A 230,686-nucleotide genomic window follows, 5' to 3' on the forward strand; every position below is an offset into this window, starting at 1 on the left:
ATTGTTACCTGGTCTTCCGAGAAAAAGTTTGATGACAGTAAAGAGGACTTCATGAAGGTGATTGAATCCTTCAAAGTGCTCAAAGATACAACTGCAACCGCACCGGCTGCATCGAATAGCACAACCAAAACTCAAACTTTGAAGAACAGCGACGACAGCATTGAAGTCAAAGTACCGTCCAATTGGAGTACTGGATTAAACTTATCTCCGGATGCGGATATTCAGGCAGCAGCTCCTGCTAGCGAAGACTATATCGTTGTTCTTAGGGAGAGCAAGACAGATTTCCCTGACAATGTAACACTGAATGACTACTACAAGGTCATCCTAGATAACATGAAGGGGTCCATGACCAATCCAGAACAAACAGAACCTAAACAGGTTACTATTAACGGTCTGAAGGGTATGCAATACGAACTTACTGGTGAAGTGGATAAGATTAAGATCAGCTACCTGATTACCATTCTTGAATCCGACAAGAACTTCACCCAAGTGCTGTTGTGGACCCGTGCGAATATGATGGATCAGAAGCGTCCAGGCTACACAGATATCGTCAACACATTTACAGAGAAATAATCATTTCACTTACAGGCTTGAGCAAGAGCAGGGGAATTTCATTTCCCCTGCTCTGCTTTATTTATATGAAGGAGGAACAGTATGTCCGAAATTTACTCTTTTCAAGTAACAACCATTGATGGCCAAAAGACGACACTAGAAGCATACAAAGGCAAGGTGCTAGTGATCGTCAATACCGCCAGCCGTTGCGGCTTAACCCCTCATTATCAGGGACTACAGCGCCTTTATGATGCTTACAAGGATCAGGGCCTTGTCGTTCTTGGATTCCCATGTAATCAGTTTGCCGGCCAAGAGCCGGGTACCGAGGAAGAGATTAAGGAATTCTGTAATTTGAACTACCAAGTTTCCTTCCCCCTCTTTTCCAAGATCGATGTCAAGGGCGAGAACGCCCATCCTCTATACACTTATTTAGTGAACCATACCCCTGGACCGTATAGAACAGGTGAAATTGAATGGAATTTCGTGAAATTCCTGGTGGACCGTAAAGGCCATATTATCAGGCAGTACAGTGCTCGGACAGAGCCAGATGCTATTGAAGCCGATGTGCAAAAGCTGCTGTAGAGTGAATGATAAACTGGTTAAGATATGAAAAAGGGGAATCTTACGATCCCCCTTTTTCATATTAATTCAATTCCCCACCAGCACCATGAGTTAAAAGTGTAATGAGCGGGCTGCTATAAACACTAACTGCAAACAGAAATCCCATCGATAGCAACAGTTTGACTTTTTTCATGTTCCCAAGCCTCCTTACAAATATAATTATATTTATATTGAAGGTCTGTGCTGACATATTCACGATATCTCTCAAATAGAAGCATAGAGTCGGCCATTAAAGCCTTGTCTTGAGTAGTTAGCAAAATATTCAGTCTATATAAATTATATTTAGCCCCTTCGTCATAATTCATCGTTTTAAAACAATATTCAGAATAAACTCTACAAAAGTTCTCGTATCGTCGTAAACTGAAATGTTCTTTATACTGTTTTTTTAGAGTTGTAGGATTAAAACAATTATATGTCTCTAGTTCTTCCGCGAACAATTCTAGAAGACTATCAATCTCAAAGGAGTATTTTAGCGCGGACTCCAACAAAGTGACCAAACCTTCCATAATTTCAGAAGGATGATCTTTTAGATAATTTATGTACCGTGGAATAGCTTGAACATTACCCATTTTAATTTCAATGGACATTAGATTTGCTTCCGCATAGCTGCTAAATAGATGAACTGCCGATTTCCCTAGATCATTCAAACCTTGAAACCAGCTTAGATCCTTATAATGTTCGATCCATTTCTTCGCTTGTTTAAACATTCCTCTATTCTCAAAAGATCCTGCCTTAAGCAAATAGGCTTGTCCATAATAATAGATTAAAGGATATTTGGGCTGATATAACTCTTGACTTTCGCTTCCGGAAAATTTGTAAACCGCCTGCGATAGTTCAATCAGCTCATCTGTCATTAACTCCATATCTCCCCATTGCTGCTTCAGATAATACATTTCAGCCAGCATCAGCAAACCGTCAAGCGCCAAAGGCTCTGGCAGCCGCTTGCGATAATTCAAAAATCGCATGGCGGTTTCTGTAGACTTCTGCCCATCCTTCTCGAAAATTTGAAACAGCCGCAGGTGGCTGATCGCCAAACGTTCTGAGTGGCTTGATTGCTCGCTTTCTATGATGTACTCATATAACAAAATGGCTGATGGATAATGCCCTCGGAGAAACATCTCTTCTGCGGCATCAAATACTGCCGGATTGTGAGACAAACGCTCAGCCAGACAGGTTAAAATATCTCGGATGACATCCAGTTTCTCCAATTCGGCACACCGGATCAAGAATGGCCTAAGACGTCTCCAGTTCGGAGCCACTAGCACAAAGCATTCATCCACAAACAGGGAGTAAAGTGCGCCTTCAGAAAGCCCCATAGCCTGCGTAATCTTATCCAGCTGAGAAACCGATAGCGGCTTGGGCGGATTCCTATTTAAGATGGCGCTAAATGTTCCGCGGTTAACCCCGGATAGATCAGCGAGCCGCTTAACCGTAATATCAGTGTCTCGAATATAATCTTCCATGACTGTACGTATCGTGGCTGTAGCATTCACACAAACACCACCCTCATAACAATCATTTAGCAACCATCCAAATATTTGAATAATTTCATTATATGTACAAGCTTACAGGCCGTCAACAAAAAAAGACCCTTATTCAGGGTCTTTTTCCAGAAAGGTCATTATCAATATCATTTATAGCTTTCTAGCTTTGCGCAGTCTATACTCATCCTCCAAAATACTCATGATCACAGAATCGTAATATTGATGGTTATAATATAAAGCTTCCCGCTGGATGCCTTCCTCTACAAAGCCCAGCTTTTTGTATACATGCCGGGCCCGCTCATTATAATCAAAGACATTGAGCTCAATTCGGTGCAAATTCAATACGCCAAACGCATAGTCAAGCAGAATATCCATGGCTTCACTGCCATACCCCTGCCCTTGATGCTCAGTTGTGATTGCAATCCGTATGCCAGCAGAACGGTTACTGTGGTCCACATCCATCAGCTGGATATCTCCCACAGGTTCATCCGTCCTTTTATCGACAATCCACAATAGCACTTCCGAAGCATCCTGTCTTTTGGCTTCCAAATAGCTGCGAGTCGCTTCTTGCCCAAAAACCGGCTTCGTCCCCGTTAATCTCCGAACCTCATTGTCGTTAAGCAGGCTGAGGTATAACTCTGCCTCCTGTGCCTCAATAGGACGCATGTAAACCTTATATCCTTCCAAAAACTTAGCAGCACCTTCTTGTTGCATATCGACCATCTAAATATCACCACCCCGATTTTTCACTAATTCTATATGAAATCCAGGTTCGCTAACAACGTAAAATTCGATTTATATTCAAAGTTTCTCCAATCCGAAGGGAAGCGCTAGCGCTTTAATTTCCGGTTGTTGAACCAAAGTGGGATGCGGAACAGTAAGTTAATCAACAGGACGACAAATACCAGAACGGCAGCTGACTTATCGGCAATCTGCCTTGCATCTTCTACGATAGCCTGGGACTGTACATACCATAGATGAACTGCGAGCGTCTCACCGGAAGTGCTCAGCCCCGCCGTCAGGATGATGACTGCGGATTCCCCAAAGGCCCGGCCTGCCACAAGCCACACTCCTGTAACGATGGCGTGCAGCGGCACGGGAAGAACTACTGTACGGATCACTTGGAACTTGGTCATTCCGAGCGCATAAGAAGCATGCCTAAGATCTTGCGGAACAGCGCGAACCGCTTCCTCTGATACGCGGGCCAGCATAGGGAGATTTAAGACAGCCAAGCTGACAGCCCCGCCAAGAATTGTAAGGCCGATGTCAAAATACTCTGCGAAGTCGCCAGGCCAAGCAGCCCAAATACGATCGAAGGAACGGAAGACAGCGTCTCCACGCAAATTCTCAGCACCTGAGTAAATTTATTGTCAGGCGCATATTCAGCCATATAAATTCCGGCACCGATCCCTATCGGAATGGAGATGATCAGCGACAGCAGCAGAATATAGAAGGAATTGAACAGGACAGGACCAATACCTCCGCCTACATCGATTTCCTCAGGGAGCTTGATGAGGAAATCCCAGCTAGATTCTCCTAGCGGTCAAAGACATATCCCCATTTCTGGAGATATCGTCGTACCTTTTGAGTAAATCAAAGAAATGGTTGCCAAGAAGCAATCCCTAATGGAAGTAGAACAAAGTGGGTCCAAAAACCGAGAAACTCTTGGGATTGACGGACGCTCAGATAAAACAAGGAAATGGAGAGATAGCTACATGCCGCAACATGAGGTGCGAAGCACCTGGCTTCGGGCCAAATCAACCCGAAGTTACAGGGTTTGGGGAAGGCACTCCCCAACAAGCAATTTTTGAGATTTTCCCGTAAGGGAAAATCTCAAAAATGTGCATGTGTCAATACACTTGCCCTGCTTGCCGGTTAGTGAACATCTTTTCTACTGCTTTTTGCAATAGCTTAAATTCGTTTCTATAAAAGTCAATCAAGCCGTCCCGCTTCATCCATGCAAGCTCTCTGGATAAAGCACTTCGATCTACATCTAAATACTCAGCCATCGCTTCTCTATCAAAAGGAATAGTAAAAGTTTCTGTTCCAGTTTCACGCATAACTCTTGTTAAATAAGTTAAGACCTTATCCCGAATAGTAGGCATAATCAGACAATCATTTCGGTCATGCAGTTCTAACGCTCGTTCTGCAATACTATCAAAAAGATTACCAAGTAATTGTTCGTGTGCCATACATAACTTCGTACAACGGCTCAATATGTTTTTGATAGGAATAAACAGAACCTCAAGTGGTTCTATTGCCTGTACTGACATAGGGCATCTTCTTCCACGGCTAGCCGCTGTTAAAACTGCGGTATATCCACCCGGATAATGGAGGGATACAATAATTTGTTTTCCCGTGACGCTCAATTTCGTACTTTGAGCGCTACCCTGCAATATAATGCCGACATCATCAACTAAATCGCCCTCACGGACAACCATCTCATCTTTTGCATATTCTTTCCGTGTGGCTGACAGACATTTAAGCATTTTGGGAATATCATTTGGGGAAATCCCCGAAAATAAACGTGATTGACATAGGGAATCTAAATTGTTCATGAGAGGATCCTCGTTGCACGTGCAACATACTTTTTCTTTTTACTATACTATATTAATCATAAACACACAAAGTTAGTCACCTTTTCTAACGTCAGAATGGAGGAAAAACAATGCAAGGGAAAGAAAATTCAATAAAAGCGAGAAATCGACTTTTAGCCTCAAAGGTTATTAAAAATCTGCAAAGCAGAAAGTTTGAGGCTTATTACTGTGATAACGCCATAGAAGCTGTAGAAAAGGCTCTGTCATTTATTCCGGAACATTCTTCGGTATCATGGGGTGGGTCAGTCACGCTTGAGGAAATCGGGCTTCTTAATCGAGTACGTCAAGGCAGCTATATAATCACTGATCGTGATAAAGCGCAAACAATGGAGGAACGTTATGACCTCATGCGCCAATCTCTTTTGTGCGACACCTATTTAACGAGCTTTAACGCCGTTAGCGAAGATGGCATATTGGTCAATATAGACAGTGTGGGCAATCGAACAGCGGCGATTACCTTTGGACCGAAAAGTGTTATTGCTATCGTTGGGATGAATAAGGTTTGCAAGACCGCTGAAGACGCAGTTATAAGAGCCAGAACATATGCGGCCCCCATTAATGTATACCGCTGTTCGTGTTCGTCCAGCCCATTTTTACATTCGCCTCAAAAAACGCCCTGCTTAATCAATGGTGCTTGCGGAGATTGTAAAACAGATGATTGTATCTGTTCTTACATCGTCCAAACAAGAATGTGTAGAACGGCGGGGAGAATAAAGGTTATCCTCGTTGGTGAATCTTTGGGATTTTGAATAAGGATATAGTTTAATAGCTGCCAAACGGCATATAAAAAAAGCCGCCTACGGATAAACCTTGGCTGAAACTTGTTTATACGTTCACGCAACCTTTTCCTAGTTAACGTTGTAGTGTCAAGGTGACACCAAATGAATCGCTTTCGGAAGTCCCTCTTGCATGTTCCTCATTCAGAACTCTACATATTCGCCAACAAAAATATATTCGTCCTCATCTTCTTGCAGTCGTCAAAAATGTGTTTGCTTGGTTTTTAGAAGGATTGAGCAAAAATGCAATTGTCCGTAGACTAAACGACAGCGGCGTTTTATGCCCGTCCCCAAGCGTCTCTCCGGGCACCTTTCTGAGGATGGGGATAAGCACTGTCAGGCCCAGATAACCGTAAACGATAGAAGGGATCCCCACCAATAAGTCTAGAACCGGTCTCACAAGAGACTTCAGCCAACGCGGAAGAATTTCAGCGATCAGTATAGCCATCAAAATGGATACCTCCCGAAAGATCAAAATTGCGGTTTTACCAATAAAGAAAATGACCAGACCCAGGACAAAACATAGAATTAAAATGCTAATCAAAAAATAAATGCCGAACAAACGGTTCATCAGGCGAATCAGCGCATGAATAGCTGTACTCTTCTTCATCAGCTCACCCTTCTTTTCATAGCATACTGGTATTACGAAGTTCATTGTCATACAGAATTGTTAATGCAATTACAGAGTTTTATTGCGAATTGTAAAAAATTCCAAGTCCTCTGTGAAGTATAGGGATTTAGACACCTCGTGCACGAAAGCAAAATTAAATATGTTATATTTTATATAGGTAGGGAATATGGTTCGGTTTTGCGAAATTGCTGTTTAATAATTGAGGGAGGGAACGTGATACTAATATAATCAAACTTACTATACGGAGGATCCAGCCATTGAAACATGCAGAATTACTTACACTTTATATCAAAAAAAATTGGAGGCTGTATTTAACCGCAGTCCTTCTCATCATTACTTCTAATGTAGATCAGGCATTGCTTCCACAAGTGCTTGGCAGCGTTACGGACGGCCTGAAAGACGGTTCCCTGGGACGCTCTGGCATCATAAGCTACAGTCTGGCTTTGCTGGGAATTGCTATCTCCTACGCCGTTCTCTTCGGGCTAGGGCAATTTACTGTCATGCGGCTCGGAAGACGCTTCGAATATGAAACAAGGGGCAAAATCTTTGCGCAGTTCTCCCGGCTAAGTGAAGACTTCTTCTCCAAACAGGGTACAGGGAAATTACTAAGTTATGTGATGAACGATGTCACCTCCGTAAGGGAAGCTATTTCATTCGGTGTTACCCAGACAACCAATGCGCTCTTCCTGGTGACCTCCTGTATCCTGATGATGTTCCTCAGCGGCATTCCGCTTACGCTAATCGCTGTCAGCGTCTGTCCGCTTATTGCCATTCCCTCTCTTGTTACCTACTTCGGACCCCGTATCCGTAAACGTTCCATGGCTGTTCAGGAATCTCTAGCCACCATGACGGAATCGGCCGACGAACAAATCGGCGGTATCCGCGTGACGAAGACTTTTGCGATTGAGAAGACCGCACAATCACGCTTTGATCTTACAGTGGACGGCATCCGCTCTGCCCAGCTTCATCTAGTGCGTCTCTCCTCTTTATTTCAGGCCCTGCTCCCCTTTCTGGGAGCAATATCTCTAGTAATTTCCCTCCTTGTTGGAGGCTATATGACCATTCAGGGCAAGATGAGTCTAGGCAACTTCGTTGCGCTCACCCTCTATTTGAGAATACTGACAGGTCCTTTGCAGCAGATCGGAAACGTCATTAATATGATGCAGCGCTCCGGCGCATCCTTGGAGCGGGTCAACCGGCTGCTTGCCGAGGTTCCAGCTGTGAGAGATGCTGAGGGAGCAAAGCCGCTGGAGCAAATTGGGGATATTGTAGTCAGCGGACTAAACTTCTCCTATCCCGGGGCGGCAGAGCCGACACTTGAAGGGATTAGCTTTACTGTACCAGCCGGACATACGATTGGAATTATCGGCCGGACAGGCAGTGGCAAGACTACACTAGCCAAACTGATGCTGCGCATCTATGAACCCCCAGCTGACTCTATTAGGATGAATGGCCAGGATGTTAGGGCGGTTACGCTGGACAGCCTGCGTAGTAGCATCGGTTATGTCCCGCAGGATGGATTCCTGTTCAGCACCACCATTGCAGATAATATTGCGTTCAGCAACCGTTGTGCCCCTTTGGAGCAAGTGGAATATGCTGCACAGCAGGCTTTATTACTAGAGAGCATTAAATCATTTCCCGAAGGATTTGATACACCCCTTGGTGAGCGCGGGGTTACTTTGTCCGGCGGCCAGCGGCAGCGGGCCAGTCTCGCCCGCGGATGGATGAAACAGCCTGAGCTCCTGATTCTAGACGACAGCATGAGCGCTGTCGATGCGGTAACCGAAGCAGGTATCCTGGACAATCTGATTCAGGATCGCAGCGGCAAGACCACCCTCATTATTAGTCACCGTATCAGTACCGTTCGTCATGCCAATGAAATCCTTGTCCTGGATCAAGGGCGTATCGTCCAGCGAGGCAATCATCATGAGCTTATGGCAGAAACTGACGGTCTTTATGCGTCATTATATCGGATTCAACAGGAGGGGTTGCAGCATGACTGATCGCGAATCAGCCGTTGTGCATAAAGGTAAGGCGGGAAGTGATAAAGCTAAATCCGCTGATGCCTTCAAAGCAGTCTGGGCTTATGCGAAGCCCCACCGCATTACTTTTGTGGGAATTTTCCTCTGTGCGCTGCTCGGAATCTCGGCGGACTTACTTCAGCCTTACCTCGTCAAAGTCGCAATTGATGACCACTTGGCAGCAGGAAAGCAGACTCTTGGATTTCTAGTCATCATTGCCTCCGTGTATCTTGGAATTTCCATGATCAGCTTCTTATTCACTTGTCTGCAGAATAACCTGCTGCAGTACGCCGGCCAAAATATCGTCGCTAAAATACGCAAGGACTTGTTCCATCATATTTCCCGGCTGTCGATGTCCTATTTCGATAAAATCCATCGGGGCAGCCTTGTAACCAATGTATCCAGCGATACTGAAACGATCAGTCAGTTCTTCACTCAGGTCTTGCTCAGCCTGATTCGGGATGGAATGACCCTGATTCTGATCATTGTCTTTATGTTCCGGCTGGATACCACGCTTGCCTGGTATTCGCTGCTTGTTCTCCCAGTCATTGCACTGACAGCCTTCCTGTTCAGGAAATATTTGCGTGAAGCCTACCAGATCACGCGAAGCCGCTTATCCCGTCTCATTGGCTTCATTGCCGAGAATCTGTCCGGGATGGGACTGATTCAAGCCTTTCGCCAAGAAAAGGAGCAAACCCGGCGGTTCTCGGAGCAGAATCAGAGCTACTGGCAGGCTAACATGCGTGAGGTAAAAGCCAATGTACTGTTTAACCGAACATTTGACATTCTGGGGAATGTCGCCTTGGTGCTTGTCGTATGGCTTGGTGGTATGGCTGTATTCCACAAACAAATGGAAGTCGGCGTGCTCTACGCATTTACCAGTTATATTCGCCAATTCTTCCAGCCAATTAACCAAATTACGATGCAGTGGAATACCTTCCAGTCAACGATGGTCTCCATGGATCGGATCTGGAAGATCTTCAGCACCAAGCCCGACATCAAGGATCCGGAACCCGAAACAGCAGCTGAGCTTGATCCGCAGGAGGTTCAAGGCCGAATTGATTTCAACAATATTACCTTCGGTTATACCGCGTCCAGGCCGGTGATTCCCAAGCTTGATCTACATCTGGAGCCAGGTGAGATGGTGGGCATCGTGGGCACTACAGGGGCAGGTAAAAGTACGATGATCAGTCTTCTCAATCGTTTCTATGATGTTAATAAAGGGAGCATTGAAATTGACGGCGAGGATATCCGGGACATCCCTCAGCAGCAACTTCACCGGCTAGTTGGGCTCATTCAGCAGGAGCCTTATTTATTCTCAGGCAGCCTTCTCGATAATGTACGGTTGTTCCAGCAAGATATTTCCCGGGAAAAAGTCGCCCAGGCCTGCCGCTTTGTCGGCGCACACGATATGATCATGAAGCTGCCCAAGCAGTATGACACACCGCTGACAGAGAGAGGAAGCGGCCTGTCGGCAGGCGAACGCCAGCTGATCTCCTTTGCACGCATTGTAGTCTTCGAGCCTAAAATTTTAATTTTGGATGAGGCAACGGCGAATCTGGACTCACATACCGAGCAGTTGGTGCAGCAGGCATTGCAAAGTGTCTCCAGCGGGAGAACCACCATTGTGATTGCACACCGGCTTTCGACGGTTATGCATGCCGACCGCATTCTGGTCATGAAAAATGGCTATGCCGTAGAGCAGGGTACTCATGAAGAGCTAATAGCTATGCATGGCTACTACGAGCAATTGTATAACCACGCCCGCCAGGCTGCAGAAGAAGAATAATTTTTACAAAATCGGTGTTTTCCCTGTTCCTTTTGACACAGTATTTGGTTATAATTGGGCCTATATACCCAATCGCTGGAGGAACACCTTATGATGCAAACACGTAGAAAAGAACCCTTTCGTTATTCCATGGAAGAGCCGCTAGAATGCTGGATCGAGATCACTTCCATCGGGGATATCCAGGTGCCGGGTAAATTGGCGTCCGTAGAGCTTATGGATATCAGCAAGACTGGCTGTAAAATACGGACAGAGCTCGATCTCCACGCAAATGATCACAGAATTAAGGCTGTTATCCACTTCCAGCTCGAAGAAGAAATGTACAAGGTTCCTGGCGAAATACGTTGGCAAAGACAGCTGGAGCCGCCTTACGAGTATTATGGAATTCTGCTGTCCATGAGCGAAGATGACAAAGAACGTTTTAATGTAGAACTTAGAACGCTTGCTGCATTACGAAGAATCAAAGTGATGTAATAGAAGTTACGAGAACTTATATATAGCTGCTTCAAGCCAAGAAGGCGGGGCAGCTTTTTTTGTGTCTTATTTCATCCTAAGTTAATAAATTTTACATGACGCTGATTTTACGCGAACTCTACGTTAATACTGGATTCCTAAAATATATTGAAGTCTAATACATACATTTCTTCTATTTAGAAAGGGGTCTTCATTGTTGAGAACAAAATGGGTTGCATCCTTAGCCGCAGTAATGCTATCCAGTACCTCCTTATTTTCCCTGCATGCAGAGGCTGCATTACCGACGGTGCAGTACACGGTGAACGGGAAGTCCGTTCAGGTATCAACCTCCTCCATTGCCGAGGAGCAGCATCTATATTTACCTATCCGGGACGTAGCCAATTTGACCGAAAAATATGTAGACTGGGATGAAGCTAGCCGGACCGTATTTTTAACCGATAAACCCAAGCTCACAGGAAAATACACACTCCAGCAGCCTGATCTCGCTAAGGGCATTAAGTTCGGGCTGGGCTCTTCTCTTGTACATATTCCTGGGGATCCGGACAATATATTCTACTCCACCGGTGACCGTGGTCCTAATGGTGAAGTTGAAGTAGATGGAAAGACGCGCCGGACTTTCCCGCTGCCGGATTACACCCCAACCCTTTATAAAATTCAACTGGAGCAAGGACAGATCAAGATCTTGGAGACAATTCCCCTTAAGCTCTCAGGTAAGGACTCTGTAACCTCAAGTTCTAAAATTACAGGGCTGCCAAATATAAAAAGCCGGGATGAGATTCCTTATGATGCCGCCGCTAAGCAGCTGCTCTCCTATGATCCTTACGGTCTGGATACCGAAGGCTTAGCCTATAATCCGCAGGATGACACCTTCTGGATCTCGGATGAATATGGCCCATATCTCGTACAGGTCATGAGAGACGGAACATTGTTGCAGCGTTTGGCCCCTAAGGGGATTGGCGCAGAGCTTAAATCGCCAGAGCTGCCCCTGAAGGAAGTGCTGCCTGCCGTGTATTTGGACCGCCGTCAAAATCGCGGAGCCGAAGCGGTAAGCATTACCCCTGATGGCAAATGGATGTTCATGGCCATGCAGAGCCCGCTCCGGAATCCCGACAAATCGGTAGACAATTCCCGTACACTTCGCATTCTGAAGATTGAACTGGCCACGCTGAAGCCTGTAGCCGAATATGCGTATCTCTCTGAAGATGCTGGCAAGTTCAAGGATCTGAAGCAGTCTGACATTGTGATCTCGGATCTCTATGCCTTGGACGAACATACGCTGCTGATTGATGAGCGGGACAAGAATGCAGGAGATAAAGCGCAACTGAAGCGAATCTATGCTACAGATCTATCTAACGCTACCAATATTTTGGGACAGTACGACAGCAGCAGCTTACATGGGGGCAAAACGCTGGAGCAGCTTAGTTCTGCAGAGCTTCAGCAAGCAGGCATCAAGTCTCCGGTCAAACGCACTGTACTGGATGCGGTAGAATTCGGATATCCTCACGAAAAAATTGAAGGGATTTCTCTGGTGAACGGCCGCACACTTGTTATTGTTAACGACAATGATTTTGGAGTGAACGATCCAGATTCCAAAGAGAATGGAACCGACCTCTGGACCTTTGAATTACCCTACGAGCTTAAATAATGAGAAAGCAAAAGGTGCCTCTCCTACTAGGAGAAGCACCTTTTGCTTATACCTTCAATAGCTGATCCAGCCCTTAGCTCCCTCTACTGAAGATAATTAATAGGCATATTCCAAGAACTACTATGGTAAAACAAATACTTATAAAATGAGATTCTTCGGATGTTGCCCGTCACAATAATAATGGTAGAGAGTACAAAAACCACAAAATCCCCTCCCCAGCTTTCATTAAACCACATAGAAACCTTGTTGCTCTTGGCCTAATAATGACCGATCATCGCTTTAGCTCAGCTGCGTGGATACAGCATAATGCCTACGCCTGCTAGGCAAACCAATCCTCCGAGCAGATCATATAAATCCGGAGTCTTCTTATCAATCAGCCAGCCCCATGCAATGGACAAGACGATAAAAATACCGCCATAAGCTGCATAGACACGACCAAATGAGGAAAAGGATTGCAGTGCAGCAATGACCCCGTAAAGTATAAGGGCAAATGCGCCAAGCAAGCCGATATATAAAGACCTGCCCTCACGAAGCCACTGCCATACCAAATAACCCCCACCGATTTCAGCAAGACCGGCCAGGATAAAGATCAAAATCGCTTTAGTCATTAGTCTTCTCCTGAAGCTCCGGCACTGTATCTGCTCACGCCAATACTTCCTTGCGTTCCCGCCGGATATGTTCAAGTAAAGCTCGGCAGCCCTTCCCTACGAGCTCATAAACCTCTTCAAAATTCCCAGTATAATAAGGGTCGGGAACATTCTTATTCGGAGCATCCGCTACTAGATCAAGCAGCTTGATCATTTTAACGCCGGTTCCTCGCATCAGCTTGTTCAAATTGCTGACATTCGAATCGTCCATGGCAATCACATAGTCAAAGTCCGTGAAGTCCTGCTCCGCTACCTGTCTCGCCAACATCCCCTCATAAGAAATGCCATACTGATCCAATATTCCGCGCGTACCCTGATGCGGTGGCTTTCCTGTGTGCCAATCGCCTGTTCCGGCAGAGTCTATTTTGAAATAAGAAGCTAGTCCTTCCTGCTGAACCAAGTGGCGAAATACAGCCTCAGCCATAGGAGACCGGCAAATATTCCCTAAACATACAAACAATACACCAACCTGGTTGGAATGTGCTGTCATTTATCTTCACCTCAGTTCCGATCGTACTATAGGTAGTATCTTGTGACAAGACAAATGGCGATCATAAATATGCTCCTACAAACCTCAGAGGACCCTTGGGAGCTTCACTTGAGTAACATAATAGGTAATCTCTTAGGAAAAAGATTTCAGTTTTGTTATATCTGCTTATATCTGTATACAGCGGTTTAAATGAATCTTAAGAAGAACTATCCGTCTTAGTAGGCTATAAAAGAAAAAGGGAATTTAACCGATGATAATATTAGCTTGTCCATTAAGTAAAAGGAGATAGACAAGATGAATAGAACGATCCTTCAAACCGCCATGGGAACCTCTTCCCAGGTTAACATACATCTCGTAAGCGGCGAATTTTTGTCCGGCACCTGCGAGAAAACCAATGACCCCAATACGATCAAAATCAAAACCAACAATTCAGAACAAATCATTCCTTATTGGACGATCAAGCGGGTAAAGATGATTCGATAGGTAGAATTCTGTTTGGGCTGGGAGGGATCAACCTTCCTTGGTGTGGAATTATATAGACAAAATCCCCCGCGGATCTTCCGCAGGGGATTTTGATCTAATCAATAAGCGGGTGAAGGGAATCGAACCCTCGCCTCAAGCTTGGGAAGCTGGCATTCTACCATTGAACTACACCCGCATAATCAGATAAATGCTTACTTTTTTATATTATGCCTGTAATAGCGAATTGTCAAATGGTTGTAAGTACAAGTAAAGAAGCCCATAACGGGCTCCTCTCATCTTCAGCAATCCTGTCAGTTACTCCACAGCAGTCAGCCGCTGTAGAAACTGCGCGGCTCGATCGCTCTTGGGGTGCTCCAGAACTTCCTCCGGAGTTCCTTCTTCAATAATCCGCCCGCCCTCCACAAGAATAACCCTGTCGGCAACGTTAGCCGCAAATCTCATCTCATGGGTCACCACAACCATGGTCATGCCTTCAGCAGCCAACTCCTTCATCACTCGGAGCACTTCTCCGACCAGCTCAGGGTCCAACGCTGAAGTCGGCTCATCGAAGAGCAGCACTTCCGGGTCTATAGCCATTGCCCGAGCGATCCCTACCCGCTGCTGCTGCCCCCCTGACAGCTGATGGGGATAACTGTCAGCCTTATCCTTTAGTCCTACCTTCGACAGAAGTTCCATGGAGCGCTGTCTGGCTTCAGTCCTTCTCTTCTTCTGGACGACAATTTGCGCTTCCATTACATTTTCTAAGGCTGTCTTATGCGGGAACAGATTATAAGATTGAAAAACCATCCCGGTCTGCTTGCGCAATGCAAGCACTTGGCTTGAAGCAGGTCTGGAGCCCTTATCGAAATTTACAGCAACACTACCTACCTGAAGTGAACCTGCTGTAGGTATTTCAAGCAGGTTCAGACAGCGAAGCAGTGTCGTCTTGCCTGAACCAGAAGGGCCGATAATTACAAGAACCTTCCCTTCTTCCAAAGTAAGATCAATACCTTTAAGCACTTCCAAGGAGCCAAACGATTTGTGTAAGTTCTGTATTTTAATCACAAACAAGGCCTCCTTATCTTGCCGAGTAGCGGGCCGTCCGCTTCTCCAAATTATTTTGCAGCCCGGAGAGCACCGTACTGAACAGCAAATAGAACAGGCCGGCTTCTGTATATAGAAGGAGCGGCTCATAGGTTGTCGCTACAATTTGCTGGGCTGTTCTAAACATCTCGACATAGGTAATCGTCGCTGCAAGCGAAGTATCCTTCACTAGACTGATGAATGAGTTCCCAAGCGGAGGGATCGAAACCCGGGCAGCCTGAGGGAGAATAATTCGCCGCAATGCCTGAATTCGGGTCATGCCCAAAGAATAAGCCGCCTCCCATTGTCCCTGTGGTATGGACGAAATAGCAGCTCGTACAATTTCAGATCCATAGGCCCCAACACTTAGCGTAAATCCGATAATAGCAGCCACCAAAGGATCCAGTGTGATGCCGACTGTCGGCAAGCCATAGAAAATAATAAACAGCTGCACAAGCAGCGGCGTTCCCCGGATCACCCACACATAGAATTTTGCTATCAGCTTTGGAACCGTCCAGCTGGACAGCCTGACAAGAGCAGTCATGACAGCAAGAATGAGACCAAGCGCGAAGGAAATCAAGGTCAGGGGAATTGTATAAGTTACCCCTGCTTTGAGCAGGGGCAGCAGAGAATCAAGAAATATTTGTATCTTGCGGTCATCCATCGTTCAGACATCCTTTGTACTCTGAATGGGTGCTTACTTGGACACGTCTGCTCCGAAATATTTGTCTGAAATCTTCAAGTACGTTCCATCACTCTTCATTTCAGCTAGTGCTTTGTTTACCGCTTGAACGAGATCATCCGAACCTTTGATGAACAGGGCTCCGTTCTGTGAGGCATCTGCTGATTCTGCAGCAACTTTGATCGGTGCATCCGGCTTCTGCTTCTTCAAATCCAGATAAGACAAGCTGTCGTTCACAGTCGCATCAATTCGACTTGACGTAAGCAGATCAATGGCTTGATTGAATCCTTCGACGCCTACAATTTCAGCCCCATTATCTTTAGCTATGGCCGTAAGGTTGCTTGTCAAGGATTGACCCGACTTCTTGCCCTTTAAATCCGCAAAGGACTTAATTTCATTATTATCTTTACGAACAATAAGCACGGCCTTAGACGTAATGTATGAATCTGAAAAGTCATACTTCTGCTTACGCTCGTCCGTAATAGCAACTTCATTAAATACAGTATCAAACCGCTTCGCATCAAGCCCTGCAAACATTCCGTCCCATTGGGTTTCAATAAATTCCGGCTTCACACCAAGTCGCTTGCTGACTTCCTGTGCGATTTCGACGTCAAAGCCAGTCAGTTTTCCATTGTTATCATGATACGTATAAGGAGCATAGGTTCCTTCTGTCCCAATGCGCAGCTTCCCGCTGGCTTTTACAGCTTCCAGAGCGCTTTGAGGCTTAGAGGTTTTCCCTTGATCGGTGCCTTGGGAATTGTTCTTAGCGTTATGATTCCCGCAGGCAGAAGCCAATAGGGCCATAATAACAAGCACCAAAGCCAGCACACTAAGTCTTTTTCTCATCTTCTAACCCCTCGCTGTTCATTTTTTTCTAGGTTACCCAATTTCGTTAAGGTTATTTAATGTAAAAAACGGTGTTGTATTCTGCAAATCCCGACAGAACAACTCCGAAAAACCATTGAATTCTCTTATTCCAATAGATATACTAGAAATTACACTACATAATGATGGGGGTACATAAGCAAATGAAAAGCAAGAAGCTAGGATTTACCGCAATTATTTTATTGATAATTGCTGTCCTCAGCGGATGCGGCAGCAGCAACAATACGGCTACATCCGGTAATACCAGCCAGGCGCCTGCAGACAGCGGCCAGCCTAAGGACGGCGGATCTCTAATCATCGCCATGCAGGACGATCCAAAAGCGTTAAACCCTCTTTACGCTGGAGATCGCATTACTTTAACCATAGATCAGTCGCTGTATGCGCCACTGTTCAATATTGACAATGGGAAGAAGACCTTTGTCCTCGCCGAGAGCGAAACGGTGTCCGATGACCATCTGACCTATACGATCAAGCTTCGTTCGGGTCTGAAATGGCATGACGGTCAGCCGATTACAGCGGATGACCTGGTGTTCTCTATTAACAGCATCCTGGATGAGAAGCAGCACAATCCATTCCGCAGCATGTATGTCTTTAATGGCAAGCCCGTCAAGGTTAACAAGGTCGACGACCTGACCGTAAACATTGTGCTGCCTGAAGTATCCGCTGCTTTTGACGGTGCTCTGGTACAGCTATTCCCTATCCCTGAGCATATCTTCAAGGGCGAGGCTGATATTGAGAAGAGTGCCAAGAACAACAATCCTGTAGGTTCTGGTCCTTTCAAATTTAAAGAGTATCGCCCAGGTGAGTATGTAACCTTGGAACGCTTTGATGATTATTTCGCAGGTAAAGCCCATCTGGACAGCGTCACTTACCGGATTGCCAAGGATCCTAATGCAGCTAACCTGGCATTGCAAAACGGAGAAATCCAAATGCGTATGGTAGACACACAAGACTATCAAAAGCTGAAGGATACCGGAAAGTTCAACATGTTGGTTTACCCAGAAGGCCGTCTGCAGTACATGGTGTTTAATCTGAATGTTCCGGCCCTGCAGGACGTTAAAGTCCGTCAGGCTATCGCATATGCACTGGACAAGAATGAGATGATCACGGCTTCCTATTCTTCTGCTGAATTTGCAGAACCAGCAGCCTCGATCCTTACACCAGATACGTTGTACCAGACTACAGATGTTGAGAAATACGATTATAACCTCGACAAAGCCAAACAACTGTTGAGCGAGGCAGGGGTCAGCAACCTGAAGCTGCGTCTGGCATCTGTAAATACCAACAAGCCGCAAGAAAGCCAAGCCTTGTATATTCAGCAAAAGCTTAAGGACGCTGGCATTGAGGTTGAACTTCTGCCGATGGATATAACTGCATTTGGCAATAAATCGCTCGACATGAACAACAAGGACTATGATCTGTCCCTTGGCGGATACATCATGGGCTATGAACCTGACGCTTACAAATCGCTGTACATGAGCAACGAGGCCTATAACTACTCTCATTATAAGAGCGCCGACTTCGACGCCTTGTGGAGTAAAGCCGCAGTGGAGACAGACGACACCAAACGTGCCGAACTGTATAAGCAGATCCAACAGACGGTAGCTAACGAAATGACGGTTTATCCGATCGCCTATACCCAAGGCATTGTGGCGATTGATAATTCCTATGGCGGTGTAGAAGAAGCTCTTCCTAAACCGGTCGTGATGCTTGAAGACTTGTCCAAGATTTATAAAAAGTAAACAGCAAACACAGTTAACGCCGGCCTTCTATGGCCGGCGTTGATTTAGGAGGGAAGCTTCTTGAAAAGCTATATTTTGCGGCGGGTACTGCAGGCCATTCCCCTGCTTTTTTTCATTTCTATCGTATCCTTTGCATTGATCAAGCTCGCTCCCGGCGATCCTGTCCTGTCCTTCGTGACCCCGAACATGAATGCTGAGGATGTCGAGCGGATCAGGCAGAACCTCGGGCTCGATAAGCCGGTTGTGATGCAGTACCTTCTGTGGTTAAAAAATGTATTCACCGGGGACCTCGGCTATTCCTTGATCAACCACCGTCCAGTCCTGACCCTGATTGTGGAACGATTACCGTCAACCATTGGCCTGATGGGCACCGCTCTGATTCTATCCTTGATCATTACCATTCCGCTAAGCATGTACGCTGGTTCGCGCAAGAACCGTCCGGTGGACAAAGTGCTGAGCCTGTTCTCTTATATTGGAATCTCGATTCCAAGCTTCTGGTTCGGGATTCTGCTCATCTATTTCTTCTCTTTCAAAATGCACTGGCTGCCTAGCATGGGGATGCGGACCATCGGGGTAGATTCGATCCTCGATATCATCAAGCACGGCATTCTGCCGGTAACGGTTCTGTGCTTTATGAACATCTCGGTTTATATGCGCTATGTGCGTTCCAGCACGATCAGTGAGTTAGAGGAAGATTACGTCCAGATTCAATATGCTTACGGCTCTTCCCGCAATACCATTCTGTGGCGCCACGTCTTCCGCAATGTGCTGCTGCCCGTGATTACAATCCTTGGTATGTCGCTGCCTGAACTGATTGCAGGTGCTTTTATTACGGAGTCTGTATTTTCATGGCCGGGAATGGGGTCGCTTGGAATCACTTCGGTTACCGGGCTTGATTATCCAGTCATTATGGGCATTACCATGCTGACCTCTGTAATGCTAGTCATCGGGAATTTGATTGCAGATATTCTATATGGCGTGGTAGATCCGCGCATTAAGACGACGGGGTGACTTTACTATGAATTCATTGAGATGGCGCACGATGATTGCGCAATTCAAACAGCAGAAGGCCGGAATAGCCGCGCTGATTGTCCTCGGCATCTTCGTTCTGGCAGCCTTGCTCGCATTCCTGGCCCCGAACGATCCCAATAAGATTGTCGTTATGGAGCGTTTGCAGGGCCCCAGTGCGGCTCACTGGTTCGGTACGGATGATTATGGTCGCGATTATTTTGCTAGAGCGCTATATGGCGGAAGAGTATCGCTAAGCGTCGGCTTTCTGTCCATGATTATTTCAGTTACACTTGGCACGGCTGTGGGGACAGTTGCTGGCTATTTTGGCGGTAAAATAGATAATTTACTCATGCGGATTGTAGATATCCTAATGTCTATCCCATCGTTCTTCCTGATGCTGATCCTGAACGCCTACCTCAGACCTGGGATCGGCACCATCGTGTTTATTATTGGCATCTTGAGCTGGATGAGTATTTCTCGGATTGTTCGCGCCGAGACGCTCTCTGTGAAACAGCGGGAGTATGTGCTGTATGCCAAGGTTTCCGGGCAGAGTACCTTCCGGATTATTACGAAGCATATTATTCCTAGTATTATGCCTACGATTATTGTGTCTGCTACCATTAACATCGCTTCTGCTATTTTGATGGAATCTTCATTAAGCTTCCTGGGGCTGGGCATCAAGCAGCCGAACTCCTCCTGGGGCAGCATGCTGAACGACGCTCAGGGCTTTATTAGCGACGCGCCTTACATGGCTATTTTTCCAGGCTTATTCATTCTATTAACCGTACTGTCCTTCAATTTCCTTGGAGATATCTTCCGCGTGGCCTTTGAACCGAAGGCGAACAAACGCTAAGGCTTGGAAGACGGCAGTATGATGGAGAAACCGGAGTGAACCGATTTGACTAAATTATTAGAAGTACAGAATCTGAAGACTTCATTCGCCACCCAAGCGGGGGAAGTTCAATCCGTCCGTGGCGTTGACTTTACCCTGCATCAAGGAGAGGTTATTGGAATTGTCGGAGAATCCGGCAGCGGCAAAAGTGTAACTGCCAAATCGATCATCGGACTGATCCGCCCTCCGGGCAAAATTACGGAAGGCCAAGTATTATTCCAAGGCAAAGACCTGTTAAGCCTCTCCGAAAAAGAGCTTCGGACCATCCGCGGGAACCGGATCTCTATGATCTTTCAGGACCCCATGACCTCTCTTAATCCCGTAATCCGGGTAGGCAAGCAGCTGACTGAGGTCATTCTGCGCCACCAGAAGGTGAGCAAGGCGGAAGCCAGAAAGCGGGCGATCCAGCTGCTGCGTGAGGTAGGCATTCCTTCGCCTGAGCAGCGGATCGATCAATACCCGCATGAATTCAGCGGCGGAATGCGCCAGCGGGTCATGATTGCCATGGCTCTCTCCTGCAGCCCTGAGCTGCTGATTGCCGATGAGCCGACGACCGCGCTTGACGTGACGATTCAGGCCCAAATTTTGGAGCTGATGAAGCAGCTCAAAGAGCAAACCCAGACGGCGATTATGCTAATTACCCATGACTTGGGCGTGGTGGCTCAAGTATGTACAAAGGTCATCGTGATGTATGGCGGGCTGATCATGGAAGAAGGCACAGTCGAGGAGATCTTCGAGCATCCTCTTCATCCGTACACACAAGGCTTGCTGGCCTCCATTCCCAAATCAGCAGCAGGCTCAAGAGAGCGCCTGACAGCCATTGAGGGCACGCCGCCCGACATGGTTGCGCCTCCTCCGGGCTGTCCCTTCATGGAACGCTGTCCTTACGCTGGCAGCATTTGTGCAAGCATGCCCGCCTATGTAGAGGCAGAAGCAGGCCACCGCTCCCTTTGCTGGATCGGACAGGATGTGGAAGGCAATGACACCAAGCCTATGAAAGGGGAGCATGGCTATGAACAATAAGCCTCTCTTGGAGGTCCGCGGGCTCAAGAAATATTTCCCGGCTACCGGAAATGCGCTCGGCAAAAAGAAAGGCCTGCTCAAGGCAGTCGATGATGTCAACTTTCACATCAACCAGGGTGAAACCTTTGGCCTTGTCGGCGAATCTGGCTGCGGCAAATCTACGACCGGACGAAGTATTGTCAGACTGTATGATGTAACTGACGGCTCTATTCTTTTTGACGGACAAGACGTGGCCCAGCTGAATGAACGTCAGCTCAAGCCATTCCGCAAGCGGATGCAGACGATCTTTCAAGACCCCTATTCCTCGCTGAATCCGGGCCTTACCGTAACACAGCTGATCAGTGAGCCGCTGGAGATTCACGGGTTCAGAAATAAGCAGGAGAACCGCGAAACAGTGCTGGAACTGCTGAACAAGGTTGGCCTAAAGAGCGAGCACGCGGATCGTTATCCGCATGAATTCAGCGGAGGCCAGCGGCAGCGGATCAGCATCGCCAGAGCGCTGTCCGTGAAGCCCGAATTCATCCTCTGTGATGAGCCTATATCGGCCCTTGACGTATCGGTCCAGGCACAGGTCGTCAATATGCTCGAAGATTTGCAGGCCGAATTCGGCCTTACCTATCTGTTCATCGCCCATGATCTGTCCATGGTACGTCATATCTCCGATCGGATCGGTGTCATGTACCTTGGGAAGCTGGTCGAGGTGGCTCCAAGCGACGAGCTCTACGAGCATCCGGCTCATCCATACACTGAAGCGCTGCTGGCTGCGATTCCCGTGCCGGATCCTAAAGTGCGAACCGCTTCCATCCCGCTGGCAACCGCAGAGCTGCCAAGTCCGCTGGATCATCTGCATGGCTGCAAATTCGCATCCAGATGCCCGTTCGCCTCAGACCGCTGCCGTCAGGAAGAACCTAAGTGGACCGAGATTGGCCCTGATCATTTCGTGGCCTGCCATCTGCATGATCAATAACAATTAAAGGAGTGCTAATCATGGAACAGGTTAAAATTTCTCAGCACACAGCTATTTTGCTTGAGCATGCCCGCAAATCCGGAATCGGTCAGACAGAGCTTCTTCAGGCGGTAAAGTCCAAGGATCTTTCTGCATTTGCAGCTGCGGAAGAGGAGCATTACGCCTACGGCGAGCTGTTCACTTATGCAGAACAGCATGGGGAGCAGCTGGAACAGGCTGTTCTTGAAGGATACCGCATCACCTTCAACACAAGAAATGGACTTAAAATTTGGCTGGAGGAAGCCTTTCATCTCCATTCCGAGACAGACTTTGAGGTGGGCGACGGCCGGATCGAGGGTGTGCGTCTGACCGAAGAACAATATGCCAAGCTGCAGAACTCCTTGGCCGCTAACTGGGCAATCGCTGAAACGAAAGAGATCCCAAGCGGCATAGAAGTAACCTTAAGTATTCGTGCTCTATTGTAATTTTTTTCCTTATCCCTTACTAAAGAAGCCTGCGGCAGCCGCCGCAGGCTTCTTTGCCTTAGCTCGCCGCAATTTCTTTTCTCATAGCCAAGAGCCAAAAACAAAAAAGAAGAGCCTAACGGCTCTCCCTCTAAATCTTCTAAATCCACTCTATCTATAATCTACTTATTTATCTTGCGGTGCGTAGAAAGTCCCCTCGACTTCCACAATATCGTCCTGATTGAGCCGATCCACTTCGATGATGGTACGAGGCGGATAAGGACCTGAGCCCCATAGCTCTTCCTGGATCTTGTTTACGATTGGACGGTATCTGTACATATCCGTTACGTAAACTACAAGGCGCGAAGCATCCTGCAAGGTTGCGCCCTCGGATTCTGCAATCAGCTTCATATTCAAGAAAGCTTGGCGAATTCGTCCCTCTTCATCGGCAACCAGCTTGTTCGTCTTCGGATCAATGCCGCGCATGCCAGCAACATAAATACTGTCACCTGCACGGGTTCCTAAATTCCAAGGACCTGTAGATTGAATGGCCCCAGCTGGAGATAGAGTCTTGACTCCATTCGGGGATACCGAAGCATCACTGCTTATACTGGTTGTTTTACCTTTTGGCGCGTAAAAAGTGCCTTCGACCTCAACGATGTCGTCCTGGTTAAGCCGGTCTACCTCAATAATCGTACGCGGCGGATAAGGACCTGAGCCCCATAGCTCCTCTTGAATCTTATTCACAATCGGGCGATATCTGTACATGTCAGTCACGTAAACTACGAGACGGGAGGCATCACGCAAAGATGCGCCTTCAGATTCTGCAATCAACTTCATGTTCAAGAAAGCTTGGCGGATACGTCCCTCTTCATCGGCAACCAGCTTGTTCGTCTTCGGATCAATGCCGCGCATGCCGGCAACATAAATATTGTCACCTGCTCTTGTGGCCAAATCCCAAGGTCCTGTAGATTGAATAGCGCCTTTAGGAGACAGGGTGACTACGCCATTCGAGGATACGTTATTGAACGTAATCAGCGGGGTAGTATTTTTCTTGGGCGCATAGAATGTGCCTTCAACCTCTACAATATCGTCCTGATTCAGACGATCCACTTCGATGATCGTACGCGGCGGGTAAGGGCCCGATCCCCATAGCTCCTCCTGAATCTTATTGACGATCGGGCGGTATCTGTACATATCCGTGACATACACAACCAGGCGCGTTGCATCACGCAGCGTAGCTCCCTCCGATGCAGCAACCTGCTGCATGTTCAGAAAGGCTTGACGAATCCGCCCCTCTTCATCGGCAACCAGCTTGTTTGTCTTAGGGTCAATCCCCCGCATGCCGGCAACATAAACAAAGTCACCTGACCGTACGCCGAGATCCCAGGGTCCTGTAGACTGGATAGCTCCCTCAGGATGCAAAGTCTTCACGCCATGTGGAGATAGCGCTTCAGCATTGGACGTCATGCTTACCGTACTGCCGACCAGCAGCACGCTAAACAGGCCCGCCGCCACTTTCAGGTACAACTTCCCTCTCTTCACGATGAACCTCTCCTTATGCAAATCTAATGGTGATACAAAATTAATCATAAATATACCAGTCTAGCTTTTTTATGTCAAAGACAGAAACAGGCCCTTTATCCTATAAATTTGAAGATGCTTCATAGAGATTTGGTTCTAAAAAACTAGTAATGAATCCAATTTACAGGAAAATAATGTGTTTCATCTTTGAAAAACATATGAATTTGCAAAAAAAAATAAAAAAATATATCACTTTATGGGAATTTAAGACTAAACATAATGGTCTAGATAACCGAAATAAAGAAGGTACTGTTTGATTTACGATATATTTTATATTTTCGCAAGCAAGCAGCGATACATATGTAGGGGGATGAACATGAAGAAAGAACAAACAAAAACAGCATGGTCAAAGCTAAACATTTTTAAGCACATGACGATCAAAAATCGTCTGATGATTTCATTTCTAGTTATTTTGCTCCTGCCCACTCTTGTACTGGGAATTTCCTCTTATCGTACAGCCAAACAAAATATTACCGACCAGATTTTGAAGAATACGAACCAATCCGTGGATTCCGTGAACAAGCAGATTACCAATCTTATTAATACCAGTCTTTCGGATCTCGACTATTTATCCAAGACTGTGAACAGCTCCATGGTAAACGGCTTGGAGAGCCCCGCACTCCGGGAAGTTCTTGATCCCGTTAAGGCTGTAAAAAAAGAATATGACTATGTTCAATATGCTACCTCCAGCGGCCAGCTGCTGAATTCCCCGCAGCAAACCTTCGCTGCAGGCTTTGACGTTAGAGAGCGCGGCTGGTACTCCAGCGCCATGTCCAAGAAAGGTACCTCCTTTGTCAACAAGCCAATTGTCAGCCAGGATGGAAAGGTTATCGTCGTTCCTTCCAAAGCCACAGAGGACGGTTCAGGCGTTGTCAGCGTCGTTCTAAGCCTGACTAATCTTGCCAATCGGGTAAACGAAATTAAGGTAGGCGAAAAGGGCAATGTCAGCATCCTGGATAAGGATAATAAGTACTTAACTCACCAGAGCATTGCTGCTGGAACCGAGAACAAGGAAAGCTACTTAACAAAGATGAAGGGCAAGAATAACGGAACGATCGAATACACCTCAGAAGGCAAGGATAAAATCGCCGTATTTACCACCAATGAGCAGACTGGCTGGAAAATCATCGGCACAATTGATATGGACGAAATTTTGCAAGCGAGCCATGGTATCCTCATCAAAACCATCATCGTGATCGTAATTTCTATTGTCGTCGGTGCACTGCTAGTTGCCTGGGTTGTCCGCTCCATTCATAAACCGCTGAACCGGTTGATGAAGGCGACTCAAAATATCGCTGCAGGAGATCTGACCGATGAGGTAGAGATTTCATCCAGCGATGAACTTGGCAAGCTGTCCGGTTCGGTCAATCAGATGACCGCTCATCTTCGCCAGCTGATCAGCCAGGTCGGCTTCAATTCCGAGCAGGTAGCGGCAACTTCCGAAGAGCTATCTGCCAGTGCGGAGCAAACCCGCGTAATCTCTGAGCAAATTGCTGCTTCTGTTCAAGAAATTGCTGCTGGTTCAGAGCACCAGGTTGAACGTGCCAACCACTTTGCAGTGACTACAGATGAAATCTCGAAAGGGATGGAGCAAGCCGCCAAATCTATTCAGTATGTCTCTAAGCTAACATCTGCTGCGAACAATAAGGCAGGAGAAGGAAGCCAAGTCGTTGCCGAGACGGTAGATCAAATGAACATGATTCACAGCACCGTAGGGCAGTCTGCCGAAGTCGTAAACACCCTTGGTGAGAAAACCAAAGAGATCGGCAATATCATCGGACTGATTACCGATATCGCTGCTCAAACCAACCTGCTCGCTCTCAATGCCTCCATCGAAGCAGCCCGAGCTGGCGAGCATGGAAGAGGCTTTGCAGTGGTCGCAGGTGAGGTGCGTAAGCTGGCTGAGCAATCCGGAGATGCCGCAGCCAAGATTGCGAAGCTGATTCATGAAGTACAGACAGAAGCTCACAATGCCGTGGAATCCATTAATGAAGGAACTACTGTGGTTAAAAAGGGAATTGATATGGTCTCCCTGACCGGGGATACCTTCAATGATATTGTGAAGTCGATCGAACGGGTTGCCGCGGAATCAGAAGCTGTCGCAGCCATTGTGGAACAAGTTAATGCCAGTTCCCACAACATGGTTGAAATGGTGCAAGGCGTTGCCCTTGTGGCCGAGAAATCTGCGGGCAGCACGCAAACGGTGGCTGCTTCGACGGAAGAACAGACGGCTACGATGGTAGAGGTCGCTTCCTCCGCAGAAGAGCTTAGCAAGATGGCTCAAGAGCTTCAGAATGTAATCAGCAGATTCAAAGTGTAATAGGGGCGCCTCCCCTAACTAAATATAAGAACAAAGTCACGGCGTGCAGGATCTTCCCTGCTCTGCCGTGACTTTTTTATATAAGAAGACGCGATCCTTCGTTTTTATACTTTTTATATACTAAGGGTGTCATGCCCATCGTACTGCGGAATTTATCTATGAAATAGCTTGTGCTGTTAAATCCCACCTGATAGGCGACCTCTGTTACATTGGCATCTGATTGTTGCAGCAGAATTAGACTTTTTTGGATCCGATAATCGGTTACGTAATTCAACGGGGTTGTCTTCAGACCCCGCTTGAAATATCGGCAGCATTCAGAGCGGCTTAATTGACCGGCTCGTGCAATGTCCTCCAATAAGATTTTCTCAGCATAATGTTCATGAATCCAATTTAGCATTTGCTTGATTCGCTTGCTTTTTACCATTTCCGCCTGTTCGTACTCTAATTGAACTCCATTCATAATGAGAGATTTCCAAATGATCGTAAGCTGCAGGCTGATGTCAATTTCGTAGTATGGAGGATTTTGAGATATCAACTGATGGATCTTCATCATGGAGTCTAAAATAGATTTCGCCCACAACTCCTTTGAATTCAAACGTAGATAAGGTACGTTAGTCGCTTGAATATAAGGGGATACATAACTCGTGTAGAGCTCCTGGGATAGTACAAAGCTTGGTGCCACATTCAAGCAGATATAGACACACCCCGAATCGCTTTGATCTGTTGCCATGTGTAAGCAGCCACTATTTATAAACAGCCCCTCACCTTCCCGAACCGCAATTTTATCTTCATTGATTTGAAAAATACAATCCCCTTTTAAAATCCGAACAAATTGAAACTCCTCATGCCAATGAAGGGGGATAAAGCCATGAATATTTTGCTTGATTGTTGTTTGGTAACATGCAATCGGCAATACGACTGTACGATGTTCAGTTAATTCTTTTAAGCGGTGATCCACCCTGAAGTCATTTATCTGCATGTTATCACCTCAATATCCTTATATTTTATGATTCAATTTAGATATTATTACACAGGTTTTCTTTTTAAAATAGTTCATATGATCATACTATTTTTGTATTTGAAGGAGATAACATAGATGAATAGAAGAAAAGGGATTTTCCTAGTGATTACAGGGGCTGCTTTTTGGGGAATTGGCGGCACCGTGGCAAAGAAGCTCTTTCAACACTATGGAATGGATGTGAATTGGCTTGTAGCGACCCGGTTGCTTATAGCAGGATTATTACTCTTAGCCATTCAGTTCATTGGAAAAAACCGTTCTCAGATCCTAGATGTGTGGAGAAATAGAAGCTCCGCTCTTCAATTGATGATCTTTGGGTTACTTGGAATGCTTGCCGTGCAATACACCTATATGGCCTCCATAAAACATGGCAATGCTGCTGTCGCCACGCTATTACAGTATTTGGCGCCCGTAATGATCATTATCTTCTTAGTTTTGCGCAAACAAACGGTTCTTACAAAAAGAGATATAATCACCGTTGCATTAGCTTTAACCGGAAGCTTCTTCTTATTAACGAGCGGCTCCATCTCACAATTATCTGTACCGGCATCAGCCGCCTTTTGGGGTGTCTTATCTGGAGCGGCCTTGGCCTTCTATACTTTATATGCCTCTGCATTGCTCAAACAATATGATTCCCTAGTCATCGTTGGCTGGGCTATGGTGATCGGCGGTTCTGCATTAAGCTTCATCCACCCGCCTTGGCAGGCCGACTTTAGTCATTTTACCCTGCAAACTTATTTGTACCTAGCTTTCGTTATTATCTTTGGAACGATGATTGCCTTCTGGTTCTATATTGAAAGTCTGCAGAGCCTGTCCCCTAAGGAATCAAGCCTTCTAGGCAGTATTGAGCCCCTGGCGGCTGTAATGACAACCGTCTTCTGGCTGAAAGAACCCTTTGGGATTTTTCAGTGGGTGGGCACAGCCTGTATCGTTGTAATGATATTATTTTTAGCTCTGAATAGAGCACCCTCTTCAAAAGAGTAGAACCGTTGGCAAACGATTAAGCCTCTGTCTGTCATATGGCCATAAATCCGCTTAAAACAAAAAAAGCCTCCAATGTTGTTAAATAAATGGAACGGTCATCACCTTGACCGATTTATTTAACCCATTAAACGCTTATCTCAACTCAACGATCCGATATACAAAAAAATGGCGTCCCAGGAGGGATTCGAACCCCCGACCGACGGCTTAGAAGGCCGTTGCTCTATCCAGCTGAGCTACTGGGACATATTTAAAATATATGTAAACAACGCGAGATTTATTATACCACAACTTCACTTTTTTTCAAACGAATTTCTTTATTTTTTTGAGGGGCTGCCGAGAAAGCCTTATGCTGACGGCTTCCTCAGCAACCCCAAAACTCCAACACATGGTGTTACTACATATATATATCTACGACAGTGCTTCCTTCAGAACGCAATTTATCAAATTCCTCGCGCTTTATTCGCAGGCCGCCTTCCCGATAACGGTTGTCCGTTCTCTCGGCCGCTGCCTCCTGTCCATTAATTTGAACAGAACGAACTGTGCCGCTTTGAATATGATAGTTAAAGGTAACCTGTCCTCCACCATATTCAAAATCAAAGCTTGTCCCGTCGAGCTCCTCTGGAAGCACAGGGTCAATCAGGAGATCCCCCTCTGCCTGGCGAATTCCAAGCGCATTGGAAATCAGCTGGTTCATGTAAATCCCTGGTCCGCTGGAATAGATTCTCCAGCCCCCCTTCACGGGAACCGAACCGGTTCGCAGCTTGTCAAATTGCTCCTGCGCTTCGTATCTTGTGCTGAACTTTCCGTCAGAGCTGCTGAAATAAGCATTGCTTTGGCGCAGTTCCGCATTTGGCACCTCCTCACGGATGCCCACAGGGTTGATCGCTGCAAGCCCATGCCAAACCCGCTCGCCCTTGCCGAGCTTCGCCATCGCCTCCACATAGCGGATATGCGCGTGAACATACTGCAGGCCAATCTCACGCCCGAAGTTAGCAGCCTGTTCTGCACGCTTGAAATGAACGCTCACCCCGCCCACATATTGGGCTGGCCGGTTCATCAGGCGGACGCCGTCCGGACAGAACAGTTTCTCCTGAATTAGCTGATCATGAGCCGCTGCCTGCTCCGGAGTGAGCAGCTCGCTGATCATGCCGCGCGTCATCGGCAGCAGACGATACTGAATCCCCGTCTCCTCATCCGTAGGATGGAGCATAAGCTTAGCCTCCTGCGGGTCTTCGAAATACAGGAAGCCCGGAATTACATCCGTGCCCAGCATATAGCGATTGAAATCACGGCGAATCCCTTCGGTTAATTGATCCAGCTCGCCAGCCAAATCAGAATCATGCTTCTTCAAAATGCCTGCAAGCTGACGAACAGTCTGATAAGTTAACGCTACTGTCCAGCTGCTGACCATATACTGCTTCAGCTGGGCATTCGCAGGCTGCAGAGTATCATCCCAATCTCCATCCCCGTAAGAAGACAAGAAGGTATCATGAAGGAAATGCTGCTTGATATAATTCAGCTCTTTTTGCGCATGCTCCTTAATGGAAGCCTTGGTCTCTGTAAAGTCAAAGCTGTGCTTCCGGGTGTAAGGAACCTGCTCATCCAAAATGGAATAATCCAGCGTTGCCGTGAGGTAATCTCCCAGCACTTTGAGCGGCCAGACGATAATGTCGCCATGGCTTTCTTCCTGCTGGATGCGGGTATACTTATCGAACATGAACCACTGTGGCCAATTACCGTCATCTTCGTACTGATGGGCAAATACGGTAAGCAGAATTTCCCGCACCTGCTCATACTTATGAGTGGCCAAGAAATATTCTACAGGACCCTGGCACACATCCCGTGTTCCCCACGCAGCTCCCCCGTATTGCTCCAACCCGTGGGGCACAGAGTAATGAACGAGCATATTATGCGTGTACCACCAGGCGAGCGCATTAACCTTAAAGAGCTTATCCTCCGTCTCTCCCCGCTTGCTCAGCTTAAAGCCATTCATCGTGCCTGCATAGAACTCACGGTAACGGGTAATCTCCGCCTCTACCGGACGCTGCCGGTATGGAAGCTCACCTCCATGAAGCAAACCTTGAACCGTCAACGTCCATTCCGAGCTCGGTGAGGTAGAGAGTACGATCAGGGACGCGCTGCCTTGAACAGGCCCAGCTGCCAGCAGCTCTTCATCACCTGCTTTATATTCTGCTCCATCCAGGATCATCCGGTATACAAGATCAGGATAAATTTCCGAGCTAATCGATGCATCAGCCGCACGGAAGCTTAAGATGCCGGTCTCCTCATTTTGCTCCATACGATAAGGAACTTCATATTCCCCAACATGCATTGTAATTTGGTTTGTGATCAGAAAACGGTAATTCGCTCCGCTTACGGCACGTACATGGAGTCTGACCTCCGGCGAGTCCACCGTAGTGTAATTGGTCACGATGAACGTATCCGCGTCCGTCTTATAGATCCAGCGGGCATAGTTAAAGCCCATTTCGAAGAGGGATGGCATCGTAAGGAGCCTATACTTTCCATCCACCTCTACGTACAGACGCTGGCCCGACATTTTTGGCACGTTCAGCGCATTCCGCGCATTGGACATCATTTTATTGAAGTTCGTATTGCCGACCACCAGCTGAGAATTGAAAATACCGTACATATAAGAGGTCGTTGTAATCGTATCGTCTCTAAGGCGGGCATTCTCCCCGCTCATCAGAATATGCCCATGCGGCCGTTCAACCCGCAGCTCTTTTTCCTTAAGAACTACATGCTCATAGGTATCCGTAAAAAATGCCAGCAGCTGCCCTTCTTCACGCTCTTCCTGATAACGCCGAGGGTACAGCCGGTCCACCACTTCCTCAAGCATGGACAGCGAATGGAGCGGCTCGCCAATATTCCCGGCCTGCGCAACTGCGTCCAGCAGCACGTCTGTCTCTTGTGCCTCGGCCGCTACACCTTCAGCCTCGTTCCAGGCCTGCTGTAGCAGGTCTTGGTATTCCAGCCCCGAGATCGCTTCGGGATGATCCTCTTGGAATAGGCCATAGAATACAAACCGGGCTTCTCCTTGCAGACGAATCCGCTCGGATTGCAGCGCTGTGAAGGCGAACTCGTATTGGTAAACCTCGTTCGCAAGGCTGGAGCGGTACAACGCTTCAGCTTGGTTGGTCTCCTTATAGGAGAGGCCGAAGAACTGAAACCCATCGGTAGAATAACCGACCGCCTTGGTTAACGAACCCTGCTGAAGATACGGAAATCGGCCGCCTTGAGGCTGGTTCTGGCGGGAGCAAACTACGTATCCCTTCTGCGCATCCTCAAATACCGTATGATCAATGTACTGGGACAGGTAGGCCTCATTGCTGCGCACCGCGCCGACATCGGCAATCCCTACATCCTGCGTATAGATCACATCCACTTCCAGAGCGGAGCCCTCCAGCTGGATATCCCAGAACCATATCCCTTGCTCTGTAGGTATAAATTGAACCTGATAGCGAACCGTCCCCTCTTTATGTTCAACTTCTCCCTTCCAGATCACCCGGCTGCCCGATTGAAGAGCACGGCTCCCTGACCGGATTCCAAGCAGCGGGAAGGCCTGAATCCCGTCTTCCAAGTGCAGTCTGAGATAGAGATTGCCGAGCGCCCCATCCAACGGATTGCTGAGCCATTGATTGATCATGGCGGCACCGCCGCATGCCTGGTACAATTCTCCGCTGCTTAGAAAAGAGAAGGTCAGATTCCCCTTCTGAATAGACAGCTTCTTATCAGCTACAGTTGTCATTCTTCTCACGTCCTTTTCTCTCTCGCTCATTCGTAGTTAATTGTTTGGCAGGATGCTAGCGGACCAATTGAAACGATCCCTTTGCCGCATCCCGGCTGTTCGGACCTATAAACAGTTCAAACCGCCCTGGATCGCTCTTATAGGATAAGTCGCTGTGGTAATAACGCAGCAGCGGCTCGTTAATTTCAAAGGTTATTTCAGCGCTTTCCCCTGGCGTAAGGCGTACCTTCCGGAACCCTTTAAGCTCCTTCATCGGCCGTACAACTTCTCCGGTAATATCGCGAACGTACAGCTGAACCGTCTCTTCACCGGTCAAAGATCCTGTATTCGTAACTTTTACCGATGCGGTGAGAGGATTCTCCGCGGTCAAGCTGTCCGATGACAGGACAAGCTCCCCATAAGCAAAGCTGGTATAGCTGAGTCCGTATCCAAACGGCAGCAGCGGCTCATTCGGAATATCCAAATACTTGGAAATATAACGTTCCTCGCTGCTCGCTTCCGATAAAGGACGGCCGGTATTGAAATGGTTGTAATAGACCGGAATTTGCCCGACCGTATGCGGGAAGGACATGCTTAACCGGCCTGAAGGGTTAGCCTTGCCATACAGAAGGTCGGCCACCGCAGCCCCCCCTTCACTGCCTGGATACCATGCCTCCAGCAAAGCATCCGCTTCATCGTATACGCCATGCAGATCCAGAGGTCTTCCGTTGAACAAGACGATCGCCAGCGGCTTCCCAAGCAGCGATATACGGCGCACCAGCTCAAGCTGAGCCTCCGGCAGCCGGATATCGCTGCGGCTTGCGCCCTCGCCGCTCATCTCGGAAGATTCTCCAAGCGCCAGAATGATCACATCGGCAGCCTTCGCAGCTGCTTCGGCCTCCTGCACCTCGGCCTCCGAGATCGATTCGATCTGGCAGCCTTGAGCGATGACCACATTCGAAGCCTGGGCGCTAGCCTGCTGCATTGCTGTTCCTAGCTGCGCAGCCTTCTCTTTCGAGCCCTGCCATGACCACCAGCCAAGGATATCTCCGCTTGCGGCGAACGGCCCGATCAGCGCGACCTTCTGGCCCGGATCCAGCGGCAGAAGCCCGCCTTCATTCTTGAGCAGCACGCTGGATTTCACAGCAAGCTCTCGGGCTACTTCCCGATGTGCTGCGCTGAAGACCAGCTGGGCTTCCGCTTCAGGATCAGCACCGCGATGCGGCTCTTCAAACAGACCCAGCTTTTCTTTCAATTCAAGGATGCGCAGGACAGCTTCATCAATCAGCGCTTCGTCCACCCGTCCCTCCTGAACCAGCTGAGGCAAATGATGGACATAGCATGGTGTCATCATCTCGATGTCCACTCCAGCCTCAATGGCTTTGAGCGCCGCTTCCTCTTCGCCCTCAGCGACACCGTGGGCGATCATTTCCTTGATCGCAGCCCAGTCGGAGATGAGCACCCCTTCAAAGCCCCATTCTTCCCGCAGCAAATCACGCATGAGCTTCTTGTTGCCGCTGGCCGGGATGCCTTCCACGGTATTGAAGGAGGTCATCACCATTTCACAGCCTTCATCAAGCGCTGCCTTATATGCCGGCAGATAATATTCCCGAAGCTGGCGTTCGGACAGATCGACGGTGTTGTACTCCCGTCCTCCCTCTGCGAGCCCGTAAGCCGCAAAGTGCTTCACACAGGCGGCTACACGATGCTTCTCAGAAGCCAGGTCCTGACCCTGGAACCCGCGGACAAAGGCTCGCGCAAACAGGGAGTTGAGGTAAGGATCCTCCCCTGTCGATTCCATTACGCGTCCCCAGCGGGGATCGCGCACAAGGTCCACCATTGGGGCGAAGGTGACATGCACGCCCGAAACCGCGGCCTCCTTGGCTGCAATCTCAGCGCTTGCCTCTGCAAGCTCCATATCCCAGGAGCAGCCAATTGCTAGCGGGATCGGGAAGATGGTCTTGAAGCCGTGCACAATATCGGCCATCACTAAGAGCGGGATACCGAGCCTGCTATTCTCCAAATGCTTATTCTGCAGCGCGATAACGTTCTCCGCACCGGACACGCCAAGCACGGAACCGGAACCACTTACATGAGCATCCGTGATACCCAGCTCTTCCATCGGACCCGTAATTTCCCCGTCATCTTTGATCTCATCGTAGAAGGGCGCTGCCAGCTGCAGCAGCTGAGAGACTTTCTCTTCAAGCGTCATTTTTGTTAATAGCTCTTTGGCCAGCCTACTTGCCATGTTCTAACCTCCTTAGCATTGTTTGAGAAACGTTTCGAGTTAATAAAATCCATTATTATACAATAATTACTGAGTTTAAAAACTGTTTTTTTCGAAACGTTTCAACCCTAAAGCGAATAAAAGGACTTGCAGCAGCTAAGCCATCGGTTTAAGGCCGCTTGTGTCAGAGCGGCAGCCATTCCAGCAACCGCTGGCTCACCCTGTCCCAATACTTCCACTCGTGCCCGGCAGTCTCTTCCTCGTAGGTGATCTCAAGTCCGGCCTGGCGCGCATGGTGAAGAAAGGCTTGATTGCCTTCATACATAAAGTCCTCTGTGCCGCAGCACTGGAATAATAGAGGCTGAGTGCCCCTAGCACCTAACGCTGCAGCCAGCTCGAATAAATCGTTATCACTGCCTTTAACCGCATCTACACTGCCAAAGATGCGCTCAGCTTCGTCAGGAGCAAAGCCGTTCGGTCCGCTTAGCCGCCTTACAATATCCAGCCCGCCGGACAAGCTTGCCGCAGCAGCATATTGCTCAGGACAGCGAAGAGCCAGCTTAAAGGCCCCGTATCCTCCCATGGATATCCCGGCAACAAATGTATCCTCCCTGCGCTGTGAGATCGGAAACAGGGACCCTACAATTTCGGGGAGCTCCTGGCTGAGATAAGTAAAAAAGAGTCCTCCCTGCTTCATATCCGTATAGTAGCTACGGTCCGCCCTGGGCAGAACCAACGCCACACCTTTAGCTTCTGCATAACGCTCTATCGAGGACTGCCGCGTCCATTCCGTATGATCCCCGCCCAATCCATGAAGCAGATATAGAACCGGCAACTTGCCTCCCCTGCTAGCGCGAAGCGGTGATTGCATAGGAATCACCATATGAATGTCGGTTGACATGCCAAGGGTTTCGGCATATACAGCCATCTGGATGTAAGCCACCTTGATCAACTCCACTTTATGCGTACTGGTGTACCTTTAAGAACCATACCTTCTAGTTATCATACCTCTAGCACCGATCCTACTTTACGAACAGACTCACGAGAGATGAGCTTAATCATCAGCTTGTAGGTGTCATTCACCTCATCACCGTCCAGCATCTGAAAGAGCAGGTGGCCTGCCAGCGAGCCCAGTTCATGCATCGGCTGGTGGATGGTTGTCAGCGGAGGATTTAGATATTCAGCCAGCTGAATATCGTCAAAGCCGATAACGGAAATATCCTCCGGCACGGATAGCCCGCCTTCCTGCAGCGCCATCATGCCCCCAATAGCCATTTCATCATTTCCATAGAAAACAGCGGACGGCAGCTCCCCCTGCATCATCATCATCTTTGTGGCCTTATATCCGCCTTCGCGAATAAAGCTTCCATTCAATCTCCACTTCGCCTTCTCTTCAAGTCCCGCTTCCTTCATGGCCCGCAAATATCCTTGGTGCCGAAGGCTATTATCATACGAATTGGACGGGCCGCTGATATAGGCAATGGACTTGTGACCGCAGTCTATAAGATGCCGGGTAGCCGTATAACCTCCCTGCTCTCCATCAACGAGCACATTGATCAGGCCTTCCGATGAAATCTCCCGATCCATCACAACGATAGGAAAGCGTTGGCTTGCCGACTCATACAGAATATCATTTGTGATATTATGAGCCAGCACGATAGCTGCATCTACCCTTTTCTCACGCAGAAATTTCACAGCTGTTGAATCTTGTCCGCCCATAGAGCTGCAGGCAATCAGGTCATAGCCATGAGCCAGAGCTACATCCTGGACACTGCGGATCAGCTCCGAATAATAAGGACCTGACAGGTCCGTTAGGATCAGTGCAATCGTATTGGTCCGGCTGCGTTTTAAATCCATGGCAAAACCGTTTTTGCGATAATTCAGCTGTCTTGCCGCCTCCAGCACCTTTTCCCTCGTCTTCGCACTTACCTTGCTGTCTCCGTTCAGCGCATATGAAGCAGTAGAAAGCGCAACGCCAGCTAATTTCGCCACATCTTTAATCGTAGCCATTTCACTTGTTCAATCCTTCCAGTTCTGGTCTTCTGAGTACATATCCTCTTATTTATTTCATCCCAGAGATCGTATATCCTTCTATAATATGTTTTTGGAAAAAAGCAAAAATGATAATGATCGGGATGACCATGAAGGCAGCTCCGGCCATTTGAAGTCCGAATTCCGTTCCATGCTGGCCTTTCAGCAGAGAAAGTCCAACCGAGAGCGTGTACAGCTTCTCATCATTAGCGATAATCAGAGGCCACAGGAAGCTGTTCCAGGCGCCGATAAAGGTAAGGATTCCCTGTACGGCAAATACCGGCTTCACGACAGGCAGAATTAATTGGAAGAATATCCGCAGCTCGCCAGCTCCGTCCAGCCTTGCCGCCTCTAAGAGATCTGTCGGAATGGTAGACATGAACTGACGGAACAGGAAGATACCAAATGCCCCAACCAGACCCGGCAGTATAATCCCTCCCATGGTATTTACAAGCCCCAGCTTGTTAATGATCAAATAGGTAGGAATCATGGTAACCTGTCCCGGAATCATCATCGTCGCAAGGATCAGATAGAAGAATTTATTCTTCCCCGGGAAGTCGAATTTGGCAAACGCATAGCCTGCGAGTGCATTCAGGAACAATCCGACAAACGAGAAGAGTACAATAATCAGCGTATTGCCGAGATAAATCAGAAAGTCCATTTTCACAAATAAATCTTTATAATTTTGCAGTGTTGGATGATTCGGTATAATGGTTGGCGGTATGATGGTAAATTCATTTTCCGGCTTGAACGATGAGCCCAGCATCCATATGAACGGGATCATCATCAGAAGTCCGCCAATGATCAAAATAGTGACCATGAACCCTTTTTCGAGCTTCTTAAGTGCCATTATGATGTCCCTCCTTTAGTATTCGACTTCTTTCTTTCTCACCGCAAATTGAACAATAGTTGCCAGAATGATAATAATGAACAGGACGAATGAGCCTGCTGCAGCATAACCGAAATTGCTGAGCTGGAAGCCATTATTGTAAATAAATAGCGCCATAGACATCGTCGCATTCAGCGGACCGCCCTTCGTCATGACCAGCGGCTCTTCGAAGAACTGAATCCATCCGATCAAGGTCGTAATGGTCACAAAGAAGGTTGCAAAGCTGAGCAGCGGAATCGTAATATGCCGAATCTTCTTCCATCCGGTTGCTCCATCAATCTCAGCCGCCTCATAATAGGATCGCGGAATACCTTGAAGCGCAGCCAGAAAGATGATCATGTTCAGGCCGATGGATTTCCACAGGGCGAGCAGAATCAGCGCAGGCTTAGCCAGATTTGGGTCCTGCAGCCATTCCTGTGCCGGAATTCCGAACCAAGACAGAATATAGTTGAAGAGACCGTACGAGCCATTATACAAATAGCCCCAGACTACAGCTACCGCCACAATATTGGTGATAGAAGGCATGTAATAAATGACGCGAAAAGCCTTGAACAGCTTGCTTGTGCCGTAATTCAGCAGCATCGCCACCGCCATGGCAAAAATAACAACCAGCGGCACTCCAATAAGTACATAAAAGGCTGTATTGTAAATTGATTTTATAAAGACAGGGTCTTTAAAGATGTTCAAATAGTTGTCAAACCCGACTGAGGATATATTTGCGTAATCGGCAAGCCCGAGCAAGTCCATATCCGTAAAGCTGATGATCAGCGCAATGATGATCGGTATGATCGAAAACACGAGCAGCAACAGCACAGCCGGAGCAATAAAGAAGTACGGATATTTATGTTTGTTCCATTGTTTCACGAATTGCCGCATCTCTAACTCACCCCTTAATTTTCTTCAGCCTTCCCCATGTATCCGCCATATAGATTGAACTAACATTCATTTCTTTAGTTCATTCTTTATAGGTCATCAAAAAGCTTGCAGCCGAGACCTGCCTTAAATTCAAGGAAAGTCCCGGCACCAAAAGCAAGCTTTATGCGGATGGGAAAAGGGTTACTTGTTCCCGAGTATTTCGTTCGCCTTCTCGTTCAGCTTATCCAATTCGGCCTGCGTATCCGCTCCGCCAATCGTGATCTTCTCAAAGGAAGCAATTGCCGCTTGCGCAATGGTCTCCCATTCCTTAATTTGTGGAGCAGGACGAGTATTCTCCAGCTGTTTACCAAATGCAGCGATCATCGGATCTTTGAACTGTTCATTGTTCCATGCACTCTTAAGAGCCGGAAGCGAGTTGGAGGTTTCGTAGTATTTCAGCTGTGCCTTCTCTTCGGTCAAGAAAGAGATGAACTTGGCAGCTTCCTCAGGGTTCTTACTATACTTGAAGATAGACAAGTCCGATCCGCCGATAGAAGAAGTATTGGTCTTCTTCGAAGGCAGTGTTGTTACCGTCCACTTGCCGTCAATCTCTGGATCTTTCTCTTTCGTTGTCTGAATCATCCACGGACCGCTGATATACATTGGGAGCGTGCCGTCTTTAAATGCAGCTACAGTATCCAGGTCATTTCCTTTAGGGGACAGACCTTCATCATAGAAGCTCTTCAGGAAGTTGATCGCTTCTACATATTCCGGCTTGTTGAACAAAGGCTGGCGGTTGCTGTCAATGATGTCACTGCCATTTTGCCATGCGTAAAGAGCAGTATAAACCTGGTCCTTGGCTTCGATCGGCAAGGCGTAATGTCCTTTTCCACCCTTGGCTACCAGTTTTCTGGACGCATCCTTCAGCTCATCCCAAGTCTTTGGCCCTTCAGGATAACCAACCTCACCCAGCAGATCCGTACGGTAGAAGAGCGCGCGGGTTTCTACATACCAAGGCACTCCATAGGTTTTGCCATCGTATTTAGTAGTTTCTACAGCGCCATCGAAGAAGTTATCCGCCTTAAGGCTCGGATGTTTCTCGATATATGGAGCCATATCGAGAAGTGCGCCTGCATTTGCGAACTCAGGAATCCAAGTTGTCCCCATTTGGATCACGTCCGGGCCATTCTTTGATGCGACAGCCGTCAGCAGCTTATCATGCGCGGAATCCCAAGGAATTGCCTGTACATCGACCTTAATACCAGGGTTAGCTTCCTCGTACATTTTTGCAACCGGAGCCACACTTTCCGAAGTCCCCATAAACCATACCTTCAGCGTTTTGGAATCGCCGCTTCCGGATTCGGAATTGTTCGAACCACAGCCGACAACTACCATCGAAAAAGCAAGCAATGCGGCCAGAGTAACCAGCCAGGTTTTTTTCTTCATCTCTTCCTTCACCCCATGATAAGATTAGTAATGATTCAGCAAATTGCAAACCCTTACATCGAAACGTTTCGATTTTTATCGAAAAAAATTCGCTGCTTTTTATTTGTTTTGCAGCTCTTTATTTAGCTGCAGTACGAGCTAAATAAGTTGGTTTAATCGATTTTAATCGCTTTCACTAAGATATTTAATTCATTTGCTTGTTTTTCTCTTCTGATATCTTCATTCAGAGCGATCAGAAAATTTGAAACGTTTCAATAACCACATTATATACGCCTGTGTTAGCGATTTCAATCATTATTTTGGAGAATTCCACAACAAATTTTATTTCTTCTCCTATATCCATTTTGGTGTCAACAAATCAGGCAGCACGATCCCGGGCCATTCTAGGCCCGGTGCCGGTACAACCCTAAGCTCCCGTGCTGCCAAGAACTCTAGTCTTAAGCTCCGCCTTTGGGCAGCATCTGCTCAAGCTTCTCAGATATGTTGCCGTAAGACAGAAGGCTCTGTCTAAAGTTCTCACGCTGCACTTCCCCGCCAGCTTCCGGCCAGGTTGCAGCCCCGAAATCTTCCTCGGCAATCTCCTCGTAGGCATTGTTCAAATTTTCATTGTACCAGTCAATTTGAGGATCGATTTTGGTACTGTACATATGAACGATTTCATAATCGCCTGTTTGCTTGGCTCTGGCTACATACACCAGCAAGTCCTCGCTTCCCGCATCGTCCGAAGACACCTCAATCTCGGCGCAGCGAAGACCTGCCAAATCGGTCAATCTGCGAAATTCTGCTTTGCTGATGTTATACATAACTTTTATGCACCCTTTCCCTGCTCCTTATTAAATAGGCAGCGAATGCACCTTGCGCTGATCCTATTGTACGTTTTATAGTTTTCCGCCCCGGACAAACATTTTATGCCTCCATTCGGCATAAAGTGTTAATACTTTACGGCGAGGCAACCCAAAGTGGGGGAACCTTTTGGAGAGAGGATGAATAACAGAAATGTGCGGAATAACAGGATTTATAGAATGGGAACGGGATCTGACTCAAGATTCCGAGCTCTTGCTGAATATGACGGAAACCTTATCCAAGCGAGGTCCTGATGCCCAAGGCACCTGGATCTCAAATCCCTGCGCTTTCGGTCATCGGCGCCTCAGTGTCATGGACCCCGAGAACGGAGCCCAGCCCATGGTGGCCCATGAGGACGAGCTGGTCTTCACTGTCGTATATAATGGTGAAATTTACAATGCACCTGAACTGCGGCGGGAGCTTCAGCGCCTTGGACGAACATTTCGGACACAATGCGATACAGAAGTTCTGCTGCAAGCTTATATTGAATGGGGACCTGGCTGTGTCGACCGCCTGAACGGAATTTTCGCCTTCGCTGTTTGGGACAGTGCGAAGAACCATGTCTTTTTTGCCCGGGATCGGCTTGGGGTAAAGCCCCTGTTCTATAGTGAGCAAACTGGCCTCCTCATCTTCGGTTCTGAGCCCAAAGCTATTCTTCAGCATCCTAAGGTTGAAGCTGTCGTAGATGCGGAAGGGCTGGCCGAAGTTTTCGCCGTGGGTCCGGCAAGAACACCGGGGCATGGAGTATTCAAGCAGCTGAAGGAGCTGCGGCCAGGACACTGCATGATTTACAGCCGGGATGGTCTCCGCATCTATCCTTATTGGAAGCTGGAAAGCAAGCCTCATGAGGAGAGTGTAGAGGAGACTGCAGCCCGCCTTCGCGAGCTTCTTACCGATACGGTGGAGCGGCAGCTCATATCCGATGTCCCCGTCTGCACTCTGCTGTCCGGCGGACTGGATTCAAGTGCCCTCACGTCTCTTGCGGTTCAATATTATAACCGGACCGGACAGGGCAAGGTGCATACCTATTCCGTAGATTATGTGGGAAATGACCAGCATTTTAAGGAGCATAGCTTTCAGCCGGGGGCGGATGGTCCCTGGATCGCACGCATGGTAGAAGAGCTGGGAACTAAGCATCATTACGTCCAAGTGGATACGGAGGTCTTGGTTAAAGCGCTCGATGACTCGACCCGTGCCCGTGATCTCCCGGGGATGGCAGATGTTGACGCGTCTTTGCTGCTTTTTTGCGAAGAGATTAAGCGGGGAGCTACCGTAGCCATCTCAGGGGAAGCCGCTGACGAGATCTTTGGCGGATACCCTTGGTTTCACAGAGATGAACTGAGAAATGCCGGAACTTTCCCGTGGTCAGTAGCGACAGACCTTCGGGCCAGCTGGCTTTCTGCCGAGACCAGAGAATGGATTCGTCCGCTGGAGTATGTTAACAGGCGCTATGAAGAAGCTTTAGCCGAGGTTCCCGCGCTGGACGGAGAAGATGAGGAAGCGGCCAAGATGCGGATTCTGTCTTATCTTAATATCACCCGGTTTATGCCGACCCTGCTTGATCGCAAAGACCGGATGAGTATGGCCGCAGGCCTGGAGGTTCGGGTTCCCTACTGCGATCACCGCCTTGTTGAATATGTCTGGAATATCCCTTGGGACGTTAAAACGACTGGCGGCCGCGAGAAGGGCATTCTCCGCAAAGCGTTGGAAGGCGTGCTGCCAGATGATGTCTTGTACCGCAAGAAGAGCCCTTATCCTAAGACACACCACCCGGCTTATCTGGAAGCCGTAAGAATTCAGGCTCTTGCCGTGCTCGATGACAGTTCTTCTCCGATCCTCCCGTTCATCGATGCCGATAAAATCCGTGAGCTTGCCGGAAGCCCAGAAGCCTCCTCCAACCTGCCCTGGTTCGGGCAGCTGATGTCCGGCCCGCAGCTGTTCGCTTATATCGCTCAAGTTAATTACTGGCTCAAGAATTACCGGATTTCTATCCGCTAATTGCAAATAGAGCGGCTCCCCCATACGGGGATGCCGCTCTAAATCTTTACAACGTTCTAAGCTGTTCCTTCAGGCGTTCCAGCGCCCGGCCGCGATGGCTGATAGCCTGCTTCTCCTCTAGGGTTAGCTCTGCCATCGTCTTGCCGAATTCCGGAATGTAGAACAGCGGATCATAGCCAAATCCGCCACACCCGGACGGTTCTGAGGTAATCCAGCCTTCTACTTCTCCCGTAGCTTCCGTAAACTGCCCTGTGGCCGGGTCATAGTAAGCCAGATGACAGACAAAGCGGGCCGAGCTTAACAGAGGCTGCTCCGTATCCTCTCCCTCGGACAGCTCCTCCAGCTTCCACAGCAACTTCTCGTTGTTGTCTTGATCGGAAGCCCCTTCTCCTGCATACCGTGCTGAATAGACACCAGGAGCTCCATCCAGCCGGTCTACACAAAGCCCGGAATCATCGGCAAGCACAGGAACCCCTAAGGCATCCCCCACTTCCTTTGCCTTCTTGCGGGCATTCTCTGCAAAGGTGGTTCCATCCTCAACCACATCCGGTGCTTCTGGATAATCATGCAGACTCTTTACCGCCCGGCCGAGAAATTCCAGGGCATGTGCAAATTCTCGGGCCTTGCCCTTATTCCGCGTCGCAATGATTATATTGGAATCCTGTGTCATTTTATGACCTCTCCGCCTGGCTTCCAATTTTGTCAGCAATACTGCCCAGCGCCTCACGCTGCTGGAGAATCATCTCGCGAATCCCTTTCTCAGCTAGCTCAAGCATTCCATTCAGCTCTTCTCTGGAAAATGGATTCTCTTCTCCGGTACCCTGTACCTCAACGAATTTACCCTCTCCGGTCATCACCACATTCATATCTACCTTGGCCTTAGAGTCTTCCTCATAATTGAGGTCAAGCAAGAGCGCCTCACCTACGACTCCAACGCTAACAGAAGCCAAATAATCGTTAATTGGGAACGTCGGGAGGTTGTGTTTCTGGGCCAGCTTATTCATAGCTATAGCCATCGCGACAAAAGCTCCGGTAATCGAGGTCGTCCGGGTACCTCCATCGGCCTGAAGCACATCACAATCAATTAAGACGCTGCGCTCTCCCATGGCCTGAAGATTTACAACAGAACGCAGAGCCCGGCCAATCAGCCGCTGAATCTCCATCGTTCTGCCAGTCAGCTTGCCCCGAGCAGCCTCCCGCTGGTTACGCGTCTGGGTGGCACGGGGAAGCATCGAATATTCAGCGGTTACCCAGCCTTTCCCCTGCCCCTTCATGAAGGGTGGGACCTTCTCTTCTATAGTAGCCGTACACAGTACCTTCGTATCTCCTGCTTCAATGTACACGGAGCCCTCTGCATACTTATTAACCTGGACCTTGAAATTCATCGGCCTGCGTTGATCGACGCTGCGCCCGTCTATTCTCATTCTTGTCTGCCTCCTACATCTTATCCTGTCATTAGACTTCCCCTATTTTACCAAAGTGACAGCCTAAAAGCATCTTCCTAGTTCTGACTTAAGGCTGCGCCGGAAAATGCTCACAAAAAAGGAGACCCGCCTATGCGGTCCCCTCCTAGCAGCCATTATACAGGGAGATTGTTGATCACAGCTGGCTTCGATACCGGATCACTATAACGCTGATTATCGCTGCCGATCACCTCTTCGCTGCCGTTCAGCTGAATCCTAACTTTGCTTCCCTTGGCGTTTTCTGTTACGGTCAGTACAACGGATTGCAGCATTTGGGCCGGAAGCTTGTCTCCGTTCTCAAACATCTCGTCCTTGAGAGATACGGTAACGACACCCTCTTTGGACGTCTTAACCGATTCCAGCTTGGCTCCGGTCGTCAGAACCTCTTCCAGGCCATTTTCGCCAAGAGGACCGCGAAGCAGCTCACCAAGCGCGGCTTGAACCGGATCTCCTCCCGCAGGTACCAGCCGCGTGACTGGCACGAAGTAAGGATCACCGCTCGATGAGGTAGCTGTAAAATACAAAGTCACCGGCCGGGTCTGAGCTAGGCTGACGTTCTGATCCAGCTCCAGATTAATGCCTGCCGACCGGTTGAGTGGATGGGCCAACGGAGTATGATCTACCGGCATTTCGTTAAGTCTCTGGCCTTCAACCCAAATCTCCACGTTCTGAACCTGGGGATCACTGGTTAAAGTCCAAGTGATGGCCTCTATTATTTTACGTTCATCTTTGGCTTCATAACCTGCAAATGGCTTGGTAAATTCAACCACAGCAAGCTTCTCATCCTCTTTAACCGTAAGCGACTGTACCTCCGTTCCCTCCGGGAGTACGGCGGTAAAGCCGGCCGGAAGCTTGGTCTGATACGGTCCGTTCTTAACCAGTGCTTGCAGAGCCAAAGTACGCTTATCTTTCTGACTGGAAGACAGCGGAATCGCTACAGGGACAAGCAACCCTTGTCCATTACTGACATAAACTGTCGTAAGCGTCTCATCCTTGGCGGAGAGCTCCAGATGAACCTGATCCTCCAACCCGCTGAGCATCTGCGCTTCCACATCTGCCGGAGGCGGGTCAATCTGGGCAGACGGACTTGCGCCGGGAAAGCTGCACCCTGACAGCAGGAGCGCCAGAATTCCAGCAGTCGCAGCAGGGCGCAGGTAGGGTAATACTTTCATAAGCAGGGTCCTCCCTAACATTTTTCTATGGTTTGTACTACTATGTATACGAGCTCCCTCCCGGAAAAATAACTACGATTTGCGGGAAGTGGACACACTGCAATTATCTGTTCTTCACAATTGACGACGAGGTGATGAAGATGGAACAGGCGAAACAGCCATACAGTCTGAACAGTAAGAAGGTGGCGGACGCTACTCGGAGCTGGCTGCACAAGCGCGGCATCAAGATCGAAGAAATTGCCGAGCTCGTCATGCTCCTGCAGCAGAAGTATTACCCGGAGCTGACCATGGAGGAGTGCATCCACAATGTGGAGCAGGTTCTGACCAAACGCGAGGTGCAAAATGCAGTGCTGACCGGCATTCAGCTGGACCTGATGGCCGAACAGGGTCAGCTGATCCCCGAGCTGCAGGACATGATTGAACATGATGAAGGATTGTACGGCGTTGATGAAATACTAGCCTTCTCGATCGTGAATGTCTACGGCAGTATCGGATTCACCAATTACGGCTATATCGACAAGCTAAAGCCGGGGGTACTGGAACGGCTGAACGATAAAAGCCTTGGTCCAATCAACACCTTCCTCGATGACATTGTCGGGGCAGTCGCTGCCTCTGCAAGCAGCCGGATTGCCCACCGCAAACAGGCGGAGCGGGAGAAGGCGCGCGGAGAAGATACGCTGGACGCGGAGAGATAGCCAAGCTTCCAGATCCCAAAATCCTGTGAAATTTAGAGTTCAATTGTCATATGAGCCATAAGCAAGGGCTGTCCTAATCAGTATCCCCTACTGAGAAGAACAGCCCTTAATTCTTAGCCTATAGCGCTTACCCCATTTTCAATCCGCTAGTCTATAACGCAAGACGTCCCCTCGTCCCCAATCTTGGCTAACCCGTTCCCGATGCTCCAGCTCCACCAGATGAGCCAGCACCTCGGACATGGCAAAGCGGAGCTGATGCAGCGTAAGCTTGCTGCCAAAGAGAAGCAGGTGAAGCTCGTAAGCCGTGAGCGGACCCCCTGCCAGAAGTCCGATGAGGCGGTTAAGCCGGTCCTCGTGATGCTGGAGCAGTGCGGCAATTCGTTCCTTGTAATGGGTGAACGGATGCCGGTGGCCGGGATACGCTCTGGTTACCATGAGCGGCTCAATCTTCTTTAGCCCCGCTAGGAATGAACGAAGCGGTGCAGGATCTCCGCCCGGAAGATAGCTGATATTCGGGGAAATCTGGGGCAGCACAGCATCCCCGCAGAGCAGACTGCCGGAAGCCGGATCATAGAAGGACAAATGTCCGGAGGCATGTCCTCCGGTTTCGTAAGGAATCCAGCTGCGGCCGCCCATTTCAAAGCCTTCACCTTCCGCAATATAGCTGACTTGCGGGGCAGGGTGCACTTCAGAGAAGAACCCTTCCAGATGCCGAAGCATCGGCAGCATCAATTCGTCGGGCAGCCCATGTCTGCGGTACAACAAAGGCAGCTCATCGTTCATCCGGGAATTCTTCCCCCACATGAGTTCTGCTTCCTGCTGACACCTGCGGGACATCCGGACGGCTGCGCCCGTGCGCTGCTGCATCCAGCCGGCCAGCCCGTAATGATCCGGGTGGTGGTGAGTCACCACAATGGATGAGATCTGCTGAGGAACGATCTGGAGGGCACGGCATACCTCCCTCCATTCCGCTTCTATCTGTGGTGAGCGGGGTCCTGGATCTACAAGGGTGATCCGGCCATCCTCCCCATAGAGCAGATAGCTGTTCACCCAGCGCAGCGGTGAAGAGAGCGAAATTCGCACCTGTACCAGCTTCCCGTCCTCCCAGTTTACCCATTCCGGCAGTATCATTTGCGAAAGCCTACCATGATCATACGCGGTGAGCTCTCCGGATCATAGCTCTCCTCGTTATAATTGCCATGGATGGCCTCCAGGGTCAATCCAGCCTCCGCAAGCATCTGTTCGAAGCGTTCCCGGGGGTACAGCTTAATCCGCTCCAGATAGTGTCTCGGCTCTCCCGGCTCCCCTTCTGCAGCCGTAATTTCAATCCGCTTCTTCACATACCCATCCTCGATGCTGCGCTTCTCACGAATTCTCTGTCCCTCGTCGATCCGTTCTGAGCTGGGTACAAGCCGGGCTATGGTATAAGCCGGGTTTAAGAAGTCTATAATAAATTTCCCGCCTGGCTTAAGAACTCGGTATATTTCCCGCAGCACCTGGACATGTTCTTCGTCCCGCTCGAAATAGCCGAATGAAGTGAACAGATTCACCACGGCGTCAAAAGGCCCGTCGAATGGAAGCTTCCGCATGTCCGATTTCAGCCATCTCACAAGTCCCTTCGGGTCATTCTCCCGCGCTTCCCGAAGCAGGACGTCAGAGAGATCGACGCCGGTCACCTCAAAGCCCGCCTCATGCAGTGCCATGGAATGCCGCCCCATGCCACAACACAGATCGAGCACTTTCGAGCCCTCTGGCAATCCGAGCCAACCGATCATTTGATGAACCTCCCGCTTGGCGCCCTGTACATCACGATGTTTATATACCAGCAGGTAATCTTCTCCAAAGCTTTGTTCATACCATTCAGCCATCGTTATCCGTCCCTCTCCTTGTTCTGTCTCTAACCGGAAATCATTACCGTTTATTTTAGCGCTTTTTATTTGATTTTCAAAGTTTCGAAAAATCAAAACAGCCGCCAGGGATGCCTGGCGGCTGTTTAAGCTGCTTAGAAGACCGCCTAACCTAGCAAAGTAATCTCACGGTTACTTCGCAGGAGCGGCCGCTGCTTTCTCATTCGCTTTATTTTCAAGCGTATTTGTGATCTTGGCTTTCGATTTGAGATCGGCCAGCCAAGTTGTAGCCTTCTCGGAAACCTTCTGAGTTACGATCATATCTTTGATCTCAGCTTTCTTCTCTTCAAGTGTAGCTGTATGTGCTTGCTTGTAATCGGTCATTTTAAGAACCTGGAAGCCAGCGTCAGACTTAATAGCTCCGCTGATTTCGCCTTTCTTCAGCTTAAATGCGGCCTCATCAAAAGCTGCATCCTGAGTTCCCTTGCTGACATAACCCAGATCTCCACCCTTGTCCTTAGTTGTTGTATCAATGGATTTCTCTTTTGCCAGCTTGGCAAAGTCCGCTCCGCCCTTAAGCTCCTTGATAATTGCCTCGGCTTCCGGCTGTGTAGCCACCAGAATGCTGGAGAACTTCGCTTGCTCCGGTGTATTCATAGCTTCCTTGTTTGCCTCAAAATACTGCTTGATCTCATCATCCGTCACTGTAACCTTCGGTTCAAGCAGCTTCCGGATTTGAGCTTCTTTCTTCAGCTGCTCATTAAAGTCTTCCTCGCTCATCCCATATTGTGCAAGCACCTGACTCAGCGCTTCATCGGAGCCGAATTGCTTCAAATAGAAGTCCTTCTCCTTCTTGATATCAGCGTCCGTAATCTGCAGCTTCTCTTTCTCCATCTCTTGGCGGACCAGCTCTTCATCAATCATGCCGCTAAGCGTCTGCGTGCCGCCTGCCTCAACCAACTTGTCGTACAGCTTGTCCTTCGTAATATCTTCTCCGTTAACGGTAGCTACAACCGTCTTGGCATCGCTTTGACCGAACGGATTCTTCACAAGCGAAATGACCAGCAGCACAGCGAGCAGCAGCGAAATGCCGATCCATACCTGGCTGCCGCCGCGCTTGGTTGACTCTTCTTCAGCTGCCGGGTGATCTGTGCCCTCCGTGGCAGAAATTGAGGCCAAGGCCTCTCCTTCTGGCACCAATACTGAAGTGTTCTCCTCAGTTTGGCCTACTTCTTCTGTTTCAGACTTTGGTGCTTCCTGCCCAGACCCAGTAGCGGGTTCATTTACTGCAGATGACGTATCTGTATTCTCTGTATTCTTTGTAGTTTCTGTAGTTTCGGACTGACTCTCATTCAACGGCTCCGCGGCCTCTGGCTGAGTATCCTGCGGGTCCTTTTTTTCTTCTGTCATGTAATCATGACTCCCTTCTTGTACGCATTCTTAAATAAAATGTTATCAAAAACCTCTTCCGCAAACCTTAAGAGTACCTAAAAATTATTTAATTCCCTTTAAGGATATCTTAAGGTTTACAGCAAGGATAACAGAAATTTTGCCGAAATCATACGGTTACATCAGCAGAAAATCATGCTTCGAGTCGATTTTGGCTTCGCGGGTCACTAGCTGACAGGTGTAAGACATCCTCATGTTTACATAGAAGGTCTTTCGCATATCCACCATTCTCTCATAGCCAACCCCTGTGCATACCTGATGCGCAGCTGTTCATACGATAAAAAAGACAGATACTGCTATTATCGGCCCTTCCCCCCTCGCTTGTTAGGGTTGATCCCCACAAATATCTAAAAGACTTTTCGTAAATCGAACAAAACGTAGTACAATAAATAATATTTCAAGCTGGGAGGAAGATAACAACTATGGACTATCAAGCATATTTTGCCGGACGTAGAGAACAGCAGCTGAACGAGCTTAAAGAATGGCTGTCCATTCCAAGCATTTCGGCTATTTCGGCACACAAGCCGGACGTAAATAAGGCTGCTGCTTGGCTGGCAGAGACGTTGAAGCGTGCCGGTTTGGAACATGTGGAAGTGCATGAGACTACCGGACATCCTATTGTGTATGCCGATTATTTGCACGCCCCTGGAAAACCAACCGTACTTGTGTATGGACACTATGATGTACAACCAGTTGATCCGCTGAACCTTTGGGAGACGCCTCCTTTTGAGCCTACCGTGCGCGATGGCAAGCTGTTTGCCCGGGGTGCGACGGATGACAAAGGTCAAGTCTTCTTACATATTAAAGCGGTTGAAGCGATCCTCGCCGAGGAGAAGAGCCTTCCTGTAAATATCAAATTCTGCATTGAAGGGGAAGAGGAAGTATCCAGCCCAAGCCTGCCTCCGTTCCTTGAAGCGAACCGTGAGAAGCTTGCGGCTGATGTCGTTCTAATCTCCGACACTTCCCTGATTGAGAAAGGCAAACCTGCCATCTCAACAGGCCTTCGCGGGCTGTGCTCCTTGGAGATCGCTCTTCATACTGCCAATACAGATCTGCATTCCGGCTCCTTCGGAGGCGGCGTTCCGAATGCGCTCCATGCTCTCGTAGAGCTGCTGGCCTCACTGCATGATCAGAATGGCCGAGTCACCGTAGATGGCTTCTATGACGATGTACAAGAACTGTCTGCTGAGATGAGAGAAGAGTTCAAGAAGCAGGATTTCAATGAAGAGAAGCTGAAGAACGATCTCGGACTCACCACGCTGTTCGGCGAGGAAGGCTTCTCCTTTGTAGAGCGTACCGGTGCCCGTCCTACGCTTGAGCTTAACGGCGTATACGGCGGATTCCAGGGCGAAGGAACCAAGACGGTGATTCCAAAGGAAGCTCACGCCAAGATCACCTGCCGCCTAGTCGCTAATCAGAATCCACAGGACATTCTGGATAAAATCGAGCGCCATCTGCTTGCCCATATTCCAGCGGGCGCAACGCTTGACATCACCCCGGGCGAACGGGCCTTTGCATTCAATATCGACCCGTCGCATCCAATGCTGCAAAAGGCTGCGGACGCCTACGAGCGTGTCTACGGCACGCGCGCACTGTTCACAAAGGATGGCGGCTCTATTCCGATTGTAGAGACTCTATCCCGCGTACTGTCGGCTCCGGCCGTAATGATGGGCTTTGGCTTGCCGGATGAGAACCTGCACGCCCCTAACGAGCATTTTAACCTGGAGAACTTTGACAAAGGCCTGCTGACCATTGTCGAGTACCTGAAGCTGATCTAAAGGAAATATCATTCAATTGCAGCAATTCCTGTATAGCCGGAGACGATTTTCTTCTCCGGCTATTATTATGTAGTTTTTATGGCTCCTTCGTGACCTTTTCGCGCGAATAACAAAAAGCCTCCCTTCACCTGTCTTGCAGTGAATGAAGGCTCCCCGACAGCCATATTTTCAGCTTCCCAAGCTTGATCCGCTCGTCTTGCCGCTCGTCTTGCCGCTTCTCTTGCGGCCTTTGACATCGAATTCCCGCATCACTCGCTACCCTAAGATTCCAAGGTCAGCCGGTATCCGTCCTTTCCCTCCCTGACCGCAAATCCCCAGGCTTCGGCTGCTTTCCAGGCCGGATCGCTCCCTAGACGGACCTTGAATGCCTGGCAGGCTTCGGCCTGTTCGCGCAACTCTTCATTGACCCCGGGTTCAAACGTCCCGGTAACCTTACGCCGTACGGCTCTCCACAGCTTTACATCTGCCAGAGCTCTTTGCAGCCACGGCCCTGCTTCTTCCTTAAACTTGTGGTTACCCCATTGAAGTAACCTGGAGGATGTGCTCTCCAGACGGTCGAAATACAAATCAAGCCTCTGGACATCTTTGCTTTGCAAAGCCTCTTTCAATTCCTCATATCCACCGTTGTAGAGTTGACTATTTAAATTCTGACTACAGAAGAACATCATATCCTCTGCCAGCTCTCCGGCAAATTCCCGGACCGACAGTTCCCAGGAAAGCTCAGGCATATAACGTTCACTGTTCCACATATAGTGAGCCATTGTATTTAGTGTAATCTTGGAGCATTCCCATTGAACCATCGGATTCGCCACAACCGCATGATGCCCGGTCTGACCAAGCCGCGAATAACGTCCGCGAACCGGATCCAGAAACAACCGGTCGTAGTCAGCATCATTAACCGGTATGTTGTCCCACAACCACAGATCATGTCCGTAATAACTGTAATTTTCCTGCGCATGCTTGCTTCCGATTTTCGGGGCAAAGACAGAATAGCCGGTCCAGAATATCTTGATGCCTTTATGCATCTTCTCGCGGATATCCCGCTTATATTCGGTATCCCAATAGGACCAATATTCTGTGGGACACATCGCCAGTGTAACCTCTTGCAATTGACCGCTTAGATAGGTATAGACACGATTTGCCACATAGGCGTGGGCTAGTCCGGAACGTTCCAAGTAATGAAGGTTCTCTCCTGACAGCGTATAGTCGATATCGTCCATCAACAGAGCAAAATGCCGCACACCGATGGATATCATCGCTGCCATCTTCGCTTCCAAACTGGCAAAATCCGCTTCACTGCGAAACTTTAGATCGTTCCCCGGACTAATGCAATAATAGAAGTCCACCAGATGAGTATCGCATTCTTGCTTCAGCTCACGAATCTGGGCAAAAATATTCTCAGGATAGGGTTCACACCATAGCTCACGATGATAGGGGTCATCCTTGGGAGCATATATAAACGCGTTCATTCGATGAGCCGCCATATAGCGTACAGCATCCATTCGGTCATCAAAGCTCCACGGCGTGCCATAGAATCCCTCAATAATACCGCGAATCGAAAAGGAGGGCTCATCATGAATCGTTGCCACGGGCAATCGACACTTCCCATCATCTACACTCAGCAGTTGGTGCAGCGCATCCATCCCATACTTTAGTCCTCTCTTATTCGAGGCAGCTATTGTAATTTTACCGTCCTTGCTTATGTTCAGCTGATAACCATCCGCCTTAAGAGTTCCCTCATATTCAAGCTCCAGAGTGGCATTGCCTTGCTCGAGTGTCTCTCCTTGCTCAAGCTGTTCAACAATAGCAATCGGGCCATCCGCAGCAAGTGGACCCTCGTATTTCTGAATCAGGGAGAACTTTGAAGACAGCTTGCATCTGAGCTGCCGTCCTTCCAACACCAGTTCCTCACCCTGATCGTAATAATCCCGAAAGTAATACTGCCGTTCTCTTAGCGGCATCGTCATATTCACGCCTCCTTTTAGCCTTGGTGAAGGAGATGGAACAGCGCTGTTCTGGTGCATGGAAGCGTCTGATGCTGCCCGAATCTTTCAAGCTCCTCCACCATTTGTATTAGCCGTGATTCAGCTATGGAATATATGCGGTGTTAATCCGTAATCTTCAAATTTCCAAACACGGCCTTATTCTGCGAATCGTCTCCCGGATTGCTAAGCGCCATGCCGATGTACACTTGGCGGCTCATCGGAATCTGCACGCTGCCGACCTTCTGCCACCGCTTGCCGTCAGATGAGACCAAGCCGGTAAAGGTATTTCCCTTTCGGCTCAGCTTCAGCCATCTGGGGACAGAGGCATCCGCAGTCTGGTCAACCGTGCTGCCCGCGGCCGCTGTGCGATACTGGAAGGTTGCACCATTCCCTTGGGTAAGCATCATGTCCGCGTGCTTCGCCTGGTTATCCAGCGACTCACGGATCATGATGCCGGCCTTGGCCCAGCCGTCCATACGGTCTGTGGACCGTACCTGAACCACGATCTCTGCATCACCTTCCACAGGTTTATATACAAAATTCAGCCGATCCGCTCTGCCCCAAATATCCGTAGAGCTGCTGCTTAATGTAAATTGCTTATTGGATGCATTGTAGGTGGCGTTCCCCAGCATGGAACCGATATTTCTCGCCTTCCACCCGGCTGGCAGCTGGGCCGGATAGTCTTGATCCTCGGGTGACGTCCAGTCCGGCGTCGGCCAGGTTGCACGTTCATGGATACTGGCTAGCTCATCTTCTGGCCAAGCTCCGTAGGAAAAGAACGACAGGCGCTTCACGTCTGGATAATTATCGCGGATTCCCTTGTAAATCTCCTGATATTGATCATCGGTCCAGTCATTATCCAGGGTTGCTGCAATCTCCACGTTACTGCCGCTGATCCGGTCGCTAGTATCCTTCAGGATGCCGTATGAAGTGCTGTAAACCCAATCACTGTTGAAATCCCAGTCATCAAAATATGCCATCGGTGCGACAAAGTCGATCTCATCCTTGAATTTGGCTACATTCTGTCCAACCTCTGTAAATTCGGGCGGCAAAATATATACACCAAGCTGCACACCCGGGTTCGCGGACTGTGAAATATCTTCCCGGATATCGCTGACATACTGTCCGATCTGCTCCGTTCTCCATTCATTCCATTGTCTTCGCTTCACCGAATCCGTATTGAAATCAATGGTGAGCGGTGAATACCCGAACTGTGCCTTGTACTTCGCCACAGTGTAATCGCTGACGTCCATGTTGTAATTGTCGAAGCGGATCCAGTCCAGCACCACGCCGTCAACCGGATAATTCTCGACTACTTCCTGAATGATGGAGCGCTCATAGCCTTGAACATCGTGGTGAATCGGATTGACGAAGTATTCGCTCCCGTTAGCGCCTGTAAACGGTGTCCGCACCCCGTTCACCAGCGCCTGCATCTGCCATTCCCTGTGCTTCAGAAAGGCTTCCTGGTCATGGAACTGCGGAATCCAGGCGTGAACTTTAATTCCTGCGGCATGGGCCGCCTTAATGACCTCCTGCAGAGCATCGAAATTCTCGTAGCCCTGCGCGATCGGAGCGATATCACTCTGATAAAATACCCGGCCGGATGGAACCTCATCGTCTTCATCCTGCTTCACGTTCATGCTGATGACATCGACTCCGTAGCGTTCAGACATGGCAATAAAATTCTGGACATCCGCCTTATTCTTGAACTGGTTCACAGTTCTAACAATAACTTCTGTCTCAAAAGGGCGATTCTCCCTTTCTGCAGCCTTAGCCAAAACGGCAGTTCCTATTGCTGAGGAAATCAACACCAAACTTAATGCAGCAATGAACTTCGATTTCAGCGCAAATGACATATTCTCGCCTCCATATAAATAGTGCTATTCATATTTCAAACTCGAATTATTTCGTTGCGTTGATTTTCTTGACATTCTCCTGCCATTTCTCGGTCCTGAACTCCAGCAGCTTATCCAGTCCTGCTTTATTGGCGTTCTTTTTGGCCGTCTCCAGCGCTGACAGCACTTCCTCATCTGACGAGGCTTGAACCATCTGCGCGAAAGCAAGGGTATGAATATCCTGGATATTCTGAGCGATGATGCCGGCCTCTGTATCCGGAAGCGGGTCGGTATTCACGAATTCCGTAATGTCCAGCGCGGTCTTCCAGGTTACTGTGGACTGCGCCACCGTCTCCCACGATTTCTGGTTCGCAGACAGGGAAGCCTCCAGGCTCATTTTTGCCTTATCGATAAAGGTCGTATTGCCCGCCCAGTTGAAATCCTCGAATTTGCGCATGGTTTCCGTTCGCTCGTTAGCCGGGGTCGTCTTGTATTTCTCGTTCGGTATCGGTGCTCCATTCGCATCCTCTTGATCCCAGTACAAGCCTTTCGGACCGAAGAAGAGCACCTTCTGTCCCTCCGAACCCGTAATCCAGTCAAAGTACGCGAAGATCGCCTCAGGATCCTTTGCCTTAGTCGTAATGACATTTACGTTCCAGCCCAGCGTCTCATATCCGCTTACAAACACCTTTGTTTTGTCTAATCCGGCTTTGTGCACCGGCCAAATAATTTCATATCCGCTATCCGGATTACTGGCTGTCAGTGCTCGGTGTCCCTCGGCTCCATAAGTAGTAATATTGGACTCGACCATAACCGCTACCCGGCCGGTATTTACCTTTTCTTTAACCGCATCCTGAGTCTGCTGCAGCGCATCCTGGGTAATCAGCCGCTCACGGAACAGCTTGTTGATATACAGCATCATTTCCTCGAAGGCAGGATCGTCATAGATCGGAAGCAACTTGCTGCCTTCCGGATAGCCCATGAGGGAGATGAATTTGCTCGTAGCATTCTCTCTGAACCCGCCGTACATGATTTCCAGGCCTGCCCCCTTCTCACCAACCTCCAGAGGCACTACATCCGGATACTTGTCTCGTACCTGAAGCAAATATTGATACAGATCATCGAAGGTTTCCAGCTTCGGTTTGCCGAGCGCGTTGTAAATATCTTTGTTGACCATCCACCCGCCATTGCCGAATTGCCCGGAGGTATACCAGTTCGGGATTTGATAAATCTTGCCGTCCTCAGAGCGAAGCAGGTTCAGGGTGGATTCTTTTACATATTTTTTGAAGTTCGGATACTTCTCATAGTAATCATCCAGCGCAACCAATCTTCCTGCCTGCACCAGCCGCTCTACCGTGGATCCACGGTCAGTGAAAATGACATCCGGCAAATCGCCGCTGACGATCATGGTGTTGAGCTTTTCCGCGGCAGCTCCCCCCGATTGCACCGGTTTAACGGTAACCTTCCTGTTCTCCTGAATCCATTTCGTCGCCTCATTCTCCCCCCAAGGCGCGGTCGTAAGCCAGTCATAGTTTCCATAAAAGCTGAAGGTAGTGGGTTTGATTCCGCTGCCGTCATCAGCCGCTACCCCGGTGCCCGTATTCTGTGAAGCGTTATTATTCCCGCCTCCGCCGCAGGCTGTGAGAAGAAGCAGCAGAGAGAGCGTCAGAAGCGATACCCCTTTCAAGCGATTGCGCATTCGTTTCCCTTCTTTCTACCCAATATGGAGACTGCTATTCTTTCAAAGAACCAATCAACACACCCTTAACGAAATACTTTTGGAGAAAAGGGTACGTTAAAATAATCGGAATCGTCGCGATCATCATCGTGGCCATGGCCAGCGACTTCGTGGTAACCGTCCGGTTCCGGTTCATATGATCCTGAGCAATGGCATTGGATGAGCCAATTTCGGTCATAATGTTGGAGTTCATAATTTGCCGCAGGAGAGTCTGTATAGGAAGCAGAGGATCCTTGGTAATATAGATTGCTCCCGTAAACCAGTCATTCCAGTAACCCACCGCCGTAAATAGAGCAATGGTAGCGAGCACCGGGCCGGAGACGGGAATGACGATCCGGAAGAAAATGCCGTAATTGCTGCAGCCGTCGATCTTGGCCGATTCCTCCAGCCCGTCAGGCAGAGCAGAAAAGAAGGTGCGGATAACAATCATGTTATAGACGCTGATGATGCTCGGAATGATCAGCACCCAAAAAGTGTCCAGCATGCCGAGAGAGCGAGTCAGCATATAAGAGGGAATCAGGCCCCCGCTAAAGAACATCGTGATCATGAAGAACACCATATACTGCTTGCGGAACAGCAAGGTCTTCTTGGACATTCCGTAGGCTAACAGGGCCGTGAAGAAGACGGACAATACCGTACCGCTCATGGTTCGAAGAATAGTAATCATGAACGAATTCAACAGGCGGTGATCCTGAAACACAATATAATAGTTCTCCAGTGTATATACTCTCGGCCACAGGGTTACACCCCCGAGCGCCGTATCGCTCCCTTGATTAAAGGAGATGACCAGCGCGTTCCAGAACGGGTAGAGCATGATCACCGCCATCAGTGTCAAGAGCACATAGATCGTCCGCTGCATCATTTTGTCGCCCAGGCTTAGTCTCATTTTGTACCCCTCCTATGGTTGTATGGTCCTACCAGAGACTGACGCCGGCCCGGCGGGCGATTTTGTTGGCTGTAACCAGCAGAATTACACTGATTACCGCTTTGAACAGCCCTACCGCTGTCGCATAAGAGAATCTGGCATTGAGTATCCCCACACGGTACACATAGGTGTCAATTACATCGGAGTATGGCCGGAGGATGGGGTTAGTTGCCAACAGCAAAATGTCCTCAAAGCCTGCACTGAGCAGATTACCGATGGCAAGAATCATAAAGATGACAATAACAGGAGCAATACTGGGGAGTGTAACCAAATAAATTTGCTTAAACCGGCTTGCGCCGTCGATCGAAGCGGCCTCATACATAGCCGGGTCAACGCCCGCGATCGCAGCCAGGTAGACAATGCTTCCGAACCCGACCTCCTTCCACACGTTGACGCTCACCAGAATTGACCAGAAGTATTCCGGTATCGCCAGAAAGTTGACCGGCTCTTCAATCAGGTTCAGTCGCTCCAGCAAGATGTTCACCGTTCCGTTATCTACGGACAGCAGCGAGAATACGAAACCGGAGACAATGACCCAGGATAGAAAATAAGGCAAATAGCTGACCGTCTGGATAAACCGTTTAAAGCCCATATGCCCAATTTCGTTCAGCATCAGTGCAAGCAGGATCGGAGCAGGAAAGGTGATGACCAGTTTCAACAAACTGATCACAATAGTATTTCGCATCACATTCCAGAACTCGGGCGCCTCAAAGAACATTTTGAAATGCTTGAACCCGACCCAAGGGCTTTCCAGAATGCCGTTAAAAATATCGTATTGCTGGAACGCCATCACCACGCCGTACATCGGGATGTAGCTGAAGATAGCAACAAAAATAATTCCCGGCCAAACCATGGACTGTAAATCCCACTGATTGGTCAACTTTTTCCATACACTTGGTTTAACGGCCGCCTTCATCCATTTTTCCTCCTCTGCTGCCTTCTAATGAAATAAGGGCAAATAAGGTTTGTTTTTCTCCAGCATTTCATCCAGCAGTTTCTCCGCGACGGTAACGGAAGGCACCAGCGGATGATGAACCAATGCCTGCAGGGCAATATCGCGGTCTCCGTGCACGGCAGCCTCAATGGTCAGGCTCTCGTAGTGCTTGACCGCGGCCAGTAAACCTCTGACGGACTCCGGAACCTTGCGCAGCGGAATCGGCAGCGGACCCTGCTTGGTCACGATACAATTCACTTCAATGGAAGCATCGTCCGGCAGAAAATCAATAATGCCATTGTTGCTGACATTCAGCGTCTGGATGTCGCGTGAATCATTATAAATGGAGCGCATCAGCAGTACTGCCGCTTCCGAGTAATAAGCCCCGCCGCGCTGCTCAAGCTGCTTCGGCTTCTCCTTCAGCTCTACGTTCCGGTACAGCTCGAACAGCTCTTCTTCTACCTTCTTCACCACCTCGGCACGAGAGCCTGTCGTTCCCGCTGCTTTCTTCTGTTCCTCCAGCATGGCGTCCGTCAAATAGTAATAGCTCAGATAGTAGGAAGGAATGGCGTTTAGTCCGTTCAGGAACCGATGGTCCCAGGAATCAAACGGCACATTGCTGGCCTTGTAGCTCTTGGGATAGTCTATGAGCTCCTGCAGCTTGCTTTCGCCGTCAATCACGACATCGGATACCCAGTGCAGATGGTTGATGCCGACAAACTCCGAGTAGATCTTGTCGATCGGCAGCCCGAAGAACTCGGAGAGCCATTTTTGAAACCCGATCGGCGAGTTGCACAGCCCTACACTCTTGACCGAAGAGTATTTGTGAACCGCCTCGGTCACCATGCCGGCCGGATTTGTAAAATTCAGCAGCCAGGCATCAGGGGCAAGCTCCTCCATATCCTTGCAGATATCCAGAATGACCGGGATCGTTCGCAGGCCTTTCATCATTCCTCCGGGCCCGGTCGTTTCCTGGCCGATGACATTGTACTGAAGCGGAATAAGTTCATCCCATTTGCGCGCTTCCAGCATGCCTACCCGGATTTGCGTGCAGACAAAGTCCGCTCCGGCAATGGCCTCCCTTCGGTTAAGCGTTTCCATAATGGCAATCGGCAGGCCGGACTCGGCAACCATGCGCTTGCTCAGCTCCGCAATCGTATGCAGTTTCTCCCTCCCCTCCTCAATATCCACCAGCCATACCTCGCTCACAGGGAGCTCTTTGTGATGCATAATGATGCCTTCCATAAGCTCAGGCGTATATGATGACCCTGCTCCGATGACAACCAGCTTCAATGTTTCCTCCATGATCATAGCCCCTCCATACCCCGTGATAGACGATCAAGAACTTCCTGATTTACACGCATACCGCTGCTTTCCATCGCCAGAACGACCGAGCCGACAACCGGCTCCCGAGTTAAAACCCTTAAAGTGCCATTTGGGGCCGTGTGCTTCACTCTCTGCTCAATGGCCCGCCGGATGATGCCTGAGCGATCACCCTTGGTCAAAAGGCTGCCTGCAAGCACGATGTCAAAGGAGTGCTCCTCCATAGCCAATCGATGAATTGTCGCTGCCGCTGCCAAACCAAGCTCATCCCCTTGCTTGTTCAGAAGTCCAGTGGCAACCTGGTCCCCTTCATCTGCCGCTTGAAACAGCAGCTCAGCAATATGGGGAGACAAGTCTCTGGAATGATCCAGGTAATCCTCTCTTAACTCCGAGACACTGGAATAGCCCAGTAATTGAATTAAGCGTTCGCTTAAGACTGTCTCTTTCTCCCTTCCCTCATCCGCCCGGAGAACGCTGCGAAATACCTCAACACTTAGATCATAGCCGCCGCCGTAATCGCCGAACCGGTAGCCAAATCCACCACACTGGTATGTAACACCCCGCGGATTTTTACCGGCGCAGTTCACTCCCGAGCCGCAGATCAGCACAATTCCATAATCACTCTCAGTGCCTGCTCGCAAGGCAATCCAGGTATCGCAGGAAATCTCGGTTTGAGGAAGGCCGAAGCTACTGATAATGGGCCGTAAAATTCGCAAATCGGCTTCTCGATCCGCTCCAGCCAGGCCGAACCAAGAATACTCCAGCTGAGGCTTTGTCAGCCCTGAGGCCATAATCGCTCCCGATACGGCCTGCTGCAAACTGTTCTCCGCCTGCTCCCGGTTTTTTTGGTGATTTCCATTCCCTCCCTTGCCTACACCCAAGACCGCTCCTTGTTCATTTGCGATCATGGCGTAGGTTTTGCTGCCCCCTGCATCGACTCCTAAAAAGTACTTCACAGTTTGTTTCACTCCTAATATTCAGGATAACCTTACAGATGCGGTGGATTCACGCACAAGAAGCTGAGGAGCGAGCTTCGTTACAGCAGCCGGCACCACCTCCCCATGGATTAATTTCATCAGCAAATCCACACCAATGCTGCCCATCTGCGCCTCGGGCTGTCTGACAGTCGTCAATCGGGGATAAAATTCACCTACGAACTGCTGATCATCAAAGCCAACAACTGAGATATCCTGAGGGACCAGAATTCCCTCCTCACGCAGGGCTTGAACAACCCCGAGCGCAATAAAGTCGTCTCCGGAAAAGATGGCTGTCGGCAGTTTATCTTCACGAATCCATCTCTTGGCTACCTCATAACCGCTGCTTACCGTAAATCCGCAATATTCTGTGCCGAAGGGCGTTAGCCCCGCTTCATCCAACGCCTGTACATAGCCTCTCTTGCGCTCCGCTACACTTAAGAATACCGAAGGGCCACCGATATAAGCGATCTGGGTGTGTCCAAGACCAATCAAATGCTTGGTCGCTTCATATCCCCCTTGATAGTTGTCGACGACCACACTGGGAACATCGTCATGCTGGAACTGGTTATCCAGCAAGACAAACGGAATGTTTTTTCTCTTCAGCTCCTCCACATATTCCATTTCCTCAAGCGGAGACAGCAGAATAATTCCGTCAACGCGGTCCTTCTGAAACAGGAAGTTCACGCCTTCATCCTCATTCTCAGCTATGGACAGGGCCAAGAAGTAGCCTTGTTCTGCCAGCTTCCGGTTCACCACGCGGATCACACGGTCATAGAAAGAGTCGTTAAAGTTGGTAATCGACATCCCAATGACTCCCGTCTTGCCACGTACGAGACTCCGCGCCGCTGAATTGGGCTGATAATTTAATTCCTCCATAGCTTTGAGCACTTTCCGCCGATTGCTTTCACGTACAGAAGGTGAATTGTTAATAACTCTGGATACGGTCACTACAGAGAGCCCCGACTTTTTGGCTACATCATGAATGTTCATCTAGACTTCTATGCCTCCAAGTTGAAAAGTTTAAACGCTTTAACTTTGTGGGAAATAAAAAAGCAATAGCTCATTTCGAAAAAACTATACTCTGACTGAAAACAGAACATCGAATGTCAACTTCGCCTTTATCAGTAGTCTCAAAGATCATAGTAAAAGTTTAAAGGTTTTTACTTTAATGCGATTTTACAACCATTCCCATTATCCGTCAATCCATAAACTGCAACCAAACTTAATATTTCGTATCTATTTGATACAGGCTGTGCGGCAACCATCTTTGACAGCTTTCCGAACAACAAAAAACCTCCCCTCATCCCGGAGGATGAGAGAAGGATCAGCCGCCCGCCTCCAATAAGCGGCAGCTATATTTTTAGCTCCCCGAGCTTAATCAGCTCGACGACCGCTTGCGCGCGGCCTTTGACATTCAACTTCTGCATCACATTTGAAATGTGATTGCGCACGGTCTTCTCACTGATGAACAACTGCTCCGCGATATCCCGCGTGGTCTTATCCTGCACGAGCAATTCAAATACTTCACGTTCTCGATGAGTAAGCAAGAATTTGCTGTTACGATCGCTGCCCTTCAAAATGTGTCACCCCTCCTTGCTCGGGATTTGTGGTTTAACAAGGTTAAGGGATACAGTCAACACATTTTATGAAAAGTACAGAGCAGGGGTGCGGTGCATAGGTAAAATTGGGCTGCAGAGTTCTACGCCTTTCCTTTATCCTTCCATCATGATCTAGACTGCCGATGAGCAGTGCGATGCCAAACAGAATGACCGCGGCAATGAACAAGCCGGTATAGACATAATAAATAAACCGCTCCTCCCATAGAGCGCGAATATAACTGTTAGCGCCTATAAACAGGGCGAGATATAGGTTTCTAAAGTTATACTTTTTAGACGATACCGCACGATATTATGAATAAACATTACAAGACAGAGAACAAAAACCAGGTGCCATCCCCAGCTGATGATTTGATGAGTCATATGCATCTCCTCTGTAAATTACTCTTTGAATCGCTTATGCCAGCCCCTTTACCAATAATACCCACATACTGCTGTTATGAAAAGACTGACACTTCCCCATACTTTACTCCCTTACTAACCGCTTTACCTGGATCTAACACACCGTTGTTACAGCGCTAACGTTGTTCTGGTACGGTGAGAGCAATCTTCTACATATCAGGGAGGAATGATCCATTGTTCAAATTCATGAAATGGAGCGCCGCTCCAGTACTTGCATCCCTACTCGTTCTCGGTTCGCTGGCCCCTTCATCCGCAGATGCGATAGGAACGCCCCCCAGCCAAAGCCAGCCAACAGGAAAGCACATTACAATCCTGCATACCAATGATATCCATGCCCACGCAGTCCCGAATTCACCAGAAATGGGCTTTGCCAAACTCGCCGGAATCATTGACCAGTACCGAGCGCAGAACCCTAATACGCTGCTGCTCGATGATGGTGACGTCATTCACGGGACAACCTTTGCCACCCTGGTTAACGGGGAGAGCATTGTGCAAGTCATGAACGAAATGAAGTATGATGCTATGGCTCCTGGCAACCACGAATTCAACTACGGGACCGACCGGCTTGTTGAGCTGTCCAAGCAGTTCCATTTCCCCGTGATTAGCGCGAATGTAAAGAACAAAAACGGTGAGCGTATATTCAAGCCCTATATAATTAAAGAGATTGACGGTGTGAAGATCGGAATTTTCGGCTTAACTACGCCCGAGACCGCCTTTAAAACCAACCCGAAGAATGTTCAAAATGTAGAGTTCACAGACCCTTCCAAAGAAGCTCAGGAGATGGTAAACGAGCTTCAGAAGCAGGACGCCGATGTCATCATCGCCCTTGGTCATATCGGCCAGGATAAGTCCAGCCAAGATACAAGTCTGAAAATTGCCAAAGAAGTAAAAGGGATTGACCTGTTCATCGACGGTCACAGCCATACGGTTCTGCCAGAGGGATTTCTGGCGGATAATAACACGCTCATCGCCAGCGCTGGGGAATACAGCAAATACCTTGGCGTGGTAGATCTGTGGGTGGCCAGGACCAGGTAACCAAGAAAACCGCAAAGCTGATTGATGAGAAGTCCGCTGAGGCGATTAAGCCAAGCACGAAGGTGCAGACCCTGATCGATTCCATTAATAAAAGCCAGGAGAGCATCCTGAAAGAGAAAGTGGCTCACACCGATGTCAATCTAGAGGGAGCAAGGGCAAAGGTACGTGCCGGGGAGACGAACTTGGGGGACCTGCTGGCCGACGCCATTCGGGATATCAGCAAGGCGGATGTGGCCATTACGAACGGAGGCGGCATACGGGCATCCATTAAAGCTGGGGATGTGACCAAGGGGGATGTGATCACCGTTCTTCCGTTTGGCAACCAGATTGTCACCTTGAATGTTAGCGGGGCGGACATCAAGGCTGCCCTGGAGAATGGCGTATCCGATTATCCTGAACCAAAGGGTGGATTCCCGCAAGTCTCCGGACTCACTTACCAGATTGACCCTTCCCAGCCGAAAGGCAGCCGGGTTCATACGGTGATGATTAGCACAGAGAAACTTGATCCGAACAAAACCTATGTTCTGGCGACCAACGATTTTATGGCGGCCGGAGGTGACGAATACTCCATGTTCGGCAAGCATCCGCAGGCCGGAATGTTCGGCTCCTTGGACGAGGCGCTGATCAACTACATGAAAAAACTGCAAAAGGTAGAGATCAAGGCCGATGGACGGATCAAAGAAGCAAGCCTCACTGCCCCGGCAGCAGAACCTGCAACGAAACCAGCTCAGCCTGCACAGGCAGAGCAGCCTTCTGCGAATTCGGCTCCTGTCCCGGCACCGGCACCAGACCCTGCCCCTTCACCAGCCCCTCAAAGTCCTGCCACTACGAAGCCTGTGCCTGCTAAGCCAAGCAAGCCTGCAAGCCAGCCGGCGCAAAGCGGCAAATTCTATGTGGTGAAGAAGGGCGACACGCTGGACGGTATTTCGAAGCAGCACGGTACCTCCTGGCGGACACTGCAACGCTTGAATGATTTGAAGAATCCGCATCTAATTTACCCGGGGCAAAAAATCAAGCTGCCCGCTTGAGAAACATAGCAGCATAAGCCGGCCAGAGATTCTGGCCGGCTTATGCTGCTTAAAGGCTGAATTCCGGCTGGAATACGCCGTGCTGGGCCGCCGTGTGAAGATCCCGCCAGAACCGGTTCACCGGCTGATCCAGCATGAGCGCCGTCATTCCGAGTAAACGAATGACGCGATCAGCCGCATCCAGTGCAGCTGTCACAGCCTCCCGGCTGACACGCCCAATCTCGGCTGCCACGGCCTCCTGCATCTGCTCCCCGCTGCTGAGGCGTTCCCAAGCTTCGTCCGTCAAGCGGTAGAACGCCTCAGCAGCCGTCTGGAGCAGTTCTCTTCCCGAGTGGACAGCGGCCTGGATGGCAGCATATCGGCCCGGCTGAGCAGAGCTCCACGCCGCCTGCTTCGCGCTGGCCAGCTGCTCCGCTTCCTGCAGGAAGCCCTGTCCGAGGCCAAGGCAGAGAGCTGTGAAGGAGACGATTGCGAACGGCTCGAACGGATAGCGGTAGATTGGCGAATCCAGTATAGGCGCACCTGACAAGTCAAAGGTCCGTTCCTTTGGCACAAACGCTTCACGAACTACAATCGTATGGCTCGCTGTAGCTTTCATCCCTAGTGTATTCCAATCGGGAACCACCTCTACCTGCTCAGGCAGAAAGGCAAAGGAGAGAATTTCCCTCTCCTCCTTCCCACCTTGGATAACACAATTGGCCGTAAAGAATGAAGCAAACGAAGAGCCGCTGCAATAGGACCATGAACCGCTCACCATATAACCGCCCGGAACCGGCTGCGCCGTGCCGGTAGGCATGCCGCTTCCCGCTAACACAGCCTCGCGGTCTGCGAAGAAATCTGCTGCCTGCTGCGGCGGCAGGAAGCCGCTGAAGAAGCCGCCGCCGGCGCCGATCGTTACAAGCCAACCCAAGCTCCCATCGATAGCCGCCGCCTGTTGAAACACTCGCAGCGCCTGAGGCAGGTCGGCGTCAAGGCCGCCCAAGGTCCGCGGTACGAACAGCTTAAACAGCTTTTTCTCATATAAGTGTTCCAGAAGATCCCAAGGCAGCTTCCCCTCGGCTTCAAACGCCGCTGCTCTGCGCTTTACCTCATGCTCATATTCCGCATCCAACCAACCGGCGGTTAAGTCCCGTCTTTTCTCCATCAGCTAACTCCCCTTTTCGCGGTCTTGACCTGCAGACGAGATCCATATCTCTATAATAATCAAGGCTTAAAAGCCATCGCTGCGTTCACCGCTGCCTTCCAGCCCGCATACAATTTGTCCCGTTCCCCAGCTTCCATCGAAGGCTCAAAGCGCCGGTCAAGGCTCCACTTCTTGCAAATTTCCTCCCGACTCTTCCAGAATCCTACCGCCAGGCCTGCCAAATAAGCCGCTCCGAGCGCAGTCGTCTCGTTAATAACAGGGCGTTCTACCGGTACATCCAGCAGCCCGCTCAGGAATTCCATCAGGAAGCCGTTAGCCACGGCTCCGCCGTCGGCGCGCAAAGCGCTGACCTTGATTCCCGAATCCTGCTCCATCGCGTTGAGCACATCTTTGGTCTGATAAATTAGCGATTCCAGCGTAGCACGGATAAAATGCTCCTTCGAAGTTCCGCGCGTTAGACCAAACACCGCTCCGCGCACCTCACTGTCCCAGTAAGGGCTTCCCAAACCTACAAAAGCCGGCACCACATAAACTCCGTCAGCCGAGGTCACCCGCTTAGCATACCGCTCGCTCTCCTTCGCGTCCCGAATCATGCGCAGTCCGTCGCGCAGCCATTGAATGGCTGATCCAGCTACAAAGATGCTGCCCTCAAGGGCATACTCTACCCGGCCATCAATCCCCCATGCGATGGAGGCAATGAGGCCATGTCTGGACTCCACGGGCTGATCCCCCGTGTTCATCAGCATAAAGCAGCCTGTCCCGTAGGTGGTCTTCACCATCCCCTTGTCGAAGCAGGTCTGACCGAACAGCGCCGCCTGCTGGTCACCTGCCGCTCCGGCTATTGGCACCTCTGCCCCGAAGAAGTGATAGCCTGCGGTTAACGCGTAAACTTCCGAAGAGGAGCAGACCTTTGGCAGCATCGCCTCCGGGACTCCAAGGATATCCAGAAGCTCACGATCCCACTGCAGCTCATGGATGTTATACATCAAAGTGCGCGACGCATTGGAATAGTCCGTCACATGAGCAGCTCCCCCAGAGAGCTTCCAGATCAGCCAGGAATCCACTGTACCGAACAGCAGCTCTCCACGCTCCGCGCGTTCCCTAGCGCCCGGAACATGATCCAGAATCCACTTCACCTTCGTCCCTGAAAAATAAGGGTCAATTAAGAGCCCGGTCTTCGAGCGGAACAGCTCGCTTAAGCCTTGCCGCTTCAGCGCTTCGCAGATTTCTGCAGTCTGCCTGGATTGCCAGACAATCGCATTATAAACAGGCAGTCCTGTTGCCTTATCCCACACGATTGTCGTCTCGCGCTGGTTCGTAATGCCAATCCCTGCCACCTGATGCGCCTTAATCCCTGACTCGGACAGGCAGGAAGCAATGACTGCCAGAATCGACCCCCAGATTTCATTGGCACTTTGCTCCACCCATCCAGGCTTTGGGAAATACTGTGGAAATTCATGCTGCGCCGCGTGCACTATGTCTCCTTCCTGGTTAAATAATATAGCCCTTGAGCTTGTCGTTCCTTGATCTAACGCCAAAATATATGTATCCACAAAGGCAACCTCCTACAACGGCCTCTCTACCGAAATTCAATTGACTTGGTCTCATCTTACCAAATTGGGACATACAACAAGAGACCGGCTCAGAAATTTCTGATCCCGGCCTCTCTCGCATAGGCTACTTGTTCAAACCCGGCGGCTTCCCCATCGTCGACAGCTTCTCGAAGATGCCGGCCATGACCTCAAGATCCCGCTCATCGAGCTGGGACAAATACCATTTCATGATACTGCGCGATTTGATTCTCGCTTTACCCAGAATCTCGTTGCCTTCATCCGTTACACTGACCAGAACGGTTCTGCGATCCTCTTCATCATGACGACGAGATACATACCCACTTTGCACCAGCCGATCAATCATAACGGTAATTGCACTCGGCTTAACTCCCAGCGTATCCGCTAAATAGCTAATATTACAGGTGCCTTCTTTATGGATTAACATCAGCATATGGAATTGAGGTCCAGTGAGTCCCAATTCCTTGTGCTGCATAATATCGTTCTCTACTTGTCTAAAAGTCTTCTTCCAAGCATCTTGAATACGGTCAATATATTGATCCAGATCGAGGCTCAAATTGACTTCCCCCTTTCTGTTCACTTCTTAAAATGAGCATCAGTTTAACTGTACTTGAAGATAGTCAACCTGACAATCTATTATACGCCACTTTTTTCGCTACAGGGTAGGATTTCTTCTGGTACTGCCTGTTTGCTTGCGCTTTCCCCAATTTTGCATTAAGATGATATCGAAATTATTTTCCCGTATATTTATATTTTAATGAAAATAATTACCCAAATCATAAGAGTACATCTCTATCATGAAAGTGGTGAGTATAATCCAATCCCCAATTCTTCATGCGCTTAAACAGCATTTAGACCAGCTGCCGCCGCAAGAACGGCGTCTGGGAGAATTGGTTCTGGAATCTCCCTCCCAGGTGATCCACTTGGGGATTACGGAACTCGCGGAACAGTGCGGCATCAGCCCTTCAACCGTGACCCGATTCTGCAAGACATTCCACTTCAAAGGCTTTCCGGACTTCAAGGTGAAACTGGCTACTGAGCTTGCTCAGAAGTCTTCTGAGACCGAATATCAGGATGTCATTGCGGGCAACGATCTGCACAAGATCGTCTCCGCTATTGAAGCCAATCATCTGGCCTCTATTGCCGACACAACGCGGCTTCTGGATCTGGATCAGCTTGAATTGGCTGTAAGTGCCTTGTGTAGAGCTAACCGAACCGACCTTTATGGTGTAGCTACCTCGTCGGTTGTAGCGCAGGATTTCTATCAGAAGCTCGTCCGAATCGGCAAGAACTGCACCGCCTTCGCGGATTCCCATATGCAGATTACTTCCGCTTCCAGCCTTGGTGAAGGCGATGTAGCCGTGGCCATATCCTATTCAGGAGAAACTCCTGAAACGATTGATGCCCTCAGATGCGCCAAGGACAGTGGCGCGACCACGATCTCGCTCACACAGTATGGAACAAACTCACTTGCCGCCTTTGCGGATGTCCACTTATTCTCCTCCTCTTTGGAAGAAGGTATGCGCCGCGGAGATATGGCTTCAAGGATAGCCCAGCTTCATATTGTTGATATTTTATTTACCGCCATGGCCAGTCGGAATTTCACAGAATATATACCCAAGCTTGAAAGCTCATATCAGAACGTACAGCATTATCGAAAAACTCGTGGGGGGTACTAGCATGCTGAATATCCTCAAGGTTGACCATGAAGCGCAATTCAATGATATCGGAGCCGGTATTGTGGCGAGTCTTCTGCAAACCCGGCCTCAGGCAGCTCTAGGGCTAGCTACAGGAAGCACCCCTGTAGGTATTTATCGCCGGCTCGTCGAGCTCTATCGGGAAGGCTCGGTTAACTTCTCCCAAGCCCGAACCTACAATCTGGATGAATATGTAGGCCTTCCGGCAGATCATCCGCAGAGCTACCGCCAGTTTATGGAGGAGCACCTTTTTCGGCACGTGAACATTCTGCCCCACAATACTTATATCCCTTCTGGCTCTGAGAATCCAGAAGCGGCGGTGACTGAGTATGACCGTTTGCTGGAGCAGGCGGGGCCGCTGGACCTGCAGATTCTCGGCTTAGGACACAACGGGCATATCGGCTTTAATGAACCTGCGAACAAGCTTCACAGCCGTACACATATCGTCGCCTTGGATGATCGGACCCGCGAGGCCAATGCCCGCTTCTTCAGATCTCCAGATGAGGTTCCCACCCATGCCATTACGATGGGGATCGCCTCTATATTGCATGCCAAGCAAATCCTGCTGATGGCTAAAGGGGAGGACAAGGCGGAGATTGTGGCTAGAGCCCTTAAGGGACCTCTAACAACTCATTGCCCTGCTTCTTTGTTACAAACTCACCCGAACGTCACGATTCTGGTCGATGCTAAAGCCGGGAGGTTTATATGATGAGCAGCACATTTCTTATTGTTCATGCCGAAGTTATAACGCCCACCCATATCATTCATGATGGGGCCGTTGCTGTTCGGGATGGAATCATCGCTTTTACCGGCACTGCCCAAGGTATCCTGGAGGATCCCTATTGGAGACAGGCCGAACGGATCGAGGCCAAGGGGAGCTATGTACTTCCAGGCTTTATTGATATTCACGTTCATGGCGGAATGCACGAGGACTTTACAACAGCCGATTCTTCCGGGATCGACACCATTTTGAAATTTCACAGCAGCCAAGGCACTACCTCAATGCTGGCCACGACCATGACCGCACCGAAAGAGGTCATTGATCAAGTGTTAGCCGTAACGGATACCTATCGCCGAGGCGAAATGCCCTATGCCCAACTGGAAGGTGTTCATTTGGAGGGCCCCTTCATCAGCCCTAAATGGCCTGGAGCACAGAACCCTGATCACATCACTCCCCCTAACCGTGCATGGATTGAAGCCTGGGAGGATCAGTATCCGGGCCTAATTAAGCAGGTGACCTTTGCCCCAGAGCGCGAAGGAGCACTGGAACTGATCCGCTATCTGCGGGAGAAAGGCATTGTTGCAGCAGCTGGGCATACAGATGCTACTTATGAAGAGATACAAGCTGCTGTACAGGCAGGGCTTCATCATGCGGTTCATACCTTCAATGCCATGACGCCGCTTCATCATCGTAAGCCAGGTACCGCTGGAGCCATCCTAAGCATGCCGGAAATTAGCGCCGAGGTCATTGCCGACGGCATTCATGTGCACCCCGCTGTCATTTCCCTTATTGCAGCTGTGAAGCATAACCGGAATCTGATCTTAATTACGGATGCCATGTCTGCTGCCGGACTTGGAGACGGTGACTATATGCTTGGAGACCTTCCAGTCGTGATGAAGAACAACGTATGCACCTTAAAGGATCAGGAAGGAACCCTTGCCGGGAGCACCCTGACAATGATTCGCGGCTTTCGGTATTTAGTTCAGCATGTAGGCCTGACCATCCAGCAAGCATCTGAAGCAGCCAGCGGCAATCCAGCAAGACTGATCAGAATTGACCATAAGACAGGAATGATAGAGACAGGCAAACAAGCCGATCTGCTGCTTGTCAATCATCAGCTTGAGCTTGAAAAGGTTTGGATTAAAGGACGTATGATTCATAACTGCAATTAAGCAAATTAAGTAAATAAACCAGCTCCCCCGACTGCATGAATCATGCTGTACTAGGAGAGCTGGTCATGTCATGATCTAATAATTATTAACGGCTTGTACCTGCCCCGACTCCTGTACCTGTGCCGGTTTGATTTCTTCCTGGTCCCAGCGGGTTATTCGGAGAATAGCCATTTGGACCTGTCAGCGTTCCCCGTCTTGTAGGAAAGATGCGTTCAATCAGAGCACCAAAGTCATTTGCTGCACCGCGCAGTGCCCCGCCTACTCCGTCCCCAGTTCCAGTTCCAGTCCCAGTTCCTGTTCCTGTTCTGTATTCCTCGGTAGCGCCCAAGCGTCCGTTTGAATGTGTCGCAAATCCGTTTACACGGCTTACAAATTCCGGATCGGAAGACACATAAACCTGTGTAATGCTCGGGTTTGATTTTTTAATCGTTCGTTCTATGCTGCTCTTCAGATGCTGAGGCACATCTGAGACAGCCTCCCTGCGAAGTGTACCCGCATCCGTCCCACCCGCGTGACCGTCTGTCAGACCAGCTCCATTGTGGGTTCCTCTTGGGGTATTATCGGTATTAACATTCACTCCCCCGTCAAGGCCTGTTCCGGACATGTTTGTTCCACCCATGGCGCCATCCATCACACTGCCGGCTGTACCGGAACGGCCGATACCGTGACCAAGACCGCCAGCGGTTCCTTCAGCGCGGTAATCGCTGCCGCCAGGATTCACTCCTTGACCATGTGTACGATCATTATAAGAGGTTGTTCCTGTGCGTCGACCTTGCTGAGTCTGGTTCTTCAGAGAAACAGCAACGAAGGCTTCATGATCGGTGACCATAACATGAGCCGAACGAAGGCTGCCCATCCCTGCGACCTTGTTACTCAGCTCTGGGCTGTATTTCAGCCCGCTGAGACTTTGATCCTGATTGCCTCTAATCGTATAATCACGATTTTGCGGCATGGAGTTGACATTCAGACGATGCGGAGCTTGATTTCTGGTATTTTGTGTTCTTACGTTGTTGTCACTACGTGTACACCCTGAGAGACCCATCATACCCACCAAAAGTGCAGCAGATAACGATACGCTGACAGCTTTGCTTCCTCGCATGTACGAACCCCCATCCATATGATTAATGACTGACAGTCTATAGCTTGCGCCGAGCTGCCGAGCCATATGCTGAAAAGATTTTACACGCGAGGAATTTGAACTGTAGGCTCTACAACCTTTTATCACATAGCCTTAGCCACGAATTGCAGTCAAACTGGCACGAAGCTTATCCTCATATTGGCCGCGGACAAGCTGTATTTCTTCACGAATCGCATCACTGTGTCGCAGCGTTCCCATCCGCTCATGCCAGCGGTAGGCGGTTAGAGGAAGATCCAGATAATCGAAGCGCACGCCCGACAGCAGGAGCCTGAACCAGAACTCCAAGTCATGAGTGTATGGCAATCTCTCGTCAAAAAGACCATATCTGTCGAAAACATCCCGCCGAATCATCACGGTGCATCCGTTAACAGGATTGCCGGACATAAAGCTCTCGGCAAGCGCCCGGGTTGAGGGATAGGTCCCTCCTGCCCTGCGCCGGGTAATCTTGCCTGCAGCGTTAATGTAATTGAAATTCGTATGGCTGACCTCAGCCCCCTGCTTCAGCATATATTGAAGCTGGGTGCTTACCTTATGTCGGTAGAACAAATCATCCGAGCTAAGCCAAGCGATATAATCTCCTGAAGAATGTCGTATTCCGTGATTAAGTGCAGTAGCCGTTCCCCCGTTGCTTTTCCCCAGACAGTACACTTTGGAGTTGGATAGATAGGGCAAGATTCGCTCTGCATACTGGGTAGACCCATCATCTACGATTATAATTTCCAGTGAGGAGTAAGTTTGCCGCAGTGCGCTTTCAATGGCCCGATGAACATAAGGACAGTTATAGAAGGGAATAATAATGCTGACTTTTTTTCTTCGGGGTTTCATCTTTGGTTCACCCGCCTTGCCGATAGTATTGAAGAATATCTGTCAATGACTGCTTCCAGGGAATAGCTGGGGACCAGCCTAGCCCTAGCAGCCTTTCCGCAGCAATATCAGACCAACTTGCTTCACTTGAGGATGAGTCCGCTGCAGCCCCCTTACCCTTAATGTGCACAGGTGGGCTAATGGCTACAAGCGCCTTCATCGCTTCCGTCACTTCTTCCAGCGAACGCATCTGACCTGAGCATACCGGATAAGTTTGGCCCGACTGTCCTTGCTGCATCAGGAGTTCATAGGCAACTACAGCATCTCTGACATCCAGGAAATCCCTTCTCTCTTCTGCAGAAGACAGCTGAAATGGCGGCGGCTGCTCTCCTCTCTCCCACTGTACGAGATACTTGGCGAACAAGGCGCAAATCCCCGTTGATGGGCCTGGACCGATGAGATTTGCCGGTTCGGCAATGACGATATCCAGGTTATACAGCTTTCCCCAGCATAGAGCCGCCGCTTCCCCAAGTGACTTACTAAGTCCGTAAGGATGATTAGGCTTCTGCGGGTAAGTCAGATCAAATTTGAGCATTGAACTAACCAAGAGAACCCTCGCCGTGCCCGAAGCTCTGACCGCCTCCAGCACGTGGAGAGCGGCCATCAGATTCGTCTCGATAAATAGCAGCGGAGTCAACCACGATTCGGCTACAGAATTATGTCCTGCCAAATGAAGCACATAATCCGCTTGGACATGGTACATCATCTTAAGAACAGCCGCAGCATCAGCCAGATCACAGCTCACATAGTTCACCCCTGCCGTATAGAACGTGCTCAATGAGGGGGTAAGCTCTCTGACAGCTGCAACGACCTCATATCCTTTGTACGCAAAATACTTAACGGCGTGACTGCCTGTAAATCCGGCTGCTCCGGTAATAAGAACCCTGTGCTTAGGCATGAACCTTCATCCACTCGGCAAGTTCCCATAGCATCGTTCGGTACTCCGGCAGGTTCAGCCTGACATCCGGTCGGGTTGAGACCAAGGTACGATCTTGTACCATTTCATCATCCGGTACCACTTTCAGCTCGGGCCTTGGCCAAAATTCAGAGAAGAGGAGCAGCAGCTCATACTTACTCACCGTATGAGGATGGGCTAAGTGTATCAACCCTGATAGAGATCCGCTGAGGAGCTGCTCAGTGGTCTTGGCGAGCTGAAGCGTGGTCACCCCGTTCCATAGAACACGGCGGTATCCGGGAACCTCCCCCTGCTGGCGAAAGAACCACTGCAGCAGCCCGATGCCGTTCTCCCGAATTTCCGGGCCTATAATCGAAGTGCGAATCGTCAAATGTCCTGGAGCATGAACTTCGCCCAGCTTTTTGGTCAGCGCATAGGTCGAGCAGCCATCAGGGGAATCTGACTCGGTATATGCGCCCCGCTGTCCGCTAAACACACAATCCGTGCTAATATGGATCAGTCGGGCGCCGTATTGATCAGCAGCCTGGCGCAGCAGATGGGGAAACAGCCCGTTGACCTGATAAGCCGTTACCGGATCATGATCGGCAAATTGATTCAATATGCCAGCAGCATTAATAATCACATCCGGGCGCACGAGATCAATCGCTTTATTCACACCTGCAGCGTCTTTGGCATCCAGGAACAGACTATAGGGATGACGGGCATCGCGGGTTGTATAGAAGACTCGGTACCCTTCCTGTTCTTGAAAATACCTCACCATGACATGGCCTGCCATACCATTTGCGCCAATGATCAACAGCTTCATAACAGAAAGCCTCCGCGCACAAGAATGGCTTTGATCTCCTCTTTGCTCATCCAGTTCTGATCAGAGCTGAAGCGGCGGAAGGAGACGGGCGGGTAGGAGGCATAGCGCTCCCTCAGATTGGGGATGTCCAAGGCGGGGAGGATAACCAAATACTCCTCATCGTAGACCACCGTATTATAACTTTCGAATTCGCTCATCAGAATTTCATGAATTTTTTCTCCAGGCCGAATCCCTGTCTCGATCACCTTAACACCCTTGCGCCCAGAAGCTTCGATCAGCACTTCGGCCAATTCGGCAATCCGGCAGGTCGGCATGAACATCACAAAGATCTCTCCCCCGCTGCTCTCAATTGAAGCTTTGAACAACAGCTTGATCGCATCTGGCAAGGTCAGAAAAAAACGGGTCATGTTAAAATCGGTAATTTGCACCTGTCCCTTATGCTCAATTTGATCCTTGAACAAATGAACTACACTTCCATTCGTTCCAAGCACATTTCCGCCGCGGACACAGACAAAGCGTGTGGCAGTCTGCAGCAGATTAGCATACACGATCAGCTTCTCCCCGATGGCCTTGGTCATTCCATAGAAGTTTGCAGGATTAGCCGCTTTATCTGTCGAGATATACACCACTTTTTTGACCCCATTCTCAATAGCGGCTTCTATCACATTCTGGGTGCCGTAGACATTGGTCTTAAGTGCTTCATAGGGCTGATCTTCACATACCGGGACATGCTTAAGAGCGGCTAAATGGAAGACATAATCGACATTTTTGCAGGCCGCTCTTAGTGCCTCCTTATCGCGCACATCCCCGATTCTGAAGCTAAGACGCTTATCCTCGAATGTCCGGCTCATGGTCACTTGGGCGGATTCACTTCTTGAAAAGACAATGATCTGGCTCGGATTTTGCGGCAGCAGCTGCCGAATCAGCTCATAGCCCCAAGACCCGGTTCCCCCCGTCACCAGGATGACTTGATTATTGAACATGTCTTTTCCCTCCAAGCAAAAATTTGACTACCTTATGAGATACCTTCTCCGCCATATAGCCCTGCGGAATTTCCCACTCCGGCGGCAGCTCCGACATGAGTACGGCAGCGGCCGCGATGCGCTCTGCATCTAATCCGGAAACTACATTGCTGCCGCAATCCACCGTCTCCGGACGCTCTGTAGTTCGGCGAAGCGTGACTGTCGGGACGCCCATAATACAGCACTCTTCTTGCACGGTTCCGCTGTCTGTCAGAGCACACTTTGCATACTGTTCAAGCTTCATAAAATCGAAGAAGCCGAACGGCTCATAAAACTCAATCAGCGGGTTAAGCTGTAATCCGAAGTCACTGTCCAGCCTGGATCGGGTTCTAGGATGAACACTGCAGATGAGTCTTAGGCCGGTTATCTCTGCGATCCGGTTAAGCCCCTTCATAATTTCGAGTAAATGCTCCCTCACATCCACATTCTCTGCCCGGTGGACCGTCACCAGAAAATACTGCCCCGGCGTCAAGCCCAGCTTCTTCATAATTAGGCTCTGCGCAGCCTGCGGTTCATAATGCTTCATCACTTCATAAATAGGATTGCCGGTAAGCACGATTCTGCTGCTGGGGACTCCTTCCCGCAGCAAATGCTGCCGGCTCTGCTCGGTATAAGGCATATTGATGCTGGAGATGGCATCAATGACCTTGCGGTTCTTCTCCTCCGGAACCTGTAGGTCAAAGCAGCGGTTGCCTGCCTCCATGTGAACAACCTCAATTCCCATGCGCTCAGCGAGCAGTGCGCACAAGGCGCTGTTGGTATCTCCGAGCAGAAGCACCTTGTCGGGGCGCTCCTGCAGCAGAATTCTCTCCACCTCGGCAAACATCGCTGAGAGCTGCTCTCCAAGAGAGGCTTGATGATTCAGTACCACATAATCCGGCGCCCGGAGCCCGAGCTCCCGAAAAAAAACGCCGCTCAGGCTCTCGGTAAAGTTCTGTCCCGTATGCACCAGTGTATGCTTCGCGGCATACCGGTCGAGCAGCGGGATGATCAGACTGAGACGGATAATTTCAGGCCGGGTGCCTAAAATGGTCATCAGCTTCATCGTTTCACTCCCTTTGCAAATTGCCCGGACTTCGAACTGCTTCCAGCCTTTTTGGGGCTGCCCTCAACTTTTTTGGAGCTGCCCCCGCTCTTCTTAGAGCGGGCTGCTTGCCCGGATCTTCTCTTCAGACTTCGACTTGTGTTACCGAGTGTTCTGGAAGCGGTTCGCTGTTTTTGGTGAACAGCCGCTTTATTTCCTTGATGGCGCAGATTCCGGGTCTTAGGCGTCCGTTTCTGCTTCAGGCCCTTTCGCCTCCGATGAACTCCCGCCAATCTTCGTTTCCGCCTGCGAGCCGCAGTCATCCGACGCCCTCGTCCTGAAGGCCCTTGCTGGCGCAGGGAAATCACAGCCATGCCGCCGTCCTGCTGCTCCATGCGCAAGCGATCCGGCAGGGCTTCTACCCATTTGGATACCTCCAGGCGAAGCCCTTCTTCATGACTGTCCGGCCCGTAAAGAGCTGCCGCCTTCTCCTTGGCTTGCTGCAGCATGGGCACCATATCCTCATGCCTCTGGCTCAGCAAGTGGGCCGCCTTCGCTATGAGCTCGGCCGTGTTCCCGGAAGCGGCCAGATTCTCCTGCAGTCCGCAGGCCTGAAGGATCTCCGCAAGCCCGCCGGAGGCATATGCGCATACCGGCTTGCCGAAATTGATTGCTTCCACAGCGGTCATGCCGAAGCCCTCGGGAATCAAGCTGGGAATGACTACAAGATCCATCGCACAATAGGCTTCCGCCACATGTGCCAGATAAGGAATAAAGCAGAACCGGGATCTGTACCCTGCATTTTCGATTTTGGTCATACAGGCCTGATAGTAGCTCTCATCATTGTTCTGGCCGATAACAAGAAAGCGAACATCCTCACGGTCAGCGCACAGTGCAAGCGCCATATCCACGAAATGCGCCCATCCTTTCTCCGCAATCAGGAAGGAAGAGATGTAACCGACAAGCTTCTGGTCCTTCTTCACGCCCAGCTCCTTGCGCTTGTGCTCGCGCAGAAGAGGCCAGTAGACGGGTTGATACTCTTCAGGCTCCCACGATGGGGGGAGCAGTCCAACCTTATCCGTGAACTCCTGCCCGGAGAAGCGTTCCAATACGGTAGAGGAGACACCGATAATTCGGCTGCTGCAGCTATGAATCAGCTCAATGGCTTGGGCCGTAAAGTTTGTCTCGGTAATCCTCTCATTAATGTTCCAGATCACTGGAACCCCTCGTTCTTTTCCCGCAAGAGCGGGCAGTACGTTCACACAGGAATTAACTAATAACAGATCCGCCTGCTCCCTCTCAAGCAGCTGACAAAGGCTATTTAATATAGGACTGCCTCTCAATTCCTCCAGCTCAGCCTGAAGGAGCGGGCTTGGGTTATACATGCTGTACACGCCAGGGTAATCGTGAACGATCGTTCGGATGCCCGCATATCTCGCCCGGCGCGTCAACTCCCCTTCCTTAGGTACCACCAGCGTACAGCAGAAGTAACGAGATAGCCTTCGGGCGAGAAGCAGAACCAGCTTCTCCGCCCCCGTTATGCTCTTCGTGTTGCCGACATGGGAGAACAGCAACAGGTTTGCTCGATAGTCCATGTCTTGTGTCTGCCCGGACGTTAGCCGGTAAGACGCTCCCCCCTCCTCCGGTAACTTACTCCATGACAAGGCTGACCAGCTCGTTCAGCCTATGGCTGTACGTGTGCTCGCTCCAAGTCCGCTCGAGTGCCCGCAAGGCGATTTCCCGGCGCTCTTCCTCATGGGTCAAATAATAGTCCACCTTCTCCAGCAGCTCCTGCTGCGTGCTGAAGGTCACAATTTCTACTCCAGGGGTATAGAACCGGGAAAGGTCAGTTCGTGCATCGACCAATTGAAGCGTGCCGGACGCGGCAATTTCAAAAGTACGCGGATTGGGAGATATCGCTTCTAGTCCTAAGGAATTGTTGTTAATCTGCTCATCATCGTGCGCCCGGTGCAGATTTATCACAAGCTTGCTGCCGCTGTAAGTTCTGGCCGTCTCCGCAGCTTCCATCCACTTGCCCAACTCCACCTGTCCAGGGTAATTCGAAGCTTCGGGAAGACGATCCCACCAGATCCCGCTGATATGAAGCCCCCGGTTCATCAGCTCGCCAATGACAGGGCGGAAGAAGTTGACTCTGTTCCAGTATCCAGAACCGACAAAGCTGATATTTCTGCGGATAGCTGAGCGTTCCAGTGTCGGTCTATAGTGCTCCGTGAACGCCCCGAACGGCAGGTAGAATACATTTGCACAGCCATGCTGACGGTAAAAATTTACACAGTTCAGCTCAAGGGTGAAAACATAATCATAATGCCGGGCAATCTCTAACGTTCGGTCCGTATAGTAAGGATCATCTGTCAGCCATATCGCCGTCTTGACCCCGCAGCTGCGGATTGAATCCACCGTCTCAAGCGGCATCTCCATTCCATCCAGCACAAGCATCATATCAGGTCTAGTCTCCTGTACCAGCTCGGTTACAGACTGAACAGGGGTGGTCACTGTGACGTCAGCAACCAAGCTGCGCAGGGTCGCTTCAATTCCTTCATCGATAGGGGAATAAGGGTATCCCTTGCCAGAGGTCACATATAAGACATGCAGCTGGCGCTTTGGAAAGTCTGGCTTGGGCTTCCGAACAATGTAACTCGCGCGGCCTCGAAGATAACCCTCCTCATAACCGTCCCGGTATCCCTGCTCTCTGCCCTTTTCAAGCTCCGTCGGCAGATTTTTGCGGGCAGGCGCCGCATGCTTTTTTAGGCGATGTCTGTACATAAGCCCACTCCTTTATCAAATTGATGCTGGATCTCCTTTGCCAAAGGCGATTTGCAGCAGCCGTGAAATTCGTTCATGGTAGGAATGCTTCGTTCTTGTGGTCCATAAACCGCGCCAGGCAAGCTGCAGCCTCAAAGGCTCGTTAGCTAGATAGAACTCGATTTTTTGACTCAGTTCCTCTGGAGAGCTGAATGTCTCGAGATCATAGCCTGGTCGATAGTAGGCGGACAGATCTTCCCGCACATCCGTAATCTGCAGTGTACCGCAGGCACTGATTTCATAAGTGCGGGGGTTAATTGAGCGGGCGGAAAGATCTCTTCCATTGCGATTGTCCTGACCCGCACCTGCGGGCCGATGCAGATTAATCACAATTTTGGCTCCGTTATAGTAGCGAACGGTCTCATCCGTCTCAACCCAGCCGCTGCGGATGTAGGGCCCTAGCAAATCGAGCCGGCTCAGACGGTCCCAATGGCCTCCGGCGATCACGACTTTTTTTCCTACCAAAGAAGGCGCCAGCGCATCGAACAGTGCAGCCCGGTTGCGGAACGCATTACCGATAAAGCACACATCTGTCCGGTATTCTCTCTTAGACTCTAGAGGACGGAAGATTTCAGCGTCCGCTGCAAGCGGCAAATAATGAACCTGACTTGCCCCCGAAGCCCGGTACAGCGGAATACACGACAATTCATGGGTAAAGACCACATCATAATGAGGAGCTATACCCGCGGTATCATCTGAAAAATAAGGGTCATCCACAAACCAGACAGCGGTCCGAATACCTACGGAGCGTAAATAGTCGATTTGCTCCAGGTGGTCAGCGGGAAATACGTGGAGCGAGTTCATGACCAGTACCAGATCAGGCTGCCATGCCTTCGCTTGGGCCAGCATGTCTGCAGGTTCTGCTACTGTAAGCTCTGCCGTCACCTCCCTTAGGGCTCGAATTACACTTCGATCGATGGCATCAAAGCCCTGGGGCACATACATGACCCGCCACTTTTCCCTCACAGGAAGCGGGGCGCTGGTCCGCTCCAAGACAGCCTGGCAGCCTCCATAGCGAACCCCTTCCTCATATCCGCTCTCATATGCATTCCTGGAACCGGAAGGCCTTTTCACAGTCTTCAAGGCGCTCATTCCTATCTTCAGATTTGCCTTACTCAGGACTTTATGGGTCTTAATAAATATATGCGGAGGGTACATGTGCATCATGGACGACTACCCTATGAACGGCGAAATTGGCGGATGTCCCCCTTATTCATACACTTAGGAAAAGCACAAGCAGGCCAAAGCACTGAGAGAATTCAGTGCTTTGGCCTGCTTGTGAATCCAATACTGCAAACAATACTGTCCGGGCAGTAATCGGGGCCGCCAAAGTTAGCCTGATCAACAGGCTAACTTTGGCGGCCCTCAAGCACCCGCTTTAATTATTGCTTCTCCTGCCCGCGGTACGCCAGCTTATGTCCATCCTCATATCCTTTAGAGAAACCTGCATTAAAGCCTTCCTGATAGGACTGGTCATACCCCTGCTGATAGAGGCCGGCAGCATCCCCCTCTGGCTGAACTTCAGCAAGAGGACTTACAACTCGGAGCTTCCTATTCTTTAAGGCAGATATTTTTCTGCGGCTTCTTTTCTTGCGCAGCCTGCGAGCGGCGGCTCTATGGCCAAGGGGTCTGCGAAGAGCCTTGCGTGAACGTTTTACGCTCCCTTTGCGCTTCTTCCCGACAATCGCTCTTTTGCGGCGGCGGGCTGAAATTGCTTTTTTTCTCAACTTCATTGGGCTACCTCCAGTTCTCTCATAAACGGACCTGCAATTAGAGGAATCAAATCCTTATTCATCCAAGGCGATTCAGGAGTTCCATGATAAACAGGGGGAAAAGCGATTCCCGTCAGAAGCTGCGCCATCGCCTGCTGATATTTCGCCATTTGCCCAATATGGACTGCCAAATGCCCGGCCGTCTCTTCTGAATAGCTAGAGAGATCTGCAATACTATCAAGAATGCGCGCTACGGCAGTCTGGCTCTGCGCAATAGCCCCAATCAGATTTAGCTTGGCTTCACGCTCTTCCGAAAGTCCTGTAATCATTTTTCATCTTCTCCAAACCCCGCGCCGCCCCCATACATTCCGGCCATACCTCCCATGCCGCCTTCTCCGGAACCTTCATCTGAAGCAAGAAGGGTCTTTAAATTGCTGCATAGTCCATTCTCCATCTTGGTTAACCCTTCTATGACCTCTACCAAACCTTCATGGAAGCCTAGGGGCTGCTCCAGCTGCTTTGCGTGGCTTTCAAAGCTATGAGCATGAAAATGGTTCAAAGCCCAATTACGCGCTTTCTCTGCCTCTACCGCCTTAGCCTCAAGCATCATGGCAACATTCCACTGCATCTTGGCAGCAGCATCCAACATATTCACGAAGGCGTGTTCCCTGCTCAACGTAAATCCCCTCCGTTCATTTACTCCTCATCCTCTAAGCTTTTAAGCTCTGACATCACATGAGTTAAGTTCTCCGCCATAGCTTCCTGAAGATCAGCAATAACATTCAGGTAAGAAACCAAGCTTTTATTAATCCGTCCGGCGCTCTCCATCATACCGTCAATACCATCGAATTCTGGCTGTTTATCCGGCAGCTCATGAATAATCTGCGCCATGCGTACAGCAATTTGGCGTTCCGCATCAAGCACACGGGCCATTTGTTGATGAGAATGAGCCATGTGCGTGATGATATCGGTTACCTTCTGCTCCACTTCCACTCCTCCTTGCCCATGACCGGAACAGGCACAAACCGCCCGGCATCTTTGCTTCTGCCAGCATATGCCGGAGCGGTTCGTTAGGTGACAGCAATTAAGCCTATCGTCTCCCGCTTTACAAATCCTCAGCTAGAATACGGTTTGGCGCCAGAAGCGGCAGTCCGTGGGAGTAGGCTGTCAGAACCTTGGGGTTTTGGACCTCTTTAGCCTGAAATCCCCAGGCCATGGCAGCCCATGGCGTCACAAATGGACGCAGCTGACCGCCGTACACCTGACAGACCTCCTCCTGTGAAAGAGCGATCACGTCTCCTTCCTGAAGTTCGTCAAGCCCGCTCGCTTCCTGCCTCTCCTTCATGAAGGGCAGCTGCCTCCAGCTCTTCTCTCCTTGAAGAGGCATTTTGCTCAAGTCTCTTTGGGAGACTCGTACAGCCTTGCCGGCTTGCTTCGCCTTCGGCGGAATATCGCTTACCCGGTAGCGCCGCCCGTCCTCCAGCCAATATAGACAGCCGCTGCTGCTCTTGAGCAGCACATGCGTGGGATAAAAATCTTGATAAGGACGCGGCGGACAAGGGCTGTTCAGGTTCACGCCGAGCTTCTGAAGAAGCTTGGCTGGTTCTCCCCACTTCTGCGCAAAATAGCTCCGGTTGTCTTCGTTGATCTGCTGAAATTGTGCAGCAGCCAAGCTCTTCATCGTGACGCTTCCAAAGTGATGTATAAATGCATCGCCAGCGATCATCAACCTTCGTCCCTGAACCCTCACTCGCAATCCCCAATCATCATCCTCAAAATTACCAGTCCGAAAGCCTTCATCCAAATAACCCGTCTGTTCAGCGAATTTCCTGTCCATCAGCAGACAGAAACCCACAAGCCGGTCCGTCTCCCGCCATTTGCCCGGGTCCCCAGCATTATAGGCGGCGGCAAAGGTCCACATGTCCCGAACTTCCCGGTAGGGGACATCGATCTGCTGCTCACCGCCAATATAATTCGTTACCGGCCCGACAGCACCAATATCTGTTCCGCTGTGCAGGCAATGCAGCATATTGTCCAGCCACCTGGGCGTTACTAGAATATCGTTGTTCAGCAGAACCACTGTACTCCCTTTGGCCATCATTAGCCCGGTATTCACTGAAGCGGCGAAGCCGGCATTGCGGGCATGGACCGCAACGCGGATTTTGCGCGAGCTCAGCGCCTGAAGCGTTCCATCTGTGGAGGCATCATCAACCACAATGATCTCATAAGGAAGCCGGGTATGCGCTTCAATGGATTCTAAGCAGCTCAGCACCATCTCCTTCTGATTATAAGTGGGAATTATGATGCTGGTTCCCTCAAAGGGAAAGTAGAAATCCGTCCGTCCGGCCTGTTGCCCTCGTTCATAGCCTGCGCGAAAGCCTGCTTCATAACTTGCCTCACGCTTGGTCGCCTTTGCCACTACGATCACCTCCTTTCCGATTAGAAGGTCAGTTCCCCCGTACCCAGCTTGTCGGCAGCATGGCCGAAATCCAGGGCGATCTTCCCCTTTCGTTCAGCAAGTTCAACGCAGATAAGAACAGCTGCGATTCCTGCCGAGACCAAGGCGATGTCGAAGTCTACCTGTGTTGCACGGTCTAGAATCATCGGTACATCTTTGACCCCCTGCACAGAGGCAATGACCCCAGCAACCTCAATCCCCGCCCCTCTTAGAACCTTCGCCAAAGCCTCGGCTTTATTTCCAATGGCAAGAATTCTTCGGCCTCTGAGCAGCTGGCTCATCAGACCAGCCTCACATAATCCAAAGTTAATTGTGGAGGTGGTAAGCGGCAGCTGCCTGAGGCTCAGGCCAGCATGCTTAAGTAAGGGAAAGAGCAAGCCTTGAAAGGAAGGATGTCGGGATTCCGGAACGCCGATGAGGTGCGCACGGCGCAATGCGTCTAGGAGCGCATCACGAACCGAAGGTGCTGGCAGCTCGACACCGGCATAAGGCAGAAAGGGCCCGCGCTTCACGGCCTCTTCTGTCGGAATGAGCACCTCATGCGCCAAGGTGAGCAGCTCGCCATCCCCTAAACGAATCAGCGATAGGGGTCTGGACTCTGCTACGGCAGTTTGCAGGATGTGAAATACAGACTCAGGGCCGGCAAGCTTCACGAAATGATCTTCAGGCAGCTGCTTAAGCCCGGCGGCGATCAAGCTTTCAGCCGTGCTGCCGGGCAGCAAGGTGTAGCGGGGGAGCAGCTTGCCGACAATCCCCTCTCCCCCTTCAAAGATCCCCTCCCGATAGCCCTCTCGATAGGCGTGCTCCTTCAAGCGCTTGAGCTCGGCTTCAGGGGGAGCCTTCTCAGCAGGACTAGTAGGCTGCCGGAAGGGGATTTCAGACGGCATAGAGGATTCTTCTTCTCTGATCTTAAACCTAGAGAGGCGGGAACGCAGCCTGTTGTGCTGTGCCGAGGCTCGACGCTTAGCCCGGCCCCGCCGATACAGATTCCTCCTGCTTTTAGAAGCTCTCGGCTTAAGCGAGGAGGCCTTCTTGTTTTTTTTACGCTGCGGCATTGCCACCCAGCTCCTTTAAATATGGGAACATTCGAAATTCGCTGTGTTTTCAGCTCGTTTCGTGAGAGTTTTATATAAACCTGTACTTCCCGCTTTCAATACGGTAGAGCCATTCTCCCGCTTGTGAGTACCAGGCTACAGTGCTTGTAAGCCCCTCCTTCAGACCAATCTCCGGCTTCCACCCCAGTTCCGCATAGATCTTAGAGGGGTCGATAGCGTAGCGGCGGTCATGTCCCAAACGGTCAGGCACCTGCTTGATCAGACTATGAGACTTGCCCAGCAAATCCAAGATCATCTCGACCAGGGTGCGGTTGTTCACCTCATGATGGCCCCCAATGTTATAGACCTCTCCCGGCTTTCCGAGCCGGAGAACAAGATCAACCGCACGGCAGTGATCGTGAACATGAAGCCAGTCCCGCACGTTCATACCGTCCCCGTAGAGCGGAATCTCCTCATTTTTCAGAGCACGGGATATGACCGTAGGGATCAGCTTCTCCGGAAACTGCCTCGGGCCATAATTGTTGGAGCATCGCGTAATTACCGCCGGAAAACCATAGGTTTGGAAGAAAGAACGCACCATCAGGTCGGACCCGGCCTTGCTCGCCGAGTAGGGGCTGTTGGGCGCAAGCGGCGAATCCTCTGTGAAGAAGCCTTCAGCTTGAAGGGAGCCATAGACCTCATCTGTCGAAATGTGTACGAACTTTTTGACACCGGCCTGACGGGCAGCTTCCAGCAATTTGAGCGTCCCCAGCACATTGGTGCGGACAAACTGCTCGGGTGCCGAAATGCTGCGGTCTACGTGGGACTCTGCCGCAAAATGTACAACCGCGTCCACTTTTTCGGCGAAAGCCTTCGCTATATCCGTCTCGTTCGTGATATCCCCGCGAATCCAGCGGTAGTGCGGATGATTCTTAAAAGCTGCCGCGTTGTCAGGATTGCCCGCATAAGTGGCAGCATCCAGATTGACAATCCGCAAAGACGGATACTTGTTCAGCATATATTCAATGAAATAACTTCCGATAAAGCCGAGTCCTCCGGTTACCAGCACTGAAATCATGGCTTATCCTCCCTCAGTCGTTCTGCAGCCTCCCTTAAGGATTCGAAGGTTCCTGCGTCAGTCCACCATTTTTCCAGTACGTCATATTCCAATTTCCCGGCCTGTGCATATAAATTGTTGACATCGGTGATCTCCAGCTCTCCTCTGGCTGAAGGTGCGATCGCAGCAATTCGCTCAAATACCTCGTCATCATACATATATATCCCGGTTACACAAAAGTTTGATTTAGGCTGCTCCGGCTTCTCCTCAATACAGCGGATCAGCTGCGGATGAGCCTCATCAAAGACCGGCACTCCATAGCGCCTGGGGTCCTTCACCTGCTTGAGCAGCACACGGGCACTGCCAGGCTTCTGGGCTTCGAACCTTTTGAGGTACGGCGTCAAATCATCCATAAACAAATTATCCCCCAGAAGCACGACAAATCGGCCCGCTTCAGGAATAACCTCTCTCGCAAGCTGAAGCGCTTCGGCGATACCGCCCGCACCCTCCTGAATCTTGTAGGTCAAATTAACGCCATACTCCTTGCCGCTCCCTAGAAAATCCGTATACAACCCAGCAGATTGCTTGCTGATCACGATGAGGATATCCGTAATTCCCGCCTGCCTCAGCGAAGCAATTGCGTAATAGATCATCGGCTGCTTCCCTACCGGAAGCAGATGCTTATTTAACAGCCGGGTCAAGGGAAGCAGCCGGGTGCCTGTACCGCCTGCCAATATAACGCCTTTCACGGCTCTCCTCCTCCTGGGTCCGTCTTCCTCTTTTTGTGATGAACTGATTGCTCTGACCTTAACGACAAATTTCGTTCAGCCGCCAGAACTGCCCTTGAATTCGTCTGCCACAGCAGTCTGCGTCCATGTCTTCTCATCGCTTCCTGCAGCGCTTCTACATGATCTCCGACAATCAGCTTCGCTACCTGGTTGCCCATTCCTGTATTGCTCGGGCGGATTCGGTTGCGCCCTATGACGTCAACACTGCAGGGAGCGCATACTTGCAGCCCCTCCAGAATTGCAATCGCCTGGGCCTTAGGGGGCACCCCTAGGGCCGAACTGCCTACGGTTGCAATCGCCTTCCTGGACAGCGCATGCGGTACAGCTGTCAGTGAATTGGCCTGAAGGTCCGGCCGGCCCAGCGCCTGATTTAAGAAGAGCTTGCATCTTGTCACCTGATCCTGCTGGGGAAAGCTTGGTAGAAACGGAGTGATGTCATTGAGCGCTGCATCTGCGCCTCCGTCTACAGCATATAGGAACGCCGCTAATTCTTCGGCAGGCACCAGCATATCCCCATCCAGAAATAGAACGATATCGCCAGAAGTAAGAGTGGCCCCTATAGCGCGGCCAACATCATGCCCGAGGCGCTCTCGGTAAGACACCATTATCGTGTCCGGTGATTCTGCAGCTCTCTCCAGGCTCCGGTCGGTACAGCCATTCAGAACAACAACCTTCTCACGGACGGGCAGACGGCCCAGCTCATGCAGCAGCTGGCCGATGGTCTCCTCTTCATTGCACACAGTAATGACAACCGAAGCGCTGCCCCGCAGCGGAAGAGGAACGCTTCTTTGCAGCTCTGCCTTTATTCCGGCTGCATCGGCATAGCCCTGGCGATAAGCAAGGCATACCTGAGCAGCATCCGCAAAGGATGGCCTTGGGACCATGTATTGATGAAACCAAGCGTTAAGGCCGCGCTGATAAGCCTCGACAACCCGACGTTTGTCCTCATCGCTCATGGGCTTCTGGACAACCAGCGCCCGGTCCCTGGCTCCATCTGCCGCCCCGGCCTCATAGGCAAGCTGTTGCTGGGCAAGGGTATGCTGTTTTATGGACGGCTGCTTCCTAGCCTGCCTGGTCACATTAGGATGAAGCCGGACTCTGCGCTTCAGCTGTTTCTTCCGGCGAATCCTCCTTGCCAGCCTCCGCCGGAGAGGCTTTCCCCGCTTTACCCTCGCTGTTCGCAGGCCGCGCACAAGCTTCGCTTTCCTCAATGTTCACTCACCTCAATTTATCCCGTAGGCGGTTCAGGTCGGGAAATCCGCCGCGGCTTCCTAAGGAATCGGTCAGTAGCCCCACAGCCTCCAGGTGATCTCCTGCAACGAGCGCCGTTAACGGGTCATCCCCGCTGCCAGGCCTCCGGCGCTTGCGATTCATCCGGCCCACAGCCACCGTGTGAACCGCCTTGATATCGAGGCCAAGCATCACAGCGGCGGCCTGGGCCAGCGGTGGTGTGCCCAGTGCATCAAGGCCGATGGCCCTGGCTGCTCGCCAGCTTAAAGCATGCGGAACCGCTGTAAGGGAGGCACCGCCCAGATCAGGACGGGCTAGCATCACATTCAGCACATGCTTTGCAAGCACAACCGGATGGACAGGCCGCTGTTTGCGCGGTCCCGGATACCCGTTCAGAGCTACATCCACACCGTGGAAGACTGCACTTACATAAGGCCTTAGATCCTCTGCAGGAATGACCATATCTCCATCGGTAAACAGCAGGATATCTCCTTTGGCTGCTTCCGCTCCATAGCGTCTTGGAACATCATGTCCTAAAGGAGCCTCGAATTCCAACACTCTTGCCCCCATCGCCTTGGCCAAAGCCGCTGTAGCATCCGTGCATCCATTAGCTACGACAATAACTTCGGAGCAGGGATGCACGGCGAACGCCTCGGCAACAGCGCCTTGGATCGTCCTGCTTTCGTTCATCGCCGGAATGATAACAGATACGATCGGATGCGGATGATTATGATATCTGGGCTTGGAGGAGGAGGGATTCCTTCTCTTCCGATGCCGATGCGGCCGCCTCCGGAGTCTGCTTCGCTTACGCATCGCTTTCCTCCCACCTTAGGCTAATTTCATAGTGCATGTGTACATCAACAGTTTATGCGTTCTGCCCCAGGTCCGGGAACGGCAAACGTACAGACCTTGAGCCAGGCATCCGCAACAAAAAAGGAGGGCTGAATCATCCTGTTCAGCCCTCCTCCTTGCTATGCATTCAGCCTCTCTTCCCGAGCCGCCTTGACGGCAAGCTCAGGCGAGGTCCCCTTCACGACAATCTGCACCCAACGTTCGGCGGTATGGTTCCATCTGAATCTTGTACGGACCTCCTCCCGTCCGGCAAGCCCCATCTGCCGACGAAGCTCCTCGTTTTGAAGCAACGCTGAAATTGTTGCTCCAAGCTTTGAAGGCAGCTCTTCGGGCGGCAGAAGCAATCCGGTATAACCCTCCTTGATAATCTCCGGAATCCCCCCTACTCGCGTGGCAATCACGGGAACCCCAGCAGCCATCGCTTCTACGTTAACCAGCCCAAAGGCTTCATCGTCCAGAGACGGAACGACGGCAACATCCGCCAGGTTATACCAGTCGCTCACCTGGGGGTACGGCGTGTAAGGGAGAAACACTGCATGATCCGGATAACGTGAGGCCGCCTCCCTTAGGCGCCGCATGTACCCCGTCTCTGCTCCTCCCCCGTAATGGGCACTGCCGACAATAACAAGTAAAGCGTTCCGATCTTGTTGAATGATGCTCGGCAAAGCATCCAGCAGATGATGAACTCCTTTTCTAGGCAGAAGTCTCCCGATGTACAGCACGACTCTTCGATTCTGCCAGCCAAGACTAGCAAGTCTGGCTTTGCGCAGCGCTTCCCCCAGCGGCGTCCAGCGGGGCAGGAAATCCTCGAGGCTGCATCCAAGATGATTGACGAATACCGGAGGGAGCAGCGCGGGGAAGCGGCGATTGAGTTCGCTCTTCAGGTAACTGCTGTTCACCACGATCCCGTCCAGCAGGTTCAGCGTATGCTCGGCACGGGCCGAAGATAAATTGCCCGGACGAATAAAAGAGGTAGAGTGCAGAGTGAGCAGCACCCGGGTTTGGGGCATCTTGCGCTTTAGCCGGCAGGCTAGCAATGGACGGTTATGAACATCTACCGTGTCTGGCCGCCAGACGCGCAAATGTCTAAGGATGGACGGCAAATAGGATTCGCCGCCAGGTACACGGTAACAGGGTACAGACCCCAACCAGCTCTTGGGCGGAAATCCCTCCCCGATTCTGCCAAATACGCGGATATCCAGCCTTCCGGCGGAGAGCGGTGCCATCTTCTCGACAACCCGCTCCACCGAGCTGCTCCATCCCGAAGGGATCATGAAAGACCCCGGGGTAATCACGGCCACTTTTTGAGGGCTCATGCTCTTTCACTCCTTTAAACAGCCCTGATCCTGTATAGAACAAATATACGAGAAAAGCCCCCACATGGTGATTCACACTCCCCCTATTTTCAGAGGAATAACGCGAAAATAAGGCAACTGGAAGGCCACAGCCGTCCATACCCGATAGGGACAGACTTCATATACTAAAAATAAAGTCGGCCCAGGGAAAGAAGGAGGGACACCCATGCATCAGAACATGATTGGCATCCTCTTAAGTGCAAAGATGCACCGGGGAATCCCCCAGGGCAGAACAGCCTGGGAATCCCTATCATTCTATGAAAAATCAGCGCGTAAATACGGGCTGATCCCCTGTTATCTCCAGTTAAAAGATATAGATTTAGAATCGGGCACCTGTCTCGCATACATGCCTAGCGGAACAGAGTATCAGCTTGTAAGGCTAAAAATCCCTCTCGTTATTCATAATCGGGCAATCTATAAAGATCCTGCCGCCATTCAGAAGCTTCAGCGTTTGCTAGCACGGGGAGTTATCGTCTTCAACTCAAATAACCGGTACGGCAAGCAAGAAATATATAACCTGTTAAGCAAGGACCCTGAGCTTGCCTCCTGCCTTCCCATGTCGCACCCAGCAAATTCAGCTTCCATGCAGATGATGATGCATCGGTATAAAGATCTCATTCTCAAGCCGGATCGCGGATCTGTCGGGCGAGGGATTTACCGGCTTCAGAAGGCCCAGTACGGCTGGAAGCTGGTCTATCCTGAAGGCAGGAAGCGCTCCTATTGGAAGGAGCAGCCCTTGAGGCAGGGAGCTCTGCCCGGCTGGCTGATCCGCCGCTTCAGCAAGACACCGTACCTGGTGCAGCAGCGGCTGGATTTAGCCGAAGTGGATGGACGACCGTTCGATCTCCGCGTCACCGTGCAGCGTGGACTGCATGGAAGCTGGGGAATTACGGGGATGTTCGCCAAGTTGTCCGCGCCTGGCAGATTTCTCTCCAACATTGCTCAAGGAGGAACTCCTTATCCTGCCGAGCTTCTTATCAAGCAGGCCCTTCCCTCTACAGCTGCAGTCGATGCCTTGGAGCGCACAAGATCGCTGGCCCTCGCGGCAGCGTCTAGACTGTCCCATGAGCTCCCTATCCTGGCCGATCTTGGCATCGATATCGGCATTACTCAAGACGGGCAGGCCTATATTATTGAATGCAACGGACGAGATCAGAGATATGGCTTCCGCCAAGCGGGAATGACCGAGGCTTGGGAAGCTTCATATGACCAGCCTATGTCTTATGCGGCCTACTTGCTACAGCTAATAAGAGAATAATACCGCTAATGAGCCCCTTACCTATCATTCGGTACTGCTTGTTTAGTACCGGATTAGGTAAGGGGTCTTTCATTCAAAAAGGCAGTCTGCCAAAATCCCCTCAGATCGCCTTCAGCATTTGTATAAAATGATGGCAATACACGTCCAGATTAAATCCTTCTCTCACATGTGCCTGCGCTCGTCCCCTAATCCTGGACCTGAGCTTGGCATTTTGCATCAGCTCCCGCGCTTCACGTACCGCCTGAACCATATCACCCTGCACATAATTTTTTCCTGTAACATTATGAATAATGGTCGAAGCGGTGCCATCGGAATTCGTAGCCAATACTGGGCATCTGCAGCTCATAGCCTCCAAAACAGATAACGGAGCCCCCTCAACCTTCGAGGTCGAGCATAAAAATCCCCCGGAATCCCCTACCAGTGAATAGAAGGCTCTCATATCATGATTGGGCACATTCGCCAGCAGCTTCAGCCGCTGCTCCAAGCCAAGCCGCTTAGTGAGCTCTACGAATTTCTCTCTTTCAGAAGCTATAGAGAGATTGCTGTCCTCGAACATCCAAAGTTCCAGCTGAGGGTAATCGTAGGTGAGTGAATGACCCAGATAGAGAAACTCCCGCCAGTTCTTATTATCCTCAAGCCGTCCGATCCAGGCGATGGCTGGAGCCGCTGGCGGGTCGGTCTTCTGATACGTGAAGGACGCGGTATCTATACAATTATTGAAATGAAATTGAGGGATGGCAGCGAACAGCTCTTTGAACAATGCTGCGATATACGGCGTGTTCGGATTCAGCAGGGCGGAAGCATGGGCAAGAATGGCCGGTCGCCCAAGCGTCAGCTGTTCTCTGGCCACTTCCTTGGAACTGTATCCCTGGATTTCCAGCACCAGCTTGCCTGTAAAACCAAGCCTCCGAAACCGTTCAAAGCTGAGATAGTCCGAAGTAACAACAATGACATCATATGCTCGCTCCTGCAGCAGCTCCTGAATCTCATGATCCTCACAGGTTACATAGAGCGGAAAGCCGGAAGCATTCTGCAATCCAGCCCCCCATTCATAATAAAGACAGTCCGCTTCAATCCCATAATGCCGCAAAGCTCTGCACCGGGAGCGGTTCAGCGTCTCCATCCCCCCGCTTGGCACGTAAAATACAAACAATACCTTCACCCTAACGACCTCCTGTCTTACATGATCTGGCCAAAAACCTTAGACTAAGGGTTCACCTTTAGGTTTCAAGCTGCCGCTTGAGCAGCGCCAAATCAGGAATTGTATAGGTACTCGGCAGCCTGGAGGCAATCTGGGCCCATAGGGGATCCTCCGCAGACCAGGCGCTGGGGGTCATTGCCCTCAGCTCCATGAGATGCTGCTCGGCTTCGCCTGTAAGGTCCAAGGTTTGGATGAACGAGGGGTCGGGAAACTGCAGCGTATCCGGAAGAAGACTGCTCAAGGCCTGCCAAACTGCGACATCTTCTTCGGATTGTAAGCCATTAGCTATCCTCATAGCCGTCCCCCCTTATCAAGTGCCTCTTCATAAACCTCCATCGTCCGCTCAAGAAGACTTTCCAGCGACCACTGCTGCTCAGCCCATGCGAAGGCCCGCCTAGCAAGGTCTTCCCGAAGCGCTGAATCCTTCATGATACGCACCAGCTGCTCGGCCAGTTGTTCTTCACTTCCCGCCTTGAACAGCAGTCCGGTCTGCTCATGCTGAATCATCTCCGGCAATCCCCCTGCATCCGATGCCACAATCGGTGTTCCAGCCAGCTGGGCTTCCATCACGGAGAAAGGAAGGTTATCTTGCAGCGAAGGCAGCACCATGACATCGGATCGTTTCAAAATAGCAGGCACATCCTTCCGGTCGCCCAGCAGCGTGATCCGGTCTGTCAGCTTAAGGCTCTGTATAAGCAGTTCAAGCTCACCGCGCAGCTCGCCGTCTCCTAGCAGGCAGCAATGCCACTGCGGATCATTCGCAAGGAGGTGCAGCGCGCCTATAAGCGTCCGATGTCCCTTAACAGGAACCAGCCGCGCTGGACAGCTAATCAGGAAGCTTCCCTTGGTTGGGATCGGCTCGGAGAGTGGCTGCTGCGTCTTTTCTAAAAATGCTACGGTATCCATGCCGTAAGGAATGACGTGGAGGGCCGCATTCGGAACCGCAAATTGAGCCATCTCCTTAGCCAACCAGTCTGTAGGGACAATGGTCCGGTCTGCGGAGATACATCCGTAATACTCTTCATCCGCAACGTACTTCCAAGCCAGGGATTCCTTCGTTTCGATACTGCCGGAGAAAAGATGTTCCTTGGCCAGAAGCCCATGGATCGTGGCAACAAGGGCGGTAGACTTGGGCCTGACTCGGGAAAGGGCTCTGGTGGAGATAATGTCCTGCGTATGGATCAGGTCATATTGCTCCAGATCAAACAAGGTCGCGGCAAGCTCAAAGCAGTAGCGCTCTATGTCGCGGTACCGAATCCATGGATCCACATGGGCCAAATACTGCTGATAGAACCGCATTACTTTGTCATAGACTGTATGTTTGACCTTCCACTTATTGATGATCTTGTCGCCATTCACGAGATAATAATGAGCCATGTCAGGATGATGGGCCAGCACATCCACGTGATGCCCCTGCCGTTCCAGCTCCTGCTTAAGCAGCCAGACATAAGCATCCACACCGCCAACATGGGGCAGGTACCAATAAGTAGCCAGCAAAATCCGCTTCGGAGTCAGCCTTCCTGGGCGCGAAGAATCTGTTCGAACGGGTTCAGAAGAAGCAGGGACATCACCTGATGATTCTGTCTCCTCGGTGTTCACAGGCTGAGAAGCCAGCCCCGGAGAGCTGCCGGTCATGAAATACACGCAGCCCGACATCCAATGAGCCGTATTCAGACCGGAAACAGCGCCAACTGCAATAGCCTTCTCCCCTGCCGCATCCATACGGGCAAGCGTGTGCCCGAATACTTCCGCTTCCTGGCCGTTGAACTCGTGAACCAGCTTCCCGTCCATATCCAGTAAATAAACAGCACCCGATGTGGAACCAGCCAATAAACGGCGCTGATTGTTATCCGGGCCCGGATAAGGTGTTAAGGAAAGGCCCAGCTCCTGTCTAGCAAACCAGCCTTCCTTGCTCATAATCAACTTGTTCTTAGCAATAGAGAATATCTTGATCCAGCCGCCGCGGACTGCGGTTCCACTCGCTTTAGGACTGCCGATAATCAAATCCGCCGCGCCGTCTCCATCCATATCTTCCGCAGTGACAACCGTTCCGAACTCGTCATAAGGATGCCTTCCGTAAGCCTCATAGAGCAGCCCCGTATCTCTGCGGTGAACCAGAACCCGGCCAATGCGGCTGAGTCCTTCAGCAGTGTAACGGGGTGCTCCGATAATCAGCTCTTCATGGCCATCTCCGTCTACATCTCCTGCAGCCAGCGCAAAGCCAAGGCCCTCGTCTCCTTTACCACTAAATTGTTCCAGAATTCCTCTATGCGCTCCCGAGAAGATCGTAATCCGGCCACCCAAATAGCGGCCGTCCGGGTCCGTATCATGGGAGTACGCAGCTACATCAAGGACCCCGTCCTGATCCCAATCGAGTATAGTCATATTCTTACCCAGCCTGCTGTAATCTTCATTGCCTGCCCATTTATGCAGCAAACGGCCTGTCTTTCCGGAAAATACTGAAATCTCCCCGGATTCAATCCAGCGACCATTACTGGCACCCGGGGAACCAACCAGAATTTCCTGAACCCCGTCCCCATCCAAATCGGCTAGAGCAAGAGACGTTCCAAACCCCTCTCCGTATCGTCTTCCATTTAGTGTAAAAAGCAGCTGCAGGTCATGAGAATATACATATACCCTGCCGCAATAATAGTGCGGAATAGGGTTAACACCATGCTCATCCTCAATGAATGTTGCCGTGCTTGCGGCGATGACCCATTCCTTCTGCCCGTCACCGTTGACATCACCGACAGCAATCCGGTGGCCAAAACGGTCATTCTCCCGTTCACCCTCAAGCCGCTTCCACAGATAGAAGGGCAGCTGATTGCTCAAATGCATCTCCTCCTAGAACATCATTTCAATTTCCAACGGTTCTATTGACTGAACAGCAATCTTCTGGCTTTTCATGCCTGCAGCGGCATGAAAACCAGCCATCTCATAATTGCCCGGTTGTACATCTTGAAATGTGAACTTTCCTTCACGATTGCTTTTGGTACTTCGCAGCACGACCCCGGTTATGTCAATAAGATGGATGTCCCCATCGGGAATGGGCAAACGCGTGCTTGCTTGTATAATGGTTCCCTGAAGTGTTGTTACTTCCGGAGTTTGCACGCTTTGAACAAGCCCCTTTTCTAAGTAGCGCTGCTGCAAACTCGTAACGAAATCAAGCTCCATGCTTTGCGATTGCTTCTTGCAGAGAGCTTGTTGATAAACCTCCAATGTCCGCTGAGCCATATGAGTGTCGCTCCAGACCTCTGCAGCATGCTTTCTCGCTTCAACGGACTGCGCCTTTCGAAGGTCCTCGTCTTCCAGAAGGAGCTTCAGCTTCTCATATATATCCTCAGGACTCCGGGGCTCTGTCAGCAGGCCGGTGACCCCGTCCTCAATCATTTCTACAATCCCTCCGATTCTGGAAGCAATGACCGGTCTGCCCAGGCTTTGCGCCTCAATCACAGCAAAAGGCAAGTTATCCTGCAAGGATGGAAGTACAACGAGATCGGCTGCGGCAACCAACGGCAGAACATCTTTTTGATATCCCAGCATTTTCACGTGTTCGATCAAGCCCAGCTCCTGAATCCGTTTCTCCAACTCCTTGCGCATGACCCCATCCCCTATGAGCCAACAAACCACATCCTTCCGTTCCTGGGCCAGCATCCGCATCGCTTCAATTAGAAAAGTTTGCCCTTTGATGGACACCAGTCTGGCGGGGCAAGCTATAATTTTCTGCCCTTCTTCCCGTACCCAACCATTTAGATGACTGCTAGAGGAGCTATTCTCCAGTAAAGTGCCGTAAACAGTCTGATCGACGCCATAAGGAATTAGAGACGTTTGCGGATGTTTAATTTGAAAAGATGACAGGCTGTCAGACAGCCAGCGGCTGGGTAAAATTAAAGCATCCGGCGACATGGCCCCATAGTACTCCTCGGCACGCAGATATTCCCACTCATGCGGGGAACGGGTCCGAATCTCGTTGTTAGCGATCCACTCTGTAGCCAGACAGCCATGGATTGTGGCGACCAGAGGAATCGCTGCCGGCTTTGCTCTGCGACAAACATAGGTAGACAGAATATCCTGAGCGTGTATTAGGTCGTAATCGAGAAATCGGATTTGTTGACAGGCGAGCTCAAAGGCGTATTTTTCCCCTTCCCTCCAAATCATCCAAGGCGTTGCCTTGATGCCGGCCTGCTCAAAATAATTTTTCACCGTCATCTCAGCCTGTTTCAGAAGCGGCCTCTTATCCACGCACTGTCCGCTACGACATAAATAATAATGAGATAAGTCGGGATGCTGGGCTAGTATTTCAACCTCATGCCCAGCTTCCTCCAGGCAACGCATGAGAATATTCAGGTAAGTGGTTACACCGCCCAAGTGCGGTATCGGCCAGTAGGTCGCCAGCAAAATCTTCATGGACTTCCCTTCCTCCTTTGCCTGATTTAATAACAGCAGTCCCGAATCAGGATGCTATTAATATATTCATTCGGGAGAGCTTTTGTAATATACAGACGTTCAGAAGTACGTAAAAAGAAGTAGCCACTAGACTAGAGTCTGGTGGCCTTAACAATTCCTAAATGTGCTGTTTGTGCCAATTATTTGTGTGAGCCTGGCTCATCATCCTCAATCTCTATTTCCTCAATGTCTATCTCATCATCTCCATGGAGATCCGAAGACTTCACTTCATCGTCTTCATAATAGTCAGGATTAGGGCTTAGATAGAGCGGAATATCGAGATCCTCATCCAGCTCCGGGGACTCCGATGTTCCATCAAAGGTACCCGTGCCTGGGCCAGTGCCTGGGCCGGTTCCAGGTCCGGTATACAATCCGGAGCCAGGTGCGCGGTTAAGCCATTTGAAGAAAGGCTTTGTCGTAAATATCCCTTTGCTTTCCTGTTCTTCGAAAAATGCTACAGTCTCCTCATCCGACATATCCGCCGGGATCAAATGACGATAAATCGGGGGAACCTTAGCCAGCAAAGCACGAGCGTTGTCTTGAACAGATCTTGCGGGCTCCTTGCTGCTCATCCTTGTTTCAACTCCTCCACAAAATATAGAATTCTCAGCAGAAACATATAGTTGCAGTAACTAATATATTCACAAAGGAGCAATAGGTATGGACCATTCGCCAGGCGGATGAAATCTCTTTAATCCGCTCTATTGCTGTGAAGAACCGGAATCCTCTTCCGGTGTTTCTCCTTCGACTGGCACGGCTAGGTCCGCATCCGGAGGAGAGACCTGCCCGGCCAGGAAGGTTATTGCCTCTGGCGGAAGAACCGCGCCTGCCGCTTCATCCACCTCCACCCGGTTTATATCCGTTCCCGGTCCTGCGACCCCAGCAGAATCCGAGGCCAGCACCTGCACGAACGCCGGGTCAGGCGCCACCGCACTCTCCCAGGCCTCCCACGCAGGAGCCACCGGCTGTATGGCGACAGGCTCCGCTGTTACTGGCGGTGCCTCGACAACTGCTGGGGCTACGGGAAGAGGCGGAGCAGGAGGTGTAATCGCCGGATCGGGCAGGAGAGGAGGCGGTGGCGGCTCAGTCCCGGCAGTGATCTGGGCTGGCGGGGCGCCAACCGGAGGAAGATTCACCGGGGCAGGACCTGCTGGCGGCGGTGCTGCTGGAGGTTCACCAGGCTGTGGTGCAAGAGCCGGTGAGACCGGTGCAGGCTGACCTGCCGGCTCAGGATGCAGTGTCAGCGGCGGGGAAGGTGGAATGACTTGTGGAGTCGGCCGATGTGAAGCACGCTTAAGATATTTAAGCCGGAGCTTACGTCTTATCGCAGCCCTTCTCTTCCAAGTCATTCTGCGTCCCCGGTACCAGCACATTCTGTTCTTGTGTCTGGAGAACAGCTTTTTTTTGCGGCTTAGCTTTTTCACGGCAACGCGTTTCTTAAGAACGGTCACATGATGAATATCCACAATCTCAACAGGACGGTGCTTTCTACGCGCTTTTGTGTACGGCTTGGAATGAATATAGAGTCTTTTTCCCGACCGAAATGAACGCTTAAGACCATACGCTCCAGATATATATACTCGTCTGCCTTTCACAAAGGGGGGGATTGCATGTAACATTAGCGAACAACCTCCTTAACGATTGGCCTGGGTCTGTACAGACCCGTAAGCCTCTAATGTTTTTTGCATCAAGGTCTCTTTTGACCACTGCTTCTCTGCCCAACGTCTTGCCTGCTCTCCCAGCCGCAATCTCAAATGATCGTCGCTAAGCAGCCGTTTTAAGCTTTTAAACAGCTGTCCGCTGTTCCCGCTGGGAAAGATTACACCTGTTTTGCCGTGTGACACCATCTCTGGAATCCCGCCCGCATCCGAGACAACGACTGCCTTTGCGGACAGCTGTGCCTCCATGATGGAGAAGGGAAGATTATCCTGAAGACTCGGAAGCACAAATATATTAGCCTGCTTAAGCAGTGCCGGCACATCTGAGCGGTCTCCTAAGAATTGAACAAATGGCTCTAGTCCCTGCCGCCTGGATTGCTCCATAAGCTCCTCTTTCAGCGGGCCGTCACCTACAAGCCAGCACACCCAATCTTTGCGCACCTCCTTCAGCATAGCCAGTGCATCCAGCAGATGCTTATGCCCTTTTACATGCACAAGGCGTGCCGGACAGATCAGCACCGTCTTGCCTGCCGGCGCCTGAAGCGTTGTCGGCTGGTCGGCCCGTCTCCGGAAGGAGTCGATATCCAGCCCGTATGGGATCACCTTCAAATGATTGCCGGGAACCCCAAACTCGGTCATGGATTGCTTCTTCAGCCAGCGTGTAGGGGTAATTGTCAAATTGCTGGATACTGCACCGTAGAACTCTTCCGCGGCAGCATACTTCCAGGGCAGCGTATCTTTCCCTGTAACTTCTCCCGAGTGAATAAACTCCGTAGCCAGACAGCCATGTATAGTAGCGATCAAGGGAGTTCCTTTAGGCTTTACACGCCAGAGCGCCCGGGTGGACACAATATCCTGGGTGTGAATCAGATCATAATGTTGAAGCCCAAATGCCGCCGCTGCCGCTTCGAAAGCGTAGCGCTCAATATCCCGCCATCTAATCCACGGGTCCACATGCTTCATTTCCCGCTCATAATATCCGTAAACCTGTTCATAAATTCGGTCCTTCACTATGGCCTTCTCCAGCCTGCGTCCATTATTCGGCATATAGTAGCTCTGCATATCTGGATGATGCGCGAAAATGTCAACCCGATGCCCAAGCCGTTCCAATTCTTGCTTCAGAACATCTACATAGGTGGAGACGCCACCCACATGAGGCAAGTAAAAGTAAGTGGTCAACAGAATGTTCATATCCCCCGTCCTTCCTTTATGGAACTGGTTATAATCTATGCGAATCCCCAGCATGCTGTAAGGGACAAATAACCAATTCATGGGACAATTTTCTTATTCTGCTGTCCACGCTCTCAATTTTCTATAAGGTCTCTGTCTTGATTCCCCTCCCCCTAACCTACCTTCTCTTCCAGCAAATCTACCCTAAACACTGCCGAATATTGGCTAGGATGTATTCAGCTTCTTTCGGTCATTTAATGAGGATAAACCATCCAGCCAGACTACGGGTTGTTATACCAATTTCCTCTACCTTAGTGCTTCTATCTATACCACTTTAGAGACTAGATGAGTAGGATATACAAACTAGAAAAGGAGTGAAAAAAATGAGTCAAGCCAAACCGAATATCGCCGTCATTGGCTTAGGTTATGTAGGGCTGCCTTTGGCAGAGTTATTCCTAAGTAACGAACACACCGTATATGGCATAGACGTGGATCCTACAAAAATCCAAAAGCTCGAAAACCGCCAAAGCTATTTATCCGACTATTCATCTAAAGAAATTCGCGCGCTGTTTGCAGGCGGCCGCTTTCATGTTGGCGATTCCTTCTCGGCTGTAGAGCAGGCCCGTGCCATCATTATATGCGTGCCCACTCCGTTAGATCAGGACAGCAAGCCGGACCTAACCTATATTAGATCCGCCATGCAGAGTATGCTTCCCCATCTGAAAAGAGGACATCTAATCGTACTGGAAAGCTCGACTTACCCGGGAACAACGGAAGAAGAGCTGAAGCCATTGATCGAATCGACAGGGCTTATCGTTGGAAAAGATGTATTTCTGGCCTATTCCCCAGAACGCATTGATCCCGGCCCGCATCAGACTCCGCTTCATGACATCCCCAAGGTGATGGGCGGAGTTACCGAGGAGTGCACAGCCCTCGCCAAAGACATCTATGGGGGTGTCTTCCACCGTGTCGTCGTAGTCTCTTCGCCCCGAGTGGCTGAATTCACCAAACTGCTGGAGAATTGCCAGCGTCTGGTTAACATCTCCTTCATGAATGAGCTTGCCATCCTCTGCAAGAAGATGGACATCAACCTGTGGGAGGCCATCGATGCAGCCAGTACCAAGCCCTATGGCTTTACCTCTTATTATCCTGGCCCAGGCATAGGCGGACACTGCATTCCTGTTGACCCTCTATACCTTCAGTGGAAGGCCCAGCAATATGGAACCGACCTGAAGTTTATTGAGCTGGCTCACCGCATCAATGAGTCTATGCCGGATTATATCGTCCAAAAGGTCTCCGAGGCGCTCAAGGCAGAGAAGCCTTTGAACCAGAGCAGCGTCCTCGTGCTGGGCGTTACCTACAAGAAGGATGTCAACGATTTGCGAGAATCCTCTTCCCTGCCTATCATGACTAAGCTGATCGAGCTTGGAGTCAAGGTCAGCTTCTTTGATCCATATATTCAGGAGGTTCAACTGAAGGACTGCACTCTAGCCTCGACCCCTTTAACCAAGAGAAACATCCAGCAGCATGACTGTGTGCTTATATTGACAGACCATTCAACCATACCTTACGGGACACTGGCGCAAATCTCCAAGCTGATTATCGACACCCGCAACGCCACGAAGCAGATTAATGACCGCACGAACATCGTGCTGATCTAAGCCAATGTAGAGAAGGGACGAGAACAACCATGAAAATACTAGTTACAGGGGGAGCCGGATTTATAGGGTCCCACCTGGTAGAGCGACTGCTTGAATTAGGCCACTCGGTGTGGACACTCGATAATATGTCCACAGGCCGGCTTGACTTTCTTAACAAGGTTACAGAGAACAACCGCCATTCCGTCATTCACGGCTCTGTCACCGACAAATATTTGCTTCGTGGCCTCATGGAACGCGTAGATGTTGTATTTCACCTTGCTGCCGTACTGGGAGTAAAGAACACGGTAGAGAACCCGCTCAAGGTCATCGAAGGTAATATCGACGGTACGCGAAATATACTGGAGCTTGCTTATCAGAACAGGGTCAAGGTCGTGTTCTCTTCAACGTCGGAGGTTTATGGCCGGAACACCAAGCTTCCCTTCAGCGAAGACTCAGACCGTGTGCTTGGCGCACCGTCCATTCACCGCTGGTGCTATGCTACCGCTAAGGCCCTAGACGAGCATTTGTGCTTCGCCTATGCAGAGAAGGGACTGCCTGTGAGCATTGTCCGTTACTTCAACGCCTATGGGCCCCGGCAAACCTCCTCACAATACGGAGGCGTCATTCCGCGCTTTATCAAAGCAGCTCTGCGAAATGAGCCGATTGAAGTACACCATGACGGTTCGCAAATCCGCTGCTTCACTTATATTCAAGATACTGTGGAAGGAACTGTAGCAACGATATCATCCCAAGCGAACGGGCTGGCTTTTAATATTGGTTCCGAACACTCCATCACGATCTTGAATTTGGCTCAAAAAATCCGCGAACTGGCCGACTCTTCCTCTCCTATTGTCCATGTTCCCTATGAAAGAGCCTACGGACCTGGCTATGAGGATATGCCGATACGTATTCCCGATATCTCACGAGCCAGACGCCTACTGCAGTACGAGCCAAGCATTACGTTAGAGGAAGGGCTTTCCCGATCTATTGCATGGTTCAGACAGCAGCTGCAGGAAGGTCGATTATAAATGAAGGCCGTCGTTACTGGAGGAGCCGGATTTATAGGATCGCACCTTGTGGAAGCACTTCTGGCTCAGGGAGCGGACGTGGCCGTCATTGATAACCTGTCTACCGGACATACCGAATATGTGCCTAAGGGTGTCCAGCTCTATCAGATGGATATACGAAGTGAGGATCTAGAGAAAGTACTGCGCAGCCTGCAGCCAGAGATTGTATTCCACCAGGCAGCTCAAGTGGATGTCCAGCACTCTGTCAAACAGCCAGGATATGACGCTGCAGTAAATATTGCGGGAACGGCCAATCTGCTGAAGGCCTGCCAGCTTACGGGGGTTCGGAAGGTCATTTACGCTTCCTCCTGTGCGGTATATGGAGAACTGGAGGCAGAACTGATCCGCGAGGGAGACCCTACAGAGCCCATTTCTTTCTACGGCCTATCCAAGAAGACCCCGGAAATCTACCTTCAACTCTTCCATCAGCTGTACGGATTATCCTATACCATTCTTAGATATGCTAATGTATACGGCCCAAGACAAACCCCCAAGGGCGAGGGAGGAGTGGTATCCATCTTCCTGGACCGGATTCGGCGGGGAGAGCCGCTTATGGTCTTCGGGGATGGCGAACAGACACGCGACTTTGTATATGTGAAAGATGTTGCAGCCGCCAATGTTGCCGCAGCCTTTCAGGCAGACCAGCAGATTGTTCAGGTAAGCACTGCAGCGCCGACCTCTGTGAACCAGCTTCTGGACCTGCTGAGTCAAATTCACGGCCAGAAGCTCACCCCTGAATATCATGAAGCGAGAGCTGGGGATATTAAGCACAGCTGCCTCTCCAACAGCAGGGCTGACAAACTGCTCGGGTGGAAGCCTAAGTATAATCTTGAGGCCGGCTTGAAGGAGACCTATCAGTATATGATCACTGAAGCTAAATAGGTGTACTTGGAAAAAACGAGGCCGCTCTCCCAAAATGGGAAAGCGGCCTCGTGCCTGTTAATGATACCGGACATCACTCAGGCCGAACCAGGGAAAGGCGGCTGTGAGCAGCACTGCTGCTGCTACCGCCCCGGCTAGCAGCAAAGCAAGCTGAAGATCGGATGCCGAGTACACCGAAGGATAATAGTAGCTGCGGGAGCGTTTATCATCAAATTGCTTGGATTCCATCGCCGTGGCCACCCGGTGCGCTCTTCGGATGCTCTGTGCCAGGAGCGGCACCCCATACAACTTGACCAGGCGCAGATACCCACGCGGCCCTCGCGGCCTTCTGACTCCGCGGATGCGAAGCGCTTCCCTTCTCGTCTTGAATTCTTCCCATACCATCGGCAGCAGACGGATGGAGGCCATGAAACTGTATGCATATTTAGGACGGAGCCTCGCCTTCTGCATCAAAGCATAGAACAGCGAGACAGAAGATGTGGACAGGACAAACAGAAGCCCCTCCGTCCCCAAAGCTACGGACTTGAAACCAAGATGAATGCCTCGATAGAAGCTCTCCTCCGTGATGCGGATCAGCCCCCACTGCCACCACAGCTGGTCTCCCTTACCAAACAGAATCATGGAGACGGCGGAAGATACGAACACAAGCAGAAAGGGCAGCATAATCACAAGAATCTTCCACGGCGGAAGACCGGTTAGCCCGAACAGCAATAACAAGAGCAGCACCGTCTGATAGGCGATAAAATCAAGACTGTATGTAAACAGCGTAATCAGAAACATCGTTATCACCAGGACTAGCTTAACGACCGGATTAGCCCGGTGAAGCGGTGTTTGAAATATAGGGGTTAAGAAAGCACTCATCTAATGCAGCTCCTCTCTATATGCTGCAATTTGCCGTTTAAGAACCCTTCCACGGTCTGTCGTCACCTGCTTCACTACCCGGCCCTGCCTGAGCTCCCAGACCTCTGTCGCCCACAGCCTCGCAATGTGCTCTTCATGCGTCACCATAATAATGATGGTGCCCTGCCTGCGCAGCTTCTCGCAAAGCTCCAATATAGCAATAGTATTGACCGCATCCTGTCCGAACGTCGGTTCATCCAGCAGCAGCACAGGCTTACTCACAACCATTGCGGTAGCTACGCTAAGCCGCCGCTTCTGGCCCATCGACAGCTGATAGGGATGGCGGTGGCCTAGCGAGCTTAGTCCAAAGCGCTCCAGACAGCGCTGGACCAGCAGAGCGCTTTCCGCTGGCGGCATCCCCTTCTCCTGAAGAGAGAAGCCGGTTTCAGCTTCGACGGTCTCGGCAACAAATTGAAATTCAGGATTCTGAAACACAAATCCGAGCTTCTCCATTGTGCGCTCCACTTGGCGCTTGCGCAGTGATCTTCTCCCGCCTTTTTGGCTTTTGCCCGCAGGCTGTCCGTCCAGAGAATAGACCCCTTCCGAAGTCAGCAGTCCCATTAGACTTGATAGCAGGGTGCTCTTCCCCGCTCCGTTGGGTCCCATCACGGCGATGAAATCTCCGGGAGCGGCCTCCGCCTTCTCTACGGCAATGGCTTCCCGGTCTCCGCGGAAGCCGCGGAACTCGGCAAGTTCCAGCCTTGAAGATGGGCCAGGCTGCGATTCCGCCGCAGCTGCTTCCACCGGTGCCGGAGACAACTGCTGCCGTCCCCGGACAGACCGGGCGTAATCCTCCCATACGCCCGGGTACCAAATGCCATATTCCTGCAGTTCCTGCCGGTAACGGGCAAAGATTTCCTCGGGCTTCCCTTGCCCAAGGATCCTTCCCTCCGGGCCCAGAAGGATTACCCGGTCAACGTAGTCCAGCACCTCCTCAATTCGGTGCTCTACAATGACTACGGTTCGGCCCTCCGACGAATGCCGAACCGCTTGCCAGATCTGCTCCCGCCCTATCGGGTCCAGAAGCGCTGAAGGCTCATCCAGCAGCAGCACTTCCGGGTCCATAAGCAGCACAGAGGCAAGCGCGAGACGCTGCTTCATTCCCTGTGACAATGAAGCGATCGGCACATGCCGGTCCGGCAGGCTGAGGCCGACCTTCTCCAGCGCATCATCCATGCACGCAGGCATCTCTTCTCGCGGAATACCGAGGTTCTCCAACACGAAAGCCAGCTCCTCATCTGCATATGGCATGCAGAACTGGGTATCCGGGTCCTGAAATACAAACCCCCATGACTTTGGAATAATGCCTGCTTCCCATTTCATAGGAACTTCAATTACGCCTGGAATGAGTCCGCTAAATACTTGGAGCAGGGTTGATTTGCCGCAGCCGCTCGGCCCAAGCAGAAGCACCTTCTCCCCCGTATATATGCTTAGTGAGAAATCCTTGAATACGAAGCCGGGCTCACCGGCAAACTTTAGCCTCAGGTTCCGCACCTCTGCTGCTACCCATGCAGGACAAGCATTCGTCTTTTCTTCAACGATATGTTCTTGTAAGCTCATTACTTCTCATCCAGCGCCGCATAATCCTGGTCCTGAACAGGCCGAAGCTGGTTCGTTACCCCGGTTGCCTCCACTGCTTTGACCAACGCATATGCCAAATACCCTGCGAGGACAGCAGAGCTTACCATTCGCAGACCGTATTTATAAATTAGCATCCAAGTCTCATAATCCGCATATCCGTACAGCACATCAGGGATTAGGGAACCGATCGCCGCCCCAACGCCTGCCAGAGCTGCAACACCGGCAGAGAACTTCTTATACCGGAAGGCCGCGAAGACCAGCTCCGCTCCAAGTCCTTGAATAAGCCCATATAAGACCAGCTGCAGACCCCACCCGCTCCCGAATAGAATTTCTACATGCGCGGCTGCGAGCTCTGCAATCAGGGCTACCCCCGGCTTGCGAATTAACAAGAAGACAAGCGTTGGCGCCAGGAACCATACACCGTATACCAATTCATCGGCCTGAATGAACAAGGGGTCCAGCAGATTCGAAACCGAGCCCCAGAAGTGGTACACCACCCCAAGAACCAGCGATACAAGCACGGTAACCAGCAAATCGCTTAAGCTTAATCCCTTTCCTTTTCGAGTGTTTACTAAAGCCTCCATACAATCCTCTCCTTTTTCCCTAATCGAATTGAATTGCACGCAAAAAAACCGTCAGGACATGCGCAGACGGGTAACCGAAAAAAAGAGTACGGACGATTCTCTACGCTGGCATTATCCAGTTCAGATTGACGGTCAGCAGCGGATATATGTAGCTGCAATCTCAGCCCGGCTATCATCCCCGGGCACCCGTATCGCTATGCAATTGTCAATAACATACACCAGAAAGATGTGAACAATCAAGGGTATTTTTTCACACTGTAACCTTTGTTATGTTGATTTACCCTCTGTTTTATGTCAATATTAGCGGAAGCGGTTTAGATTAACTACACCTGCCTGCAATGGATTTGAAAGGGGATTTCCCATGGCTAAAAGAATGATGCGGCTCTTTACGGAACTATCCTCCCGAAAGTGGATTGCGGCGATGACAGGCCGTTTCTCCCACTCGAGCCTAAGCCGCCATATCATTCCTATGTTTGCAAAGGCTTATCATATTCCGCTCCATGAAGCGGAAAAGGAACTCAGCGAATATCGGACACTTAATGAATTTTTTACCCGCCGCCTCAAACCCGGCATGCGTCCCATTCATAGCGAGCCCGACATGATGATCAGTCCTGTGGATTCTCTGATTACAGCGATGGGGCCGATTGATGCGGGGACCATTTTGAATGTTAAAGGTCAGAATTATACGATTGCAGAACTGCTGAATCACTCTCCTTATATGGACAAGTATAAGCACGGTTTCTTTTTTGTGCTCTACTTAAGCCCTACCGACTATCACCGGATTCACACTCCGGTAGCAGGGCGTAAGCTGGAAAGCGAGCATATCAAAGGCAAGGTATACCCTGTTAATGATTTCGGTATGACCCATATGAAGTCGGTACTAAGCCGGAACGAGCGGCTGATCACGTATATCTCCCATGAGCTTGGTGAGGTGGCTGTGGTCAAGGTAGGTGCCATGAATGTCAGCAGCATTAAATATGTGGATGAAGCAGCCGGAGAATGGAACCGGGGCGATGATCTCGCTTATTTTGAATTCGGTTCTACGGTGGTGCTGCTGACGCAAACGAGAACCTTCGAGCCTCTTCCGCAGCTGGCCCCCGGAGTCTCTGTCAAGATGGGGCAGCCGCTTGGCCGATTTCATCGGCCCACCAAGGCCTCTACGAAGGAGCCTGGTGTGCAATAAACATTAAGAGTCCTTAAGATCCAGATGCTAACAAGCAAGGAGCTAAGCGGTTGATTCTCGCTTAGCTCCTTGCTCGTTAACGAATAGTATCCTATTTTGTTGGTGAGGGTGTTCCAAAATTAACTTTTGGGGCACCCTCTTCTCTATGATATAAATGAGTTTCAGAGATTCCTCTAAGTATTAAAACCAGTAATCTTCGCTTCTACCTGGGGGCTTTAGCCGGCGCAGGCGATTTCGAAAAATGCTCCAGCCTGGCGAGTAGGAGCTGCGGCTGCGCATCCGTCGTCTGCTCATGATATACTTACACCTCCTTTTCCAGAGTCTAAAAAAGGCTATAACCACTCATTACCCTCTATCGCATCGAACGAATCATATATTAACGAATTTCAGAAGGGCTCTTGCCGGTATACTGCTTAAATTGCCGACTGAAGAAGAAGATATCGCGGTAACCAAGCGCGTCAGCAACCTCCGTTACATTCATGCCCTCATGAAGAAGCAGGTGCCGGGCACGATCAATCCGGCATTTAATAATATAAGATTGTACCGAGGAGCCCGTGATCTCTTTGAACTTAATGGAAAAATAACGTGGTGACAATCCTGCCCGCGTCGCAAGATCCTTGGTTCGATGAGGAAGACCCGGATGCTGCAGCACATAATTGGCCACCTCCTGAATGACCTCAGCCAGCTGGTTCGTAGCTTTCGGTTCGATGAGCTGTTCCTGCCGCTCCTCCCTTAAAAGATAGATCATCAGCTGCTTCAAAATTAAGCGTGCCTCTTCCTCTGCCCCGTATATCTCCTTATTTAGAGACAGACGCACATAGCGGGACAGCAAGTATTCGAAGTCCAGCGCATTTTCCAGCTTCCGGTATGAAGCGGGAAGCTCCGTAACGGGTACATTAACATCAAAATGAATATAGGTAAGCACAAGCGGCTTCTGAGGGTTATGGGTGGCACTTGTAAAATCACCGGGTCTGAATAAGAAGCAGCTTCCCTTGCCGACCTGTGTTGGGCGATCGTTCAATACAACCGTACCTTCCCCGCTCCAAACATAGAAAAGGTCATAGTTCTCTAAAGGTTTTTCCCGCTTTTGCCATTTCCAGCCGGGCTCGCAGACGATTTTGGCGAAAGCCCGTTTTAGCACAAATGAAGACGGCGAAGCGTTCAACATAAGGTCTTCCTCCCTGTACAAATATGCTTGTATTATACTATTTCAAGGCGAAGACAGAAAAGCGTCCTGGATCCGCTTGTTTTGATTCGTGACGTTTCGCTAAACAAGATGCTATAATGTTAGGCAGTAAATTCGGAAGTTATGCTTGAAAATAACCGTGGTTGGAAGGATGGAAGCGAATGAGTTCACTTGCGGAGCAGTTAAATGAGAAATTAAAAGCCAACAGTCCTGATGTTTATGAGATGCTGTCCACACTTGGCCGGGAAATTTATTTCCCGAAAGAAGGGATATTGAGCCAATCGGCAGAGGCATCCAGCCATGCCAAGAAATACAACGCAACCATCGGAATTGCTACCGAGAATGGCGGTCCGATGCACTTGTCTGTGATTCAGGATACCTTGTCGGCCTATCAGCCCAAGGATTTGTATCCCTATGCTCCTCCTGCAGGAAAACCTGAGCTTCGCAGCCTATGGCGCGAGAAAATGCTGAAGGAGAACCCTTCGCTTCAGGGCAAAGCAACGAGTCAGCCTATTGTCACCAATGCGCTAACCCACGGGCTGAGCATCGTAGCCGATCTGTTCGTTGATGAAGGAGATGCCGTTATTTATCCGGACAAGAATTGGGAGAATTACGAGCTTACATTCGGAATTCGCCGTCATGCCGAGATTATTAATTACCCTCTGTTCACCGAGGAAATGACCTTTAACAGTGAGGGGCTCAGACAAGCCCTGCTGTCCCGTAAATCTCAAGGCAAGGCCATCGTCGTTCTGAATTTCCCTAACAACCCTACAGGCTATACACCGGGCGTCAAGGAAGGCGAAGAGATTGTAGCGGCCATTCACGAGGCTGCAGAAGCCGGAATTCGAGTAGTTGTCGTAACGGATGATGCTTATTTTGGATTGTTCTTTGAGGATTCTCTCCATGAATCGCTGTTCGGCAAACTCGCCAATCTTCATCCACGTATTCTGCCTATCAAAATAGACGGGGCGACTAAAGAAGAGTACGTCTGGGGATTCCGCGTAGGCTTCCTAACCTATGCGCTGGACGATGCGGAGGCGCTTGCTGCTCTGGAGCAAAAGACGCTCGGCATTATCCGCGCCACCATCTCAAGCGGCGCTCATCCTTCTCAGACCTTCGTGCTTGAAGCGCTCAAATCTCCGCAATTCGAAGCCCAGAAGGAAGAGAAATATGCGGTGATGAAAGGCAGAGCCAACAAAGTTAAAGCCCTACTCGACAGCGGAAAATATAGCGGAGTCTGGGAATACTACCCGTTCAATTCCGGCTACTTCATGTGCTTGAAGCTGAAGACGGTCAAGGCTGAAGCCTTGCGCCAGCATCTTCTTCATGAGTATGGAGTCGGCACCATCGCTCTAGGCGATCATGACCTGCGCATAGCCTTCTCCTGCATTGCAGAAGAGAATCTCGAAGAATTGTACGACCTGATTTATCAAGGTGTTCTAGATCTTCAGAAAGCCTAATTCTGAGCTTATGCATCATACTCTAGACGCCGAATTACCTAGCATCGCGCATGGCAAAGGGAAAGGGCCGGAAGCAAATCGCTTCCGGCCCTTCTTTAGATGGTGCAAGGTATAAAAAATGGCTTATTCGTCCTCTTCTTCCTTCCACTTGCGAAGGCGTGCACCATGCATGAAGAGACTCAGCAACAAACCCGCGGCAAGACTGCCTAGGGCCAGCGCTGGCTGATTGTAGGCAAGCACAACAATCGGAAGCCACAGAATAAAGGTGACCGAGAGCTGAACATTGCGTGCAAGCTTAACCGCAGCTCTTAAGCGAGACAGCGGGGGCAGCGGATAGAATGCTGCCGCTGGCGAATCGGCATGCAGCCTGTGCAAGGAAGACAGCTGTGCTCCAAGCAGGAACACAAAGAAGAGATAAATGCCCGCCCCCCACCAGCTCGTCGCATTCCACAGGATCAGCAGAATGCCCAGGAGGCTGAGCCGCACCGTAATGCCAAGCAGTTCACTGCGTATAAATGTCTTGATCAGTAAATATCCGAACGCATGGCTGGGTCCCCACGGAATTCGCTGGCCCACACCTGACAGCCAGCGACGCCGGCTGATTTTCTGGCCTTCGGCCGGAATATCCACAAACCAGCCAAGGATCATAAGCACACGCGAAGCCTGTGTTTTCTCTACTGCAATAAGGGTATCCCAGGGAGTTCTATGTTTGGGAATGACCTTTAGAATAACAAGATAGGTAGCAAGGACCAGCAGAATAAAGATTAGGCTGCGCTCTGCCGGCTGCCACAGCCAGGCCGCAATCATCAGAAGGAGCAGCGCCCAACGAAGCAGGCGAAGGCCCTGTCTGGCCCGTATAGATACACTCCGCAGCTCCTGCCACCCTCCGTAGGAGGATATCAGCTTAAGAACAAGCAGCACTGCCGCTGTAGCAAGAAACGGTTTAGCGTCCAGCTCTGCACGTGTATACATCGGCCATGCGAGGAGGAGCAAAATATATAGTCCTATTAATTTATAAATTACACCGCTCTTAAAGGCCGGTTTGAAATATTCACGCATCCTCTGTTCCATCGGTAGCAGAAAGACGGTGTCTGCCGGCTGCAAATATGTACGGAAGCTGGCGGCAACCGTAAGAGGGGCCAGCAGGATCAGCATGATCAGCCTAATCGGAATTCCCTCCGGAATATTCCTGAGGAAGGATGTATACCAAGCGGAAAATGCGATGATAAGCCCTAAGAGAACTACGGCGACTCCGCTCTGCATCATGTAAGGGAAATAAGGGAGGACCTTGCCCCAGAAAGCGGTCTTTCTTCGGGCTTGCAGGGATCTCAATTCCATACGCTACACTCCGTTCTTCACAAGCGCATAAAAGGTCTCCTCCAGTGAGGAGCCATCCGTTCCCGCCTGCATCGCCACTTCACTTAACGTCCCCTGCGCGATAACACTCCCTTGGTGAAGCACTATAAACCGGTCACAATAATTCTCAATGGTAGACAAAATATGAGAGCTAAGCAGAATGGACGCCCCCTCCCGCTTCGTCTCCAGCATAAAATCAAGCAGGGAGCGAATGCCCAGCGGATCCAGCCCCAGAAACGGCTCATCAATAATATAGAGGGGAGGATGCGCCAGGAATGCGCTCATAATCATGACTTTTTGCTTCATCCCTTTGGACAAATGCATCGACAAGCTATCCGCTTTATTCTGCATATGAAATAGATCCAGCAGACGCTCTGAGCGCCGCTCATAATCGGATGGGTCAACTCCATAGGCTCTGGCGGTAAACTCCAGATGCTCTCTAACCGTGAGCTCCTCATACAGCAGCGGCGATTCCGGCACAAAAGCCAGCGAGGATTGATAGCCTTCAGCTCCCTCCTCGCGAGTCTTCCCCTGAACGCGGACACTGCCCTGCTGGGGAAGCATCAGACCCAGGATATGCTTCATCGTCGTGCTCTTTCCCGCACCGTTGAGGCCGATTAACCCGATCATCTCACCTGGGTTCACATGGAATGAAATATCATGCAGCACCGGCTTACCCAGGCTGTAGCCGCCGCTTAAATGGTCCACCTGCAATATGGGCTGTTGCGACAAAACTTAATCCCTCCCTACAGACCCAATTCGGTCTGTCCTATTCTTCGGCTCCTTCAGGACGAGCCGCTTTATTCTTCAGCCACTTCGGTGCCCCTTTATTCTTGCGGTCCTTGTGCCGATCTTCCTTACGGGCGGCCGCAGGTGAGGATTCACGAGCCACCTTGGCTGATTTCCGCGAAGCGGATGGAGAAGGAGCCGAGCTTTTTGCAGAGCGAGGTCCTTTGCCATTCACTGTTCGCGGTGCATGCTCCCGCTCTTCTCTTGGAACGATAATCTTCCCGCCGGACAGCACCCGATGCCCGAATTCAATACCGAGCGCTCTGGAGAATTTACGGATAATAAACAGCTCCCGGGGGTTGACGATGCTTACCGCCACACCCTTCCGTCCCATGCGGCCCGTCCGGCCGGCACGGTGAACATAATGTTCCGCATCCATCGGTGGGTCCAGGTTGACCACAAGGGTCAAGCCTTCAATATCCAGTCCTCTTGCCGCTACATCACTAGCGACCAGCACCCGGTACTCCCCTTCGCGGAAGCGGCGGAGCACAAGGCTTCGTGTGGTCTTGTCCGCATCACCATACAGAGCACCGGCAGAGAGCCCTACATAATTCATTTTCGCCTCAACCTCGCCGATATCCTCCGTGTTATTCACGAAAACGAGCACTTTCTGAGCATCATAAGTCCGGATAATCCGGCGCAGCTGATCGATCTTATCCCGCTGCTCGCAAATGAAATACAGATGCTCCAAGCTCTCGGAGGTGCGCTGCTCCGGCTTGATGCCGACCTCGACTGGATCGCGCATCTCACGTCCAGCCAGCTCACGAATCTCAGGTGTCACGGTCGCTGACAAGAACAGCAGCTGACGGTCCCGCAGCGTCCCCTTCAAGATCTGCTCGACGTCACCTGATCCGCCCAGCTGAAACAGCTGGTCTACTTCGTCAATAACGACCAGCTTCACCGTATGCAGCTTCAGCTTCCGCAGGGCAAGAAGCTCTCGAACTCGTCCAGGTGTACCCACAACCAGCTGCGGATGCTTACGCAGACGCTCCACCTGACGACCGATCGCAGCTCCCCCAATTAGGGCCTGCACCTCGATCTCCCGATTCTCGCCATACCGCTGGCTTTCATGCAGAATCTGCATAGCCAGCTCCTGCGTCGGCGCCAGAATTAGAACTTGGGTTGTTCTCGAAGCTGGATCAATCTTCTGCAGCGCCGGCAGAAGATAAGCCAGCGTCTTCCCCGTTCCTGTCTGGGATTCAGCCAGCACATCTCTTCCAGCAAGTACAGCAGGAATCGTCTCCGCCTGAACCGGCGAAGGCGCAGTGATCTCATATTCGGCGAGCTTAGCTGTTAAGGCCTCTTCTACGCCCAAATCGGTAAACGTGTGATTCATCATTTAGTCCATCCTTTGTCCATGAAGTCATTATTGTCATTATATGCGATTATTGTGGTTCCCACCAAATCCGGGTTCTCTTCCGTCTTACGAATAAACAAAAGCGCCTCCTCATCCAAGTGATTTCGGAGACGCTCCTCTTTACTTCTTATTGATGAATTTATAGGTCAGTTTGTCCGCCAGGCGGGGCACCAGTTGATATAGCCGGGTTCCAAATCCAGCAATCCACGGCAAATCAACTTCCGCCTTCCTTCGTTCAATCACCTTAACGATGGCCTTCGATACTCTCTGGGGCTTCATCATCATCCAGCCGACGTTCTTGACATAGTCCCCTCCGGGATCCGCTAAAGTAAAGAACGGTGTATCAATCGGCCCTGGATTCACAGCAGATATGACAATTCCTGTCCCTCTGACCTCTTGCCTAAGAGCATTTGTGAATCCCAACACTGCATGCTTGGTTGCTGAGTAAGCCGTTGACTTGGCTGTAGCCAGCTTGCCGGCCATGGAGGCTACGTTCACGATCTGTCCCCCGCCCTGCTCAAGCATTCGAGGCAGCACCGCACGAGTGCAGCGCACAATCCCCAGATAATTAACGTTCATCATGTCTTCAAATTCAGAGACGGTTGTGTCTACAAACCGCTCGAACCTGCCGTATCCCGCATTGTTTAATAGACAGTCAATCCGGGGATTGGAGGCCCATATCTGTTCAAAAGCATGACCTACCGAAGCATCGCTGCCGACATCCAGCTCTATAATCTCATAAGGGCCCTTTAAGGTCCGGCCCACCGCCTCAAGCTTGTCCAAGGAACGTGCTGCCAAAATGACCTTAGCTCCCTGTTCCGATAGAAGTCTTGCCGTCTCTGCACCAATGCCGCTCGAAGCTCCGGTAATGACAATCACCTGGTTCTTCAACATCAGATCTTCGCACCTTTCTGCTATGTCGGCGTACCGATTGTGACCGAAGAAGCCCCCTCGCTTCCTATCCGGTACTACCCTGCAGTTCTATTTTACGAGATCATCACCTGAATATCCAGCTCGCCAATACCGTCCATAACAAGGGGAATGCACAAGGCCATACGCGGCAGTTCTGTTACTTCCGATTTCATCACTTTTGGTGGAGTAATATCCACTGCAAAGCCCTGAGAGGAGAGAATCGTGCTGGCATTGCCGCTGATCATGTTGCCAAGCTCCGAAATCGCGCTCTTCCCCATCTCATCCATCTCGGTCAAAACAAATCCGCCCATCATCAGGGACACGATTCGCAAAGCGACGTCCTCCTGCAGTCCAAAGACTACATTACCGCTCAGCTGTCCTGTCATGCCGACCTGGATCCAAATATGATTATCGATATGTGCGACCTCTTTGACGCCAAGGTTGCCTGTGGACGGCGAAATCTGTATGACTTGTTCTATAACGAGCCTAGCGGATTCCAAAAAAGGATTAATCACTTCTGCTTTCACTATATGCGCCCCTTTACTCTGGGAAGTAGGTTGTTCGAATCAAAAGTCCCGTTATTTGTTACATCGATTATACTTTATTCCTAGAAATAAATCATTAATATTCCAAAATTTCTATGAAATAAGACCCTTTTTGTCGATAAATGTCTAATTCAGCATTCTTTAGAACTATTTGCAGACTCCTCGTCATGCCGTTGCTAGGCCCAAACGTTTCCCCTATAATAAATGAAAACCATGCATTCGGAAAGATAAAACAGCCATTATATATTAAGGGAGGGATTCTGTGAACATCAGTCAATTAGAGACACTAATCACCATCTCCAAGACCAGAAGCTTTCGTAAGGCCGGCGAGCTGCTTAACTTAACTCAGCCAGCCGTGTCCGCCCAGATTAAGAGTCTTGAGGACGAATTCAAAGCTGTGTTGGTGGACCGTAATCAACCAGTAACCTTAACAGACCGGGGACAGGTATTTTTGGAGCAGGCAGAACGCATTTTGGATATTGTCGAAGAATTGAAGCAAAAATTATCTGATATGGAGCAGACCCCTCAAGGACACATCGTGCTGGGAACGACGACCTCCATTGCGATTCAGATTCTGCCGCGCATTCTTTCTTATTTCCAGGATCAATTCCCGTTGATTAAGACAACGATTCAATCCATGCCCTCCTCCCAGATCTACCAGAATGTAGAGCAGGGTCTAGTGGATATTGGGATCGGCTATCTCATTGAACGAAATCCGCAGATTCATGCCTCGGTGCTTTACTATGACACCTTTGAGGTTGTGGTCTCTCCCCTTCACCCTCTCGCTAAAGAGAAGCATCCAAACCTTGGAATGCTGAAGGATGTTCCGCTGATTCTGCTCTCTCCAGATACAGTTGGACGCCGATTTGTTGAGGATGTATTCCGCGAGAACCAGATGGAACCGCATGTTGTCATGGAATTGTCCAGCAGCGAGGAGGTTAAGCGTATGGTTGAGATCAACCTCGGGGCCGCTATTATTTCCAAACAGTCTATCACCCGTGAGCTTCGTCAAGGTACACTGCAAATTGTGCCAATTGAGGAGCTTGAGGTTACACATCCTGTTGGAGTGATCTACAAATCGAGCCGCTACATCAACTCGGCTATGCAGCAGTTCCTTGGCGATCTCAAAGGAATGCCCGAGACCAACTTCACCAGCTCGGAATAATTTTGACAGACCACCGGAAGGAGCCATCATCATGAAATTCGATCTCCATACTCACCACTATCGCTGCGGGCATGCTGACGGAGATATCAGGGACTATGTTGAGGCAGGCATCGCCGCCGGTCTCAAAGTGATCGGGATTAGCGATCATACTCCGTACTTTGGCAGCCCGGAAGAACAGCCCTTTCCACGGATCGCTATGGCCAAACGAGAACTGGCCCATTATGTCGAAGAGGTGCTCCGGCTTAAAGCGGAGTACGCCGGTAAAATCGATGTCCTGCTTGGCATTGAATCGGATTTTTTTCCAGAGCATATTGAAGTCTACCGGAAGACATTAGCAAAGTATCCATTTGATTATATTATCGGCTCCGTACACAGCACTTATAATACCAGCATTTTTAACAAGAACCGCTGGAAGGGGCTAAGTCCCGAGGAGCATATTGTCCAAAAGGAAACCTATTATGACTATATCCGCCAATCCGCACGCAGCGGTATGTTTCAAATTCTGGGACATATAGATGCTATGAAAGGCAACTATCCTGCCTTCTCCGATATCCCTGCCGCGAAGGCCATTGACGACACTCTCCAGACCATTGCAGAGCATGGCGTCTCCATTGAGATCAATACGTCCGGCAAGACGAAGCTGAGCGGCGGCTGGTACCCTGCGGATGATATCCTTGAGCGGGCACTGCATTACGGAGTCGAGGTTACCTTTGGCTCCGATGCGCACAAGCCCTCACGAGTTGGGGATGAGTGGGATCAGGTTGCCGCCAGGTTATATGATATTGGCTATAGAAGCTGGGTATATTACAAAAATAAACAGAAGCAAACCGTGCCACTGGAGACTTGAGTTCCAGCGGCTCTTTTTTTACGCTTGGGCGGCCAGGTAAGCAAAAAAAGGGAACCCGAGCCATTTCGCCGAGTTCCAATCAGAAGATATATATTCAAAAGGGGGTCATGTATGTATAATAACCCGTTTCTGTTAGAGCTAAATCACAGTAATATTTCATTTGTGTAACAAAGTATCACTATTTGAAGACGCTTTCCCGAGGGGGTGCCGAACATACCTGCTTAATCGATGCAATCGACCTTGTTCATTCACGATCCCTTCATGCGACAATAGCTCCTCTGTGAAGCCGCACTTATGCAGAACCTGAATGGAGGCCAGATTCGCCGGGTCGCAGCGGGCCGTAATTTCATTAAGCCGCATTTGCTCGAAGCCAAACGTCATGACGGTCCTCACGGCTTCAGTAGCCAGGCCTTGATTCCAGCAATCGGGAGAGAGCATGTATCCGAGAGCAGCTCTGCCTTCGTTCTCCTGCCAATGCTGGAATGAACACAGACCGATAAACCGGCAGCTGCCCCGCAGAATCAAGGCGAAATGCAGCGCCGAGAGCGTATGGTAGCTTTCCATAAAGTGGCCAAACAGCCGTCCGGGCAATCCGGTCGTCTCGCGGCTGAAGGAAATGTATCTTTGCACAGACGGCTCATTCATAATCCGGTGCAGCTCCCCTTGGTCAGAAGGTTTAAGCTTCCTCAGCTGCAGCCGCCCTGACCATAACTCTGGAAAATGATCTCTATATTCGATCTTAAGTGATTCGATCAATTGGCGTAACCTCCAAGCTCTTAGGCTTTTAATTCTCTGCCTTCTCTCTTTAGTCCTGCTCTTTGTCATAGTTCCCTACAGCCTCTTCCGAATACACTTACCCAGAATAACCACTTTATCAATCAGTTAGAGCACAATAAAACGAAAAGAAGCCGCTGCCAGACATTCCTGGCAGCGGCCTTGCAAGCCAAAGCTTGTATTCATTATCATTTGCAGCATTCATTACATGCCAAGCCAGCGCTTGAACATATGCTTGGTAGTCGCCTTATTCATCTCCGCGATCGAGGTCGTAAGCGGGATGCCTTTGGGACACGAACGAACACAGTTCTGCGAGTTGCCGCAGCCCTCAATTCCCCCATCTTCCATCAGAGCCTCAAGCCGCTCTTCCGCATTCATCTCTCCCGTAGGGTGTGCATTAAATAAGCGGACCTGTGAAATCGGGGCTGGACCCATGAAGTTTGTCTTCTCGTTCACATTCGGACAAGCCTCAAGACAGACGCCACAGGTCATACACTTCGAGAGCTCATAAGCCCACTGGCGCTTCTTCTCCGCCATTCTCGGTCCCGGACCAAGGTCATAGGTTCCGTCGATGGGAATCCAGGCCTTGACCTTCTTCAGCGCGTTAAACATGCGGCTTCGATCAATCACCAGGTCGCGAACCACCGGGAAGGTCTTCATCGGTTCCACCCGAATCGGCTGCTCCAGCTTATCGACCAGTGCTGCGCATGCTTGACGGGGCTTCCCGTTAATAACCATCGAGCAGGCTCCGCAGACTTCCTCCAGACAGTTAGACTCCCAGCATACCGGCGCGGTCTTCTGACCGCTGGCATTCACAGGCTTACGCTGAATTTCCATGAGCGCGCTAATCACATTCATGCCCGGGCGGTAGTCGAGCTCAAACTCTTCATGATATGACGCCGATTCCGGCTGGTCCTGGCGCGTAATGATGAACTTTACTTTTTTGGCGGCTGTTGTGATTTCGGCCATAACCCATTCCCCTCCCATGTCCTATTGTTACAGCTTGCTCGCTTAAGCTCTGCCCCTGCTACTTGTCTTTGGAATAATCGCGGACCCGCGGAGCGATCAGCGAGACATCCACATCGTCATATGAGATTTGCGGGCCGTCCGGCGTCCAGGACGCTTTTGTCGTCTTCAGGAACTCTTCGTCATTACGCTGCGGATAATCCGGCTTGTAATGCGCACCCCGGCTCTCATTGCGCAGCAGCGCGCCCAGTGTCATCGCTTCGGCAAGCTCAAGCATATTCCAGAGCTGCCGGGTAAAAGAAGCACCCGTATTGTTCCAGCGTGAGGTATCGTTAATATTAATCTTTGTGTAACGCTCCTTCAGTTCCTTAATCTTGTGAATTGTCGCCTCAAGCTTACTGTTATACCGGACGACCGTCATATTGTCTGTCATCCATTCCCCCAGCTCCTTATGAATGACATAAGCATTCTCTGTGCCGTTCATGCCAAGGAGGCGCTCGTATTTCGCCGTCTGCTCTTTCTTCGCCTTATCATAAACTTGAGAGGAGACGTCCTCTGCAGATTTCTTAAGGCCCCGCACATATTCTACAGCCTTAGGACCTGCCGTCATTCCGCCAAAGATCGCGGAGACCAGCGAGTTAGCGCCAAGCCGATTGGCGCCGTGATATTGATATTCGCATTCCCCAGCAGCGAACAGCCCGGGAATATTCGTCATTTGATTATAATCGACCCACATGCCGCCCATGGAATAATGGACCGCCGGGAAAATTTTCATCGGAATTTTACGGGGATCGTCTCCCATGAACTTCTCATAAATTTCAATTATCCCGCCAAGCTTCACATCAAGCTCCTTCGGGTCTTTATGGGACAGATCGAGGTAAACCATGTTCTCTCCATTGATCCCAAGCTTCATATCAACACAGACATGGAAGATCTCCCGGGTGGCAATATCCCGCGGTACAAGGTTGCCGTAAGCAGGATATTTCTCCTCTAGGAAATACCATGGCTTGCCATCCTTATAGGTCCAAATGCGGCCGCCTTCCCCCCGAGCGGATTCCGACATCAGCCGCAGCTTGTCGTCACCCGGAATCGCGGTAGGATGGATCTGAATAAATTCACCATTCGCATAATGAACTCCCTGCTGGTACACCGCACTTGCGGCCGTCCCTGTATTAATGACAGAGTTAGTCGTCTTCCCGAAAATAATCCCCGGCCCGCCTGTAGCCAGAATCGTAGCATCCGAGGCAAAGGTCACGGTCTCCATCGAGCGCAGATTCTGCGCACAGATTCCGCGGCAGACCCCCTCATCGTCAATGACGGCCGAGAGAAACTCCCAGGACTCGTATTTCGTTACCAAACCGGCCGCCTCATAACGACGAACCTGCTCATCCAGCGCATACAGCAGCTGCTGTCCTGTCGTCGCGCCGGCAAATGCCGTGCGATGCCGCTTCGTTCCCCCAAATCGGCGGAAGTCGAGGAGTCCCTCCGGCGTACGGTTGAACATAACGCCCATCCGGTCCATCAGGTGAATGATGCCGGGAGCCGCCTCACACATGGCTTTCACCGGCGGCTGATTTGCCAGAAAATCACCGCCATACACGGTGTCGTCAAAGTGCTCCCACGGAGAATCTCCTTCTCCTTTAGTGTTGACCGCGCCATTGATCCCACCTTGAGCACAAACTGAATGAGAGCGCTTAACCGGCACCAATGAGAACAATGCCACATGGACACCTGCCTCGGCCGCCTTGATCGTAGCCATCAGGCCCGCCAGTCCGCCGCCAACGATAATTATACTTTGCTTAGCCATAACTATATCTCAACTCCTTATCCGATGACTGTATGAAGGGTCTGAAGCAGGGCCGTGCCCTGCGCTTGAAAGTCCGCTCCGCGGAACGCAATGAGCGACCAGACAAACATTACTGTAACGATCGCAAACAAGCTCATGCAAATGTAAGTGGATACCCGCTGCGCGCGAGGTCCAACCGTGATTCCCCAGCTTACGCAGAAGGACCATAGCCCGTTCGTAAAGTGAAAAGAAGCCGCCACAACGCCGATTAAATAAAGCACAAAGAAGACCGGCTGGGACACGATATCATGCATTAGACCCCCCAGCTCTTCATGAGTAACATTGCCGAGAGAAACTTGTACACGCGTCTCCCAGACGTGCCACACAATAAACACCAGGGCAATGATGCCGGTGACCCGCTGCAGCAGATATCTTAAATTCCGCTCGTTCGTAAACCGCCCATTATTCGGCTTAGCCTGGAAAGCTATATAGGTTCCATATACACCGTGATACAATAAAGGCAGCCAAATGCCGAAGATTTCAAGAATGAGAACAAGCGGCAGGCTGTTAAGCCAGGTCACACTGTCCCGGAAGCCCTCGCTGCCCCCTTCAACGGCAGAGAAATTGGTAATCATGTGTTCGAGGATAAAAAAACCGAGCGGAATAACACCTAATAAAGAGTGCAGCTTTCTGGAATAAAACCCTTTCATAAATATGCGTACCCCTTTCAAATTCCGTCGTTGCCGAGCTAATGATGGAAGCAGGAATGACTTAAATTCTGTCTGTATGTGATTTACACCACAGATTATGAAGTTCATTGCCCTTCTCTTTCCATGAGATGTGAACAACTTGTGTCGCTTTTATGTTACTCCTTATTATCTTATAATGGAATTGCAATATATTTATTAATTGTTATAACTAATCAGCATAAGTAAATAGGGAATAAGAACAGAAAGAGGGAGTTGTCTGATGTATGAGGATTTGATGGTTTTTATAACGGTTGTGGAGCAATCAAGCTTGAATCGCGCCTCCAAACAGCTTAACCTCTCCCAGCCTGCACTTTCCCGTAAAATTGCCAAACTGGAGGAGGAGCTGGGCGTCCAGCTGTTCGTTCGTAAGGGAAAAAAGCTCGAGCTGACCCGTACCGGACAGGCCACCTATACTTATGCACTGGAACAACGGCAGCGACATCATCACTTTCTGCAGTCCATCTCCCGCTATAAGGAGGCAGAGCGCCGGGTCGTTACTCTGGGAGCGAGCCTTACCACCATCCAGACTACCCTTCCGCCGCTGATTGAAGCGCTGATGAACAAATATCCCGGCACTGAGCTGAAGCTCGTTACCGGGAAGACGCACGAGATTGTCTCCTATGTAAAAGATAAAAAAGCCGATTTCGGTGTCATCGCTTCTTCCATTGAAGAGCCCGGGCTCCGGTGTATCCCTCTGTTCCAGGATCATTTGGAACTGGTGGTTCCCAAGAAACATAAACTCGCCCGCAAGGGCTTTACACCGAAGATGAAAAGTCTAGACGGACTGCCTATGATTATTTTCTCCAAAGGGACCTGGTACCGCCGGCTGGTGGACGAGCTGATCGGCAAATACGGCATCATTCCCGATGTCCGTATGGAGATCGACTCCTTCGAGGCTATTGTCCGGCTTCTGCCCACCTGCGGCGCAGCTGCCCTGCTCCCTCGCTCCTATCTGCGCCCCCAGCTGCTCAGGGATAATGAACTGACTGCCATTCCGCTGCAAGAGCTGGAACAGACCGGGCGGGCCACCTGTCTGATCTATCCGGACAAGCCGGAAACAGGACTTGAGACCATCCAATGGATCATGGAGATGAGGGATCTGTTCAGCACCCATCTGATTTCTGGGGGATAAGGCTGTTTCCGACAAAAAAGCCGATAGATTGCTCCTTCTCTTCTCCAAACAGCGATCTACCGGCTTCAATTTATGCTCGTGTTAGGTTTTGACTTCTAGTCCCAGCTTGCGGGCTACGGCCCCTGTGGTGCTTGCCTGGATCATAATCGTAAGCACAATTGACATAAAGGTAATACCCGCTATCACATCCGCATGCGCAACCCCCATCCCGACGATCATGCCAGACAAGGCAGCAGGAATAACTCCTGTCTCGCGCACCCAGCACATAAACAGCATTTCCTTCACCGTCCACTTCACCTTCCGATCGGCAAGGGCGCACAGGAAGACCGTTAGCGGCCGGGCTACAAACATCAGCACCAGCACAGCCGCCAGACTTGGCCAGAAATAATCGATAAGCGTTCCGAAATTGACATGGCTGCCAAGCAGCACAAAGATCAGCATCCGCATCATCACGGTGATATTTTCCGCAAAAGAGCTCACTTCAAGCTTCTTCTCTTCCATAGAAAGGCCGAATACCTCGGCATTCCCCCATATGACACCAGCAACAAAGGTAGCCATAAACCCGCTTACCCCCAGAAGGTCACCGATCAGATAAGAGCCTAGCCCTGTGATCAGCATGACGATGGTCGTATAATCCCGAAGAAGACCATGCCGGGCATGGGCGGTCAGATAAGTCAGAATTCCCGACACCACGACTCCAACCAGGATCCCCCCTAGCGCTGTCTTCAGGAAATCCAGGGTCATCTGTCCTGCCGAGAGTGTACCGCTGCCCGCCACAACAGCCAGCAGAGAGAAGGTTAGAATTGAGCCTGTTGCGTCATTGAAGGCGGACTCGCTCTCTACGGTCTCGCGCACGCTTTCCTTAATCCGGACCTGGCGAAATACAGGAATGATGGAGGCAGGGTCGGTTGAAGCGATAACTGCAGCAGTCAGCAGAGAGAAGAGCCAGTCTACACCGAACAGATAGTGTATCCCTACCCCCACTACGCCAACCGTAATCAGTACACCCGGCACGCTCAGTAAAGCTACCGTGATCCACACCTTGCGAAGACCACCGAGTGCAAGGCCCCTTCCTCCATCAAATAAAATTAGAGCAGAGCCTACAGTTAGAATCAGTTGGTTTACCGCCGAGCTCTCGGGTTCACTTAGGAGATGCAAGCCCGGCCCCAGCAGCATGCCTGCTGCAATAAAGACCGCTACGTCTGGAAGACGGAGCAAACCTGCAATCTTTCCGGAGATCAGCCCTACACTCAGTACAAATAAGATAAGAATAAGAAAATGATGGATCACTTCAGTCGTTGCCGAATCCATGGCTGGTCACTCCTGGCTTGAAAGATGTCTTAGGAAATAGCTGAATTTACTCTTCATTGACCGCAGCTTCAAACTGTTCAATATTGTCATTGGAGCCGATGATGACCATGATATCATTCTCATTCAGCTGATCCATCGCTGTTGGAGCCACAATGCAGCCGCTAGGCTTATGAAGGGCCACAACACTGCAGCCAAATCTAGCTCTGGAATTCAAATCTCCAAGGATCTTGCCGTGTAATCCGGCAGGAACCGTCATCTCAACAATGCTGTAGTCCTTGGACAGCTCAATATAGTCAAGCAGGTTCGGTGTGATCAGCTGATGGGCTACACGAATGCCCATATCCCGTTCGGGATAAACGATACGGTCAACACCAAGCTTCTCCAAAGCCCGTCCGTGAAGAACCGAAATCGCCTTCGCTACGACGGTTTTGATCCCTAGCTCCTTAAGCAGAATGGTGGCCAGAATGCTTGGCTGGATATCGTCGCCAATAGCGACAATACCGCAGTCAAAATTCCGGATTCCGAGAGAGCGCAGCATCTCTTCATCTGTAGCATCAGCCGTAACTGTATAAGTTAAGTAATTGCTCATTTGATTTACGACCTCTTCATTCCGGTCCACACCCAGAACTTCATACCCTAAATCCATAAGCTCCAGGGCCAGACTTGAGCCGAAGCGGCCAAGGCCAATGACCGCAAACTGTTGTTTTTTCATAATAGATGGTCAAACTCCTTATCCAATAATCATTTTGCCTTCAGGGTGTTTATATAATTCCTTACCCTTCTTCGGCCCTAACGCATAGGCTAAAGTTAAAGGCCCCAGCCGGCCTGCAAACATGGTGAAGCTAATAAGCAGCTTGCCGATCAGGGTCAGCTTGCCTGTCAATCCCATCGTTAAGCCCACCGTCCCGAACGCGGATGTCGTCTCAAAGAGAATGCTGAGGAAGCTGCTGTCCTCCGTGGTCGACAGAATCATCGCAATAGCCACGACGAGGAACAACGCAAGCAGAGTAATGGTCAGCGCCTTCAATATCCGCTCTTGAACCAGGCGGTAACGGAAGAGCACCAGATCGTCCCGCCCCCGAATCATAGAGAACATAGATCCGATCAGGATGGTAAAGGTTGTCGTCTTAATCCCGCCCCCGGTCGAGCTTGGAGAAGCCCCAATAAACATCAAGATGATCATGAAGAACTGGGTCGCCTGACGGAGGGAGCCGATATCCAGCGTATTTGCGCCGGCTGTACGCGGCGTCACAGACTGGAACAGCGAGCCCCAGAACTTGCCTGCCCAGCTAAGCGGCTCAAGCGTCTTCGGATTGGTGAATTCAAAGACAAAGATAACCAAGGCGCCGATCACAATCAAGGCGGCCGTCATGGACAGAACCACTTTGGAATGCAGAGACAGCTTGCGGTTCTTCCGGTAATCCACGACATCTGAGATTACGATAAAGCCAATTCCTCCAGATACTATCAAAAACATCGCCACGAAATTTACAAGCGGGTCGCTCACGAACTGGGTCAAGCTCCGGTACCCTCCAAACAGGTCGAATCCTGCATTGTTAAACATGGACACTGCATGGAAGATGCCGAAGTAAACCGCTCGTCCAAAGGGCATATCCACGGCCCAACGAATCGTAAATAGCACGGCTGCGCAAGCTTCAATGACAAGAGAATATAATAATACCTTGCGAATTAGCCGTACGATGCCTTCCATCGTGTTCTGATTCATGGCCTCCTGCAGCAGCAGCCGATCCTTCAGGGAAATCTTCCGTTTGAATACTAGTGAGAATAGTGTGGCCATGGTCATAAAGCCCAAGCCTCCGACCTGAATCAGCAGCATGATGACGACCTGACCAAAGGTCGTAAAATAAGTCCCTGTATCCACAACGACAAGCCCTGTTACACAGGTCGCTGAGGTCGCAGTAAATAATGCATCCACGAACGAAAGGCGGCCTTCCGGATGAATGGAAATCGGAAGCATGAGCAGCAGAGATCCAATAAAAATAATTGCGGCAAAGCCAATCACCAGAATCTGAGGCGGAGATAATTTGAAGCGTTTGTTGTTCAACTGTAAGGGTCACCTCTTGTGTTTTGGTCAAAAGAAAAAAGACACTGGAAATCCAATGCCTTCAAGGTTTGGGTTCCTGCTGCATAGGCCTACGAGGTTAGCTGACGGATTCGGGCATGCACAGGTCGCCCTATTCAACTGTCCTTCTGCTGCTGTACCCTGCAGAAGAGACAGTAAGAAATTCACCCCAAAAGATTGGTTCCCCCGTTTTCATGATCATGAAATTCGGCTCATATTCCGTTTCTCATATTTCATCATGGATTATAAGCCTTATTTCTAATGACTACAAAGTGAATTTTCCATGAAACAGAATGAAAACATGTTGAATATCGCTGCATTAGGAATGTAATCTCGGATTCTCTGAGCTTTGCTGTTTATTATATAGTTTTATGTGCATTTACACGTTGATTTCCCCACAGTTTCTGGCAGGTGCCCCTTCTTTATGTTATCTTTACTTTGAAGTATTCCCGTAACTATCGTTCATACACGCAAATACACACAAAGGAGTTGTAAGCTTGAAACCAAAATTATTATGGAGTCTGGCGGCCCTGGGATTTGTTATTTTCATCCTGACCCAAGTTCTGCCGTCCGTGGTCCAAGATCCCGCTTCCTCGGAATCAAGCAAAGCGATTTCCAAGGAGCAGGCGATCAAGGCAGCGTCTTCCTTTGCCGAAGAGACACTGAAGATCAATACCTCGAATGTGGAGAATCCCCTCGTTACTTATTCGACCGATTCGGACTTATACGGTTACCTGAGCAAAGAGAAGTTGCTCCAAGACTATACGAAGAAATATGACCAGAAGTTTCCGACAGAGCGCTTCCGCGTAAAGTTTGAGCAGCCCGAGCCGCAGCTTTCTGCCCTCGTCATCGATGTTGGCATGTCCACGGGCAATGTTGTCGGCTTTGAAATGATAGATTCCTGGTCGTCTGAAGACAAGAAACTGATTCTGGACACAGACCAGAATGGCCTGTCCAAGCTGCAGGCGCTGGAGGGCAGCATAACCCTCGAGGATAAAGCGGCTGGGGCCGAGCCTTATCTTAAAGCGCTGGGATACGATCCCAAGGGGCTCACCGTACAGCAGAATCAAACACTGGGGCTGACTTATCAGGTGAACGGCTATAAGATTGGCAATTCTCATGCCGAGCTGGTGTTTGGCTATGAATACGGGCAGGTCACTTCGATGCAGTCCAAATTTACAGTGCCGGCAGTACATACGGATTATGTGAAAAGCCAAACCAAGCTAGCCACCTGGCTAACATTCGGTGGATACGGACTCCTGTCATTTATTCTTGGCATCCTGGCCATCGTTTATAGTGCAAGGACTCGGCCCCATGCTTCCTTTGGCCGCGGAGTCTTCCTGACACTCTTCTATCTGTTCATCAATGTTGTCAGCACGCTCAATATGCTGCCTGTCTTTAAGTCTCAAGGACTTGATGGAATTGCACTGGATCTCGCTCTAATCATGCAGGGGCTGATTACGGTCGCTATGACAGCATCCATTTATTTCTCCCTGGTCGGAGGCGATGGGCTATGGAGACAAAAGGGACAGAATCTATGGATGAGAACACGCGAACCCGGCTATGGCCGCCATGTTCTGCAAAGTGCTATAAATGGCTATGCTTGGGCATTCATTCTTCTAGGCCTGCAATCCGTCATCTTCATTGTTCTTGGGCTCACTCTGAACATGTGGACAACGACGGATGAATCGCAATCTCCTTACAATATGGTCTATCCTTGGGTCTTCCCGATTATGGCATGGATGGCCGGCATTGGAGAAGAAGCCGTATACCGGCTGTTCGGAATTCCTATGCTGAAAAAAATCGTGCGCAGCACCTTTATCGCCAGCCTGATCACTACGCTCATCTGGGCATTCGGACACACGCTGTATCCGATCTATCCGGTGATTTCCCGGCCAATTGAGCTTACTTTTATCGGCCTTATGTTCAGCTACATTTTCCTTCGTTCCGGGTATATCGGAGCCATGTTTGCCCACGTGGTGTTTGACAGTATCCTGATGGGACTCAGCCTGGTTCTTATGGGCGGCACGACCAACATCCTTACAGGAGTGATCACCTTTGCTGCTCCGGCGATTGTCGGGTATATCGTGTACCTGTTCAATCCGCCAAGTAAAGAGCGCACAAAAAAGGAGCCGCTTATCACGACTCCTCATCCCGAAGGGCAGCTATAATTTGCTTGGCGAGCTTATCGCCGATACTAAGAGGCCGGAAGTCTTCGACGGAGGCCTCTTTTATTTTCTTCAGAGAACCAAAATGCTTCAGCAGAAGCTTCCGTCGCTTCTCTCCAATCCCCGGAATGGCATCCAGACGGGAGGTTACCATCGATTTTCCCCGCTGTTCTCGGTGGAAGGAAATCGCAAATCTATGCACTTCCTCCTGTATCCGCTGCAGCAAGTAGAACTCCTGACTGTCCCGTGGCAGGTTCACCGGTTCCGGTGGGTCGCCAACCATCAGCTGGGCCGTCTTGTGCTTCGCATCTTTGACCAGACCGCACACCGGAATGTACAGGCCGAGCTCATTCTCCAGCACATCGACCGCTGCAGATATCTGGCCTTTCCCGCCATCGACAACGATCAGATCAGGCATCGTAAGATTCTCCTTCAGCACGCGTTCGTACCTGCGCCGAATCACCTCTCGCATCGTCTCATAATCGTCAGGACCTTGAACGGTCTTAACTTTGTACTTGCGGTACTCCTTCTTATCGGGCTTCCCGTCCGTGAAGACGACCATCGCCGATACCGGGTTGGTGCCCTGAATGTTGGAGTTATCGAACGCCTCGATCCGGCGGACGGAGTCAAGGCCAATCCACTCGCCAAGGCTTTCAGCGGCCTTCGAAGTCCGCTCTTCATCCCGTTCAATCAGGCGGAACTTCTCATCGAGCGCAACCCGGGCATTCTCTGCTGCCATGGTGACCATCTGCTTCTTAAGCCCACGCTGTGGCAGCAGCACCTTGATCCCCAGCCACTGCTGAAGCGAGGCAGCTCCAGCGGCTGCGTCAAGTCCTTCTGTGTCCACTGCAGAACCAGCCGCATTCTCCTCAGTCCCATCAGCCTGGAACTCAATTTCAGTTCCTTGGCCTTCCCCAGCGGCTTCTGAGCCCGGCTTCATATCTGGAGGCAGTAAAATTTCCTGCGGCAGGGCCGGGTTATCACTATAATATTGGGTCACATAGGATAAGAAATCACTATAGGGCTCCCCATAAAAAGGAAAGCTTGAAGCATGCCGTTCAATCATCTTGCCTTGGCGCATATATAGAATTTGTACGCACATCCAGCCTTTATCCACAGCAAAGCCGAAGACGTCGCGGTCGCGGGCGTCCGCCATGGTGATCTTCTGCTTCTCCATAAGAGCTTCGATATTTATAATCTGATCCCGCAGTTCCTTAGCACGTTCGAAATAAAGCTCTTCCGCAGCTTCTTCCATTTTCCGCTGAAGCTCTTTCTTGATTTCCTCATGACCCCCGCTCAGGAAGCTGGCGATCTCCTGCGTAATTTCTTCATAGGTAGTCTTAGGCACCTCTTGAACACATGGAGCCAGACACTGGCCCATATGATAGTAAAGACAGACCTCCTTCGGCATTACATTACACTTGCGCAGCGGATACATCCGGTCAAGCAGCTTCTTGGTCTGCTGGGCAGCGTAAGCATTCGGATAGGGACCGAAATACTTCGCCTTATCCTTAAGAATGCGTCTAGTTACCTCCAGCCTTGGGTGAGGCTCATTCGTTATTTTAATATAAGGGAAAGTCTTATCGTCTTTGAGCAATATATTGTACCTGGGCTGATGCGTCTTGATCAGGTTACACTCCAAGATCAGAGCTTCCATGTTGCTAGCCGTTACAATATACTCGAAATCGCGAATTTCCGAGACCAGCCGCTGGGTCTTACCGTTATGACTTCCTGTAAAATAGGAACGCACCCGATTCTTAAGAATCTTGGCCTTTCCTACGTAAATAATGGTGCCGTCCCGGTTCTTCATCAGATAGCATCCCGGTAAATCCGGAAGAAGCGCAAGCTTGTGCCGAATGGCCTCCAGCGCCTTCTCCTGCTCATCAATTTTATTTATATGAGAATCCATGCCACCTACTCCTCCCCGCATGGAATAAACTAAGAAGTTATAATTCCCTATCTAATTATATAGGCACATGCTCATAAAGAAAACGCCCCCGGGATACCGGAGGCGTTGTTCTCTTTAGGCCATGTCCAAGAAGCGATTATTGGTGCTTAGCAAGCAAGCTCTTCAGCGATTCCTTGGAGTTCAGCCCGACTACTTTATCGACCGGTTGGCCGTCTTTAAAGAAGATCAAAGTCGGAATGCTCATGACGCCGAAGCGGGAAGCCGATTCCGGATTCTCGTCCACGTTAACCTTCGCAATCTTCACATCAACCTCAGAGGACAATTCGTCCAGGATTGGAGCCAGCATTTTGCACGGACCGCACCAAGGTGCCCAGAAATCAACCAGGACTGTGCCTTGGCCTTCCACTTCCGATTTGAAAGATGAATCTGAAACGTTAACGATTGCCATGCTTATCTCCTCCTAAAATAAAGTCGGGGTCCGAAAAAAGGATCTCAAACTTTAGACAGTTAAAATATGGTTGACTGTAATCAGTACAGCCTTTAGTATATCATTTTTTTAGCAAATAGGAAATGGGAAGCAGGTTCATTCTTAAAACCATCCCCTAAAGCACCTACCCTATTATTAACCGGAATTGACCCATCTATAAATAAAATAAGTAAAAAAGGCCCGCCGAAGGGCGGACCTTAAATCTCAATCTCCACTTGCGCGGCTGCCGCGCTTATTGCTTCCATTCACGGAAACCACATCTACGAAGGGAGCGATGCGTTCCATCAGCCGCTGGCCTTTGTGTGCTTCTTCTCCGTCTTTGCTTGTAAAGCTCAAATGCTTCTCCAAAGCCGTTAAATCGTAATTCGAGGTGAAAAACGTTGGCCTGCGGTTCATCCGGTAGTTCAGGATCGCACCCATCACATGGTCCCGGACCCATGGATTGAGGTTCTCCGCACCAATATCATCAAATACGAGAAGGTCCGCCTGCTTCATCGTCTCCGTCATTTCCTTGAGCTTCTGACCGTCCTGCATAATCAGCTTCAAGTCCTCAACAAATTCAGGCATATAGACAATAACCCCCGTATACCCGGATTTGGCCAGCTCATGCAGCAGGTAAGACATCAAGAAAGTCTTGCCCGTACCAAAATGCCCTACCAAATACAAGCCTCGGTTGGAAAGACCGTTCTCTTTCGTCTCGTTAATATAACGGAACACCCGCGCTACGGCCGGGGCACGGGCACTGTCCTTGGCCGCGATCTCAACAGCATCATAGCCTTCCTGCAAGGCCCGCTCATCCACATAGAAGCTGCGGATTCGCTTCTGGACCTGGATATTCCGCTCATAGGCCAGCTGCTTGGCACAAGGAACCTGACGCTGAAACAGCTGCGGCGGGCCAATGACGTTCTCAACGGATAGCTTGGTGTAATGCCCTTGGAAGTCATTAGGGCAGTTCTCCAAGCCAGGGCACGCATCACAATTTTTGCTTTCTTTGACGTATTGGAACAGCTTGCCCAAGTGAAGGGTGAGCTGCTGCTTATCCAGTTCGGGATGCTCGTCCAGCAGCTTCAGAATCAGCGGATCACTCAGCAGCTCATTCATAATTCGCTGGGAGCGGTCCCGGAACTCGGGACTTCGCTTCATCTGCTGCAGCAGTTCTCCCATGGATTCCATATGGCCTTCTCCTCCCTAAATTTCTTATACGTTATCGGGAGCCGGCCTCTAAGAGCCCTTGCTGTGGCCGGTCTGCATTTGCTGGGCCATCTTAATCAGCTCGGCAAACTCCTCCTCCGACACTCCCTCTTCTCCGGTGTTCGTGCTTTGTACGATGGGAATATCCGGCTTCACCTTCCCGCTGCGGGCATAGGACTTGCCTCGCCCGCCTGCCGCTGGAGGAGTACTGCCCGGCTCACCGCTCTTCTTGACTTTGCCTTGCTCACGTATATATACAACCGCCTTCTCATATGTAGTAACCTGCTTAAGCAGCATATTCGAGGCAATAGATTCTACAAACTTACGGTTAATTCTCTGCTCGCCGCCAGTCGTCAGCAGCATCATCAAATAATGAATCAGCACGTTAATAACTTCGGCTGGCAGCTTATAATTGAGGTCGATCTTCTCGAAGATATCGAGCAAACTGTCCGGCACCGAGCCTGGGAAGAACTTCGGCAACAGCCTTGTATGCGGCTCATTGCGAAGCATCATATTATACTGATGCACATCACATTTGCCTTGAAGCTGCGGAGGCACCTCCACATAGTACTCCATCTGTACGGCATGCTCTTCAGGCGGCGACTCGCCTGCGGCCATCAAATCGCTGCCTTGGCGCAAAGAGACGACCTTGCCGCCGAGTGCCTGGCGCTCTTCCTCGCGACGCTTACCCTGACGGAAATGCAAATTCGCCCGGTGCTGCAGCTCATCAATGAGAAGACTGCCATCCGGTCCGAAGATGCCGTCCTCATCCAGCAGCCGGCATAGGTCCTGCACTGACAAATTATATTTACGGGCAACGTAATTAACCGCGCCCAGCTTCTCAGCATCATAGCGGAACGATTCGACCTGAGCCCGGTTCACTGAATCCCTTGGAAAACGCAAAATAATATCGGAATAATTGAAGCCTTCCTCCTCCAACTGGCGAAGTTCAGGCTGCCGGGATATCTGCACCTCGGCAATCGCTTGTTCCAATTCATAGTCAATCGCATGGGTATTCAGTTCAAAAATATCATAGAAAGGAACGGACAGATTCTCCTTGTTCATCAGGGTCTGACTCCATTCCTGCGGTTCCTTGCTCCAAAGCTGCTCCTGAAGAGACAGCACGGCAAACTTGCCCAGCTTATCTCTAAGCAGCAAGGTCAAGTGCTGTGTCTTAAAGAACTGGGTTGGGGGAAGCGGTGGCTGCAGCTCATACTCATAGACATAATCGTCTGTCTCCGGCAGGTAAATTCTGCTGCTTTGCAGAAGCCCCACAGCTTCCAGCTTCGAGGTCTGCTCTATAAGATATCTGCGCCCCTTCTCACTCGGATCCACCCCGAGAGTCAGGAACAGCTTCCGCTGCTGCTCAGGTTTTGAATATCCGACCTGCTCGAGGGGAACCTGTTGGAACAACAGCTGATAGAACGAGATAGCAAATCCACCGACCATGGGCTGATAGATCAGACTCAGCATCCGGTGATCCACAGGACCCAGACAGAAGTCGCGATATACGCAGTAACGGTGATTTTCAGTATAGTGCAGCAGGTTGTTCATGCGCATGAATCATCGCTCCTCTTCAAACGGCGTTGAACTCTATTCTATCACAAAAGAAATCGCCTTGAATCGATAAATATTAGCAAAAAACGCAAAGAATAGCCCCCGTTCTTAGAGCGGAGGCTTCCTCACTTATCTTTTCAACAAATCTCACAATCTATTAACTTCCTCATAGGTGGCTAGAATGAACTTGCGGAAAGGCGACTCGGGAAAAGAATGAACCCGCATATAAGCTTTGGCTGCCAGCTCCTTAGCAAGCTGATCCTCTCCCCGGCTGGCATGAATCCGCGCCGCATAAGCATCCGCTGCATAAATCTCCGAACGGTCAAGCGGATGATAAGATCCATATGATCCTTCTGGTGGAGTTACTTCGGCAAAGGCCTCTAGTGCAAGGTCTTCCTGACCTAAGCCGTAATGAGCGATTCCTTTGTGGACATAATAGCTTCCATTCTTCTTATCTAAATGCTGGGCGCACTTAACGATATAATCCATGGCCTCCGCATAGCGATGCTCCCGGTTAGCCGCTCTCGCCTCAGAGAGCTCTAGCAGACCAAGCTGGACCGGGTTCTCAGTGAACTCTGCAAATTGGCGGGCCTTGGCGAGGTAATGCCAGCAGTCCTCCAGACGGTCAAACAGCAGCATATTCCCCGCTAGAATCCGGTAAAAGTCACCCGTCATATAGTAGACACGCTTCTCCTTGGATAATTCGATTGCGGCAAGCATCGACTGCTTGCTCTGCTCATACTGGCCGAGGGCTGAGAGCGTAATAGCCTCCGCATAATACAGATCAATTTCAAATAAAGTGTCCTTGTCAATCCGCTTGGAGGCATACTGTGCTCTCACCTCGTTAATGAGCTCAAGGCAAGGAACGTACTTCTCCTGTATAAACAAATGGGCATATTTCGTATACTTGGCTTTCGCGCTTTCAATGTACAATCCGAACCGCTCATAAATTTCAACGGCTTTGCCGATCGCGCTCTCCCCGCCTTCCTTGGACGTATGGAAGCAAGCATTGGCGTAGAGGATCATCAAGCGCGCTGCATCCACGGTCATCGGGAGCTTAGCCGGCGCCTCGCTCTGGACCAGGCGAATGATCTTGGCATAAGCCTTCTTCTTATATTCCCGCTCCGCCTTAGCTACAAGCTCAGTGACCAACCTGCCGTCCTCTTCAAGAAAGTAGCCGGCATCCTGACCTAAACGTTCCGCAAGATACTGTAGGCTTCTCATCGATGGAAGGGCACGGCCATTCTCAATTTGGCTCAGCATGCTTTTGGTCATATGCGTACCGGCGAGAGCGGTCTGCGTCAGTCCCTGCTGCTTGCGAAGCTGGCGTATTTTTGCACCAATAGTTGTCATATACAAGTACCCTCATTATCATCTCGTTTTATTCAGTATAGCTTAACCATACGGGAACGAAAAGGAGAAAGCAGTCTGCCGGAAAAAGGCCGTGCTGTATAAAAAAAGCCCCCGCCTAAAGTGCGAGGGAACGGTTGAAGCCATGTTCCTTACACTTTAAGCAGGGAGCAGCATGCCTTAACTTATTTCCGTTAGCGTCTTTGCTTCTTTGATCAGAAATCTTCTAACTTCCTCAGCGGGAATTCCAGCCCGCTTCGCCTTCAGCAGCAGAATGACCCATTCTTCATCTAAATCATGCTGAAGGTTTAAATTGTTCGTTAGGTTTACAACCTGGGCGGACTTGTCCAAAAAAACTCTCCTCCTAAGCATTTTTTTGGTCCCCAGGCAGTCCAGCCATCCTAGTATCGCTACCTTAGACCTGTGACTTTGTGCCCCTGCCTTTCAGCAGGTTTACCTTTTCTCTGGTCAATCTTTATGAGGACATTAGTGCTCATTGACTATCATTACCTTCATTATAACGCGCCCTCTCCAAAAAGTTTGTCGTTATTCGTCCCGGAACCTAAAAATATCATGAGGAAAAATCATCTGTTTTTATAGATTAGGAGCAATCCTACCTCCCTCCTAAATTGTAATTTATAAAGAACTAAAGATGAAATAAGAATATCTATTTTATGTTCTTAATAAAGGATAAAATAGAGAGATAATACTAGATATTCAGAGTATTTATTAGTATATTGTTCATAATTAAGAACAAACAAGGTTTTTTCCGCCTTTTATTTTTAGGGGAGAAGTGATTATATTGTTACCAGAGATTATTCTTAATAAAGAACGAAAGGATGACCATTCTGCGCCAGACCAGAAAAGCTTTTAACCGTAGAAGAGAGCGGGAGCGAAGCAGACAAGCCGTGGTGCGTTCTCTCCAGTCTGGATTTGTCTTGTCCGCTATTCTAATAGGATTATCTCACCAGATCGGAAGTACCTATGGCGAGTATAACGAGCTTAAGGAGCAGCAGGGGGAAATCTCGGTCTGTCGGGTCTTCCCTAGCGATGTCATACAGCTGCTTAAACAGCTGGAGACAACACTCATGGAGGCCGAATCACTTCGCAGCAGTCTGCAATCCCCCATGGATCTGGGCGAAGGCAGGTTCACCTCCTTCCAAGTCACCCATGGGATGTCGCTTCAGGACCTGGAGGCTGCCGTATCAGCGCTGTCTGTGGAGCAGGTTCAGCTTGCCGGCCAGCTTTCGGAGGTGAACGCCAGGTTCGCGGCTAATCAGACGATCTGGGAACAGCTGAACGTCAAAGCCTCGGAAGCTAACGAGCTGCTAAACCGCCTGTACGAAGCCGCTGCAGACAATGCATCGAACTGTACCGAGATTAAACAGAACACTCTCCTTCAAGATATCTCTGCGCGTCTGCAGTCTGACCAAGTGCTGCCGGATTCACAGCGGAGCTCCCTGCAGTCCATCCTTGCATATCTGCAAGCGGTTCAAGCTTATAGCAGCCCGCAGCCCACAGGCCCTGACCGCTTCGCAGAACCGCTGGCCGATCCGGACAGCCCACTGACACAGGCTCTCAGACAGCTGGAAGCACCAAATTCGTCTGTGCAGCTAAGTTCGCAGCTCTCCGCTCATTTTGAAAATTTGAACCAAAGGTTTGAACTTGCCCGCAGCAGTATATCCTCTGCACTTAACGAGCTTGATGCCCGAATGAACAGTCTGCAATCCGCAATTGCGGCTGAGAAGGCCCGGCTCGAAGAGGAGAGATTGCGCCTGGAAGCCGAGAAAGCTAAACAAGAGGCTGAGAGAGCTCAGCGTGAAGCCGAGGAAAAGGCCAAACAGGATGAGCTGAATAAAGAGGAGCTCAAAGAGGAAGAAGCCAAACAAGACAAGCCCAAGGAGGACCTGGCTACTCCTCCCCTTCCTTCTGACGCCGCTGAAACTGCGCCATCAGATGACTCTGCACAGGTTGGGAAGCCGCCTCAAGAACATGCATCAACTGAGATTGCACCAGAACGTCCAGAGGCTGAAGAGGCGGATGCCCCTGAGCCGCTCGGGCCCGTATTTGAACCTGGACCAGATGCGAATACTCCCGCTCCCGATTTAAAATCCGAGCCGGCTCCTAAGGCATAGAAGGGTTCAATATTCCAGAAATGAAGGAGAACGCCAAAATGCGAATTCGCAAAATCGTCAGCACCCTGTTAAGTTCAGTGCTTCTGCTATTGTTCATGCTTATGGCCGTATCTGTCATCTTCTCCAGAGCGAGCGGAGGCCAGCCCAGCTTCTTCGGACTCCAGATTAAGACCGTGCTCTCCGGTTCTATGGAGCCGGGAATCCGGACAGGCTCGATTATCGCCGTCAAACCCGGCGGTGACATGACCCGATTCCAAGAGGGGGATATTATTACCTTCCGCTCGCATGACAAGCTGGTCACTCACCGGATTATTGAAGTCGTGAAGAATGGTCAGTCACAGCAGGTCATGTACCGGACCAAGGGAGATCACAACGATGCTCCTGACCTTGAAGCCGTGCCTTCGGGCAGTGTGATTGGAGAATATAACGGCTTCACCCTTCCCTATGTAGGTTATGCCATGAGCTTTGCCAGCTCCAAAGCAGGCAGTGTCGTGCTGCTTGTCATCCCGGGCATTTTACTAATTATCTACTCGTTTGTTTCCTGCTGGAGGGCTCTATCCACGATTGAGAAGCGTGAGCCTTCTGGCCAGAGTCCAGCGGACTCTGTATGATGGATGATCCTCTCTGGCGCTTAGACTGCCAGGGATCATATATAAATAAAACACCCGTAAGAGGGAAAATTTGAGGAGGAATTTATCGGTATGGGTATCAAGAAAACTTTGGCTCTTGGAGTTGCAACAGCTGCGCTTGGATTCACTTTGGTCGGTGGAGGTACATACGCTTATTTCAGTTCCACAACAGAAACTTCAGGCACCTTCGCTTCCGGCACCCTGGATTTGAGCGCCTCTCCAACTACCATCATTAATGTCAGCAATATCAAGCCTGGAGATAAAGCCGTACGCAACTTCAAGCTCGTCAACAACGGAACCCTGGATATCGGCCGCGTTCTCCTGAGCACAGATTATACGGTCACCAACCGCGCCGGGGCTCCTGAGAATACCGATGATTTCGGCAACCATATCCGCGTTAACTTCCTGGTTAATGCCGATAAAGGGGACCGTGTAATTTACAGCACAACACTGGCCGAACTGAAAAAGCTGACTCCAGACGCCGTGGAGAACAAAGTATTTGTTCCTTGGCTGGAGGAACGTGGCGGTCTTAAAGCAGGCACTTCCGACCTCCTGACCGTTGAATTCGAATTTGTCGATAACAACGCCGATCAGAATCAATTCCAAGGAGACGCCCTACAGCTCACTTGGAAATTTGAAGCCAAACAAGGCAAAGGCGAACAAAAATAATCACAGGCTGCAGCCGTGGCAGCTATGAAAAGAGATCTTCTCCTAGCAGAGGGTCTCTTTCCCTTTTTACATATGGGATTCGGCTATGTTGATAGCCCCTATTCTGATATAATGACGTAAAAAACGATCGAGAGAGGCGTCTTCAACGTGACAGAAAATTTAGGACAGCGTATTCAGCGAATTCGTATGGCAGAAGGCTGCTCTCTATCGGAGCTGGCCGAGAAGTCAGGCGTTGCCAAATCCTATTTGAGCAATGTGGAGCGCAATATCCAGTCGAATCCCTCTATTCAATTCATGGAGAAGATTGCTTCAGCCTTGGGAACTTCCGTTGCCTTCCTGCTTTATGGTGAGCTTCCTGAAGACGAGCCCTTGGACCCGGAGTGGTCAAGCCTTGTCAAAGAAGCCATGAACTCTGGAATCAGCAAGCAAGAGTTTAAGGAGTTTCTCGAATTTCAGAAGTGGAAGCTGGGTCAGAAGGAATAGTTTAAATTTTATGAAGATATGATGAACCCGTTTGCTCCCCCCTCTTCAGTTGCGCTACAATGTAACATATACATTGAGGAGTGATTACATGAACGAGGCAGCATTAACTCTGGATGGTTGGTATGCACTTCATGACTTCCGGGCCATGGATTGGAACGCATGGAAGGCTGCAGATGATGAGGAGCGGGCTGTTGCCCTTGATGAGCTGCACGTCTTCATGCAGGAATGGCAGAATATCGAAGAAGCCAAAACTGGAAGCACGGCCGTGTATTCCATCGTTGGGCAGAAAGCGGACTTTGTGATGGTTCACCTGCGGGAAACGCTTGAGGAACTGAACGCCGTCGAGAACGCTTTCAACAAAACAACCTTCGCCAAATATACAACCAAGGCATACTCTTATGTCAGTATAGTAGAGCTAAGCAACTATCTTGGCGGCAACGGAGGAGACCCTTATCAGAACCCGGATATTGTTGCCCGCCTGAAGCCGATTATGCCAAAGTCCAAGCACATCTGCTTCTATCCTATGAACAAGAAGCGGGAGCTTGCCGACAATTGGTACATGCTCTCTATGGATGAGCGCCGTGCGCTTATGCGCAGCCATGGGCTGATTGGCAGAAGCTATGCCGGCAAAGTGAAGCAGATCATAACCGGATCTGTCGGATTCGACGATTGGGAATGGGGCGTAACCCTGTTTGCCGATGACGCGCTTCAGTTCAAGAAGCTGATCTATGAGATGCGCTTCGATGAAGTCAGCGCACGCTACGGCGAATTCGGTTCCTTCTATGTAGGTAATCTGCTTACCGTGGAAGGCTTTGAGGAAATGCTTAAGATTTAATTGCTAAAAAATATTTTGTACACAAAAAGGTGCCTGGCACGGTTTCACCGCTGCCGCAAGGCACCTTTTCTTTATTCCGCCTCTTCCTTATCCAGCAGCCTCAGTGACTCCAGGTATTCGGCGGTTGCCCGGTCCCGGTCCCGGCTCTTCTCCTTGAGCCGTTCAATCGCCGGAAGAATCAGAATGTCCACTTCCTTCTGAACATGATAGGCTAAATCATAGCGCTGTACTGATTCCAGAAATGAGCCAACCTCCATTAAGGCATTGTAGCGGTCCAGCTCCTCCCGAGTCAGCAGCCCTCTCACCTGAACGCTGCAATGTCTCATATTTAGAAGATCCTCCCTTTTCGCAGGACAAGAGGTATGCCCCCAATGATGAACAGGTATCTGAGATCGACAAGCTTCTTCATCTGGGCAGCTGACCAGCCCTTCATCTTCTTATCTCCCACCACCGCAATCGCCTGGCCTCTGCCAAGTGAAGCTACGGTTCCTTTGTGATTAAAGACGAATTGACGCGGCTGTCCCCCGCGAATGGCTGCCACCACATTCTTCGCGCAAATGACGCCTTGCTGCATGGCAATTTGCGCTGTTGGCGGGTAAGGCCGCCCCTCCTCATTAAACATCAGGGAGTTATCTCCGATAATGAAGACGTTCTCCAATCCGGGTGCCCGAAGGTACTCATCCACCTTCACCCTCCCTCTCGCAGTCTCAAAGCCAGCGGCCTCCACGATGCGGTTGCCGCGAATGCCTCCGGTCCAGACGACCGTTGCTGCATGCAGGGTCTCCCCACTGGCCAGCACAACCCCCTCCTTGGTGCACTCCTTAATCGGAGTGCCTAATCGGAAGTCAACGCCCTTCTTGGCAAGCAGCTCCATCGCGTAATCGACCAGCTCGGGATCAAAGCCGGGAAGCGCCGTAGGCGCGGCCTCCACATTGTAGATATGCACAAGCTTCCGATCTACATCATATTCCTTGCACAGGCGCGGAACCCGGTCGGCTAACTCTGCTACGAATTCTATGCCGCTGAAGCCGGCGCCCCCTACAACGATGTTGAGCCGGTCTTTGCGGCTCTCATCTGTCTTATACATCGCAAATTGGTATTCAATATGCTGGCGGATCAAGCGCACAGAGTTGATGCTTCGAATCTTGAAGGCATGCTCTGCCAAACCAGGAATCCCGAAGGATTCCGGCTCCCCGCCAAGCGCAATGACCAGATAGTCAAAAGATAAAGTACCGTCATCCAGAATCACCTTGCGGTCAGACAGACGGATTTCCCGGACAGAGGATTTCACCAGATCGATCTTGAATTCATCAATCAGCTTCGAGATAGGTACCCTGGTTCTATCAATGGAATCCGTTCCAGCCGCAGGCATATGTAAATGTGTAGTAAAATAATGATAATCATGGCGATTCACGAGCGTCACGTCTGCTTCATTATAGTTCAGTTCCTTCTGTAATCGCTGTGCGGTCAAAATCCCTCCATAACCTGCACCCAAGATCACGATTTTAGGTATGGTGCTCATCTCGGTTAGACTCCTTCCGATCGTTAACTCAGTCCATCTCTATATTTGGAATTACACCGAAAAAAATTGTGAAAAATCACACTTGAAAATCCGTAAAGTTACCGCAAAAACATGCCGTACAAGACCTGTTCTCGCATTATGGCACGCATCAAGCTGCTGTTTTTGGAGAAAATCGCATTCATAACAATAGAATAGTAAGAAGATTGCCATATATTCGGTGTAGAGTTCTTAAGCATTCTAATGGCTTCCCTTTAAAAGATCAAGAGTTATTTCGGTCCTATTCTAACGGTATTTTTAGGGACCTTGACAATGCTGAATCCCTCGTTCCACCGTTCACTTTGCAAGTTACCGCCTTAAGTTTATAATAAAGTAGAATTGACAATTTCATTATTATTTGGAGGTGCTTAATCTTTGTCGGACCAACAAAATAACGGTGGACTCACCGATTTGATTATTATTGGCGGAGGGCCTGCAGGCATGTTCGCCGCTTTCTATGGAGGAATGCGCCAAGCATCCGTGAAATTAATCGAAAGCATGCCGCAGCTGGGGGGCCAGCTTGCTGCCTTGTATCCTGAGAAATATATCTATGATGTAGCAGGCTTCCCGAAGGTTACCGCTCAAGAGCTGGTCAACAATCTGAATGAACAACTGGGTCTATTCAACCCAGAGATCCTTCTGGAAGAGAAGGTTCAATATGTTGAGAAGAAGGACGAGCGGCACTTTGTTGTCACTACAGACAAAGGTGTTCATGAAGCTAAAGCTGTCATCATCACCGCTGGCGTAGGCGCCTTTGAACCTCGCCGTCTGGAGCTGGAAGGAGCCGAACGTTACGAGAAGGCGAACCTGCACTATTTCGTCAGCGATCTTAACGCCTTCCGCGGCCGCAAGGTTCTGATCAGCGGCGGCGGCGATTCTGCCGTAGACTGGGCACTGATGCTTGAGCCGATTGCTGAGCAGGTCACTCTAATCCATCGGCGGGACAAGTTCCGCGCACATGAACACAGTGTAGAGAACCTGCTGGCTTCCAGCGTTAATGTCATTACACCAACAGAAATCACCGAGCTTCATGGAGAAGACCGCATTGAACGCGTCACCCTCTCCCATGTGAAGACCAAAGAGACCCAAGAGGTAGAAGTGGATGACGTCATTGTCAACTTCGGCTTTGTCTCCTCCCTTGGACCTATCTCCGAATGGGGCATTCAAATTGAGAGTAATTCCATTGTCGTCGATTCCCGGATGGAAACCTCGGTTCCAGGTATCTTTGCCGCAGGTGATATCACTACTTATCCCGGCAAGCTCAAGCTGATCGCTGTTGGCTTTGGCGAAGCCCCTACGGCCGTTAACAACGCCAAGGTGTATTTGGATCCGGATGCGAAGCTTTCTCCCGGCCACAGCAGCAATATGAAATTGTAATTAAAAATACATTACAGGAAACAAACAAGGGTATCTTAACTTCGAACGCTCTGATCCAAAATTGCGCGAAGGAGAGATACCCTTGTCTTATATATGCCCGTTATGTAATGGCTTGACTTCCTTACAGGAGGTTTGCCCCTCCTGTCGAAATCCGCTTGTAGATAACGGACGGCTGGAAGATTACGCAGGCCCATACAGCCCATACGGCTCTGCAGATCAATATCAAACAAGACAATTGAGCTTGCAGAACAGCTGTGAACATGTAGCTGAATGCTTCCACTGCCATGAAGCTTATACTTATGCTGTCGTCCTTTGGGAGAATCCAGGCCTACTGTAACCCTATAAGTCTATTTATTTACTGCATAAAGACCGCCGACTAGTGTAGTGTTGTTGTTATTAATTCCATACTTAACTCGCGCTTATGAATCTCCGCCAACAGCAGTGCAATGAATTCCCGTTCCAGTTGAAGCTCATTGGCCATTCGGTACGAATCCAGCAGCATCTCATCTGTTAACAGCGCCATCCATATCCCATCCTTTCTTCTATTATTTTCCTCTTTATTCTAGCAACAAAGTGAATAGAGAACAAGCGTTCTGGTTATCCACAACTCCTTGTGGAAATCCTGTGAATAAAATGTTGGTAAACCTCGAAACTACGCAATCATCAATAGGGGATAATGTGGATAAAAGTTATACACAGGCAGGTTTACTCGAATGTCCTCAAGAAAAAAGAATCTACTTTTTTTTCAAAACAGACAATTCTAGTTAACAAAACTAGTGAGTTTCCCCGGTTTCTATGTGTCATTAACCTCTCCTTCCTCTGCACAAACCGCTGCTGTCGTTAATTATTGCGGACGTGTGTTGACTTCGAAAATCCAGATTCGTCCGCGTTCATCCACCCCATAATCGAAGCCCAGCTGCCCTAGGCCTGGGAATGCCCTTTCGAGTACGGTGAGACAGCGTTCGGTCAGTCCGCGCATTTCCCTAATGCACCCTTGAACGCGTTTAGGCCCTACCGATCTTCTTAAGCCCTCCCTTGCTGTCAGCCGGACGCCTCCCTTACATAGATTGGTCACGAATAGGCCCTCCTTGGCCATCCGTCCTACCATCGCCTTGCAAACCCAGGTCTTCCCTTCCTTCACCATCTTGAACCTGTAATCAATCGGACGGTCAGAAATTCGGGCCAAACGTACTCCTTGCTGGATGATATATTTCCGCTTAACCTTCTCGCGATCCAGACTGCGGCACAGGACCTCGAATGAGCGACAGGTCTTGGTTACTGTTCCTGACGTATACCGATACTTCCCTCCTTCAAGCTCTACACGTATCACTCCATACCCACCGCCGCCGCATATAGGCTTGATCACAACCATGCCGAACTGCCGGAGCATTCTCTTCAGCTCAGCCGTCTGATATATTCTAGTCTGCGGGACATGAACAGCGATGCTTGGGTCCGTTAGCAACGCCTTGGTCTTACGCCATTTGTCTGCAAGCTGTCTTCCGGCCATTTGTTCTTCCCCTCCTCCAAAAATCTAAGTACATGTATAAGTTACTTATTTATACTCGCCGTTACGGCCTTGCTCTTGGATAATTGTCCGAAGGAAAGCGCCTGAATATCCATATCAACGAAACCCTGACTAGTATGAAAAAGCCCTCTGTCTTAAACGCACTTTAAAAGGCGCTTCTAGGACAGGGGGCTTTGCGGCCTTCGCCTGTGTATCACATTAGAGATTCGAAATTCAAGATGGCAAGCTATTCGCGGCAGGGCGCCGGTACAACGGGCGTCTTTACGTTAAGCAACCAGACGGGAGCTGGACAGAGATTACGGAGATCATAAAAGAAAGACCGTCGTAATGGCGGTCTTTTATGTCTCAACGCGAATTATGTCGCGGGAAGGGTATCCACATCGGCTCCTCGTCACTCTCACGAACCTTAATCGTCTTGAGCCCAATATCTACCGCGGTCATAACGCCAGTAATCTCGCGGTCCTCATACGGGTCATATAAACGGAAAGTGACCGACACGCCGTCTGTATAGGATTCGCTGATCGCTGCGCTATGATCTAGTATTCCTGCGCGTCAATAATCGGCCGATACTTATGGAGCCTTTTGCGGGCCTGATCGAGGGCGGCTGCGCAGTGCTCCGGCAAAACACAACCCGTCACCTAGTCGGCTGCTCATAATCACCACTTCTTAATATTTGGTCCAATAATCAATGTCGCGGTGGTCTTATGCTCATTCTATTGCTTCGACTTTTGGGATGCTCCGTTAGGGGTATCTGCATCAGCAAATTCCACATTAAGATTTGGAACACCTGATTTCTTTTTTACTTGCTTGGAGCTGTGCTTCGCATTTTTCTCCTTGTTCATCACAATACACCTCCTGTATGAAGTATTATGCGGCGAGCAACTTAGCCCTATGCGTTGTGGCGGTCGCGCATAACAACTCGCCAATAACTTACAGCCTTACTATCGGATAGCCAAACGTTATAATCGGTAAAGAGGTGTTTTTTTGTTTATTGATCCGATCCTACTCGAAACAGCGCCCGGCCCGTTTTTCAATCCGCGCTTTATCTATGAGCCGAAAAATCGACGGCCACCGGTTGATCATTTCATAAGAGTCCGGGCCCGTCCGCCAATACCCGGAGATAACCGGCGACTCTTCCCGCATGATATCGCTCTTGACGGAGAAATCGCGTGTGTTAGGCGTTTTATGGCGTGAGTAAGGCGCTGATTACCGGGGAGAATCGCGACTTTGTTTACGTAGAGCCGCATATTAAGGTGCGCGTGAAAATGCGAAACTAGACTCGCGCAGGAATGCTGCGGAGCCCAGTATTTGAGAGGTTTATTGTTTAACTAAATATTTATAAAAAATCAAAGAATTCGTCCTTAGAGTTGTTCATTTCTTCTACTAATTGGTAGTATGCGCACTAATCGGCACCATGCGTGGCTTACGATTCTTATTCATCTCCCCGGGCAATACGATAAATCTTATTGTAGTTCCGGATATGCTCCACATAGCCATTCAATAAAGTAACCGTAATGCTTCTCGTAATCCTTTAGTGATCGTGGGCGTAACCCTTCAGCTCTTTTTGCACTAGATACTGAATCAAACGCCTGCTCAAAGGTTAACTCCGGAAATTCTCGCAGGATGCGAGCTCCGTTCAGAACACGCCGTTTCCTCTTATTTAACGTCATTAAAATACCCCCATAACGCGATTAATTCGAGATTAATACGTCATAGGGGCGTGATTCACAACCCAGAAACGGCGTTTTTGGAATTGTTATTGTACTCATCCCGTGATTGTTAATACGCTAATTTCGCGGTTATCCGCAATCCCGGACGCCTATTTGCGTGGCGGCTTACGCTCAGCTTTCCGTCAGACCAGCGACCTCAAAAACCGCGCCAGACCAGCGTCGCTTAATCACAAACTTCCGGACGGCCTTCCTCGTCCCGCATCTTGAAGGACTGGCCGCAGCCGCAGGAAGCGATCGCGTTCGGGTTATGAATGGTGAATCCGCCGCTCATGCCGGACTCCTGAAAGTCAATCTCCAGACCATTCAGGTAGCGGAGGCTCTCCTTGTCTACGACAACCTTCATGCCGCCTACTTCCATGTATACATCCTCTTCGGTCTCCTCGTTATCGAGTCCCATACCGTAAGAGAAGCCGCTGCAGCCACCCGGATTTACACCAAGCCGCAGGAACATGTTCGGTGTCTCTTCCTGGGCGATCATTTCTTTTATCTTATCAAGTGCGCTATCACTAATGTTGATCATCTGAAATTAACCTCCTTATCCTTACTCCCTTAAGTATACTCCTTCTTTAGTTATGCCTCAAGGACAGAAGTGTATATGTCAAAAATCACATATAATTGCCGTGTTCTTTCATAAATCGCGGATATTCTTTAATTTTAATTAAATGAAAACGGATTTCTGCAAGGTTGTGTTATTGCCCGCCCGGAAAGGGAGGTTTATAATAAGACGAGTGACTTTTAACGTAATTGTCAAAATATTGTCATGCACTAAAAGGTAATGGTAGTCCATTGTTATTGCCGAATCTGTTCTTATTTTCACAATAATCCTAGTTTTAGTTTATTGGGATCTACGCTTGCTTTTTAGGCATGAATACGTAACCGATAGGAGGAAGACGCATGTTTGTTACCGCGGCTCCGCAGAAAGATAAAAGAATGACCGAAATCATTGAAAAAGTTCAGCACGGCGAACGCTTGTCCCTCGAAGACGGCGTTTATTTGTATCAAAGCGATGATCTGCTGACCATCGGACAATTGGCCAATGAAGCCAATATGAGAAAAAACGGCAAGAAGGTATACTTCATCGAGAACATGAGCCTGTATTTCACAAATGTATGTGAATCCTACTGCGCCTTCTGCAACTTCCGTAAGGACCAAGGCGAAGAAGGGGCTTATACGCTCTCCGGCGAGGAAATGGTGAAGTATGTAGAAGAGAACATTCATCCAGGGGTACGTGAATTCCATATTGTCGGCGGCCACAACAACCATGTGCCATTCCAATATTATGTAGATTCTCTGAAGGCCTTGAATGAGCGGTTTCCTGACGTGACACTGAAAGCTTATACCGCTGCTGAGATTGAGTTCTTCACAAGACTGAGCGGGCTCAGTACGAAGGAAGTGCTGCAGGAGCTGCAGAAGGCCGGACTGAAATCCCTTACCGGAGGCGGTGCGGAGATCCTATCCGACCAATACCGTCAAAAGATGAAGGTCGATAAAGCCAATGTAGATCAATATTTGGATGTGCACCGTACAGCGCACAAGCTTGGCATGAAGACCCATACAACCATGCTCTACGGTTCCATTGAGACCCATGAAGACCGGATTCGCCATATGATGCAGATTCGTGAGCTTCAAGATGAGACGAACGGATTCATGGTATTTATCCCGCTGTCCATGCAGCCTAAGAATAAAAACGCAAGCATTATGCGCCGCAACTCTGCGTATGAGGATCTTAAGACCATTGCAATCAGCCGCCTCATGCTCGACAATATCGACCATATTAAGGCGTACTTTATCAATATCGGAACCCAGCTGACCCAGGTATCGCTAAGCTTCGGAGCTTCTGATGTTCATGGTACGATTCTGAAAGAACGCATCAGTCATGCAGCTGGCGCACTTACTCCAGAAGGTCTGACCCGCAAGGAATTGATCTGGCTGATCAAAGGTGCTGGCCGCATCCCTGTTGAAAGAGATACTTTCTATAACGAAATCCAAGTCTATGAATAGAATCTTAAGAAGACGCCTGTCTTCTTAAGATGTACAGAAGGGGAATCATAACAGATGAGACAATTCGTTGTACTAGGTGGGGGATATGGCGGTGTCACCGTAGTCAACCATTTATTCAAGGGCCGTATTCCAAACGATGTGACCGTAACACTCATAGACAGGATGCCCTTTCAAAGCATGAAGACGGAATACTACGCGCTGGCCGCGGGAACGGCTTCCGATTACGAGCTGCGTGTACCCTTTCCAACTCATTCAGGCCTGCAAATCAAGTACGGTGAAGTGACAGGAGTGGATCTGGAGAATCGTCAGGTGATTTTCGCTGCAGAGGATCCGATCCCCTATGATCAGCTTGTCATTGCACTCGGATGTACCGATCGCTTCCATGGCATTCCAGGGGCTCAGGAATTCTCCTCCACCCTGCAATCGTTCGCGGCTACACGTGCAACCTATCTTCAGCTGAATAACGCCAAGCCTTATGCGAATATTAACATTGTAGGCGGCGGCCTTAGCGGTGTTGAAGTTGCGGCTGAGCTGCGGGAGAGCCGTCCAGATCTGAATATCACGATTTTGGATCGCGGCAGCCGTGTGCTCTCCGCTTTTCCAGAGCGCATGTCCAAATATGTTACGGAATGGTTCCATGAACATGGTGTGAATACTAGATCGCATATCGGCATTACTTCACTGGAGCGCGGTGTCATTTATAACGGCTCTGAGGAAATTTCATCCGATGTTACAGTGTGGACGGCAGGTATTCAGCCTGTAGAACTTGTGCAAAAATTAAACGTCCCGAAGGATGCTTCGGGACGAGTGCTGCTTAATGAATATCATCAAATTCCGGAGCATCCGGAAGTGTTCGTATGCGGGGATTGTGCCAGCCTGCCATTTGCCCCAAGTGGCCAAGCCGCTGAGGGACAGGGAGAGCAAATTGCTCATGTAGCTCTTGCCCTCTGGCGGGGAGAAACACCGAAGCTTCATCCGATCAAGCTTAGAGGAACCCTCGGTTCCCTCGGTAAGAAGGCGGGCTTCGGACTCATGGGCAAACGTGCTGTTACCGGCCGCGTTCCCCGTCTATTAAAGAGCGGAGTGCTCTGGAAATCCAAACACCATTTGGGATAACAGAAGACTACAGCCGCTTCCTAAGTAATTTAGAATTAATCCAGGTCAAGTGCATCCCAGGCTTCCAGCTCCTTGATCTTGGCAAGGATACGATCATATAACTGGTCAGCGCTGTCCGCTTCCACGATCTCGCCGTTGACCAGCGCATAGGGCATCATAAAGCATTGCCCGCAATTATTGAGACAACCGTATTCGAGGACATCGTAGTCTGGATTCTCTTCCAGCTTCTCCATGACCTCATCGGTGCCAAAATGCATATTGTTCGTGCAGAATTCTATGATAGGTCTCATACGGTATTCCCTCGCTTTAACAGCCATTTTAATTTTATCTTATTTGTAATATAATAAAAAAGAAAGGAGTTGAAAACAATGAGCACAAACGCACAAGATACGTTGTATGATGAAGTACTGGAAGTTCTCGACAAGCTTCGTCCTTTCCTTCAGCGTGATGGCGGTGATGTGGAGCTGGTCGATGTTGAAGACGGCATCGTGAAGCTGAAGCTGATGGGTGCTTGCGGCAGCTGCCCAAGTTCTACTATTACCCTGAAAGCAGGCATCGAGCGCGCACTGTTTGAAGAGGTAGAAGGCGTACAAGAGGTCGTCCAAGTATTTTAATCTTCACCGAGCAGATAAAGAGTCTTGGCCCCGTTACCTGCGGGAGCCCAAGACTCTTTTTATTGTCCCTGTCATGATCTTGGCTCGATCCACGGGCGGATCGGATCAAGGCCGCCGGAGATATCCATAATATTGCCTGTGATGAAATCTGAACCCGGCTGACACAAAAAAGAGATTACCCTGGCCACATCTTCACCGCTGCCCGGCCGTCCTCGCGGTGTCTCGCCATCCTCCAATCCGCTAACCTCCTCGATCGATTTCTCCTTATTATCCCCACGAATATCTCCCGGACATACCATGTTTACAGTGATGCCAAAAGCGGCCTCTTCCACAGCCAGCGTCTTCGTGAACGAGACCAGTCCGGTCTTGGCTGCCGCGTAGACAGCCCGGTGTGGCCAGGCTCTGGATTCGCCGGCATGGCCGAAGCCAAAGTGAATGATTCTGCCCCAGCCCCGGCTTCGCATTCCTTCGAGAACATGGTGATCCAGCAGCATTGCTCCCACCAGGTTCCCATTAATCAGAGCCAAGATCTCCTCCTTCGTATATTCCGAGAAGCGGCGCCGCTCACGGATAAAGGGACCTGCATTGTTGACCAGAATATCTATAGAGCCCAGCGCTTCTTGCACTGTTCTTGCCAATTTTTCATTATCCTCAAAAACGGAGATATCTGCCTGTACGGCAATGCAGCGTACTCCCATCCGCTCGATCTGTTCTTGAAGCGTATAGGCCTCGGCTTCGCTATGTACATAATTCAGAGCAATATCACAGCCTTGCTCTGCGAGCGTCAGAGCTGTCCGTTTCCCAAGTCCTTTAGCGCTCCCTGTAATCAGGGCAACCTTCCCCTTCAAAGCCTCTCCTCCTTATCACTCAAGGATCATATATTAAGAGTGGTTCAATTTGTATATATAGATTGAACTAAAGTTTTTACATTGATCTTTCTATATTTAACGGCCTAATACGGCCCAATAACATTCATTTCTTTAGTTCATTCTATATAGTATAGAAGATTTAATGCCTGCCTACAACTTACGGTCTTCAAAAGAAAAGCCGCCCGATGGGCGGCTTGATAAGGTTACTCTTCGGATGATCGTTTCTGTGTCACTTAAAACACAGGAACGATCGCTCCTTGATACTTATCCTCAATGAACTTTCTTACGTCGTCGGAAGTCAGGGCTTTAGCCAGCTTCTGAATGGCATCGGAATCCTTATTGTCCTGACGGGCAACCAGCAGGTTGGTGTAAGGGGAATCCTTGTCTTCAATGAAGAGAGCATCCTTCGTTGGAACAAGGCCGGCTTCCAGCGCAAAGTTCGTATTGATCAGCGCCAGGTCTACTTCATCCAGAAGACGTGGGAGCATAGCTGCATCCTGCTCTTTAAACTGAAGGTTCTTCTTATTCTCTGTGATATCTTTGATCGTTGCAGAGATTCCGGCACCGTCTTTCAGCTTGATGAAGCCTTGCTTTTGCAGCAGAAGCAGAGCGCGTGCTTCGTTGGAAGGGTCGTTCGGGATAGCAACAACCGCGCCGTCTTTCAGCTCATCAACAGATTTAATCTTTCTGGAGTAAGCGCCAAATGGCTCTACATGGACACCAACAACCCCTACAAGATTGCTTCCCAGCTGTTTGTTCTGCTCATCCAGGTAAGGCTGATGCTGGAAGTAGTTCGCATCCAGCTCTTTCTCAATCAGCTGCTTGTTCGGCAGGTTGTAGTCTGTAAATTGTTTGATTTCCAGATCTACTCCTTGTTCCTTCAAAGCGGGTACGATGTGCTCCAGGATTTCAGCATGCGGCTGGGTTGCACCTACAACCAGCTTAACTGGCTCGGAAGTTGTTGCCGTCTTGTTTCCTTCAGATGCCGTCTTATCCGCAGAACTGCTGTTCTTCGAGTTATTGCCGCAAGCAGCAAGAACAGTTACAAGCGCCAAAGTTAGTAAAGCAATTGACCATTTTTTCATAATACATGACCTCCAAATAAGTTTTTGAATAAGGACGAGCCACCATCTATATCTGTTATTTCCTTATTTCCGTGTAAAATGCACAACCAGCCTGTCGCCGATCATCTGCAGAATTTGCACCACGATCAGCATAAGCACGATGGCTATAATAGCCACCTCGGTCTCGAACCGGTAATATCCGTAGCGGATAGCAAGGTCTCCAAGACCGCCCCCGCCGACCATCCCGGACATTGCCGAGTAGGATACAAGCGTGACCGCCGTAATGGTTAAGCCGGCAATCAGGCCTGGCAGCGACTCCGGCAGCAGCACACGCCGGATCACTTGGCTCGTAGAGGCTCCCATCGCCTGCGCTGCCTCGATCACGCCGCGGTCTACCTCACGCAGGCTGGTCTCCACAAGACGGGCGAAGAAAGGAGCTGCGCCGATAACAAGCGGCGGAATGGTTCCCAGCACACCCATGCTGGTTCCGACCAACAGCTTGGTGAATGGCAGCAGGACGATAATCAGAATAATAAATGGTACGGAACGCAGTATATTTACAATCACGGAAAGCACCCGGTAAATCCACTTGTTTAGTATGGAATTAGAACGTGCTGTCATGAAAAGAATGACTCCGAGCGGCAAGCCGATGATAAATGTAAACAGGAGCGAGTAGGCCATCATTTTCAAGGTATCATAGGTACCGTTAAGCATTTCGTTCCAGTCTATGGTTGAGAAATCCAGACCCCACATTTATTCAATCACCTCCACATCAAGGTTGCGCTCAGTCAGCGTTTGCAGTGTCTTGTCGATCGCCCCTGAGTCTCCCTCGAAAGAGACAACCAGCTGCCCGTAAGGAACATCTTTGATTGTAGAGATGGTACCCTGCAGAATCGCAAAGTTCACGCCTGTCTCCTTCGCAACTTGGGATAGAACCGACTCATAGGTCGTTGCGCCAAGGAACGTAATCTTCACGGCGCGGGCGCCGGATTTAGCGGCCTTCAAGGCCTGCTTGAGCGAATCGCCGCTGATGGACTCGCGGAAGGCAAATTCCCGGGTTACCGGATGCTGCGGCTTCAGGAAAACCTCAGCCACTGGGCCTTCTTCAACAATTCCGCCCTGATGGATAACCGCTACCCGGTCGCAGATGCTCTGAATAACATGCATTTCATGGGTAATGAGCATGATGGTAAGCCCTAACTTTCGGTTAATATCCAGCAGCAGCCTCAGAATTGAGTCCGTGGTCTGCGGATCAAGTGCCGAAGTGGCTTCATCACAGAGCAGCACATCAGGGTCACTCGCTAGCGCACGGGCAATGCCGACACGCTGCTTCTGTCCGCCCGACAATTGAGACGGGTACTTCTTGCTGTGAGCCTCAAGTCCAACCAGAGCCAGCAGCTCCTCCACCTTCGCCTTGATCTTAGCTTTATCCGTACCGATCAGGGTCAGGGGAAATGCGATATTATCATAGACCGTTGCCGACGATAACAAGTTAAAGTGCTGAAAGATCATGCCGATTTTATGCCGTTGCTTCTGCAGCTGACGTTTGCCAAGGGAGGTCAGATTCACACCGCCTACCCAAACCTCTCCTTCAGTTGGACGTTCAAGCAAATTCACACAGCGGATAAGAGTACTCTTGCCCGCACCCGAATGCCCAATGACTCCGAAGATTTCTCCCTTTTTTACAGAGAGATTCAATCCGGACAAGGCGGTTGTTATTTTCTGCTTGCTGCCGTAGATCTTGGTGATTCCTTTTAATTCAATCAACCCAACATTCCCTCCTGTCTTCTAATACACGTTTTTAAGCTCATCTGCACGTCTCTTTATCATATAAAAAGAGCCCTCGGCAGAATTCCAAGGGCTCTATGCATGTAAGAGCTATACCTTCTCATCTGCCAGAATACATGATCATGTACTCTGAGGAATTAGCACCATGTCACTCGGGTAACTTATAAAGGGTCTCCTGCTTACTTGGACCATTTAATAGCCACCGAATCGGTTGCCGGGCTTCATCGGGCCTTTCCCTCCGCCTCTCTGGATAAGAAATATGAAATTATAAGAAAATAAATGTTATGTTTTCATAACTTGAAGATAGACTTAGTATAGAGACTCTCACATAGTTTGTCAAAGGGAAATTTTGCCCTTGGCAAATTAAATTACGGTTTGGCTTTTCGCCAATTTTTATTTGTATAATCAAATACGGTAAATACGGTGCTGAACACCATTTCGCAGCCATCTGCCAGGTCCTTGAGATGCTTGTCTAGGTCCTCCAGCTCGATCTTGCCATGCAGGGTTCGGTGGCGCTGCCAGAGATCGTCCTGCATTTCCGAGTTCATGTAATGAATCTCCGTATTTCTGCGGCGGCGCAATAGCCCAAGCGGCTCTTTATACTTTTCCTTCAGGTCACTCAGCTTATTTCCAAGCTCAAGGTGCACTTTCAAGTAACGAAACTGGCGCAGCACGGTAAAATAAGAAAAGTGCGGCTTGACCTTGGCCGTGTTCAGCTCGTATAGATCGTTCAGCAAAGTTCCGAGCTTGTCCAATAGCGAGAACAATCGTATAAAACCATCTTTATAAAAATACACATACCGGGCATAATCGCTTTTCTCCTGCGGCTGCATTTCATCAATATAGTCGGTCGTCACCTTTTTTCTGAAAAAAGCGGCAGCATACGCACTCTGCTCCAGCTCATCAATCGAGGAAATCAGCCCCCGTGTCCAAATCTCCAGGCGGCGGTAATCATGGGTAGGATCATCGTTCTTATCCATTTCCCGCTCCAGCTTATGCAGCGTCTCTACCATGGCGTTCATCGCGTCCTGAAGCAGTCCCTCATTCTCTCTAGGCGGTTCTCCCAGCAGCGTTCGCAGCATCCCTATCCCTCGCTTTGTGTATGATCTATAAGCTGATATGCCGCGGTTGTAAGCTATGCTGCGATATCAGACCTCTTGGCTTATTTTTCGTTTGTACTCTAAAGTTTACCCTTGAAAATAGGTTTTCCAACGTTCATCCACCAATTTCACAATATCCTCACGCGGGAACAGCTCATCCGGGTATCCCGGTTTCATGCGGGCATCAATCACCAGCGGCAGGCTGTAAGCCAGATGGTGCTGGCGGACCTCAGCCCCAGAATAAATATCGGTCGCCGGGTTGAACCGCGTGAAGACCGTCCAGAGGAACTTATTCGTACTTGCTGCTACCTCGGCTGCGTCGTCCACGAGCACAACCAGCGGCCAGGCTGTTCCCCGTTCACGCAGACGGGAGAGTACACGGGATGCAAGCTCTGGCTCGCGCTCATAGGAGGCTCCGGATACCACCAGGCAGCCCTCGATGAACGGAGCGATCTTATCGATCTCCGCAATGTCGCCTTCATCATAGTGTACAGGCAGCTCGCGAACCGGATCACCGACACCGATCAGGATCGCCTTGCTGCCGTGATTCAGACGCTTCCCTGTATAATCCAGCGTGTCATGGGACGTGTTGTTGAAGATAAACAGGTCTGTCGCTGGATTGAAGCGCTCCAGAATCGTCCGAAGGAGTGTATTGAAGTCGGCTAAATCCACAGCCGCATCTGTCAGCATCAGGAACTTGGTGAGCGAGAGCTGCCCTTGCCCGAGAATCTGGAAGCCTGCCACCAGAGCCTCCCGGGAATAGCGCTCTTTCACCCGAGCAGAAGCAAGGGAATGGTGCCCTGTCTCGCCATAGGTCCATACTGTAAGCACGGAAGGCATCACCATAGGGAACGCTGGAGACAGCAACTTCTGCAGAAAGTCGCCCAAATAGTAGTCCTCCTGACGCGGCTTACCGACAATCGTTGCTGGATAGATGGCATCCTTGCGGTGCCACATATGATTTACATTAAGCACTGGGAAATCGTGCTGCAGTGAATAATAACCGTAGTGATCGCCAAACGGTCCTTCCGGACGGCGTTCATGCGGCGGTACAAATCCATGAATCGCGAATTCCGCCTCAGCCGGTATGCGGTGGCCTCCAAGCGGATTCTCCGCCATAGGCAGGCGTTCCCCCAGCACGAAGGAAGTAAGCAGCAGCTCCGGCAAATGCTCCGGCAGCGGAGCAATCGCTGAAGCAATCAGCGCAGGAGGCCCGCCGAGGAAGATGGAGACCGGAAGCGGCTCATTACGCTGCTCAGCTTCATGATAATGGAAGCCTCCGCCCTTATGGATCTGCCAGTGGATTCCCGTGGTCTGATCATCGTACAGCTGGATCCGGTACATGCCCAGATTATGATCCTTCGGCCGCAGCGGGCTTTCGGTATAGACCAGCGGCAGGGTCAGAAACGGCCCTCCATCCTCCTGCCAGCTAGTGACCTTCGGCAATTCAGCCAGCGGCTTGTCCGTCCGGCACATCTGCAGCACCGGCGCATCGGCCTTCGAGACCGTCTTCGGCATACTGCCGACGCCGATCTTCATCAAATCCCACAGCAGTCCCCGTTCCTCCCAAAGCGCTTTAGGAGTTGGCGGAAGCAAGGTTTCAAGCGCGCCAACCAGACGGTTCGCCAACATTTCCGGCTTCGGACCAAAGGCCATATCGACCCGGCGGACCGTGCCGAACAAGTTGGTGGCAACGGGAAAGGGCGTGCCTTTTACATTTGTGAACAGCAGCGCTGGCCCACCCTCTTCAATGACCCGGCGGTGAATTTCCGCCAGCTCTAGATAAGGATCGACAGGCGCTTCAATAATAGCAAGATCATTCTCCTTGCGGAGCGCTTCGATCCATTGACGTAAATTTTTATAACTCAAGAAGTTCCCTCCCACATTAAATCCTTAATTCATTATGTACCTAAAGTAGGTCACGGGTGCAAGCTTTATCCTAGATAAACAGGCCCTCAAGGAGGGAAATCCGCCTTATAGGGCCTGCAGTAATTCATAGAGCTTCTATAAATATTACTTCAATTCAAGGGTGTTGTCGATCAGATATCCAGATGTCCATTGTTCGTGTTCTTAGGCGTACGGCTTAGCTGCCAGGTTCGTACACTCATATAGCAAAGCAGCCCGAACAGAACTTCAATTACAAGAATATGCGCGATAGAAGTAAAGAGATACCAGTTGTAATCATTCACCGTGTACACTACGGAAATACCGACTAGGATCTGCAGGAAAATCAGCAGAATCGAGGCAAGGCCCAAGCCTTTGATCTCACGGTTCCCCTTCGGATTTCGGTAAGCATAGTGGGCCAGCACAGCAATGACCACAAAGAGCAGCACAGCGGCCGCGCGGTGCATGAACTGAATCCCCTCACCGCCCGAGAGTGGTGCAAGCTTGCCGTTACAGAGCGGCACGCCCGAGCAGGCTCCAGCCGAATCCGTGTGTGTAACATAAGCGCCGGTATAAACAACGAGGTACGTGTAAATGGTTGTAAAAATCGTCAGATTGCGAAGCTTCTTGGACACCCCCAAGGCAGGCAGTGCAGGGAGCTGGCGCTCGGACCGATGCTGTTCCCTCATCCCTAGGGAGAGCATTAACGAGCTGGCAAAGGCAATCAGCGCGAACCCTAAGTGAAGGGCCATAATAGGTGCTGATTGTGAATACACTACAGCAAGCGCCCCCATAATTGCCTGAATCACTACAAAAATCAGGGAGAGCAGGGAGAACACGCGCAAATCGCGACGGTTCTTACGGTAAATTATGATGGCCACAAAGGCTGCCAAGGCAAGCAATCCAGCCATTCCGCTGACCATACGGTGCGAATATTCAATTAGAGAAGCAACGGTATGGGCAGGTACAAATTTGCCGTTACAGAGCGGAAACTGGTTACCGCAGCCAAGACCGGACTCTGTCTTCGTTACGACACCTCCGCCAAATGTGGCAAAAAACATAAATAAACTGGATGCATAACTAAGCCATTTCAGCTGTTTAGTGTTCAATTGTTTTCACCCGCGATACTTTAAATTTAGAACGCTTCTTATTTCATAATCATTATAACGGATAAAAAAGCTCATATCACAGGCGACTTGTGACAATATGTTCAAATATGCAAAAAACACCCCCCTAAAAGGGGAGTGTTGTGATATATAGGGTTGATTATTTATTAGACAATGAACTATAAACCGCGTGGGCTTTATCTAGAAAGTCCTCAATTTCCTCGCGGGACTTCCGCAGCTTATTCACAAAGCGCACCAGTTCCTTGCCATTGGCGTAAGCTACGAAGCTTGGAATACCCAGTATGTTCTGCTCGCTGCTGATCTCTTCCAGCTGCTCTACATCCGCTTCAATCAATGTCAGACGATCCTTGTATTTCTCTTCCACTTCCGGCATAAACGGATCAATGAACTTGCAGTCTACGCACCAGTCTGCTTTAAATACAGCCACGGTCAACCTGTCTGAGCCAGTCTCCTCACGGAACTCTGCTGCTGTTGTTACTTTCTTCATGTTCCTCCACCCTTTCCATACATAAACTGATTAACCTGCTAAAGCCCTATCCGAAACAGGGCTCGCTTAACTCTAGTAGATCAAACCCGAGATTGGAAGTCAAATCATCAGGCCATACTAAGAGATAAGATTGGATGAAAGGAAGCGACCTATGCACGATCCGCAGCATTCCTCAGGCCCAGACCAAGGGCAGCTCACCCCCTTGTCCCGCCGGCTGCTCACCCTTCCTTCCGCGATGCTCAAAGTGCTGAAGAACAAAGCGGAGGGCTTCACCGCATCCGGACAGCTGCGGGAGGAGCGGGTGCGGCTGGATTGGAGCGAGCCCGCCGCACGCGCTGTGCGCTCCGAAATCGAGAGCTTGCTTAGACGCGGGGACACGGAGAGACGAACCGAATTAGACGCTCACCCCAATACCGAATCGGCTTCCGAGACGGAAGTTGAACTCATCAAAGAGATTTCGGAAGCTACCCGGCTGGCTGGGCGCAGCAATATCACCCGAACTGAAGCCTATTTAGGCATTTATCAGGCCTATCCTGAGCTGCACTGGGCATTCCTTGCTCACCTGGTATCCCGTAATGCCGGCTACAATATGAGCGATCTCAAGGGAGGACCGGCTCACCCTCTGTTGTCTAGCCCAGATAAATCTCATTATTACCGCTTCATCGAACGCAGCAATGCGCTGATCTTCCAAGATGCCTATCCCCAGCTCCTGCTGTATCAGAAGAGCCGTGAAGCCGGGCGCAGTTATTTCCATCTGCTTCCCGCCTTCCATGTCAGCCGGTTTATGCGCCCCTTCTGGGACCGATTCTGGGTGGACCGCTGCAGCGCCCTGTTATCCGTTGGACTGATTATCAACGAGCAGAACTATATTGAGAGACGGGTAGTTCAGCACCCTTTCTTCCAGCGGCAGGTCACCTCGAGGCCCAGCTTCAGGCTGACCGGCTGGGCGGGACTGAACCAGGTTGTATTTCCGCTGCCAGCCCGGACAGAGCTGCCTGATCCGCCGGAGCATCCCGGTGGCCAAAAGGCTGAAGTCCGGCTGGCCGGACGCATTCTTAGCGATTTCGGCAGCCTGTCTAGCCGAATTGGATTCGGCAAGCATCTCTATGCCTTACTCTTTGGTCTTAAGGCTGTGCGGGATGGAACCTTTTCCTTTGCTGGCTCTGTGCCTCATACCGGCTCTCGCGCAGATTATTGGCCGCGAATCTTCACGCCCATACAGGAAGAAGCTCTGACCTCTTTGGAACAAGGGTCAGAGCTTCTTCAGAACGGCCAGCTGCCACAGGGCAGACGGATTTACAGTCCAGAGCTGCTTGATGTCTGGAACGACACGGGCTATGAGCCAATCAGCCGAGAAGACTGGCTGCAGGATCACAGCGCCATCGACGGCATTCATGCGCCCCATCTCCCCTACTTATGCGATATAAGCCGGGAGCATCGGATTAGTCTTATGAAGCGGGTGCTTGCACATGATGCCGCGGAAGCTTCTGAAACCGCCGGCAACGACAATCTTTAAGTCAAAGCCTTTAGCCTTCTGAATGGCTTCGGCTTGAAGCTGGAGCAAATCGCATCAAAGGCTGAAGCAGTTTGCGAACCGGACGCGGATAGCTGTCCAGCTCTTCGCGACGAATTACCCGAAGTAGAATCAGCATCAGCGGGTAGATAGCGACCGTAGCCAACCCAACGATGCAGCAGGTAATGAAGAAGGCAATCCGCGGCGAGATGAACGATACAAGCTGAATCCCTGCCTGATTCAGGCCATACCCCACCAGAGCGAGGATGACCACGGTGACCAGGAAGCCTACCCACCGTCTTCCCATAATGGAGAAGGGAACGATTTTCTTCAAGGAACGCAGGTTCAGCAGAGTGATCACCAGGAAGCAGAGGCCTGTCCCGGCCACAATTCCATAAATACCAAACAATGGAGCCAGCGCCAAGCTAGCCACCAGCTTCACAACAATCCCGAACAGCACATGAACCATGGACAGGTTCGGCTTGCCGAGCCCAAGCAGAATAGAGCTTGAGGTGGACATCGTAATTTGGAATATGGTTCCAAAGGTGAGCAGAGCGATAATCCCGCTGCCGTCCAGGCTGCTGAACAGAAGGCCGTTGACTGAATAAGCCGCCGTACAAAGCACCAGCACAATCGGCATCCCGGTCAGAATAGCTATGCGCATCGCCAGTGTAGTCTGCTTCTGCAGATGGGCCATATCCTTGCGTGCAAAGGCCGCTGAGATCACTGGGATCAGCGAGGTGCTGAGCGCAATGGACAGGATCGGCGGAATGCCGGCGATGCTCTGTGCGCGGCTACCCAAGATCCCCAGCGTCTGTGTCGCCAGATGCTCCCCAACCTGTCCGATCAAGAGCGGCTTCACAATGGAGCTGTCAATGAAGTTGACGGCCGGTATAGCCAGCGAGGAAAGCACAATGGGAATCGACAGCTTAAAGATATCGCCATAGATCTTCATAAGCGGCAGAGGAGCATTGCCCGCCGCCAAATCCTCCAGCTGCAGCGAATGGTCCGCCTTGCGCAGCTGGAAGGTGAAGTACAACATCACGCCGAACGCGCCGATGCTGCCCAGCACGCCGCCAAAGGAAGCCCCGGCAGCCACATTCTCATCCGAGAAGCCGGCATGCAGCAGCACGAGCGCAAGGCCGATGGCCGTTGCAACACGCAGAATCTGCTCCACAATCTGTGAGATTCCACCTGCTGTCATGTTCCCTCTGCCTTGGAAATACCCGCGCATCATCGAGATGGTCGGGAACAGCAGCAGAGCTGGCGCGAGCGCTCTCAGCGCCGGCGTAGCTTCCGGTGTGGAAATCATCGACGTGTACACAGGCGCGAGTACATACAGCAGCACTGTGATCACCACACCTACAATGCCCGAGAAAATCAACGCGGCTTGATAAATCCGCTTGGCTTCGCTCGGACGCTGGAGGGCATAGCGCTCGGATACCATTTTGCTAAGCGTGCTTGGGATTCCTGCGGTAGCCACTGTCAGTATTAAGAGATACACGTTATTAGCTACGGTAAAGGCCGAGTTGCCTGCCGCTCCAAAAATATGCTCGAGCGGAACGCGCTGTACCATCCCAAGCAGCCGCGCAACCAGCGCAGCCGCCGCCAGAATCAGCGTTCCTTTGATAAACGACTCTTTCTTAGACAAACGAAATTCCCTTCTTTCCCCGAAATACCCGCAATAATACGAGCCGTCTCATCATAACTGCTTCTATATAATAAGCCAAATGAAAAATACCACAATCATCACAATTTGAAGGATGATCTTCACAACCATGCTGCTAAACAAGCCTACTACCGAGCCTACGCCGACCTTCAAAGACTTCTTCAGCGGAGATCCGGAGAACATCTCCCCAATCACAGCGCCAATGAAAGGGCCCAGAATCAGACCGAAGGCAGGAATGACAAACGGTCCGATAATGGCCCCGATGGTGCTCAGCCAGACGGAGGCTTTACTGCCTCCAAAGCGTTTCACGCCCCAAGCGCCTACCGCATAGTCGGCAATTAACAGCACCGCTACGATCAAAGTTTGCAGGGTCCAGAATACCCAACCAAACGGCTCGAACGAGAAGAACCAGCCATAGGCGAAGAAGGCGGCATAGACCGCAACAACCCCGGGAAGAACAGGAATTACCGCCCCGGCGAGGCCAATGGCAAACAATCCTATGATAACGATCCAGCCGATAACATCGATCAAGCCGTTCACTCCTTCATGTCAAATATGAATTTGCGGATGACCTCTGCGATTCCATCTTCATTATTAGACGATGTCACATAGTCCGCATTCTCTTTCACTGCAATCTGGGCATTGCCCATGGCTACCCCAAGTCCGGCTGCCTGAATGGCGGCCATATCGTTAAGACTATCGCCGACCGCAATGGTCTCCTCCATACGGATTCCCAGCAGATCACAAACGATGCGAATTCCTGTAGCTTTATTAACTCCCTGCGGATTAATCTCCAAATTATAAGGGGAAGAGTTGGTAATCTCCAGTCCGCCCATCTCCTGCAGCAGCATAAGAATTTCATGACGCACCTGATCATCCTCTGTATGGAAGCCAAATTTCACCCACTCTTTCTCATCCAGAAGCTTATCGTCCCAATTCTTCTCATTGTACAAATCCTCTACAGAGTGAGCCCAGAACCAGGCGTTCTTTTCCCGGGCAATATTATACATACGGGAGACCAGCTCCTTATCGAGCAGCTCTCTTCTGTACAGCTCTTGAGGATTTCGCCATACCTCACTGCCGTTGACGGTAATCATCGGAGTCTGGAGCCCCAGCTCCACTCCAAAGTCAATAGCTTCGTCATAGGATCTTCCGGTGGACAAGCAGACATGTACGCCCGCCTCTGAAGCTTTGCGAATCCACTTCGCGGTCTCCGGAGAAATTTGGTGATTATCTGTAAGCAAGGTTCCATCCATATCTAGTGCTAATAGCCGGTATTTCAATTGTTTCATCCTCCATCCCTCTTGTCTGTCTCTCTCACGCCATTTTACCATAACCCATAGGAAGCGACCAACAGCTAACACTCCTTCTTCTTCTTTATCCAAGAGAAAGACCCCTATTCTGAATTCACAGCAAAAAGCGAAACCCTGCCCTTAAGGTAAGGTTCCGCTTTAATTATCGCTTATATTAACTTAGGCTGCCGCCGCTGATTTCAATTGTCTGCGTCTAGAGAGACGGGAGACTAGCCCGTGCAGCGGAGAGAAAATCAAGGCAAGCACAAAGAGAATACCTGCTACGACAATCATAGCCCCGGCAATGGAGGCATCCAGCCATACAGCCGCATAATATCCGCCAGCAGAACTGACGATGCCAATCAAGACGCTGTAGCCGAGCATGAGGCTCAGCCGGTCCGTAAGAAGATATGCCGTGGCTGCCGGTACAATTAACATGCCTACGACTAGAATAGCACCTACACTTTCAAATGAGGCTACCGTAGACAGAGAGACCAGCCCCATCAGCAGGTAATGGAACAGCGCTACGGGAATGCCACAGGCGAAGGCCAGCGACGGATCGAAGGCACAGATCTTGAACTGCTTATAGAACAGGCCGATCACAAGCAGAATCAGCAGCAGTGTGCCTCCTAGCATCCATACGGCTGCCGGTCCAAGATCATATCCGGCGACGATCAAGGTGTCCCATTGTACGTAGGCAATTTCACCGAACAGCACACAATCGAGATCAAGGTCAATATGCGAGGCGTTGCGGCTGATCAGGATGACTCCGATGGCGAACAACGCCGTGAAGACAATGCCGATGGAGGCATCGGATTGCAGACCTCCTCGCTGCAGAAACTGAATCAGGAAGACCGTGATCAATCCCAGCACCGCAGCCCCCAGCAGCATCAAGATTGAATCTCTGCTTCCGCTGAGCAGAAAGGCAATGGCAATCCCCGGCAGGACCGAGTGGCTAATCGCGTCCCCGATCAGCGCCATGCGGCGAAGGATCAAGAAGCAGCCCAGAATGCCGCAGGAGGCGGCAACAAGCGCTCCGGTGAGTATAATCCAAAAGTCAGCCATCCGCTATACCTCCCTTCCACCAGAATTCAGCGGCTCCTGTTGAACCGCGCTGGTCGCAAGCCGCGATTGCAGATAGTCGGCGCGGACTCTGCGTCGCTCCAGCAATTTGGCTAAAGCCCCCCGTTTAGGCGCAATCAGGGCTGAGACTGCAAACAAGGCTGTAGCTGCCAGCACCGTGACCGGTCCGGTAGGAAGGTTCGACAGTCCCGAGCTGATCAAGGTTCCCGCCGCCCCGCTGACCGCACCAAAGATCCCTGCCAGGTTCACCATCCAGCCCAGCTTGTCGCTCCAATATCTAGCCCCTACGGCAGGAGTAATCAGCAGGGCGGCAATAAGAACCACACCTACAGCCTGAATTCCGACAACAACCGCCACAACTGTCATTAAGAGCAGCAGCTGTTCCAGCAGGGAGACAGGATAGCCAAGGCCCTTGGCAAAACCCGGATCAAAGCTGACCAGCTTGAATTCCTTGAAGAGCAGGGCACACAGCACAACCAAAACCAATGACACGCCAGCCATAGTATAGACGTCCACGAGCATCATGGAGGCAGCCTGGCCGAACATGTACTTATCCAGGCCGCTCTGATTGCCATTACCGCTGTGCTGAATTTGAGTCATCAGCACGACCCCTATGCCAAAGAATACGGACAGCACGATGCCCATCGCCGCATCCTGCTTAATTCGGGTGTAGCGCGTAATGGCATAAATCCCAAACGTCGCTAGCATGCCGGATAGGATCGCCCCCAGCAGGAACAGTCCGACCGACTTAATCCCGCTCAGCATGAAGGCAATGCAGATGCCTGGCAAGGCGGCATGAGCAAGGGTGTCCCCCAGCAGACTTTGCTTGCGAAGATAGGCGAAGGAACCGATAACTCCGCTGCCTAGACCAAGCAGCAGACAGCCCAGCAGAATCCAGCGTATATTCGGATCGTTCAGCATACCCATTAGCCAATCCATCTTATATCACCTCGAGACCGGCAGTATCGCCGACGATTCCGTATCCTTAATCAATGCAATGCGCCCTCCGTAAGTACGCTGGAGCTGATCCGCAGTAAATACTTCCGCTGTAGGTCCTTCAGCGATCAGCTCCCCGTTAATGAGCAGAATATGATCGAAGTATTCCTCCACTGTCGCTAAATCATGGTGAACGACCAGTACAGTGCATCCCTGTGACTTTAGCTCGTGCAGCAGAGCAATGATCGCCTTCTCGGTTCTTGCGTCTACGCCGGCAAACGGCTCATCCATGAAATATAAATCCGCCTGCTGGGCAAGCGCCCGGGCCAGGAACACCCGCTGCTGCTGGCCGCCGGACAGCTGGCTGATCTGCCGCCCGGCAAAGTCAGCCATTCCTACCTTCGCCAAACATTCCATCGCGAGGCGTCGCTCCTCTGCGCCGGGCCGTTTGAACCAACCTAAGGCTCCATAGCGTCCCATCATCACAACATCCAGCGCGTTTGTCGGAAAGTCCCAGTCCACAGATTCGCGCTGGGGCACATAGCCAACCCGGCTGCGCTGCTGCTTATAGTCTTTGCCGTAAATAGACACCCTGCCATCCACCTTCGGAATGAGGCCGAGAATGGCCTTAATCAATGTGGATTTTCCCGCACCATTCGGCCCAAGCACACCGATTAGCTTTCCCTCCGGCAGCTGGAAGGAGACATTCTTCAACACCGGCTTCTTCTGATATGCAACAGTAAGCTGTTCAACCCGCAGAGGTATTTGTTCAAACATAGCCTCTTCCCTCCCATAAATCCGTCTTTTATATATTTGCTGCTCTATTTAAGCGCCTCTACAATCGTGTCAACATTGTGGCGTACCATCTTGATATAGGTATCCGCCTCCGAGCCCGGGTCTCCCATAGAATCTGAGTAGAGCTCCCCTCCAATCCGAACATCATGCCCCTTCTCCTTGGCCCCGGCGATAACTGCCTCCATCGATTTGGTAGGAATACTGGACTCTACAAACACCGCCTTAATCCGCTGCTCCACTAGAAAATCTCTTAGTGCGCCAACATCCTTGGAACCATATTCCGCCGCTGTGCTGATCCCTTGAAGTCCCATCACTTTAATGTGGTAGGCATCTCCGAAATACCCGAAGGCATCATGCGCTGTCACAAGCACCCGACCTTCCTCGGGAATTTGGGCAATTTTATCTTGAATTTCCTTGTCTAGTTCCTCCAACTCTTTAATATATGCATCCGCATTTGCTTGGTACATCCCAGCATGCTGCGGATCATAAGCGGACAGCGCCTGCTCAATAGTCTGTGCCGCACTGACCCAATGCTTCACATTGAACCAAATATGAGGATCGTATTCGGTACCTCCTGTATCCTTACCTGAACGAAGCAAAGACGGGTCTATATTTTTGGAGACAGCAATGACCGGTTTTTTATTCTCCAACTTCTCAAGAATTTCAGTCATCTTCCCTTCAAGGTGCAACCCGTTATAGAAAACAAGGTCTGCCTGATCAAGCTTGCGAATATCCCCCTGAGACGCTTTGTACAAATGCGGATCCACGCCCGGCCCCATCAGCCCAATAACCTTAACCTCATCCCCACCAATTTCCTCGACTACATCAGTAATCATGCCGATTGTGGCCGTCACCTGAATCGGATGATCCTGATCTGTCCGGGTGGCATGTTCCCCTTCTCCATCAACCCTTGAGCAGGCTGCCACGATAACCAGCATAATAACGCTCAGTGTAATCTTGGCACGCTGAAGCGGGCTTTTCTTAGTTTGCAGTTCCATATTTCTCCCTCCCCCAAAACGTTATTCTTGTCTTAAACCCACTTTCTTGTCCACAGGAATAATTTTTATCTGATATCATCTTTGTTGTCTACGACTAATAATGTTTCCCTAATGCAAATTCTAATCGATAGAAAGGCGAATATCAAGGGGGAATTCACCTAATGTTTGGAAAAATGTCACCTTCCATGCGCAAAAAAGGCTGTACCATTACTGGCACAGCCCTTTTTGCAATGCTATATAGATTGAACTAAAGTTTTACATTGATCTTTCTATATTTAACAGCCTAATGCGGCCCTACAACATTCGTTTCTTTAGTTCATTCTATCTAACTATTCATTTGTTTTGCTGTCTGTCGCCGACTTCAGGGTCTTCTTCGGCACGCCGTCGAGCCCATATTGATAATCGTAAGCATCAAAGATTTTGCGGGCTACCGGCGCAGCACTTTGTGCACCAAAGCCGCCCTCTGGAATCACTACAGCAACGGCCAGCTTCGGATTTTTGCGGGGAGCGAAAGCAATAAACACCCCGTTATCCGTCTGAATTCGCCGTCCATCCTTATAAACATCCTGTGTGGACGTTCCTGTCTTCCGCGCAAAATCATACGGGAAGTCATCAAACGCGCTGACCTTTGTAGCCATTCCTTTGATAACTTCATCCCAATAGCTCTTCTTGAAATCAACCTTGTTAAGCACCTTAGGCGTAAATTGCTTAACTACCTTTCCCTGCTGATCCGTGATCTTATCTACAAGCTGCGGCTGCAGCCGCTTGCCCCGGTTGGCCAGCATGGCCGTGTACTGTGCAAGCTGCAAGGTCGTATATTTCCCTTGCTGGCCCCAAGTGGAATAGACTAGGCGGGAGAGAACTGTTTCTTTCTTATTCATATATTCCCGATATCCCAAATACTCTTTGGGGAGGTCTACCTCTGTTGATACTCCTAGGCCAAACTGCTTCATATACTTATCCCATTTGTCGATTCCTTGTTCATGGTACTTCTTATACAGCAATTTACTGATCATGTCGACCATGAAAACGTTAGAAGAATGCTTGATCGCCTCCGCCGGAGATTTTAAATAACCATAGTTGTGACCCTGAGAGTTCCGCACACTGCCAGAATCATTCTTACCGAAGTGCGTAATCCCCCGGTCCGTATAAGGAGTTGAGGTACTAAACAACTTCTCATTCAATCCGATCAATACGGACAACGGTTTGATGGTGGAGCCCATGAGAACCACGGATTCCAGATCATGTCCGGAGCGTCCCGACATGTACGGAGTAATCGTTCCATTTTGATAATTCTCAATGTTCCAGCCCTTATTGTTGTTAGGATCATAATCCGGCATGCTCGCCATAGCGACAACCTTGCCGGTGTCTACCTCTATCGCTACCGCATATCCAGTCTGTGCGTTCGGATGCGTCTTACCGCTTACCGCATGGGTATGCAGCCATTTCAGCTGGTCGGTAATCGCCTCCTGGGTCTTCTGCTGAACATAGGAATCAATGTTAGTGTGCACATCATTCCCTTTAACGGGAGGAATGATGTCCGACACGCCGTCCGCCATATTCTGCTGGTTGATCGGCACGCTCTTGTACCCGTTCTTGCCCCGCAGCTCGGACTGATATTGATACTCTAATCCGTCATAGCCGACATCCTCGGTATCGATATATTGTTCGGATGGATCTGTAGACTGCGCTTCTCTAAGCTCTTTATAGAACGGCAAACTGTAGGATGCACCTTTGAATTTCTTGACATAACCGATGGTTTGTACCGCAATAGAGTTTGAAGCGTAATGCCGGATGCTCTCCTCTACAACATCAATACCAGGAAAGTCTTCTTTGTGTTCCATGAAATAAGCGACTTCTTTATCCGTCAAATCCACCTTCAGTCGGCGTGGTGCATACCCACCATTGATCTTGGAATCAAGGTCCATCGCTTTGACTACATCATCAACGGTCAGCTTCTCTCCTTTGGGATTTCCATATTTATTGAAGACCGCAACAATGTCAGCTGCAAGCTTCATAGCCTCTGGGCGATTCTTCGCCCCCGTGTTCTTGCTGTAGTCTTTGAGCAAGGTCATATATAAAGACTGCACAGGCGTGGAATAAGCCAATTTCACATTATCCCGGGAAATAATCGAGCCTCTGGAAGGAGGCAGCGGAACATTCTTCACATTCAAGCTGCTTTCCTGCGCCGACAGCGTAGGTCCTTCAACAAATTGAATAATGGCGAGACGAACAATAATGACAGTAAAGATTGCAAATGCGCTAAAAAAGAAAATATTGAGCCTGATATTAAAATGACGACGGCGCGATGCTTCCTCCTGGCGAGGATCCTCGCTGTACGCTTTCTTCATCCTTAGTTTCTCCCACCCTTTTGCCTAAATCATTTTGCGTTCTTTATTTTAACATAGGTTAAATGCCTACTGCGAATGTTTCCATTATAAGCTATCCAGGGGGAATATTATTGCAGAACAAATATCCCTTACTCTAGTAACGATGCAGAGGGGGACAAGGTTTCTATAATGCAAATTTTTTCTCTTTTCAGTGAACTAACAGCCTGCTGATTCCGCTAATGCCCCTTCTTGGGTACGCCATCCAGACCATATTCCATATCATAGGCATCGAAGATTTTGCGGGCCACCGGTGCAGCGCTTTGGGCTCCATATCCACCTTCTGGGATAACAACAGCTACCGCAAGCTTAGGGTTTTTACGAGGGGCAAAGGCGATGAAGACCCCGTTATCCGTCTGAACTCTTTTACCGTTCTTATAGATATCCTGTGTTGATGTACCTGTCTTGCGGGCGAAATCATAGGGGAAATCATCAAACGCGCTGACCTTGGTAGCCATCCCGCGAATGACCTCATCCCAGTAGCTCTTCTTAAACTTGGCTTCGTTCAACACTTCAGGCTTAAACTCCCGAATGAGCTTGCCCTGATCATCTGTAATTCTGCTGACAAGCTGCGGCGCAAGCCGCTTGCCCCGATTGGCCAGCATCGTCGTGTATTGTGCAAGCTGCAGTGTAGTGTATTTCCCCTGCTGTCCCCAAGAGGAATAGACCAGTCTGGACAGCACCGTCTCCTTCTTATCCTTATACTCCAATGTCCCAAGATACTCCTTGGGCAAATCCACCCCTGTGGAGACACCGAGGCCGAACTCTTTCATATGCTTATCCCAGATCTCAATTCCTTGGCTATGGTACTTTCTGTACAGCTTCTTGCTGATCATATCGACCATAAATACATTGGAGGAATGGCGAATGGCTTCTGCTGGGGAGCGAAGATAACCATAGACATGGCCTGAAGCATTTCTTACGCTGGCGGAATTATTTTTCCCAAAATACGTAATCCCCCTATCCTGGTAAGGCGTGCTTGTAGTGAATAAACCCTCTTTAAGTCCAACCAGCACGGAAAGCGGCTTAATGGTCGAACCCAGGAGGACCACGGATTCCAGATTGTGACCGGAGCGACCGGAGCTAAACGGCGTGATCGTACCGTTCTGATAGTTCTCAAGATCCCAGCCCTCAAGCGTATTCGGATCATAGTCCGGCATACTCGCCATAGCCACAACCTTACCCGTCTCAACCTCCATGGCTACAGCGTAGCCTGTCTTGGCACTTGGATGCGTCTGACCGCTGACAGGGTGCGTATGCAGCCAGTGAAGCTGATCCATAATGGCTTGCTGGGTTTTGAGCTGAAGCTTCGTATCAATGTTCAGATGGATATTGTATCCTCTCTCTGACGCTACAATATCTGTGATGGCATCGGCCATATTTTGCTGATTGATCGACACTGTCTTATAGCCGTTTCTGCCCCGGAGCACATCCTGGTACTGGTATTCAAGGCCATCGTACCCTACGTCCTCTGTATCGATGTACTGCAAAGCCGGATCCCCGGCCCCTCCATCCCGCAGCTTCTCATATTTATCCAAGCTGTAGGAGGCTCCCTTAAACTTCTTCACATAGCCCACCGTCTGCACAGCGATCGAATCGGGGTGGTAATGGCGGATGCTTTCCTCGACCACATCAATGCCGGGAAAATCCCCTTTATGCTCCATGAAGTAGGCGATCTCCTTCTCCGTTAGACCAACCTTCAGCCGTCTTGGGACATACCCCCCGCTGATTTTGAAATCCAGATCCATCGCTTTGAGCACTTGATCAGCGCTTGGATGCTCTGCCTTAGGATCACCGTATTTCTTAAATGCTGCTGCGATATCGGCGGCAAGCTTAACAGCCTCCGGCCGATTGTCAGCGCCCGTCTTCTGGCTGTAATCCTTGAGAAGGGTCATATAGAGCGATTGTACCGGTGTCGAGTAAGCCAGCTTGACTTCATCCCTGGAATAAATGGTCCCCCGGGAAGGCGGTAGAGGAATATGCTTCACATTAAGGTTTGCCTCCTGTACGGCAAGCATGGGCGCCTCCGCAAATTGAACGATGGCTAAGCGGATAATAATAACGGTAAAAATAGCAAATACGGCAAAAAAGAAAAAATGCAGTCGAATGACGAGGTGACGCCGGTCGGACCTTTCTTTTTGGTGAAAATAATCACTATATTTTCTTTTCATTGCAGAGCTCCCTATCCCATATTTAGCTGTATTTTACATAGTTATTTTTAATGTAACAGGGATATTCCAACACAGCGGGCGGGAGACTATAGAACACTGCTCGCAAAGAAAAGAAGCCAGGATAATGCTCCTCGCTCCTTGTAGGTCTCTATAATATTAGCCAATCGCCTTCTGGGCGATATGCGTCTTATCAAATTCGGACGGGTTAAACCAATTTCCGCTCTTAGCCCATGTTGCATCCAGCGGAATCCACTTGTCCGCCTGAGCCAGATACACCTCATTCCATGCATGTGAACCGTAGCCTCCCTTGCCGTCAGCTCCAAGACCGGTTACCACTTTCACTTTAAGTCCTTGGGACCGGGCCATCACGGCATACAAACGGGCATAATCAATACATACCCCTTTGCGCGTATCAAAGGTCATCTTCGGCGTCTGCTCATGCCAAATATTCTTCGTCTCATAGTCCGTCACTTTATCATAATCGTAGCTGATGCGGGTTCCAATCCAGTTATAGAGCAGCCGAGCTTTCTCTTCATCGCTTTTGGTTCCCTTAACGATTTGCGCTGCCGCCCGGTCCAGGTCCGCCGGAATATTCGCATCAATGACTTCATATTTGCGTTCAAGAATTCCATTCAGCTCGTTCTTCGCACTTTCCGTAAGCACCGGAAGGCGCTCCTTGATCAGCTTCCCGGAGAGCGGCTCAATCACTGTCTCTGCGCCCTGCCGGTACAGAGGCGAAGCCTCAACATAGCGGGCAAACTGGTTATCGGGGTACACCGTCACGGCGATGAACAGGACGAAGATAATGACGATACAGCGGATGGATCCGATCACGGCGCCGATTCCCGCCCCCAGCAGCCGACTGGGCAGCGAAGCGGACTTGCCGCCGGAAGCGAACCTGCCGAGAAAGCTCATTCCTGGAAGGAGCAGCATCAGCAGACCAAGCAGACAGCGGATCAGCCAATAACTGAGAAGCATTACAAGAACAAAGCGCATCAGCTGAAAATCACGAATCGCTGTCGCCGCCGTATAGTAGAACTGTTCCCAGCCGGACAGCTCCCTGTCGGGCAAATGGACGCTGTTCATCAGCCACTCCTGCACTTTTGGAGACAGCCACATCGCAAGCGGGATGGATAATAGAATACCCGCCAGCGACATCAAGCCTCCTCCAACCAAGGAGATCAGCCGACCCGCTGACCGTGAAGCTCCCCTGAGCACTCCTTGAATCACCGAGCCAACCCATATTAAGCCCAGAAGCAGGCTCACCGCATTGAGTCCCCTAAGGCTCTCCAGCCAACTATTCATCTGCTCATCCCCTCTTGGTGTATATTCGTTGCCTGGTCAGCTACTTTGAATTTTGGTTTGCTGCCTGTATTAAAGTTTCCAGCGCTTCTCCCCGCGTCCATTCTCCTAGCGAAACACCCCGGAAGGTAACTTTGACCTTCTCAGCGTTAGCCGGCCCGGACACTTTCAGGTTAGGCGTAGTTATGACGAATGATCCGTCAGCATTTCTTGTCATCTTGGCATCCTTAGCTTCATTCTTCATCACATTCATCGCTTCGCTCTTCATCGCGCTCATCGTATCATCTGTTGCCGTTGTGACCGCGTTGCTTATGTCCTTCAACGAGATACCGCTATAGACGATCAGGAAAGCGGCAATCGCAATGATCAGCACCCATTTGACCACCGTCTTAATCAGGTTCGCTATCAGGAACAGGGCGATCAGGGCAATAACAAAGACGTACCAATGCTCTTTAAAAAGGTCAATCCATGTTTGTGCATTCATCAAATAAACACTCCTGTACAGCAAAATTGGCGGAAAACCGCGTCTTCTTTCGGACGCTTTTCCTATTATACATGATGGCCCAACACGGTGTCAGCCTAACCCTCATAGCCGTCCCGAACGGTCCCTTCTCACTATCGCCCTGGCATAAGTTCGTCCCATCCTACGTACAAGTATATCAGGAGGTGAAAAGGGGCTTATGAAAACCGCAATTTGGCTGTATTTCTTCATGTTTATTGCATTCTTCGATCTGCATGCTCAATACCCGATATTAACACCGTATGCGATATCTTTGGGAGCTGCCCCGGCTTTTATCGGCTGGATGATGGGCGTCTATGCCCTTACCCACCTGCCGGGAAATTTGCTCGCCGGCCGAGGTGTAGATAAGCATGGGAGCCGACGCTATCTAGTATTCAGCCTGATCACGGCAGGGATCATTTTGCTCCTTCAGGCCTATGTGTCTACCCCATGGCAGCTGCTCGTACTTCGCTCCCTCAGCGGGTTTGTACTGGCCTTCCTGTCTCCAGCATGCCTTGCTCTGCTGGCCTCACTGTCCAGCAATTCCTTCCGGCAGGGGAAGCTGATGGCCGGACATGGAGTCATGCACACCCTGGCGTCTGTGTTGTCGCCGGCGGCAGGAGCCTTTCTTGTGGCTAAGGCTGGATTCGCCCTCACATTCCAGTCCCTAGGGATCGTATTAATCGGGGCCGGTGTCATAGCCTTGTTCACCATACGTAACCAGAGCATCCCGGTGTTGGACCAGAATACAGTGCCATCCAGCAAGCCCGCCGCTATTCCCATGGCGGCTAAAATTCCGCTGCGCTATTTCACTCTGCCTCTTGCGGTATCTTTAGCCCAAGGGATTCTGTTCTTCGAGCTCCCCATGCATGATGGAGGCACAGGCGGCGCCGGTGCGATCATGCATACCGGACTCTATTTCTCAATCCTCAGCTTGGGGGCACTCGTGACACTCTGCATGCTGTTTCTAAATCGTTATTCCCCCAAAGCAAGAGCCCTGCTCGGTGTCTTGGGCATGGCGCTATGCTTCTTCTCACTGGCTAAGCCTGCCGCTGTGCCTATGGAGGTCTCACTCTTCGCGCTTGGCATGTGCAAAGGAATTGTATATCCTGCAATTTCCTCCCTGTTCATTGAGCTGAGTGGAGGGAAGCGACTCGGGACCGTCTTCTCTTATCAATCCATCGCGATGTCGCTTGGCTCCTTTATCGGTCCGATCCTGGCAGGGCAGCTTCACTTATCGCTGTCTCCCTATTTCCTGGCCTTTATTCTGCTCATGCTCCAGCTCCTCACCCTGCCGCCTCGAAAGAAGCCGCTGTTTCCGGCCGCCACAGAGATCCCACCGGCAGCTTAGGAGCAGAGTTGAATTATTTCGTTCAGACAGGCAAAGCCGATTTATGAATCGGCTTTGCCTGTCTTTGCATGAAGCCCCGAAATCGGTTTACACTAAGTGTACAAGTAAGCAGCATGATTACCAGCCAAAACGCGAGGTGGGGCATTTATGGCGATAACTGTAATTGTCGAAGGAAAAAATGATAAGAGCAAGCTGCGAAGGCTGCTCAGTCCAGAGATCAAAATTCTCTGCACTTTCGGTTCATTGAGTTCTCTGAAGCTGGATCAGCTGCGCAAGCAGGCCGGCGATGACGAGATCTACCTGTTTATGGACAATGACGCATCCGGTAAGAAAATCCGAGGCATTCTAAGAGATGCCTTCCCTGATGCGGAACAGATTTACACCCGGCGGGGCTACGCCGGCGTAGAAGGCACACCGGATGAATATGTGATCGCCCAATTAGAAAAAGCTGGCCTTGAGGAATTCATCCTCTATCCTCCTCCGGAATTTTACTAATTATATAGAATGAACTAAGAAATAAATGTTATATAGCCGTACTAGGCCGTTATATATAGAAAGAGTTCAATGTGAAATTTTAGTTCAATCTATATAGAAATCGATATCTTCCTATAAGAGATAAAAAAAGAATCCCATGAAAGACATGGGATTCTTTGCTTATTTCCAGCCATCTTACAGATGGGTAGTATTTAGGAACATTACGATCAAGCTGATCGTCAAATGATTGATAGAAAAAATAAATACCTTCTTAGCCCAAGCATCCGTATCCTGCTTCTTAATTCCCATCAGCGCCATGACCAGCCATGCTACGCTGAGCAGCTCGCCAATGACCAGGAACCATATTCCTGTATACCCATAAGTGTACATCAGCACTGGGATCGGCAGCAGCAGAACGAGATAAGGAATCATCTGCAGCTTAGTTCTATTAACGCCCTTCACAACAGGAAGTACAGGATAACCAGCTGCCCGATACTCCTCTACACGGCGAATCGCCAGCGCCCAGAAATGGGGCGGCTGCCACAAGAACAGCAGCGCGAAGATCAGCCAAGTCCCAAGGTCCACTTGTCCCGATGCGGCAACGTAACCGATCACTGGCGGCATAGCTCCAGGAATAGCACCCATGGACGTGCTCCAAGTCGAATGACGCTTAAGCCACAGTGTATAGACAATAGCATAACCGAACATCCCTACAGCGCCGAACAGGCCAGCAAGCCAACCACCGGAAACGAATAATACGCCGAGACCAAGCACACCGAGAATGACGGCATACCACATAACCGTCCGTGGGGATAACTTCTGCAGCGGCAGCGCTCGGTTCTGAGTGCGGGCCATCTTGGTATCCAAATCCCGGTCAAAATAATTGTTAAACACACAGGATGAGGCAATGGTTAAAGACGTTCCAATCATGATAAATATAAGCTTTATGAAATCCAGATCCCAATGCGAAGCCAGCCAGAATCCGGCAAAGGTCGCAATCAGATTAGATCTCAGAATCCCTGGCTTGGTTAGTGCGACAAAATCTCTCCATGTAGCGGATTCACCTGACGGAGAGGGTCTGAAGGACAGCGCTGGGTTATCCGAATTGGCTTGATAGCTAACGGATTGTTCCATTAAGATTCCCTCCTGATCATATATTATTCATCCCTTGTACGAGTCAACCGCTGCACCAGCGGTTTAAAGATGAACTGTAAGCTCTAAAAAAGAGCAGTAAAAAACAAGCATTTATCAGCTTGTATATAAGAAAGATCACACTTTCTGCTCCGATATAAACTTTATCATATACATAACGGAAAATGTTTGACAATCATGTGCTGAACGCGCTTTTTCTATGACAATTTAGTGACACTCGAAAAAGATGCTGACAAAGATCAATCGAGTAGGAGGCTATTCATTAGATGAGTAGCCGACCTCTCACACCACCGTACGTACCGTTCGGTATACGGCGGTTCAACCGCATAAGTGCAATTTACGTAGACGCTCGTATTGCGCAGGAAAGTCATAATATCCTGCCTGTACGAGCTTTTTGTTTGTTATGGAACGAGACAACACTGGACTTCCGGCGATGCGCCAGTACCCGAGACGGGAATTGCCCCACTGGTAAGCCTGCCATTCCGGTATCCCCAGCTTCCGCAGGTTTTGTACTTTTGTTCGCGGCTTTTTCCACTGTTTCCAGATGTACATCCGCAGTCGTCTTCGCAACCATTCGCTCCAGCTTTGCAGGATCCGTTTCATGTCGGCCACATAGTAGTAACCAATCCATCCCCGAATGTAGACTTTCACCTTTTCCATGACTTGGCGAACATTTCTGCCCTGGCTGCGACTTGTGAGTTCTTTCAACTTCTTCTTCGCTTTTGCGAGGGATTGTCCATGGGCACAGATATACATGCCGTTCTTGTTCTTTCCCAGGGCAAAGTCGAGAAATTTGAAGTGCTTTCGAGCCACTACGCTACCGACCTTACTTTTCTGCGTATTGATCTGGAGTCTCAGTTTGGTCTCCAGGTACTTTCCGCAGGATTCCAGTAGCCGCACCGCTGCCAATTTGCTTTTGGCAAGCACCACAATATCGTCCGCATAGCGGATGACGTTCACTCCGCGGCCTTTCATCTCTTGGTCAAATTCGTTCAGGTAGATGTTCGCCAGAAGCGGCGACAGGGGGCCTCCCTGAGGGGAGCCTTCTTCTGTTTTGCAGTGCACCCCGTTCTCCATAACCCCACTTTTCAGGTATCTCTTAATCAGTTCGGTTACGCGTCTGTCCTGAATTTGTTTGCGCAAAAGATGCATAAGCAGCTCATGATTCAGCGTGTCGAAGTATTTGGAGAGGTCGATTTCTACTGCGTAGCCGTATCCCTGTTCTGCATAGTCTTTCACCTTGCGAATGGCCTGTTGTGCGCTCCGACCGGGGCGGTAGCCATAGCTTCCCTCCGAGAAGAGCGGCTCGAACAGGGGCTGGAGCTGCTGGGCGACTGCCTGCTGAATCACTCGGTCTACGACCGTGGGTATGCCAAGCTTCCGTACTCCGCTTCCATCTGCTTTGGGAATTTCCTTGCACCGTACTGGGCTGGGCTTGTATCTGCCTTCCCGGATCTTTTGCAACAGCTCGTCTCTATGTTCCTGCAGCCAGGGTAGCGCGTCTTCTACGGTCATTCCGTCGATTCCTGGCGCTCCATGGTTGCGTTTGACCTGTTTGTAGGCTCTGTTCAAATTGTCTCTGTCCAGAATCTGCTCCAGCAGGTCTGTTGCACCGCCTCTTTCTTTACGTTCCCGAGTGCCGGCGCTCCGCACTCCCGCATGCTCTTCGCGTTCCACGCTATCCCTTTGCAGGTAGCCCTTTCGGTATTCTGCTTTCATCGCGTCAGCTCTCCTTTCGGTATGTACTCGAGACTTACGATTGTTCGGCCCTTCCCCGAAAAAAAAAACCTTCCGGGTACTATGGCCTCTGCTGACTTCTCACAGCAAGCTTTACTCCGTCTTTCGGTTTTTTTTTCCTACTTGTCGTCTGTGAGACCTCCCCGGGTAAGAGCGATAACCTTCCCCTCATCTATCTGCCACATTTACACCATGGGATTCGGGCAGTATTGGACTTTGCTTTGTAGTGCAAGCTCGTCCGTCCCATGATGCCTTCTATGTGATTTCTGTTCGTCAGACCGAGGGTTTGCCTCCGGCTTCCTTCAGATTCCGCCTCGCGGCGGACACCCTTGCCTTCAGCTAACAGTTCCTACTGCCAAGCCTGTAGCGGACTTTCACCGCCGAGTTATCTCCCATGCCGGGCGCACACCAAAAAAGGCGCCTTTCGGCGCCTTTTCCAGCTTACTTGATCTTACTTGATTATGCTTTTGGAATGAATCCCATTCGTTCATAGATAAGCTTGAGATTTCGCTCGGCGGTCTCGCGGGCCCGATCAGCACCCTGCCGTAAAATCTCATGAATTTCACCAGACTTGCGAATCTCATGATAACGCTGCTGGATCGGTTCAAGCACGGAAACAACCACTTCAGCCAGCTCCTTCTTGAACGGACCGTACATCTGACCTTCATAACGCTGCTCCACCTCAGCAATGGACAGGCCGCTAAACTCACTGTAAATACTGATCAGATTGCTGACCTCCGGCTTAGCTGCAGGATCATACCGAACCTCCTTGCCTGAATCTGTGGTCGCTCTGCTGATCTTCTTACGGATCACGTCCGGCGCATCCAACATGTTGATTCGGCTTCCCTCGTTCGGATTACTCTTGCTCATCTTCTTCGAGGCATCATCCAGGGACATAATCCGTGCCCCTACCTTAGGAGTATAGCCCTCTGGGATGTGGAAGAACTCTCCATAGCGATGATTGAATCTTCCTGCAATGTCTCTTGCCAGCTCCAGGTGCTGCTTCTGATCCTCACCCACCGGAACCAAATCCGTGTTAAACAGCAGAATATCTGCTGCCATCAGCGAAGGATAGACGAACAAGCCAGCACCCACAGATTCTTTCCCACTGGATTTATCCTTGAACTGCGTCATCCGTTCGAGCTCACCCATCGAGGTAAGCGTAGTCAGCAGCCAGCCTAGCTCTGCATGCTGCGGCACATGGGACTGCATATAAATGTTCGCTTTCTGAGGGTCTACTCCCACGGCAACATACAGCGAAGCCACGGATTCGGATTGCTCACGCAGTGCCGCAGGGTCCTGCGGAACCGTAATCGCGTGCAAATCCACGACCACAAAATTACACGCATAGTCATGCTGCAGCTCCACAAAGTTGCGGATCGCGCCGAGATAATTGCCAATGGTCAAATTACCGCTTGGCTGTACACCGGAAAAAACAGTTTTCATGTCATTCTTCCTCCTTACAATAGCCGCTTAAAATAAAAAAGGCCCCACGTCCGCAAGGGACGTGAGACCGTGGTGCCACCCTATTTCGCTGAAAGAGTACATAACTAAACAACCGTTGTGCACAATCAGCCTTATATTCCGTAACGTGGAATCCGCGTCCTCCATACTAGGTTACCTGCCTAAAATAACCGTTCCGTCGGCACTCAAGGGTCCATTCACCGCAAAGCTCTCTACCGGTTTGCATCAACCACCGGCTTTCTGCGAAGAGAGACTATTCGCTTACTTGTCCCCGTCATCATTTTACTGTCAGTGTAAGTTGTTATATGATCATCATAACGGCGGTTTCAAGGCAATGTCAAATCCCTTTTTTCCGTCTGCGTGTAAAAAGTGTTATTATAGGTCTAGCACACAATCTTGATTATAGTGGGAAAAGGAGCATAGATATGAAAAAAGTGACCAAAGGCCAATGGAATGGTTACGACACATACATCCTACATAGCCGCGAACTTGAAGTCACGCTGCTGCCCCGCCTCGGCAATAATGTGATCGGAATCAAGGACTTAATTCAGCAACGAGAAGTGCTGCGCAAGCCTGATGAGAGCGATTTGGATTTTTATCTGCAAAAGCCCTACCATTTCGGCATACCTTTGCTCATACCACCAGGAAGAATTCGCAAAGGACGCTTTTCCTACGCTGGACAGACGTATCAATTTGACCAGAATACTGCCAATGACAATCATATTCACGGCCTGCACCGGACTCAGAGCTGGTGCGTAAGTGATATAGAAGAAGATGAAGAAGGGTGTACAGTCACTACGGAATTTATGTCTTCTGACGATCCGAACTGGATGAGACAGTTCCCGGTTCCCCTTAAGATCGAAATGACACTGAGGCTGCAGGGAGCCTCCCTGTCCCAGACCTTTAAGGTGACTCATTTAGGAGATCAGCCGGCTCCATTCGGCCTGGGACTCCACACTTGGTTCATGATTGACGGAGAGCCGGAGAATTGGACCCTCCATCTTCCCGTTACCGCAAAGTACGTCTCTGACGAGCAGATTATTACGACAGGGGAAACCGCTGAGCTCGGGAATTTGGATGCACTTAATCACGGCCTTAATCTTCAAGGTACGAACTTTGATACCATGCTCAAGATTGGTGGCAAGCAGGCGGAAGCTCTGCTGCTCCGCAAGGATGGCTATGGTCTGAAATATTCAGCAGATCCTGAATACTTCAAGCACTGGGTGCTTTATACCAAGGGTGAAGCAGACCAGTATATTTGCATCGAACCCTATACTTGGCTTCCAGACGCTCCTAACTTGAATCTATCCCATGAGGAGACCGGGCTGATTGAGTTAAAGCCGCAAGAGCCTATCGAGCTCACCTTAAATCTTGAGCTTCTATACCCGCAAGAAAAGCAAGAGTAAATTACAAATAGACATTAAAGCCCGCATTAACTGCGGGCTTTTGCGCGTGTATAGCAGGTGAAATAATTACCATCTCTGAATTTGCTTGAAAGAACGCATATTTTCGAAGCTCAAAACCATACTAAACTCACAAAGGCCAAAGGAGGTGACAAACATGGCAGGTCAAAACCAAGGCCGCGGAAGCCGTTCCAATAGCTTGGTCGTTCCTCAAGCGACTGCAGCATTGCAGCAATTGAAATTCGAGGCTGCACAAGAATTGGGCGTGCAAATCCCGCAAGATGGTTACTACGGTAACTACACTTCTCGTGAAACTGGTTCCCTCGGGGGCTACATCACGAAGCGTTTGGTCCAACTGGCTGAGCAACAGCTGTCTGGACGCAACCTGTAATTAGCCTTCTCATTTTACAACGATAAAGAAGCGGACGGACGCAGAATTGTCCGTCCGCTTCTTGCTTATCCTGCTCAGTTCAACTCTAAAAAAGAAACCTTGACAAGCTCCAAATTATGAATAACAATAGTTCTATGACTATTGAACAAACATTATTAGCTGATGATGTACGCGTCCGTATTTTTAAAGCACTGGCCGACGGCACCCGATTACAGATTATTCGTACCCTTAAGGAAAGCGGGGTTGAGATGAACTGCGGCGAAGTCGGTGAGAAGTGCGAAGCTTCAAAGTCGAATGCCTCATACCATTTCAGAACATTAAGGGAGGCCGGACTCATAACCGTTCGCAAGGAAGCACAAACGAAATACATACATCTCAACGTAGAGACATTCGACTCATACTTGCCCGGATTTTTAAGCTCGATCTGACGGGCTTTTTTTTCGGACTATAGTTCAATAGTTATTTAACTAATGAAATAATGAAGTATACATATGGAGGTATAAATCTATTATGAATCGCAGTATTTCTCTATTTTTCATCATCATGTTCGTGATTGGTACCGATACATTTCTTATTTCCCCAATGCTCCCAATGCTTCAAAGTGAATTTCATGTCCCTACGAGCCAATCGGGCTGGATGGTCAGCTCGTACTCGCTCGGATATGCGCTGTTCGCTCTGATTGCCGGTCCGCTCTCCGACCTATGGAATCGCAAACGAATTATGCTCTTAGGCCTACTTGCCTTTGCCATATCTACCGGACTGTGCGCTGCGGCATTTAATTTCTGGTCCATGAATGCCTTCCGGTTTGCAGCCGGCGTTAGCGCCGCTTTTGTGACTCCGCAGGTCTGGGCCTCGATTCCGCTGCTCGTCCCTCGGGCCAAAGTGCTGCAAGCCATGGGCATCGCTACGGCCGGGCTATCTGTCGCACAGATGCTGGGGCTTCCGCTCGGCAGTCTGCTTGCCGCACTGAGCTGGCGTATTCCGTTCATCGTTATCGGCTGCATAGCAGTGCTGCTAGCTGCCCTGATTCTGTTCGTCCTGCCGGAACTGAAGACCTCCCCGGCATCATCACGCACCCGAGCAGTATCCTTATTTCGTTCTTACAAAGAGCTGTTTAGCTCTCAAACTGCGGCCATCTTTGGCTTTCTGGCCTACTTCATTTTTCAGTTTGGCAACTTCTCTGCCTTCTCTTTTCTCGGCACCTGGCTCAAAGCCGACTTCCATTTAAATATTACTGAGATTGGATTAACAATGCTGTTCCTTGGCCTTGGAAATCTCCTTGGCAGCTTGGGCGGCCCTTATCTAATCCTGCGCACAGGACGCAAGCTGGGACTTGGCATCGGGCTGACCCTTATCGCCGTAATTTACCCTTTGCTGGCACTCAGCCACCAGTTATGGATGGTCAAAGGCGGCCTGCTGCTGATCTTCGCAATCTGCGGTGCCTTGTTCCCTGTCCTGATCAGCTATCTTCAAGACCTGGCCGGTGCGGCAAGGGGCACAGCCGCTGCACTGACCAACACCCTAATGTATCTGGGAACCACCCTTGGCGCAGCGGCAGCAGGCACACTGTTCTCTTGGACAGGCGGCTTCTTATCCGTTACAATTCTGACGAGTATCTGCTTTCTTCTCTCAAGCATCGTATTTGTTAAGCTCTTCTCCGCAGCGGATGCAAACCGTTCGGCCACGATGCAAGAAACATAATCTGCTCATCCCATTAAAAAAAGCAGGGCAGCCCTTGTACAAGGCTCCCTGCTTCTTAACATTGTATTCTGTTCTAGAAGCTGCCTTCTATCTTGTGATCTTGCTAGGATAAATCTTTCTTCATTTCTTGGTATGTATGACTTGATGGTGTTCTAGGATAGCGAATCATTAAATTAGCCATATTGTAGTTCGACTCCAATGTAGCATCCACGATCAGCGACTGCTGTCGAAGTGCAAATTCATAGCTAATCTCTCCATGAGTCCACGCTCTCTTGAAGTCCAGGGATGCAATGGCCATGTTGCGGAATGAAGAACACTGCTCTTGAGTCAGCCCATGATCCCCTTCAGCAAATCGGCCGTTACGTCCCGAAATTGGATTATGCCTAATTCCAAATTTGCCGACCACATTGTTGCGGATTTGAATAAACACCGTACCCGAGGTTAGTCCGGAAAGCTCTGATTCCAATTCCCTAAATACCATATCCACTTGTCTGGCAAGGGAAAGTTGATTATTATTCAGCATATTTCCACCCTCCTTTCCGCATATAATCCACCCAAATCTAGGGCTTATGTCTCATTATATTCCAATCCTTTATACCTATCAACAAAAAGGTACAATTTTAGGTATTTATACCTATAATACCTGGTTTTTGCTGGATTTTCTTCGCTTTGATTCGCCAAAACTGCTCAGAATACGACAGAAACTACGTATTTCACCTAAACAGAAACGGAGTGGGTTGCTTCCCCTCAGCTATCAAAAAATAAACCGGCGAGGCACTAAGGGCCCCGGCCGGTTTATGTGAAGGAATATTTTGCTGAAGTGATTTACTCTCCTGCTTCCTATTCCTCAGTCATTTCCAAAAATTGCTCTACATCGGCAACCGACAAAGCAATGGCCTCACGCCAGAAATCCGGCTTCGTCAAATCAACGCCCAGATGCTTCTGCGCTAGATCCTCTACCTTCATACGGCCTGTATCCTGAAGCAGCGCATCATACTTGGCAGCAAAGGTTGCGCCTTCTGCCTGAGCACGGGCGAATAATCCGCTGCTGAACAAGAAGCCGAAGGTGTAAGGGAAGTTGTAGAACGGCACTCCGGTAATATAGAAGTGCAGCTTAGACAGCCAAAAATGCGGGTGGTAAGATCCCAGCGCTCCACAGAAGGCTTCCTTCTGCGCTTCTTCCATAAGCTCACACAGATCTTCGGCGCTAAGAAGCCCGGCCTTACGCTGATCATAGAATCGAGTCTCAAACAGGAAGCGAGCATGGATATTCATAAAGAAGGCAACACTCCGTTGGATCTTCTCTTCCAGGAGGGCGAGCTTCTCTTCCTTGTCCTTTGCGGCACTTACTTGAGCCGTGGATAAGATGTTCTCAGCAAAGGTCGAAGCTGTCTCTGCTACGTTCATGGCATAATCTTGACAGAATACAGGCAAATCTCTCATGACATGCTGATGATAGGCATGACCCAGCTCATGCGCCAGCGTAGAAACGTTCGAGGCCGTTCCCCCGTATGTCATGAAGATCCGTGTCTCCTTGCTTTCCGTCAATGAGGTGCAGAATCCACCAGGGCGCTTGCCTGGCCGGTCTTCAGCTTCAATCCAGTTCTTGTTGAAGGCATCTACGGCAAACTCAGACATCTTAGGACTGAACCCGTTAAATTCCTTCACGATTACTTCAGCGGCATCCTCATATGGGATTTTGCCGCCTTCCTTACCGCCCATTGGCGCCTCAACATCGGCCCAGCTAAGCTTATCCACGCCGAGCAGCTTCGCCTTGCGCTCCAAATATTTAACAAAAACCGGCTTATGCTCGGTAATTACTTGCCACATCGTGTCCAGGGTCTCACGGGACATACGGTTGATCGCGAGTGGCTCCTTCAGCACATCTTCCCAGCCGCGTTTGGCGTAGAGCTTCAGACGGAAGCCGCCCAATCGGTTCAGCGTATCCGCACCATAGTCAGCAAGCTCCTTCCAGGTAGCCTCCCACTTGGCGAAAATGTCTTCACGAACATCACGGTCCGTATCATGCATCTTATTTGCCGCCTGCCCTGCGGACAGAATGACTTCCTCACCTTTATCATTCTTGTAAGGGATACCGAACTTGCCCACAATCGTGTCATAATGCTCGCTCCAGCCATGGTAGCCGTCAACAGCCAGGTCCAGAACCAAGCTCTCTTGTTCGGGCGGAAGCTTCTCTTTTGCACGGTCACGGCTCTCTGTCAAGGAAAAAGCAATCGGCGCAATATCTTCACGGCTGATCCATGCGCTGAACAACTCATCATCCACTTGGCGAAGCACATTCTCAAATACGGCTGTGACTGATTCCAACCGGGCCCCTAAGGAAGTCATCCGGTCGGATAGCTGAATAGCTTTCTTGTCCTGCGTATTCTGTGCTGTCAGACAACCGATAAAGCTGCTTGCTTCACCCATGCGGGAATATACGCTTTGCAAGGTGTTAATGAACGAATCCAGACCTTTGGTATCCTCCAACGTCGAAGGTGCCGATGCCTGTTTAATTTCCTGGTCCAGACGGGCGATGTCCGCTTCAAGAGCTTCGATAAAGGACTTAAGCTTTGCCGACTCCGAACCGCCAGGGAAGATGGACTCCAAATCCCAGGTCAAGCCGATGGGTTTATTTAAATGATTCATGATTCACTCATCCTTTCATTTGGGGAATAGTTGATACAATTAGGCCTCGAAGTGTATAACTATGTTATAGCCCCGTATGGGGCAGACAGGAGGTATAAACATGAGACCGCTGCAGATATCCGCAGAAACTGCCGTCAAATTAGCCGATAAACTCGGTGTCCCCCTAGAACAGCTTATGCATATGCCTCAGCATATCTTGCTGCAAAAACTCGGGGAGCTTGCCAAGGAAGACGCACGCCAGGAGCCTCCCAAGGAATCATGATTCCCTTTAACAGAGCGCTGCCCTACGATCTTGTCATGGGCGATATTTATGTATCCGAATGCCCTTTCTGCGGCAAGGAAAATGTGCTGGTTCCCATGAAGCCTAATGAGCTGGAGAGCGTACGTGACGGCAAGAAGAAACTGCTCGTCTTCCCATGCTGCCATCACAAATTAACTGTGCTGGACAGTGACGAGGATTATTTGCTAACCGACACCATTGTCCGGCATTAATCCGTCCACTGCCCATTTATGTAAAGACCGCTTCGAATATGAAGCGGTCTTTGCATATTTCTTTCCCCGAGTGACCCGAAAAATTATTTCATCTCCTCAGGAAGCTCATGCTTGGCTTGAAGCATCTGTTCCCTAAGAACAGACCATTGCTCTCTTGAAGCGCGAATCATCGCGGCATCCGTAATCTTCTGGTCATTAATCACTCTGGAGAACCAGCGGACGGCCTCGGAGAAGTTCCCTGTCATCCGGTTTAATTCTCCGATGAGATACATCAGCTTGGCATCGCTTGCACTCACGCCTTCAAGTTCATAGACACGAATGTAAGATTCCAGGCTGAACTTCAGAAAACGCTGCTCCTGCTCACGATTCTCCTTATAACGATACAGCCAGGCAATATGATGAAGCAGGCTGGCAAGGATTCGATCCTTCTCACCTATGCTTTGAGCACAGAGCAGTGCCAGCTTGTAAGTCTCAAGAGCCATCTCCCAGCTCCGCTTTCCGCTATAGTCCCGCGGAACCATTCGGCCGCCAAGCTCCTTGCGGAATTCGGTGCGTTTTTGATCGCTCAGCTTCTGCGAGAAATGCTCTGTTGAAGCAAAGCCGCAGTGTGGACACACCCTAACTACGTAGTAGTCGGGATTTTCATTTTGATAATATCCGCAAAAGTCTGAATCTGTCTTAATCGCTCTCTTGAAGCTTGGGCGGACTCGGGAGCTCTTAAAGGTCTCCTCACAAACTGTGCAAGTAATCTGGATGGAATAAAGTGGCTCTAGTTCCACGTCTCATTCATTCCTTTCTTATCTCGGGACGGCTATAACTAATCTAAGGTGTATTTACAAAATGATAAGCCGGTCCGGACAGACGCTGCAGCACGGTCGTTCTGAGAGGTTCAGAAATATTAATCTCCGTCAGTGCCTCCCCCATACAGAACAGCCAGGCTTCGGCACGCTCCGCAGTGATCGGGAACGGCATATGGCGCGCACGCATCATAGGATGTCCGTATTGATCCGAGTAAAGAGAAGGACCGCCGAGAAATTGCGATAAGAACAAGTACTGCTTATCCATTACAGGCGTAATATCTTCCGGGAAAAGCGGGCCAAGCAGCGGATGCTGCTGTACTCTTGGATAGAAAGCTTCGACCAATTTGCGAATGGCAGCTTCTCCACCGATCAGTTCGTATAAGGTTTGTCCCTGTTCAGGATTCATGGGGTAATCGCCAACTTCCTTAATTAATAATTGCTGCAGAAATCCATATGGTCATTATATCAAATTATCGCAGAACAAAAACCCTATGTTTAATTAAACTTGATTTTGTTTGGGATGGAGACACAAAAAAGACGCTATTCAACCATAGCGTCTTGATATCCCTATTTATTTAATAGCTCTGCCAATCCTCTTCACCGGAATGGACGAGGGAAGCACGTATACAATAGACAAATGCACATACAAGAAAACCTGCAACAAAGCTCATCATCATCACTCCATCCTTAATGAAATGAATTGTAAGGTTACTCTTCTTACTTATATTCAGTTTATCATAAAACAGGTTAAAAATCAGCCCATATTGTAACCGCTTTCTCGTTAATTTTTTGTGCTGTTTGTCCTATTTCACACATACAACTTAATTAGCACCTGAAATGAGGACATGGAGGCGTTGTCTTAATGTCACAGATAAAATGGGGCAATCCCTTGATGATTTTAGCCCTATTCACCTTATGCGCACTTATGGCCATATTTCCTGAAGCTTCCTGGATGTCGGCCGTGAGGGGCTTATCGATTTGGTGGGATGTTCTCTTCCCTTCGCTATTTCCTTTCTTTGTCATTTCAGAGGTTCTGCTTGGACTAGGTATTGTTCATTTTCTAGGAACCCTTCTTGATCCGCTTATGAAGCCGCTCTTCCGTATTCCGGGAAGCGGAGGGTTTGTAGCAGCTATGGGCTTTGCAGCAGGATACCCAGTCAGCGCCAGGCTGACAGCCAAGCTTCGGGAGCAAAAGCTCGTCAGCCGAGAGGAGGGAGAGCGGCTCGTGGCATTCACCACTTCTTCTGATCCCATTTTTCTGATCGGAGCGGTCTCCGTGGGATTCTTCCACAGCCCTCAGCTTGCTCTTATTCTGGCCCTCGCCCATTATGGCGGCTCTGTGATCATCGGCCTGGTGATGAGATACCACGGCCGTGCAGCTGGTTCGAGCAGCGCAGCAGATACAGTTAGCAGCGGCGAGGCTGCTAAGTCCGGACGATTCTCCTTCGGCGGGGCACTTCGGGTTATGCATCAAGCCAGGATGGAGGATGGCCGCGACCTTGGCGAGCTGATGCGCCAGGCCGTGTCCTCCTCTCTTAAGCTTATGACCGTCGTAGGCGGCCTTGTTGTATTTTTCTCCGTCTTTCTAGAGCTGCTCACAGCCTCCGGATTTATCCAGCTTCTACTTGAAGGCTTAAGGAGGCTTCTTCCAGTGCTCGGTCTGCCGGAAGGGCTCGCTTCACCTTTAATCGGGGGAACCTTTGAGGTTACGCTAGGTGCCAAGTCCTCAGCTGCGGCGCAGGTTCCATTCATGTTCCAGGCCGCCGCTGCCGCCTTTATCCTGTCGTGGGGCGGTCTGTCTGTACATGCTCAGGTAGCTAGCATCTTAAACAGCACCGATCTGCGGTATGCCCCCTTCCTGATCGCAAGATTCATTCATGCCTTCCTGTCTTCTGTAATTATTCTGCTTCTATGGCCGCTGTTCGGGGCTGGTATTGTGATCCAAAGCGCCAGCAGCCTTGCTGCTGTGCCCGCCTGGACTCATAACTGGCATGCTGCCGCAGGAAACTCCGCATATTTTTACAAAGGGCTGCTGTTCTTGCTTATTTTGTCTGGTTTTGCAATCCTCATTCAGCGATTATTTTTGGGGAAACGACCCGGCGAGCACAAATGAAACGTTGTTTTCTGGTTAATAATTGATTATGATCGATTCATGTGGAAAAGTTGGATGTAGTCCTTTTTTGAATCATCCGGCTTCAACTCCAACCGAAAAAGGAGCTTTCATCTTGAGATACTACGTTCTTGACCGAGGAGATTCGCTCTCTGTTGATCTGACCGAACAATTTCATAAGCTAGCCGGGGAGCACGGGTTTGAGCTTGATGCCGAATCTCCGGAGATTGTTGTGTCCATCGGCGGTGATGGAACGATGCTTCACGCTTTCCATACGTTTATTGACCGCATTCCGTCCATAGCCTTTGTGGGAATACATACTGGACACCTGGGATTCTACGCCGACTGGAAGGCTGACGAAATCCCCGAGCTGATCAAACTGATGAGCGGACAAGGCGGACCTGAAGCACCGAAGCCGCGCATTGTGAACTATCCCTTGCTTGATTTGGAGATTGTAAAGAAATCGGGCACGACTTCGTATGTATGCCTAAATGAGTTCACACTAAAAAGCGTGGATGGCACCATAGTCGCTCAAGTAGACATCAATGATGAGCTGTTCGAGATGTTCCGCGGCGATGGGATCTGTGTGTCTACGCCTTCCGGCAGCACCGCGTATAACAAAAGCCTTGGAGGGGCCATGATGCACCCGACCGTCGAAGCTCTGCAAATCGCCGAAATTGCCTCCATTAATAATCGCGTATTCCGGACGATGGGTTCGCCGCTTGTACTGCCCAAGCACCATCACTGCGATATTTATTCACGCAAAGAACAAAATCTGATGCTGACTATAGATCACATCAATCTGCCTATCCATGACCTGCTGTCTGTCCGCTGCCAGGTCGCTCGGCAGAAGATCAGCTTTGTCAGATACCGTCCGTTCCCCTTCTGGCAGCGGGTACGGAACGCCTTCTTGGATTAACAAAGAACGGTTCCCGAATTATTCGGGAACCGTTTTGTTTTTCTCAGACACCTTCGCATCTTCCGTATTTACAGACGCTGGGCGCTCTTTGCTCATATTCTTGTCCTGATCACGGACCGGCTCTTTGACCAGTGCTTCCTTCCCTTGCCCTTCCTTGCCCTGATTCTTTCTTGGGCCAGACTCACGGGCCGGGTCAGCAGAAGCTGGATTCTTGCTCTGATCCTGCTGGACCGTCTTACCGCCGCTCTCCTTGTCGGTCTCCTTGCTGGACGCCTCCTTGACCTTCTGGAGAACAAAGTAAGCACAGCCAAAGTTGCAGTATTCGTTGATGTAATCGGTAATCCCCGAAACCGCTGTATCTCGCGTTGCCTTCGGGTGAGTATCTTTATAGAACCCCTTTAACCGGAGCTGGTTATACCCCCAGTCTCCGATGATATAATCGTACCGCTCCAGCACATCGCTGTATCGCTGTTTGAAGGCTTCGGGATTCCAGCCGTTCTTATAATCCTTGACGACTTCATAATGCTTCCCGTTAACTTGAATCACAGCTGTTCCTCCTTCATCTCCCTAGAGGGAGGGTGATCAGACACCTTCTTTGGCGCTCTTAGCCGATTTCACCTGTTCATGCGCATGATAAGAACTGCGCACCATAGGTCCGGATTCCACATGGCTGAAACCGCGCTTGAGCCCTTCTTCCTTCAAATCCGCAAATTCCTCCGGACGATAATATTTCTCCACATTCAAGTGCTTTGGCGAAGGCTGCAGATATTGGCCGATCGTGATAATGTCACAATCCACTGCACGCAAATCGTCCATCGCCTGCAAAATTTCGTCCCATTCTTCTCCCACACCCAGCATGATGCTCGATTTGGTAGGAATATCCGGCTGCATCTTCTTCGCCCGCTCCAATAGCTCCAGAGAACGGCGATATTTCGCCTTCGCCCGAACACGGTCGGAGAGCCGTTCAACAGTCTCAATGTTATGGTTCAGAATGTCCGGCTTCGCATCCATCACAATTTTCAGTGAAGCCTCGTCTCCTAGAAAATCAGGAATCAGTACTTCCACACTGCACAGCGGAAGGCGGCGGCGAACTGCTTTGACACTCTCTGCAAAGATCGCAGCTCCGCCATCCTTCAGATCGTCCCGGGCCACACTTGTGATGACACAGTGATTAAGATTCATGTTCTCAGCGGCTTCGGCTACGCGCTCCGGCTCCTGCAAATCAAGCTCTGTAGGCATGCCTGTATTTACCGCGCAAAAACGGCAGGCTCTTGTACAGATATCTCCCAATATCATAAAAGTCGCCGTTCGGTTTGCCCAGCATTCATATATGTTCGGACAGCGCGCTTCCTCGCACACGGTATGTAGAGTCTTTGAACGCATCATTTTCTTGATATCCTGGTAGTTGTCGCCTGTCGTTAACTTAATACGAATCCAATCCGGTTTCGGTTCTTTTGCTGCTTTTGCCAAGTACAAGACCTTCCTTCTTCTAGATTAAAGTCGTTGCCGTCTATTATACCATGAAAAAAGTCGAAATTCTTCCGGACAAGCATGAAGAATAAAACAAAGCCATTTGTTCCAAATTAATGAGCAGCAGAGCCAAACTTCGGCAGCAAAGGCAAAAGTCGTATTTGGAACAGGAGGTTATTCGCATGAGTTTAATTCGGATCAGGAATAGCAAATCGGCCAGATTAACCAGCTATTTGCTCCTTATTGCCGGAACAACTACAGCACTGCTCCTTGCCAGCAGCCAGCAGACCGCCTCTGCTGAACTGCCTCAGAAGCAAGCGGCAAAGCCGGATATCTATACAGAGCGGAAATCCATATATGAGGAAATCGGAGAACTCACCCAGATTCCCTGGTTCCGTCTGGCTGCAATTGATCAGTATGAACGCAGTCTGACGCCAAAGGCAAAGCTTGAGGCACGCAAGTCAAGACTCATCCATCTGGAGCCCAAGGCGTTCTTGTGGGCAGGCCGGATTAACCCCGACACTACAGATACCAATCCTGTATCGATAGGCATTTTCGGGGGAATTGGGAAGGATGCTTCTGGTGATGGAATCGCCGATCCGGCGAATGACCGGGATGCCATCTACAGCATGGCCCGCTATCTCCAATCTTACGGTCCATCAGAAGACGATTTCAGCATTGCCGTCTGGCGCTATTATCAGAATGATCGTGCTGTGGAGCGCATCCGGCAATTCACTAAAATTTATAAGACATATAATACCCTTAATTTACAAGACACTTCCTTTCCGCTTCCACTGACCAGCGTATACAGCTACCGCGACACCTGGGGAGACCGTCGGGGATACGGAGGCAACCGCATCCATGAAGGGACAGATTTATTTGCCAGCTATGGAGTTCCGGTTCGCAGCACCTGCTACGGCATTGTGGAGACCAAAGGCTGGAACCGCTTCGGTGGTTGGCGTATAGGCATTCGAGACTTGCAGAACCGCTATCACTACTACGCTCATCTACTCGGCTATGACAAAACCATTGAAATTGGAGGAACCGTCAAGCCTGGTCAGGTCGTTGGCTGGGTCGGCAGCAGCGGGTACGGCGGCCCCGGAACCCAAGGCAAATTCCCGCCGCATTTGCATTACGGGATTTACCGGGATACAGGCCATAATGAATGGGCCTTCGATCCTTACCCACTGCTCCGTCAATGGGAGCAGGCAGAGAGAAGCCGCCACAAGTAGCTCCCATTTCAAAGGGTCTTAGACGGTGTAATCACATGCAAAAGGGCCATCCGCTTTTCTCACGGATGACCCTTTTGTCAGTTCTATGGCTTTTGAACTTCAACCTCTCCTGATGTGGAGGGAGGCGACGGCAGCGCAATGTTAGGTGCATTAGCCCCATTCTCACCCACCGGATTCCCTTTGTTGTCATAGTAATACATCGGTACATCCCCCACCACAAGCAGATAAGAAACCGGAATCTCCGTCTCTACGGTCTGCGGGCCCATGTCGAAGGGAACTACAACCGCCAGCTCAGTCCTTACCCGAAGATACACCTCGACCAGGATCATGTTGATCCCTGCATCCTGGCGCCGGGTATTTAGATCAACCTTTACGTCGCCCTCGGGTTCGATTCTTATGGGAATTTTGGGCCCAAAGGACGCCAGGATCGGACTTCCAAGCGCCTGTCCCAAAGGAATATGCTCGCTTAGCCTGGCTACGTTCTCCAAGGTCGAACGCACGGTCTTTACCGTCTCTGAAGTAATCTTCATATGCGCAGAATAATTCAGCATGAAGCCTGTAATCTTCCCTGCTCCATCCGTTTTCCAGTCGATCAAATCCCCAAACTGCTTGCCTTGTGCTACTTGAGCCGTTATTGCATCATTGATCGATTCGGTCGCAATTTGTTTGACGCGTATTTTGGCCAGATGCATGATTGGCCCTTTCATATTCCGTTCGACATACCCTATGGTCTGTATCAATCCGATAATGACAAGAACCACCACAATCAGCCACAGCTTCTTGCCCCGCCATCCCTTTCCTCTTCGCCTGCCGGCATCCGTGAATCGGACCCGGCGCCGGCTCCGCCACCTTCTTCTCCTGATCCGCATCGCCTCTACCTCCTTGGCAGCCCTGCCAAGCTTCCCTAAAGAATATGCAGGTACAGGCAGAAAAAGAAGCCGAGCCAAGCAGAAGTCGATTCATCCGTTAGAAACGTTCGACCTCATCCCAAGTGGGAAGCGAGGCAATCGCTCCAACCTTCATGCAGACCAAAGCCCCGACTTTATTGGCAAAGGATGTAAACTCATTCAGTCTCTCGAATTCGTTGACCAAGGCCTTGGGGTCCTCCAGCCTGCTGATCTTGAGCAGCATGGCTCCGACAAATGCGTCCCCTGCGCCCGTAGAGTCTATAGACTTTACAGGAATGCTTGGAACAAGAGCCGCCTCTGTTCCATTGGACACAAAGGTACCTTCCGCGCCGAGTGTGACAGCCGCCATGCCTGCCCCCCACTGATGCAGGAGCTGTACGGCCGATGCCCGCTCCGCTTGCCCTGTGATGAGCTTCAGCTCCTCTTCACTGAGCTTGACCAAATCCGCTTGTGAAATCCCCTGCCGCGCAAGTGCGATGAATTCTTCCTCACGCCCTCTCCACAGATCCGTTCTAAAGTTGGGGTCAAAAGATACAAATTTCTGCATACGGGAGGCATCCTGCATAATGTCAAAATAGGCCTTGCGGAAAGGATTCTCAAGCAGCGCTGTTGCCGAGCCGAAGTGAATAATCCCTGCCTGCTGAAGCTGCTTCGGATCTATATCCTCAGCGGTCATATTCCGGTCTGCTCCGCGGTTGAATACAAAATCGCGTTCGCCGTCTGCTTGTAAAGATACGAACGCCATCGTCGTCGGTGCCGAAGCGTCCATTCGCAGCATCGAAGTATCTACCTGCTGATCATCAAGCGTTTTTTTCAAAAAGTCGCCAAATGGGTCTGCTCCCACCTTGCCCGCAAAAGCCGATTGGCCGCCCAAACGTGAAATCGCAGCGCTCACATTAGCCGGAGCACCCCCTGCCTGCTTGGAGAAATGCTCCCCTTTAGCCAGGCCTGCTCCAATATCCATGCAGAAAAAATCAATCAATAGCTCTCCAATACAAATTACCGTTTTCTGTTCAGCCATTCGCTCCACCTCTGATAACGTTATCATTTCGTGTCCCGTATAAATTCAAGTTAATACTAGTCGAGTCCTGCCGCAATGTCAACCGGTTAACATAAGTGTGAAAAACCACGGTCTAGGTGGTTTCTCTCTCTAGCACAGTCACAGGCAGGTACATTTCTTCCGCTTCGTGATCCGCCTCTCCGTTTATTTTCTCAAGCAGGATCCGAATCGACTCTCTAGCTATCCCTTCCGTAGGCTGCATAATCGTAGTCAGCTCAGGCAGCAGAGCCTGAACGGTCTCGGAGCCATCATAGCCAACGACTTTGACATCCCCAGGGATGTTTAGTCCCCTCCTCTTGGCATACTGCAGGAATGAAGCCGCTATCAAATCATCGCTGGCAAATACCCCATCGACCGTGCGATTCTCCTGATAGATCTGGTCGAACAGCTCTTTGTATGCCCTATGATCAAAGGATTTGCGGTTCTCATATACCCTTAAGGTCAAGCCATGCTCCTTCATGACATCCTCATAGGCCTTTCTTCTCAAATTAGCTGGGGTCTCAAGCTCAATCGGTCCGTTGATATGTACAATGCTCTTACAGCCTTTTCGAATCAACAGCTCTGTCGCCTTTTTCCCGCCTTCATAGTTATCGGAACCTACGACAGGGATGGATGGAGACAAATATCTGTCGACCGCAACGACGGCCAGCTGTCTGTGATGATAGTTGCTCAAGCCCCGGTTATGCGAGCTTACAATGATTCCGTCAACCTGGTTGCGCATCAGCATCTCCAGATATTTCTCCTCACTTGTGATACTGTCCAGGCTGTTGCAGAGCAGAATCTTATAGCCCTTCTCGGCAGCAGCACTTTCGATGTAAAAGGCGAGCTCGCTGTAAAACGGGTTGTTAATCGTCGGCAAGATCAGGCCGATTAAATTTGTCTTTTTGCTAAATAGAGATCTAGCAACATCATTCGGGAAATAATTGAGCTCCCTCATCGCTTTATATACTGCATCCCGGGTTTCCTGGCTAATATATCCCCGGTTGTTCATCACCCTGGATACCGTAGTCTTGGATACACCCGCTCTTTGGGCAACATCACCAATTTTCGGATTCAAAAACTCACCTCAGATCTCTTCTCTCTACAAGAGTCACTATGTGCTTTTCGTTACACGTGTATTTTATGCATTAGGCAAACAGCTTGTCAAAAAAGAAGTGAAAAAATCATTTAGGAAACCGGTTGACATATGTCATCCGGTTGACATACAATGACTCTGAAAGCGGCATCATTCACGTCATACGGCTTTAATCGATGTTTAAGCGCACTTATGGGAGGGATCAGATTTGACAGGCATAACGGTTGAGAAAAAACAAAAACCGGGCTGGATTCATTATGTAGCAAAGAATTATATTCTGTATCTATTTCTATTACCGGCGGTCATCCTGACCATCATCTTCAAGTATGTCCCGATGTACGGGGCCATCATCGCTTTCAAGGATTTCAGTCCCCGCAAGGGAATTTTGGGAAGCGACTGGGTAGGCTTTGAACACTTTCAGCGGTTCTTGTCCTCCCCAAATTTTTACGACATTTTTATGAATACGCTTAAGTTAAGCGCTTACGGACTGATTCTTGGCTTTCCTGTTCCGATTATTCTGGCGCTGATGTTCAATCTAATCAAAGGCCAGAAGCTCAAAAAGAACATACAGCTCATTGTATACGCCCCGAATTTCATTTCGGTGGTTGTCATTACAGGGATGCTGTTCGTCTTCCTGTCCCCGACGGGAGTCATTAACACCCTTGTCACCTTGTTCACCGACAAACCTATTTCCTTCATGACCGATCCTGCCTATTTCAGAACCGTCTATATCTTGTCCGGAATCTGGCAGAGTGCCGGATGGTCTTCGATTATCTATGTCGCTGCCCTGGCCAATGTCGACCCGCAGCTGCATGAGGCCGCCAGGATGGACGGGGCATCCTTGTTGCGACGAATCTGGCATATCGATCTGCCTGCCTTGAAACCGGTCATGGCTGTCCTCTTCATCCTTGCAGCTGGCGGAATTATGTCGATCGGCTACGAGAAGGCCTTCCTGATGCAGACGCCACTGAACATTCCAACCTCTGAGATTATAGCCACTTATGTTTACAAGGTTGGTCTACAGTCAGGCGACTATGCATACTCGACGGCGATCGGACTATTTAACTCCGTAATCAATGTTGTCCTGCTTGTCTTTGTCAATTCTGTAGTCAAGAAGCTCAACGAAGGAGAAGGTCTCTACTAATCAAAGGAGGAACCCATGGACATTCATCATTCCAAATCAGACCGGTTCATACTTGGCCTAAATTACACGCTGCTGGGCCTGTTTGTTCTCATCATCCTTTTTCCGCTGCTGTACGTGCTGCTTGCTTCCTTCCTAAATCCAAATGTGCTGATTTCGAAGGGGTTGGCCATCAGCGCCTCCGATTGGAGCCTCGTTGGCTACGAGAAGATCTTGCAGAACTCAGCCATGATTCGGGGATTCTTTAACGCCGTTTTCTATTCTGCCGCTTTCGCGATTGTGACCGTGCTGGTCTCCATCTTTGCGGCCTACCCCCTTTCCATCGAGGGCTTTGTCGGCAAACGGTTCATTATGATCTTTTTCCTGATCACCATGTTCTTTGGCGGCGGACTGATTCCTACTTATCTCGTGGTCAAAAATGTCGGCATGCTGGATACCGTATGGGCCATCATTCTGCCGGGAGCAGTCAGTGTGTTCAATATTATTCTGGCTAGAACGTACTTTCTCGGCATTCCGAAAGAGCTGTTCCAAGCTGCCCGTATTGATGGAGCCTCTGATCTGCATGTTTTCTTCAAAATCGTGATGCCACTGGCGAAGCCGATCATTTTCGTTCTGGCCCTGTACGCCTTCGTTGGGCAATGGAACTCCTATTTCGACGCCATGATCTATCTGGAGAACTCCAAGCTCTTCCCGCTGCAGCTTGTCCTGCGCTCCATCCTGATCCAGAACCAGGTTGACCCTGGTATGATCTCCGATGCGCTGGCGCAAGCAGAACTCAAGAAGCTCTCGGAGATGATCAAGTATTCTTCCATTGTGGTTTCAAGCCTGCCGCTCATCATTATGTATCCTTTCTTCCAAAAGTATTTCGAGAAGGGTGTCATGGTAGGCTCTATCAAATAAAGATGAAAAGGGGAAAACAGATGAAAAAAACAGTGCAACTATTGGCCGTCACCGTACTTTCTGTATCTTTGCTGGCCGGCTGCGGCGGCGAAGGGGGAGGCAATTCGGCATCGAAGGACTATCAGCTGCAGAATGTTTCATTTCCGCTGAAAGAGAAGGTCACCTTAAACTTCATGACCCAAAGCTCTCCGTTAGCCCCATCCGATCCCAATCAAAAGCTGATTTACAAGCGGCTTGAGGAGAAGACCGGTGTTCACATCGACTGGAAGAACTATACCTCCGATTCTTTTGCCGAGAAAAGAAATTTGGCCATTGCCAGTGACGATCTGCCGGATGCGATCCTCGATGCCGGTTATTCAGACTATGAGCTCCTGCAGCTCGGTTCTGACGGCACGATTATCCCTCTAGAGGACCTTATTGAGAAGTATATGCCGAACTTCAAAAAGGTTCTGGAGGCAGCACCTGAATATAAAGCCATGATCACCGCACCAGACGGGCATATTTATTCTTTCCCTTGGATTGAAGAGCTTGGCTCAGGCAAGGAGAGCATTCACTCGGTCAATGACTTCCCATGGATCAATAAGGCATGGCTGGATAAGCTGGGGCTCAAAATGCCTACCACGACCGAAGAATTGAAAAACGTACTGATTGCTTTTAAGAACAATGATCCTAACGGAAACGGCCAGAAAGATGAAATCCCGATGTCATTCATCATGAACAACGGAAATGAGGATATGAATTTCCTGTTTGGCTCCTTCGGCCTGGGAGATAACGGAGACCATACGGTCGTTACCAATGACGGCAAAGTCGTGTTCACCGCCAGCCAGGATGGCTACAAGGAAGCGATTAAATACTTTAATGAGCTGTATAAGCTGAATTTGATTGATGAGGAGTCCTTCGAGCAAGATTACAATACGTATTTGGCAAAGGGACAGAGCGGACGGTATGGCCTGTATTTCCAATGGGATAAAGCCAACATTACAGGGGCTAACGACAACTATGAGCTTATGAACCCGCTGGAAGGGCCTTCCGGTGAAACCAACGTAACCCGCACCAACAATTACGGATTTGACCGGGGCCGTATGGTGATCACCCAAGCGAATAAGAATCTGGAGCTGACTGCGAAATGGATCGACCAGCTCTATGACCCGATTCAATCGGTTCAGAATAACTGGGGGACCTATGGAGACGAGACCCAGCAAAATATCTTTAAGTTCGATGAACAAAAGAAGATGCTGGTTCATTTACCGCTGGGGGACACCTCTCCTGTTGAACTTAGACAAAAGACAAACATAGGCGGACCGCTGGCGATATTGGATGAATACTACGGCAAATATACGACAAAGCCGGATGATGCAGCCTGGCGCCTCCAATTGATGAAAGAAGTTATGGTGCCTCATATGAAACAGGACAATAACTATCCGAAGATTTTCTTCTCCCGGGAAGAGCAGAAGGAACTGACGAACATTGAAACCGACCTGTTCGCCTATGTGAACCGGAAGCGGGCGGAATGGATCAAGACCGGCAAGGTGGACGCCGAATGGAACGCTTATCTTCAGGAGCTAAACCGCCTCGGTCTAGAGAAATGGCTGCAAATTAAGCAAAGCGGATATGACAAATATAAAAAATAAATAAAGGTGGTAACACAACATGAAAATAATGAAACATGAAAAGCACAGGCCATTATGGCACTTTTCCCCTAAACAGCACTGGATCAATGATCCGAACGGACTCGTCTATTTCAATCAGGAATACCATCTGTTCTTTCAGCACCATCCTAGTTCCAGTAATTGGGGGCCGATGCATTGGGGCCATGCCGTCAGCAGAAATCTGATCGACTGGGAGGAGCTGCCTATTGCTCTTGCTCCTGATGAGCTAGGCACGATCTTCTCCGGCAGTGCCGTTGTGGATTGGAAGAACACGACAGGCTTCTTCCCTGAAGAGCCAGGGCTTGTAGCGATATTCACCCATCATCTGGATACCGGCGAAGAAGGCGTGCCGATTACTCAAGCCCAAAGCCTCGCCTACAGCACAGATCAGGGAAGAACATGGACCAAATATGAGGGGAACCCGGTGCTGTCCTGCAAGAGCAACCCGGACTTCCGCGACCCCAAAGTGTTCTGGCATCCGGAGAGCGCAAGATGGGTCATGGTGCTGGCCACAGGCCAGACCATCTCCATCTACTCCTCTCCTGATCTGAAGAGCTGGACCTTTGAAAGTGAGTTTGGCGAAGGGATTGGCTTCCACGGAGCGGTGTGGGAATGCCCGGACTTATTCCAGCTGAATATAGAGGGCACTTCTGAGAGTCGCTGGGTTCTTCTGGTCAGTGTTGGTGATAATCCGGAGTTCGACGAAGGCTCCCGCACCCAATATTTCATCGGGTCCTTCGACGGATCGAAGTTCACACCGGATGACGCAGAGATTCGTTGGCTCGACTATGGCCGTGATAACTATGCTGGTGTTAGTTTCTCCGACATTCCTGAGGAAGACGGGCGAAGACTCTATATAGCTTGGATGAGTAACTGGAGATATGCACGTCAGGTGCCGACGAACGGTTGGAGAGGGGTCATGACTTTTCCAAGGGCCTTAACCCTTGTCCAATTAGAAGATGCGACCCTCATCCGTCAGCAGCCAGCCGAAGAGCTCAAGTCCTACTTCTCTGAGCGAACCATGTTGCCGGATCTGACGATTGCGGGCGGCGTATCCCATAGCTTCCCTTGTCAGGCCGAGGCGTTAGAATTGAACCTGAACCTGGAGCATGCGGATGCCGCTGGATTTGATCTGATCCTTCAACATACCGCAGATCAGCATACGAAGATATCGTATTGTGCGGTCCAGCAGACGCTGACCCTATACCGGGATCAGTCGGGAATCCGTGACTTTGCGGAAATATTCCCTCTGCCACAAGCCATGCCCGTCCCACTACCCGATAACATCAGGCTGCAGATTCTTGTGGATACCTCTTCTATTGAAGTCTTTGTAAATGACGGGCTGTATGCGCTAACCAGTGTAGTATATCCTGATCAGACCTGTGAGCAGATTACTATTCATGCTAAGCAAGGGGATGTACGAGTTTACGACAGCTCTCTAGCAGTCCGGTAAAGAATTTCCTGCCTAATCAAAGTCCTGAACTGTACCTCTTACAGTTCAGGACTTTTTACTTCTATTATATAAAGCTTGGCAACAAGCATACAGCTACAGCTTTACAAGCTCCTCAACCCTCACCGGCAGGCCGGTTGCTATGGACCGATTGGCTGCGATTCCGGTCAGAATGGACCAGGCGCCATCGAGATGCGAGGCCGCCCGGCCGAAGCGATCCTCTGCTTCTGCTGCAGATTCTGCGTCAAAGATATCCCGCAGCATCACCGGGTCTCCTCCCCCATGTCCGCCGCTGCCTTCTTCAATGTCTACTATATAAGGCGCCGCAAATTGCGGGTAAACCACAATCTGCTTATGTTGTACGGCACCTTCCTGCTCTTTGGCTCCCCCGGCATTGACATAGGATTGCTCGACCACCTTTACTTCCAGCCTGCCTTTTGTCCCGTTAAAATCAACCTTAAATCCCTCCCACGGCAAGTAAGCGTTCAAGGAATAATTCAGAATTGCCTTATTCTTATATTTGACCATCACACCCATCGTGTCTTCAATGCTGATGTTATCTCCGAAGACACTCTGATCCCGCAAATATCCGTCTTCATGCTCCGCCTCAAGATACATACGCTTCAGCGGCTCATGCTCCTCCAGATGCAGGGCAAAGGGATCGTCCTTCGCTGCACGGCTTCCGTACGCCCGCTGATAGAACTGTGTGACACCGCGGTTCTCTGCATTTTCCCGGCCATAAAAGCGCAGGTCGCCCATGGCGAACACCGTATCAGGCTTAGAATCCAGCCAGAAGTTCATCAGGTCAAAATGATGGGTCGATTTATGAACCAGCAGCCCCCCGCTGTTCCGCTTATCCCGATGCCATCTACGGAAGTAATCCGCCCCGTGCTGCGTATTCAGCAGCCACTCGAAATTGACGGAGAGTACCTCGCCAATCGTTCCTTCCATCAGCAGCTCCCGAATCTTCGTGTTGTGCGGCGCATAGCGGTAGTTGAAGGTAACCCGCAGCTTCCGCCCGGTACGCTGTACAGCATCCAGAATGGCCTGGCATTTCTCGGCATCAATGGTCATCGGCTTCTCAGAGATAACATCACAGCCCAGCTCCATAGCCCGAATAATATACTTGTGATGCGTCCGGTCAATGCTGGTCACAATCACGGTATCAGGATCCGTCTCCTGAATCATCCGATCGAACTCTTCGGCTCTATAAGCTGGAACCGCATTACAGCTGTATTTCTCTTGAAGCAGGGTATTGGCGTAGGCCATTCTAGTCTCATTGACATCACAGAACCCTACAATCCTCGCAGAATGCGAATAGTGGCTAGCCATTTCCCCATAGAAAAATTCAGCCCGACCGCCCAAACCGACAAACGCATAGTTTCGAATCGTCAGAGGAATCACTCCATTTTCTATTGATGGTTTTGAATACGCTTTCTATGTATAGTGTAAGGTATAGGATCCACAGCATTCTCTGCATCTTTTAGCGATTACGGCCGATTCTTTGCATATTTTATCTTTCTGATCCCCTTAGGAGGTACAGAATGGAGAACGAGACAGAGGCGCTATTTGCCATTGAGCAAGCCAAGAGACAGGAGCCCTTCAGCATGGACTCAGACCATGCTCATGATACCTACGAAATTTACTACCTGCTCTCTGGGGAACGTAATTACTACATTCACAATTGGGTCTATGAGCTGCGTAAGGGTGACGTCATATTTATTAATAAAAAACAGCTGCACAGGACCACTGCCAGGGGAACGAAACTGCATGAGCGGGTCCTCATCAATTTCCGAAGGGAATTCATGGGGTCGCTCAGCGGTGTGGAGGAAGTCATCCTCCCCTTGGTATCTTACCGGTGTCTGCTGCTGCGCCCGGAAATTCATGAACAGCAGCAGCTGGAGAATATTCTCTTCAGCATGCTCCAGGAAGATCGGCGTAACCAGCCGCACAGGATACCTTATTTGCAATCCCTGCTCCTGCAGCTGTTGATTGAGTTGAACCGCATGTTCAGCATCAGCAAGAAGAGCATCGCCCCATTAAATGAAGACAGAGAACGCAAGGTCTATGAAGTGACGGAATACCTGCATGCCCATTATGCGGAGAGGCTGTCCGTGCAAGAACTGGCTGAGCGCTTTTATATTAGCAGCACTTACCTGTGCCGATTGTTCAAGCGGACGACCGGATTCACCCTGATGGAATATCTGAATGCCATTCGTATTCAGGAGGCCAAGCACCTGCTGTGTGATACCCGGCTTAAGGTTACGCAGATCGCTGAGAATACCGGCTTTGGCAGCATTGCACATTTCAATCGCGTATTTAAGAGCCTCACCCGCAAGTCACCTCTACAGTATCGGAAACAATCGGGTTCATAGTTAATTTCATATCCTAGAAACCCCATAAAAATAAGGCAGGGAGAATTCGGATTCTCCCTGCCTTATAACTACTGGTTTACTTTTTCAAATGAACTACAGCTACAGTCTCTTGGCCCGCTGTAACATTACCTTCGACAGAAGGAATGACATTCTCCACCACATCAAGACCTGACGGGATGAGCACAGGGGTCACCAGAGGAAGACCTGCCTGCCGGATTGTCTCCATATCGAACTCGACGAGAAGCTGACCCTTGCTCACTTTATCGCCCGTATTCACATGGACCTTGAATCCGCTGCCTTTAAGTCCTACCGTATTAATCCCGATATGGATCAGGAGCTGCACGCCGCTCTCATGCTCCAAGATTACCGCATGCTTACTCTTCTCCATCACATGGGCAACCGTTCCGTCAAAAGGTGCAAAGGCTTTGCCTTCTGCCGGTTCAATAGCGATCCCTTCTCCCATATGCTTGCCGGAGAATGCTGGATCAGGTACCTCTTCCAGAGGAACCACCTTCCCTGTAATTGGGGCAAGGAGCTCCAGCTTGTCGATGGAAGAAGCAGCGCTAGCAGAGCTTACTGGAGCTGAAGTAGAAGCTGAAGTCGCAACTGGTCCGGCAGTCTCCACCGCGGCAGCAGCCTCGGCGGTTCCTTCTTCCGTCACGGCTTCATTCTTATACCCAAACAGCCAGGTCAGCACGAAGGCAACGATCATTGCTACGAGATTAGACAGGATGTATAGCGGCAGCTGACCGTTCAGATAGAGAAGCGTTCCGGGAATGACCGTCACGGACATGCCGCTTCCCGCCAGGTGGAACAGCGATGCCATAAAGCCGCCGACTGCCCCGCCGATCAGTCCCATGATAAACGGCTTCATGTAGCGCAAGTTGACCCCGAAAATCGCCGGTTCAGTAATGCCTAGGAATGCCGACAAGGACGAAGGAAGGGCCAGCGCCTTCAGCTTCATGTTCTTGGTCTTCAAACCTACAGCCAGACAAGCTGCACCTTGTGCCGCCATAGCGGTAGTGATAATAGCATTAAACGCATTGCTGCCGTTCTTCTCAAGCAGCTGAATTTCCAGGAAGTTAAAGATATGATGAACACCGGTAACTACAATAATCTGATGGAAGAATCCGATTACAAGCCCCGCAATGCCATAAGGCAAATCTAATACGGTTGTCGTTCCATGAAGCACCCATTCTTCAACGGAATGGAAGATCGGTCCGATAGCGAACAATCCAAGGATGATCATCACCAATAAGGTGATAAATGGTGTCAGGATTAAATCCAGGGCTTCCGGGATACGTTTTCTGAGGAATTTCTCAAACTTAGCGCCCAGCAAGCCCACGAAGAACGCCGGCAATACAGACCCTTGATATCCTACAACAGGAATGAAGCCTAACATGGTCAGTGCGTGTGCTGAACCGTCTGCAACACTATAAGCGTTCGGAAGCGCCGGATTGACAAGCATGAGGCCAAGCACAATCCCGAGCACCGGGCTTCCGCCAAAGACGCGGAATGCCGACCAGGCCACCAGGGCAGGCAGGAAAGCAAAGGCCGTGTCTGTTAATACCTGTGTGAACAACAGGAAATTCGGCGAGATATCTTCAGGGGTTGCCCCGAACCAGGCCAGAATTTGCGGCTGGGTTAGCAGACCACGCAGACCCATGAACAATCCGGTTGCAACCAGCACCGGGATAATCGGTACAAACACGTCTCCAAAGGTACGGATCGCACGCTGGAAGGCGTTGCCCTGCTTCTTGCCCTGACCCTTCAGGTCCTCCTTGGATGTGCTCTCAATGCCGAGCTTCTCGACCTCCTCGAAGATCCGATTGACCGTGCCTGTTCCGAAGATAATCTGATATTGACCAGAGTTGAAAAAGGCCCCTTTGACCTTATCAATGTTCTCCACCTGCTGCTGATTGATCTTCTCTTTGTCACGAACCATAATGCGCAGGCGTGTCGCACAATGGGCAAAAGATGCGATGTTTTCTTTGCCGCCAACGGCGTCTACAACCTCTTTGGCAATTTGTTGATTCTCAGCCATTGCTCTCGCTTCCCTTCTTTATGCATTCCATGATTTGCTTTATGGTCGGAAGAGCTGGAATAGCCCCTTTTCCCGTAGTTGTTAAAGCTCCGCTCGCATTCGCGAACTTGAGCAGGCTCTCATGAGCCTCGGCGAGCACCTCGGTCAAGCTGTCTTTGGTAGCCTTGCGCTCCAGCAGCTGGTAGAGGAAGCCCCCCACAAAGGCATCTCCGGCCCCTGTAGTATCCAAGGCCTGCACCTTATACCCTTCTGCGGTATATTTCGTATTCGGCAGAATCAATTCTGCCCCATCCGGCCCTTTTGTAAAGATGACAGCCTGCACCTCTCCTGTGAATAGCGAGGCCAGCGCTTCCTCTTCGTCTTCTATACCGGTAATGAACGCGAGCTCATCTTCCGATATCTTCAGAAGGTCTGCTTTAGGAATAAAGGACTGAATGGTCCTGCGGCATTCCTCCGGATCGCTCCATAAGGGCAGGCGTACGTTAGGATCGAAGCTGACCAGCCCGCCTTTGCTCTTCATGGCCTCAATAGCCTTGAGATGAGCTCGCTTCATCGGGCTTTCTACCAGGTCGACCGATCCGAAGTGGAGAATATCTCCAGCATGGAAAATTTCAGGATCAATCTCATCCTCCGATAACAGCAAGTCGGCAGATGGATTCCGGTAGAAGGAGAAGTCACGCTCTCCGTTATCCCGCAGCGATACAAACGCTAATCCGGTATTGGCCTCGCTGGTTCTTTGAACCAGATCGGTTCTAACCCCTGCTTCAGCCAGCTGCTCCAGAAGAAAATCCCCGAAGGCATCATTCCCCAGCTTCGTAATGATCGAGGAAGCAGCTCCATACTTCGCAACCGCCGCGGCTACGTTGGCAGGAGCGCCTCCCGCCGCCCGTTCAAAGGAGACAACATCCTTTAAGGCCGCTCCTTTTTGCAGCGGAATGAAGTCGATCAGCACCTCTCCGATGGCAAATAAAGTTCCCACGTGCATTCACCCTTTAACATTAGATTCTAATAATCCCATTTCACAATCTGAAACTCCGCAGTTCCGTTAGTGGAGAAGAGCCGAATCTCACGGCTGTCCGGACTAGGGAAGATGCGGCTGGTGAATACCTGTTCACCGTCATTCACAAAAATCTCCACCGAGGAGGTATCCATGAAGATGTGGAATTTAATCGTGTCTGCGTCGATGCTGCAGCGGCGGACTTGGCCGTTGATTTCTCCCATAGTTTGCCCAGATAGCGAGCGGTCAAGGGTGATTTTCTTATCCTCCGCATCGTACTGGAGGATCGTTTTCTCCTCACCGCCGGCCCGCAGCTCCAGCCCGAACGTCTTCGCATCAAAGCTCGGTACCTCGCAGATCAGTTCATAAGCCGTGCCGTCAAACCCCTCCAGATGCTTCACTCCACGGCTAACCGACATCTTCGTGCGCTTCTCCGCTTTGCGAAGCTTCGCCAGCTCCGGAACCGGCTGCTGAAGCAGCTTGCCGTCCTTAAGGATTAGCTGGCGCGGGAGCGTTAAGCAGCCGGCCCATCCATTCGTATCTGTCGGATACTCTACATCCGGCAGGCCCATCCATGCCACCAGAAGCCGGCGGCCGTCTGGATCCGCTGTAGTCTGAGCTGCATAGAAATCAAATCCCCGATCCAGCTCTTCGAACGATCCGTGAGCAAATTCCCTTGTTCCTGTATCCAGCGGATCACCAATCACATAGCCGTTTTGATAGATATTGTTGTACTTATCACCGTCAGCATCCAGGCCTTGTGGTGAGAACACCATCACTCCTCGGCCGTCCAGCTCGAAGTAATCCGGGCATTCCCACATGTATCCAAATTCAGGCAGCCGGGTAACGATTTCCCCTTTAAACTCCCAGTTCAACAGGTCCTTAGATTGGTACAATACAGTGCAGCCTGTCTGATCTACCCTTTGGGCGCCCAGGACGCAGTAGTAGGTATCTGCCTTCTTCCATACCTTCGGGTCTCTGAAATGGTCCGTATATCCCGGGGGAACCTCAGGAATGACCGGCTGGTCCATCTTGGTAATTAGACCGCTTTCATTCATGTAAGCGAGACATTGATAAGGATGCCTGATCCATGCCTCATCCCGAGTATTGCCCGTGTATATGAAATACAGCTTGCCATCCTTCTCTATGGCGCTTCCTGAATAAGCTCCGTGGGAATCATACTTTCCACCGGGTTCAAGGCCAATCCCTAATTGCTCCCAAACAGCAAGATCCGTAGATTTGGTATGGTACCAATACTTCATACCGTGATCAGTCCCCAGCGGGAACCATTGGTAAAAAAGGTGATACTCTCCCTGAAAGTACGAGAAGCCGTTAGGATCATTCAATAGCCCTGTTGGCGGTTGAATATGGTAGCTCTGTCTCCAAGGGCAATTTGCGATCTTCTCCTGAAGCTGGGCCAATTCGCCAGGCTCTGCCTGCTCGATCAGCCTGTATTTCTCTTCTCTAGTCATTTTCATGGTTGTTCTCCATCCTATAACCCTCACCAGGAACCGGTTCCAGTTCAGTTGAAAAATAAACCGGAACCGGTTCCAGTTTGTAGATAAATATTGCCGGCCCATCACCTCGTAAGAGGGATGGAACCGGTTCCTGTGTGTCTATCATACTCGATTGGCTGCTAATTTGTCAACGCTTTCTCTCTGAATCAGCTCTACATCCATTACGGAGAGCATGTCTACTTTTTGCTCAAGCACCAATTGAATAATGTTGTGGGCTGCCAGCTTGCCTGCCTGGAAATAATGGTACTGCACGGTCGTCAAGGCGGGGTGGATAATCTCTGTAATATCATATCCCCCAAACCCGGTAATGGACAGCTCTTCAGGAATCTGAATGTTATTTAAATGCGCGGCTTTGAAGACACCAAGCGCGATGTTATCGGTGGCGCATACCATGATGGATGGAACCTGCTCCTTCAGAATGAGGGATGCCGCAGCCATCGCGTCGGACATTTTAAAACCTGTCTCATAATAGCTTACCTCACACTCGGAGCAGGCATCTACGGCCCTTCTAAATCCGTTCTTTCTGCGAATCCCCACCGCTTCGTCCTTTTCCGTAACACCTAAATAGACGATCTTCCGGTGCCCCTTGCTTAAAACATGCTGTCCCATCAAAAATCCGGCCTGATCATCATTATGAACCAAGCTGTGGACTTGTTCATGCTGCTGCCCAACTAAGATAACCGGAATATTAATTTCCGCTATAGCATGAAGATGAGCTTTCGTCACTTGGGCAGCAAGCAGTATAATTCCTGATATCTTCTGTCTGGCAAAATCATATATGGCTTCAATTTCTCTGTCCATATCCTGGCTCGTATTTGAAATAAGCATTTGATAATGGTTCTTTCTAAGCTCCTCATCAATTCCCATCAAGGTCTGCGAGGATGCGAAGGAATCTAGACGGGGAACAACTGTCCCGATAATATTCGTTTTCTTCGCTTTTAAGCTCTGTGCGAACGTATTAGGCACATAATTCTGCTCTTTAATAATATGCTCAATTTTCTGCCGTGTTCGTTCGCTGACTGGACCTCCGTTCAAATACCGGGAAACCGTGCTTTTGGCCACGCCGGCCATGCGTGCAATATCCGAAATCGTCTTGATCATAATTACTCCCTTGAAATAGACTAGCATTCTGGTGGTCTTGCCTTTATATTATACTAGCTTCTCAAAGGCGAGGCTAACTATGCCCTCTTGTTCCAGAGCCTTTATACTTAGATTTTAGAGAGTTCTTTCGGTATCTCTATTTCTTGCAGCTCTGAAGACGGTCAATCCTAGCTTGATATTCAATCTTTCAGAGAGAATCAGCATAGCTGCAGCACATGCGCTTACATAGAATGGGAAAATACCGATCGTGGTATGCGTCGCTAAGAAGCCTAGAATCGGAGGCATAAACGTGCTCCCTGTATAGGCTACAGCCATCTGATAGCCCATGATGGTCTGGGAGTGCCGATGCCCGAATCTTGCAGGTGTTTCATGAAGCATACACGGATAAATAGGGGCGAGCCCCAATCCTACCATCAGAAATCCAGCCACCGATATGGAAGCGGGCAGCGGAAGGCACAGCAGTATAGCACCGAGTAAAGCAAGGAACTGGCCACTGCGGATGAGCATCTTATTGCTGATTTTAAAGGTAATGAAGCCTGTAATGAACCGCCCTGCGGTGATGCCTCCGTAATACAAAGAGACCCAGCTCGCGGCAGTTGCAGCCGAAATTTCCTTCATATTTACCAGAAAGCTCGCGCCCCAAAGCCCCATCGTTGTTTCTACACCGCAATAGAACAAGAAAGAGAGCAGTGCAAGCTTTACCCCTTTAATTCGCAGAGGCTTAGTATCCGTCTCTTCTAGTTCCGTCAACTGACTTTCACCTTCGCTGACAAGCTCAGTATGCTTTGATGGCTTGTTCCTAGCAATCCGGTCCCACAGCGGAAGAGTAAGGAATAAGAGCACCACTAGAGCGAATTGTATTATAGATACCGTAAGATAGCCGTCTCTCCAAGAATGATTACCGTCAATAAACCGGCTCATAATAATCGGGCTCATGGTTGCTCCAACGCCCCAGAAACAGTGCAGCCAGCTCATATGGTGGGCTTTGTAATGAGCGGCAACATAGTTGTTCAGCCCCGCATCCACAGAGCCTGCCCCGAGTCCAAGGGGAATACAGCAGATGATCAGCCACAAGAGCGAAGGGGAGAAGGAAAAGCCAAACAGTGCAACCGCTGTCATCAGACAGCTGACAAAGGTTACCTTTCCCGTGCCAAAGCGGTTGAGCAGTCTTCCGCTCGCCAGGCTGGAGACGATGGTTCCGCCGGCGACGATCATAAAGAGCCACCCGGCTGCATCAAGCGGCGCCCCATAGTCCTTCTGCATCAGCGGCCAGGCTACCCCAAGCAGGGAGTCGGGCAGCCCCAAACTGATAAAAGCCAGGTAGATAATGATCAGGAATAACGTAGCCATACAAACTAGGCTCCCTCCAGTTTTAGACTTGAATTTCTTTAATGATTCTAGCCGGGTTGCCTCCCACGACTACATTGTCCGGAACATCCTTCGTGACGACAGCTCCTGATGCTACAACAACGTTATCACCGATCGTAACCCCCGGGTTAATCACAGCTCTTCCCCCGATCCATACCCTGTTTCCGATCTTCACGGGTTTTCCATATTCGGGACCGGCTGAACGTTCATAAGGATCTAGCGGATGGGAAGCTGTATAGATGTGAACCCCTGGCCCAAGAAGACAGTGATCACCAATACGCACTTCACATACATCCAGAATGGTGCAATCATAATTTGAGTAGAAATTCTCACCCACATGGATATTATAGCCATAATCAAAGTGAATGTTAGGCTCTATGCTTAGGTTCTCGCCGGTTGATCCCAGGAGCTCCTTTAACAGCTGCGTGCGCAGTTTCCCATCCACCTCTGTTGTTTGGTTATAAATTCTGGCCATTCTCCGGGCATAATCTCTCTCACGTGTCAGCTCAGGATCGGCCGCATTATACAGTTCTCCGTCTAACATTTTTTGCTTTTCTGTCTTCATCTCGTCATCAAATCCCTTCATTATCAATATCACTTGTCCATTTAACGCCGCTTCTCCACCAGCTGAAGTGAATAGGCCAAGCTTTCTAGAGTCATTGCCGTCAAGCCATTCATATAGTCCTCATCCGGCTCCTCAAGCACGATCAGAAGAGGCATATGTATTTCGGGAATGATCCTCAGGCATTCTCTATAGATCTCATCCAGATCAGCCGCTTGGACCAAGTCTCCTGTCAGAGCTACCGTCTCAGGATTGATCACCGCAGTTAGACTCGCAATGGTTTGGGCGGCCAGTGGAATAAAGGTCCGGCGCTCCTGAAGCTGGTTGAACTGCTCCTCCCGCGATATTCCAAAGGGCAGGAACGAAATCTCACCGGCAAAGCGGGTTTTGCCCTTATGAATATGCCCGTCGATCATGATCCCTGCTCCTGGGAAGCTGCCCTGAAGAAAAGTAGCCACAGCAAGTGTCTGATCTTCCTCGTAGTTCTGTTTCTTATAGAAGCCGTAAACTGTGAGATTCATATCGTTCTCCACAATAACCTCGACCTCATACTTTTCCCTAATCTCAGCTTCTAAAGGGACCTGCCTCAACATCTCAATATCACAGATATCTACAACACCATGATGTACCACCCCCGGAACCCCAATGCCTACAGCCTTGATATTATTATGTCTCTCAATTAAGACCCCAAGCAGCTCATCTATAGCGGTGCTGTCGGCAAATTTGACCTCTTGATATCCTCGCTCTATATACTCGCCGGCTAAATTCGCTACCCCATAGGTCAGTGACTGTCTGCCCGATTCGATCTTGGCAAAAATACAAGCCACATAGGAGTAATCAACATTATAGACATATCTTCTTGCCGGGCGTCCGCCGCTGGATTCCTCCAGCTCGGTTTCAATCACTTCACCCGCCTCGTGAAGCTCATTAAGGATATTACCGCAGGTAGCAACGCTTAGGCCTGTCGCTTCCGCGACCATGGACTTGGTTCCTTGTTTCATGGATTTCAGAGCCTGTCTGACCAGCTCTTGGTTGATTTTTTTCACACGCATAGAGTTATTCGTTATGGGGTTCATATGAATTTTCACCTTTTTAAAAGTGTTTTAATAAGTGTTAATATAATTGATTTTCCAAGTAATGTCTACCTTAATATAATCACCGTGTTTAAAAATTTCCCAAAAATGCGGCAAGACGCTGCAAAAGGTGGGCTTTTTCATTTAAGATTTTTGGTTTATAATTCCAATAAGGATACTTATATTATTAAAGTGTAAAAGGAGGCTTTAGCTGACATGGGGAGAGAATTCGTAGAGCTATTCGATGAATGGTCTCATAACTATGATCTAACCGTGCTGGGGCACGATGAACAATATAGAGAGGTTTTCGAGCACTATGAACGTATTCTAAACCTCGTGGTCTCAGAGGCAATAGGCACCGTTGTAGAATTTGGTGTTGGTACAGGTAACCTTACAGAGAAGCTCGCAGCTGCCGGCCATACGGTCTACGGCATTGAGCCTTCCCAAGGAATGAGAGATCAGGTCTTAAAGCGGGGCATTCCCTTTGAGCTGTTGGATGGTGATTTTCTAGCGTTCCCAGAGCTGCCTGGTCCTGTAGATACAATAACCAGCACCTATGCCTTTCATCATTTAACGGATGAGGAGAAAGAGCGAGCAATTGCACATTTTGCCAATCTGTTAAGTGATAAAGGAAAGATCGTATTCGCAGACACTGTATTTGCAGATCCGGCCAGCCGTCGCAGTATTGAAGAGGAAGTGGAAGCGAAGGGCTACTTTAAGCTGCTTCAAGATTTACGTACAGAGTACTATACAACGATTGCAGTATTGAATAGCATTTTAACCAAGCATGGATTTAAAGCTCGGTTTACCCGCCTGAATAAATTTGTATGGTTAGTCGTCGCTGAAAGGGAAGCATTATAGGTCCCAAATGTTAAGACCGCTCCCTGTCCCCCGGGAACGGTCCTTCTTCATGTAAACTCAGTTCATCTTACTTCAGGTTTTTAACCTTAAATTCGCATAACGATAAGCTAGATAAACATAGGAGCATACACAGTATAGAGCTACTTCCACAGCTGTATTTAACAGCGAAGAAGCCACTCTCTTCGAAATTAAATCGCACAGGAATGTTAGAAATGCAAAGAACAAAATATCCATTAAGAAAACAATACCCCGTGTTTTTAAATAGCTGAACAGCTCGAGTGCTTTAAAATTGAATAGGGTGGCAATCAGCTCGAGTGCAATAATCCCCATATAAATGCCAGTAAGTTTCAGCCCAGGAATTCCTACCAAAATGTAAAGCAGCACAAAATTTACGGTTACCCCTACTGCAAGACCGGTAAATGGGGTGTTTTTTTGATTCCTGGCCCATAGAATGCTGGTCGTAATTTCTCTTAACCCAACCAATAAGGGTAAAAACGAAAGTGCCCGGATGGACGTACTGGCTTCAGGAACATCAAAAATATATCCTGCAATTTCCGATGAAAAGTTGAACAAAAACAAGCTGGAGACTATTCCCCAAACCCAACCTGTTTCTATCGCCTGATTGCTCTTTCTGTGGAACGCCCTAAATTTGTGACGGCTCCAATCCGCCGACATCTTCATCGTCATGGTGTGTGTTAATGCACTTGTTACCAGGGTGGGCATGTAGGCAACAACTAGAGCTATACCGGTAATTACACCTAAAACCTCTACCGCCTCTACCGATGATAACCCTGAAGCTTGCAACCGGTTAGGAATCACAATTGCATCCAAAAAGTCGGAGATAGGTATAAGCAGCCGGGTGAGAGAAATCGCCAAGGAGACTTTGATTATATCTGCCAAGGCTGAAGGCAGTTTAACACTGCCCGCTAACTTGTCCGAACGGAAGATCCAGTAGCATGCGATGAGAAATAGGAGAGCTGTAAGCGCACCTGCTGAAGTTCCAATCATAGCTCCGCCCGTTGCCAACACTATGCCTGCCGGCAAAAAGAATGGGATTAACAGCATTAACAAACCTATACGGATCGCCTGCTCTACAATCTCAGAAGCAGCGATCACTCCGTACCTCTCATTTCCTTGTAAATAGCCTCGCAATAGGCCAAGCAGAGGTACTACGAATACAGCCGGTGCCAGACACTTAATCGCGAAATCAAGCTGAGGATAGCCGAGAAGCCTGGCAATCGAGACAGATAACAGATAGATCATAAGGCTAAACAGAAGACCAGCAGGTAATATAATCAAGGAAAGACCCTTAAGGAGGGTCTTTCCTTCGCCTGGTGATTTGGATGTATATATAGCAAGGGCGGTAGGCAATCCTCCAGAAATCATCATTAAGACCAAGCCATAGAAGGAATAGGCAAGCTGGTATAGACCTACTCCCTCCGTACCAATGGTTCTTGTCATAAAGATCTTCCCCAATAGGCCAAGGGCTTTCACGAATATTATCGCCCCGGCTCTAATGGTCATTTGCTTAACAAACGGTGACGGTCTCAGACTCCTCTCCTCCCCATAGTCCTGTCCATATAAAATCTATGTGGGAGATTTGGAAGATATGAGGATTACCTAGCTTTTTGTTAGTCACGAATATGGATCAACTGATATTTGGTGAATTTATCCCAACCTAGATCGAAAGGGACCATATAGCGATCAGCGGTATGTGAATTCACCAAAGGATAGCCTTGCTTATCGAAGCCAACCACAATGGAGAAATGATCAATATCCCCGCCAATTACATAAGCAATTAGATCGCCTGCTTCAAGAGACTGAACTGAACGACCTCCCTGAGCGCTTGCTTTATTCATGTATTCCACGACTTTTATATAATCACCTTGCGCTAATACACGTGCATATCCAGAACGAACAAGAAAGCTTTTAAACCCATCGGTGTTTACCCAGGCCCTTGTCCCGCCAGTCCGTTTTATGTACCTCCACTCCGAACTTCTGCGCAGGCCTCCACCTTCATCCGGGTCGCCAATAGCCTGAGAAGAGAAATTGGTACAGTCTCCGCCCCGTGAGGTGTAATCCAAATACTTCTGATTATACCGCTGATTGTTACCGGCCCCCCATGCTAGCCCTGCATACTTATTTGCATAAGCTACTGCGCGATCTCTGTTGTAGTTATTTACAATTTTCGATGATTCAGCAGAAGCAGTGACAGGGCTGAAGTTTACATCGCATGCTTGTATCGTTTTGGGATCCTCTTCAAGCGGATCCAAGTACCATTCACTTTCCAAGAGCCAAGACTGACTTTTTTTCTTAAGTGTTAGGGAATGCCGGGTGCCAACTCCAAAATCGTGGTATACCGACGGATCATCATCATACTGATAACGCAGTCTTAAGGAATTTACTAGCGTAACTTTTGCCGTATCTCCTGACTGACTCATTCGGACGATGCGAATTTTCCCGTCAGCATCCACAAATTTGACTCGCCGCTGTTTTGCCCATTCGTGAAGATACCCAGCCCTCTGAATTTCACGATTAAAAGCATACCTGCTTTTTCGGTTGTCGACCATATAATAGTTTTGAATATGTGACTGCTCCTGATCAAGCAACAGTCGATTTCGATCATTGTACAAATTCTGCAGAAACTCGGTAACCTCCCTCTCCGTTAGAGAGTCAGCGTAGGCTTCATGGGAATACGAGTTGCAAGCAAAGGCAGCTATTATTATCATAACTAGGAGTTTACGGATATTTCTGTCCACTTATTAGTTCTCCTTGATCAGTTTTTTTAGGAGCCATCACTACACTGTGCAGCTTAGTGAAGACAATAAGTCTCCCCTCATGCTCACGCCGACTTCTACTATAGCGACCAGCACATGTTATTAGATTTAGACGGTGCTCCCGAGTAGGACCGAAGATTGCTTCAATAGGTGCTTGAGCTGTAGGATAATACTTAACAGCCTCCACTATAAAGACTGCCTTGTTGCCATAATGATCGATCACATATACAAAATCTCCCTGATGAAGTTTCTTTAGAGGATAAAACACCGCTGGGCCTGTGTAGGTATCCACGTGCCCTGCCATAACCGCATTACCTTCTCCACCAGGCAGAGCTGCAGGACGAAGATAACCTACTCGGTCCGTAGCTTTGGGGACATCCATCATCCCGCTTTCCAAGAATCCAACCGGTTCTGTTACCGCGTTTATATTCACGGAAGGAATACTTATTTTACGAGGAATAAGTCCTTTAAATGTTGATTCTTTACTTGTCGGCAGTTTCTCCAGATGCGGTGGTTCGGGTATAGTCTTAGCACGGTAAGTTTTCGGTTCAACTGCCTTTACAGGTTGTGGTTGACTTGAATGGCTACAGCCAGAACAAAGGAGCAACATGACAATGAATATGGGCAGGCAATTATGAATCTTCATAGGATCGATAATTGCGGGGGAGTTTCCTCCCCCGTTTCTCCTTAATTCATTTGCTCACTGGCGCCGCCAAATCCTGTTTTTGGCATTTGGTTTGTTCCTTTAGTTTTCAGGCTTTCCGTGTGGAGTTTATGGCCTGCTTTACTCTTGGAGTGAATTTTATGGCCTGCTTTACTTTTAGCGTGAATTTTATGACCTTCTTTACTTTTCACATGAACTTTATGTTCTTTGCTTTTCACATGAGCTTTATGCTCATGTACCTTGTTCTGCTCTGGTTTTTTCTCAGCAGCAGGAGCAGCACCAGCCAACGAAGTTAAATTCATAACTAGAGCAAGTGGCAATAACTGAAGCAATTTTTTTCATGTTCTCTTCCTCCTTGGCTAATAGTAACGAACGGTACTATGGTTACCGGAATTGAAAGGATTATGATAGTGAACCTTTTCCAACTTTTTAGAACCTAGACGACTTAGAAAATTTGATCAAATCCGTAACCGTAACCATCTGATAACCTTGTGCCTGAAGGGAAGGTATGATGGTTTTTAAAGCTTGAATGGTCTGTGATCGTCCTGCAACCCGATCATGAAATAGCACAATATCCCCGTTGTCGGCATTCTTAAGCACCTTATTTATAATTCTTTGAACCCCTGGCTTGCTCCAATCCCGGGTATCCTGATCCCAAGACCAGAGGACTGGGCAGAGTCCAAGCTGCTTCGAAACCTGTACAATCGTATCATCGTATATGCCTCCCGGAGGGCGGAAATACTTCGATCTATGGCCCGTAAGCTTATAGATTTCTTCCTCTGTCTTAGCGATCTCAGAGAGAACCTTGTCAGAGGAGGCGGGCAATCTGAAGAAGGTGTGGCTGTAGGTATGATTAGCCAACTCGTGTCCCTCAGCAACTATACGCTTTACCACATCAGGATTTTCCGCAACCTGTTTGCCTATCACGAAGAAGGTAGCTGGCACGTTGTATTGCTTAAGCAAATTAAGAATTTCAACGGTTTGTGCAGGATGCGGCCCATCGTCAAAGGTAAGAGCTATTAATTTGTGTGGAGTGACAACCTCCCATATAATCTCGCCTTTTTTTTCATAATACGCCCTGTCTCTTTGGGGCTGCCCCTCAGAGGCGAATACTTGCATGTTTGCTGAAAGAATCAGCAAACATACAAATGAAATCAAAAACTTTCGCAAGAAGCTCACCCTCTTTGAAGTAAGTTACTTTCATTATTATTTGCTAAGTTCATTCGTCTATCCAATGTAACGGTTCCCTTTATTTGGCTTACTCCATAATGGAACCATATCCCTCTATATTGATGTGAACCTCATGCGTAATTCTTGACTCTGCAAATATATCGTCCCAATGGTTTTTGACTTTCTCCCATAGGCGGGGGTGCTTGATCCTGATCTGCTCGCCAAACCCGAGCACATCAGCCCGATACTCCTTCTGAAGCTTCTGCAACAGCTGATTAACCTGCTTGTCCACCTCTTCCTCAAACCATTCCTGGAGACGTTCTATGTTCTTATCAGTTGGTGTATTATTCGCCAAGCTCCAGTCCTCCATGAACTGTCCTTTTGATTTAATATTGACATGAAATGAGATTTCATCCTGTCTAATAATGGGCGTAATTTTGCTCTTTGAGGAATGAATTTCATAGACGATCGTCTGGCCTGTTCTGGGGTCGTAAGTCTTCAACGGTCCGGCCAGCGCATTCCCCATAATCCAAGACACCCCTTCGAGATCGCTTTGGTTCAGTGTGCCAAGCAGCTTCTTCGTTTTCCCGCTAAAAACCCCAGCTCCGGAGAGCTTATGCTCTTGTTCGAAGGTAATAACGTTCTGCAGCATGAAGCTGGTACCTGATTGCATTTTGGCATCCAGCTTGGCAAGAGACATAGGGGGCAAAATCTTATTGGAGCGGTAACGATTCTGCGGAAGGCCTCGTAAATAAAATGCCGGAATATCACTGGAATTCTTTGAACTTAATGCATCCACTGCCTTCCCTTGGCACAACATCACCAAAGTACTCAGACGAATATCGTTATCTCTAAGAACAAAATCCAGCAGCTGTTGCATGCTGTATTTGCGTGCAAGTTCGCTTGATACCACAACGACCTTGAGATGATGACCGATTAGAGGACGGCTCCGACGAAGCGAGAACTGGCGTAAAATTTGAAATAATGAATCACCGGTCAACCTCTCGTTAAGAAAGGTTTGGTCCGATGGAGAAGATCCGCTGCCCTGCTTTTTAGCTCCTCCACTTGTACCCGGAACGGTTTGAACGGTCACAGTAATCAAATCTTTTTTCGGATAGTTCCCGCCCTGTTCATCTATGCTCTCCTCAAACGGGGTCTTTTCTGCCACATCAAGCCCGATACCTACATATACGCTCAGATTCTCTATTTCCTTAGAGCTCCAGCATCCGGTCTGTAGAACCAGGAAAAGGATCACCAGCAAAATAAAGCCCCATTTCCTGATAAGCATCATTTAGACCGCCTTACTTTCTTGCGAATCATATCCGCAATCAGCAGCAGAAGCGGCATTCCACCGAATAATATTATCGATGTATTCCCAAGCATATCCCCCATGATGAAAGCCTCCCTCTGACTTTTCGGCATAAGTGCAAATAGATAAACCAGTGGTAAAGCTATAAACAGAAAAAGGTTAATTTTTCTCCGAGTCATTTGCGTGCTTCCGAGAGACACGGCAAACAAGGTAATCGTGGAGGTTGAGAAAATTTGCATAATCCAGATTACCAGCAATAGAGATTCAAATCGTTCGAAAATCAGTCCTTCTAACTCAAAGCTCCGCAGCAAGTCCAAAGTGGGAAATGTCTTGTTTTTCACTCCTACTACGGACAATCCGCCAACGACCATGATGATGGTAATCAGATAGATTCCGATTGATACAAGGAGCGCACCAACGAGAGACCGTGTCCCCCTCTTGGGCTGTTTCATAAATGCCATAACTACAAACATAATCTCGTACCCAGTAAAAGCAAGCAGTGTGGGCTTCATTCCGCGGAGAACCGGCATAATCCCCTGGCCGAGAACAGGTCTAAGGTTATTCAGATCAAAAATCTTCAAACTCATGAGCATAACGATCACAAAGAAAATAAGCGTGATTGGAAGGATGATTTCAAATAAGCGGGTAATCGCATTTAATCCGCCGGCAATCAAGTAATAGCCGATCAAAATAAATATCATCACAATCGCCCAATAAGGTGTCCCTTCCAGTAGGTATATCCCTGTTACCTCGGCCATAATCCGAATTTCAAAGGCGGAGATTAGCAAAAAATAAAAAATCACGCATAATCCCAGCGGAACGGCCAGCCACTTTCCTACGATTTTAGGCGCAAATTCAAAAAACGTCTCTCCAGGATATCTCCGGCATAGCATGACCACAATCATACCCGCTATCCAGATAATAATGCTGGACAGCAGCATAGACAGCCATACATCCGGTGTCCCTACAGCCTCAGTCGTTGTTCGGGGCAATGTAAGGATGCCCGCCCCCAGCATATAGTTAATAATGATAACTGCTGCTTGTGTCGTTGATAGTTGAATCCCTGTACGCTGTGAAAGCTGATTCATCCAAACTCCCCCCTTTACTTGTAATTTCCCTTCACCTAGCGTCTATCCCGATCCTGTGGAGACATCATAACAGGACGCTTGCGCATGTATTTAAAGGGCAGGCGAAGCAGCATATCCTTCCAATCAGAAATACGGTAAGGTACAGCTGGACTCACATAGGGGACACCAAAGCTCTCCAGCCTTACCAAGTGTGTACCTAAGAGCAGAACGAACATCACCAGCCCATACAGGCCGAATACTGCCGCACTGAACATCCCGGCAAAGCGCAAAATCCGCAGAGAAATCCCCGCTGAGTATACAGGGATCGCAAATGAGCTAATCGCGGTGACTGCGACCACGATGACTAGAAATTGACTGACAATTCCTGCCTGTACGGCAGCTTCTCCGATAATCAGGCCCCCGACGATGCCCATAGCAGGTCCTATAGGTCTGGGCAGCCGGATCCCCGCTTCGCGCAGGATTTCAATAGCAATCTCCATAATCAATGCTTCAATGATCGAAGGGAAGGGAACCCCTTGCCGAGTCTCGATAATGGTCAGAACGAGCTTTGTTGGAATTAAGCCCGGTTGAAACGATATGAAGGAGATATAAAGAGCCGGTGCAAGCAGAGCAATTACGGCTGTTAGAAATCTCAGCAGGCGAAGAAATGAGCCTGGAATCCAACGATCATAATAATCATCAGGCGATTGCAATAGCATGGTAAATGTAACAGGCATGATTAGCGCAAAGGGAGAGCCATCCAGTAAAATGGCTACCCTGCCTTCCAGCAGCCCGCTAAGCACCCGGTCCGGTCTCTCTGTATTATGAATCTGCTGAAAAGGACTTAGCGTATTGTCCTCGATAAGCTGCTCAATGTAACCGGAATCCAGTGCGGCATCGATCTGAATTTTCTGTATTCGGCGATCTACCTCCTTAACTAGGTTCGGATCAGCCACATCATCTAAGTAGGCAAGAATCATCCTTTTTTTCAACCGGTTGCCGACCTCATACTGGGAAAAAACCATACTATTATTCATTCCCTGCATTCGCAAGAGTCCCATATTATCGCTTAAGCTTTCTGTAAAGCCTAGGCGCGGCCCGCGAAGCAGAGTTTCCGATATTGGTTCCTCGACTCCCCGGGTTTTCCCCTTGGGCGAACCAATCAAGAAGGCTCCATCCATTCCCTCTATGAACATACCGATGACCCCGATCAGGATCGTCTCCTTCATTACAGACAGTGAACGAGTCTCACTGATTTCTGTAATCGGAAGGAGATTATCACGAATACGCTTCTTAAGCTTCTCACCGCTTGGCCGGTGTAGTGATTGGCGGTCCTCAATGTCGATATGCATGAGCGGAGTAAGCAGATGGGTATCGACCAGATCGGTATCATACAGGCCTTCCATGGCAAAAATGCAGACTCGGACATCTGTTCCTTTTAAAACGAACTCCCTGCTCTTGAAATCGGCGTTCATGCTTAGCTGACTTTTAAGTGCTGCAACATCTCTCTCGAAATGCCCAGAAAGGAGCTGGGTGGCTTCTTCATTTTTCCTGTTGGTATTGGAAGACGGATGATCTTTCTTAGCATCAAGGCCTCGAGTCAGCCCCTGCCGAATCCACTTACCCGCAGTGTACATAAGAAGAGGAATGATGGGCAGCAGAAGAGCCTGTATGAAGACCGATATATCCGGTATGTGTTCGATAATTTTTCTCCACATCACAATAAGCCCGCCTTCTTGGTACATCCTTCGTATGGTTAAGGATTTGATCTGACTGTAGGGTTGCCTAAAAACTTCCCCGCTATCCATTTTGTTAGAGAAGAATGAACAAGAAAAAGAACCCTTGATTTAAGGGTTCTTTTGAATGTACCGCTATAATTTGCGTTACCTACTTTAATGATCCATCCCATGATTATATGTAGTAAGCATTGGCGAGTCTAATGTTACGGGTATAACACTTACACTAATTAACCCCAATACAATTGCCATCGAAATAAATGCCTTTTTCATTACGAATCTCCTCCTTTAGAGTGTTAGCCATAAAAACCGAATACCGTACCTGCTGATTTTCATCGGCATGTTGTCTAAATGATTCAAATAAGGCGGAAAACTTTTTAAAAGCTTCTACATCTCCCGTCGTACCTGATAATGCCAAACCTTCCAAATTTGTAACCAATAGTATAACAAAATCAAAAACGCCACTTATCCTTTTAATGGATAGTTGGCGTTTTTAAATTCAAAATAAATCAAAACAATTAAACAGTTTAGTTATTTGAGCGTTGGACGGGAATTGTTTATATATGAAAAATCCCTCTGTCTAAGCGCCTCATACAGCAATACCGAGGCCGCCATCGCTACATTCAGCGATTCAGCCTGCCCCTTCATCGGGATGATCAGCGCATCATCCATCAGCTTCAGCGCCGTAGCGGATAATCCACCGCCCTCACTGCCAAAGAGCAACCAGACCGGTCCTGTAAAATCATACGCATAGCAAGAGCTTGCAGCTTGAAGACTTGTCCCGGCGAGGCGTATTCCCTTCGCCTTTGCTTCAGGCAGAACCTCCGCCAGATCTGCTTCAATAACCGGCAAGTGGAACAGCGAGCCCATGGTGGCCCGAATTGTCTTCGGACCATAAATGTCGGCACAGCCTGCACCGATAATAACCCCGTCCGCCCCTACCGCATCCGCGCTGCGAATTATCGTGCCTACATTGCCAGGATCCTGTACCCCGTCAAGCACAACTACAAGGCTATTAGGCTTAGAGAGCAAGCTCTCCGCCGTACGGCGTTCTTTGCGTATTACCGCAAAAACGGGCTGCGGCGATTTAGTGTCGCTGCATTTGGCAATAACGGCTTCCGAGACACCGATCCACTCCGTGCCTAAAGCATTTGCAGCAGCACCAGCTAGCTCATGTGGAATACCGCGTTCAAGTGAATAAGCTACGCATTCTATATCTAATCTCGCCTTGAGCGCTTCTTGGACCAGATGCACACCTTCTACTAAATACTTGTGCAGCTTATCACGATGCTTCTTCTCCAGCAGGGAGGCCCATTCCTTGACCCTGGCATTCTGAAGAGATGTAATGTTCATAGATCTCAATCCTGTCCACAATTTATTGGGCGTAAGCCAGCTCCAGCTTCGTTAAGTCGTCCTTCTGTCCGACTACAACGAGCACATCATCTGGTGCAAGGCGTTCGGCCGGATCGGGAGAAATGTTCATCTTGCTTCCGCCTTCTTTTTTGATCGCCATGACATTGCATTTAAACCGTGCACGGACATCCAGCTCCATGAGGTTTTTTCCAACGATCGACGGAGTTACTTTGATCTCCAGAATGCTGTATTCATCCGAGATCTCAATATAATCTATAATATTAGGCGAGGTGAGATGGTGGGCTACACGAAGTCCCATATCCCGTTCTGGATAAATAACCTTATCCGCACCAATCTTCTGGAGAACCTTCCCGTGCAGTTCATTTTGTGCCTTGACTACAATAAGCGGTCCGCTCATATCCTTCAGAATCAGGGTGGTCAGAATACTCGCCTGGATATCTTCTCCTATGGCAACTACCACCACATCGAAGTTACGGATGCCAAGTGCTCTCAATGCTTCCTCATCCGTTGAATCCGCAGTGACTGCATGGGTTACAATATTAGAAACCGCTTGAGTTCTATGCTCATCCGAGTCAATGGCCAGTACGTCAAAGCCCATTTTGCTGAGTGCATTCGCTACACTAAAACCAAACCGTCCCATTCCTATGACGGCAAACTGCTTTTTTGACATGTCACTCTCACCTACCGAAGGCCGGATTTTTTTATTATGCTCATTCTTATAGTATATCATAATCCAGGAAATTCTTGAATTTGCTCATGGGCCGCCGGGGAACATTAATAACGGTACCGGACACATGATAATTCATAAGGAGGAAGCCATTCATGGCCATTATGCTCGATCTCCGTCAAGCCGTTGTTCATAAAATGTACGGCCGAGATCAACAGGGACTTCGTGAATTGATTGAAGGCTCGATTGATGCTCAGGAAGCGGCACTTCCAGGTTTAGGGGTTGCCTTCGAGATCATCTGGAAGCGGCTTGAATCCGCTAAGCAAGACGAACTGGTAGCCGTGCTGAATCAAGCGCTTCAAGCGAATCCGCCCAAGCCGATCAGATAGACCCAGTGCAAAATCAGTCTGACAAATCAAAATCCCTCAAAGGCCTAAAAAAGGACATGAGGGATTTTGATGTAATCGAATTATAACGATATAAAATTAAGGTGCAGTTTCCAGGAATTTGGCATCCGGGTATTTCTCCATCGCTGTGCGCATAGCATACTCATTCTCGAACAACACCACATAATTATCTTTCTTATCTTTAACGAGCGTGGAATTAATACGGAATTTACCAGGATCAATATTCTCCCCAACGATCCACCGCGCGAACTGGTACGGCATCCGCTGAAGCTGAACATCCACCCCGTATTCCCCCTTCATCCGATACTCAAACACTTCGAACTGCAGCTGTCCAACAACCCCCAGAATGGTATCTTCAAAGCCAACAGTACGGAATACCTGAATCGTTCCTTCCTCTGTCAGCTGATCAATCCCTTTCTGATACTGCTTGTGCTTGAGCGCGTTCTTCACTGTTACCTTCGCAAAAATCTCCGGGGAGAACGTAGGAAGCTCATCGAACACAATCTCACTGCCCTGACTTAAAGAGTCGCCAATCCGGAAGATCCCCGGATCAAATAGTCCAATAATGTCACCAGGATAAGCTTCACTGACAATGTCCCGATCCTGGGCAAGGAATTGCTGTGGCTGGGACAGCTTGATTTCTTTGCCAACACGAACATGCTTTACGGACATGCCCCGCTCAAATTTGCCTGATACAATGCGCAAGAAGGCAATCCGGTCACGGTGAGCCGGATTCATGTTTGCTTGAATCTTGAAGATGTAGCCGCTGAATTTGTCATTGGTCGGCTCAACCTCACCTTGCAAGCTCTTCCGCGGCTCTGGTTTTGGCGCTAGTTCCAGGAAATTCTCCAGGAAGGTCTGCACACCAAAGTTGTTCACGGCACTTCCGAAGAATACTGGGGTAAGCTCTCCGCGGCGTACTTTTTCAATATCAAAAGGATCTCCCGCTACATCCAGCAGCTCTAAGTCCTGACACAGCTGGTCATGCAGATATTCACCAGCCATCTCCCGAATCAGTGAATCATTGTAGTCTGCGACCTTCTGAACTTTGATCTGGGAATGATCATCTCCCTGGAACAGCTCTACCTGATTGTTCATGCGGTCATACACGCCGCAAAGCTCACGTCCGGAGCCAATCGGCCAGTTCATCGGAACTGAGCGAATGCCAAGCACCTGTTCAAGCTCTTCCATCAACTCAAACGGATTTCGGCCCTCACGGTCCAGCTTATTAATGAATGTAAAGATCGGGATGCCCCGCTTCGCACAAACCTGGAATAGCTTGATCGTCTGGGCTTCGACCCCTTTCGCCACGTCAATCAGCATGACTGCACTGTCCGCAGCGGTTAACGTCCGGTAGGTGTCTTCACTGAAGTCCTGGTGGCCCGGAGTATCAAGAATATTTATGCGATGTCCTTTATAGTCAAATTGCATGACAGAGGATGTTACGGAAATCCCCCGCTGCTTCTCAATTTCCATCCAGTCACTGGTCGCGTGCTTGCTCGCTTTGCGTGCCTTGACTGAACCGGCAAGGCGTATCGCCCCGCCAAACAGCAGCAGCTTTTCCGTCAATGTCGTCTTCCCGGCATCCGGGTGGGAAATGATCGCAAACGTCCGCCGTTTGTCCACTTCCTGCTGCAGCACTTGTTCTAAAGCTTTGCTCATTTCTCACGTATCCCTTCATTCCATAAGTCGTGTCCATATTGTATCATACTTCGTGCATTTATACGCAAAATCATCCTCGTACGCAAGATATGCGCACAAGGATGATTAAGCACATGTTCCATATATTCTACTCAGACATTGGAAGACCTGTTCTTGATCTGTGTATTATAGAGACTAGCCTTTGATCCAGATGACATTATCTTCTTCTTGGCCATTTACAGGCCACCACTTGAACCCGTCTTGAGCCAGAAGTTCTTCCGCTTCCTTAGGTCCCCAAGAGCCTGCTGGGTAGTGACTAATCTCTCCGGGCGCTTTAGCCCAAGCCTCAGCAATCCGATCAATAAAGGACCAAGCTGCCGCTACCTCATCCCAACGTGTGAAATAAGTAGAGTCTCCGTGGGCCGCATCATGGATCAACCGTTCATAAGCCTCTGGAGAGTTAATCCCCACCTGGCAGCTTTGGCAGAATTCCATAGCGAGCGGCTTGATCTCAGACTCCGTTCCCGGATTTTTGGCGTTAATCTTGATGTAGATTCCTTCCATCGGATTGACACGAATAACCAGCAGATTCGGAGCCAGCGTATGCTTCTGTCCTAAATATACATTGTTAGGCATGCTCTTGAACTCGACTACTACTTCCGTAGTTTTGACGGGCAGACGCTTCCCTGTGCGGATATAGAAAGGAACACCAGCCCAGCGGAAGTTATCCACATACAGCTTGGCAGCAAAATAAGTCTCCGTGTTGGAGTTCGGATCTATCTTGTCCTCCTGCCGGTAACCCGGAAGCACTTTGCCCCCGGCTTCGCCTTCGGTGTATTGGCCGCGAACCACATGCGCCTTCACCTCGGCTTCCGTTGGATAAGGACGAAGAGAACGGAGCACCTTCACCTTCTCATCCCGGATATCCTCCGCTAAGAGGCGGCTTGGCGGCTCCATAGCGATCATGGTCAGCAGCTGGAGCATATGGTTTTGCCCCATATCCCTTAAAGCTCCGGCATGATCGTAATATCCTCCACGCTCTTCAACCCCTACGGTTTCACTGAGCGTTATTTGTACATTGGCAATATGCTTATTGTTCCACAACGGTTCAAAGAACGCATTTGCAAAACGAATAACCTCGATGTTCTGCACCATTTCCTTCCCAAGGTAATGGTCAATGCGGAAGATCTCCTCTTCCTTGAACACTTGATTGAGCTCCTCATTCAGCTTCTCGGCTGAAGGCAGATCGTAACCGAAAGGCTTCTCGATGACCAGCCGGTGCCAGCCACCGCTTTCCAGCATTCCGCCTTTCTGCAAGTTCAGCGACACACTGCCGAACAGCTCAGGCGCAAGCGCAAGGTAGAACAGCCGATTGCCAGGAATACCGTACTTGGCTTCCATCGCCTCGGTATGCTCCCTAAGTTCGCGATATCCATCCACATTATGAATATCGAGGGATTTATATTCGAAGTGTTCAGCAAACCTCGCCCATTCTTCCCCGTCTTTTACCGGATAGCGGCAAAACTCCTGAATGGAATCATATAAGTCGGATCTGAACTCCTCCGGAGTCCTAGGACGACGGGCTACGCCGATAACTGCAAAATCCTCGGCCAATTTACCTTCACGATAGAGTGAATAAATCGCCGGATACAGCTTGCGATGGGCTAAGTCGCCCGTTGCTCCAAATATAAAAAAGACAGTTCCAGGTGCTTGCAATACCTCAAGATTTTGATTGTCAGCCATGGCTCCTCATTCTTTCTATGTAATATAGTATAGTTTGATTCGTCAGCCTCAACCTTGATGTGATGCCATTTTAGCATATCTCCATAAGGGATGCCATCCTCTTCCTATGAACATCTTAACTGTAATTAGTATTTAACCCATTGGCTGATATCTATTCATTAATATTCAACCGTCAGCATCGGCGAGCCCCAAGACAGCTCCTGCATCCCCCCTTGCATATCCGTATGAACAGCCATTTGCAGGCCGATCGGTTTAGAGCTGCCTTGAACCTTGATGCCGATTTCAAACTCAGGAAGGTAGTAAGTGCTGGTTACGGTGTTCTCATCCTCATACTTGTCCAGCGCTGCTGGGCGCAAGCCTGCTTCATGCAGATCAGCTTCCAGCTGTTTAAAAACTGCCGTCTCAGCAGAGAGCTGCCCGCCCTCTCTCTTCTGACCTGCGGTACTCTTGAGCTTAACCCCTCCCCGTATAGCACCATTCCAATTCGCATCAACTTTTGCTTGCAACAGAACGGCCCCCGCTTTTTCTTGCCGCTGGGTAACAGTATTAAGCCCCTGCCCATGGGCATCTATGCGGAGAACCACATACAGGCTGTTCTTTTCCCGGGCAATAATCGATAGCTCCTCTTGAATTTCTTCTGAATTCCAGGCGACTGATTGCGCTTTATAGACTGGATGGTTCTGCACTTCATAACGCTTTACCTCACCTAAGCCAAGCTTTTGGGCCAGCTCTTCTGCTGCCTCTTTTGCTGTCATATCCACCTGCCAGGTTCCCTGCCACTTTACAACCCCGGTAAGCTTCTCCTCAGACTTCTTCATCGCCAGCTTGATCAGCTCATTCCACTGCTGATTAGCTGCAGCTAATCTATCTCTCCCTTGAATCCCCGCCGTACTTTCCTTGGCCGTAAATCCGACCAGCAGCGTTAATATAATTGCACCAGCTATCATCCATAAACCCATCTTCTTCATAAGAGCAAGCCTCCCGAATCTAGTAATCTATGAGATCAGGATGTCCCGAAGATAGGAGTTTTATTCTATTACTTATAAAAAAAGAGACCTCACGGCCTCTGAACCCAAAAATATTGATTTAATTTACTCTGCTAAGCCGTTCTTATATGCGTAAATAGCGGCCTGGGTTCGATCCTCAACATGCAGCTTCGCCAGAATGTTCGTCACATGGAACTTCACCGTCTTGACTCCAATAATCAGTTCATCGGCAATGTCTTGATTCGACTTTCCTTGTGCAAGCAGACGTAATACATCCATCTCCCGGTCTGTTAGCTCTTCATGTGCAGGAGCTTCTGCCTTTGGCTGACGGAATCGATTCATCATCTTAGAGGCAACCTGGGATTCCAATACCGATTGGCCTCTGGCGGCCGCTCGGATCGCTTCCGCAATCTCTGATGCCCGGGACGTTTTGAGCAGATAGCTGAATGCCCCTGCTTCAATAACGGGATACATCTTCTCATCATCCAAATAGCTTGTAAGCACGATCACCTTGCAATCCGGATAAAGCTTGAGCAGCTGCCGGGTTGTCTCTATACCGTCCATGCCTTCCATAACCAGGTCCATCAGTACTACGTCAGGCTTGTATTCCTGGGCAAGACGAATACCTTCCTGTCCACTGCTGGCCTCGCCTACCACTTCTATACCTTCCTCCGTACCCAGTACCGCTGCAAGTCCTATGCGCACCATCTCATGATCATCAACCAGCAGTACCTTGATGAGGTACTCCGTCTCCGCTGTCATTGTTCCACCCGCCTTCTTGTTTCATTAAAGGAATCGTGATTTCAATCCGGGTTCCCTTACCCGGTGCCGTTATAAACTGCAGCGAGCCGCCAATCTCACGCACACGCTCCTGCATATTGGATAAGCCATAAGAAGCCTGCTTCTTATCATCCAATTCAAACCCTATTCCATTATCGCGCAAGATGACTCTGACTGCATCATCTCTCTGGTGGATACGAATCTCCATCTTGTCTGCTTTGGCATGGCGCAGCGTATTGGACATTGCTTCCTGGATAATGCGGAACAGATGGTTCTCAATGCCCTTTACCAGCTGCAGATTGTCGTCCATATCCAGCGTAATCTCCATAGGGACCTTGGTCTTGAGCTCCCGGACAAGCTCTGTTACACCTTGCGTCAGCTCCTTGCCTTCCAAATACACCGGACGCAGATGAAGCAGCAGCGCTCTCATCTCCGATTGGGCTACTGAAGCCATCTCCTCAATGAGCTCCACCTGACGCTGCGCCTTGTCAAAATCCTTCTCCAGTGTTCTTCCCACCGCTGTAGCCGTCATAGATATTGCGAAAAGCTGCTGAGATACCGCATCATGCAGCTCGCGAGCCAGCCGCTGGCGTTCCTCCACAATCGCGGATACTCTAGCTTGCTCCGCAAGCTGGGCATTGTGGGTGGACAGACGCTGAAGCGAACTGACCTGCTCCTCCCAGCGCTGACCAATTCTCCCAAGCTGCTCTCCCAGTCTGCCCACTTCGTCCTCACCGAGCTCTGGAATCGTTCTGGCTGGATTGCCCTTCTCCCACTGGAGCAGGGAATCCCTGAGCAGATCAAGCCGTCGCTTGATTCGATACACATCGTAGAAGCCGTATGCGGCACCTACCCCAACAAGAATAGTAACTATAGTGATGCCTACCGCGACTCCGGTTCGCCAAGAGGTAAAAGAATTCAACAATCCGTATGTATTGAGAATATAAAGAATGACTGCCAACAGAAAAAAAGACAGGAGAACCCCATCGCGCATGCTGCGGGATACGATATTTACCGGCTTTTTCTTTCTCATCGAAATTGGCCCTCCTGTCAAAACGGAAATTTTATATCAACATCTCCTACAAGATAGGAGATTACAATTTTCACCTTTTGTTCTCGCTGTTCATAATTCGGGGAACGCCAGTAAATTCGGTTCACCATACCCGTTTCCTGCTCACGGCCCATCTGAATGCGGCCAAACAATACAAAAGCTTCAATTTCAATCCCATAATCCTCAGATATAGATAAATCTACATCCCCTACAATCCCTTGAAGTATCAAGGTATTCTGAGTCTCTTCAACAATGGCCAAGGACAGATCGATATCCAATTCGCCAAGAACGTGCCACATTCCTAGGTTCCTTAGCACCCAAGGGTCGCGGTCCCAATGAACGCCCTCTATAAAATTATGCTTCTGCCTGTCATTATGGTCTGGCTTCATTTGCTTGGACTTGGCATAGAATAAACCTAGGGATATCAAGCAAATGACCAGCACCAGCATGAAATGATCAATCAGAATAATACCGCAGCCGACAGCCAGCAGCATATAACCTGTTCGGACCTCGGTTCCCTGCCTGATCTTATACACTCCATATAAGAGTAGAACAAGCGCGGCGAGCGTGAAGAAATTCGTCCATCTACCGAAGATCATTAAAATGCCGATGCCAATAAAAGCGATAGCCCAAAAACGATTTTTTGTCTCCATCCCGCCGCACCTCCTTTGTGTCTATCCTAAGCCTAATAAGCTTTAAGAAGCCATCACAGTACAATCTTCACTACTGCATGGCTTCAGCAATCCATACAGACGGCTTAAGCTGCATTTTGCAAGCTTAAGCCCATGCTGTATAGCATATCATATTGTTTGTGGTCCGAATAGAGATTACTCTTCTGAGCCTTTATTTTGTGCTGCGCTAGGATTCAGCTTAGACTTCAGCGCACTGAGCTGCTCCTCTACCTTCAGCTGCTTCTCTGCATCCGCAGGGCTGATGTAGCTGCTTGTGCTTGTGCGAGGAGAGTAAGGCGCACGCATCACATCTGCTTCAGCCTCAAGCTGCAGAATTTTCTCTTCCATACGCTGGAATCCAAGCGATGCGCTTCCGCTTTCGATCGTATGCAGGCTGCTTACCTGGGACATTTGTTTTTTCGCCTTCGCCATTTGAGCACGGGCTACCAGCTCGTTACGCTTGTTGCGGAGCTTGTAGAATTCGTCCTTCAT

211 protein-coding genes, 2 tRNA genes, 2 pseudogenes and 4 riboswitches (2 of these 219 cut by a window edge) are annotated in these 230,686 nt (G+C 49.8%); of the genes and pseudogenes, 62 read left to right on the plus strand and 153 right to left on the minus strand.

Annotation, left to right across the window (positions count from 1 at the left end):
- Together DCC85_RS17185 and DCC85_RS17190 are read left to right on the plus strand one after the other, a co-directional pair.
- Positions 1 to 573 carry the 3' portion of a PsbP-related protein gene (locus DCC85_RS17185; protein WP_159081914.1) on the plus strand. 543 nt of this gene lie to the left of the window's left edge, so only the last 573 of its 1,116 coding nucleotides appear in the window; its start codon lies off the left edge, out of view; it ends in the stop codon at positions 571 to 573.
- 81 nt (positions 574 to 654) lie between these two features.
- Positions 655 to 1,134 (plus strand): glutathione peroxidase, encoded by a 480-nt coding sequence (locus DCC85_RS17190; protein WP_108466677.1) that lies wholly within the window; start codon positions 655 to 657, stop codon positions 1,132 to 1,134.
- Between the two features lie 122 nt (positions 1,135 to 1,256).
- On the opposite strand, the gene DCC85_RS17195 is transcribed toward DCC85_RS17190, so the two are convergent.
- From DCC85_RS17195 to DCC85_RS17215, 4 genes and pseudogenes are all read right to left on the minus strand, one after another.
- A complete protein-coding gene (locus DCC85_RS17195; protein WP_159081915.1) occupies positions 1,257 to 2,636 on the minus strand; it encodes a helix-turn-helix domain-containing protein in 1,380 nt (459 codons plus the stop codon).
- A 171-nt stretch (positions 2,637 to 2,807) separates the two neighbouring features.
- Positions 2,808 to 3,380, minus strand: a complete 573-nt coding sequence (locus DCC85_RS17200) for a GNAT family N-acetyltransferase (protein WP_108466679.1) — start codon at positions 3,378 to 3,380, stop codon at positions 2,808 to 2,810.
- A gap of 107 nt (positions 3,381 to 3,487) precedes the next feature.
- Positions 3,488 to 4,179 (minus strand): annotated as a pseudogene (gene pstA, locus DCC85_RS17205) (phosphate ABC transporter permease PstA); the annotation flags it as partial.
- A gap of 328 nt (positions 4,180 to 4,507) precedes the next feature.
- Complete coding sequence (locus DCC85_RS17215) at positions 4,508 to 5,215, minus strand: Crp/Fnr family transcriptional regulator (RefSeq protein WP_108466681.1); 708 nt, start codon at positions 5,213 to 5,215, stop codon at positions 4,508 to 4,510.
- Between the two features lie 110 nt (positions 5,216 to 5,325).
- Here DCC85_RS17215 and DCC85_RS17220 point away from each other — a divergent pair, with 110 nt between their 5' ends.
- The 6 genes from DCC85_RS17220 (at position 5,326) to DCC85_RS17245 (ending at position 12,587) form a co-directional block, all read left to right on the plus strand.
- Positions 5,326 to 6,003 (plus strand): lactate utilization protein, encoded by a 678-nt coding sequence (locus DCC85_RS17220; protein ID WP_108466682.1) that lies wholly within the window; start codon positions 5,326 to 5,328, stop codon positions 6,001 to 6,003.
- Positions 6,004 to 6,239: 236 nt separating this feature from the next.
- Positions 6,240 to 6,380, plus strand: a complete 141-nt coding sequence (locus DCC85_RS23745; protein WP_442789549.1) for a hypothetical protein — start codon at positions 6,240 to 6,242, stop codon at positions 6,378 to 6,380.
- A 538-nt stretch (positions 6,381 to 6,918) separates the two neighbouring features.
- Positions 6,919 to 8,664 (plus strand): ABC transporter ATP-binding protein, encoded by a 1,746-nt coding sequence (locus DCC85_RS17230; RefSeq protein WP_108466683.1) that lies wholly within the window; start codon positions 6,919 to 6,921, stop codon positions 8,662 to 8,664.
- Positions 8,657 to 10,471 (plus strand): ABC transporter ATP-binding protein, encoded by a 1,815-nt coding sequence (locus tag DCC85_RS17235; protein ID WP_108466684.1) that lies wholly within the window; start codon positions 8,657 to 8,659, stop codon positions 10,469 to 10,471. Before DCC85_RS17230 ends, DCC85_RS17235 begins: the two co-directional genes overlap by 8 nt.
- Before the next feature lie 90 nt (positions 10,472 to 10,561).
- On the plus strand, positions 10,562 to 10,942 hold the full coding sequence (locus DCC85_RS17240; RefSeq protein WP_108466685.1) for a PilZ domain-containing protein: 381 nt from the start codon (positions 10,562 to 10,564) through the stop codon (positions 10,940 to 10,942).
- Positions 10,943 to 11,138: 196 nt separating this feature from the next.
- The gene (locus DCC85_RS17245) at positions 11,139 to 12,587 is read left to right on the plus strand and encodes an esterase-like activity of phytase family protein (RefSeq protein WP_234414220.1); all 1,449 of its coding nucleotides are present in this window, start codon (positions 11,139 to 11,141) and stop codon (positions 12,585 to 12,587) included.
- 284 nt (positions 12,588 to 12,871) lie between these two features.
- Here DCC85_RS17245 and DCC85_RS17250 read toward each other — a convergent pair whose 3' ends face one another.
- Positions 12,872 to 13,195 carry a YnfA family protein gene (locus tag DCC85_RS17250; RefSeq protein WP_108466686.1) on the minus strand — a complete coding sequence of 108 codons (324 nt, stop codon included), beginning with the start codon at positions 13,193 to 13,195 and terminating at the stop codon, positions 12,872 to 12,874.
- A 34-nt stretch (positions 13,196 to 13,229) separates the two neighbouring features.
- Positions 13,230 to 13,724 carry a low molecular weight protein-tyrosine-phosphatase gene (locus DCC85_RS17255; protein ID WP_108466687.1) on the minus strand — a complete coding sequence of 165 codons (495 nt, stop codon included), beginning with the start codon at positions 13,722 to 13,724 and terminating at the stop codon, positions 13,230 to 13,232.
- Between the two features lie 294 nt (positions 13,725 to 14,018).
- Between DCC85_RS17255 and DCC85_RS17260 the strand changes: the two genes are divergently transcribed.
- The gene (locus DCC85_RS17260) at positions 14,019 to 14,207 is read left to right on the plus strand and encodes a hypothetical protein (RefSeq protein WP_108466688.1); all 189 of its coding nucleotides are present in this window, start codon (positions 14,019 to 14,021) and stop codon (positions 14,205 to 14,207) included.
- 104 nt (positions 14,208 to 14,311) lie between these two features.
- On the opposite strand, the gene DCC85_RS17265 is transcribed toward DCC85_RS17260, so the two are convergent.
- The 4 genes from DCC85_RS17265 to DCC85_RS17280 form a co-directional block, all read right to left on the minus strand.
- Positions 14,312 to 14,382: transfer RNA gene (locus DCC85_RS17265), tRNA-Gly, on the minus strand.
- A gap of 119 nt (positions 14,383 to 14,501) precedes the next feature.
- Complete coding sequence (locus DCC85_RS17270) at positions 14,502 to 15,251, minus strand: amino acid ABC transporter ATP-binding protein (protein ID WP_108466689.1); 750 nt, start codon at positions 15,249 to 15,251, stop codon at positions 14,502 to 14,504.
- A 13-nt stretch (positions 15,252 to 15,264) separates the two neighbouring features.
- Complete coding sequence (locus DCC85_RS17275; protein WP_108466690.1) at positions 15,265 to 15,933, minus strand: amino acid ABC transporter permease; 669 nt, start codon at positions 15,931 to 15,933, stop codon at positions 15,265 to 15,267.
- Positions 15,934 to 15,966: 33 nt separating this feature from the next.
- Complete coding sequence (locus DCC85_RS17280; protein ID WP_108466691.1) at positions 15,967 to 16,797, minus strand: amino acid ABC transporter substrate-binding protein; 831 nt, start codon at positions 16,795 to 16,797, stop codon at positions 15,967 to 15,969.
- Between the two features lie 182 nt (positions 16,798 to 16,979).
- Here DCC85_RS17280 and DCC85_RS17285 point away from each other — a divergent pair, with 182 nt between their 5' ends.
- Genes DCC85_RS17285 through DCC85_RS17310 form a run of 6 tightly spaced genes read left to right on the plus strand, consistent with a single transcriptional unit; the run spans position 16,980 to position 22,935 of the window.
- Entirely contained in the window at positions 16,980 to 18,578 is a 1,599-nt protein-coding gene (locus DCC85_RS17285) for an ABC transporter substrate-binding protein (protein ID WP_108466692.1), read from the plus strand.
- A gap of 60 nt (positions 18,579 to 18,638) precedes the next feature.
- Complete coding sequence (locus DCC85_RS17290) at positions 18,639 to 19,589, plus strand: ABC transporter permease (RefSeq protein WP_108466693.1); 951 nt, start codon at positions 18,639 to 18,641, stop codon at positions 19,587 to 19,589.
- Positions 19,590 to 19,596: 7 nt separating this feature from the next.
- On the plus strand, positions 19,597 to 20,442 hold the full coding sequence (locus DCC85_RS17295; protein WP_108466694.1) for an ABC transporter permease: 846 nt from the start codon (positions 19,597 to 19,599) through the stop codon (positions 20,440 to 20,442).
- 45 nt (positions 20,443 to 20,487) lie between these two features.
- Positions 20,488 to 21,504: an ABC transporter ATP-binding protein gene (locus DCC85_RS17300; RefSeq protein ID WP_108466695.1), complete on the plus strand. Its 1,017-nt coding sequence runs from the start codon at positions 20,488 to 20,490 to the stop codon at positions 21,502 to 21,504.
- Positions 21,494 to 22,471, plus strand: coding sequence for an ABC transporter ATP-binding protein (locus DCC85_RS17305; protein ID WP_159081916.1), 978 nt, complete (start codon positions 21,494 to 21,496; stop codon positions 22,469 to 22,471). The genes DCC85_RS17300 and DCC85_RS17305 overlap by 11 nt, the downstream gene beginning before the upstream one ends.
- A 20-nt stretch (positions 22,472 to 22,491) precedes the next feature.
- The gene (locus DCC85_RS17310) at positions 22,492 to 22,935 is read left to right on the plus strand and encodes a hypothetical protein (protein ID WP_108466697.1); all 444 of its coding nucleotides are present in this window, start codon (positions 22,492 to 22,494) and stop codon (positions 22,933 to 22,935) included.
- Between the two features lie 165 nt (positions 22,936 to 23,100).
- On the opposite strand, the gene DCC85_RS23190 is transcribed toward DCC85_RS17310, so the two are convergent.
- Positions 23,101 to 24,459: a RidA family protein gene (locus tag DCC85_RS23190; RefSeq protein WP_199909935.1), complete on the minus strand. Its 1,359-nt coding sequence runs from the start codon at positions 24,457 to 24,459 to the stop codon at positions 23,101 to 23,103.
- Between the two features lie 355 nt (positions 24,460 to 24,814).
- On the opposite strand from DCC85_RS23190, the gene DCC85_RS17325 reads away from it, so the two are divergent.
- Positions 24,815 to 26,818, plus strand: coding sequence for a methyl-accepting chemotaxis protein (locus DCC85_RS17325; protein ID WP_159081917.1), 2,004 nt, complete (start codon positions 24,815 to 24,817; stop codon positions 26,816 to 26,818).
- 76 nt (positions 26,819 to 26,894) lie between these two features.
- On the opposite strand, the gene DCC85_RS17330 is transcribed toward DCC85_RS17325, so the two are convergent.
- Positions 26,895 to 27,797 (minus strand): AraC family transcriptional regulator, encoded by a 903-nt coding sequence (locus DCC85_RS17330; protein ID WP_108466699.1) that lies wholly within the window; start codon positions 27,795 to 27,797, stop codon positions 26,895 to 26,897.
- Positions 27,798 to 27,914: 117 nt separating this feature from the next.
- Here DCC85_RS17330 and DCC85_RS17335 point away from each other — a divergent pair, with 117 nt between their 5' ends.
- Positions 27,915 to 28,820 (plus strand): DMT family transporter, encoded by a 906-nt coding sequence (locus tag DCC85_RS17335; protein WP_108466700.1) that lies wholly within the window; start codon positions 27,915 to 27,917, stop codon positions 28,818 to 28,820.
- Between the two features lie 166 nt (positions 28,821 to 28,986).
- Here DCC85_RS17335 and DCC85_RS17340 read toward each other — a convergent pair.
- The 9 genes from DCC85_RS17340 to DCC85_RS17380 form a co-directional block, all read right to left on the minus strand.
- Positions 28,987 to 29,063, minus strand: a tRNA-Arg gene (locus DCC85_RS17340).
- Positions 29,064 to 29,214: 151 nt separating this feature from the next.
- On the minus strand, positions 29,215 to 32,586 hold the full coding sequence (locus DCC85_RS17345; protein ID WP_108466701.1) for a GH36-type glycosyl hydrolase domain-containing protein: 3,372 nt from the start codon (positions 32,584 to 32,586) through the stop codon (positions 29,215 to 29,217).
- Positions 32,587 to 32,641: 55 nt separating this feature from the next.
- Positions 32,642 to 34,813 (minus strand): glycoside hydrolase family 3 N-terminal domain-containing protein, encoded by a 2,172-nt coding sequence (locus DCC85_RS17350; RefSeq protein WP_108466702.1) that lies wholly within the window; start codon positions 34,811 to 34,813, stop codon positions 32,642 to 32,644.
- Between the two features lie 163 nt (positions 34,814 to 34,976).
- Positions 34,977 to 35,735, minus strand: a complete 759-nt coding sequence (locus DCC85_RS17355; protein WP_108467936.1) for an alpha/beta hydrolase — start codon at positions 35,733 to 35,735, stop codon at positions 34,977 to 34,979.
- Positions 35,736 to 35,794: 59 nt separating this feature from the next.
- Complete coding sequence (locus DCC85_RS17360) at positions 35,795 to 36,802, minus strand: LacI family DNA-binding transcriptional regulator (protein ID WP_108466703.1); 1,008 nt, start codon at positions 36,800 to 36,802, stop codon at positions 35,795 to 35,797.
- Positions 36,803 to 36,854: 52 nt separating this feature from the next.
- Positions 36,855 to 37,673 carry a carbohydrate ABC transporter permease gene (locus DCC85_RS17365; protein ID WP_108466704.1) on the minus strand — a complete coding sequence of 273 codons (819 nt, stop codon included), beginning with the start codon at positions 37,671 to 37,673 and terminating at the stop codon, positions 36,855 to 36,857.
- Positions 37,674 to 37,688: 15 nt separating this feature from the next.
- A complete protein-coding gene (locus DCC85_RS17370; RefSeq protein WP_108466705.1) occupies positions 37,689 to 38,588 on the minus strand; it encodes a carbohydrate ABC transporter permease in 900 nt (299 codons plus the stop codon).
- Between the two features lie 180 nt (positions 38,589 to 38,768).
- The gene (locus DCC85_RS17375) at positions 38,769 to 40,013 is read right to left on the minus strand and encodes a sugar ABC transporter substrate-binding protein (protein WP_108466706.1); all 1,245 of its coding nucleotides are present in this window, start codon (positions 40,011 to 40,013) and stop codon (positions 38,769 to 38,771) included.
- Positions 40,014 to 40,450: 437 nt separating this feature from the next.
- Positions 40,451 to 40,816: a hypothetical protein gene (locus DCC85_RS17380; protein WP_108466707.1), complete on the minus strand. Its 366-nt coding sequence runs from the start codon at positions 40,814 to 40,816 to the stop codon at positions 40,451 to 40,453.
- A gap of 193 nt (positions 40,817 to 41,009) precedes the next feature.
- On the opposite strand from DCC85_RS17380, the gene asnB reads away from it, so the two are divergent.
- Positions 41,010 to 42,854 carry an asparagine synthase (glutamine-hydrolyzing) gene (gene asnB / locus DCC85_RS17385; RefSeq protein WP_108466708.1) on the plus strand — a complete coding sequence of 615 codons (1,845 nt, stop codon included), beginning with the start codon at positions 41,010 to 41,012 and terminating at the stop codon, positions 42,852 to 42,854.
- A 46-nt stretch (positions 42,855 to 42,900) separates the two neighbouring features.
- On the opposite strand, the gene DCC85_RS17390 is transcribed toward asnB, so the two are convergent.
- The 3 genes from DCC85_RS17390 to DCC85_RS17400 form a co-directional block, all read right to left on the minus strand.
- Positions 42,901 to 43,524 (minus strand): XTP/dITP diphosphatase, encoded by a 624-nt coding sequence (locus tag DCC85_RS17390; protein ID WP_108466709.1) that lies wholly within the window; start codon positions 43,522 to 43,524, stop codon positions 42,901 to 42,903.
- Between the two features lies 1 nt (position 43,525).
- Positions 43,526 to 44,278, minus strand: coding sequence for a ribonuclease PH (gene rph, locus DCC85_RS17395; protein ID WP_108466710.1), 753 nt, complete (start codon positions 44,276 to 44,278; stop codon positions 43,526 to 43,528).
- A gap of 155 nt (positions 44,279 to 44,433) precedes the next feature.
- Positions 44,434 to 45,489, minus strand: a complete 1,056-nt coding sequence (locus tag DCC85_RS17400; RefSeq protein WP_108466711.1) for a GerMN domain-containing protein — start codon at positions 45,487 to 45,489, stop codon at positions 44,434 to 44,436.
- A 140-nt stretch (positions 45,490 to 45,629) separates the two neighbouring features.
- Here DCC85_RS17400 and DCC85_RS17405 point away from each other — a divergent pair, with 140 nt between their 5' ends.
- Entirely contained in the window at positions 45,630 to 46,184 is a 555-nt protein-coding gene (locus DCC85_RS17405) for a phosphatidylglycerophosphatase A family protein (protein ID WP_108466712.1), read from the plus strand.
- A 138-nt stretch (positions 46,185 to 46,322) separates the two neighbouring features.
- On the opposite strand, the gene DCC85_RS17410 is transcribed toward DCC85_RS17405, so the two are convergent.
- From DCC85_RS17410 to DCC85_RS17420, 3 genes are all read right to left on the minus strand, one after another.
- A complete protein-coding gene (locus DCC85_RS17410; protein ID WP_108466713.1) occupies positions 46,323 to 47,315 on the minus strand; it encodes an MBL fold metallo-hydrolase in 993 nt (330 codons plus the stop codon).
- Positions 47,312 to 48,052, minus strand: a complete 741-nt coding sequence (locus tag DCC85_RS17415; protein ID WP_108466714.1) for a class I SAM-dependent methyltransferase — start codon at positions 48,050 to 48,052, stop codon at positions 47,312 to 47,314. The genes DCC85_RS17410 and DCC85_RS17415 overlap by 4 nt, the downstream gene beginning before the upstream one ends.
- A 171-nt stretch (positions 48,053 to 48,223) precedes the next feature.
- On the minus strand, positions 48,224 to 49,441 hold the full coding sequence (locus DCC85_RS17420) for a peptidyl-prolyl cis-trans isomerase (RefSeq protein ID WP_108466715.1): 1,218 nt from the start codon (positions 49,439 to 49,441) through the stop codon (positions 48,224 to 48,226).
- A 461-nt stretch (positions 49,442 to 49,902) separates the two neighbouring features.
- Here DCC85_RS17420 and DCC85_RS17425 point away from each other — a divergent pair, with 461 nt between their 5' ends.
- A complete protein-coding gene (locus DCC85_RS17425) occupies positions 49,903 to 51,258 on the plus strand; it encodes a dipeptidase (protein ID WP_108466716.1) in 1,356 nt (451 codons plus the stop codon).
- A 260-nt stretch (positions 51,259 to 51,518) separates the two neighbouring features.
- Here DCC85_RS17425 and DCC85_RS17430 read toward each other — a convergent pair whose 3' ends face one another.
- The 9 genes from DCC85_RS17430 to DCC85_RS17470 all read right to left on the minus strand — a co-directional run bounded on the left by DCC85_RS17430 (position 51,519) and on the right by DCC85_RS17470 (position 62,552).
- Positions 51,519 to 53,225 carry a glycoside hydrolase family 84 protein gene (locus DCC85_RS17430; RefSeq protein WP_108466717.1) on the minus strand — a complete coding sequence of 569 codons (1,707 nt, stop codon included), beginning with the start codon at positions 53,223 to 53,225 and terminating at the stop codon, positions 51,519 to 51,521.
- Positions 53,226 to 53,365: 140 nt separating this feature from the next.
- Positions 53,366 to 55,099, minus strand: coding sequence for a family 10 glycosylhydrolase (locus DCC85_RS17435; RefSeq protein ID WP_108466718.1), 1,734 nt, complete (start codon positions 55,097 to 55,099; stop codon positions 53,366 to 53,368).
- Positions 55,100 to 55,145: 46 nt separating this feature from the next.
- On the minus strand, positions 55,146 to 56,777 hold the full coding sequence (locus DCC85_RS17440) for an extracellular solute-binding protein (RefSeq protein ID WP_108466719.1): 1,632 nt from the start codon (positions 56,775 to 56,777) through the stop codon (positions 55,146 to 55,148).
- A 34-nt stretch (positions 56,778 to 56,811) separates the two neighbouring features.
- Positions 56,812 to 57,702 carry a carbohydrate ABC transporter permease gene (locus DCC85_RS17445; protein WP_108466720.1) on the minus strand — a complete coding sequence of 297 codons (891 nt, stop codon included), beginning with the start codon at positions 57,700 to 57,702 and terminating at the stop codon, positions 56,812 to 56,814.
- A 28-nt stretch (positions 57,703 to 57,730) separates the two neighbouring features.
- On the minus strand, positions 57,731 to 58,657 hold the full coding sequence (locus tag DCC85_RS17450; protein ID WP_108466721.1) for an ABC transporter permease: 927 nt from the start codon (positions 58,655 to 58,657) through the stop codon (positions 57,731 to 57,733).
- A gap of 24 nt (positions 58,658 to 58,681) precedes the next feature.
- Complete coding sequence (locus tag DCC85_RS17455; RefSeq protein WP_108466722.1) at positions 58,682 to 59,980, minus strand: 6-phospho-beta-glucosidase; 1,299 nt, start codon at positions 59,978 to 59,980, stop codon at positions 58,682 to 58,684.
- A gap of 2 nt (positions 59,981 to 59,982) precedes the next feature.
- Positions 59,983 to 60,954 (minus strand): N-acetylglucosamine kinase, encoded by a 972-nt coding sequence (locus DCC85_RS17460; RefSeq protein ID WP_108466723.1) that lies wholly within the window; start codon positions 60,952 to 60,954, stop codon positions 59,983 to 59,985.
- A gap of 21 nt (positions 60,955 to 60,975) precedes the next feature.
- Positions 60,976 to 61,965: a LacI family DNA-binding transcriptional regulator gene (locus DCC85_RS17465; RefSeq protein ID WP_108466724.1), complete on the minus strand. Its 990-nt coding sequence runs from the start codon at positions 61,963 to 61,965 to the stop codon at positions 60,976 to 60,978.
- A gap of 362 nt (positions 61,966 to 62,327) precedes the next feature.
- Positions 62,328 to 62,552 (minus strand): helix-turn-helix domain-containing protein, encoded by a 225-nt coding sequence (locus tag DCC85_RS17470; RefSeq protein ID WP_094093982.1) that lies wholly within the window; start codon positions 62,550 to 62,552, stop codon positions 62,328 to 62,330.
- Positions 62,553 to 63,179: 627 nt separating this feature from the next.
- On the opposite strand from DCC85_RS17470, the pseudogene DCC85_RS17475 reads away from it, so the two are divergent.
- A pseudogene (locus DCC85_RS17475) lies at positions 63,180 to 65,056 on the plus strand (5'-nucleotidase C-terminal domain-containing protein).
- Between the two features lie 49 nt (positions 65,057 to 65,105).
- On the opposite strand, the gene DCC85_RS17480 reads toward DCC85_RS17475, so the two are convergent.
- From DCC85_RS17480 to DCC85_RS17490, 3 genes are all read right to left on the minus strand, one after another.
- A complete protein-coding gene (locus DCC85_RS17480; RefSeq protein ID WP_108466725.1) occupies positions 65,106 to 66,200 on the minus strand; it encodes an acyl-CoA dehydrogenase family protein in 1,095 nt (364 codons plus the stop codon).
- A 59-nt stretch (positions 66,201 to 66,259) separates the two neighbouring features.
- On the minus strand, positions 66,260 to 67,753 hold the full coding sequence (gene glpK, locus DCC85_RS17485) for a glycerol kinase GlpK (protein WP_108466726.1): 1,494 nt from the start codon (positions 67,751 to 67,753) through the stop codon (positions 66,260 to 66,262).
- Positions 67,754 to 67,877: 124 nt separating this feature from the next.
- Complete coding sequence (locus DCC85_RS17490) at positions 67,878 to 68,351, minus strand: MarR family winged helix-turn-helix transcriptional regulator (protein ID WP_234414221.1); 474 nt, start codon at positions 68,349 to 68,351, stop codon at positions 67,878 to 67,880.
- Positions 68,352 to 68,577: 226 nt separating this feature from the next.
- Between DCC85_RS17490 and DCC85_RS17495 the strand changes: the two genes are divergently transcribed.
- From DCC85_RS17495 to nagA, 3 genes are read left to right on the plus strand one after another with little or no spacing between them, the layout of a single operon-like run.
- Positions 68,578 to 69,450 (plus strand): MurR/RpiR family transcriptional regulator, encoded by an 873-nt coding sequence (locus tag DCC85_RS17495; RefSeq protein WP_234414222.1) that lies wholly within the window; start codon positions 68,578 to 68,580, stop codon positions 69,448 to 69,450.
- Between the two features lies 1 nt (position 69,451).
- Complete coding sequence (nagB, locus tag DCC85_RS17500; protein WP_108466728.1) at positions 69,452 to 70,177, plus strand: glucosamine-6-phosphate deaminase; 726 nt, start codon at positions 69,452 to 69,454, stop codon at positions 70,175 to 70,177.
- A complete protein-coding gene (gene nagA / locus DCC85_RS17505) occupies positions 70,177 to 71,361 on the plus strand; it encodes an N-acetylglucosamine-6-phosphate deacetylase (RefSeq protein ID WP_108466729.1) in 1,185 nt (394 codons plus the stop codon). Before nagB ends, nagA begins: the two co-directional genes overlap by 1 nt.
- A gap of 85 nt (positions 71,362 to 71,446) precedes the next feature.
- On the opposite strand, the gene DCC85_RS17510 is transcribed toward nagA, so the two are convergent.
- The 20 genes from DCC85_RS17510 to DCC85_RS17605 form a co-directional block, all read right to left on the minus strand.
- Positions 71,447 to 72,460, minus strand: coding sequence for a YhcN/YlaJ family sporulation lipoprotein (locus DCC85_RS17510; RefSeq protein ID WP_108466730.1), 1,014 nt, complete (start codon positions 72,458 to 72,460; stop codon positions 71,447 to 71,449).
- 132 nt (positions 72,461 to 72,592) lie between these two features.
- Positions 72,593 to 73,324 (minus strand): glycosyltransferase, encoded by a 732-nt coding sequence (locus tag DCC85_RS17515; RefSeq protein WP_108466731.1) that lies wholly within the window; start codon positions 73,322 to 73,324, stop codon positions 72,593 to 72,595.
- A 7-nt stretch (positions 73,325 to 73,331) separates the two neighbouring features.
- The gene (locus tag DCC85_RS17520) at positions 73,332 to 74,261 is read right to left on the minus strand and encodes an NAD-dependent epimerase/dehydratase family protein (RefSeq protein WP_108466732.1); all 930 of its coding nucleotides are present in this window, start codon (positions 74,259 to 74,261) and stop codon (positions 73,332 to 73,334) included.
- The gene (locus tag DCC85_RS17525) at positions 74,254 to 75,084 is read right to left on the minus strand and encodes a dTDP-4-dehydrorhamnose reductase family protein (protein ID WP_108466733.1); all 831 of its coding nucleotides are present in this window, start codon (positions 75,082 to 75,084) and stop codon (positions 74,254 to 74,256) included. The genes DCC85_RS17520 and DCC85_RS17525 overlap by 8 nt, the downstream gene beginning before the upstream one ends.
- Positions 75,081 to 76,067 (minus strand): polysaccharide biosynthesis protein, encoded by a 987-nt coding sequence (locus DCC85_RS17530; RefSeq protein WP_108466734.1) that lies wholly within the window; start codon positions 76,065 to 76,067, stop codon positions 75,081 to 75,083. Before DCC85_RS17530 ends, DCC85_RS17525 begins: the two co-directional genes overlap by 4 nt.
- Entirely contained in the window at positions 76,057 to 77,151 is a 1,095-nt protein-coding gene (gene wecB, locus DCC85_RS17535) for a non-hydrolyzing UDP-N-acetylglucosamine 2-epimerase (protein ID WP_108466735.1), read from the minus strand. Before wecB ends, DCC85_RS17530 begins: the two co-directional genes overlap by 11 nt.
- A complete protein-coding gene (locus DCC85_RS17540) occupies positions 77,148 to 78,725 on the minus strand; it encodes a glycosyltransferase family 4 protein (protein WP_108466736.1) in 1,578 nt (525 codons plus the stop codon). Before DCC85_RS17540 ends, wecB begins: the two co-directional genes overlap by 4 nt.
- Before the next feature lie 55 nt (positions 78,726 to 78,780).
- Positions 78,781 to 79,914: a CgeB family protein gene (locus DCC85_RS17545; RefSeq protein ID WP_108466737.1), complete on the minus strand. Its 1,134-nt coding sequence runs from the start codon at positions 79,912 to 79,914 to the stop codon at positions 78,781 to 78,783.
- Positions 79,915 to 79,929: 15 nt separating this feature from the next.
- Positions 79,930 to 81,036, minus strand: coding sequence for a CgeB family protein (locus tag DCC85_RS17550; RefSeq protein WP_234414223.1), 1,107 nt, complete (start codon positions 81,034 to 81,036; stop codon positions 79,930 to 79,932).
- Between the two features lie 299 nt (positions 81,037 to 81,335).
- The gene (locus DCC85_RS23480; protein ID WP_234414224.1) at positions 81,336 to 81,686 is read right to left on the minus strand and encodes a hypothetical protein; all 351 of its coding nucleotides are present in this window, start codon (positions 81,684 to 81,686) and stop codon (positions 81,336 to 81,338) included.
- Complete coding sequence (locus DCC85_RS17560; RefSeq protein WP_199909936.1) at positions 81,683 to 81,994, minus strand: hypothetical protein; 312 nt, start codon at positions 81,992 to 81,994, stop codon at positions 81,683 to 81,685. Before DCC85_RS17560 ends, DCC85_RS23480 begins: the two co-directional genes overlap by 4 nt.
- Positions 81,991 to 82,341 carry an alpha-helical endospore appendage domain-containing protein gene (locus tag DCC85_RS17565; RefSeq protein WP_108466738.1) on the minus strand — a complete coding sequence of 117 codons (351 nt, stop codon included), beginning with the start codon at positions 82,339 to 82,341 and terminating at the stop codon, positions 81,991 to 81,993. The genes DCC85_RS17560 and DCC85_RS17565 overlap by 4 nt, the downstream gene beginning before the upstream one ends.
- A gap of 20 nt (positions 82,342 to 82,361) precedes the next feature.
- A complete protein-coding gene (locus tag DCC85_RS17570) occupies positions 82,362 to 82,652 on the minus strand; it encodes a nucleoside-diphosphate sugar epimerase (protein ID WP_108466739.1) in 291 nt (96 codons plus the stop codon).
- 118 nt (positions 82,653 to 82,770) lie between these two features.
- The gene (locus tag DCC85_RS17575; protein WP_108466740.1) at positions 82,771 to 84,084 is read right to left on the minus strand and encodes a glycosyltransferase family 2 protein; all 1,314 of its coding nucleotides are present in this window, start codon (positions 84,082 to 84,084) and stop codon (positions 82,771 to 82,773) included.
- Between the two features lie 20 nt (positions 84,085 to 84,104).
- Complete coding sequence (locus DCC85_RS17580) at positions 84,105 to 85,010, minus strand: GT-D fold domain-containing protein (RefSeq protein WP_234414225.1); 906 nt, start codon at positions 85,008 to 85,010, stop codon at positions 84,105 to 84,107.
- A gap of 238 nt (positions 85,011 to 85,248) precedes the next feature.
- Positions 85,249 to 86,235, minus strand: coding sequence for a dTDP-glucose 4,6-dehydratase (gene rfbB / locus DCC85_RS17585; protein ID WP_108466741.1), 987 nt, complete (start codon positions 86,233 to 86,235; stop codon positions 85,249 to 85,251).
- Complete coding sequence (locus tag DCC85_RS17590) at positions 86,232 to 86,963, minus strand: sugar phosphate nucleotidyltransferase (RefSeq protein ID WP_108466742.1); 732 nt, start codon at positions 86,961 to 86,963, stop codon at positions 86,232 to 86,234. Before DCC85_RS17590 ends, rfbB begins: the two co-directional genes overlap by 4 nt.
- Positions 86,960 to 88,213, minus strand: a complete 1,254-nt coding sequence (locus DCC85_RS17595; RefSeq protein WP_234414226.1) for a glycosyltransferase family 2 protein — start codon at positions 88,211 to 88,213, stop codon at positions 86,960 to 86,962. The genes DCC85_RS17590 and DCC85_RS17595 overlap by 4 nt, the downstream gene beginning before the upstream one ends.
- 7 nt (positions 88,214 to 88,220) lie before the next feature.
- Entirely contained in the window at positions 88,221 to 89,045 is an 825-nt protein-coding gene (locus DCC85_RS17600; RefSeq protein ID WP_108466743.1) for a glycosyltransferase family 2 protein, read from the minus strand.
- Positions 89,046 to 89,203: 158 nt separating this feature from the next.
- Complete coding sequence (locus tag DCC85_RS17605) at positions 89,204 to 90,400, minus strand: glycosyltransferase family 4 protein (RefSeq protein ID WP_108466744.1); 1,197 nt, start codon at positions 90,398 to 90,400, stop codon at positions 89,204 to 89,206.
- 205 nt (positions 90,401 to 90,605) lie between these two features.
- On the opposite strand from DCC85_RS17605, the gene DCC85_RS17610 reads away from it, so the two are divergent.
- Positions 90,606 to 91,697, plus strand: a complete 1,092-nt coding sequence (locus tag DCC85_RS17610; RefSeq protein WP_108466745.1) for a YheC/YheD family endospore coat-associated protein — start codon at positions 90,606 to 90,608, stop codon at positions 91,695 to 91,697.
- A 100-nt stretch (positions 91,698 to 91,797) separates the two neighbouring features.
- On the opposite strand, the gene DCC85_RS17615 is transcribed toward DCC85_RS17610, so the two are convergent.
- The 7 genes from DCC85_RS17615 to DCC85_RS17645 all read right to left on the minus strand — a co-directional run bounded on the left by DCC85_RS17615 (position 91,798) and on the right by DCC85_RS17645 (position 100,274).
- A complete protein-coding gene (locus DCC85_RS17615) occupies positions 91,798 to 92,859 on the minus strand; it encodes a glycosyltransferase family 4 protein (protein ID WP_108466746.1) in 1,062 nt (353 codons plus the stop codon).
- Between the two features lie 58 nt (positions 92,860 to 92,917).
- A complete protein-coding gene (locus tag DCC85_RS17620) occupies positions 92,918 to 93,193 on the minus strand; it encodes a hypothetical protein (protein ID WP_108466747.1) in 276 nt (91 codons plus the stop codon).
- The gene (locus DCC85_RS17625) at positions 93,190 to 95,730 is read right to left on the minus strand and encodes a glycosyltransferase (RefSeq protein ID WP_108466748.1); all 2,541 of its coding nucleotides are present in this window, start codon (positions 95,728 to 95,730) and stop codon (positions 93,190 to 93,192) included. The genes DCC85_RS17620 and DCC85_RS17625 overlap by 4 nt, the downstream gene beginning before the upstream one ends.
- Before the next feature lie 12 nt (positions 95,731 to 95,742).
- A complete protein-coding gene (locus tag DCC85_RS17630; protein ID WP_108466749.1) occupies positions 95,743 to 97,305 on the minus strand; it encodes a glycosyltransferase in 1,563 nt (520 codons plus the stop codon).
- A 179-nt stretch (positions 97,306 to 97,484) separates the two neighbouring features.
- The gene (locus DCC85_RS17635) at positions 97,485 to 97,916 is read right to left on the minus strand and encodes a hypothetical protein (protein ID WP_108466750.1); all 432 of its coding nucleotides are present in this window, start codon (positions 97,914 to 97,916) and stop codon (positions 97,485 to 97,487) included.
- Positions 97,917 to 98,045: 129 nt separating this feature from the next.
- On the minus strand, positions 98,046 to 98,963 hold the full coding sequence (locus DCC85_RS17640) for a hypothetical protein (RefSeq protein WP_108466751.1): 918 nt from the start codon (positions 98,961 to 98,963) through the stop codon (positions 98,046 to 98,048).
- A 15-nt stretch (positions 98,964 to 98,978) separates the two neighbouring features.
- A complete protein-coding gene (locus DCC85_RS17645) occupies positions 98,979 to 100,274 on the minus strand; it encodes a glycosyltransferase family 4 protein (RefSeq protein ID WP_234414227.1) in 1,296 nt (431 codons plus the stop codon).
- 281 nt (positions 100,275 to 100,555) lie between these two features.
- On the opposite strand from DCC85_RS17645, the gene DCC85_RS17650 reads away from it, so the two are divergent.
- The 3 genes from DCC85_RS17650 to DCC85_RS17660 are packed head-to-tail and all read left to right on the plus strand — an operon-like array spanning position 100,556 to position 103,761.
- Complete coding sequence (locus DCC85_RS17650) at positions 100,556 to 101,833, plus strand: nucleotide sugar dehydrogenase (RefSeq protein WP_108466752.1); 1,278 nt, start codon at positions 100,556 to 100,558, stop codon at positions 101,831 to 101,833.
- A 29-nt stretch (positions 101,834 to 101,862) separates the two neighbouring features.
- On the plus strand, positions 101,863 to 102,840 hold the full coding sequence (locus DCC85_RS17655; protein WP_108466753.1) for an NAD-dependent epimerase/dehydratase family protein: 978 nt from the start codon (positions 101,863 to 101,865) through the stop codon (positions 102,838 to 102,840).
- Positions 102,841 to 103,761, plus strand: a complete 921-nt coding sequence (locus DCC85_RS17660) for an NAD-dependent epimerase/dehydratase family protein (protein WP_108466754.1) — start codon at positions 102,841 to 102,843, stop codon at positions 103,759 to 103,761.
- A gap of 57 nt (positions 103,762 to 103,818) precedes the next feature.
- On the opposite strand, the gene DCC85_RS17665 is transcribed toward DCC85_RS17660, so the two are convergent.
- The 3 genes from DCC85_RS17665 to DCC85_RS17675 are packed head-to-tail and all read right to left on the minus strand — an operon-like array spanning position 103,819 to position 106,826.
- Positions 103,819 to 104,622 (minus strand): energy-coupling factor transporter transmembrane component T family protein, encoded by an 804-nt coding sequence (locus tag DCC85_RS17665; RefSeq protein WP_108466755.1) that lies wholly within the window; start codon positions 104,620 to 104,622, stop codon positions 103,819 to 103,821.
- Entirely contained in the window at positions 104,623 to 106,221 is a 1,599-nt protein-coding gene (locus DCC85_RS17670) for an ABC transporter ATP-binding protein (RefSeq protein ID WP_108466756.1), read from the minus strand.
- On the minus strand, positions 106,221 to 106,826 hold the full coding sequence (locus DCC85_RS17675; protein WP_108466757.1) for an ECF transporter S component: 606 nt from the start codon (positions 106,824 to 106,826) through the stop codon (positions 106,221 to 106,223). The genes DCC85_RS17670 and DCC85_RS17675 overlap by 1 nt, the downstream gene beginning before the upstream one ends.
- Before the next feature lie 80 nt (positions 106,827 to 106,906).
- Positions 106,907 to 107,026: riboswitch (TPP riboswitch) on the minus strand.
- A gap of 161 nt (positions 107,027 to 107,187) precedes the next feature.
- On the opposite strand from DCC85_RS17675, the gene asd reads away from it, so the two are divergent.
- Positions 107,188 to 108,009 (plus strand): archaetidylserine decarboxylase, encoded by an 822-nt coding sequence (gene asd, locus DCC85_RS17680; protein WP_108466758.1) that lies wholly within the window; start codon positions 107,188 to 107,190, stop codon positions 108,007 to 108,009.
- Positions 108,010 to 108,385: 376 nt separating this feature from the next.
- Here the strand turns inward: asd and DCC85_RS17685 are convergent, their stop codons facing one another.
- Positions 108,386 to 109,177 (minus strand): helix-turn-helix domain-containing protein, encoded by a 792-nt coding sequence (locus DCC85_RS17685; RefSeq protein ID WP_108466759.1) that lies wholly within the window; start codon positions 109,175 to 109,177, stop codon positions 108,386 to 108,388.
- A gap of 179 nt (positions 109,178 to 109,356) precedes the next feature.
- Between DCC85_RS17685 and DCC85_RS17690 the strand changes: the two genes are divergently transcribed.
- Positions 109,357 to 110,655: an aminotransferase class I/II-fold pyridoxal phosphate-dependent enzyme gene (locus tag DCC85_RS17690; protein WP_108466760.1), complete on the plus strand. Its 1,299-nt coding sequence runs from the start codon at positions 109,357 to 109,359 to the stop codon at positions 110,653 to 110,655.
- Between the two features lie 123 nt (positions 110,656 to 110,778).
- On the opposite strand, the gene DCC85_RS17695 is transcribed toward DCC85_RS17690, so the two are convergent.
- The 5 genes from DCC85_RS17695 to DCC85_RS17715 all read right to left on the minus strand — a co-directional run bounded on the left by DCC85_RS17695 (position 110,779) and on the right by DCC85_RS17715 (position 115,596).
- Complete coding sequence (locus DCC85_RS17695) at positions 110,779 to 111,993, minus strand: ABC transporter permease (RefSeq protein ID WP_108466761.1); 1,215 nt, start codon at positions 111,991 to 111,993, stop codon at positions 110,779 to 110,781.
- A gap of 3 nt (positions 111,994 to 111,996) precedes the next feature.
- Positions 111,997 to 112,743, minus strand: a complete 747-nt coding sequence (locus tag DCC85_RS17700; RefSeq protein ID WP_108466762.1) for an ABC transporter ATP-binding protein — start codon at positions 112,741 to 112,743, stop codon at positions 111,997 to 111,999.
- Positions 112,744 to 112,780: 37 nt separating this feature from the next.
- Positions 112,781 to 114,139, minus strand: coding sequence for a DEAD/DEAH box helicase (locus DCC85_RS17705; RefSeq protein ID WP_108466763.1), 1,359 nt, complete (start codon positions 114,137 to 114,139; stop codon positions 112,781 to 112,783).
- A 138-nt stretch (positions 114,140 to 114,277) separates the two neighbouring features.
- Positions 114,278 to 115,051, minus strand: a complete 774-nt coding sequence (locus DCC85_RS17710) for an SDR family NAD(P)-dependent oxidoreductase (protein ID WP_108466764.1) — start codon at positions 115,049 to 115,051, stop codon at positions 114,278 to 114,280.
- 92 nt (positions 115,052 to 115,143) lie between these two features.
- Positions 115,144 to 115,596, minus strand: a complete 453-nt coding sequence (locus tag DCC85_RS17715; protein ID WP_108466765.1) for a chemotaxis protein CheX — start codon at positions 115,594 to 115,596, stop codon at positions 115,144 to 115,146.
- Positions 115,597 to 115,876: 280 nt separating this feature from the next.
- Here DCC85_RS17715 and DCC85_RS17720 point away from each other — a divergent pair, with 280 nt between their 5' ends.
- Positions 115,877 to 116,779, plus strand: coding sequence for a LysR family transcriptional regulator (locus DCC85_RS17720; protein ID WP_108466766.1), 903 nt, complete (start codon positions 115,877 to 115,879; stop codon positions 116,777 to 116,779).
- Positions 116,780 to 116,810: 31 nt separating this feature from the next.
- Positions 116,811 to 117,626, plus strand: a complete 816-nt coding sequence (locus DCC85_RS17725; protein ID WP_108466767.1) for a histidinol-phosphatase — start codon at positions 116,811 to 116,813, stop codon at positions 117,624 to 117,626.
- Between the two features lie 156 nt (positions 117,627 to 117,782).
- On the opposite strand, the gene DCC85_RS17730 is transcribed toward DCC85_RS17725, so the two are convergent.
- The 4 genes from DCC85_RS17730 to DCC85_RS17745 all read right to left on the minus strand — a co-directional run bounded on the left by DCC85_RS17730 (position 117,783) and on the right by DCC85_RS17745 (position 121,862).
- Positions 117,783 to 118,382 (minus strand): GNAT family N-acetyltransferase, encoded by a 600-nt coding sequence (locus DCC85_RS17730; RefSeq protein ID WP_159081920.1) that lies wholly within the window; start codon positions 118,380 to 118,382, stop codon positions 117,783 to 117,785.
- Positions 118,383 to 118,604: 222 nt separating this feature from the next.
- Positions 118,605 to 119,369: a succinate dehydrogenase iron-sulfur subunit gene (gene sdhB, locus DCC85_RS17735; protein ID WP_108466769.1), complete on the minus strand. Its 765-nt coding sequence runs from the start codon at positions 119,367 to 119,369 to the stop codon at positions 118,605 to 118,607.
- A gap of 58 nt (positions 119,370 to 119,427) precedes the next feature.
- Complete coding sequence (sdhA, locus tag DCC85_RS17740; RefSeq protein WP_108466770.1) at positions 119,428 to 121,173, minus strand: succinate dehydrogenase flavoprotein subunit; 1,746 nt, start codon at positions 121,171 to 121,173, stop codon at positions 119,428 to 119,430.
- Between the two features lie 17 nt (positions 121,174 to 121,190).
- Positions 121,191 to 121,862, minus strand: a complete 672-nt coding sequence (locus DCC85_RS17745) for a succinate dehydrogenase cytochrome b558 subunit (RefSeq protein ID WP_108466771.1) — start codon at positions 121,860 to 121,862, stop codon at positions 121,191 to 121,193.
- A 259-nt stretch (positions 121,863 to 122,121) separates the two neighbouring features.
- On the opposite strand from DCC85_RS17745, the gene DCC85_RS17750 reads away from it, so the two are divergent.
- Positions 122,122 to 123,033, plus strand: a complete 912-nt coding sequence (locus tag DCC85_RS17750; RefSeq protein WP_108466772.1) for a LysR family transcriptional regulator — start codon at positions 122,122 to 122,124, stop codon at positions 123,031 to 123,033.
- 81 nt (positions 123,034 to 123,114) lie between these two features.
- Here DCC85_RS17750 and DCC85_RS17755 read toward each other — a convergent pair whose 3' ends face one another.
- Genes DCC85_RS17755 through DCC85_RS17765 form a run of 3 tightly spaced genes read right to left on the minus strand, consistent with a single transcriptional unit; the run spans position 123,115 to position 126,409 of the window.
- On the minus strand, positions 123,115 to 124,344 hold the full coding sequence (locus DCC85_RS17755) for a cation:proton antiporter (protein WP_108466773.1): 1,230 nt from the start codon (positions 124,342 to 124,344) through the stop codon (positions 123,115 to 123,117).
- 46 nt (positions 124,345 to 124,390) lie between these two features.
- A complete protein-coding gene (locus DCC85_RS17760) occupies positions 124,391 to 125,056 on the minus strand; it encodes a potassium channel family protein (RefSeq protein ID WP_108466774.1) in 666 nt (221 codons plus the stop codon).
- A gap of 18 nt (positions 125,057 to 125,074) precedes the next feature.
- The gene (locus DCC85_RS17765) at positions 125,075 to 126,409 is read right to left on the minus strand and encodes a TrkH family potassium uptake protein (protein ID WP_108466775.1); all 1,335 of its coding nucleotides are present in this window, start codon (positions 126,407 to 126,409) and stop codon (positions 125,075 to 125,077) included.
- 71 nt (positions 126,410 to 126,480) lie between these two features.
- Positions 126,481 to 126,650, minus strand: a riboswitch (cyclic di-AMP (ydaO/yuaA leader).
- A 274-nt stretch (positions 126,651 to 126,924) separates the two neighbouring features.
- Between DCC85_RS17765 and DCC85_RS17770 the strand changes: the two genes are divergently transcribed.
- Positions 126,925 to 128,598 carry a CPBP family intramembrane glutamic endopeptidase gene (locus DCC85_RS17770; RefSeq protein ID WP_234414228.1) on the plus strand — a complete coding sequence of 558 codons (1,674 nt, stop codon included), beginning with the start codon at positions 126,925 to 126,927 and terminating at the stop codon, positions 128,596 to 128,598.
- Here the strand turns inward: DCC85_RS17770 and uvrC are convergent.
- The 6 genes from uvrC to DCC85_RS17800 form a co-directional block, all read right to left on the minus strand.
- The gene (uvrC, locus tag DCC85_RS17775) at positions 128,567 to 130,504 is read right to left on the minus strand and encodes an excinuclease ABC subunit UvrC (RefSeq protein ID WP_108466777.1); all 1,938 of its coding nucleotides are present in this window, start codon (positions 130,502 to 130,504) and stop codon (positions 128,567 to 128,569) included. The two genes, DCC85_RS17770 and uvrC, sit on opposite strands and share 32 nt — an antisense overlap.
- Before the next feature lie 136 nt (positions 130,505 to 130,640).
- Positions 130,641 to 130,952, minus strand: coding sequence for a thioredoxin (gene trxA / locus DCC85_RS17780; protein ID WP_108466778.1), 312 nt, complete (start codon positions 130,950 to 130,952; stop codon positions 130,641 to 130,643).
- A gap of 243 nt (positions 130,953 to 131,195) precedes the next feature.
- The gene (gene dnaI, locus DCC85_RS17785; RefSeq protein ID WP_108466779.1) at positions 131,196 to 132,164 is read right to left on the minus strand and encodes a primosomal protein DnaI; all 969 of its coding nucleotides are present in this window, start codon (positions 132,162 to 132,164) and stop codon (positions 131,196 to 131,198) included.
- A 48-nt stretch (positions 132,165 to 132,212) separates the two neighbouring features.
- Positions 132,213 to 133,742 (minus strand): replication initiation and membrane attachment family protein, encoded by a 1,530-nt coding sequence (locus tag DCC85_RS17790; RefSeq protein WP_108466780.1) that lies wholly within the window; start codon positions 133,740 to 133,742, stop codon positions 132,213 to 132,215.
- Positions 133,743 to 133,886: 144 nt separating this feature from the next.
- A complete protein-coding gene (locus tag DCC85_RS17795) occupies positions 133,887 to 135,092 on the minus strand; it encodes a helix-turn-helix domain-containing protein (RefSeq protein WP_108466781.1) in 1,206 nt (401 codons plus the stop codon).
- 177 nt (positions 135,093 to 135,269) lie between these two features.
- Positions 135,270 to 135,440 carry an anti-repressor SinI family protein gene (locus tag DCC85_RS17800; protein ID WP_234414229.1) on the minus strand — a complete coding sequence of 57 codons (171 nt, stop codon included), beginning with the start codon at positions 135,438 to 135,440 and terminating at the stop codon, positions 135,270 to 135,272.
- A gap of 32 nt (positions 135,441 to 135,472) precedes the next feature.
- Positions 135,473 to 135,557: riboswitch (cyclic di-GMP riboswitch) on the minus strand.
- A gap of 371 nt (positions 135,558 to 135,928) precedes the next feature.
- Between DCC85_RS17800 and DCC85_RS17805 the strand changes: the two genes are divergently transcribed.
- The 5 genes from DCC85_RS17805 to hemQ all read left to right on the plus strand — a co-directional run bounded on the left by DCC85_RS17805 (position 135,929) and on the right by hemQ (position 139,840).
- Positions 135,929 to 137,224: a hypothetical protein gene (locus DCC85_RS17805; RefSeq protein ID WP_108466782.1), complete on the plus strand. Its 1,296-nt coding sequence runs from the start codon at positions 135,929 to 135,931 to the stop codon at positions 137,222 to 137,224.
- Between the two features lie 38 nt (positions 137,225 to 137,262).
- Positions 137,263 to 137,835 carry a signal peptidase I SipW gene (gene sipW / locus DCC85_RS17810; RefSeq protein WP_108466783.1) on the plus strand — a complete coding sequence of 191 codons (573 nt, stop codon included), beginning with the start codon at positions 137,263 to 137,265 and terminating at the stop codon, positions 137,833 to 137,835.
- A 90-nt stretch (positions 137,836 to 137,925) separates the two neighbouring features.
- Positions 137,926 to 138,522 (plus strand): TasA family protein, encoded by a 597-nt coding sequence (locus DCC85_RS17815; protein WP_108466784.1) that lies wholly within the window; start codon positions 137,926 to 137,928, stop codon positions 138,520 to 138,522.
- Positions 138,523 to 138,669: 147 nt separating this feature from the next.
- Complete coding sequence (locus DCC85_RS17820) at positions 138,670 to 139,005, plus strand: helix-turn-helix domain-containing protein (RefSeq protein ID WP_108466785.1); 336 nt, start codon at positions 138,670 to 138,672, stop codon at positions 139,003 to 139,005.
- Between the two features lie 88 nt (positions 139,006 to 139,093).
- The gene (hemQ, locus tag DCC85_RS17825; RefSeq protein WP_108466786.1) at positions 139,094 to 139,840 is read left to right on the plus strand and encodes a hydrogen peroxide-dependent heme synthase; all 747 of its coding nucleotides are present in this window, start codon (positions 139,094 to 139,096) and stop codon (positions 139,838 to 139,840) included.
- A 71-nt stretch (positions 139,841 to 139,911) separates the two neighbouring features.
- On the opposite strand, the gene DCC85_RS17830 is transcribed toward hemQ, so the two are convergent.
- Together DCC85_RS17830 and DCC85_RS17835 are read right to left on the minus strand one after the other, a co-directional pair.
- Complete coding sequence (locus DCC85_RS17830) at positions 139,912 to 140,166, minus strand: hypothetical protein (protein WP_108466787.1); 255 nt, start codon at positions 140,164 to 140,166, stop codon at positions 139,912 to 139,914.
- Positions 140,167 to 140,168: 2 nt separating this feature from the next.
- A complete protein-coding gene (locus DCC85_RS17835; RefSeq protein ID WP_108466788.1) occupies positions 140,169 to 141,362 on the minus strand; it encodes an NAD(P)/FAD-dependent oxidoreductase in 1,194 nt (397 codons plus the stop codon).
- A 411-nt stretch (positions 141,363 to 141,773) separates the two neighbouring features.
- On the opposite strand from DCC85_RS17835, the gene DCC85_RS17840 reads away from it, so the two are divergent.
- Positions 141,774 to 142,775 (plus strand): NAD(P)/FAD-dependent oxidoreductase, encoded by a 1,002-nt coding sequence (locus DCC85_RS17840; protein WP_108466789.1) that lies wholly within the window; start codon positions 141,774 to 141,776, stop codon positions 142,773 to 142,775.
- 376 nt (positions 142,776 to 143,151) lie between these two features.
- Here the strand turns inward: DCC85_RS17840 and sda are convergent, their stop codons facing one another.
- From sda to DCC85_RS17875, 5 genes are all read right to left on the minus strand, one after another.
- Positions 143,152 to 143,298: a sporulation histidine kinase inhibitor Sda gene (gene sda / locus DCC85_RS17850; RefSeq protein ID WP_108466791.1), complete on the minus strand. Its 147-nt coding sequence runs from the start codon at positions 143,296 to 143,298 to the stop codon at positions 143,152 to 143,154.
- 321 nt (positions 143,299 to 143,619) lie between these two features.
- The gene (locus DCC85_RS17855) at positions 143,620 to 144,282 is read right to left on the minus strand and encodes a YheC/YheD family protein (protein WP_108466792.1); all 663 of its coding nucleotides are present in this window, start codon (positions 144,280 to 144,282) and stop codon (positions 143,620 to 143,622) included.
- 363 nt (positions 144,283 to 144,645) lie between these two features.
- Positions 144,646 to 144,843 carry a YolD-like family protein gene (locus tag DCC85_RS17860; RefSeq protein ID WP_108466793.1) on the minus strand — a complete coding sequence of 66 codons (198 nt, stop codon included), beginning with the start codon at positions 144,841 to 144,843 and terminating at the stop codon, positions 144,646 to 144,648.
- Positions 144,844 to 145,013: 170 nt separating this feature from the next.
- Positions 145,014 to 145,142 (minus strand): hypothetical protein, encoded by a 129-nt coding sequence (locus tag DCC85_RS23600; RefSeq protein WP_267896064.1) that lies wholly within the window; start codon positions 145,140 to 145,142, stop codon positions 145,014 to 145,016.
- 1,051 nt (positions 145,143 to 146,193) lie between these two features.
- The gene (locus DCC85_RS17875; protein ID WP_108466795.1) at positions 146,194 to 146,550 is read right to left on the minus strand and encodes a HesB/IscA family protein; all 357 of its coding nucleotides are present in this window, start codon (positions 146,548 to 146,550) and stop codon (positions 146,194 to 146,196) included.
- Positions 146,551 to 146,924: 374 nt separating this feature from the next.
- On the opposite strand from DCC85_RS17875, the gene mqnE reads away from it, so the two are divergent.
- Positions 146,925 to 148,031 (plus strand): aminofutalosine synthase MqnE, encoded by a 1,107-nt coding sequence (gene mqnE, locus DCC85_RS17880; protein ID WP_108466796.1) that lies wholly within the window; start codon positions 146,925 to 146,927, stop codon positions 148,029 to 148,031.
- A 54-nt stretch (positions 148,032 to 148,085) separates the two neighbouring features.
- On the plus strand, positions 148,086 to 149,147 hold the full coding sequence (locus DCC85_RS17885; protein ID WP_108466797.1) for an NAD(P)/FAD-dependent oxidoreductase: 1,062 nt from the start codon (positions 148,086 to 148,088) through the stop codon (positions 149,145 to 149,147).
- Between the two features lie 35 nt (positions 149,148 to 149,182).
- Here the strand turns inward: DCC85_RS17885 and DCC85_RS17890 are convergent, their stop codons facing one another.
- Entirely contained in the window at positions 149,183 to 149,437 is a 255-nt protein-coding gene (locus tag DCC85_RS17890; protein WP_108466798.1) for a YuzB family protein, read from the minus strand.
- Between the two features lie 78 nt (positions 149,438 to 149,515).
- Between DCC85_RS17890 and DCC85_RS17895 the strand changes: the two genes are divergently transcribed.
- A complete protein-coding gene (locus DCC85_RS17895) occupies positions 149,516 to 149,761 on the plus strand; it encodes a NifU family protein (RefSeq protein WP_068697485.1) in 246 nt (81 codons plus the stop codon).
- Positions 149,762 to 149,832: 71 nt separating this feature from the next.
- Here DCC85_RS17895 and DCC85_RS17900 read toward each other — a convergent pair whose 3' ends face one another.
- The 8 genes from DCC85_RS17900 to DCC85_RS17935 all read right to left on the minus strand — a co-directional run bounded on the left by DCC85_RS17900 (position 149,833) and on the right by DCC85_RS17935 (position 158,080).
- Positions 149,833 to 150,609 carry an SDR family oxidoreductase gene (locus DCC85_RS17900; RefSeq protein ID WP_108466799.1) on the minus strand — a complete coding sequence of 259 codons (777 nt, stop codon included), beginning with the start codon at positions 150,607 to 150,609 and terminating at the stop codon, positions 149,833 to 149,835.
- 254 nt (positions 150,610 to 150,863) lie between these two features.
- On the minus strand, positions 150,864 to 151,715 hold the full coding sequence (locus tag DCC85_RS17905) for a MetQ/NlpA family ABC transporter substrate-binding protein (protein WP_108466800.1): 852 nt from the start codon (positions 151,713 to 151,715) through the stop codon (positions 150,864 to 150,866).
- 63 nt (positions 151,716 to 151,778) lie between these two features.
- Positions 151,779 to 152,447: a methionine ABC transporter permease gene (locus tag DCC85_RS17910; protein WP_108466801.1), complete on the minus strand. Its 669-nt coding sequence runs from the start codon at positions 152,445 to 152,447 to the stop codon at positions 151,779 to 151,781.
- Entirely contained in the window at positions 152,448 to 153,461 is a 1,014-nt protein-coding gene (locus tag DCC85_RS17915) for a methionine ABC transporter ATP-binding protein (RefSeq protein ID WP_108466802.1), read from the minus strand.
- A gap of 118 nt (positions 153,462 to 153,579) precedes the next feature.
- Positions 153,580 to 153,739: riboswitch (SAM riboswitch) on the minus strand.
- Positions 153,740 to 153,850: 111 nt separating this feature from the next.
- Positions 153,851 to 154,564: a Cthe_2314 family HEPN domain-containing protein gene (locus DCC85_RS17920; RefSeq protein ID WP_108466803.1), complete on the minus strand. Its 714-nt coding sequence runs from the start codon at positions 154,562 to 154,564 to the stop codon at positions 153,851 to 153,853.
- Between the two features lie 105 nt (positions 154,565 to 154,669).
- Positions 154,670 to 156,451, minus strand: a complete 1,782-nt coding sequence (locus DCC85_RS17925; RefSeq protein WP_108466804.1) for a UbiD family decarboxylase — start codon at positions 156,449 to 156,451, stop codon at positions 154,670 to 154,672.
- 170 nt (positions 156,452 to 156,621) lie between these two features.
- Positions 156,622 to 157,575 (minus strand): COX15/CtaA family protein, encoded by a 954-nt coding sequence (locus DCC85_RS17930; protein ID WP_108466805.1) that lies wholly within the window; start codon positions 157,573 to 157,575, stop codon positions 156,622 to 156,624.
- 157 nt (positions 157,576 to 157,732) lie between these two features.
- Positions 157,733 to 158,080 (minus strand): thioredoxin family protein, encoded by a 348-nt coding sequence (locus tag DCC85_RS17935; protein ID WP_108466806.1) that lies wholly within the window; start codon positions 158,078 to 158,080, stop codon positions 157,733 to 157,735.
- A 151-nt stretch (positions 158,081 to 158,231) separates the two neighbouring features.
- Here DCC85_RS17935 and DCC85_RS17940 point away from each other — a divergent pair, with 151 nt between their 5' ends.
- Entirely contained in the window at positions 158,232 to 159,596 is a 1,365-nt protein-coding gene (locus tag DCC85_RS17940; RefSeq protein WP_108466807.1) for a DUF2515 family protein, read from the plus strand.
- A 10-nt stretch (positions 159,597 to 159,606) separates the two neighbouring features.
- Here the strand turns inward: DCC85_RS17940 and DCC85_RS17945 are convergent, their stop codons facing one another.
- The 11 genes from DCC85_RS17945 to DCC85_RS17995 all read right to left on the minus strand — a co-directional run bounded on the left by DCC85_RS17945 (position 159,607) and on the right by DCC85_RS17995 (position 172,710).
- Positions 159,607 to 161,244, minus strand: coding sequence for a putative polysaccharide biosynthesis protein (locus DCC85_RS17945; protein ID WP_108466808.1), 1,638 nt, complete (start codon positions 161,242 to 161,244; stop codon positions 159,607 to 159,609).
- A 63-nt stretch (positions 161,245 to 161,307) separates the two neighbouring features.
- Positions 161,308 to 161,790, minus strand: coding sequence for a DUF456 domain-containing protein (locus tag DCC85_RS17950; RefSeq protein ID WP_108467944.1), 483 nt, complete (start codon positions 161,788 to 161,790; stop codon positions 161,308 to 161,310).
- Positions 161,791 to 161,798: 8 nt separating this feature from the next.
- The gene (locus DCC85_RS17955; RefSeq protein WP_108466809.1) at positions 161,799 to 162,554 is read right to left on the minus strand and encodes a phosphoglycolate phosphatase; all 756 of its coding nucleotides are present in this window, start codon (positions 162,552 to 162,554) and stop codon (positions 161,799 to 161,801) included.
- Positions 162,555 to 162,734: 180 nt separating this feature from the next.
- Positions 162,735 to 163,619 carry a metal ABC transporter permease gene (locus DCC85_RS17960; RefSeq protein WP_108466810.1) on the minus strand — a complete coding sequence of 295 codons (885 nt, stop codon included), beginning with the start codon at positions 163,617 to 163,619 and terminating at the stop codon, positions 162,735 to 162,737.
- A 3-nt stretch (positions 163,620 to 163,622) separates the two neighbouring features.
- Positions 163,623 to 164,576 (minus strand): metal ABC transporter permease, encoded by a 954-nt coding sequence (locus DCC85_RS17965; RefSeq protein ID WP_108466811.1) that lies wholly within the window; start codon positions 164,574 to 164,576, stop codon positions 163,623 to 163,625.
- A 6-nt stretch (positions 164,577 to 164,582) separates the two neighbouring features.
- Positions 164,583 to 165,350 (minus strand): metal ABC transporter ATP-binding protein, encoded by a 768-nt coding sequence (locus DCC85_RS17970; protein WP_108466812.1) that lies wholly within the window; start codon positions 165,348 to 165,350, stop codon positions 164,583 to 164,585.
- A 44-nt stretch (positions 165,351 to 165,394) separates the two neighbouring features.
- The gene (locus DCC85_RS17975) at positions 165,395 to 166,366 is read right to left on the minus strand and encodes a metal ABC transporter solute-binding protein, Zn/Mn family (protein ID WP_108466813.1); all 972 of its coding nucleotides are present in this window, start codon (positions 166,364 to 166,366) and stop codon (positions 165,395 to 165,397) included.
- A 329-nt stretch (positions 166,367 to 166,695) separates the two neighbouring features.
- Entirely contained in the window at positions 166,696 to 168,717 is a 2,022-nt protein-coding gene (locus tag DCC85_RS17980; protein ID WP_108466814.1) for a peptidoglycan D,D-transpeptidase FtsI family protein, read from the minus strand.
- Positions 168,718 to 168,932: 215 nt separating this feature from the next.
- A complete protein-coding gene (locus DCC85_RS17985) occupies positions 168,933 to 170,924 on the minus strand; it encodes a peptidoglycan D,D-transpeptidase FtsI family protein (RefSeq protein ID WP_108466815.1) in 1,992 nt (663 codons plus the stop codon).
- A 156-nt stretch (positions 170,925 to 171,080) separates the two neighbouring features.
- On the minus strand, positions 171,081 to 172,229 hold the full coding sequence (locus DCC85_RS17990) for a transglutaminase domain-containing protein (RefSeq protein ID WP_108466816.1): 1,149 nt from the start codon (positions 172,227 to 172,229) through the stop codon (positions 171,081 to 171,083).
- Positions 172,230 to 172,269: 40 nt separating this feature from the next.
- Complete coding sequence (locus DCC85_RS17995) at positions 172,270 to 172,710, minus strand: hypothetical protein (RefSeq protein WP_108466817.1); 441 nt, start codon at positions 172,708 to 172,710, stop codon at positions 172,270 to 172,272.
- Between the two features lie 196 nt (positions 172,711 to 172,906).
- Here DCC85_RS17995 and DCC85_RS18000 point away from each other — a divergent pair, with 196 nt between their 5' ends.
- Both DCC85_RS18000 and DCC85_RS18005 read left to right on the plus strand, forming a co-directional pair.
- On the plus strand, positions 172,907 to 174,076 hold the full coding sequence (locus DCC85_RS18000; RefSeq protein WP_108466818.1) for an MFS transporter: 1,170 nt from the start codon (positions 172,907 to 172,909) through the stop codon (positions 174,074 to 174,076).
- A 147-nt stretch (positions 174,077 to 174,223) separates the two neighbouring features.
- A complete protein-coding gene (locus DCC85_RS18005) occupies positions 174,224 to 174,571 on the plus strand; it encodes a toprim domain-containing protein (protein WP_108466819.1) in 348 nt (115 codons plus the stop codon).
- Between the two features lie 174 nt (positions 174,572 to 174,745).
- On the opposite strand, the gene cyoE is transcribed toward DCC85_RS18005, so the two are convergent.
- From cyoE to trpS, 3 genes are all read right to left on the minus strand, one after another.
- Positions 174,746 to 175,684 (minus strand): heme o synthase, encoded by a 939-nt coding sequence (cyoE, locus tag DCC85_RS18010; RefSeq protein ID WP_108466820.1) that lies wholly within the window; start codon positions 175,682 to 175,684, stop codon positions 174,746 to 174,748.
- Positions 175,685 to 176,020: 336 nt separating this feature from the next.
- Entirely contained in the window at positions 176,021 to 177,421 is a 1,401-nt protein-coding gene (gene ltrA / locus DCC85_RS18015) for a group II intron reverse transcriptase/maturase (RefSeq protein WP_108466821.1), read from the minus strand.
- 477 nt (positions 177,422 to 177,898) lie between these two features.
- Positions 177,899 to 178,885 (minus strand): tryptophan--tRNA ligase, encoded by a 987-nt coding sequence (gene trpS / locus DCC85_RS18020; protein ID WP_108466822.1) that lies wholly within the window; start codon positions 178,883 to 178,885, stop codon positions 177,899 to 177,901.
- Between the two features lie 443 nt (positions 178,886 to 179,328).
- Between trpS and DCC85_RS18025 the strand changes: the two genes are divergently transcribed.
- The 4 genes from DCC85_RS18025 (at position 179,329) to DCC85_RS18040 (ending at position 182,398) form a co-directional block, all read left to right on the plus strand.
- Entirely contained in the window at positions 179,329 to 180,309 is a 981-nt protein-coding gene (locus tag DCC85_RS18025) for an aldose 1-epimerase (protein WP_108466823.1), read from the plus strand.
- Between the two features lie 154 nt (positions 180,310 to 180,463).
- Entirely contained in the window at positions 180,464 to 180,697 is a 234-nt protein-coding gene (locus DCC85_RS18030) for an alpha/beta-type small acid-soluble spore protein (RefSeq protein WP_108466824.1), read from the plus strand.
- A 134-nt stretch (positions 180,698 to 180,831) separates the two neighbouring features.
- Complete coding sequence (locus DCC85_RS18035; RefSeq protein ID WP_108466825.1) at positions 180,832 to 181,125, plus strand: ArsR/SmtB family transcription factor; 294 nt, start codon at positions 180,832 to 180,834, stop codon at positions 181,123 to 181,125.
- A gap of 82 nt (positions 181,126 to 181,207) precedes the next feature.
- Entirely contained in the window at positions 181,208 to 182,398 is a 1,191-nt protein-coding gene (locus tag DCC85_RS18040) for an MFS transporter (RefSeq protein ID WP_108466826.1), read from the plus strand.
- 103 nt (positions 182,399 to 182,501) lie between these two features.
- Here the strand turns inward: DCC85_RS18040 and DCC85_RS18045 are convergent, their stop codons facing one another.
- Positions 182,502 to 182,921, minus strand: coding sequence for an O-methyltransferase (locus DCC85_RS18045; protein WP_108466827.1), 420 nt, complete (start codon positions 182,919 to 182,921; stop codon positions 182,502 to 182,504).
- 317 nt (positions 182,922 to 183,238) lie between these two features.
- A complete protein-coding gene (locus DCC85_RS18050) occupies positions 183,239 to 185,047 on the minus strand; it encodes a M3 family oligoendopeptidase (protein WP_108466828.1) in 1,809 nt (602 codons plus the stop codon).
- A 100-nt stretch (positions 185,048 to 185,147) separates the two neighbouring features.
- Between DCC85_RS18050 and DCC85_RS18055 the strand changes: the two genes are divergently transcribed.
- Both DCC85_RS18055 and DCC85_RS18060 read left to right on the plus strand, forming a co-directional pair.
- Positions 185,148 to 185,309, plus strand: a complete 162-nt coding sequence (locus DCC85_RS18055) for a YycC family protein (RefSeq protein WP_108466829.1) — start codon at positions 185,148 to 185,150, stop codon at positions 185,307 to 185,309.
- Complete coding sequence (locus DCC85_RS18060) at positions 185,306 to 185,539, plus strand: hypothetical protein (protein ID WP_108466830.1); 234 nt, start codon at positions 185,306 to 185,308, stop codon at positions 185,537 to 185,539. Before DCC85_RS18055 ends, DCC85_RS18060 begins: the two co-directional genes overlap by 4 nt.
- An 83-nt stretch (positions 185,540 to 185,622) precedes the next feature.
- Here the strand turns inward: DCC85_RS18060 and DCC85_RS18065 are convergent, their stop codons facing one another.
- Positions 185,623 to 186,318 carry a DUF2225 domain-containing protein gene (locus DCC85_RS18065; RefSeq protein WP_108466831.1) on the minus strand — a complete coding sequence of 232 codons (696 nt, stop codon included), beginning with the start codon at positions 186,316 to 186,318 and terminating at the stop codon, positions 185,623 to 185,625.
- A 43-nt stretch (positions 186,319 to 186,361) separates the two neighbouring features.
- Positions 186,362 to 186,745, minus strand: a complete 384-nt coding sequence (locus DCC85_RS18070) for a globin domain-containing protein (protein ID WP_108466832.1) — start codon at positions 186,743 to 186,745, stop codon at positions 186,362 to 186,364.
- Positions 186,746 to 187,201: 456 nt separating this feature from the next.
- On the opposite strand from DCC85_RS18070, the gene ylbJ reads away from it, so the two are divergent.
- Entirely contained in the window at positions 187,202 to 188,452 is a 1,251-nt protein-coding gene (gene ylbJ / locus DCC85_RS18075) for a sporulation integral membrane protein YlbJ (protein ID WP_108466833.1), read from the plus strand.
- A gap of 112 nt (positions 188,453 to 188,564) precedes the next feature.
- Complete coding sequence (locus DCC85_RS18080) at positions 188,565 to 189,368, plus strand: NAD kinase (RefSeq protein ID WP_108466834.1); 804 nt, start codon at positions 188,565 to 188,567, stop codon at positions 189,366 to 189,368.
- Between the two features lie 18 nt (positions 189,369 to 189,386).
- On the opposite strand, the gene DCC85_RS18085 is transcribed toward DCC85_RS18080, so the two are convergent.
- Complete coding sequence (locus tag DCC85_RS18085; protein ID WP_108466835.1) at positions 189,387 to 189,914, minus strand: YutD family protein; 528 nt, start codon at positions 189,912 to 189,914, stop codon at positions 189,387 to 189,389.
- A gap of 36 nt (positions 189,915 to 189,950) precedes the next feature.
- Positions 189,951 to 190,838: a lipoyl synthase gene (gene lipA / locus DCC85_RS18090; RefSeq protein WP_108466836.1), complete on the minus strand. Its 888-nt coding sequence runs from the start codon at positions 190,836 to 190,838 to the stop codon at positions 189,951 to 189,953.
- A gap of 182 nt (positions 190,839 to 191,020) precedes the next feature.
- Here lipA and DCC85_RS18095 point away from each other — a divergent pair, with 182 nt between their 5' ends.
- Entirely contained in the window at positions 191,021 to 192,070 is a 1,050-nt protein-coding gene (locus DCC85_RS18095) for a M23 family metallopeptidase (protein WP_108466837.1), read from the plus strand.
- 83 nt (positions 192,071 to 192,153) lie between these two features.
- Here DCC85_RS18095 and yunB read toward each other — a convergent pair whose 3' ends face one another.
- From yunB to DCC85_RS18110, 3 genes are all read right to left on the minus strand, one after another.
- The gene (yunB, locus tag DCC85_RS18100) at positions 192,154 to 192,939 is read right to left on the minus strand and encodes a sporulation protein YunB (RefSeq protein ID WP_199909938.1); all 786 of its coding nucleotides are present in this window, start codon (positions 192,937 to 192,939) and stop codon (positions 192,154 to 192,156) included.
- Between the two features lie 97 nt (positions 192,940 to 193,036).
- Positions 193,037 to 193,999 carry a carbohydrate kinase family protein gene (locus DCC85_RS18105; RefSeq protein WP_108466838.1) on the minus strand — a complete coding sequence of 321 codons (963 nt, stop codon included), beginning with the start codon at positions 193,997 to 193,999 and terminating at the stop codon, positions 193,037 to 193,039.
- 112 nt (positions 194,000 to 194,111) lie between these two features.
- Positions 194,112 to 195,095 carry a LacI family DNA-binding transcriptional regulator gene (locus DCC85_RS18110; protein ID WP_108466839.1) on the minus strand — a complete coding sequence of 328 codons (984 nt, stop codon included), beginning with the start codon at positions 195,093 to 195,095 and terminating at the stop codon, positions 194,112 to 194,114.
- Between the two features lie 226 nt (positions 195,096 to 195,321).
- Here DCC85_RS18110 and DCC85_RS18115 point away from each other — a divergent pair, with 226 nt between their 5' ends.
- From DCC85_RS18115 to DCC85_RS18130, 4 genes are read left to right on the plus strand one after another with little or no spacing between them, the layout of a single operon-like run.
- Positions 195,322 to 196,257 carry an ABC transporter permease gene (locus DCC85_RS18115; RefSeq protein WP_108466840.1) on the plus strand — a complete coding sequence of 312 codons (936 nt, stop codon included), beginning with the start codon at positions 195,322 to 195,324 and terminating at the stop codon, positions 196,255 to 196,257.
- A 15-nt stretch (positions 196,258 to 196,272) separates the two neighbouring features.
- Complete coding sequence (locus DCC85_RS18120) at positions 196,273 to 197,154, plus strand: carbohydrate ABC transporter permease (protein WP_108466841.1); 882 nt, start codon at positions 196,273 to 196,275, stop codon at positions 197,152 to 197,154.
- Positions 197,155 to 197,174: 20 nt separating this feature from the next.
- On the plus strand, positions 197,175 to 198,785 hold the full coding sequence (locus DCC85_RS18125; RefSeq protein WP_108466842.1) for an ABC transporter substrate-binding protein: 1,611 nt from the start codon (positions 197,175 to 197,177) through the stop codon (positions 198,783 to 198,785).
- A 19-nt stretch (positions 198,786 to 198,804) separates the two neighbouring features.
- Positions 198,805 to 200,256: a glycoside hydrolase family 32 protein gene (locus DCC85_RS18130; RefSeq protein ID WP_108466843.1), complete on the plus strand. Its 1,452-nt coding sequence runs from the start codon at positions 198,805 to 198,807 to the stop codon at positions 200,254 to 200,256.
- A 93-nt stretch (positions 200,257 to 200,349) separates the two neighbouring features.
- Here DCC85_RS18130 and DCC85_RS18135 read toward each other — a convergent pair whose 3' ends face one another.
- A complete protein-coding gene (locus tag DCC85_RS18135; protein WP_108467946.1) occupies positions 200,350 to 201,648 on the minus strand; it encodes a Gfo/Idh/MocA family protein in 1,299 nt (432 codons plus the stop codon).
- Between the two features lie 149 nt (positions 201,649 to 201,797).
- Between DCC85_RS18135 and DCC85_RS18140 the strand changes: the two genes are divergently transcribed.
- Positions 201,798 to 202,628, plus strand: a complete 831-nt coding sequence (locus DCC85_RS18140) for an AraC family transcriptional regulator (protein WP_108466844.1) — start codon at positions 201,798 to 201,800, stop codon at positions 202,626 to 202,628.
- Between the two features lie 76 nt (positions 202,629 to 202,704).
- On the opposite strand, the gene DCC85_RS18145 is transcribed toward DCC85_RS18140, so the two are convergent.
- The 7 genes from DCC85_RS18145 to DCC85_RS18175 form a co-directional block, all read right to left on the minus strand.
- Positions 202,705 to 204,672 carry a sucrose-specific PTS transporter subunit IIBC gene (locus tag DCC85_RS18145; protein ID WP_108466845.1) on the minus strand — a complete coding sequence of 656 codons (1,968 nt, stop codon included), beginning with the start codon at positions 204,670 to 204,672 and terminating at the stop codon, positions 202,705 to 202,707.
- Positions 204,665 to 205,651: a carbohydrate kinase family protein gene (locus DCC85_RS18150; RefSeq protein WP_108466846.1), complete on the minus strand. Its 987-nt coding sequence runs from the start codon at positions 205,649 to 205,651 to the stop codon at positions 204,665 to 204,667. Before DCC85_RS18150 ends, DCC85_RS18145 begins: the two co-directional genes overlap by 8 nt.
- 26 nt (positions 205,652 to 205,677) lie before the next feature.
- Complete coding sequence (locus DCC85_RS18155; protein ID WP_108466847.1) at positions 205,678 to 207,147, minus strand: glycoside hydrolase family 32 protein; 1,470 nt, start codon at positions 207,145 to 207,147, stop codon at positions 205,678 to 205,680.
- 141 nt (positions 207,148 to 207,288) lie between these two features.
- Positions 207,289 to 208,287 (minus strand): LacI family DNA-binding transcriptional regulator, encoded by a 999-nt coding sequence (locus tag DCC85_RS18160; RefSeq protein WP_108466848.1) that lies wholly within the window; start codon positions 208,285 to 208,287, stop codon positions 207,289 to 207,291.
- Positions 208,288 to 208,401: 114 nt separating this feature from the next.
- Complete coding sequence (locus DCC85_RS18165) at positions 208,402 to 209,637, minus strand: MFS transporter (RefSeq protein WP_108466849.1); 1,236 nt, start codon at positions 209,635 to 209,637, stop codon at positions 208,402 to 208,404.
- Positions 209,638 to 209,659: 22 nt separating this feature from the next.
- Positions 209,660 to 210,220, minus strand: a complete 561-nt coding sequence (locus DCC85_RS18170; RefSeq protein WP_108467947.1) for a sugar O-acetyltransferase — start codon at positions 210,218 to 210,220, stop codon at positions 209,660 to 209,662.
- A gap of 41 nt (positions 210,221 to 210,261) precedes the next feature.
- Positions 210,262 to 211,293, minus strand: a complete 1,032-nt coding sequence (locus DCC85_RS18175) for an ROK family protein (RefSeq protein WP_108466850.1) — start codon at positions 211,291 to 211,293, stop codon at positions 210,262 to 210,264.
- Between the two features lie 213 nt (positions 211,294 to 211,506).
- On the opposite strand from DCC85_RS18175, the gene DCC85_RS18185 reads away from it, so the two are divergent.
- On the plus strand, positions 211,507 to 212,151 hold the full coding sequence (locus DCC85_RS18185; RefSeq protein WP_108466852.1) for a class I SAM-dependent DNA methyltransferase: 645 nt from the start codon (positions 211,507 to 211,509) through the stop codon (positions 212,149 to 212,151).
- 72 nt (positions 212,152 to 212,223) lie between these two features.
- On the opposite strand, the gene DCC85_RS18190 is transcribed toward DCC85_RS18185, so the two are convergent.
- The 11 genes from DCC85_RS18190 to DCC85_RS18235 all read right to left on the minus strand — a co-directional run bounded on the left by DCC85_RS18190 (position 212,224) and on the right by DCC85_RS18235 (position 222,978).
- Positions 212,224 to 213,675: an oligosaccharide flippase family protein gene (locus tag DCC85_RS18190; RefSeq protein ID WP_108466853.1), complete on the minus strand. Its 1,452-nt coding sequence runs from the start codon at positions 213,673 to 213,675 to the stop codon at positions 212,224 to 212,226.
- Between the two features lie 107 nt (positions 213,676 to 213,782).
- Entirely contained in the window at positions 213,783 to 214,910 is a 1,128-nt protein-coding gene (locus DCC85_RS18195) for an amidase domain-containing protein (protein WP_234414230.1), read from the minus strand.
- Positions 214,891 to 215,574, minus strand: a complete 684-nt coding sequence (locus DCC85_RS18200) for a class F sortase (RefSeq protein WP_234414231.1) — start codon at positions 215,572 to 215,574, stop codon at positions 214,891 to 214,893. The genes DCC85_RS18195 and DCC85_RS18200 overlap by 20 nt, the downstream gene beginning before the upstream one ends.
- A 41-nt stretch (positions 215,575 to 215,615) precedes the next feature.
- The gene (locus DCC85_RS18205) at positions 215,616 to 215,894 is read right to left on the minus strand and encodes a hypothetical protein (protein ID WP_108467950.1); all 279 of its coding nucleotides are present in this window, start codon (positions 215,892 to 215,894) and stop codon (positions 215,616 to 215,618) included.
- Between the two features lie 127 nt (positions 215,895 to 216,021).
- Positions 216,022 to 216,711 (minus strand): polysaccharide deacetylase family protein, encoded by a 690-nt coding sequence (locus DCC85_RS18210; protein ID WP_108467951.1) that lies wholly within the window; start codon positions 216,709 to 216,711, stop codon positions 216,022 to 216,024.
- 139 nt (positions 216,712 to 216,850) lie between these two features.
- Entirely contained in the window at positions 216,851 to 218,053 is a 1,203-nt protein-coding gene (locus DCC85_RS18215) for a Ger(x)C family spore germination protein (RefSeq protein ID WP_108466854.1), read from the minus strand.
- Complete coding sequence (locus DCC85_RS18220) at positions 218,050 to 219,159, minus strand: GerAB/ArcD/ProY family transporter (protein WP_108466855.1); 1,110 nt, start codon at positions 219,157 to 219,159, stop codon at positions 218,050 to 218,052. Before DCC85_RS18220 ends, DCC85_RS18215 begins: the two co-directional genes overlap by 4 nt.
- Before the next feature lie 35 nt (positions 219,160 to 219,194).
- Complete coding sequence (locus tag DCC85_RS18225; RefSeq protein ID WP_108466856.1) at positions 219,195 to 220,856, minus strand: spore germination protein; 1,662 nt, start codon at positions 220,854 to 220,856, stop codon at positions 219,195 to 219,197.
- Positions 220,857 to 221,100: 244 nt separating this feature from the next.
- Positions 221,101 to 221,313, minus strand: coding sequence for a hypothetical protein (locus DCC85_RS23070; protein ID WP_159081922.1), 213 nt, complete (start codon positions 221,311 to 221,313; stop codon positions 221,101 to 221,103).
- Between the two features lie 92 nt (positions 221,314 to 221,405).
- A complete protein-coding gene (locus DCC85_RS18230) occupies positions 221,406 to 222,227 on the minus strand; it encodes a TrmH family RNA methyltransferase (protein ID WP_108466857.1) in 822 nt (273 codons plus the stop codon).
- A gap of 22 nt (positions 222,228 to 222,249) precedes the next feature.
- Positions 222,250 to 222,978: a potassium channel family protein gene (locus tag DCC85_RS18235; protein WP_108466858.1), complete on the minus strand. Its 729-nt coding sequence runs from the start codon at positions 222,976 to 222,978 to the stop codon at positions 222,250 to 222,252.
- A gap of 92 nt (positions 222,979 to 223,070) precedes the next feature.
- On the opposite strand from DCC85_RS18235, the gene sspI reads away from it, so the two are divergent.
- Positions 223,071 to 223,304 carry a small acid-soluble spore protein SspI gene (sspI, locus tag DCC85_RS18240; RefSeq protein WP_108466859.1) on the plus strand — a complete coding sequence of 78 codons (234 nt, stop codon included), beginning with the start codon at positions 223,071 to 223,073 and terminating at the stop codon, positions 223,302 to 223,304.
- A gap of 96 nt (positions 223,305 to 223,400) precedes the next feature.
- Here sspI and DCC85_RS18245 read toward each other — a convergent pair whose 3' ends face one another.
- The 7 genes from DCC85_RS18245 to DCC85_RS18275 form a co-directional block, all read right to left on the minus strand.
- Complete coding sequence (locus DCC85_RS18245; protein ID WP_108466860.1) at positions 223,401 to 224,984, minus strand: peptide chain release factor 3; 1,584 nt, start codon at positions 224,982 to 224,984, stop codon at positions 223,401 to 223,403.
- A gap of 174 nt (positions 224,985 to 225,158) precedes the next feature.
- Entirely contained in the window at positions 225,159 to 226,706 is a 1,548-nt protein-coding gene (gene zwf / locus DCC85_RS18250) for a glucose-6-phosphate dehydrogenase (protein WP_108466861.1), read from the minus strand.
- Positions 226,707 to 226,864: 158 nt separating this feature from the next.
- Positions 226,865 to 227,674 (minus strand): radical SAM protein, encoded by an 810-nt coding sequence (locus tag DCC85_RS18255; protein WP_108466862.1) that lies wholly within the window; start codon positions 227,672 to 227,674, stop codon positions 226,865 to 226,867.
- A 123-nt stretch (positions 227,675 to 227,797) separates the two neighbouring features.
- Positions 227,798 to 228,454: a response regulator transcription factor gene (locus tag DCC85_RS18260; protein ID WP_108466863.1), complete on the minus strand. Its 657-nt coding sequence runs from the start codon at positions 228,452 to 228,454 to the stop codon at positions 227,798 to 227,800.
- Complete coding sequence (locus tag DCC85_RS18265) at positions 228,411 to 229,505, minus strand: sensor histidine kinase (RefSeq protein WP_108466864.1); 1,095 nt, start codon at positions 229,503 to 229,505, stop codon at positions 228,411 to 228,413. The genes DCC85_RS18260 and DCC85_RS18265 overlap by 44 nt, the downstream gene beginning before the upstream one ends.
- 17 nt (positions 229,506 to 229,522) lie before the next feature.
- Positions 229,523 to 230,176 (minus strand): cell wall-active antibiotics response protein LiaF, encoded by a 654-nt coding sequence (liaF, locus tag DCC85_RS18270; protein ID WP_108466865.1) that lies wholly within the window; start codon positions 230,174 to 230,176, stop codon positions 229,523 to 229,525.
- Positions 230,177 to 230,350: 174 nt separating this feature from the next.
- Positions 230,351 to 230,686, minus strand: the 3' end of a protein-coding gene (locus DCC85_RS18275; protein ID WP_108466866.1) for a PspA/IM30 family protein. Its footprint extends 372 nt past the window's final position; only the last 336 of its 708 coding nucleotides appear in the window; its start codon lies beyond the right edge, outside the window; it ends in the stop codon at positions 230,351 to 230,353.

The sequence above is a fragment of the Paenibacillus sp. CAA11 genome (genome assembly GCF_003060825.1).
Lineage (GTDB): Bacteria > Bacillota > Bacilli > Paenibacillales > Paenibacillaceae > Fontibacillus.

Bases quoted from the DNA above. Each gene is read 5' to 3' on its own strand.
- DCC85_RS17935 (WP_108466806.1), bottom strand. From the start codon at position 158,080: ATGAAGAAAGTAACAACAGCAGCAGAGTTCCGTGAGGAGACTGGCTCA.
- DCC85_RS17400 (WP_108466711.1), bottom strand. From the start codon at position 45,489: ATGAAAGTATTACCCTACCTGCGCCCTGCTGCGACTGCTGGAATTCTG.
- DCC85_RS17975 (WP_108466813.1), bottom strand. From the start codon at position 166,366: ATGGAACTGCAAACTAAGAAAAGCCCGCTTCAGCGTGCCAAGATTACA.
- DCC85_RS17970 (WP_108466812.1), bottom strand. From the start codon at position 165,350: ATGTTTGAACAAATACCTCTGCGGGTTGAACAGCTTACTGTTGCATAT.
- DCC85_RS17295 (WP_108466694.1), top strand. From the start codon at position 19,597: ATGAATTCATTGAGATGGCGCACGATGATTGCGCAATTCAAACAGCAG.
- DCC85_RS18140 (WP_108466844.1), top strand. From the start codon at position 201,798: ATGGAGAACGAGACAGAGGCGCTATTTGCCATTGAGCAAGCCAAGAGA.
- DCC85_RS17790 (WP_108466780.1), bottom strand. From the start codon at position 133,742: ATGCGCATGAACAACCTGCTGCACTATACTGAAAATCACCGTTACTGC.
- DCC85_RS17465 (WP_108466724.1), bottom strand. From the start codon at position 61,965: ATGAACATTCATGATGTAGCCAAAAAGTCGGGGCTCTCTGTAGTGACC.
- DCC85_RS18220 (WP_108466855.1), bottom strand. From the start codon at position 219,159: ATGAATCAGCTTTCACAGCGTACAGGGATTCAACTATCAACGACACAA.
- trxA (WP_108466778.1), bottom strand. From the start codon at position 130,952: ATGGCAATCGTTAACGTTTCAGATTCATCTTTCAAATCGGAAGTGGAA.
- DCC85_RS17240 (WP_108466685.1), top strand. From the start codon at position 10,562: ATGATGCAAACACGTAGAAAAGAACCCTTTCGTTATTCCATGGAAGAG.
- DCC85_RS17710 (WP_108466764.1), bottom strand. From the start codon at position 115,051: ATGTTGAAGAACCAGGTGATTGTCATTACCGGAGCTTCGAGCGGCATT.
- DCC85_RS17405 (WP_108466712.1), top strand. From the start codon at position 45,630: ATGGAACAGGCGAAACAGCCATACAGTCTGAACAGTAAGAAGGTGGCG.
- hemQ (WP_108466786.1), top strand. From the start codon at position 139,094: ATGAACGAGGCAGCATTAACTCTGGATGGTTGGTATGCACTTCATGAC.
- DCC85_RS17830 (WP_108466787.1), bottom strand. From the start codon at position 140,166: ATGAGACATTGCAGCGTTCAGGTGAGAGGGCTGCTGACTCGGGAGGAG.
- rfbB (WP_108466741.1), bottom strand. From the start codon at position 86,235: ATGATTTCAGTGCTGGTAACCGGAGGACTCGGCTTTATCGGAAGTTAT.
- DCC85_RS17920 (WP_108466803.1), bottom strand. From the start codon at position 154,564: ATGCTGCGAACGCTGCTGGGAGAACCGCCTAGAGAGAATGAGGGACTG.
- DCC85_RS17560 (WP_199909936.1), bottom strand. From the start codon at position 81,994: ATGATTACAGGACTTTCGGAAGAGCGTGAAGCCAAGCTAAATCTGATT.
- DCC85_RS17645 (WP_234414227.1), bottom strand. From the start codon at position 100,274: ATGAATTGGTTATTTGTCCCTTACAGCATGCTGGGGATTCGCATAGAT.
- DCC85_RS18170 (WP_108467947.1), bottom strand. From the start codon at position 210,220: ATGAAGACAGAAAAGCAAAAAATGTTAGACGGAGAACTGTATAATGCG.
- DCC85_RS17670 (WP_108466756.1), bottom strand. From the start codon at position 106,221: ATGAGCTTACAAGAACATATCGTTGAAGAAAAGACGAATGCTTGTCCT.
- DCC85_RS18055 (WP_108466829.1), top strand. From the start codon at position 185,148: ATGAGACCGCTGCAGATATCCGCAGAAACTGCCGTCAAATTAGCCGAT.
- DCC85_RS17675 (WP_108466757.1), bottom strand. From the start codon at position 106,826: ATGGAGGCTTTAGTAAACACTCGAAAAGGAAAGGGATTAAGCTTAAGC.
- DCC85_RS18160 (WP_108466848.1), bottom strand. From the start codon at position 208,287: ATGATCAAGACGATTTCGGATATTGCACGCATGGCCGGCGTGGCCAAA.
- DCC85_RS17305 (WP_159081916.1), top strand. From the start codon at position 21,494: ATGAACAATAAGCCTCTCTTGGAGGTCCGCGGGCTCAAGAAATATTTC.
- DCC85_RS17610 (WP_108466745.1), top strand. From the start codon at position 90,606: ATGCATCAGAACATGATTGGCATCCTCTTAAGTGCAAAGATGCACCGG.
- DCC85_RS17630 (WP_108466749.1), bottom strand. From the start codon at position 97,305: ATGAAGATTTTGCTGGCGACCTACTGGCCGATACCGCACTTGGGCGGT.
- dnaI (WP_108466779.1), bottom strand. From the start codon at position 132,164: ATGGAATCCATGGGAGAACTGCTGCAGCAGATGAAGCGAAGTCCCGAG.
- DCC85_RS18265 (WP_108466864.1), bottom strand. From the start codon at position 229,505: ATGAGAAAGAAAAAGCCGGTAAATATCGTATCCCGCAGCATGCGCGAT.
- DCC85_RS17600 (WP_108466743.1), bottom strand. From the start codon at position 89,045: ATGCGTAAGCGAAGCAGACTCCGGAGGCGGCCGCATCGGCATCGGAAG.
- DCC85_RS17410 (WP_108466713.1), bottom strand. From the start codon at position 47,315: ATGATACTGCCGGAATGGGTAAACTGGGAGGACGGGAAGCTGGTACAG.
- DCC85_RS18235 (WP_108466858.1), bottom strand. From the start codon at position 222,978: ATGATATACTATAAGAATGAGCATAATAAAAAAATCCGGCCTTCGGTA.
- sda (WP_108466791.1), bottom strand. From the start codon at position 143,298: ATGGCGCTGTTAACAGATGAGATGCTGCTGGATTCGTACCGAATGGCC.
- DCC85_RS17525 (WP_108466733.1), bottom strand. From the start codon at position 75,084: ATGAAGCTGTTGATCATTGGCGCAAATGGTATGGCAGGCCATGTCATG.
- DCC85_RS17905 (WP_108466800.1), bottom strand. From the start codon at position 151,715: ATGAAAAAATGGTCAATTGCTTTACTAACTTTGGCGCTTGTAACTGTT.
- sspI (WP_108466859.1), top strand. From the start codon at position 223,071: ATGGCCATTATGCTCGATCTCCGTCAAGCCGTTGTTCATAAAATGTAC.
- DCC85_RS18005 (WP_108466819.1), top strand. From the start codon at position 174,224: ATGGCGATAACTGTAATTGTCGAAGGAAAAAATGATAAGAGCAAGCTG.
- DCC85_RS17360 (WP_108466703.1), bottom strand. From the start codon at position 36,802: ATGGCTACGATTAAAGATGTGGCGAAATTAGCTGGCGTTGCGCTTTCT.
- DCC85_RS17805 (WP_108466782.1), top strand. From the start codon at position 135,929: ATGACCATTCTGCGCCAGACCAGAAAAGCTTTTAACCGTAGAAGAGAG.
- sdhA (WP_108466770.1), bottom strand. From the start codon at position 121,173: ATGGCTAAGCAAAGTATAATTATCGTTGGCGGCGGACTGGCGGGCCTG.
- DCC85_RS17855 (WP_108466792.1), bottom strand. From the start codon at position 144,282: ATGGCCGGAAGACAGCTTGCAGACAAATGGCGTAAGACCAAGGCGTTG.
- DCC85_RS17835 (WP_108466788.1), bottom strand. From the start codon at position 141,362: ATGAGCACCATACCTAAAATCGTGATCTTGGGTGCAGGTTATGGAGGG.
- DCC85_RS17380 (WP_108466707.1), bottom strand. From the start codon at position 40,816: ATGTATAACATCAGCAAAGCAGAATTTCGCAGATTGACCGATTTGGCA.
- DCC85_RS17370 (WP_108466705.1), bottom strand. From the start codon at position 38,588: ATGCGGCAATTCGTGAAACAATGGAACAAACATAAATATCCGTACTTC.
- DCC85_RS18205 (WP_108467950.1), bottom strand. From the start codon at position 215,894: ATGAATTTAACTTCGTTGGCTGGTGCTGCTCCTGCTGCTGAGAAAAAA.
- asnB (WP_108466708.1), top strand. From the start codon at position 41,010: ATGTGCGGAATAACAGGATTTATAGAATGGGAACGGGATCTGACTCAA.
- DCC85_RS17435 (WP_108466718.1), bottom strand. From the start codon at position 55,099: ATGTCATTTGCGCTGAAATCGAAGTTCATTGCTGCATTAAGTTTGGTG.
- DCC85_RS17960 (WP_108466810.1), bottom strand. From the start codon at position 163,619: ATGGCTGACTTTTGGATTATACTCACCGGAGCGCTTGTTGCCGCCTCC.
- cyoE (WP_108466820.1), bottom strand. From the start codon at position 175,684: ATGGAACAATCCGTTAGCTATCAAGCCAATTCGGATAACCCAGCGCTG.
- nagA (WP_108466729.1), top strand. From the start codon at position 70,177: ATGAGCAGCACATTTCTTATTGTTCATGCCGAAGTTATAACGCCCACC.
- DCC85_RS18070 (WP_108466832.1), bottom strand. From the start codon at position 186,745: ATGAATCCTGAACAGGGACAAACCTTATACGAACTGATCGGTGGAGAA.
- DCC85_RS17990 (WP_108466816.1), bottom strand. From the start codon at position 172,229: ATGAATAGTTGGCTGGAGAGCCTTAGGGGACTCAATGCGGTGAGCCTG.
- DCC85_RS18130 (WP_108466843.1), top strand. From the start codon at position 198,805: ATGAAAATAATGAAACATGAAAAGCACAGGCCATTATGGCACTTTTCC.
- DCC85_RS18165 (WP_108466849.1), bottom strand. From the start codon at position 209,637: ATGGCTACGTTATTCCTGATCATTATCTACCTGGCTTTTATCAGTTTG.
- DCC85_RS17220 (WP_108466682.1), top strand. From the start codon at position 5,326: ATGCAAGGGAAAGAAAATTCAATAAAAGCGAGAAATCGACTTTTAGCC.
- DCC85_RS18145 (WP_108466845.1), bottom strand. From the start codon at position 204,672: ATGGCTGAGAATCAACAAATTGCCAAAGAGGTTGTAGACGCCGTTGGC.
- DCC85_RS17885 (WP_108466797.1), top strand. From the start codon at position 148,086: ATGAGACAATTCGTTGTACTAGGTGGGGGATATGGCGGTGTCACCGTA.
- DCC85_RS18040 (WP_108466826.1), top strand. From the start codon at position 181,208: ATGAATCGCAGTATTTCTCTATTTTTCATCATCATGTTCGTGATTGGT.
- DCC85_RS18215 (WP_108466854.1), bottom strand. From the start codon at position 218,053: ATGATGCTTATCAGGAAATGGGGCTTTATTTTGCTGGTGATCCTTTTC.
- DCC85_RS18245 (WP_108466860.1), bottom strand. From the start codon at position 224,984: ATGAGCAAAGCTTTAGAACAAGTGCTGCAGCAGGAAGTGGACAAACGG.
- DCC85_RS17510 (WP_108466730.1), bottom strand. From the start codon at position 72,460: ATGCGAGGAAGCAAAGCTGTCAGCGTATCGTTATCTGCTGCACTTTTG.
- DCC85_RS18095 (WP_108466837.1), top strand. From the start codon at position 191,021: ATGAGTTTAATTCGGATCAGGAATAGCAAATCGGCCAGATTAACCAGC.
- DCC85_RS17655 (WP_108466753.1), top strand. From the start codon at position 101,863: ATGAAAATACTAGTTACAGGGGGAGCCGGATTTATAGGGTCCCACCTG.
- DCC85_RS17250 (WP_108466686.1), bottom strand. From the start codon at position 13,195: ATGACTAAAGCGATTTTGATCTTTATCCTGGCCGGTCTTGCTGAAATC.
- DCC85_RS17985 (WP_108466815.1), bottom strand. From the start codon at position 170,924: ATGAAAAGAAAATATAGTGATTATTTTCACCAAAAAGAAAGGTCCGAC.
- DCC85_RS17190 (WP_108466677.1), top strand. From the start codon at position 655: ATGTCCGAAATTTACTCTTTTCAAGTAACAACCATTGATGGCCAAAAG.
- DCC85_RS17725 (WP_108466767.1), top strand. From the start codon at position 116,811: ATGAAATTCGATCTCCATACTCACCACTATCGCTGCGGGCATGCTGAC.
- DCC85_RS17705 (WP_108466763.1), bottom strand. From the start codon at position 114,139: ATGATGAATCACACGTTTACCGATTTGGGCGTAGAAGAGGCCTTAACA.
- nagB (WP_108466728.1), top strand. From the start codon at position 69,452: ATGCTGAATATCCTCAAGGTTGACCATGAAGCGCAATTCAATGATATC.
- DCC85_RS17910 (WP_108466801.1), bottom strand. From the start codon at position 152,447: ATGTGGGGTCTGGATTTCTCAACCATAGACTGGAACGAAATGCTTAAC.
- DCC85_RS17365 (WP_108466704.1), bottom strand. From the start codon at position 37,673: ATGGCACTTAAGAAGCTCGAAAAAGGGTTCATGGTCACTATTTTGATC.
- DCC85_RS17545 (WP_108466737.1), bottom strand. From the start codon at position 79,914: ATGTACAGACATCGCCTAAAAAAGCATGCGGCGCCTGCCCGCAAAAAT.
- sdhB (WP_108466769.1), bottom strand. From the start codon at position 119,369: ATGGCCGAAATCACAACAGCCGCCAAAAAAGTAAAGTTCATCATTACG.
- DCC85_RS17815 (WP_108466784.1), top strand. From the start codon at position 137,926: ATGGGTATCAAGAAAACTTTGGCTCTTGGAGTTGCAACAGCTGCGCTT.
- liaF (WP_108466865.1), bottom strand. From the start codon at position 230,176: ATGGAGACAAAAAATCGTTTTTGGGCTATCGCTTTTATTGGCATCGGC.
- DCC85_RS17330 (WP_108466699.1), bottom strand. From the start codon at position 27,797: ATGCAGATAAATGACTTCAGGGTGGATCACCGCTTAAAAGAATTAACT.
- DCC85_RS17440 (WP_108466719.1), bottom strand. From the start codon at position 56,777: ATGCGCAATCGCTTGAAAGGGGTATCGCTTCTGACGCTCTCTCTGCTG.
- DCC85_RS17325 (WP_159081917.1), top strand. From the start codon at position 24,815: ATGAAGAAAGAACAAACAAAAACAGCATGGTCAAAGCTAAACATTTTT.
- DCC85_RS17690 (WP_108466760.1), top strand. From the start codon at position 109,357: ATGAGTTCACTTGCGGAGCAGTTAAATGAGAAATTAAAAGCCAACAGT.
- DCC85_RS17335 (WP_108466700.1), top strand. From the start codon at position 27,915: ATGAATAGAAGAAAAGGGATTTTCCTAGTGATTACAGGGGCTGCTTTT.
- trpS (WP_108466822.1), bottom strand. From the start codon at position 178,885: ATGAAAACTGTTTTTTCCGGTGTACAGCCAAGCGGTAATTTGACCATT.
- DCC85_RS18185 (WP_108466852.1), top strand. From the start codon at position 211,507: ATGGGGAGAGAATTCGTAGAGCTATTCGATGAATGGTCTCATAACTAT.
- yunB (WP_199909938.1), bottom strand. From the start codon at position 192,939: ATGCGGATCAGGAGAAGAAGGTGGCGGAGCCGGCGCCGGGTCCGATTC.
- asd (WP_108466758.1), top strand. From the start codon at position 107,188: ATGGCTAAAAGAATGATGCGGCTCTTTACGGAACTATCCTCCCGAAAG.
- DCC85_RS17310 (WP_108466697.1), top strand. From the start codon at position 22,492: ATGGAACAGGTTAAAATTTCTCAGCACACAGCTATTTTGCTTGAGCAT.
- DCC85_RS17200 (WP_108466679.1), bottom strand. From the start codon at position 3,380: ATGGTCGATATGCAACAAGAAGGTGCTGCTAAGTTTTTGGAAGGATAT.
- DCC85_RS17980 (WP_108466814.1), bottom strand. From the start codon at position 168,717: ATGAAGAAAGCGTACAGCGAGGATCCTCGCCAGGAGGAAGCATCGCGC.
- DCC85_RS17995 (WP_108466817.1), bottom strand. From the start codon at position 172,710: ATGAATGCACAAACATGGATTGACCTTTTTAAAGAGCATTGGTACGTC.
- DCC85_RS18230 (WP_108466857.1), bottom strand. From the start codon at position 222,227: ATGAACATTACATCTCTTCAGAATGCCAGGGTCAAGGAATGGGCCTCC.
- DCC85_RS18155 (WP_108466847.1), bottom strand. From the start codon at position 207,147: ATGAAAATGACTAGAGAAGAGAAATACAGGCTGATCGAGCAGGCAGAG.
- DCC85_RS17635 (WP_108466750.1), bottom strand. From the start codon at position 97,916: ATGAGCAGCAAGGAGCCCGCAAGATCTGTTCAAGACAACGCTCGTGCT.
- DCC85_RS18105 (WP_108466838.1), bottom strand. From the start codon at position 193,999: ATGGCTGAACAGAAAACGGTAATTTGTATTGGAGAGCTATTGATTGAT.
- ylbJ (WP_108466833.1), top strand. From the start codon at position 187,202: ATGTCACAGATAAAATGGGGCAATCCCTTGATGATTTTAGCCCTATTC.
- DCC85_RS18190 (WP_108466853.1), bottom strand. From the start codon at position 213,675: ATGACCATTAGAGCCGGGGCGATAATATTCGTGAAAGCCCTTGGCCTA.
- zwf (WP_108466861.1), bottom strand. From the start codon at position 226,706: ATGGCTGACAATCAAAATCTTGAGGTATTGCAAGCACCTGGAACTGTC.
- DCC85_RS17260 (WP_108466688.1), top strand. From the start codon at position 14,019: ATGAATAGAACGATCCTTCAAACCGCCATGGGAACCTCTTCCCAGGTT.
- DCC85_RS17620 (WP_108466747.1), bottom strand. From the start codon at position 93,193: ATGAGGATAGCTAATGGCTTACAATCCGAAGAAGATGTCGCAGTTTGG.
- DCC85_RS17530 (WP_108466734.1), bottom strand. From the start codon at position 76,067: ATGTTCAATAATCAAGTCATCCTGGTGACGGGGGGAACCGGGTCTTGG.
- DCC85_RS17750 (WP_108466772.1), top strand. From the start codon at position 122,122: ATGTATGAGGATTTGATGGTTTTTATAACGGTTGTGGAGCAATCAAGC.
- DCC85_RS17345 (WP_108466701.1), bottom strand. From the start codon at position 32,586: ATGACAACTGTAGCTGATAAGAAGCTGTCTATTCAGAAGGGGAATCTG.
- DCC85_RS17280 (WP_108466691.1), bottom strand. From the start codon at position 16,797: ATGAGAAAAAGACTTAGTGTGCTGGCTTTGGTGCTTGTTATTATGGCC.
- sipW (WP_108466783.1), top strand. From the start codon at position 137,263: ATGCGAATTCGCAAAATCGTCAGCACCCTGTTAAGTTCAGTGCTTCTG.
- DCC85_RS17755 (WP_108466773.1), bottom strand. From the start codon at position 124,344: ATGGATTCGGCAACGACTGAAGTGATCCATCATTTTCTTATTCTTATC.
- DCC85_RS17685 (WP_108466759.1), bottom strand. From the start codon at position 109,177: ATGTTGAACGCTTCGCCGTCTTCATTTGTGCTAAAACGGGCTTTCGCC.
- DCC85_RS17895 (WP_068697485.1), top strand. From the start codon at position 149,516: ATGAGCACAAACGCACAAGATACGTTGTATGATGAAGTACTGGAAGTT.
- DCC85_RS17940 (WP_108466807.1), top strand. From the start codon at position 158,232: ATGCACGATCCGCAGCATTCCTCAGGCCCAGACCAAGGGCAGCTCACC.
- DCC85_RS18060 (WP_108466830.1), top strand. From the start codon at position 185,306: ATGATTCCCTTTAACAGAGCGCTGCCCTACGATCTTGTCATGGGCGAT.
- DCC85_RS17965 (WP_108466811.1), bottom strand. From the start codon at position 164,576: ATGGATTGGCTAATGGGTATGCTGAACGATCCGAATATACGCTGGATT.
- DCC85_RS17795 (WP_108466781.1), bottom strand. From the start codon at position 135,092: ATGACAACTATTGGTGCAAAAATACGCCAGCTTCGCAAGCAGCAGGGA.
- DCC85_RS17760 (WP_108466774.1), bottom strand. From the start codon at position 125,056: ATGAAAAAACAACAGTTTGCGGTCATTGGCCTTGGCCGCTTCGGCTCA.
- DCC85_RS17580 (WP_234414225.1), bottom strand. From the start codon at position 85,010: ATGCCGTCTGAAATCCCCTTCCGGCAGCCTACTAGTCCTGCTGAGAAG.
- DCC85_RS17875 (WP_108466795.1), bottom strand. From the start codon at position 146,550: ATGATCAACATTAGTGATAGCGCACTTGATAAGATAAAAGAAATGATC.
- DCC85_RS18210 (WP_108467951.1), bottom strand. From the start codon at position 216,711: ATGCAAGTATTCGCCTCTGAGGGGCAGCCCCAAAGAGACAGGGCGTAT.
- DCC85_RS17640 (WP_108466751.1), bottom strand. From the start codon at position 98,963: ATGTTACATGCAATCCCCCCCTTTGTGAAAGGCAGACGAGTATATATA.
- DCC85_RS17215 (WP_108466681.1), bottom strand. From the start codon at position 5,215: ATGAACAATTTAGATTCCCTATGTCAATCACGTTTATTTTCGGGGATT.
- DCC85_RS17955 (WP_108466809.1), bottom strand. From the start codon at position 162,554: ATGAAACAATTGAAATACCGGCTATTAGCACTAGATATGGATGGAACC.
- DCC85_RS17890 (WP_108466798.1), bottom strand. From the start codon at position 149,437: ATGAGACCTATCATAGAATTCTGCACGAACAATATGCATTTTGGCACC.
- DCC85_RS18035 (WP_108466825.1), top strand. From the start codon at position 180,832: ATGACTATTGAACAAACATTATTAGCTGATGATGTACGCGTCCGTATT.
- DCC85_RS17390 (WP_108466709.1), bottom strand. From the start codon at position 43,524: ATGACACAGGATTCCAATATAATCATTGCGACGCGGAATAAGGGCAAG.
- DCC85_RS18200 (WP_234414231.1), bottom strand. From the start codon at position 215,574: ATGAAGATTCATAATTGCCTGCCCATATTCATTGTCATGTTGCTCCTT.
- ltrA (WP_108466821.1), bottom strand. From the start codon at position 177,421: ATGAAAGCAGAATACCGAAAGGGCTACCTGCAAAGGGATAGCGTGGAA.
- wecB (WP_108466735.1), bottom strand. From the start codon at position 77,151: ATGAAGCTGATGACCATTTTAGGCACCCGGCCTGAAATTATCCGTCTC.
- DCC85_RS23600 (WP_267896064.1), bottom strand. From the start codon at position 145,142: ATGAACAAGGAGAAAAATGCGAAGCACAGCTCCAAGCAAGTAAAAAAG.
- DCC85_RS18225 (WP_108466856.1), bottom strand. From the start codon at position 220,856: ATGTGGAGAAAAATTATCGAACACATACCGGATATATCGGTCTTCATA.
- DCC85_RS17430 (WP_108466717.1), bottom strand. From the start codon at position 53,225: ATGACGATGCCGCTAAGAGAACGGCAGTATTACTTTCGGGATTATTAC.
- DCC85_RS18045 (WP_108466827.1), bottom strand. From the start codon at position 182,921: ATGCTGAATAATAATCAACTTTCCCTTGCCAGACAAGTGGATATGGTA.
- DCC85_RS17235 (WP_108466684.1), top strand. From the start codon at position 8,657: ATGACTGATCGCGAATCAGCCGTTGTGCATAAAGGTAAGGCGGGAAGT.
- rph (WP_108466710.1), bottom strand. From the start codon at position 44,278: ATGAGAATAGACGGGCGCAGCGTCGATCAACGCAGGCCGATGAATTTC.
- DCC85_RS17480 (WP_108466725.1), bottom strand. From the start codon at position 66,200: ATGGAGAAAAGACGGGACTTAACCGCCGGTTGGTTGGATGCGGAATAT.
- DCC85_RS18030 (WP_108466824.1), top strand. From the start codon at position 180,464: ATGGCAGGTCAAAACCAAGGCCGCGGAAGCCGTTCCAATAGCTTGGTC.
- DCC85_RS18260 (WP_108466863.1), bottom strand. From the start codon at position 228,454: ATGACAGCGGAGACGGAGTACCTCATCAAGGTACTGCTGGTTGATGAT.
- DCC85_RS18175 (WP_108466850.1), bottom strand. From the start codon at position 211,293: ATGAACCCCATAACGAATAACTCTATGCGTGTGAAAAAAATCAACCAA.
- DCC85_RS17445 (WP_108466720.1), bottom strand. From the start codon at position 57,702: ATGAGACTAAGCCTGGGCGACAAAATGATGCAGCGGACGATCTATGTG.
- mqnE (WP_108466796.1), top strand. From the start codon at position 146,925: ATGTTTGTTACCGCGGCTCCGCAGAAAGATAAAAGAATGACCGAAATC.
- DCC85_RS23480 (WP_234414224.1), bottom strand. From the start codon at position 81,686: ATGAAGTTGAGAAAAAAAGCAATTTCAGCCCGCCGCCGCAAAAGAGCG.
- DCC85_RS17695 (WP_108466761.1), bottom strand. From the start codon at position 111,993: ATGGAATTGAGATCCCTGCAAGCCCGAAGAAAGACCGCTTTCTGGGGC.
- uvrC (WP_108466777.1), bottom strand. From the start codon at position 130,504: ATGGATTCTCATATAAATAAAATTGATGAGCAGGAGAAGGCGCTGGAG.
- DCC85_RS18025 (WP_108466823.1), top strand. From the start codon at position 179,329: ATGAAAAAAGTGACCAAAGGCCAATGGAATGGTTACGACACATACATC.
- DCC85_RS17450 (WP_108466721.1), bottom strand. From the start codon at position 58,657: ATGAAGGCGGCCGTTAAACCAAGTGTATGGAAAAAGTTGACCAATCAG.
- DCC85_RS17745 (WP_108466771.1), bottom strand. From the start codon at position 121,862: ATGAAAGGGTTTTATTCCAGAAAGCTGCACTCTTTATTAGGTGTTATT.
- DCC85_RS17455 (WP_108466722.1), bottom strand. From the start codon at position 59,980: ATGGAGGAAACATTGAAGCTGGTTGTCATCGGAGCAGGGTCATCATAT.
- DCC85_RS17665 (WP_108466755.1), bottom strand. From the start codon at position 104,622: ATGAGTGCTTTCTTAACCCCTATATTTCAAACACCGCTTCACCGGGCT.
- DCC85_RS18125 (WP_108466842.1), top strand. From the start codon at position 197,175: ATGAAAAAAACAGTGCAACTATTGGCCGTCACCGTACTTTCTGTATCT.
- DCC85_RS17425 (WP_108466716.1), top strand. From the start codon at position 49,903: ATGGACTATCAAGCATATTTTGCCGGACGTAGAGAACAGCAGCTGAAC.
- DCC85_RS17650 (WP_108466752.1), top strand. From the start codon at position 100,556: ATGAGTCAAGCCAAACCGAATATCGCCGTCATTGGCTTAGGTTATGTA.
- DCC85_RS17275 (WP_108466690.1), bottom strand. From the start codon at position 15,933: ATGGATGACCGCAAGATACAAATATTTCTTGATTCTCTGCTGCCCCTG.
- DCC85_RS18120 (WP_108466841.1), top strand. From the start codon at position 196,273: ATGGACATTCATCATTCCAAATCAGACCGGTTCATACTTGGCCTAAAT.
- DCC85_RS17255 (WP_108466687.1), bottom strand. From the start codon at position 13,724: ATGACAGCACATTCCAACCAGGTTGGTGTATTGTTTGTATGTTTAGGG.
- DCC85_RS17285 (WP_108466692.1), top strand. From the start codon at position 16,980: ATGAAAAGCAAGAAGCTAGGATTTACCGCAATTATTTTATTGATAATT.
- DCC85_RS17660 (WP_108466754.1), top strand. From the start codon at position 102,841: ATGAAGGCCGTCGTTACTGGAGGAGCCGGATTTATAGGATCGCACCTT.
- DCC85_RS17520 (WP_108466732.1), bottom strand. From the start codon at position 74,261: ATGCCTAAGCACAGGGTTCTTATTACCGGAGCAGCCGGATTTACAGGC.
- DCC85_RS17375 (WP_108466706.1), bottom strand. From the start codon at position 40,013: ATGAAGAAAAAAACCTGGCTGGTTACTCTGGCCGCATTGCTTGCTTTT.
- DCC85_RS18255 (WP_108466862.1), bottom strand. From the start codon at position 227,674: ATGAAGAAGATGGGTTTATGGATGATAGCTGGTGCAATTATATTAACG.
- DCC85_RS17350 (WP_108466702.1), bottom strand. From the start codon at position 34,813: ATGGCAAGTAGGCTGGCCAAAGAGCTATTAACAAAAATGACGCTTGAA.
- DCC85_RS17415 (WP_108466714.1), bottom strand. From the start codon at position 48,052: ATGGCTGAATGGTATGAACAAAGCTTTGGAGAAGATTACCTGCTGGTA.
- DCC85_RS17515 (WP_108466731.1), bottom strand. From the start codon at position 73,324: ATGAAACCCCGAAGAAAAAAAGTCAGCATTATTATTCCCTTCTATAAC.
- DCC85_RS17195 (WP_159081915.1), bottom strand. From the start codon at position 2,636: ATGGAAGATTATATTCGAGACACTGATATTACGGTTAAGCGGCTCGCT.
- DCC85_RS18050 (WP_108466828.1), bottom strand. From the start codon at position 185,047: ATGAATCATTTAAATAAACCCATCGGCTTGACCTGGGATTTGGAGTCC.
- DCC85_RS17540 (WP_108466736.1), bottom strand. From the start codon at position 78,725: ATGGACTATCGAGCAAACCTGTTGCTGTTCTCCCATGTCGGCAACACG.
- DCC85_RS17605 (WP_108466744.1), bottom strand. From the start codon at position 90,400: ATGAGCCCTCAAAAAGTGGCCGTGATTACCCCGGGGTCTTTCATGATC.
- DCC85_RS18000 (WP_108466818.1), top strand. From the start codon at position 172,907: ATGAAAACCGCAATTTGGCTGTATTTCTTCATGTTTATTGCATTCTTC.
- DCC85_RS17420 (WP_108466715.1), bottom strand. From the start codon at position 49,441: ATGACAGAAGAAAAAAAGGACCCGCAGGATACTCAGCCAGAGGCCGCG.